Annotated in this window: 166 protein-coding genes, 3 pseudogenes, 3 riboswitches and 2 other annotated features; of the genes and pseudogenes, 136 read left to right on the top strand and 33 right to left on the bottom strand. The window is 34.3% G+C overall.

The window, feature by feature from the left end:
• The first annotated feature begins 294 nt into the window (after window positions 1–294).
• Window positions 295–404, top strand: a riboswitch (TPP riboswitch).
• A gap of 299 nt (window positions 405–703) precedes the next feature.
• The 10 genes and pseudogenes from thiM to ACTJJ9_RS01100 all read left to right on the top strand — a co-directional run bounded on the left by thiM (window position 704) and on the right by ACTJJ9_RS01100 (window position 10676).
• A complete protein-coding gene (thiM, locus tag ACTJJ9_RS01145; RefSeq protein WP_145584436.1) occupies window positions 704–1510 on the top strand; it encodes a hydroxyethylthiazole kinase in 807 nt (268 codons plus the stop codon).
• 25 nt (window positions 1511–1535) lie between these two features.
• Entirely contained in the window at window positions 1536–2342 is an 807-nt protein-coding gene (thiD, locus tag ACTJJ9_RS01140; protein WP_145584435.1) for a bifunctional hydroxymethylpyrimidine kinase/phosphomethylpyrimidine kinase, read from the top strand.
• Between the two features lies 1 nt (window position 2343).
• A complete protein-coding gene (gene thiE / locus ACTJJ9_RS01135; RefSeq protein ID WP_145584433.1) occupies window positions 2344–3006 on the top strand; it encodes a thiamine phosphate synthase in 663 nt (220 codons plus the stop codon).
• A gap of 682 nt (window positions 3007–3688) precedes the next feature.
• Window positions 3689–5026 (top strand): multi antimicrobial extrusion protein MatE, encoded by a 1338-nt coding sequence (locus ACTJJ9_RS01130; RefSeq protein ID WP_255452007.1) that lies wholly within the window; start codon window positions 3689–3691, stop codon window positions 5024–5026.
• A 212-nt stretch (window positions 5027–5238) separates the two neighbouring features.
• On the top strand, window positions 5239–7998 hold the full coding sequence (locus ACTJJ9_RS01125; protein WP_186324295.1) for an EAL domain-containing protein: 2760 nt from the start codon (window positions 5239–5241) through the stop codon (window positions 7996–7998).
• Window positions 7999–8209: 211 nt separating this feature from the next.
• On the top strand, window positions 8210–8554 hold the full coding sequence (locus tag ACTJJ9_RS01120; RefSeq protein ID WP_145584429.1) for a helix-turn-helix domain-containing protein: 345 nt from the start codon (window positions 8210–8212) through the stop codon (window positions 8552–8554).
• A gap of 15 nt (window positions 8555–8569) precedes the next feature.
• A complete protein-coding gene (locus tag ACTJJ9_RS01115; protein WP_145584427.1) occupies window positions 8570–9019 on the top strand; it encodes a hypothetical protein in 450 nt (149 codons plus the stop codon).
• Between the two features lie 197 nt (window positions 9020–9216).
• The gene (locus ACTJJ9_RS01110) at window positions 9217–9660 is read left to right on the top strand and encodes a hypothetical protein (protein ID WP_095302137.1); all 444 of its coding nucleotides are present in this window, start codon (window positions 9217–9219) and stop codon (window positions 9658–9660) included.
• A gap of 113 nt (window positions 9661–9773) precedes the next feature.
• A pseudogene (locus ACTJJ9_RS01105) lies at window positions 9774–10038 on the top strand (hypothetical protein).
• Between the two features lie 86 nt (window positions 10039–10124).
• On the top strand, window positions 10125–10676 hold the full coding sequence (locus ACTJJ9_RS01100; protein WP_145584425.1) for an SUKH-4 family immunity protein: 552 nt from the start codon (window positions 10125–10127) through the stop codon (window positions 10674–10676).
• 224 nt (window positions 10677–10900) lie between these two features.
• Here the strand turns inward: ACTJJ9_RS01100 and ACTJJ9_RS01095 are convergent, their stop codons facing one another.
• Window positions 10901–11053 carry a hypothetical protein gene (locus ACTJJ9_RS01095; protein WP_170944440.1) on the bottom strand — a complete coding sequence of 51 codons (153 nt, stop codon included), beginning with the start codon at window positions 11051–11053 and terminating at the stop codon, window positions 10901–10903.
• A gap of 197 nt (window positions 11054–11250) precedes the next feature.
• On the opposite strand from ACTJJ9_RS01095, the gene ACTJJ9_RS01090 reads away from it, so the two are divergent.
• The 3 genes from ACTJJ9_RS01090 to ACTJJ9_RS01080 all read left to right on the top strand — a co-directional run bounded on the left by ACTJJ9_RS01090 (window position 11251) and on the right by ACTJJ9_RS01080 (window position 15351).
• Window positions 11251–12198 carry an aldo/keto reductase family protein gene (locus ACTJJ9_RS01090; RefSeq protein ID WP_145584423.1) on the top strand — a complete coding sequence of 316 codons (948 nt, stop codon included), beginning with the start codon at window positions 11251–11253 and terminating at the stop codon, window positions 12196–12198.
• 149 nt (window positions 12199–12347) lie between these two features.
• Complete coding sequence (locus ACTJJ9_RS01085) at window positions 12348–13628, top strand: MFS transporter (RefSeq protein WP_440768356.1); 1281 nt, start codon at window positions 12348–12350, stop codon at window positions 13626–13628.
• Window positions 13629–13878: 250 nt separating this feature from the next.
• Window positions 13879–15351, top strand: coding sequence for a protein adenylyltransferase SelO (locus tag ACTJJ9_RS01080; protein ID WP_145584419.1), 1473 nt, complete (start codon window positions 13879–13881; stop codon window positions 15349–15351).
• Window positions 15352–15416: 65 nt separating this feature from the next.
• Here the strand turns inward: ACTJJ9_RS01080 and ACTJJ9_RS01075 are convergent, their stop codons facing one another.
• Both ACTJJ9_RS01075 and ACTJJ9_RS01070 read right to left on the bottom strand, forming a co-directional pair.
• On the bottom strand, window positions 15417–16160 hold the full coding sequence (locus ACTJJ9_RS01075; protein ID WP_255452006.1) for a YqcI/YcgG family protein: 744 nt from the start codon (window positions 16158–16160) through the stop codon (window positions 15417–15419).
• A 171-nt stretch (window positions 16161–16331) separates the two neighbouring features.
• The gene (locus ACTJJ9_RS01070; protein WP_095302131.1) at window positions 16332–16757 is read right to left on the bottom strand and encodes a DUF2935 domain-containing protein; all 426 of its coding nucleotides are present in this window, start codon (window positions 16755–16757) and stop codon (window positions 16332–16334) included.
• Between the two features lie 153 nt (window positions 16758–16910).
• Between ACTJJ9_RS01070 and ACTJJ9_RS01065 the strand changes: the two genes are divergently transcribed.
• Window positions 16911–17063, top strand: coding sequence for a YflJ family protein (locus ACTJJ9_RS01065; RefSeq protein ID WP_095302130.1), 153 nt, complete (start codon window positions 16911–16913; stop codon window positions 17061–17063).
• A gap of 56 nt (window positions 17064–17119) precedes the next feature.
• Here the strand turns inward: ACTJJ9_RS01065 and cydC are convergent, their stop codons facing one another.
• The 4 genes from cydC to ACTJJ9_RS01045 are packed head-to-tail and all read right to left on the bottom strand — an operon-like array spanning window position 17120 to window position 22979.
• Window positions 17120–18862: a thiol reductant ABC exporter subunit CydC gene (gene cydC / locus ACTJJ9_RS01060; RefSeq protein WP_440768355.1), complete on the bottom strand. Its 1743-nt coding sequence runs from the start codon at window positions 18860–18862 to the stop codon at window positions 17120–17122.
• Window positions 18837–20576, bottom strand: coding sequence for a thiol reductant ABC exporter subunit CydD (gene cydD / locus ACTJJ9_RS01055; RefSeq protein ID WP_145584413.1), 1740 nt, complete (start codon window positions 20574–20576; stop codon window positions 18837–18839). Before cydD ends, cydC begins: the two co-directional genes overlap by 26 nt.
• Entirely contained in the window at window positions 20576–21589 is a 1014-nt protein-coding gene (gene cydB, locus ACTJJ9_RS01050) for a cytochrome d ubiquinol oxidase subunit II (RefSeq protein WP_174880464.1), read from the bottom strand. The genes cydD and cydB overlap by 1 nt, the downstream gene beginning before the upstream one ends.
• Complete coding sequence (locus ACTJJ9_RS01045) at window positions 21576–22979, bottom strand: cytochrome ubiquinol oxidase subunit I (RefSeq protein WP_095302126.1); 1404 nt, start codon at window positions 22977–22979, stop codon at window positions 21576–21578. The genes cydB and ACTJJ9_RS01045 overlap by 14 nt, the downstream gene beginning before the upstream one ends.
• A gap of 401 nt (window positions 22980–23380) precedes the next feature.
• Between ACTJJ9_RS01045 and ACTJJ9_RS01040 the strand changes: the two genes are divergently transcribed.
• The 8 genes from ACTJJ9_RS01040 (at window position 23381) to ACTJJ9_RS01005 (ending at window position 29831) form a co-directional block, all read left to right on the top strand.
• The gene (locus ACTJJ9_RS01040) at window positions 23381–24334 is read left to right on the top strand and encodes a ribose-phosphate diphosphokinase (RefSeq protein ID WP_095302125.1); all 954 of its coding nucleotides are present in this window, start codon (window positions 23381–23383) and stop codon (window positions 24332–24334) included.
• Window positions 24335–24912: 578 nt separating this feature from the next.
• Window positions 24913–26187 carry a group II intron reverse transcriptase/maturase gene (gene ltrA, locus ACTJJ9_RS01035; RefSeq protein ID WP_440768354.1) on the top strand — a complete coding sequence of 425 codons (1275 nt, stop codon included), beginning with the start codon at window positions 24913–24915 and terminating at the stop codon, window positions 26185–26187.
• Window positions 26188–26425: 238 nt separating this feature from the next.
• A complete protein-coding gene (locus tag ACTJJ9_RS01030; RefSeq protein ID WP_145584272.1) occupies window positions 26426–26674 on the top strand; it encodes a DUF3231 family protein in 249 nt (82 codons plus the stop codon).
• On the top strand, window positions 26616–27440 hold the full coding sequence (locus tag ACTJJ9_RS01025; RefSeq protein ID WP_145584274.1) for a DUF3231 family protein: 825 nt from the start codon (window positions 26616–26618) through the stop codon (window positions 27438–27440). The genes ACTJJ9_RS01030 and ACTJJ9_RS01025 overlap by 59 nt, the downstream gene beginning before the upstream one ends.
• Window positions 27441–27626: 186 nt before the next feature.
• Window positions 27627–28100, top strand: a complete 474-nt coding sequence (locus ACTJJ9_RS01020; protein WP_440768353.1) for a hypothetical protein — start codon at window positions 27627–27629, stop codon at window positions 28098–28100.
• Window positions 28101–28196: 96 nt separating this feature from the next.
• Window positions 28197–28667: a hypothetical protein gene (locus ACTJJ9_RS01015; protein WP_145584278.1), complete on the top strand. Its 471-nt coding sequence runs from the start codon at window positions 28197–28199 to the stop codon at window positions 28665–28667.
• A 217-nt stretch (window positions 28668–28884) separates the two neighbouring features.
• Window positions 28885–29325, top strand: coding sequence for a GNAT family N-acetyltransferase (locus ACTJJ9_RS01010; RefSeq protein ID WP_145584280.1), 441 nt, complete (start codon window positions 28885–28887; stop codon window positions 29323–29325).
• A gap of 65 nt (window positions 29326–29390) precedes the next feature.
• Window positions 29391–29831, top strand: a complete 441-nt coding sequence (locus ACTJJ9_RS01005; RefSeq protein WP_145584282.1) for a hypothetical protein — start codon at window positions 29391–29393, stop codon at window positions 29829–29831.
• 139 nt (window positions 29832–29970) lie between these two features.
• Here ACTJJ9_RS01005 and ndk read toward each other — a convergent pair whose 3' ends face one another.
• Entirely contained in the window at window positions 29971–30432 is a 462-nt protein-coding gene (gene ndk / locus ACTJJ9_RS01000) for a nucleoside-diphosphate kinase (RefSeq protein WP_145584284.1), read from the bottom strand.
• 350 nt (window positions 30433–30782) lie between these two features.
• Here ndk and ACTJJ9_RS00995 point away from each other — a divergent pair, with 350 nt between their 5' ends.
• The 3 genes from ACTJJ9_RS00995 to ACTJJ9_RS00985 all read left to right on the top strand — a co-directional run bounded on the left by ACTJJ9_RS00995 (window position 30783) and on the right by ACTJJ9_RS00985 (window position 32862).
• Window positions 30783–31262: a hypothetical protein gene (locus ACTJJ9_RS00995; protein WP_255452001.1), complete on the top strand. Its 480-nt coding sequence runs from the start codon at window positions 30783–30785 to the stop codon at window positions 31260–31262.
• 615 nt (window positions 31263–31877) lie between these two features.
• The gene (locus ACTJJ9_RS00990; RefSeq protein WP_145584286.1) at window positions 31878–32231 is read left to right on the top strand and encodes a VOC family protein; all 354 of its coding nucleotides are present in this window, start codon (window positions 31878–31880) and stop codon (window positions 32229–32231) included.
• A 145-nt stretch (window positions 32232–32376) separates the two neighbouring features.
• Entirely contained in the window at window positions 32377–32862 is a 486-nt protein-coding gene (locus ACTJJ9_RS00985) for a GNAT family N-acetyltransferase (RefSeq protein ID WP_145584288.1), read from the top strand.
• 101 nt (window positions 32863–32963) lie between these two features.
• On the opposite strand, the gene ACTJJ9_RS00980 is transcribed toward ACTJJ9_RS00985, so the two are convergent.
• Window positions 32964–33419: a hypothetical protein gene (locus tag ACTJJ9_RS00980; protein WP_145584290.1), complete on the bottom strand. Its 456-nt coding sequence runs from the start codon at window positions 33417–33419 to the stop codon at window positions 32964–32966.
• 195 nt (window positions 33420–33614) lie between these two features.
• Here ACTJJ9_RS00980 and ACTJJ9_RS00975 point away from each other — a divergent pair, with 195 nt between their 5' ends.
• Window positions 33615–34079: a DinB family protein gene (locus ACTJJ9_RS00975; RefSeq protein ID WP_145584292.1), complete on the top strand. Its 465-nt coding sequence runs from the start codon at window positions 33615–33617 to the stop codon at window positions 34077–34079.
• A 462-nt stretch (window positions 34080–34541) separates the two neighbouring features.
• Here the strand turns inward: ACTJJ9_RS00975 and ACTJJ9_RS00970 are convergent, their stop codons facing one another.
• A complete protein-coding gene (locus ACTJJ9_RS00970) occupies window positions 34542–35549 on the bottom strand; it encodes a DUF3231 family protein (protein WP_145584294.1) in 1008 nt (335 codons plus the stop codon).
• Window positions 35550–35885: 336 nt separating this feature from the next.
• On the opposite strand from ACTJJ9_RS00970, the gene ACTJJ9_RS00965 reads away from it, so the two are divergent.
• The 7 genes from ACTJJ9_RS00965 to ACTJJ9_RS00935 all read left to right on the top strand — a co-directional run bounded on the left by ACTJJ9_RS00965 (window position 35886) and on the right by ACTJJ9_RS00935 (window position 40345).
• Window positions 35886–36560: a hypothetical protein gene (locus ACTJJ9_RS00965; protein ID WP_145584296.1), complete on the top strand. Its 675-nt coding sequence runs from the start codon at window positions 35886–35888 to the stop codon at window positions 36558–36560.
• A gap of 154 nt (window positions 36561–36714) precedes the next feature.
• Window positions 36715–37059, top strand: coding sequence for a cupin domain-containing protein (locus ACTJJ9_RS00960; RefSeq protein ID WP_145584298.1), 345 nt, complete (start codon window positions 36715–36717; stop codon window positions 37057–37059).
• Window positions 37060–37261: 202 nt separating this feature from the next.
• Window positions 37262–38470: an MFS transporter gene (locus tag ACTJJ9_RS00955; protein WP_145584300.1), complete on the top strand. Its 1209-nt coding sequence runs from the start codon at window positions 37262–37264 to the stop codon at window positions 38468–38470.
• Between the two features lie 167 nt (window positions 38471–38637).
• Window positions 38638–39102, top strand: a complete 465-nt coding sequence (locus ACTJJ9_RS00950; RefSeq protein WP_145584302.1) for a hypothetical protein — start codon at window positions 38638–38640, stop codon at window positions 39100–39102.
• Between the two features lie 213 nt (window positions 39103–39315).
• Window positions 39316–39771, top strand: coding sequence for a helix-turn-helix transcriptional regulator (locus ACTJJ9_RS00945; RefSeq protein WP_095300179.1), 456 nt, complete (start codon window positions 39316–39318; stop codon window positions 39769–39771).
• Between the two features lie 7 nt (window positions 39772–39778).
• On the top strand, window positions 39779–40069 hold the full coding sequence (locus ACTJJ9_RS00940; protein ID WP_095300159.1) for a DUF4306 domain-containing protein: 291 nt from the start codon (window positions 39779–39781) through the stop codon (window positions 40067–40069).
• A 33-nt stretch (window positions 40070–40102) separates the two neighbouring features.
• Window positions 40103–40345 (top strand): DUF2651 family protein, encoded by a 243-nt coding sequence (locus tag ACTJJ9_RS00935; protein WP_186324289.1) that lies wholly within the window; start codon window positions 40103–40105, stop codon window positions 40343–40345.
• Between the two features lie 45 nt (window positions 40346–40390).
• On the opposite strand, the pseudogene ACTJJ9_RS00930 reads toward ACTJJ9_RS00935, so the two are convergent.
• Together ACTJJ9_RS00930 and ACTJJ9_RS00925 are read right to left on the bottom strand one after the other, a co-directional pair.
• Window positions 40391–40735: pseudogene (locus ACTJJ9_RS00930) on the bottom strand (transposase); the annotation flags it as partial.
• 58 nt (window positions 40736–40793) lie between these two features.
• Window positions 40794–41069 carry an IS3 family transposase gene (locus ACTJJ9_RS00925; RefSeq protein WP_145584306.1) on the bottom strand — a complete coding sequence of 92 codons (276 nt, stop codon included), beginning with the start codon at window positions 41067–41069 and terminating at the stop codon, window positions 40794–40796.
• A gap of 407 nt (window positions 41070–41476) precedes the next feature.
• Here ACTJJ9_RS00925 and ACTJJ9_RS00920 point away from each other — a divergent pair, with 407 nt between their 5' ends.
• Entirely contained in the window at window positions 41477–43495 is a 2019-nt protein-coding gene (locus ACTJJ9_RS00920) for a glycoside hydrolase family 43 protein (RefSeq protein ID WP_440768352.1), read from the top strand.
• 223 nt (window positions 43496–43718) lie between these two features.
• Window positions 43719–44054, top strand: a complete 336-nt coding sequence (locus ACTJJ9_RS00915) for a hypothetical protein (protein WP_145584308.1) — start codon at window positions 43719–43721, stop codon at window positions 44052–44054.
• Window positions 44055–44264: 210 nt separating this feature from the next.
• Here ACTJJ9_RS00915 and ACTJJ9_RS00910 read toward each other — a convergent pair whose 3' ends face one another.
• The gene (locus ACTJJ9_RS00910; protein ID WP_255452003.1) at window positions 44265–45092 is read right to left on the bottom strand and encodes a DUF2935 domain-containing protein; all 828 of its coding nucleotides are present in this window, start codon (window positions 45090–45092) and stop codon (window positions 44265–44267) included.
• 390 nt (window positions 45093–45482) lie between these two features.
• On the opposite strand from ACTJJ9_RS00910, the gene ACTJJ9_RS00905 reads away from it, so the two are divergent.
• Together ACTJJ9_RS00905 and argC are read left to right on the top strand one after the other, a co-directional pair.
• A complete protein-coding gene (locus ACTJJ9_RS00905) occupies window positions 45483–46343 on the top strand; it encodes a metallophosphoesterase (protein ID WP_145584310.1) in 861 nt (286 codons plus the stop codon).
• Window positions 46344–46473: 130 nt separating this feature from the next.
• Window positions 46474–47442, top strand: coding sequence for an N-acetyl-gamma-glutamyl-phosphate reductase (gene argC / locus ACTJJ9_RS00900; RefSeq protein ID WP_145584312.1), 969 nt, complete (start codon window positions 46474–46476; stop codon window positions 47440–47442).
• Between the two features lie 143 nt (window positions 47443–47585).
• Here the strand turns inward: argC and ACTJJ9_RS00895 are convergent, their stop codons facing one another.
• Window positions 47586–48959 carry an aminotransferase-like domain-containing protein gene (locus ACTJJ9_RS00895; RefSeq protein ID WP_145584314.1) on the bottom strand — a complete coding sequence of 458 codons (1374 nt, stop codon included), beginning with the start codon at window positions 48957–48959 and terminating at the stop codon, window positions 47586–47588.
• A 297-nt stretch (window positions 48960–49256) separates the two neighbouring features.
• Between ACTJJ9_RS00895 and ACTJJ9_RS00890 the strand changes: the two genes are divergently transcribed.
• From ACTJJ9_RS00890 to ACTJJ9_RS00835, 12 genes are all read left to right on the top strand, one after another.
• Entirely contained in the window at window positions 49257–50150 is an 894-nt protein-coding gene (locus ACTJJ9_RS00890) for a DMT family transporter (RefSeq protein ID WP_145584316.1), read from the top strand.
• 536 nt (window positions 50151–50686) lie between these two features.
• Window positions 50687–53023, top strand: coding sequence for an RNA polymerase recycling motor HelD (helD, locus tag ACTJJ9_RS00885; protein ID WP_145584318.1), 2337 nt, complete (start codon window positions 50687–50689; stop codon window positions 53021–53023).
• 57 nt (window positions 53024–53080) lie between these two features.
• On the top strand, window positions 53081–54604 hold the full coding sequence (locus ACTJJ9_RS00880) for a DHA2 family efflux MFS transporter permease subunit (protein ID WP_145584320.1): 1524 nt from the start codon (window positions 53081–53083) through the stop codon (window positions 54602–54604).
• Between the two features lie 426 nt (window positions 54605–55030).
• On the top strand, window positions 55031–55807 hold the full coding sequence (locus tag ACTJJ9_RS00875) for a MerR family transcriptional regulator (protein WP_145585245.1): 777 nt from the start codon (window positions 55031–55033) through the stop codon (window positions 55805–55807).
• A gap of 678 nt (window positions 55808–56485) precedes the next feature.
• On the top strand, window positions 56486–56908 hold the full coding sequence (locus tag ACTJJ9_RS00870) for a hypothetical protein (RefSeq protein WP_145585247.1): 423 nt from the start codon (window positions 56486–56488) through the stop codon (window positions 56906–56908).
• A 166-nt stretch (window positions 56909–57074) separates the two neighbouring features.
• Window positions 57075–57587, top strand: a complete 513-nt coding sequence (locus tag ACTJJ9_RS00865; protein WP_145585249.1) for a GrpB family protein — start codon at window positions 57075–57077, stop codon at window positions 57585–57587.
• A gap of 269 nt (window positions 57588–57856) precedes the next feature.
• Complete coding sequence (locus tag ACTJJ9_RS00860; RefSeq protein ID WP_145585251.1) at window positions 57857–58777, top strand: DMT family transporter; 921 nt, start codon at window positions 57857–57859, stop codon at window positions 58775–58777.
• Window positions 58778–58943: 166 nt separating this feature from the next.
• A riboswitch (cyclic di-AMP (ydaO/yuaA leader) is annotated at window positions 58944–59087 on the top strand.
• A 159-nt stretch (window positions 59088–59246) separates the two neighbouring features.
• Window positions 59247–61073, top strand: a complete 1827-nt coding sequence (locus ACTJJ9_RS00855; protein WP_440768351.1) for an APC family permease — start codon at window positions 59247–59249, stop codon at window positions 61071–61073.
• A gap of 494 nt (window positions 61074–61567) precedes the next feature.
• Complete coding sequence (locus ACTJJ9_RS00850) at window positions 61568–61984, top strand: BlaI/MecI/CopY family transcriptional regulator (RefSeq protein ID WP_145581041.1); 417 nt, start codon at window positions 61568–61570, stop codon at window positions 61982–61984.
• Window positions 61981–62838, top strand: a complete 858-nt coding sequence (locus ACTJJ9_RS00845) for a M56 family metallopeptidase (RefSeq protein ID WP_145581040.1) — start codon at window positions 61981–61983, stop codon at window positions 62836–62838. Before ACTJJ9_RS00850 ends, ACTJJ9_RS00845 begins: the two co-directional genes overlap by 4 nt.
• A gap of 60 nt (window positions 62839–62898) precedes the next feature.
• Window positions 62899–63309, top strand: coding sequence for a DoxX family protein (locus ACTJJ9_RS00840; RefSeq protein ID WP_145581039.1), 411 nt, complete (start codon window positions 62899–62901; stop codon window positions 63307–63309).
• A gap of 126 nt (window positions 63310–63435) precedes the next feature.
• On the top strand, window positions 63436–63906 hold the full coding sequence (locus tag ACTJJ9_RS00835) for a thioredoxin family protein (protein WP_145581038.1): 471 nt from the start codon (window positions 63436–63438) through the stop codon (window positions 63904–63906).
• Window positions 63907–64141: 235 nt separating this feature from the next.
• On the opposite strand, the gene sinI is transcribed toward ACTJJ9_RS00835, so the two are convergent.
• The gene (sinI, locus tag ACTJJ9_RS00830; protein ID WP_095300138.1) at window positions 64142–64255 is read right to left on the bottom strand and encodes a DNA-binding anti-repressor SinI; all 114 of its coding nucleotides are present in this window, start codon (window positions 64253–64255) and stop codon (window positions 64142–64144) included.
• Window positions 64256–64546: 291 nt separating this feature from the next.
• Between sinI and ACTJJ9_RS00825 the strand changes: the two genes are divergently transcribed.
• The 6 genes from ACTJJ9_RS00825 (at window position 64547) to ACTJJ9_RS00800 (ending at window position 69246) form a co-directional block, all read left to right on the top strand.
• On the top strand, window positions 64547–65497 hold the full coding sequence (locus ACTJJ9_RS00825; protein ID WP_255451817.1) for a putative RNA methyltransferase: 951 nt from the start codon (window positions 64547–64549) through the stop codon (window positions 65495–65497).
• A gap of 132 nt (window positions 65498–65629) precedes the next feature.
• Entirely contained in the window at window positions 65630–66145 is a 516-nt protein-coding gene (locus ACTJJ9_RS00820; RefSeq protein ID WP_249921972.1) for a hypothetical protein, read from the top strand.
• A gap of 338 nt (window positions 66146–66483) precedes the next feature.
• On the top strand, window positions 66484–67239 hold the full coding sequence (locus ACTJJ9_RS00815; RefSeq protein ID WP_145581037.1) for an SDR family oxidoreductase: 756 nt from the start codon (window positions 66484–66486) through the stop codon (window positions 67237–67239).
• 94 nt (window positions 67240–67333) lie between these two features.
• A complete protein-coding gene (locus ACTJJ9_RS00810) occupies window positions 67334–68179 on the top strand; it encodes a hypothetical protein (protein ID WP_145581036.1) in 846 nt (281 codons plus the stop codon).
• Window positions 68180–68275: 96 nt separating this feature from the next.
• Complete coding sequence (locus tag ACTJJ9_RS00805; protein WP_145581035.1) at window positions 68276–68839, top strand: delta-aminolevulinic acid dehydratase; 564 nt, start codon at window positions 68276–68278, stop codon at window positions 68837–68839.
• 98 nt (window positions 68840–68937) lie between these two features.
• Window positions 68938–69246, top strand: a complete 309-nt coding sequence (locus tag ACTJJ9_RS00800) for a hypothetical protein (protein WP_145581034.1) — start codon at window positions 68938–68940, stop codon at window positions 69244–69246.
• 81 nt (window positions 69247–69327) lie between these two features.
• On the opposite strand, the gene ACTJJ9_RS00795 is transcribed toward ACTJJ9_RS00800, so the two are convergent.
• Complete coding sequence (locus ACTJJ9_RS00795; RefSeq protein ID WP_145581033.1) at window positions 69328–69843, bottom strand: hypothetical protein; 516 nt, start codon at window positions 69841–69843, stop codon at window positions 69328–69330.
• Between the two features lie 290 nt (window positions 69844–70133).
• Between ACTJJ9_RS00795 and ACTJJ9_RS00790 the strand changes: the two genes are divergently transcribed.
• Both ACTJJ9_RS00790 and ACTJJ9_RS00785 read left to right on the top strand, forming a co-directional pair.
• A complete protein-coding gene (locus ACTJJ9_RS00790; protein ID WP_145581032.1) occupies window positions 70134–70955 on the top strand; it encodes a nucleotidyltransferase in 822 nt (273 codons plus the stop codon).
• Window positions 70956–71177: 222 nt separating this feature from the next.
• Window positions 71178–71753 (top strand): hypothetical protein, encoded by a 576-nt coding sequence (locus ACTJJ9_RS00785; RefSeq protein ID WP_145581031.1) that lies wholly within the window; start codon window positions 71178–71180, stop codon window positions 71751–71753.
• A 145-nt stretch (window positions 71754–71898) separates the two neighbouring features.
• On the opposite strand, the gene ileS is transcribed toward ACTJJ9_RS00785, so the two are convergent.
• On the bottom strand, window positions 71899–74994 hold the full coding sequence (gene ileS / locus ACTJJ9_RS00780) for an isoleucine--tRNA ligase (protein ID WP_145581030.1): 3096 nt from the start codon (window positions 74992–74994) through the stop codon (window positions 71899–71901).
• A 56-nt stretch (window positions 74995–75050) separates the two neighbouring features.
• Window positions 75051–75289: a binding site (T-box leader), on the bottom strand.
• Between the two features lie 332 nt (window positions 75290–75621).
• Between ileS and ACTJJ9_RS00775 the strand changes: the two genes are divergently transcribed.
• Window positions 75622–76062 (top strand): cell wall hydrolase, encoded by a 441-nt coding sequence (locus tag ACTJJ9_RS00775; protein WP_095300129.1) that lies wholly within the window; start codon window positions 75622–75624, stop codon window positions 76060–76062.
• Between the two features lie 110 nt (window positions 76063–76172).
• On the opposite strand, the gene ACTJJ9_RS00770 is transcribed toward ACTJJ9_RS00775, so the two are convergent.
• A complete protein-coding gene (locus tag ACTJJ9_RS00770) occupies window positions 76173–77375 on the bottom strand; it encodes an MFS transporter (protein ID WP_095300128.1) in 1203 nt (400 codons plus the stop codon).
• A gap of 62 nt (window positions 77376–77437) precedes the next feature.
• Window positions 77438–77537, bottom strand: a riboswitch (purine riboswitch).
• 175 nt (window positions 77538–77712) lie between these two features.
• Here ACTJJ9_RS00770 and ACTJJ9_RS00765 point away from each other — a divergent pair.
• The 5 genes from ACTJJ9_RS00765 (at window position 77713) to ACTJJ9_RS00745 (ending at window position 82447) form a co-directional block, all read left to right on the top strand.
• Window positions 77713–78102, top strand: a complete 390-nt coding sequence (locus ACTJJ9_RS00765; RefSeq protein WP_095300127.1) for a hypothetical protein — start codon at window positions 77713–77715, stop codon at window positions 78100–78102.
• Window positions 78103–78167: 65 nt separating this feature from the next.
• Window positions 78168–78386, top strand: coding sequence for a hypothetical protein (locus ACTJJ9_RS00760; protein WP_095300126.1), 219 nt, complete (start codon window positions 78168–78170; stop codon window positions 78384–78386).
• Between the two features lie 179 nt (window positions 78387–78565).
• The gene (locus ACTJJ9_RS00755) at window positions 78566–78961 is read left to right on the top strand and encodes a VOC family protein (protein ID WP_145581029.1); all 396 of its coding nucleotides are present in this window, start codon (window positions 78566–78568) and stop codon (window positions 78959–78961) included.
• Between the two features lie 606 nt (window positions 78962–79567).
• Entirely contained in the window at window positions 79568–80569 is a 1002-nt protein-coding gene (locus ACTJJ9_RS00750; RefSeq protein WP_145581028.1) for an LLM class flavin-dependent oxidoreductase, read from the top strand.
• Between the two features lie 468 nt (window positions 80570–81037).
• A complete protein-coding gene (locus ACTJJ9_RS00745; RefSeq protein ID WP_145581027.1) occupies window positions 81038–82447 on the top strand; it encodes a family 4 glycosyl hydrolase in 1410 nt (469 codons plus the stop codon).
• 63 nt (window positions 82448–82510) lie between these two features.
• Here ACTJJ9_RS00745 and ade read toward each other — a convergent pair whose 3' ends face one another.
• Window positions 82511–84247 carry an adenine deaminase gene (ade, locus tag ACTJJ9_RS00740; protein WP_145581026.1) on the bottom strand — a complete coding sequence of 579 codons (1737 nt, stop codon included), beginning with the start codon at window positions 84245–84247 and terminating at the stop codon, window positions 82511–82513.
• Between the two features lie 26 nt (window positions 84248–84273).
• Entirely contained in the window at window positions 84274–84744 is a 471-nt protein-coding gene (locus ACTJJ9_RS00735) for a nucleoside deaminase (RefSeq protein WP_095300121.1), read from the bottom strand.
• Window positions 84745–85249: 505 nt separating this feature from the next.
• Between ACTJJ9_RS00735 and ACTJJ9_RS00730 the strand changes: the two genes are divergently transcribed.
• From ACTJJ9_RS00730 to ACTJJ9_RS00705, 6 genes are all read left to right on the top strand, one after another.
• A complete protein-coding gene (locus ACTJJ9_RS00730; RefSeq protein ID WP_440768350.1) occupies window positions 85250–91255 on the top strand; it encodes a lamin tail domain-containing protein in 6006 nt (2001 codons plus the stop codon).
• Window positions 91256–91376: 121 nt separating this feature from the next.
• Complete coding sequence (locus tag ACTJJ9_RS00725; RefSeq protein WP_440768349.1) at window positions 91377–93581, top strand: EAL domain-containing protein; 2205 nt, start codon at window positions 91377–91379, stop codon at window positions 93579–93581.
• Between the two features lie 419 nt (window positions 93582–94000).
• Window positions 94001–95623: a glycoside hydrolase family 9 protein gene (locus ACTJJ9_RS00720; protein WP_145581023.1), complete on the top strand. Its 1623-nt coding sequence runs from the start codon at window positions 94001–94003 to the stop codon at window positions 95621–95623.
• An 85-nt stretch (window positions 95624–95708) separates the two neighbouring features.
• Window positions 95709–96242, top strand: coding sequence for a dihydrofolate reductase family protein (locus ACTJJ9_RS00715; protein WP_145581022.1), 534 nt, complete (start codon window positions 95709–95711; stop codon window positions 96240–96242).
• A 232-nt stretch (window positions 96243–96474) separates the two neighbouring features.
• Window positions 96475–97638: a DUF4317 domain-containing protein gene (locus ACTJJ9_RS00710; RefSeq protein WP_145581021.1), complete on the top strand. Its 1164-nt coding sequence runs from the start codon at window positions 96475–96477 to the stop codon at window positions 97636–97638.
• A gap of 277 nt (window positions 97639–97915) precedes the next feature.
• The gene (locus ACTJJ9_RS00705; protein WP_145581020.1) at window positions 97916–99100 is read left to right on the top strand and encodes an LL-diaminopimelate aminotransferase; all 1185 of its coding nucleotides are present in this window, start codon (window positions 97916–97918) and stop codon (window positions 99098–99100) included.
• An 87-nt stretch (window positions 99101–99187) separates the two neighbouring features.
• Here ACTJJ9_RS00705 and ACTJJ9_RS00700 read toward each other — a convergent pair whose 3' ends face one another.
• Window positions 99188–99778: a VanZ family protein gene (locus tag ACTJJ9_RS00700; protein WP_145581019.1), complete on the bottom strand. Its 591-nt coding sequence runs from the start codon at window positions 99776–99778 to the stop codon at window positions 99188–99190.
• A gap of 112 nt (window positions 99779–99890) precedes the next feature.
• Here ACTJJ9_RS00700 and ACTJJ9_RS00695 point away from each other — a divergent pair, with 112 nt between their 5' ends.
• From ACTJJ9_RS00695 to ACTJJ9_RS00625, 15 genes are all read left to right on the top strand, one after another.
• Window positions 99891–100688 carry an alpha/beta fold hydrolase gene (locus ACTJJ9_RS00695; protein WP_440768348.1) on the top strand — a complete coding sequence of 266 codons (798 nt, stop codon included), beginning with the start codon at window positions 99891–99893 and terminating at the stop codon, window positions 100686–100688.
• A 162-nt stretch (window positions 100689–100850) separates the two neighbouring features.
• The gene (locus ACTJJ9_RS00690) at window positions 100851–101294 is read left to right on the top strand and encodes a GNAT family N-acetyltransferase (protein WP_145581017.1); all 444 of its coding nucleotides are present in this window, start codon (window positions 100851–100853) and stop codon (window positions 101292–101294) included.
• Window positions 101295–101588: 294 nt separating this feature from the next.
• On the top strand, window positions 101589–103694 hold the full coding sequence (locus ACTJJ9_RS00685; protein ID WP_145581016.1) for a choice-of-anchor I family protein: 2106 nt from the start codon (window positions 101589–101591) through the stop codon (window positions 103692–103694).
• A gap of 137 nt (window positions 103695–103831) precedes the next feature.
• Window positions 103832–104041 (top strand): hypothetical protein, encoded by a 210-nt coding sequence (locus ACTJJ9_RS00680; RefSeq protein ID WP_145581015.1) that lies wholly within the window; start codon window positions 103832–103834, stop codon window positions 104039–104041.
• Window positions 104042–104743: 702 nt separating this feature from the next.
• Complete coding sequence (locus tag ACTJJ9_RS00675; RefSeq protein WP_440768347.1) at window positions 104744–105814, top strand: branched-chain amino acid aminotransferase; 1071 nt, start codon at window positions 104744–104746, stop codon at window positions 105812–105814.
• Between the two features lie 405 nt (window positions 105815–106219).
• The gene (locus ACTJJ9_RS00670; protein WP_145581013.1) at window positions 106220–107158 is read left to right on the top strand and encodes a VanW family protein; all 939 of its coding nucleotides are present in this window, start codon (window positions 106220–106222) and stop codon (window positions 107156–107158) included.
• A gap of 291 nt (window positions 107159–107449) precedes the next feature.
• Window positions 107450–108271: a Cof-type HAD-IIB family hydrolase gene (locus tag ACTJJ9_RS00665; protein ID WP_145581012.1), complete on the top strand. Its 822-nt coding sequence runs from the start codon at window positions 107450–107452 to the stop codon at window positions 108269–108271.
• 73 nt (window positions 108272–108344) lie between these two features.
• Window positions 108345–109385 (top strand): LacI family DNA-binding transcriptional regulator, encoded by a 1041-nt coding sequence (locus ACTJJ9_RS00660; RefSeq protein ID WP_145581011.1) that lies wholly within the window; start codon window positions 108345–108347, stop codon window positions 109383–109385.
• 124 nt (window positions 109386–109509) lie between these two features.
• Window positions 109510–110301, top strand: coding sequence for an HAD family hydrolase (locus ACTJJ9_RS00655; RefSeq protein WP_145581010.1), 792 nt, complete (start codon window positions 109510–109512; stop codon window positions 110299–110301).
• Window positions 110302–110514: 213 nt separating this feature from the next.
• Window positions 110515–112728, top strand: a complete 2214-nt coding sequence (locus ACTJJ9_RS00650) for an AAA domain-containing protein (RefSeq protein WP_440768346.1) — start codon at window positions 110515–110517, stop codon at window positions 112726–112728.
• Between the two features lie 350 nt (window positions 112729–113078).
• Window positions 113079–113405: an ArsR/SmtB family transcription factor gene (locus ACTJJ9_RS00645; RefSeq protein ID WP_095300101.1), complete on the top strand. Its 327-nt coding sequence runs from the start codon at window positions 113079–113081 to the stop codon at window positions 113403–113405.
• A gap of 21 nt (window positions 113406–113426) precedes the next feature.
• Window positions 113427–115520: a heavy metal translocating P-type ATPase gene (locus tag ACTJJ9_RS00640; protein ID WP_145581008.1), complete on the top strand. Its 2094-nt coding sequence runs from the start codon at window positions 113427–113429 to the stop codon at window positions 115518–115520.
• 170 nt (window positions 115521–115690) lie between these two features.
• Complete coding sequence (locus ACTJJ9_RS00635; protein ID WP_255451816.1) at window positions 115691–116419, top strand: cytochrome c biogenesis protein CcdA; 729 nt, start codon at window positions 115691–115693, stop codon at window positions 116417–116419.
• A 35-nt stretch (window positions 116420–116454) separates the two neighbouring features.
• Complete coding sequence (locus ACTJJ9_RS00630; protein ID WP_440768361.1) at window positions 116455–119706, top strand: DEAD/DEAH box helicase; 3252 nt, start codon at window positions 116455–116457, stop codon at window positions 119704–119706.
• Between the two features lie 65 nt (window positions 119707–119771).
• Window positions 119772–119996: a hypothetical protein gene (locus ACTJJ9_RS00625; protein ID WP_145581006.1), complete on the top strand. Its 225-nt coding sequence runs from the start codon at window positions 119772–119774 to the stop codon at window positions 119994–119996.
• 98 nt (window positions 119997–120094) lie between these two features.
• Here ACTJJ9_RS00625 and ACTJJ9_RS00620 read toward each other — a convergent pair whose 3' ends face one another.
• Window positions 120095–121102, bottom strand: coding sequence for a hypothetical protein (locus tag ACTJJ9_RS00620; protein WP_145581005.1), 1008 nt, complete (start codon window positions 121100–121102; stop codon window positions 120095–120097).
• 249 nt (window positions 121103–121351) lie between these two features.
• On the opposite strand from ACTJJ9_RS00620, the gene ACTJJ9_RS00615 reads away from it, so the two are divergent.
• The 6 genes from ACTJJ9_RS00615 (at window position 121352) to ACTJJ9_RS00590 (ending at window position 126952) form a co-directional block, all read left to right on the top strand.
• Window positions 121352–121606, top strand: a complete 255-nt coding sequence (locus ACTJJ9_RS00615; protein WP_145581004.1) for a hypothetical protein — start codon at window positions 121352–121354, stop codon at window positions 121604–121606.
• A 224-nt stretch (window positions 121607–121830) separates the two neighbouring features.
• Complete coding sequence (locus ACTJJ9_RS00610; protein ID WP_255451815.1) at window positions 121831–121956, top strand: hypothetical protein; 126 nt, start codon at window positions 121831–121833, stop codon at window positions 121954–121956.
• Complete coding sequence (locus ACTJJ9_RS00605; protein WP_440768360.1) at window positions 121957–122802, top strand: phosphotransferase enzyme family protein; 846 nt, start codon at window positions 121957–121959, stop codon at window positions 122800–122802.
• Window positions 122803–122929: 127 nt separating this feature from the next.
• On the top strand, window positions 122930–123616 hold the full coding sequence (locus ACTJJ9_RS00600; RefSeq protein WP_145581002.1) for a peptidylprolyl isomerase: 687 nt from the start codon (window positions 122930–122932) through the stop codon (window positions 123614–123616).
• A 242-nt stretch (window positions 123617–123858) separates the two neighbouring features.
• Window positions 123859–124117, top strand: a binding site (T-box leader).
• A 117-nt stretch (window positions 124118–124234) separates the two neighbouring features.
• Window positions 124235–125938, top strand: coding sequence for a 2-isopropylmalate synthase (locus ACTJJ9_RS00595; RefSeq protein ID WP_145581001.1), 1704 nt, complete (start codon window positions 124235–124237; stop codon window positions 125936–125938).
• A 297-nt stretch (window positions 125939–126235) separates the two neighbouring features.
• Window positions 126236–126952 carry a YwiC-like family protein gene (locus tag ACTJJ9_RS00590; RefSeq protein ID WP_145581000.1) on the top strand — a complete coding sequence of 239 codons (717 nt, stop codon included), beginning with the start codon at window positions 126236–126238 and terminating at the stop codon, window positions 126950–126952.
• 58 nt (window positions 126953–127010) lie between these two features.
• On the opposite strand, the gene ACTJJ9_RS00585 is transcribed toward ACTJJ9_RS00590, so the two are convergent.
• Window positions 127011–127754, bottom strand: coding sequence for an Mrp/NBP35 family ATP-binding protein (locus ACTJJ9_RS00585; RefSeq protein ID WP_145580999.1), 744 nt, complete (start codon window positions 127752–127754; stop codon window positions 127011–127013).
• A gap of 285 nt (window positions 127755–128039) precedes the next feature.
• Between ACTJJ9_RS00585 and ACTJJ9_RS00580 the strand changes: the two genes are divergently transcribed.
• From ACTJJ9_RS00580 to mreC, 7 genes are all read left to right on the top strand, one after another.
• Window positions 128040–129215 carry an MFS transporter gene (locus ACTJJ9_RS00580; RefSeq protein ID WP_145580998.1) on the top strand — a complete coding sequence of 392 codons (1176 nt, stop codon included), beginning with the start codon at window positions 128040–128042 and terminating at the stop codon, window positions 129213–129215.
• Window positions 129212–131341, top strand: coding sequence for a formate dehydrogenase subunit alpha (gene fdhF / locus ACTJJ9_RS00575; RefSeq protein ID WP_145580997.1), 2130 nt, complete (start codon window positions 129212–129214; stop codon window positions 131339–131341). Before ACTJJ9_RS00580 ends, fdhF begins: the two co-directional genes overlap by 4 nt.
• Window positions 131342–131363: 22 nt before the next feature.
• Window positions 131364–131906 carry a 4Fe-4S dicluster domain-containing protein gene (locus ACTJJ9_RS00570; RefSeq protein ID WP_095300089.1) on the top strand — a complete coding sequence of 181 codons (543 nt, stop codon included), beginning with the start codon at window positions 131364–131366 and terminating at the stop codon, window positions 131904–131906.
• 15 nt (window positions 131907–131921) lie between these two features.
• Window positions 131922–132452 (top strand): Rieske (2Fe-2S) protein, encoded by a 531-nt coding sequence (locus tag ACTJJ9_RS00565; protein WP_145580996.1) that lies wholly within the window; start codon window positions 131922–131924, stop codon window positions 132450–132452.
• On the top strand, window positions 132445–132636 hold the full coding sequence (locus ACTJJ9_RS00560; RefSeq protein ID WP_145580995.1) for a hypothetical protein: 192 nt from the start codon (window positions 132445–132447) through the stop codon (window positions 132634–132636). The genes ACTJJ9_RS00565 and ACTJJ9_RS00560 overlap by 8 nt, the downstream gene beginning before the upstream one ends.
• Window positions 132637–133094: 458 nt before the next feature.
• Complete coding sequence (locus tag ACTJJ9_RS00555; RefSeq protein ID WP_145580994.1) at window positions 133095–135071, top strand: LTA synthase family protein; 1977 nt, start codon at window positions 133095–133097, stop codon at window positions 135069–135071.
• A 134-nt stretch (window positions 135072–135205) separates the two neighbouring features.
• Complete coding sequence (gene mreC, locus ACTJJ9_RS00550; RefSeq protein ID WP_095300085.1) at window positions 135206–135988, top strand: rod shape-determining protein MreC; 783 nt, start codon at window positions 135206–135208, stop codon at window positions 135986–135988.
• Window positions 135989–136132: 144 nt separating this feature from the next.
• On the opposite strand, the gene ACTJJ9_RS00545 is transcribed toward mreC, so the two are convergent.
• From ACTJJ9_RS00545 to ric, 3 genes are all read right to left on the bottom strand, one after another.
• Complete coding sequence (locus ACTJJ9_RS00545; protein ID WP_095300084.1) at window positions 136133–136666, bottom strand: hypothetical protein; 534 nt, start codon at window positions 136664–136666, stop codon at window positions 136133–136135.
• A 14-nt stretch (window positions 136667–136680) separates the two neighbouring features.
• A complete protein-coding gene (locus ACTJJ9_RS00540; protein ID WP_255451814.1) occupies window positions 136681–138192 on the bottom strand; it encodes a nitrate/nitrite transporter in 1512 nt (503 codons plus the stop codon).
• 444 nt (window positions 138193–138636) lie between these two features.
• A complete protein-coding gene (gene ric, locus ACTJJ9_RS00535) occupies window positions 138637–139335 on the bottom strand; it encodes an iron-sulfur cluster repair di-iron protein (RefSeq protein WP_145580992.1) in 699 nt (232 codons plus the stop codon).
• A 200-nt stretch (window positions 139336–139535) separates the two neighbouring features.
• Here ric and ACTJJ9_RS00530 point away from each other — a divergent pair, with 200 nt between their 5' ends.
• The gene (locus tag ACTJJ9_RS00530; RefSeq protein WP_145580991.1) at window positions 139536–139820 is read left to right on the top strand and encodes a hypothetical protein; all 285 of its coding nucleotides are present in this window, start codon (window positions 139536–139538) and stop codon (window positions 139818–139820) included.
• A 152-nt stretch (window positions 139821–139972) separates the two neighbouring features.
• On the opposite strand, the gene hisC is transcribed toward ACTJJ9_RS00530, so the two are convergent.
• Entirely contained in the window at window positions 139973–141055 is a 1083-nt protein-coding gene (gene hisC / locus ACTJJ9_RS00525; protein WP_145580990.1) for a histidinol-phosphate transaminase, read from the bottom strand.
• Between the two features lie 127 nt (window positions 141056–141182).
• Between hisC and pdxR the strand changes: the two genes are divergently transcribed.
• The 5 genes from pdxR to ACTJJ9_RS00500 all read left to right on the top strand — a co-directional run bounded on the left by pdxR (window position 141183) and on the right by ACTJJ9_RS00500 (window position 145685).
• Window positions 141183–142628, top strand: coding sequence for a MocR-like pyridoxine biosynthesis transcription factor PdxR (pdxR, locus tag ACTJJ9_RS00520; RefSeq protein WP_440768345.1), 1446 nt, complete (start codon window positions 141183–141185; stop codon window positions 142626–142628).
• A 242-nt stretch (window positions 142629–142870) separates the two neighbouring features.
• Window positions 142871–143482 carry a spore coat protein gene (locus ACTJJ9_RS00515; protein ID WP_145580988.1) on the top strand — a complete coding sequence of 204 codons (612 nt, stop codon included), beginning with the start codon at window positions 142871–142873 and terminating at the stop codon, window positions 143480–143482.
• 14 nt (window positions 143483–143496) lie between these two features.
• Window positions 143497–143856: a hypothetical protein gene (locus ACTJJ9_RS00510; RefSeq protein WP_440768344.1), complete on the top strand. Its 360-nt coding sequence runs from the start codon at window positions 143497–143499 to the stop codon at window positions 143854–143856.
• Between the two features lie 212 nt (window positions 143857–144068).
• Window positions 144069–145043 carry a ring-cleaving dioxygenase gene (locus tag ACTJJ9_RS00505; RefSeq protein ID WP_145580987.1) on the top strand — a complete coding sequence of 325 codons (975 nt, stop codon included), beginning with the start codon at window positions 144069–144071 and terminating at the stop codon, window positions 145041–145043.
• A 27-nt stretch (window positions 145044–145070) separates the two neighbouring features.
• A complete protein-coding gene (locus ACTJJ9_RS00500; protein ID WP_145580986.1) occupies window positions 145071–145685 on the top strand; it encodes an alpha/beta hydrolase in 615 nt (204 codons plus the stop codon).
• 91 nt (window positions 145686–145776) lie between these two features.
• Here ACTJJ9_RS00500 and ACTJJ9_RS00495 read toward each other — a convergent pair whose 3' ends face one another.
• Window positions 145777–146445 (bottom strand): SOS response-associated peptidase, encoded by a 669-nt coding sequence (locus ACTJJ9_RS00495; protein ID WP_145580985.1) that lies wholly within the window; start codon window positions 146443–146445, stop codon window positions 145777–145779.
• 137 nt (window positions 146446–146582) lie between these two features.
• On the opposite strand from ACTJJ9_RS00495, the gene ACTJJ9_RS00490 reads away from it, so the two are divergent.
• The 12 genes and pseudogenes from ACTJJ9_RS00490 to ACTJJ9_RS00435 all read left to right on the top strand — a co-directional run bounded on the left by ACTJJ9_RS00490 (window position 146583) and on the right by ACTJJ9_RS00435 (window position 159294).
• Window positions 146583–146684, top strand: coding sequence for a YjcZ family sporulation protein (locus ACTJJ9_RS00490; RefSeq protein WP_095300074.1), 102 nt, complete (start codon window positions 146583–146585; stop codon window positions 146682–146684).
• Between the two features lie 270 nt (window positions 146685–146954).
• Entirely contained in the window at window positions 146955–147797 is an 843-nt protein-coding gene (locus ACTJJ9_RS00485; RefSeq protein WP_145580984.1) for an aldo/keto reductase, read from the top strand.
• Between the two features lie 100 nt (window positions 147798–147897).
• On the top strand, window positions 147898–149358 hold the full coding sequence (gene dacB, locus ACTJJ9_RS00480) for a D-alanyl-D-alanine carboxypeptidase/D-alanyl-D-alanine endopeptidase (RefSeq protein ID WP_440768343.1): 1461 nt from the start codon (window positions 147898–147900) through the stop codon (window positions 149356–149358).
• Window positions 149359–149483: 125 nt separating this feature from the next.
• Window positions 149484–150131, top strand: a complete 648-nt coding sequence (locus ACTJJ9_RS00475; RefSeq protein WP_095300071.1) for an SDR family oxidoreductase — start codon at window positions 149484–149486, stop codon at window positions 150129–150131.
• A 469-nt stretch (window positions 150132–150600) separates the two neighbouring features.
• Window positions 150601–151518 carry an ABC transporter permease gene (locus ACTJJ9_RS00470; RefSeq protein WP_440768359.1) on the top strand — a complete coding sequence of 306 codons (918 nt, stop codon included), beginning with the start codon at window positions 150601–150603 and terminating at the stop codon, window positions 151516–151518.
• A gap of 12 nt (window positions 151519–151530) precedes the next feature.
• Complete coding sequence (locus tag ACTJJ9_RS00465; protein ID WP_145580981.1) at window positions 151531–152400, top strand: carbohydrate ABC transporter permease; 870 nt, start codon at window positions 151531–151533, stop codon at window positions 152398–152400.
• Window positions 152401–152542: 142 nt separating this feature from the next.
• Window positions 152543–154174 carry an ABC transporter substrate-binding protein gene (locus tag ACTJJ9_RS00460; protein ID WP_145580980.1) on the top strand — a complete coding sequence of 544 codons (1632 nt, stop codon included), beginning with the start codon at window positions 152543–152545 and terminating at the stop codon, window positions 154172–154174.
• A 198-nt stretch (window positions 154175–154372) separates the two neighbouring features.
• Window positions 154373–155101 (top strand): YesL family protein, encoded by a 729-nt coding sequence (locus tag ACTJJ9_RS00455; RefSeq protein WP_145580979.1) that lies wholly within the window; start codon window positions 154373–154375, stop codon window positions 155099–155101.
• Window positions 155102–155127: 26 nt separating this feature from the next.
• A complete protein-coding gene (locus ACTJJ9_RS00450) occupies window positions 155128–155925 on the top strand; it encodes a Nif3-like dinuclear metal center hexameric protein (protein WP_145580978.1) in 798 nt (265 codons plus the stop codon).
• A gap of 382 nt (window positions 155926–156307) precedes the next feature.
• Window positions 156308–157164 (top strand): annotated as a pseudogene (locus ACTJJ9_RS00445) (carbon-nitrogen hydrolase family protein).
• 199 nt (window positions 157165–157363) lie between these two features.
• A complete protein-coding gene (gene speD, locus ACTJJ9_RS00440; RefSeq protein ID WP_145580977.1) occupies window positions 157364–158170 on the top strand; it encodes an adenosylmethionine decarboxylase in 807 nt (268 codons plus the stop codon).
• Between the two features lie 263 nt (window positions 158171–158433).
• Window positions 158434–159294 carry a serine/threonine protein kinase gene (locus ACTJJ9_RS00435; RefSeq protein WP_440768358.1) on the top strand — a complete coding sequence of 287 codons (861 nt, stop codon included), beginning with the start codon at window positions 158434–158436 and terminating at the stop codon, window positions 159292–159294.
• 55 nt (window positions 159295–159349) lie between these two features.
• Here the strand turns inward: ACTJJ9_RS00435 and ACTJJ9_RS00430 are convergent, their stop codons facing one another.
• The 3 genes from ACTJJ9_RS00430 to fdhD form a co-directional block, all read right to left on the bottom strand.
• Window positions 159350–159592 carry a group-specific protein gene (locus tag ACTJJ9_RS00430; protein WP_145580975.1) on the bottom strand — a complete coding sequence of 81 codons (243 nt, stop codon included), beginning with the start codon at window positions 159590–159592 and terminating at the stop codon, window positions 159350–159352.
• Window positions 159593–159597: 5 nt separating this feature from the next.
• Window positions 159598–160620 (bottom strand): GTP 3',8-cyclase MoaA, encoded by a 1023-nt coding sequence (gene moaA / locus ACTJJ9_RS00425; protein WP_440768357.1) that lies wholly within the window; start codon window positions 160618–160620, stop codon window positions 159598–159600.
• A 156-nt stretch (window positions 160621–160776) separates the two neighbouring features.
• Window positions 160777–161568 carry a formate dehydrogenase accessory sulfurtransferase FdhD gene (gene fdhD / locus ACTJJ9_RS00420; RefSeq protein ID WP_145580974.1) on the bottom strand — a complete coding sequence of 264 codons (792 nt, stop codon included), beginning with the start codon at window positions 161566–161568 and terminating at the stop codon, window positions 160777–160779.
• Window positions 161569–161808: 240 nt separating this feature from the next.
• Here fdhD and ACTJJ9_RS00415 point away from each other — a divergent pair, with 240 nt between their 5' ends.
• The 13 genes from ACTJJ9_RS00415 to ACTJJ9_RS00355 all read left to right on the top strand — a co-directional run bounded on the left by ACTJJ9_RS00415 (window position 161809) and on the right by ACTJJ9_RS00355 (window position 177878).
• Entirely contained in the window at window positions 161809–162333 is a 525-nt protein-coding gene (locus tag ACTJJ9_RS00415; protein ID WP_145580973.1) for a VUT family protein, read from the top strand.
• Window positions 162334–162927: 594 nt separating this feature from the next.
• A complete protein-coding gene (locus tag ACTJJ9_RS00410; protein WP_145581044.1) occupies window positions 162928–164190 on the top strand; it encodes an L-lactate MFS transporter in 1263 nt (420 codons plus the stop codon).
• A gap of 71 nt (window positions 164191–164261) precedes the next feature.
• Window positions 164262–164627: a DUF2294 domain-containing protein gene (locus ACTJJ9_RS00405; protein WP_095300957.1), complete on the top strand. Its 366-nt coding sequence runs from the start codon at window positions 164262–164264 to the stop codon at window positions 164625–164627.
• A 197-nt stretch (window positions 164628–164824) separates the two neighbouring features.
• Complete coding sequence (locus ACTJJ9_RS00400) at window positions 164825–167173, top strand: FdhF/YdeP family oxidoreductase (protein WP_145580972.1); 2349 nt, start codon at window positions 164825–164827, stop codon at window positions 167171–167173.
• A gap of 712 nt (window positions 167174–167885) precedes the next feature.
• The gene (locus ACTJJ9_RS00395; protein ID WP_095300955.1) at window positions 167886–168596 is read left to right on the top strand and encodes a response regulator transcription factor; all 711 of its coding nucleotides are present in this window, start codon (window positions 167886–167888) and stop codon (window positions 168594–168596) included.
• Window positions 168593–170059, top strand: a complete 1467-nt coding sequence (locus tag ACTJJ9_RS00390) for a sensor histidine kinase (protein ID WP_145580970.1) — start codon at window positions 168593–168595, stop codon at window positions 170057–170059. Before ACTJJ9_RS00395 ends, ACTJJ9_RS00390 begins: the two co-directional genes overlap by 4 nt.
• 3 nt (window positions 170060–170062) lie before the next feature.
• Window positions 170063–171136 carry a hypothetical protein gene (locus ACTJJ9_RS00385; RefSeq protein WP_145580969.1) on the top strand — a complete coding sequence of 358 codons (1074 nt, stop codon included), beginning with the start codon at window positions 170063–170065 and terminating at the stop codon, window positions 171134–171136.
• A 56-nt stretch (window positions 171137–171192) separates the two neighbouring features.
• On the top strand, window positions 171193–172902 hold the full coding sequence (locus tag ACTJJ9_RS00380) for a M56 family metallopeptidase (RefSeq protein ID WP_440768342.1): 1710 nt from the start codon (window positions 171193–171195) through the stop codon (window positions 172900–172902).
• A 241-nt stretch (window positions 172903–173143) separates the two neighbouring features.
• Entirely contained in the window at window positions 173144–173581 is a 438-nt protein-coding gene (locus ACTJJ9_RS00375) for a DUF6376 family protein (RefSeq protein WP_095300951.1), read from the top strand.
• A gap of 265 nt (window positions 173582–173846) precedes the next feature.
• Window positions 173847–175085: a beta-ketoacyl-ACP synthase II gene (gene fabF, locus ACTJJ9_RS00370; RefSeq protein WP_145580967.1), complete on the top strand. Its 1239-nt coding sequence runs from the start codon at window positions 173847–173849 to the stop codon at window positions 175083–175085.
• Between the two features lie 176 nt (window positions 175086–175261).
• Window positions 175262–176353, top strand: a complete 1092-nt coding sequence (locus ACTJJ9_RS00365) for a PRK06851 family protein (protein ID WP_145580966.1) — start codon at window positions 175262–175264, stop codon at window positions 176351–176353.
• A gap of 152 nt (window positions 176354–176505) precedes the next feature.
• Entirely contained in the window at window positions 176506–177480 is a 975-nt protein-coding gene (locus tag ACTJJ9_RS00360) for an aldo/keto reductase family protein (RefSeq protein ID WP_145580965.1), read from the top strand.
• 128 nt (window positions 177481–177608) lie between these two features.
• Window positions 177609–177878, top strand: coding sequence for a DUF1292 domain-containing protein (locus ACTJJ9_RS00355; protein WP_095300947.1), 270 nt, complete (start codon window positions 177609–177611; stop codon window positions 177876–177878).
• Between the two features lie 96 nt (window positions 177879–177974).
• Here the strand turns inward: ACTJJ9_RS00355 and ACTJJ9_RS00350 are convergent, their stop codons facing one another.
• Complete coding sequence (locus ACTJJ9_RS00350; RefSeq protein WP_145580964.1) at window positions 177975–178862, bottom strand: MBL fold metallo-hydrolase; 888 nt, start codon at window positions 178860–178862, stop codon at window positions 177975–177977.
• Window positions 178863–179064: 202 nt separating this feature from the next.
• Window positions 179065–179754, bottom strand: a complete 690-nt coding sequence (locus ACTJJ9_RS00345; RefSeq protein ID WP_095300945.1) for an MgtC/SapB family protein — start codon at window positions 179752–179754, stop codon at window positions 179065–179067.
• 241 nt (window positions 179755–179995) lie between these two features.
• On the opposite strand from ACTJJ9_RS00345, the gene ACTJJ9_RS00340 reads away from it, so the two are divergent.
• The 8 genes from ACTJJ9_RS00340 (at window position 179996) to ACTJJ9_RS00305 (ending at window position 189589) form a co-directional block, all read left to right on the top strand.
• Window positions 179996–180751, top strand: a complete 756-nt coding sequence (locus ACTJJ9_RS00340; RefSeq protein WP_145581043.1) for an exodeoxyribonuclease III — start codon at window positions 179996–179998, stop codon at window positions 180749–180751.
• An 89-nt stretch (window positions 180752–180840) separates the two neighbouring features.
• The gene (locus ACTJJ9_RS00335; RefSeq protein ID WP_255451812.1) at window positions 180841–181425 is read left to right on the top strand and encodes a branched-chain amino acid aminotransferase; all 585 of its coding nucleotides are present in this window, start codon (window positions 180841–180843) and stop codon (window positions 181423–181425) included.
• 162 nt (window positions 181426–181587) lie between these two features.
• Window positions 181588–182733 (top strand): M20 family metallopeptidase, encoded by a 1146-nt coding sequence (locus ACTJJ9_RS00330; RefSeq protein ID WP_095300944.1) that lies wholly within the window; start codon window positions 181588–181590, stop codon window positions 182731–182733.
• 450 nt (window positions 182734–183183) lie between these two features.
• Window positions 183184–183618, top strand: coding sequence for a YueI family protein (locus ACTJJ9_RS00325; RefSeq protein ID WP_145580963.1), 435 nt, complete (start codon window positions 183184–183186; stop codon window positions 183616–183618).
• Window positions 183619–183884: 266 nt separating this feature from the next.
• Window positions 183885–185285: a LysM peptidoglycan-binding domain-containing protein gene (locus tag ACTJJ9_RS00320; RefSeq protein ID WP_186324128.1), complete on the top strand. Its 1401-nt coding sequence runs from the start codon at window positions 183885–183887 to the stop codon at window positions 185283–185285.
• Between the two features lie 142 nt (window positions 185286–185427).
• Window positions 185428–186588: a phosphoribosylglycinamide formyltransferase 2 gene (gene purT / locus ACTJJ9_RS00315; RefSeq protein WP_145580961.1), complete on the top strand. Its 1161-nt coding sequence runs from the start codon at window positions 185428–185430 to the stop codon at window positions 186586–186588.
• A 932-nt stretch (window positions 186589–187520) separates the two neighbouring features.
• Complete coding sequence (locus tag ACTJJ9_RS00310; protein ID WP_145582426.1) at window positions 187521–188018, top strand: spore coat protein; 498 nt, start codon at window positions 187521–187523, stop codon at window positions 188016–188018.
• 314 nt (window positions 188019–188332) lie between these two features.
• Window positions 188333–189589 (top strand): SpoIID/LytB domain-containing protein, encoded by a 1257-nt coding sequence (locus ACTJJ9_RS00305; RefSeq protein WP_145582425.1) that lies wholly within the window; start codon window positions 188333–188335, stop codon window positions 189587–189589.
• Window positions 189590–189932 lie beyond the last annotated feature (343 nt).

Genomic DNA, 189932 nt, shown 5'->3' with positions numbered 1-189932 from the left:
GTAAAGAAAAAGAAAAGAAAGTAAGTAAGTTGAAGGCCTTTTAGGTCTGGCCAGTAGAAGTAGTACACGTGGGGAACCGTTCAGAAGCCCTTTAGGGTTTGGTCAGTAACAAAGGCTTTCAGCCGCAGAGAAAACCACCCGTTATCACGGGTGGTTTTTATTAAATATAATGATTAAAGCCTTTAAAACACTCTAAAATACGGGATATTTTAAACTCTCAAGCTGCTTTGGGATGTTTTTTACAAGATTTTATGCTTGTATTTTTTTATTTAATTAAGTAAACTAAAATCAATTTCATATTCATTCGGGTGCTGGTGGATACCGGCTGAGATTGTAACTATTCCGTTACTGACCGTGATAACCTGTTGGATAATGCCAGCGTAGGGAATGTGTTTAGTTAACTATGAGCACTTTGCGTACCAGCAGGGTGCTCTTTTTGTATACATAAGCTTTTTTTCTGTGCTGGTAAAAGTAATTTAGTAGTTTCTTAGGACTCGATTGTCAAATTGATGCAAGCCTTGTACTTACGAAAACGTTAAGGAAAAGATGATTACGCTAATTTAAAAATAAGGAGATTTACTTCCCGATTAATATTGCAAGAAAAGTTTTGAAAGTCTCAAATTGGCGTCAGTAGATGATGACACAAGGATAGCAGCTAGTAAGTAAGTCAAGCTTTGAAACGTAGAATTTTAAGGAGGACATGATGGATACGTTACAGATTATCAATACGTTGGAAAAAGTAAAACAACAAAACCCACTTGTACACAATATTACGAATGTTGTTGTAACAAATTTCACAGCAAATGGTCTTTTAGCATTAGGAGCATCACCGGTGATGGCATATGCAAAAGAAGAGGTTGCAGATATGGCTAAGATTTCGGGTGCACTTGTATTAAATATTGGGACACTTACTTCTGATGAAATTGATGCAATGATCATTGCTGGAAAATCAGCAAATGAGCATGGTGTACCTGTCATTTTTGATCCTGTTGGGGCAGGAGCGACTCCATACCGTACGGAAACCTCTAGGAAAATAATCGATGAGCTATCAATTTCAATTTTAAGAGGTAACTCGGCCGAGATCGCCAATGTCATTGGTGAGGCACAGACAATTAAAGGCGTTGATGCAGGGAAAGAAGCAGGTAATACTGTTGAGCTTGCGCAAAAGGCAGCCAAAATGCTTAAGACGACTGTCATCATTACTGGAAAAGATGATGTCATTACAGATGGTGAAACAACTTATGTCGTGCATAACGGCCATCCAATTTTGACAAAAGTAACCGGATCAGGTTGTTTACTAAGCTCAATTATTGGGGCATTTACTGCTGTAGAAAAGAACGTTTTGCTAGCATCTATTTCAGCACTTTCAATCTATGGGATAGCAGCAGAAATAGCAGCAAGCAATAAAGCAAGTGAAGGACCAGGTAGCTTTCAAATCGAGCTTTTAAATCGTTTAGCAAATATTTCAGCGGAAGAAATTCAAGGTCATATTAAAATCGAAAAACTGTAAAAGGCATGTAAGGAGTGGAGATACAATGATAGGCAGAGCATTAACAATAGCAGGTTCAGACAGCGGTGGTGGTGCGGGCATTCAAGCTGATATTAAAACCTTCCAGGAACTAGGCGTTTTCGGTATGTCTGCTATTACAGCTATTACAGCGCAGAACACACTTGGGGTTCATGGCGTGTACCCGCTGTCAACTGAGGCAATTGTCGAACAAATCGAAGCAATTGGTACGGATTTAGGGGTGGATGCGATAAAAACCGGTATGCTGTTTAGCGCAGATATCATTCAGGCTGTTTCTGAGTGCATCATTAAATTCAAATGGGAAAATATTATTGTTGATCCTGTAATGATTGCAAAGGGTGGAGCGTCATTACTACAAGATGAAGCGGTTCAAGCACTGAAAGAATATTTATTACCTCTAGCTATGGTTGTGACACCAAATATCTCTGAAGCAGAAGTGTTAACGGATATGAGTATTCATTCGATTGATGATCGGGTAGAAGCAGCTAAAAGATTGCATCAGCTTGGAGCAAAGCATGTCGTCTTGAAAGGTGGACATGGTAATGAGGAAGAATTAGTTGATATCTTATATGATGGAGTAAATGTTAGCTTTTTTAAAGGACAACGAAAAAGCACGAAAAATACCCATGGGACAGGCTGCACATTTGCCGCAGCAATAACAGCAGAAATGGCAAAAGGACAATCAGTTAAACATGCTGTTCAAACAGCAAAAAGCTTTATCCAGGCAGCAATTGAAGATGATTTGAAATTAGGTAATGGACACGGGCCGACAAATCATTGGGCATATCAAAGAAGACAAAGAGGGGGCAATTGAATTGCCAAGAATTTCAAAAGAACAAATGCAAAGCTTACTAAAACTATATTTCATTATGGGGAGCAATAATTGCCGTATTGAACCTGAACTTGTCCTTCAACAAGCGATTGAAGGTGGAATATCTATTTTTCAGTTTAGGGAAAAGGGAACAGATTCAATGGCGGGAGAAGAAAAATATCAATTTGCAAAGCAATTACAATCCATTTGTATTAGTCAGAAGATCCCATTTATCGTTAATGATGATATTGAATTAGCTTTAGCCCTTGATGCTGACGGAGTTCATATTGGACAAGACGATGGTTCTGTAAAGGAAGTTAGAAAAAGAATTGGTGATAAGATTCTCGGTGTTTCAACTCACAATCTAGAGGAGGTTCATTCTGCGATTGCGGATGGAGCGGATTACTTAGGAATCGGACCAATTTACACGACAACGACTAAGGAAGATGCTAAGAAAGCTCAAGGAACAACTCTCATTAAAGAAATACGACGTATAGGCATCGAGATTCCAATTGTCGGGATTGGCGGAATAACTTCAGAAAATGCAGCTCCAATAATAAAAAATGGCGGAAATGGTGTAGCTGTTATCTCAGAAATAAGCTTAGCGGATCATCCATTGGAAAATACTCGAAGATTATTAAATACAATAAATGATTCTTTCATTTAGAATAACTTTTTATAAGAGGGTTGGACATAACGAAAATATTTCTAATGAAAACCGAACATTGCTTATTGCAAAAAACTATAAAGAAAAGACTCTTTACGAAGAGGTCGGTTTTTTGTGCAAACTTTATTAAGGTTGATTGGAGCGTAAGTGCGAGACTCCTGCGGGATGCGTGGGAGAGGTGAGACCCCGCAGGTTTACACCGAGGAGGCTCACCACCCACCCCGCGGAAAGCGAGTACTGTAGCGGAAATCAACCAGAACAACCACTTGTAAAAAAACAATGTATACAAATATTACCACTTACAAAAAAGACACGAAGTTTAAAGCAGAATTCCAAATTATAGTTCGGATTTTCCTTATGTTAAAAATCTTTTGTCCCAACCTCTTTTTCTATAAAATCGATACCTTTTAAAACTTAAGCTTTTTTATCCCCTGTGCGAAATTTCTTCCCTACTGACCAACGATTCTCTATATTCAATTCTTTAATTATGTCATTTTAAATCGATAAAGAAATATGATCTATATGAGCAATAGCCCAAAAGCACACATGCATTCCTTAAACTAGGATTTAGTGGAGTTATATGCAAAATGATATACCTTCATTTGGAAACGAGTTATAATAAGTATCAACTTACATTGCAAATGAAAAAGCTTTTTTACTAAACAAAAGGTGATGGGGAGAAATGAATAAATCAGAGGGATTGGATACGAAAACATTGTTGTTTTTCTTTATTCCATTAGGATGCTCGGCAAGTCTTGTTACATTATCTCATATTATTATTAACAGTACTCTAGTTCGGGCGGACAATTCCGAATTTATTATCGCTTGCTATGCGATTGCGATGAGCTTGTTTGGAATTACAGAACGACTTGGGGTGTTGCTTCGTCAAACATGTTCTTCCTTAGTAAGGGATACATATTCATTTAAGCTAATGTCGAGGTTTACGTTTTACATTATCGTTAGTTTAACACTTGTTGCATGCGCTGTTGCGTTTACACCTGTTGGAGATTTCATTTTTGCAACCGTTTACGGGGCGAATGACAGAATGGTTGAGTATATTAAAAATATTTATCAGGTGCTCATTTTTGTGACGATTTTTTCTGCGCTCCGCTGCTTGAACCAGGGGATCATCATTTATAATCGGCAAACGAAGTGGTTAACGATAGGCATGGGGATTAGGCTTGCAGCGATGTATTTATTATCGTTATTATTTATTTATACAGGACATGTTACAGGGAAAACAGGAGCGATTATTTTTCTCGTTGGGATGATAATTGAGTGTCTTGTTAGCTATATTGAAGGTCGTTCCTTAGTTCGGAAGATGCCTGAAACACATGAGGAGCAAATCCCATCGAAACGAACAATCTTTAAATTTTATAGTCCACTTATGCTCTCATCCGTTATTATCGTCATGATTGGTCCAGCAATCAATGTGTTTTTAGGAAAAACGGCTGATATCGAGCTAGCTATTGCAAGCTATGCGCTTGCTTTAAGTGTCGCACAACTGTTTTTAAGCTTTTTCTCCTACATGCACCAAATTGTGATTAATTTTTATGATGACCATGAATCAGAGGTTAAAAAATTTTCATTTATAATCGGATTTATACCCTTCATTCTTCTTACATTATTTTGCTTTACACCATTCGGCTCGTTCTTCCTAGAGCATGTCATGGGAGTTGGCGGAAGATTATTAGATGCTAGTTTACAAGTATTAAAGCTATTCATTCTAATGGCTCTAATTTTCCCATTTGTCGATTACTTTAATGGGTTACTTATGATTCATAAGCAAACAAAGGTAACAATTTTTTCACAGTCTGCAAATCTAATCATGACCTTGATCGTATTAGTTATTGCGGTTAAATTTGCGTCACATTGGAATGGGATGATCGGTGCCTTAGCTCAATCAATGGGAATATTAGCTGAGCTAATCGTTGTTAGCAGTATCGTTCATGTTAAAGAGCGTGGGAAAATGCCGTTCCTTCGTATCAAGGGGTTAGGACGTGTGGGTGGCAATCGGTAAAGATTTTGTATGAGAATAGATGCTTTGCTTCTTCTTGGGAGCAGGGCATTTTTTGTATGATTGAAGAAAAGGGACATTGTACTAGTTGCTATGGAATGTCATTTTTATGTAATTAAATTCAAAGTTTTTCCAATTGATGTCGTTTCAGAATGATTCAATGGTATAATAAATTAAATTAGAAGAGTATGTTTTAAATGAGGGGAAATACGACCATGACTCAGTACACAGCTGCAAATCGCCAGTTTTTTCAACTATTTGAACATTTAACAGACCCAGTCATTGTAATCAACACGAGAGGGATCATCGTTTACATAAATGAAAATGCTAAAAATCTATTTTCTTTGAAAAATGAACATGCCGATGGTCGCCATGTTGATACAATACTTTTAGATTATACGTATCCCATTGATGAAGGGACGAATAAGCAAAAATGCATTGGGATCAGTGAGCAATCCCAGCTTATCAAAGTCAAAGTAACAACACAACAACTAACGATTGAAGATGTGCAATATAAGATAATGATTATAGAGGATTTACAACGTAATAAAACTGAAGAACTGAAGAATTTAAGCAAGGAATTAGCAAATATCAAACTAGCATTAGATAAATCAACAATGATTGCCATTACGGATCCGAAGGGGAACTTCAAGCTTGTAAATCAAAAGTTTTGTGACTTGTCGAAATACAATGCGGAAGAATTAATTGGCGAAAACTTTTGCATTTTAAACTCTAGTTATCATCCCAAACAATTTTTCAGAGACTTATGGAAAACGGTTCGTCAAGGTGAAACTTGGTTGGGCGAAATTCTAATTAAAGGAAAGGATGGAAGCTTGTACTGGGTAGAAACAACGATTGTTCCTTTTTTAGATGAAGGTGGAAGACCTTACCAGTATTTCAGCTTATCAACAGATATTACGAAAAGAGTAACTGTGGAAAATCAACTGCAGGAAGTAATGAAGGTTGATTTTATTGAAACAATGAAAAACCTCCAAAATGGAATATTTAAGATGAAAATGGACGGTAAAGGGAGATTCATTTATACAATGGCTGCAGGTAAGCTCTTAGATGCGATTGGAGCGGATGAAGCAACACTTTTACATCATACGCCACATGATGTTTTTCCGAAAGAAATTGCAGACTTAAAGTATCGCCATTATAAAGAAGCTTTTACAGGAAACAGAGTAAATTATGAGGTTGAATTAGAAGGTAGGCTTGTATTTGTCGATATTACCCCTATAGTGCAAGGGAATTCTGTCATTGAAATCGTTGGCACAGTTCATGATATATCTGAATTACGATCAACCCAAAGAGAGCTCAAGGTAAACCAGTTTCAATATCAATCACTTTTTCAATTTAGTCAAGATTATGTTATATCAGTTACGCCAAGTGGGGAAATCATTGATATGAATCCAAATATGTTGGAATTATATAAAAATGCATATGGCACGATCCCACGTCTCAAATTAGAACAACTAGTTGCGGATGAGGATAAAGAAATAACTGTTCATTATTTTCAAAAAGCAATTGAAGGGAACCCACAAAATTTTGATTTAAATGTTCAAACTCAGAAGGGGAAATTTGTTTTTAATGTCACGTTTCTCCCAATTATTGTGGATAAACAAATTAAAGGGGTATATTCAATTGGAAAAGATATTACAGAGCAACGGCGGGTTCAAGAAACAAACGAATATCTTGCACATCATGATGAACTAACTAAGCTCCCTAACAGAAGGTGGATTGTTAAAAAGCTTAATGATTCCTTACAACTAGCTGAAAAGTCGAACATTCAGCTCGCTGTTTTATTTATTGATTTAGATCGGTTTAAGTCGATTAATGATACGTTAGGACATTTAATTGGCGATCAGCTGCTTGAAGAAATATCATCCCGTTTACTAGACACAATCGATCGTGACAAGCAGCATCTAGCACGATTGGGTGGGGATGAATTTATGATTCTTTGCCCTGAAATTGATCATCAAGAGGAGGTTATCGTTTTAGCAAAAAATCTATTAGAAAAGCTGAGCACACCGCTTCATATTGACGAATTTGAACTGATGGTTTCGACAAGCATTGGGATTAGTTTTTATCCAACATCGGGAACCACTGCTGTAGAGTTAATGAAAAAGGCGGATATTGCTCTTTATCAAGCGAAGGAACATGGGAGAAATATGTATCAGGTTTACACAACTTCTATGGATGATAAACAATTCCAACGGTTCTTTATGGAACGAGATTTAAGAAAAGCAATAATGAATGATGAATTTATTGCACATTTCCAGCCTCGTGTCGATGCAATAACAGGGAAAACGATTGGTGCGGAAGCATTGATACGTTGGATGCACCCAACGTACGGGATGGTTTCACCTCGTGAATTTATCCCGCTTGCAGAAGAAACAGGTCTTATTATTTCATTAGGTAAATGGATGAAGCGTCAAGTTTGTGAGCAACTAGTTACGTGGAGAGCTGCAAATATTCCACTAATCCCAATAAGTGTTAATATTAGCTCACAACGATTTTTGCAAAGTGGATTTGCTCAGGATTTACGAGAATTGTTATCAGAATACAAGTTGGATGGGCATTGGATCGAGCTTGAAATAACTGAAAACTCTTTAATGAAAAATGAGGAGTATATTTATCAAACTCTTCTTGAATTAAAGGAAATGGGTGTGAAAATATATATAGATGATTTTGGGACAGGCTATTCCTCATTTCATTATTTAAAAGCATTTGAACTAGACGGAATAAAAATTGACATGTCCTTCATTCAACATATCTCTTGTCAATCTGAGAATGCTGCAATTACAGCAGCGATGATTAAAATGGCCCAGCAGTTAAATATGGATGTCATTGCCGAAGGAGTCGAAACAAAGGAAGAGCTTGCCTTTCTACTAGAGCAAAATTGTCATCATATTCAAGGTTTTTATTACGGCAGACCTTGTGCAGCTATGGAATTCGAAAAAATGTATCTATGATTTCGAGAAGAATCGTGAAAAAAATGCCCACGGTTCTTTTTTATTTATGGGGACTCTCGAGCTTGTTATGTTTTGCTGTAAATCTTTAAAAATAATTTTTTTTTTTATTTCGACGCTACTCTCCTACACCACTTCCCCTATATATAGGGTGAAAGCATCATTTTAATAGAGAAGCTTGATAAGCTATTCTGGGAGTTAAGGAGAGTACAAGATGGAGAAATTTAATTTCGAGCTATTACAATCCTATCAATCATTTCACACAATTGAAGAAATGGATCAAGCTGTCCGCGGTTTTTTGTATAAGCATAAGGAGGATTTGTCAGAAGGGACGATATCCGTTCTTACACAAATTTGGCGACATTCGGTTAAGGTAATCGGTGTTTCCTTTGCCCGAAATGATTATTTAGCAGAACAAGCAAACGTTAGTCGCCGCACTGTCATTCGCGCCTTGAACGTCTTAATGGAGAAAGGGATTATTAAAAAAATTCCAACAGCAAGAAAGACAGGTAAACAAGGGGTTAACATCCTAATCATCCAGCCATTTGTGTCAATCTAAGCATTAAAAAATACGATGTCACACCATGATGACACACCAGAAGTCACAGCTAATAAAACAGAGAATAAGCAAAGCTCACTCTGTGAGAAAAGAACGATAAAACCTTATAACGTAAAGGAACTGGAAGAGCCGACAGCTGAACAGCTTGATGTAAGCTTTTTACCAGAATCTATTCCTCATGAATTTGTAATTGCTGCAAAACCGTTTTTTAATGCGCTCGGAATTTATGAGCTATGGAAAAGAGTGCTACTCGTATATCGTAAAATGAAACTAAAGAAAGACCTAGAAGCTGTTATTGAACGCGTCATCTATGCCTTTAAGCAAACGGTATTTGCCAAAAAATGCGGAAAGATTAACTCGACTTTTGAAGGGTATTTTTACACAATTCTTTATTCAGAGCTAATCGTAGAGAAGCGGAAAGAGATGAAGGGTGCTTTTTACGATTTCTTACGTGATTGTAAATAGCTACTCGATAATTAATATTTACTGTGAAGCTTTGAGATTGATTAAATCTGTTGTTTAAAATAAAACATAGTACAATAGGTATTGCATTCAGTCAAATTCTATAAGAAATTCAGAGTTAACTATCTAGTGTAGAGCTATTATTTCAATTATAGTCATTCACGGTATATATTTTTAATTAGGACAGGAGTCGTTAAATAGTGAGATTAGTTAATACTTATCTCTCGGAACTTGAAATAAAGAAACAAGATATTGAAGTGATTCGTAATCTATTTAAGAAACATTATACAGAACAAATAGAAGTAAATCGCTATAAATATGAGGATCGTAAACATTATGAAACTGATATTGATATAATTGACGTAGAATTTCTCAAGGAAAATATATATAAAGAAATAGATAAGTTGATAAAAATTCATGAAAAAGTTATACAGTCAATTGGTCAAAGTGTAGAAATAATTGTTGCTAATGATGATACAGATACGGAAATCCAAGTATTTGAAAAAAATTGTAATGATGTATCAGGATTTGGATTGTTTATTACTTCGAGAAAAATCCAAGAACTTAAACCCTACTATACTTCTGATATTTGCAACGCATATTTGAATTTTGAAAATGTTAGTTTTGGTGTTATGTTCGAATAGTGGTAATGTGACGTACTAACGGTTGATATATTTGTCCAAGGAAGAAATAATCATGAAGTGTAGAGATAGGGTTGAAAGAATTGGATTAACTATTTGAGGATTCTTTTAATGAATTGCAAGCAGATATCGTTTCAATATGCTTAAAGTATGTATATGAAAGAGCTAATAAAATATTTATTTATTGTTCATATGAAGAAGGTCTTATATCCAATAACTTTTTTTATAATATTAATGATAGGATTGTAGAGAGACATATGATGATTAAACAAACTTACTGCAGAATACAAATATGAACTTGTACATACAAACGATTCTAATAAAACTGCAAGCTCTATTGCTAGAGATTGGTTTGAACAAATCAATAGTGGAGATAAATAACATAAAACGAGTTTGATTACTTTATAGATTGATTTAATCATTTGTCAATATTATTTAGAACCTTTTATAAATTGAGGTGTTGAAGGATGATACAACCAGAGGAATTTAATAAAAAATGGGATGTCTCCAAAGATGGTCCACTTATTAAGTTTAATGACGAAGACTTAATCAATTTAAATGTCTCCGATGAAGTGAAAAGATTTTTGGCAATAGGAGGCCTACCTGAGAGCTCTCCACCGTATTTAGAGTTTTCTTCCTCACAATCGATAGGAAGACCTATTTCAAATGTGTTAAACATGCAGGGAGTATTTAGAAAGTACTTGTTTTTAGGATCAACTAGTTACGGGGATCCGATCTGTATAATTGAGCAGGAAGAAAAGATAGTATTTCTTAACAGCAGTAATAATTATGAAGAAGTATTTATTAATTCTTCGTTAAATCAATTTGCAGAATGTTTATTACTATTTTCCAAAATGATTGACAAGGCAATAGAAGTGAATGGTGAGGATGCCTTGATTGATAATGATATACCTGAATCAGCAATTAATTGGTTAACAAAAGAATTCAATAGAATTGATCCTAAATGTTTAGAAAATGACAGTTTTTGGGTTGTTGAAATCGAGAATTTAACGAATTAACTTGTCGTTTGGTATTTTAAATAGGAAGTATGCAGAGAATGAGAGTTAATTGAAAAATGAAAGCTTTAAAAGATTAATAGGATAAATTATCATAAAAATTAGAACCTTGATTGGCTAAATGCATTTCAAGGTTTCGTTTTATGTATATAGCTATTATGACGAGTAAAGATGTACCCTGCATTCAAATACATGATGAAATGGGAAATCAAAAGACCATTTACATTCTACCTATCCTTTGGTTGGTAACCTACATTTCCTCCTAAATCAACAATTTCTACATCCTCCAGCTGACTTGGATCATCCGTTTGATGCAATCTCTCATAAGCATCATTTGTTACATAAAGTATTTGATTCTTTAGATGTTCATCTTTTTTCATCAAGGCACCTCCTTATTGTAATCGTTGTTATAATCTTGTCTTTGACCTTTTTACATATTTTTATACACCCATTTATAAGAATCCACATGTTTTACTCTCAAGCATATAGAGGGAAAAATATTCCTGATGATGGTAAAATAAATGTGGTTTGATAATGTCATTCCTAAAAATACATAAATAGGGAAGGTGCTCACAACATGCAATATCGTCGCTTAGGGAATACCGGTTTGAAGGTTAGTGAAATTAGTTTAGGTAGCTGGCTAACGTATGGTGGGTATGTCGAGGAGCAAAAAGCTATGTCATCGATTGATAAGGCATATGAGCTAGGGATTAATTTTTTCGACACTGCCAATGTGTATATGCGAGGGGAAGCAGAGAAGGTTGTTGGGAAGGCGCTTAGCAAATATGATCGCAGCTCCTATGTATTAGCTACAAAGGTATTTGGAAAAATGGGCGATGGTCCGAATGATGAAGGCCTTTCTCGGAAACATATAATGGAACAATGTCATGCAAGCTTAAAAAGACTTGGGACAGATTATATTGATATTTATTATTGTCACCGCTATCATAAAGAAACACCACTTGAGGAAACATTGCGAGCACTAGACGATCTTGTTAGACAAGGAAAGGTTCTTTACGTTGGTGTCAGTGAATGGACACCAGAACAAATTACAGAAGCAGTTCATCTTGCGGATAAAAAACTATTGGATCGCATTGTGGTCAACCAGCCAAACTATAGTATGCTCCAACGGTATATAGAAAAGGAAATGATTCCTGTCAGTGAAAAACACGGTATAGGTCAGGTCGTTTTCTCTCCATTAGCCCAAGGAGTTTTAACAGGTAAATATAAAAAAGGAGAGGCAGCTCCTGAGGGAAGCCGTGCTGCTCAAGAAAATTTAGGCGATCTTTACGGAGTATTAAATGATAAAAATCTAGATAAAGTTGAAAATCTTAAACAGATTGCTGAAAAGGAAAGCCTCACGCTTTCACAGCTGGCTATTGCTTGGATCCTAAGAAAGCCAAATGTTGCTAGTGCACTTGTTGGCGCTAGTCGACCTGAACAGCTTGAGGAAAATGTCAAAGCATCTGGGGTAAAACTAAGTGAAGATACATTGCAGCAAATTGAAGAAATTTTAGCTGATTAATCTTTCTAAAAGTTTCATAGATGAAAGCAGAAGATCAATTTACTCTCGATCTTCTGCTTTTTTATACGAATCTATGCAAAAAAAAATCCATGAACAGATATTTAGCGTATAATATAGATCGGAATCTTAACTAACAGGAGTATAGACAGATGGATAAAAAAAACAGCAAGTATCGTTGGATCGTTTTTGCTAGTGTATTATTGACCTATTTTATGATTGTCAGTCAACGAACTGCACCAGGATTAATTACAGACCAATTAATGAAAGATTTTCAAGTAACAGCATCAACAATTGGTTTGCTAACAAGTATTCAATTTTTTGCTTATGCAGGCTTACAAGTTCCAGTAGGAATTTTATCTGATCGGTTCGGTCCTAATGTGTTTCTAATTATTGGGACTTTTCTTACTGGTATCGGTACATTGCTTTATAGTATTGCCCCAAATGAGACGGTGCTTCTTTTAGCAAGATTAATTGTCGGAACAGGGGATGCAACAATTTGGGTTAACCTTGTGTTAATTTTAAGCCAATGGTTTAAAGGAAATGAGTTTGTCAAATTACTTGGTATGGCAGGTATGACAGGAAGTCTAGGATTTTTAATGGCGACCGTCCCATTTTCTATGTGGATTGCCTGGACAGGGTGGAGGCCACCATTTTTTACGACAGGAATTGTCCTTTGCTTATGTGGAATCCTTCTTTATTTTGTCCTAGTAAAAAATCCGCGTAAAATGGAAAAATTACATCAGCCAGCAAATTCACAGGCAGCAAAGCCAATTCAAAAACGAGAAAAAACAGGTGTTATTTTAAAAAGGGTTTTCTCTAATCGTCAAGCATGGGCAACCTTTTTATGTCACTATGGAACAGTAGGAACATACGTTGGATTTATCGGATCCTGGGCAGTTCCTTATGGAATGCATGTGTTTGATATGACACGCTCTGGAGCAAGTCAATTTGTTATGATCGGATTGTTCGGTGCTATGATTGGTGCACCTTTAACAAGCTGGATTTCAAGTCGTTTAGGAACAATTAAAAAGCCCTATATTTTTGTCCATATTATCGTTTTCTTAAGCTGGTCAGCATTTTTACTCTTTAACGGGAAGCCACCGTATTTTATGCTAATTGCTCTATACTTTTTAATTGGCTATGGAAATGGTGCGAGTGCCTTAACATTTGCCGTTGTCCGCAAATCGTTTGATGTGAAAGAGGTTGGTGTAGTCTCAGGCTTTGCAAATATGGGTGGATTTATTAGTGCTGTTTTATTACCTAGTGCATTTGGAAAAGTATTAGATCATTTTCACGGTGCAGAAGCGAGTGTAGGGTATTTTTATGGCTTTATTATTCCTGCCCTTTTTGCCTTGATGGGCTTAATCGGTGGTTTATTAATTAAAGAAAAATCTAGTGAAGTTACTCATAGCAAGGAGATAACAGCCTAGATATCTAATTTTAAAAATTGGTAATGGATTTTAAAGGTCCATTACTTTTTTTATGTAAAAGATATTCTTTTTCATATCAAGAACTTATACTGCAATCAAGAAATAGGTAAAGGAATTTTTTTCATGGTATGATAAAGAAAAAGATATCCATTTCATTTTTATCATGACTAAATAGAATAACAAATCATTTGTAGCGGACAATAAAAAGAGTTTGGCAAAAAAATTTTTTATGAGATATAAGGAGAACATAATGACTAAGGAAGATAACGTCGAAATTGGATGGAATTTTGATAATAGTTATACGAGTTTACCACATACATTTTTTAAATTACAACTACCTACTGAAGTACGCTCCCCAAAAATGGTCATTGTGAACAGCCGTTTAGCAGAAACACTTGGCTTAAAAGAGCAGGGGCTTCAATGTAAAGCAGGTGTAGAACAGCTTGCTGGAAATGAAATACCAGAAGGGGCATCTCCGCTTGCTCAGGCATATGCTGGACATCAATTTGGTCATTTTAATATGCTTGGGGATGGACGTGCCATATTACTTGGTGAGCATCTAACACCTAAAGGAGAGCGTGTCGATATTCAATTAAAAGGACCAGGAAGAACACCGTTTTCCCGTGGAGGAGATGGACGTGCAGCACTTGCACCAATGCTTCGTGAATATATTATGAGTGAAGCGATGCACGCACTTGGAATCCCGACGACGAGAAGTTTAGCAGTCATTGCAACAGGGGAAGAGGTTATTCGTGAAACGATTTTACCTGGAGCAATTCTTACTCGTGTCTCAGCTAGCCATATACGAGTCGGTACCTTTCAATATGGTGCACAGTGGGGGACAAAGGAAGAGCTTCGGCAATTGGCTGATTATACGATTGAACGTCATTATCCGGACATTATAAACGATCATGATCGCTATCTTTCATTCCTAAAGGAGGTAATCAAGCGTCAAGCAAAGCTAATTTCGCAATGGCAGCTAGTTGGTTTTATTCATGGTGTTATGAATACTGACAATATGACAATAAGTGGTGAAACAATTGATTATGGGCCATGTGCCTTTATGGACACATATGATCCAGCAACAGTCTTTAGCTCAATTGATACGCAAGGACGCTATGCTTATGGAAATCAGCCTTATATAGGAGGCTGGAATCTTGCAAGGTTTGCAGAAACATTATTGCCATTCCTTCATGATGATGAAGAAGAAGCGGTGAAAATGGCTCAAGCTGAAATTTCTCAGTTCACTGAACTGTTTTATCAGTATTGGAACCAAGGAATGAGAGAAAAGCTCGGTCTCTTTAACGAAGAAGCAGAGGATGAATCGCTCATTGAGGAGCTATTAAATCTTATGCAGAAATATAAAGCAGATTATACGAATACATTCCGCTCCTTAACGATAAATGAGCTTTCAAATACAGACTTGTTTAAAAGTGAAGAATTTAACAATTGGCAGGAAAAATGGCAGGCAAGACGTTTGCGACAGGAGCAAACAATTGAAGCATCTCATCAGCTAATGAAAAAATCAAATCCTTCGGTTATCCCAAGGAATCATCGGGTTGAGGAAGCGCTGAAGGCTGCTGAAGAAGAGAAGGATTTTACCGTCATGGAGAAGCTACTTGATGTGCTTTCTTCACCTTTTTCTTATTCAACCAGTCATGTGGAATATACAAAATTACCAGAGCCGACAACAATCCCATATCGCACCTATTGCGGAACATAATTGGAATGAAGGTTTTACGAAACACTTGACCATCAAAATGACGTTAATGTTAAAATTTTTGATGGTCATTCTTCTTTATCTTCTTTTTTCCACATATGAAACGGGCATTTAGAAAGTTCGCTATCATCATCATGTAAAAAATATTGCTTCCATTCGAAATTGTCGGCATTTCCATATTGATTTAAGCTATGATGGATCCCGGTTGAATCGTATTTTTCAAGTCTTTTACGTATATGCTTTCTAATTTTATGTGCATATGTCCCTGAATGTTCAAATGTTGTAAGCACCCATCTAGGAGTAATAGCTAACATATAGTCATCAAACTGCCTGCTTTTTCTACGGTAATGTGCTGGTGTTGCGCAGTATATAAAATATTGCTCACCATGAAAACAAAACTCCCATAGTGGTTCATGAGGGGTAACAGGAATATGCGTAGGCCAGGTTTTCTTGTCTAGCTTCGTTAAACCATTTAGGTGATTCCAAAATAATTGCTCATATTGCTCGACTGAGTACATTTCTTTTATTTCTTTCGGTGTTTGAAAAAATACAATCAATGATGTAAATTCCCCAAATTCCTTTGATGTCCTCGTGTATTCAGTTAGTAACGCTGCAAGCTCCTCAACTGAAGATTCGCTTCTTGGATCACCTAAAAATCCGTAACGAAAATGGTTCAATCTGTGTCCTTGTGTAGCTGGGATACATGGAAACAGCTCTTGTTTATTCATCATTTTCAAAGTGAATTTACTTAAAACAGATTTTTCCCAATTGCCTAAACCGTCCAACGAATCAGATGTGTATAAACGATTCAATTGAATCACCTCCTCAAGGCTCATACAGTATACGGCAGAGCACTTTACGAGGTGAATGTCCAGCATTTCAACTTTTGTAGATGGGGATTGTTAACATAGATCTAATAAGCATATTAATTAAAAAAGCACCCAAAAAAATTGGGGTGCTGTGATAGTATTGAAAATCTCATTTTATCCTTTATATAAAATGGTTTGGGCAACACCAATAAAATACTCCGATTCTACAATTATATGATTTAAAACTACTTTTGCCGTTTGATTTCGTTTAATAGGTTCACTTTCATTCATCAGCATCCGGCAAAAATTTGTAAATTCCTCGCTTTGTTTTAAGCAGAACGTGACAAGCTGAAGCACGTCCTGATAGAGTGCAGGAGAAACTTGTCCATTTGAACGATTCACAGTTTCAATGTATCGAATTACCCTGTGGTGTGCTTTAGCAAATTCGTCCTCCCATTTTTGTAAATCCTCCACATATTGTTGCTCAAGATTTTTAACTAGCTCGCGAATGACAACTGTGTGCTCTTCTTCCTGATGCTTCCAAAATTCAGCTTCATCTAATACACGTAATGGCATTTGAGTTCCATAATAAAATTGCATAAATATCCTCCTATTAATTGGAATATCCATTTCTCTATTTAAGTTTTATTCAACTAGTTTAAAAAAAGCACCAAATTAAGAAAAAAATCCTATTCATAGTTTTCTTAAGTACTACATACATTTAGGACAAGCATAGATAAAGAGGTGAAAAATATGGCATATCCAGGATCGAAGGGTTGGTTTGTTCAGCAGTTAAAGTCAAAGGGGATTAATCGGCACCCAATTGATAGAAGAAAAATAGAATTATATAAAACATCAGTTTTACGAGGATTGTATTATGATTTTATAGTGAAAAGAACGAAGTAAGGAGAGGGAAGGGCAGTGATTATATCAATTGCCCTTCTTTTAAGTAAGTATTTATTTCAAACATGTGCTTTACCGCGATCCAACTGAAACAATTGTTGATAGCGTTTGTTTGTTCTCATAAGCTCGTCATGAGTGCCTTGCATTGTCAATTCACCATGATCTAGGAAGATTATATGATCCATTTTTTCAATTTTGATCAAATGATGTGTAATCCAAATAATGGTTTTATCTTTAAGAACATCAAAGATCGTGTCCATTAGCTTGGATTCTGTTAAAGGATCTAGTCCAATTGTTGGCTCATCAAGAACAACAATCGGTGTATTTTTTAATAAAATTCTTGCAAGAGCAATTCTTTGTCTTTCCCCACCAGAAAAGCGTTGTCCGGTTTCCTCCATTTGTGTATCAAGACCGTTCGGAAGTGATTGAATATAATGAACTAATCCTACTTGTTTGACAATCTCCTCAATTTTTTCACGGGATGCATGCTCATTTCCTAAGCGAATATTATTTTCAACAGTTGTTGCAAAAAGATATGGCTTCTGATTTAATACACTAATGATGTCATAAATGCTATCTCCAAAATGTTCTGGTGCGAAACCAGCAATTGAAACTGTTCCAGATGTAGGAAGGAGGGAGCCTTGTAATAATTGAATAAGTGTAGACTTTCCCGCACCACTTTTTCCAAGTATCGCTAACCTTTGCCCTTGTTGAATTCTAAGTGAGATGTTATTTACAGCATTTTCCTGCTGATTTTGATAACGGTAGGTAAGCTGATTCAGTTCTATCGTTACATTTTTCAATGGAATTTTGCTTGAAATGTCTGAACGTTTCTGTCCGTTACTTGAAAAACGTTCAATTCGCTCTAGCCTTATTAATGCTTCCTTATAAGAAGGAATTCTTTCAACTGCATGGGAAACAGGAAGTAATCCCTCAGCTATCGGCAATGTTACAAGCGTAAAAGCAGCTATATAGCTTGGTGCAAATTCACCTGATTGAACCATAATGCTTGCCCAAATCGCCATAGAAATCATAATGATCCCTGATAATAACTGTAGATGTAATGTTCTTGTTTGATTCCAAAACGCTATCGAGCGATCAATTTGATTTTTTGCAGATTGAGCGTTTAAAAATTGTTGAATAAATTGCTCCTTTTTTCCACTTATCATCCAGTCCTTTATGCCGAAAAGCGTATCTGTTAACGACTCATAAAGCTTAACATGCCATGATTTTTGTTCTGTTTGCCTTGTTTTAAGCATGTATAAAGATAGAAGAGGATATACGAAAACAATGATTCCAAGGCATAATGCGATAAATATCGCAAATTTCCAATCAAAAAAGGCGAGTGTTACATTTGTTATAAAGAAAACAACGATTGCGCTAATTGTTGGAAAGACTGTTCGGATATAAACATCCTGTAGATGTTCAATGTCATCAGCAAGAGTACCTAATAAATCACCTGTTTTAAAACGATTATGAATGAACAATGCCTGTGGCTCAATCATTTCATATAGTTGAACACGCATTGTACTAAGAATCTTTAAAACAGCATTATGACTTGTTAATCGTTCAATATATTGGAAAACTGCTCGTGATATCCCGAAAGTACGAACACCTACAATAGGTACATATAAAAGTAAAATCGTTTCAGGTTTTAGTGATGCCTTTGAAATCAAATATCCTGATGTAAAGGTGAGCAGTGCACTTGTCAGCATTGTAAGTACTGCAAAGAAGATGGCGATCATAACCGACTTTAAATATTGTTTCATATAAGGATTAATAAACTTCTGATATAGCTTCATTTTGTATCTTCCCTCCAATGAAATGGAAGTAATGCCCTTTTTTCTCAAATAACTCTTCGTGTGTTCCGATTTCGACAAACTTACCATCGTTGATAACAAAAATAATATCCATGTTTTTTATCCAATGGAGACGATGGGTAGCAAAAAAGACGAGCTTGTTTTCCATTAATGGAAGAATCATTTGTTTGATTTCATGCTCTGTTTCAATATCTAAATGGGCAGTTGGCTCATCTAGTATGAGGATTGGCAGATCCGTTAATAAAGCTCGAGCCAATGAGATTCTTTGTTCTTCACCACCGCTTAAGCTCCGTCCTCCTTGACCGATTTTTTCTTCGAGGCCGTTTGGAAGGCGATTGATGAGCTCGTTTAAGCCGGTTATATTTACGACATTTTTTATTTCCTCGATTGTTGCCTTAGGTTTGTTCCAGCAAATATTTTCAGCAATCGACCCAGAGAAAATATACGGGTGCTGTGGAATATAAGAAAGCTGTCTTTGCCATTCTGTAACAGAAAAATGGGGGAGTGTGATTCCATTTATTTTAATGTCACTCTCGTTAGGAATCGTAAAGCCTGAAATTAGATCAATGAATGTCGATTTTCCTGCACCAGATGCCCCAATAATCCCGATTTTCTTAAACCCACTTACTTCAAACCGAATATTTTCAAGGAGATTGCGATTTTCATCGTTTGATCTTTTAGTTAATTGGTTGACTGTTAATGTAGATTCTTTATTCCATTTTGGAATGGCTACCGTTTCATTGCCCTCAGGTAGACTATCCTCATTAAGCAATTCATTGATTTGTTTTCCTGCTTCTTTTCCATCCATTGTTGCATGAAAGTCATTGCCAAATTCTCTTACAGGTGCAAAATATTCTGGTGCTAAAATAAGCATCGCGAGGGCAGTTTCTAGCCCTGTTGTCCCATTAATGAGCCGAACACCTAATTCAACTGCAAGGACTGCAACGGACAAACTTGAGAAAAAGGTAAGTGAAAATGTTGAAAGAAATGCTACTCGTAAAGTCCGATTTGTTGCAATTCGATATTTATTACTTACTGTAGCAATTGCTTTCGTATGTGATTTGCTCCTTCCTAAATAAGTTAGTGTGACAATCCCCCGTAACGAATCAACAAAATGTCGGGAAAGTAAACGGTATGTTTCCATTTGGTCATCAACCTTTTTTTTGGCTGCTATGCCTAGTAAAGCTAAAAACACAATCATGACAGGCATTGTAATTGTAAGGACAATGCCTGAGAGGGTATCTGATAAGAAAACGTATATTAAGATAATTGCTGGACTGAAAAGCATTGAAATGAAACGAGGAATAAATAGCTCAAGATATTTTCGGAAATTTGGAATACCTTCAAGAGCTAAAGTGATCATATTTCCTGTTCCATTCTTTGATATTTTATTAGGGCCTATTTCAAATAGCTTTGTTATCAGCTGCTTTTGTAGAGCAAATGCTGTTTTTTCGGCAAAGTGATAGCTTAGTCTTTCTTTAAGCCATTGCAATAAATGCCGAGAAGCAAAGAAACATATAAACATAAAGAAATAGGGAAGGACAGCTGTCCAAACTGTCCCTTGAAACATACTCGTAATAATTTTTGATAAGTAAATTGCTTGCAAAATGATTGTGAAGCATTGAACAATCGTAAGTACACTAATGATGCTAAATAGTTTTTTCATACCATTATAGGTGAATAATTGTTTATCCATTAGTATTCTAAATGCTCCTTATCTGTCACTCGTTTTCGGAATACATAGTAGCTCCAAATCGTATACGCTAAAACGATAGGTACCATCGTCAGTGCAACAACTGTCATAATTTTTAACGAATAGTCACCAGATGCGGCAGCATAAATCGTTATGTTGTTTGCCGAATCAAGCGAGCTTATTAACACATTCGGGAACAAAGTAACGAAAAATGACGCTGTTACTAGAATCATAATTAAGCCAGTCATCGTAAAGCTTAGCCGTTCTCGTTTTTGTTTTAGTAATGGCAAGAGGAGAAGGTAGAGCAATATAACGGCACCGAAGATTGGAATAATATATAAGCCCTTTTCAGAAAATGCAGGTGTATATAAAGCCGTTAGACCAACAAATAGAACGATAATGGCGCCACATGCATAATAGATTTTTTTTGCTTGCTCACGAGCACGCTCTCTTAATGAATCAGTTGTTTTTAACGATATGAACATTAATCCGTGTAAATAGGATAAAAGGACAAAAGCGATCCCACCAACAACTGTATAAAGGTTTACAATATCAGTGAAGCCTGCGTACATATTCATCTCATCATCAATAGGTAAGCCTTTAATTAAACTTGAAAATAATACGCCAACTAGAAACGGTGGGAGTATGCTTCCAAAAAATATTGACCAGTCCCATGTTTGTTTCCATTTGTTCATATGCGCTTTCCCTCTAAATTCAAAAGAAACTCCTCGAGCAATTAGGGCGAGAAGTAGAACGACAAATGGAATGTAATACCCGCTAAATAACGTTGCATACCAATGAGGAAATGCTGCAAACATTGCACCACCCGCTGTAATTAACCATACTTCATTCGCATCCCAAAAAGGGCCGATCGTATTGATGAGTACTCGTTTTTCCATTTCATTGCGGGCGAGGAATTTAGTACTCATTCCAACACCAAAATCAAAGCCTTCAAGAAAAATAAATCCGACAAATAACAGACCAATTAATAAAAACCAAATCTCACTTAACTGCATGGTCCAAGCCTCCTGTGCTAAAAGGGTCTGAAGCAGAAACATCTTCTTCTTTTTTTACATATGGTCCTTGTTTAATAACTTTTACAAAAAGATAGACCGTTGCTGCAAATAACAATGTAAAAACGATTAAAAAGGCAATTAGCGAAAATAGAATTTGTCCTGAAGAAACATTTGGACTTATCGCTTGTGATGTTTGAAATAAACCATTTACAATCCATGGCTGCCGTCCAATTTCAGACATAATCCAACCAGATGTATTTGCGATAAATGGAGCAGCAATCATGAACACCATAATTCTTAAATAAAATGGGTGGTTTTCTGGTTTTCCCCATTTACGATAAATTAATCCTAGGAACGTTAGCAATATCATTGCACAGCCGAAACCAACCATAATTCGGAAGCTCCAAAATGTTGTTTTGACCGGAGGAATATAATTACCATCACCAAATTTTTCTTCGTATTGAGCTTGGATTGTATTCATCCCTTGTACTTCACCTTTGAATTCACCGTATGATAAATAGCTAAGCAAATAGGGGATTTTTAAGCTCATCGTTGTTTCTTTATTTTCGGTATCGATATTTGCAATGACCGTCCATGGTGCTGGATCAGTTGTATCCTCGTATATTCCTTCGGCAGCAGCCATTTTCATCGGCTGTGCTTCAACGAGATAGCCTGCTTGAGAGTGACCTGAAAAGGCGATCCCTAAAGAGGAAATACTGCCGACAATTAAGGCGATTGTCATGGAAGATTTGAAAAAAGAAAGATCCTGCTTCTTTAATAATTTCCAAGCGCTAACACCAATGATAAAGAACGAACCTGTTGCAAGTGCTGCGAAAATAGTATGTGGAAAGGCAACAAGTACCTTTGGATTTGTAAGCACAGCAACTAAATCATTCATAAGTGCTCGACCATTTTCAAGCTCGTAGCCAACTGGATTTTGCATGAAAGAATTCGCAGTTAAAATCCAAAATGCTGAAATGATTGTTCCAAATGAAACTAGCCAAATACTCGCTAAATGTAATCCTTTTGGGATTCGATTTTTACCAAATACCCAAATCCCAATAAATGTTGATTCGATAAAGAATGCAAGCAATGCTTCAATAGCTAGTGGTACACCAAAAATATCTCCCATAAATCGAGAGTACTCTGACCAGTTCATTCCAAATTGAAATTCCTGGATAAGCCCAGTCACGACACCGACAGCGAAGTTAATTAAGAAAAACTTTCCCCAGAAATCGGTCATTTTTAAATACTTTTCTTTTTTCGTAACATAATACATTGTTTGCATGAGTGCAGTTAAAAAGGCAAGACCGATTGACAATGGGACAAAGAAAAAATGGAAGATTGTCGTTGATGCAAATTGTAGTCTTGCCAGCATAATCTCAGTCATTTGAATCCCTCCTATGTATTTTCACTTAAAATATAGCACCAAAACTACTAAAGGAGATTGTGAAATTGTGAACATACTTTGAAGCTATTGTTACAATAATTTGTCAAGACTTTTCGAGAATAAGGAAAAATGAACTATTTAATATAGATAAATTGTAATGATTGTTTGGGGGTGTTTGGTAAGGGGGAGCATTACTCGTTCATTTAGAGAGCTCTTTTCTAAACTAGCATTGTTTTTAAGCTAAACAATGCTAGATGTACAGGGATAATCTGTCGATCAATAAAATTTAATTTTTTCACGTTATTTTTTATATAATGACTATTGTATGTAGTGTTTATAGTGTAAACTAGAATTATGTCGAATTTAATTTAATAATTCCTTATGGAGGTTTTCACTTAATAATGTCTAGTCACTTTCAAGATTCAAATTTAAAAATATTTACATTAAACTCGAACCAAGCATTAGCAAAAAAAATTAGTGAAATTCTTGGGATTGAATTAGGAAAAAGCTCTGTTACACGCTTCAGTGATGGGGAAATTCAAATTAACATAGAAGAAAGTATTCGTGGTAGCGATGTCTTTATTATTCAATCGATTAGCAACCCTGTTAATGAGCATTTAATGGAGCTATTAATTATGATTGATGCTTTAAAACGTGCTTCAGCTAATACAATCAATTTGGTTATTCCTTACTATGGCTATGCAAGACAAGACCGAAAAGCAAGAGCCCGTGAACCGATTACTGCAAAGCTAGTAGCGAACCTTCTTGAAAAAGCTGGTGCTAATCGTGTAATTGCTCTAGATCTTCATGCACAACAAATTCAAGGATTCTTTAACATTCCAATTGACCATTTGTTAGGTGTACCTATATTAGGAGAATATTTCTTAAATAAAAAGTTTGATGATATTGTTATCGTTTCTCCAGACCACGGTGGTGTAACACGCGCCCGAAAATTAGCGGATCGTTTAAAGGCACCAATTGCGATCATTGATAAAAGACGCCCAAGACCAAATGTCGTAGAAGTGATGAATATCGTAGGAAATATCGAAGGAAAAACGGCAATTTTAATTGATGACATCATTGATACTGCAGGAACGATTACTTTAGCTGCAAACGCACTTGTCGAGAACGGTGCAAAAGAAGTATATGCTTGCTGTACACACCCAGTTCTTTCTGGACCAGCAATTGAACGTATCCAAAATTCACAAATTAAAGAGTTGGTTGTGACAGACTCTATTTTACTTCCAGAGGAAAAACGTATAGATAAAATTGTTGAGCTGTCCGTAGCTCCGTTAATTAGTGAAGCTATAAAGCGCATTCAAGAAAATTTATCAGTGGATGAGCTTGTTCAATAAAAGAATAAATTTTCGGCACTGAATTAATTAAATTTATTGAAATGAAGAAAGACGCGAGAATTGTTTGCGTCTTTTTTTGGTGTGCCAGGCATGGCAACTATCTAGGTGGTGAAAGTCCACTGTGGGGGTACACATCAACCAACCACTAAGGAAGCGCAAGGTACTTACTGTGAGGTAAGGGCTGGAGGAAGCGTGGAATAAAATCTTGGCTCGACGAACAGAAACCTGATACTAAGGCTCTACAAAGGGATAAGACTCCCAAACAAGTCAAAGTCCAAAAGGTGTGCGTAACTTTGTAGGGTAGATTAGGCGAGTAAAAGAGGAAAGATTGTTGTCTTACCCTGGGAGGTCTTGCGGATGTACATAGGTATAGTCGAAAAAGGTTTGCCGCCAGAAGTCAGCAGAAGCCATAGTAATGAAATTAATTCATGAAGGGCTGAACAATTTATAATGTTTCAACACCGCGAATGCGTAAGTGACTTACTCCGAATGTATTAATGGTGAAAGTATGAGCGTATCTCAAAGGCTAACCAAAAAGGAGCTATCACTTACTACGTGAGAGGGAAGGAGAAACGAGTGTGGAACTTTTAGAACAGATTCTAAGTAATCGAAATATGAACGAAGCCTATCTGCGTGTCTATAAAAATAAAGGTGCGAGTGGGGTCGATGGAGTAACAATTGAAGAATTAAAACAATATCTGAGAGAAAACAAGGATGAGCTACGAAAGCGCATCAGAACAAGAAAATATCAACCACAAGCTGCCTTAAGAGTGGAAATCCCAAAAGAAAATGGCAAGATGCGCAAATTGGGAATACCAACAGTAGTGGATAGAGTAGTTCAACAAGCCATTCATCAAGTTCTCAGTCCAATATTTGAAAGGCAATTCAGTGAATACAGTTACGGCTTTAGACCAAAAAGAAGCTGTGAGATGGCTATTATTAAAAGCTTAGAATTTCTGAATGATGGACATGATTGGGTAGTAGACATTGACCTTGAAAGGTTCTTCGATACAGTTCATCACGATAAACTCATGCGAATTATATCCAACACGATAGATGATGGGGATGTCATCTCACTAATCAGAAAATACCTAGTCAGTGGAGTCATGGTGAAAGGGAAATATGAAGAAACCCCTGTCGGGACTCCGCAAGGAGGAAACCTTAGCCCATTATTGAGCAATATAATGTTAAATGAACTCGATAAGAATCTACAGAAAAGAGGACTACGGTTCGTGAGATACGCAGATGACGCTCTCATCTTTGTAAAGAGTGAAAAAGCAGCAAACAGAGTGATGGAATCAATCGTGAAATTTATAGAAGATAAATTAGGATTAATAGCCAATGTAGAAAAGAGTAAAATCTCTCGGCCAAAAGACTTGAAATTCTTGGGGGTTGGATACTACTACGATCCAAAAAATGAGAAATATCAAGTAAAACCTCATGCCACATCCTTACAAAAGTTTCGAAGGAAACTTCGAAAATTAACAAAGCGAAATTGGAGTGTACCACTAGACTTCAGGATTTTAAAACTAAAACAAGTCATACTCGGGTGGGTAAATTACTTTAGAATCTCAAATATGAAAAGTGCGATGAATGAGATAGATAAGAAGCTTCGCTCCAGAATTAGAGTTATCATCTGGAAGCAATGGAAGGTATCGAAGAAACAAATAAAATCGCTAGTTAAATTAGGGATTCCTGAGGAAGAGGCAAAAGGTCTAACTTTCTGTCGAAGAGGTTACCGGTACATTGGATTATCGAAAGTCGTTCAGAGAGCAATATCGAACAAAAGACTAAAGCAGAGGGGACTCCCCTCTGCTTTAGAACATTATCTAAAAGTACACACTGTAATATAAATTGAACCGCCGTATACGGAACCGTACGTACGGTGGTGTGAGAGGGGCGAAAATAATTAACTTATTTTCCCTCTACTCGATTCTTTATAAGACTTACTGAAAATATCTATGTAAGCTTCGTAGTATGATGCAAAGTAAAAAAATGGATAGGGTATAACGAATTTGGACAAATTAAAACAAAATCGAATTTACAATCACCAGTTTAATTTCTTTTGATGAACATATAAGGAGGGAATAAATGATGGATACTTCTCATAACACAAAATTAACTGGTCCTGAAATCACAGGCTTGTGGACACAATATCAATCAGATTCTTTAAATCTTCGTGTTAATACATATATGTATAATAATCTTGAAGCAGAAAGTGATGATATTAAGGAAATATTCAAGGATGCGATTGCGACTTCAGAGAAAAACTTAAGTCAAATTGAAAGCATTTTCAAAAAAAGAAGGGTATCCTGTTCCCCAAGGCTTTACTTCACATGATGTTTATTTAGAAGCCCCAAAGTTATATTCAGATGGTTTCTGTCTTAAATACCTCCATGAAATGACGATTCATGGGCTTTCAGCATATTCAGTTGCTATAACAATTGTAACTCGTAAAGATATGCGTCTTTTTTATGAGGATAAGATTCGTGATGGCATTAGTTTGTATAATAAAACAATTGAATTACTACTTTCAAAAGGAATTTATCATCGTCCTCCATATCTTCCAAATGCTACTGGAATCGATTTTGTAAAATCGAATAATTTCTTTTCAGGATTTTTTGGAGATAAGAGAACCTTAAACGGTAGTGAAATAACGAATGTGTTTTTTAATTTGAAAAAAAGTATAGTTACCAAGGCATTATTAATAGGCTTCTGCCAAGTTGCCAAATCTAAAGAAGTCCGCGAAATTTTGAAAAAGGGACTTGATATTAAGTCAAAACACATTAAGCTTTTTAGTGATATTTTAACAGATGACAACCTTCCAGCACCACAATCATGGGATTCAGATGTAACTGACTCTACAACACCACCATTTTCAGATAAATTAATGATGTATTTGACAGGGTTTTTATTTAATACAGCAATTTCTTACTATGGTGCAGGATTAGGAGCAACGATGCGATCGGATTTAATTGTCCATTATGAAAGATTTATCCTAGAGGATTTAAAGTATGCTAAAGATTGGAGTGACATCATGATTAAAAATCTATGGATGGAACAGCCACCGAAAGCAATTGATAGGAAGAGACTTGCTGAAGAATAACATTATAAAACATATAGTTCGCAAAATTCCAATAGTAATGCTGAAATTTTGCTTTCGTTAGACAAAAAAACAACAGAAAATCAGAAAATCTCTAAAGACGTAGTGAATACCATTTCACTAACGTAAGGGTAGAGCAGTCACCTTTATCAACTAATCGAAGAGATTAAAGCAAAGGAATAAATGAATGTGACAAATCCAACAGAAAAATTGTTATGGTCAATAGCGTTTCCAGGTTTCGGTCAATTTTTAAACGGCAGGTTTATAAAAGGGATTACTCTCACAATATTGGAACTTATCGTTAATGTTCAATCCCACTTTAACGAAATCATTATCTCTAGTTTTAACGGGGAAATTGAACAGGCAATTTCACATGCAAATTATCAATGGTTGATGTTTTACCCATGCCTGTATTTTTTCTCTATGTGGGATGCTTGGAAAGATGCTGGAGGTGGAAAAGAAAGGTATTCCTTTCTTCCATTTGTATTCGCTGCTTATTTCGTGACCGTTGGAACCATGTATTCGTCAACTTTTAAAGTATTCGGGATAACTTTCGGTCCTGTTTGGTTACCGATTCTTTCGGTAATACCTGGGATAGCTGTAGGGTATTTATTGATGAAATTATTAAAAGTTTTTGTAAGGAGTAAAGAGGGAACAATATAATATTCTTTTACTTTACATTGTAAACATCTCATTTGTTAAATAAGGGAAATGAGAGCAAACAAAGTATGGCAAATGAAAGAGAAAAAGAGGTGTTATATGACAAATCAACTCATTTTATGGGGTGTTTTAATTCTTCCGTGGGTAACGTTATTTTTCATGAAAAAGGATGATGTTAAACGTTATATGCCTGTCGGTTTGTTTGCTGTTTTTACGAGTGCATTGATTCTTGAAATAGGGATGACATTAAAATGGTGGGTATATTATGAAACGGCATATCCATTGAGAAATATTTCTTATCTTTATGGAACAATTCCAGTGTTTACAATGTGGATATTCAAGTTTACATATGGAAGGTTTTGGTTGTTCCTGTTTTCTGATTTACTTTTGAATATCTTCTATACGTATGTGTTTGAATATTATTTCTTAGGCAGTAGAAAAATAATTGAATTTTTAAATATGAGTCCGCTTTTAGATGTTATTGCAACAACGATACTAGGAGTGATCATATATGGATATCAAAGATGGCAGGAAGGTATTTTCATAAGTACAAATAAAAAATACGAATAAAATTCATTCCGTACAATTACTGACAACACAAATTAAGCAAAATAGTTGGTTAGCCAAATTGATATAATGGCTAACTATACTTTTTATTTCAATCTAATCCTCAAAGTTATTTCGATCGGATATAGATTGGAAATATTAAATTAAAGAATATTCGCAAAAATGTATTAAAGGGAAATTTATGATATTGTAAATTAATAACAATGAAGTGGGGATATTAATGGAAATTAGGAATATTACGGTGGAGGATTATGATAAAGTAATCAATGTTTTAAACGAGTGGTGGGGTGGAAGACAAATGACCCATTTGTTGCCTCGACTATTTTTTGAGCATTTTCAACCTACAAGTTTCATAGTTGAAGAGAATGGCCATTTATCTGCCTTTATTATCGGATTTGTTTCACAATCTGATCCAAATCAAGCTTATATCCATTTCGTTGGTGTTCATCCTAAATTAAGGAAAAATGGTGTAGCTAGAAAACTTTATGAATTGTTTTTTGAACAGGTACGCCTTTTAGGGTGTAATAAAGTACACTGCATTACATCACCAATTAACGAAGGATCAATTGCATACCATAAATCAATGGGTTTTTCTGTATCTTTAGCGCCTAATTACGAAGGAGTTGGTCAAGACAGAATATTATTCTCAAAAGATATATAGAATGATGAAAACGCGTTTTTAAAGGTGAAAATCGATAAGCAACAAAATTTTGGGGGGAAATCAAATTGAAAGAATGCTGTTTTAAAATACATTTATCGTTAGAAGAAGCAATAAACCGTTATAGTGAATGGATAGATGAAGAACTTGAATTTGTATTAAATGAATATGGGGAGTATGTCGATAAATCTATTCACGTTTCTTCAAGTGATGATAGATGGACAAACTTTGTGGACCTCGAGGGAGAAGCTTTTTTTGGGTTAACTAGTGAAGCATGGCTGAATCTATCAAAGAATCAATCATGTACATATGCATACTACGATGATGATTTAAATGCAGAGCTTATCGTATTCGAAAATGGTAGATTAATACGAGAATTTTCACTCTATGAAGATGAGCCAGATGCAAATGTGAATGTTGCAAAAATTGATTTTGAAAAAATATCTCCAATAAAAGATTGGAACGATGTAGCAACTTTTCTTGAAATAGAATTAAAAAACAGTAAATAGAACGTTACACTATTTTATAGAGCTAGGTAAGAAAACTTTATAGGCAATTTCACGCAGAGAATATTCTTTTTAATCGAGTATTAATTATTTGCTTTTTGATAAAACAAGAAAAATACCAGCCGAAAACTGGTATTTACTTTCACATTGATTTCCGATCCTCGTATCGGAAATCATCGTCAGCAATATTTCTTTTGAGGAGACCGAAGAAATTTTCAATTTCACGTTCGGCACTTAGGAGAGAATCTGAACCGTGAATCACATTTTCTGCTTTTGTATTTGCAAAATCTCCACGGATCGTACCAGGTGCCGCTTCCGCTGGGCTTGTCTTCCCAATCATGAGACGTGAAACCTCAATGATATTTTCTCCTTCCCATACCATTGCAAAAACTGGACCAGACGTAATAAAATCAACTAATTCACCGAAAAATGGCTTGTCTTTATGTTCCATGTAATGATGTTCTGCCTTCGTTCGATTAATTGTCATAAGCTCTGCATTTAATAATGTGAAACCTTTTTGTTCAAATCGTTTCATGATTTCACCAATTAAACCTCGTTTGACCCCGTCAGGCTTTACCATTATAAATGTTCGCTGTAATGTCATGCTATCACCCCATAGTAAAATTTGAATAAGAACCAGCTGCAGATAACCTTCAATAAAAGGTTGTTTCTATTATCAATTATGGGAGAAAAGTGCAATTTCCAAACCTGTGTCAAAAAAATAAACTAGACAAAATGATTGAATATAAAATTTGACCGTTCTCGAAAACATAGTGCTTTTTTATAAATATTTAGTTGTAGCGGATTTCCACTACAGATTTCTTTCGGTTTAATGCGTAAGAGCTAAGGTACTAAAAATCATAAATATTTTTAAAAGAAGTAGTGCTAATTTTTTTATATTTCTCCAATCTTTGGGAATATTATTCCATATGGATCGAAATAGGAGGATATATGATGAAATTTGTAAAGATGAAGTATTCAAAGCCATTGCTATTGTTAATGTTCGTTCTCTCTTGGTTATCATTTCCTTTAATAGGAAAAGAATCGATAAAACGATTTTTACCAGCAGGGTTATTTATATCTTTAATCGTTACAATAGAAGATGTAATTGCTAGAAAACGAAAATGGTGGTGGTGGTACGAAAAAATAATTCCTAACCTTTCAGGAATCGTACCTTTTTTATGGGGACCGTTCTTAATTGGATCAATGTGGATACTAAAGCTAACCTACGGAAGGTTTACTTTATACACAATTATAAACTTTTTTGTTGATTCAATCTTTACCTTTTTCATGGTTGATTGGTTAAAAAAGCTAGGAATCGCATCGTTAATTCGCTTACCAAAATACCAATTATCGATGTTATTTTTCGTTAAATCGTTACTTTTATATAGTTTTCAATATATTAAGGAAAAAATTCAATATACCAGATATTGAATGTAAATGCCCTATTTCTAGAGAAACTGATTTTACATTATTTGAATACGTTTAAGTAAAAATAGTATAAAATTTTCCTTCCATATATTTGCTACATATGATATATTACGAATATACGTTCGGTAAGTTTATTAAAATATTTGATTTTTAAGTTTTATTTGTAATGAATAGAAAACGGAAAGTTACTGTGAAATTTTATGAAAATGGATTAGGAGTGAAGATATTACTAGCTCAATCTTAAGAAGTATTGCCAGAAAATCCAGAATTCGCTTTTTCAGAAGAGGCAAAAGAACGTATATCTTTGTTCAATTAACAGATACTCTCGCATGCTTTCTGATGCTTTTCCAGTACAATCCTTTCCAACTAGTTCACAAGTGATGCAGCGATCACACTAAAAAATGATGAGAAGTCAAAAAGAAGATTTTGAAAATCTTTTGCAAGAAGAGCAATTTGTAATTGGAACATTTCGTTTCAGCTATCACGCCAATCCTTCTTTACTCTATCCGGTTCATGCTTTAAATTTTATGACCTAAAAAACTTAGTCCTCTTTGTTATTAATAGTAGCTGAAGAATAGAAATTAATGGGAACTCTAAATTTAGAAGGGAGAACTACAAGTGGGAGAAATTGTTGGATTTGAAATAAGTAGTCAGGATCCGAAAAAAGCAATTACATTTTATGCTAATGTTTTTGGATGGGATATTTCTGAACAAAATTGGGATTATTGGGCTATTTCTATTAATAAATATTCAGGAGAAGGTAGCATTAATGCTGGTATAAGTAAAGGTCCTGTTGATTTTCCGCACGGTACACGCATGCAAATTAAGGTTGATTCGATTGATGAAGCTATTTCTAAAGCAAAAGAAAATGGGGCTAGGGTAGTTAGAGATAAGATGGAGTTTGATGATTTTTTTCTTGCATATTTGATTGACCCTACGGGAATAGGCTTTGGTCTTATTCAATCAAAATAACAACAAGAAATAGGACAATTTCATTTGGATCTCAAGTGATATATTCATATTTTACTAGGTAGTTAATTTTCAGAAATATTAAAAAGATATAAGTACCTACTATCAAATATAGTAATAGATACTAATAAGGAGATGATGTATTTTTATGGAAAAAGAAAAGTATGTAAAGTTAACACATTTTTCAAATGAACATGTAGAAGCATTAAAATCCTTTAAGCTTCCAAGTGAACAGGAACAGTTCACTTCACTACCAAGTAATAGCTTGGAGGTGGCTGATGGTCAATTTCGGATTGTTATTCTGAGTATGAAGGAACCTGTAGGTTTCTTTATTTTACATAGTACGGAAAGAGTTAAGGAGTATTCCGAAAATCCAAATGCAATGCTGTTAACGTCCCTATCTGTTAATCGTGCACATCAAGGCAAAGGATATGCTAAACAAGGAATGCTCTTACTAAAAGACTTTGTTAAAGAGGAATTTCCTCCATGTGATGAAATCGTTTTAGCAGTAAATCATAAAAATGTTCCCGCACAGAAATTGTATACAAAAGTAGGCTTTAAAGATACAGGTAAGCGAAAAATAGGACTAATTGGTGAACAGTATATCATGTCATTACCATTTGAGAATAATTAGCGATTATTCGTATTCTTTACTACAATTGAAGAAAAGCAATTTTCTATTAAACGAAAAGAAAAAAGCCTTAAAAAAATAAATAGGCTCCCATTAACAAACATTTATTTATTTCCTTTTATTAATCCTAAATCAACTAAGTCTGAACCCATTTTGCTCGTTTTCTTCACTATGATCCAATTTTCCTTAGGTTTATCATAGGACAAAATATATAAGCTGTTCATACCATTTAGCCCTTTCTCTAATATATATCCTTTCGTTTTTGTTTTATTTAAATAAAATAATGGGCTGCAATCAATAAAATGTTGTTTCTGAACTATCCCTCGAGAAATACTTAATAGTGATTTATCTTTTGGCTTAAGGTTCTCTTTTTTGGATAGCACTTCTCGAATGTCGAAGAGTCGATAATCATTCAAGTTAATGTTATGTGTTTTAACAAAGTCTTCAGTAATAGTTTTTATGTACGTTTCTTCCTCTAATGTTAATTTTGCTTGAGCATTTGTCGAGAAAAACGATAAGGAAAACAAAGCTACTAAAAACAATATCGATATTTTTTTCATTTCTACTTCTCCTTTGTTTTCTTTTAGTTTCTCATAAAACAGACAAATTATTACAAATAGCTTTGAGAATCACTTACGGATTTAACAACTATAAGTTTTAATCGTTTTTCATCAAATTGCATAGGCAAACTATGAAACTAACAAGCAATTATTGAATCCTCGAGTTAACAAATGTCGAATAATTAAGGAGTAATTATGTACTACGTAAGTGTCATTCACCAAATTGAAGTAGCAGTAAACACAATTATTAAAATCATCGATAATTTATCAGAAGAAGATTTGCAAAAAAGACCTACGCCTAATAAGCACTCACTCGGGGAATTGCTTGAGCATTTAGTCGTAATTTGTGAAGCTGATTGGCGTATTGCAAATGAGGCGTCTAAAGAAGAAATGGCGGATTTTTATTCAGAAGTATCTTATAAAACATTAGAATCAATAAAGGAAGGTTTACTTATAAATTTAAAAGCATTAAAAAGTAATTGTAGGAAACTAACAGAAGAAGAGCTTTTAACGGAAACAACATCCTATTGGGGTTTGACTTATTCAAGATATGAGTGGCTTTTGGAAATATTGGCACACGTTTATCATCACAGGGGGCAATTACATGCGATGCTTGTTCATTGTTATGATCAGGATCCTGGAATTCCTATGTTTGAATAAATTTTCTCCAACAATTATCGTTTATGTTAATGAAAAAAGAGGCATTGTGTAATATACAAAATATAAACGAATTTCAAAAGAGAACCATCTATTATGTTTTAAAAGAAAAAAGGCTAGTTTCAAATGTCGCTTCCAAATGCTGGATACAATTGGGCCGAAATGAACGTCCAGCCAAAGTACCACATGTAATCTGGGGTTCTCTTGATAGAGCAGACAGTTGAAAATCTCTTGAAAAGTTTGTAGTGAAAGTACGAATGTTTTTAGGGGATCATATAAAGATAAGTTTTACTTACGGGTTTAAAACATAAAATATCTTTTTAAGACAAAAGTTTAACGGAGCAACGTAGGAAACTTAACACGTTACTCCTATTTATTAAATAAGACTCACACTTTAAAAGGAATAATCTCGAACTTGAAACAGTAGAGACATTTGCGAATTATTAACGGTATTTCCTATATAGGTTACTTTCTTTCCTTTGCTATTTCTTTTCTATTTGGGGCAAGTGGTGGTTGTTCTAACCACTTATTTTGTACCATTAAATCAAACCAATTTTTTGTAACCCTAAGATTATTTAGAATTGTACCTTCATAAGCAGCCACAAGATCTGTCCTCATGGCTGATGCTAAACCTGCTCCATGATAGTTTTGTGCTGCTTGGAACAAGAATCCCATATGATATAGCATAAGCTTATCGGAAAAAGGAGATTCCGTTGATGTTGTCACTTCTGTTTCCCAGGATTTCGGAACTGGTAAATTATCTGTTTGCATAATTTTTGCAAATGTTTTAATTTGACCGTCTGAAGTTTTTTCGACATCAGTTAAAAACTTTCGGACTTCCTTACTTTGAGTGACTTGACTGAATGCGATAGAAAGCGTTTTTGCCATTATACTTTTTTTAAGGTTGAAAGAAATACTAATAATTTCTGTTGCAGCTAATGTTCTACCTTTCCCAAAAAATCCATCTTTGAAATTCTTGCTGGAAACATATTGAGGATTATTAGCTGGATAAAATAATGGGTCTCTTTGAAAATTCCCTTTTTCAAGCAATAATTCAATTGTTTGATGATACATCTTTTTCGCGTCATTATCACATGTATCGTAAAAAAACCTTAAGTCTTTTCTAACAGAAACACCTAATGAAGTGCTATGTCCTAGCAATCCATGTAACGTCATAATATGTAAATAATTCAAACAAAATATATCAGAAAACAATCTCGGTTTACCTTTAAAAAGATCGGATTCATTAAATCCAATTGGAGTCGGAAAACCTTCATTTTCGATAAAAGTAGTAATTTGCTGCTTTTGTTTTTCGAATGTTTTAATAGCCTCTTCGAAAAGGATTTTAATTTCCTCGTCCTCAATAATAGTAACCATATATTTATTTACTACATCAGTCATCGTTCCGAAAATATACTCACCCCAAAGTGTTCCTATCTCAGATGATGTAAGCTTTTTTTTAGTTTCATCCACTCTATCACCTCAATTTCGTTATTATCTAAGACTGTTGTTACGATTCTTTGTGTTGCTTTCAACCTAAAAACGCAAATATTATTTCATAATCACTGTAGTCCAATATGAAATTTTATTTCCTTCCTTTTACATAATGTCCCAACTAGAAACCTAGTCAAAAGTTAATGTGTCCAATATCAAATATTCTATGTATTTCTTCTATTGTAGGATTGAAATTTTTTTTCTTATACTCCTTAGAGTACAAGGTTGTGAGAAGATAAAGGACATTTATCTTAATTTTTATAGACATTTCCATATATATACTGATAGAATAATCTGAAATATATTAGAGGTGGAATAGAATTGAAAAAAAGATTAGGTTGCTTACATGCCCATTATTCAAATATTGAATATATCGAAAGTGCATTTTCCTCATATGATATAGAATTAATCCATTTCGTTGATCCAGGATTAATGTATCGAGTTACATTTAACAAGAATTTTCATTTAGAGGAAGCTCAAGAGAAAGTAAAGGAACAAATAGAGTGGATTGCCAAATGTAATGTTGATGCGATTCTCATTACATGTACAAACTATATCGCTATTTTACAGGAAGAACAATTAACGACTTCAGTTCCAATTATAAAGATTGATGAACCTTATTTTGAATCCATTTGTAATACCGAGCAACCTCAAACAATTCTATTTACAAATCCCGCAACTGTTAATGGGACAATGGAACGTCTAAAGGAATACGCTTATAATCATCAAAAATCAATAGATATAGAAGAAATTGTTATAAACAATACATTTGATTTAATCATGCAAGGTTTGAAAAAAGAATATGATCAAGAAGTTTCCAATTTTCTAATTAAAAATATTCATAATGGTAAGAAAATTTCCGTTGCTCAATTATCAATGGTCGATGCATCTAAGGAGGTTGAAAATATGACGTCTAAGCATATTTTAAATCCTTTGGAGCCGTTAATTTTATCTATTGTTAATCAGTTAAATCTAAACAAAAATCAGTAATAATCTAATTATTTTCATACTCACCAAAGGGGTAGCTTTACTACAAATAGGGGTAAAGCATTTTCTTTTTCAATTAGAAAGGTCTTTCGTTTGCGTGATCCCGTACATAATAAGCTGAATTAATCGTAAGAATGTATTCAAAAGGAGAATAAAAATGCAGAAAAAAGGACATTTAGAGGTTTTTAATCTAAACGAATTAATTAAGGAAAAAGATGAATATACAAACTTTATAGTAAGTGAAGTAAATGACCATGCACTTAGGTTAGCCGTAATTAATGGAGAATTCCACTGGCATAAGCACGAGGATTGTGATGAATTATTTTATGTATTAGAAGGTGAACTTTTCATAGATATCGAAAATAGTGAAACAGTTTCATTAAAGCCAGGAGATATCTTTACTGTCCCAGCAAATACAATGCATCGTACCCGTTCAAATGAACGGACTGTTAATATTTGTTTCGAAAAGACAAGTAATGATATAAAAGGAGACAATCGATAATTTTTTTAAAAAGTAAGCTAGGATGCTACAAAAATAACGTTTTATTGCACTAAATTCCATATATGTAATTATCGGTAATAAATTTGTGATAAATCTATATCCCCCAGATTTATCAATATGAAGGGAGAAAAGAATTTCATGAACAGTCCAATTTAATATATCCCTTAATTCAAAAACTGATTGAAAAATTGGGGGATATAAAATGAAATGGAATAAAAATTTTACTACATTAATGTTCGGTCAGTCTATCGCGAATATCGGCGATGTACTATATATGATTAGTGTGATAAGTGCAATTTTTGAATTAACAGGCTCTGCTTCTGCTGCTAGCTTTGTTCCATTTATCGTTACTTCATCAATGTTTATTTCAAGCCTATTAACACCGCTGTTAATCAGTAAAGTTCATTTAAAGTGGTTAATGGCAGGAACGCAAATTGGAAAAACGATTTTTCTTGGCATTTTAGCTTTAATATTAATTGATCTAACTTTTTCTAACTATTATTTTCTTTTTCTCATCATTGGGTTGATAGGCTTTCTTGATGGCTGTGCAAATCCGATTAGACAGACGTTGATTCCACATTATGTGAAAACGGAACAATTGCTTCAAGCAAATGGAATTGCTGAAACTGTTATGCAAACAATTCAAGCTGTTATGTGGTTTTTAGGTAGTCTATTATTAATCATTTTAAGCTCGTTTCAGCTTATATTGCTTGTTGGAGGTTTATTTACAATTTCTAGTCTTTTGTTATGTTTTTTAGAAAACACTAAACACCAACCAACTGAGTCAAGAGGCAATTTAGAAAAGATAAAAGAAGGGTGGAGGACATTATCTGACACTCCTGTATTAAAAAGGATAGCTATGTTAGATCTTTTCGAAACGATTGCTGGAACTGTATGGATCGCAGCTATTTTATATGGATTTGTTAATGATGTATTAAAAGTGGATGAAAAATGGTGGGGATTTATCAATGGTGCTTTCTTCTTAGGCTTGATTGTAGGAAGTATTTATTGCATTAAATTTTCTCCTTTCATTGAAAAGAAACTGGGCACTTTTATTTTTGTTGGGTCATTTGCAAGCTTCATTGTCACAATCTTATTTAGTATAAATAGTATACCGATCATTGCCATCATCTTATCGCTTTGCATCGGCATTTTTACACAAGTAAAAAACATCCCACAACAAACGGTTATCCAAACAAGTGTATCTAAAGAACAGTTGTCAACCGTTTATACTTCATTAAATGCGATAGGAACAGGAATCTTTAGTATCGGCTCTCTCATTATGGGGATGTTAGCGGATTTGTTAGGAGTTCAAATGGTATTTCTTATATCAGGACTACTACTCGCAATCGTTAGTACAATTGTTTATAAAAACAAGTCTTTATTTGTAAGGAATACAATGAAACAATAAAGAATGAAGGATGGATTTTGCTCACGATGAAATCCATCTTTTTAAGGTTTTAACAATTAAATTGATTTTATTTTAACGTCTAACATAGATTGTCTTCTATACATGTAGCAAGTTTTTTTAGTGTGAAAATATAAAAAATAAAAATAAAAAGTAACAGGATTGATAAAATGACTTTTCAAATGACGGATGAAGTAATTGAAAGAGTATTTTTCAAAGATGGAAGCTTAAGAGATATTTATGTACAAGCTTGTAATTTAAATGATTGGCAAAAATTTTATGACTGGATTCGTACTTCCTCTTGGAATATTTTAATATATAAAGATGATCAATTAGTTGAGTATAAGGGGAAATTTGTTGATTATTTATTCGAAGAAAAAAAGAATCATCATATTCGATTGACAATCCCTATTAACGGGATATTGATAAACTGTTATTTTTTTTCTGAAGACGAGATAGAATTTGATATTGAGCCGAATGAGATTAACAATGTGTATGATGCAAATACAGTATTTGAATTTATGAAAAGCTTAGCAAAGATTCTTGGAAAACAGTGTATACTTTCTGAAGAAAATACTCCAGAAATTCCATTGGTTACGTTTTATTCTGATGGATCAATGATAAGTAAATTATAAAAAGAAAAAACATCCTGTATAAATCAATAAAGTTTTAGAGCTGTCATTTTAGACAGCTTTTTTATTTGTATCATCATAGAATGTTTGTACAGTTAGCTAAGGTAAGTAAATAATGAATGTTTGAAATAAATTGGAAAAATATCCTTGTTAAAGATTATCAATTGGTGTAAAATTACACTAATTCATGCAAAAGGTAAATATAGGGGTGTTAATATCGATAAAGAGAAAGCAGTTGAAATTATTTCAGCAAAAATACGTTTAATTAGATTAGAAAATAGGTACTCTCAAGAAAAAATGGCTGATATTTTGGGAATTTCTAAAAAAACTCTCGTTCAGATAGAAAAGGGGAGAGTGTTAGCGGGATGGTCAATTTCAGTAGTGATTTGCTCATTATTTAGGGACAGTGAGGTATTACAATCTGTATTAGGCGAGGATCCTCTCGAAGTGATTGAGACGATTGCTCATAATAGAATTGATAAACCAAAGGACAAGACAATGGGAGGGAGAATCTGGTGGAAGGAAGTTGATAAAAAAGGAAGTTTTCGGTTGCAGCAAAATTTAGTTAGTAAGCATTATCGAATTATTGATAAACAGCAATATCGATGGTTTAGTTCATTTGATAAACAAGAAGCTTCAATACGGTTAAATGAGCTTTATAGTGAGGAGTGAATAAAGTTTGAAAAGACTTGTTATTTTTATATTGCTACTTCCTATATTTGTTTACAGCTTTTTTGCAACTTCTTGGGTAGGTTCATATATGATGATTGACGAAGATTGGCAAGAACATAGAGTATTCACTTCAGAGCTTTCTACAGACCCTCAAGAAATTTTAGAAATAGACAAATATATTTTTGCGTTTAAACATGAACCGATAGTTAGTGTAATTTGTATTTTAACTTTTTTCATGTTATTAGGCATCTTAACATCTTTGTTAATGAAAAAATTACGTATTTCTAAAACATTATAAAATGATAGATATAAACTAAAGGGGTGTATACGTTTGATATATGCATTAGTTTTGGTTATACTTCCAATTACAGTTGTTTTGACATCAATATTGTTTTCAATTTTAACTAAAAAGTGGTTTGTAATGCCGCTCATCACATTTTTAATATTAAGCTTAGTAATGGTATCAATTTTTAATACTACTTTCTTTATTTGGGTAGCCCTGTTTACAATCCTATCACTAGTGGTAAGCTTTTTGAGTCTATTTACAAGAAAATTAATAATTACTCATCGATAATTAGAGGTCATGATAGGTGGTTACCCTTAAAAGTTAGAGTTTTTATTATGCAGCTGATAGGCTGGATTGAATACGGTATTTAACCGGACCCAGTCCAGTCAATTTTTCTTTTGATCGTTTATTGTTATACCAGTAAATATAATCTTCTATTTTTCTTTTTAAATCTTCATAGCTTACTAGTTTTTCCCCGTAATACATCTCTTGCTTTAAAATGCCAAAGAAATTCTCCATTGAGGCATTGTCTGGGCAGGTTGCCTTATGTGACATGCTTTGGAATACTTTATTTTCCTTTAACGTTTTCACCCATTGGTTGTGCTGGTAATGCCATCCTTGATCCGAATGAATGATAGCACGGTAGGTTGCTTGATTCTTTATAATCTTAATTGTTTCGTATTAAGGTTCCATGACAAGATCTAATGTTGAACGTTTATTTAATTCATTATAAAGGTCAAGGATAGGGCTTAAATACAACTTCACTTCGCCATTCTTTAATGTCAGGTACAAATTTTTGAAGAGGAATAGGTGTATTAAAACGGCGGGATAGACGGTTTTTCGCTACTTTACCAACCTTCCCCTTATAGGAATTGTATTTTCGAGATTTGCGCATTAATTTTACACATTTCAATCCTAGTCCCCGCATAAGTCGATATACTTTTTTATGATTAACACAATATCCCAATTTCTTTAATACTGAGTAGCTCCTATCAACATTAGGATTTGACAATTTTCACTTCTAGTGAAAGATAAAAACTAAACTTTCCATTAGGATTACATAGCTTTAAGCAAGAAAACACAATTTTTTTCTAAATATCTTCTACTTATCTTAATAGATTATCTATTTCATTCAAAGAAATTTATAGTTTATTCAAAATATTTTCCATTTTTATTCGAATGTAAACGCTTTATAATTCTATTAGTGTTAAAGCTTTTTCAATAGATATTAAAAAAAAGTAAGCTGAGGTAAGCAAGCAGTCATTTTCTTTTTCTATATATTGACTTTCAGGAGGTGTTGCCAAAGAAAAAAGATTGATTGATAAATTAGTATATAAGGGACTCAGGAGTTTCAACGGACTGAAATACAACCACAGCAAAATGCTAAAGGTTTTTAAATTTTGAAGAAGGAGATGTATAATGGTGTATAAAAAATTGTTAGCCCTTACTGCGGCTTCTTCTATACTGTTAAATTTAGTGCCAAGTAATGGGTCGATTGCTTCGGCACAGCAAAATGAAAATAATGTTGAAAATAAGGTGGCAACTATAAGTTCAGTGGAACAACCCAAGAAAGCTCAGTTGAATAGTGTCCCGGAAGTAATTGGGGCTCCCAATATGGAACTAGAAGTTCAAGTGAAATTAGATGAACTGGTAAAAGGAAAGTACACATCTTTAAATGCTTCTTTTAATATTCCCGATAGCCTTACTGTGACTGGGGTAGAGTTCAATTCGAAGAATATTATGGGGGGAGCCAGTTCTTATACGTATTCAAAGGACCATTTAAAGCTTCAAGTTAAGGGCGGGAACGTAAGTATTGCACATAAAGGTTCAGATGTATTCGCAACAATCAAACTAAAAGTAAAAGATTTTGTGACATCCGACCGGACCGATGTTATCCGGACCAATTCTGTTACAGCCGAAAGTAGAGATGGCAAGGATATCGTCTATTCCGTAGATGAAGCAGTATCCAACATTGGGTTGAAAAAATTGGATACAAGTGCGATTGCAAAAATTCCTGGTTATGCCAATGCTCTGATGAGCCATAAATTTGGTGCTGATCCACATGCGATGGTCTATGATGGTAGAGTTTATATTTATATGACAAACGACGAATTCGAATATGATGCAAACGGAAATCTTATAGATAATACCTACAGCAAAATCAATACGGTTAATGTCATCTCTTCTGATGATATGATCAACTGGACTGATCACGGTGCAATTCCTGTTGCGGGCCCTAATGGTGTGGCAAAGTGGGCAACTCAATCATGGGCCGTATCCGTTGAACATAAGGAGATTGATGGAGAAGATAAGTTCTTCCTTTATTTTTCCAATAACGCGTCAGGCATTGGTGTTCTTACATCCGATAGTCCGATTGGGCCTTGGACAGATCCGCTCGGAAAACCGTTAATCGGTCGGAATGATCCTGCAGCTCAGGGTGTTCTCTGGCTTTTTGATCCGGCAGGCTTTGTCGATGACGATGGTCAAGCATATCTTTACTATGGTGGAGGGGTACCTGGTAACCCACCTAATCAGGAGCAAGCGGAACACCCGGCAACTGCGAGAGTCATTAAACTAAGTGATGACATGATTCATACTGTAGGGGAACCGCAAGTCATTGATGCCCCATTCTTATTCGAAGCATCAGGTATGCACAAGAAAAATGGCAAATACTATTACTCTTATAGTACCAACTTCTCTGGTGTGCGACAGGATGATGATCCGGGGACAGGTGAAATTGCGTATATGACTAGTGATTCTCCAATGGGACCGTGGAAGTATGAGGGTACAGCACTTAGGAACCCATGGGTTTTCTTCGGTGTCGGAGGAAATAACCATCAAGATTTCTTTGAGTTTAAAGGTCAAACATATATCACATACCATGCCCAAACGGTAGCAAAAGCCATGAACAAAGCAAAAGGTTATCGTTCCCCTCATATTAATAAGGTCGAATATGATGAGAATGGCAAGATTAAAGATGTCAAAGCAGATATGAAAGGTGTATCCCAGGTGGCAAACCTTGACCCTTATAAGCGGAACGAGGCTGAAACAATCGGCTGGAATGCAGGTATTAAAACTGAGAAATCTCAAGCACCTGGCAGTATGGTTGAAAGTATTAACCTTAATGTAACCGATATCAATAATGGAGATTGGGTTGCAGTCTCCCAAGCGGATTTCGGTAGAAATGGAGCTGTATCCTTTGAAGCAAATATTGCCTCAACTGTCGGAGGTGAAATTGAAATTCGCGTAGACAGCCCAGTTGGTGAAGTGATCGGAACACTCGACGTTAATCCGACTGGCGGAGACCAGAAATGGCAGCTGATGAAGACTAATGTCAACAATGTTAGCGGTACACATAATATCTTCTTCATCTTTAAAGGAGAAGGAGAGAACAACTTATTTAATATGGATTATTGGAAATTTACGGAAAAGAAGTAATTCTAAAAATACACGGGCTTCCGACTTTAGTTGGAGGCCCGTTCTTCAATTTCAAATAACCACATCTACAATCAACCCCCATTAATAAACGTTAGAATATTTATGTTAAACTTAGAGTAATAGAAATAACCCTGTTCAACTCACTGTACAGGTTAGCTCCAGTGTCTTAGAATATTAAGGTGTAGTGTGTTTAAAAAATATCAACCAGGTGGGACTTTAAATAATGTGCGGTATTGATTTTGTTATAGCAGTTACAGATAGAGAAGCAACTAAGGCGGAAGAGTATGTCCATTTTGATGTAAAGCTCCAACAATATCTACTTAAGGAGTTTGGAAAGGATCGGGCTTTTGATTTATTATTGAATTTAAACCTTTATGGAACAGATATTATCTATACAAAGGATATCCCAAAGCTTATTAAAATTTGTGATAAGTTATTCGAAAAATATGCCAGTGTATATGGTCCTCAACAAGAAATAAGGAACTTTGTTAAGGAATTAAAAAATATGTGTGAAGAAGCATTAAAGTTGAAAAAACACTTATATGCAATTGGTGAATGAAGAACTTTTAACTTCTTTGAAAGGGTACTTTAGTTAACAAGTAAATCCTTATATAACAAAAAACTCGCAAATTTTCTAGTGCGAGTTTTCTTGTTAATAGTATTATATTTGATTGCATAGCAGCAATATTTACGAAAACATCGTATATTTTTTAAAAACTACTCGTAACAAAAGAGATACGTCCTCGAAAGCGTACCATTACATAATATTTTAAGAATAAGATAATCTTTTCAAAGAACAATTACTTGCTTCTTCACGCAGTTCAGGTGCATAATAGCTTAATTTTTTTATAAAATAACAGGTTTCCGGAAAATGATGTTCAAGGAACCTTAAAGTTGATTTGTTCAAAAGCTTTTTTTCTTTATATCTAATCACCATATTATAAATAAACCTACTCATTTCAAGTGTGGTTCTTCCGACTTCATGGGCAAATTCCTTCTGCCGAGCAAAATTTGGTTCTTTAAACCGCAAATATCCTTTTAAGTGGTGATTTTGAATCATAAATGCTTGATAACTTCTTATATATCCGCCAGCCTGATTAGCTGCCATAATTTCAATCGGATCAAGTAAATCCTCAAAGAGCAGAACATGTCCTAATTGATCCTCTAGCCATAAGTCCATTAAGTCTACTAAAGGTAGTGGAACAGGTTGTTTCCCTTTGACTAAGAAAGTCAAAATCCGTAGATACTCCTGATTTTCAGCAAGTGTTCCATTTAAATATGTAGGAGATAAATTTAAATTTACTTTATTATCGATTCGAAGTGATTGTAGCTTCCCTTCAAATTCATAATAGCCTTTCGCAACTGGCCAAGCTCTGTTTGCAAAGTAAACAAGCGTTTCATCAGTATGAGCTGCTGTTTTAGGTATCGTGTTAAGCGTGGAAATAAGCTCACCAAATAAATGAATATACTGCTGAGAAATATTTACATATTCAACTTCACTCACCGAAAGATGGTCTCTAACAAAATAAGCATGATCCTGTAAAATTTCTAACCAAAATAAATGCTCATCCCAAATAGGTATTATATTGCTTGTCATCTATCTCCACCTCTATTAATTAGACATTTTTCCAACCAATTGTTGAACTATGATTTCGCATAACCATTATTTATATATTTATGATTGGATCGGGATAGAAATGAATCTATCGTAACATTACCTAAATGAATTAAAATCAACAAATAATTTCAAAATTCGATGGTGAGAAACGGAGTTAATACAAACAATTATGAAATATATGGTAAAATCAAGTGGTTGGATTGAAGGAATCCTGATTTTATTAGACTAAGAGATTGTCTGTTTCTTTTGTTTTAGGTACATTCCACCTTTTAGTTAGTTGAGGATACTTTTCATTTTTGAAGTAAGGGTTATTTTTTCATTTCAATAGTAATTACCTTTAGAGCAACTTAGCTTATACAGGAGGAAATAATGGTTAAAAAACGTAGTAAAAAATTCGTAATAGTTTTAGCAATATTAATCTGTTCTATCGTTTATTACTTTTCACAGCTTAATTGGATTTCGGTTACAAATGAAGCTGTTCAATTGGATGATTTGCCAGTAGAGTTTGACGGTTTTAAAATCGTTCACTTATCAGATCTGCATAATAAAGAATTTGGTAAAGGAAACAATAGGTTGGTTAAGAAAATTAATGAAATTGAACCAGATATGATTGTCATTACGGGTGATATGTTAAATAACTCACATGATATTCCGAATAACGGTGAAATTCTAATAGAATTGGTGGATAATCTGAATAACAATTATCCAATTTATTATGTAACAGGTGAACACGAAGAAGGTTTATATTACGAGGATAGAAATAAATATCAAGTGGCTGGTACAAAAGAAGCATATGAAGAGAAACTAAGAAATCTTGGTGTTGAAGTACTAAATGATGAACAGGTAACAGTTAAAAGTCAAAACGAAAAAATTAACATATTTGGATTAAAAGAGCATTTATCTGGAGAAATTCAAATGAACAAACGATTAGGAGAATCTGTTAAAGATGAAGTGAACATTTTACTTTCACATAGACCTTTTTATATCCTGGAATATGCAGATTGTGGAGCAGATTTAATATTTTCTGGTGATACTCATGGAGGAATGATACGTTTACCAATTATCGGTGGATTAGTTTCAACAGAAGGTTTTTTTCCCGAATTTGATGGTGGTGTATTTCATAATGAAAGTTCGATTATGGTTGTGAGTAGAGGTTTAGGTAACAATCCAATCCCACTTCGAATAAATAATCGACCAGAAATAATTGTCGTGACCTTAAAAAGTAAATAATGTTGAAAATGCTACTCGTAAATTTAGACCTCTCCTTCTAATGGATTGAATCATATTTTATGATTGAATAATAATACAGTGAAATGTATCATTATGTAAAAGGCGGATTAGTCGGAAGGGGAATTTTCTAATGTATAAAATATTTGTTGATGGACAGGAAGGTACAACAGGATTAAAAATTCATGATTTTTTAGCAAATAGAAATGATCTTGAGATTCTAAAAATTGATTCGGTGGATCGTAAAAATTCTGAGAAACGTCGTATATTATTAAATGAAGCAGATATCGTTTTTTTATGTTTACCAGATTCAATATCAAAAGAAGCTGTTTCAATGATAGAAAATAATAAAACAAGGGTGATAGATGCAAGCACTGCATTTAGAACCAATAAAAATTGGGTCTATGGCTTGCCGGAACTTAATCGAGAGCAACGAGAATTGATAGTACATTCAAATCGAGTTTCTGTACCAGGCTGCCATGCAACAGGCTTTATTATCGGACTATATCCCCTTATAAAAAATCAAATAATTCCAAAAGAATATCCAATTACGTGTCAATCAATTACTGGCTATAGTGGCGGTGGCAAAAATTTAATTCAAACCTATAAAACTGGTAGTTTGCAAGCGATAAATAGTCCAAAACATTATTCTTTAAATTTTAACCATAAGCATTTACCGGAAATGCAGCATATAACTGGACTTGCATATCCGCCAATATTCAGTCCAATTGTCGGTAATTTTTATAAGGGAATGGTCACATCAATTCCATTAACAACTAGATTACTAAAAAAGAGAGTGACTGCTAAAGAGATTTGTGAGGTACTTTCAGATTACTATAAAGATGAAAAATATATTCGCATCATCCCTTATAATGATGAATCCTATTTAGAAAATGGATTTTTTAATGCTGAAGAGTGTAATCATACGAATAGAACTGACGTATTTGTATTTGGGCATGAGGAACAAATCATGATTATGACAAGGTTAGACAATTTAGGTAAAGGCTCTGCGGGTGCAGCTATACAGAATATGAATATTATGCTTGGGTTGGACGAAGCAACAGGTTTAACTGCATATCATACTATGATGGTAAATGATTAAATAATGCTATTCGTAATAAATGGAAACCATTAAACTAGCTGACAACAAAGTAATCATTCATATTTCGGAAATTAGGTTAATCGTAGAGCCCACTCAAAGATTTTTTTGAGTGGGTTTTACTTTTCTTAGATGAATGACAAATCCTAAAATAGAAATAAATTACTAGGTTTTTGATTTTTCCTACTGTCAATCAATGAAATGCTGTGAGCCAATCGTTCGACTCCTGTCTTAATTTTCCTCATCTCTACTTGAGAAATACTTAATCGGATCAGATTATCCTTTTTGTATTCTGGTAAAAACATTCTAGAGGCGTCATCAACATATATATTCTCCTCATGTAGCATATGTACGACTTGCTTTGCTGTCACATTCTCGGGCAAGCTGATGGATAAATAGAATCCTGAAGAAGGCTTAGAATAATGAGTATTTGCCGGCAGCAATTCTTCACATGCATCTTGAAGGTGGTTCATTTTAGTGTAATATACTTCTTTTATTTTTTTTAGATGACTATTAAACATGCCGCTTTTTAAATAGATTTCAAGCGCACCTTGGGAAAGGGCAGAACTGTTAAAATCCGAACTAAATTTATATCGCAAAAAATTGTTCATCATAAGAGTAGGAAGGATGACTGTTGCAATCCTTAATCCCGGAAGAAAAATTTTTGAAAAGCTCTTAATATAAATCACTCTCCCAGATGGTTCAAAAGCAAATAATGGATCTGATTTTGCATCTGGATCAAGATCCCCTAAAAAATCATCTTCCACAATATACACATCGTATTTTTCGGCTAACTCAACAATTTTTTGCTTTTCCCTATTTGTATAACTATGTCCAAGAGGATTGTGAAATCTCGGAATGATATAGAAAAACTTTATATCATTGTTGCGAAAAATGTATTCGAGACGATCAAGATCAATTCCGTCCATTGATAACTCAATTCCAAAAGCAGTCGCTTGGTGGAGATTGATGGACTCAATAATTCCGAAATAAGAAGGCTGTTCTATCAATATATTATTTTTACCATTCGGAAATGGCATCGTAACTAATAAATTAAGGGCTTGCTGTGAGCCAGATACAACAACCAATCTCTCAGGCTTAGTAAACACCTGTAAATTTTGCAAGTATTTCACTAATTGCACTCGTAATGTGAAAGACCCCTGTTGATCAGAATATGTAAAAAGCTCTTCCTTATATTGTTCAATTGCTTGGTTCATACAATGTTGAAAATCAAGATAAGGCATAACATGTTTATCCGGACCAGCTGACAAGAAATCAATCACTTCATTTTCCTTCGCCTCAATTTGATATTCATTCACGACAAAGTAGCCACTTTTCGGAACAGAATAGATCAAATGCTCCTTTTCCAATTCGACGTATGCTTTAATAACTGTATTTTTGCTACAAGAGAAATGCTCAGATAACTGACGAATTGATGGAAGCTTACTGCCTGCAATAAGTGAACCATTTTCTAGCTGAAGTTTTATTTCTTCCATAATCTCAATATACTTTGAGCTCATATTTTGCTCCTTCCTCATTATCTGTACCAGGACAGATTGGTGAAAGAATGGTTTTTTTTTCATATGTGTACCTAGTAATATGTAAATTATATCAGAACTGTTTTATAAAAAAACAGATATATGGTACAGAGTTACTTAAAAATAGGGTCTGTTTAATCTTAATCGTTTATATCTGCAATGGGGTTCGCATTCCGCGGGGGACAGGGATTCTCATCGGCGTTAAATAATGTAGAGTCTCCCTAAATTAACATTAAGCTTAAACATCGCCTAAAAACAAAAAGATAGGGGCAGGATTTGATGCAAAGAGAAAAAATGGGGTTATTATTAGGATTAGTAGGAGTTATTTGTTTTAGCTTAACTCTTCCTTCTACAAGTATTGCAGTAAAGTATTTTGGAACTACGGTTGTCGGTTTAGGAAGAACAGTTGTAGCAGCTTTTTTAGTAGCTATCGTTTTAATTGTTCGCAAAGAAAAACGACCTTCCCTTCGTCAATTCAAAAGTCTTATGATTGTCGCAGCAGGTGCAGTATTAGGTTTTCCTCTTCTTACTTCTTGGGCAATGGATTCAATGTCTGTTTCTCATGGAGCTATCGAATCAGCCCTGTTACCATTAGCAACAGCAGGATTTGCTATGCTCAGAGCTGGTGAAGCTCCTTCACTGAAATTCTGGATATCAAGTGCAGTCGGTTCTTTAGCTGTTATTATCTATGCAGTTCATCTTGGCTTTGGCCGACTGCAATTAGCTGATTTGGCTCTGCTAGCAGCAGTAATGATACTTGGTCTTAGTTACGCAGAAGGGGGGAGGTTAGCAAAGGAGCTAGGTAGCTGGCAAGTGATTGCTTGGGCAATTATGATCGGTGCTCCATTTTTTATTATTCCAGTTGGGTTAAACGTTACACCCGAAATGATTCATGCACCTATTCAAGCTTGGGTTAGCTTTATATATCTTGCAGTAGTTAGCCAATTTCTTGCATATGTTGCGTGGTATAGTGGAATGGCTATCGGAGGAATAGCAAGAGTCAGTCAAATTCAATATTTACAACCATTTTTAATGATTCTATTTGCAACAGTATTTTTAGGTGAATCGATTACACTATTCACGATGATTATAGCAGTAATTGTGGTCTTTTCAGTTATACTAGGCAAAAATGCTCCAGTTTTAAAAAAAGGTGTAGTTTCAAATGAAAACTAAATGCAAGTTCAAAACAATGGTAAAACTATCATCCTATGAACATCTTTAACTCCTATTATGTAAATATTATTATAAATTGGAGTATCGCGACAAAAACATAAGCCAAATTCCGGATAGCTAAGGAATTTGGCTTATGTTTGTTAAGTTAAGTTTAAGGGTGGTTAATTAGCCGGTAATTTAAATAAATTTTCAAGGGAAATTTAAATGTTTTTTTCATAAATGCGAAAAATGTAAAAGTGAAAAGTTGTAGGTAGTCAAAAAGAGGCAGTGTTTAGAAAAAAAGTTGAAAAGGTATCAGACTAGATGTAGTTATTACTGGGAAAGAACATAGTAATTTTTAAGACTATATTAATCTATAGAAAGCAAAAAAATCACAGAATTCAAATTCTCACATTGAAAATAATGAGATCCTGTGGTAAATTTATATAGATAGACACTGATTGATTATATTTTCGTATATTATCCCTAATTTAATTATACGGTATAATCTATTCTTTCGTCAACCCTTATTTTTATTTTTTTAAGGAGTGTTCGCTATGGATTCGAATTTTCAGCAGGAGCAAAAACGAGTAACAGATGTAATGGAAGTAATTGAAAAGCGAATCAGCAGTTTGGTGGAAGAAACTACACAGCGCCGGAACGAAGTGGTTCAAATCCGTAAACACTTTAATGATGAAATAAAGGTGAATATGGATACATTCGACGATTTTCTTGAGACGATCATCGGTTTGCGACAAGAGGCTCAAGCTCTTTCTGTTAGTCAAAGCACGCATAGACATGCATCTAAGAGATTGTCTACACTGCGTCGTATGCAGGAGGTTCCTTACTTTGGCAGAATTGATTTCATTGAAGATGGAATGCCAACAAAGGAACAAATATATATTGGAATCTCAACGCTTACTGATGAAAGTGGCGACAATTTCCTTATCTACGACTGGAGGTCACCGATCGCAAGTGTTTACTACGATTACCAGCCTGGTCCAGCGAAGTATGCATCCCCAGAAGGTGAAATCGAAGGCATAATAGAGAGAAAATGGCAGTATCTTATCCGCGACGGCATTCTTCAATCCATGTTCGACACGAGTATCACCATTGGAGACGAGATTTTACAGGAGGTACTCGGAAAAGGGAATGATAAACATATGCACAATATAGTAGCGACCATACAACAGGAGCAAAACCGGATTATCCGTCATGATCGAGGGAAGCTTCTCATTGTCCATGGCGCTGCCGGAAGCGGCAAGACATCAGCTGCCTTGCAGAGGATTGCTTATTTGCTCTACAAATATCGGGGAAATCTGAATCCAGAGCAAATCATTTTATTTTCACCTAATACGATGTTTAATAAGTATGTATCAAATGTCCTTCCAGAACTTGGCGAAGAAAATATGCAGCAGGTCACCTTTCAGGAATATTTAGATCATCGGCTAAGTAAAGAGTTTCATGTTGAAAATCCATACGAGCAATTGGAATATGTTTTAACTGCTAAAAATACTCTTTCGTATCATTCAAGGGTTGCGAGCATACAGTTCAAAGCTTCAACTCGTTTTTTTAAGGTGATCGAGAAATACAGGAAGTCACTGGAGTTATCAGGAATGCTATTTAACTCTATTAAATTTAGAGGAAAGCCGATTGTTACTGCCGAGCAAATAGCAGAAAGGTTTTATCATAACGACACTACACTGCGCTTTCCAAACAGGCTTGAAAAACTGAAGGATTGGCTAATTAAGAAATTAAATGATGCTGAAAAAGTCGAATGGAAAAAGCCATGGGTACAAGAAGAAATTGAGCTTCTTAGCGAAGACGATTACCGTAAGGCATATACCTACTTGGCAAAAAAACGAGGATTCAAAAGAGAATCGATTGCTGATTATGAAATGGAGACGAAAGCACTGGCGAGATTGATTGTGCATCAAAAATTGAAGCCGTTGCGAAAACAAATTATGGCGTTTAAATTTGTCGATTTGAAAGGGATTTACAAGCAGTTATTTTCTGATTCTATACAGATTAAACAGTTGATAGATGGAGAAATACCTGAGGGATTGGCGGAGATTTGTCAGCTAACACTGGAAATGCTTGATGAAGGCAATCTTTTTTATGAAGACGCTACTCCTTTTTTACTTATAAAAGAGCTGATTCAAGGCTTTCAGACGAACAGCTCGATAAAGCATGTACTTGTTGACGAGGCACAGGATTACTCACCGTTTCAATTCGAGTTTCTAAAGCGTTTATTTCCTTTAGCGAGGATGACAGTGCTAGGTGACTTTAATCAGGCAATATTCTCCCATGCACGAGAAATGGATGATTTTCACACAGTTATGAGTATATTCGGTAAAGATGATACAGAAGTAATGAACATGACACGAAGCTACCGATCCACAAAACCGATTATTGAATTTACACGCAAACTAATTCCTAATGGCGAACGGATTATCCCTTTTGAGCGCGTCAGCGAGCGCCCCGTGCTAACACGAGTAAATAATCATACAGAACTGCATCAATATATCACATCCAAAGTTACAACTTTGCGAAGTCTTAGGTATAACAGCATTGCTATTATATGTAAATCAGCTGAGGAAAGTAAACATGCATTTGAAGCCCTATCCAACATTAAAGATATTAAGCTCTTGACGAACAGCTCAATTGAATATGAACAAGGTGTTGTTGTAATACCTTCATACTTGTCAAAAGGTATCGAATTCGATGCTGTCATCATATATGATGCATCAGAGCAAGTATACGGTGATGAGAGTCTCCGTAGACTATTTTACACTGCCTGTACAAGAGCTATGCATTATTTGCAACTTTACAGTATAGGCAAACCAACCCCATTATTGAAAAACGTCTTGCGGGATAGTTTCACTGAATCTTGACTTAAATAAATTTTTCCATTGTTAATACTTTAACATAGAAAGTAGGGCTGATCACTTATGGCAAAGGAATTCAATTCTGTTCAAAAAAGACCGCCATATGGCATGATTTCGATTTTATTTATCGGGGCATTTGTTGCAATTTTGAATGAAACATTACTAAACATTGCTCTTCCAGCCATTATGGAGGAATTCGACGTTAATGCTACCGCAGTACAATGGCTCTCAACAGGTTATATGCTTATAAACGGTATATTAATTCCAACAAGTGCTTTTTTTATTCAGCGTTTTTCTGATAAAAAGCTATTTATTACAGCAATGTCTTTGTTTACTTTAGGAACATTCCTAGCTAGTATTGCACCAGCATTTGGTGTGTTATTAGGGGCACGAATGATTCAAGCTTCAGGATCCGCGATTATGATGCCGTTACTAATGAATGTCATGCTTACCGCATTTCCAGTTGAAAAAAGAGGGTCAGCAATGGGGATGTTTGGTCTTGTTATGATTACAGCACCAGCGATTGGACCGACTCTTTCTGGATGGTTGATTGAGCATTACAGCTGGAGAATGTTATTTGACCTTGTTCTTCCAATTGCCTTACTAACCTTAGTTTTTGCAGCCTTTAAATTAAAAGATGTAACACCACAACGTGCGATTAAGCTCGATATAATCTCTCTCGTTTTATCAAGTATAGGATTTGGCGGGTTGCTTTATGGCTTTAGTTCCGCTGGGGAAAAAGGCTGGGATAGTCCAATCGTGTACGGAACGATTGTTATTGGCGCGCTCGCTTTAATTACCTTTATCCTTCGGCAGCTTCGGATGGACGATCCAATGCTTGAGTTTCGTATTTATAAGTATCCAATGTTTGCCTTGTCATCAGCGATATCAATTGTTATTTCGGTTGCGATGTTTTCGGCAATGATCTTGCTGCCTATCTACGTGCAAACCATTCGAGGGATTTCACCAATGGAATCTGGCCTATTAATGCTTCCTGGAGCTATAATTATGGGGATTATGTCGCCAATAACAGGGAAGCTCTTCGATAAATATGGGGCGAGAATTTTAGCTGTGATAGGGTTGAACATAACTGTTGTGACCTCTTTTTACTTTAGTAAAATCGATATGAATACTCCATATTCTACCCTTGTTCTGCTTTATACATTACGTATGTTTGGGATGTCAATGGTTATGATGCCAGTCATGACAAATGGTTTGAATCAGCTACCAGCTCAAAATAATCCACACGGAACAGCCTTAAACAATACACTCCAGCAAGTATCTGGGGCAATTGGTTCTGCGTTGTTGATTACTGTAATGAACAATCAAACGAAAGGAAAAGCAGAGGAATTAGCTTCTGACGCTATGGCAAATATAGGTGAAAGTGCAGCAACTACATCTGAACTACAGCAGCAAATTATGAATGAAGCGATGTTACACGGTATTAATTATACCTTTTTCATTTCTTCATTGATTGCGGTTTTAGCACTTATTCTAGCTTTCTTTATTAAAAGGGTAAAACCATATAATGAAGATACGAAGGAGGATGAAGGTCCTATGAAACAGTTAGATGTTGTTAAAGAGTAATAAAAACAAAAAGTCGGGTATTGCCTATCACTAGCATTGCCCGATTTTTTTTATTCCTTAACAAGCGAATGTAATATTCAATAAATAAAGGACAATGTTTATGGTAGATTTTACTTAAAGAAAACAAAGATAGGGATAAAAAGCATAAGACATTATTCTAAAATTTTGTTGATTTTAAGTTGAAACGTTGCAAAGGTTTGATGGAACAGATATATGAGACTCATCATTAAAGAAGCGTGAGCCACAAGCGCTTACGCTTAAAGGATGCTCTCGGATTGCCCGCTGAAAGCGAATGACTACAGTAGAAGTCACCAACCAGGTTTAACAAAGGGTTAAAAAAAGTTGTAAATAAAGCTTGAACCTACAGTTACGTGAGGCAGTAAGATGAATTTATCCATAAAAGGTAATGGAAAGGGAGGAAACAAGATGGATAATAATCTAACATATTCAATTGGCGAATTCTCTGAAAAGACTGGGGTTTCAATACGTACCTTGCATTATTATGATGAAATTGGTTTACTTAAAGCCGAAAAACACCCTAATTCTGGCCACCGTCAATATTCCGATAAGGATATTTTTACGTTGCAAAAAATTATGAGTTTTAAATATTTAGGCTATAGTTTGAATGAAATTTGCAAAATGATAAAGGAATCAAGTTTTAATTTAAGCTTAAATGATTCGTTACAGATTCAAAAATTGGCGTTTCAAGAGAAAAAAGAACAAATCGAATCAGTATTAAACACAATTAATCGTACGATTAAATTGATAAAAGATGAAGGTGAAGTGGATAGTGCGATTTTAATCAGTTTAATTAACAGCATGCAGACGGAAAATGAACAACAACAATGGGTAGAGCAACATACAACGAAGGAAGTGGCAGAGCAGTTATTTAACAAGCCTGAAGAGGAAAAATTAGCATCAGATAAAGAATTTATTTGGTTTTCAAAAGAAGTAAAAAGGTTAAAAGGGAGACCATTCCACGACCAAGAGGTGCAAGAGTTAATAAGTAAACATTTACAATCAACATTTGAATTTGTTGGGGAAGAAGCTGTGAACTTCATGCAGGATATCGAAGACACAGAAATAGAAAAATTAATAAATGCGATTCAAAGCCCTTACACTAAGGAAGAAGAGGATTGGTTAAATCAAGCTATGGAGTATTATATGATTCACAATGTTATGAATGAGCAAAAGACAGAATAGCAACAAAAACGATTTTGTCAGAAATATACTTAATCAAAAAATAGCGTCGTTAAAAAGGGAGATTACTTTGGCAATCTTCCTTTATTTTTGAACTTATCCCTATAAAATTATTTGAGATGGAAAAAAGGTTTCACAATCAGCTAAATCGAAATATACATAAGATTATAATTTGAAAAGAGTTGATGTTAATGGACTTAAAACAACGTAAGACTTGGAATGAAAATCATAAAAGATTGAAAGAACTCCTAAATAAACCTGCCGAACATATGCAAGCTATAGAATTATTTCTCTCTCAGCATTCATTGCTACATTGTTCTCACTAATAAACTATAGCAGGATTAATATTGATGCCTGCAACAAGACACTACTTCATTCATTTGAATAAGTGTATATGCATAAAAGATAGATTACAAAAAGAGTACATTGAATCTAAGGTATAAAATTATTCGTTAAGAAAAACTAGAACATCAAAAGACTAGACCAGCTACAAATCAAGAAAGGTTTCGAAATAGAGGAACCGATCTTGATGGATAGGACAAGGAGCATTGCTAATTGATAAGCTACCTGTTCTTTTTAATATTATGAATACTAAATCAAGAAAACGAAATTTCATGTAAAGTTAAATTAACTATTTGATTGCATTATTAAGGTGGAAAATAAATGTTAGGGGAGATACTGATGAAAAAAACGGTATCATTTTTTATCATTTTCATATTTTCATTTACATCATCTATACAAGCATTAAATTGGGCTTTTCCTTTTGTTGTTTGGGATGGAAACGTATATGAGGTTAAACAAGAAAAGATAGGAGAGAAAGAGATTGGCGAGTGGATAGGAGAAGTAAAAACACGCCCAAATGATATGACAGGAGAATACTATGGAAATGCTTCAAATGCTTATCCTAAAGGTACTCCTTATTATAAAATAAATAATATACCTACTGAAAAGGCTATTGCTGTTAAAGTAAGTGAAAATGGTTGGCAAAAAGCTATATATTCCCATGAAGCCCCTTTTCATTGGTTAGATTTATTGAAAATAATTATACCTATCGTCATTTTTATATCAATTGCCATATTAATTGGTTTAAGAATAAAAAAGTAATCGGAATAAATAAAAACAATATAAATGATTATTTTCGAAAACTATCTCTTAAATTACCAGACCTTTCTTAGTTATTAACATATCAGTTATAACAGCAAAGAAAACATAGTATTATTTTATAGACGCCTAAATAAGTTCGGAATGTACACTAAGGAGTGATTCGAATATGCTTGGATTACCAAAAGGTGAGGTATTTATAGTTCCTTGGACAAGTGATTGGGAAAAAGAATATCAATTAGAGAAAAATAGAATCGAGCATAGAATTGGTCAATATATAGTAAAAGTTCATCATATCGGAAGTACCGCTATAAGGGATTTAAGCGCCAAGCCGATTATCGATATCGCTATTGAGATTAAGGATTTTCAGGATGGAGAAAAATGCGTTAAACCATTAGTTGAAATTGGGTACTTTTATAAAGGGACAAATGTGCTGCCAGAAAGACATTACTTTAACAAAGGAGAACCAAGGACCCATCAAATACATATGTATCAAAGTGGTAATCGATTTCTACTCGACCAGCTAAGATTTAGAGACTATTTGAGAGATAATGAAACAGCAAGAAATCAATATGCAAAACTCAAGCATGAATTATCTTTAGTCAGTAACGGGAACAAACATAAATACGCCGAAGATAAAACTGAATTCGTTAAGTCTATTTTAGAGAGGATAAACAAATAAAATTAGATTTACCAGTATGAAGTACTTGCCAAAAAGGTTTATTAAAGGGTCATATATATCTTTTCTTCTCTAAATGGGGTTAGGAAAATCGAGCTCATGTTATTTTTCGTTGACAACTAACAATGATGAATTTTATAATATTTTTGAAATTGAATAATAAAACCTAAATTTTAGGACGTGGATTTTTCTAGAGGGTATCTCTATTTTCGCCACACAACTGTCGAATGACAATTGTGTGGCTTTTTTAATGCAAAAAAGGAGGATTTATTTTGAAAACTTGGCATTATGCATTTATTGTTTTTTTAGGTGGATGTTGTTATGGAATATTATCTACATTTGTTAAGCTTGCTTATGCAAATGGTTTTTCGGTGACAGAGGTTACAGGAGGACAATACTTATTTGGATCATTGATTTCCTGGGGACTCGTTCTGTTAACAAAAAGGAAGAAAATTTCACGTAACCAAACGATTAAACTATTGCTATCAGGGATTCCATTTGGCTTAACAGGAGTATTTTATTATCAATCACTGCAAACACTTAATGCTTCATTGGCAATTATTTTACTATTTCAATTTGTTTGGATTGGTACACTTATTGAGTGGATATTCTATAAGAAAAAACCTTCTAAAGTGAATTTGCTTGCGATTATGATTCTGCTAATCGGCTCAATTTTAGCAGCTGGTATTATTTCGAATGGTGGAATTTCCTTATCATGGCAAGGAACTATGTGGGGGCTGCTAGCTGCAGTAACGTTTTCAACCTTTATTTTTCTGAGCGGATCAGTTGGAACGAATGTACCACCACTTTTAAAAAGTGCGGTTCTTTCCACTGGAGGGTTAATCGTTGTCTTTCTAGTATTTCCACCAATCTATCTAGTTAATTTACCGGTTTTACTAGGTGTTGCACCATATGGATTGCTTCTCGGCTTTTTTGGGGTAGTACTCCCACCTCTATTATTTTCAATTGGGATGCCACATATTGGACCAGGACTTGGAACAATATTAACGACATCAGAGCTTCCAGTAGCTGTTTCAATGTCAGCACTCGTTTTGAAGGAAGATGTTGGCGTGGTGCAATGGATAGGTGTTATTTTCATACTTTGTGGAATTATCGTCAGTAATGTAAGACGCTCAAATACTACTAAAAAGATTGTCCATGTCGAAAAGAAGTCTGTTTCACCATCTTCATAAAAGTTGACCTATTTTTAAGTTTTTGAAAAGACACTATATATAAGGGTGTACTTTTATTGGACAGATTATTAATTCATTACTAAAGTTTTCGATTATCTATTTTTAAATCTTTACAAAAAACCATTTACTTAAGCTGACGTCAGGAGTATTATAATTACAGTTTCAAATTTCTAAATCGCTGAAACCATTAGGTACGGGGGAACCATTATTGTGGATAGAAATTTATCCAAGGGGTGAATCCTTTATAGGTAGGGCTACTCAATGGCCCGAATCCGACAGCTAACCTCGTAAGCGTTATATGAGAAGGAAGGTGGAGCTTGTGACACAAAAAAATTAAAGTGTCTACAGGTCTATTTAACTATGACTTGTAGACACTTTTTTGTTTTCTGTAAATGTATTATTCATAAAAATCTTTCTTAAGCGGGAAAGATAAAATTAAAGGAAAATAAGCAGGCGGGTGAGTTTTTATATGATTTCGTCTATAAAACGATTATTAATTGGACGTCCATTAAAAAGCAATGAAATAGGTGAACAAAAGCTTAATAAAACGAAAGCTTTAGCAATCCTATCCTCTGATGCTCTTTCATCAGTGGCATATGGTCCAGAGCAAATATTAATTGTATTGGTTACTGTAGGGGCTGCTGCCATTTGGTATTCAATTCCTATCGCAGTAGGAGTTTTAATACTACTGTCGGCGCTCATCTTGTCTTATCGTCAAATTATTTATGCTTATCCTCATGGAGGAGGGGCATATATTGTTTCAAAAAGTAATTTAGGCGTTAATCCAGGCTTAATTGCTGGTGGTTCTCTTTTAGTAGACTATATTTTAACTGTTGCGGTTAGTGTTTCTGCCGGGACAGATGCAATAACTTCAGCGTTTCCTACTTTACATGGCTATAATGTAGAAATTGCCATTGGATTTGTGATTTTACTTACGTTGTTAAATTTAAGAGGAGTAACGGAGTCAGCTTCAATATTAGCTTATCCTGTTTACTTATTCGTTTTAGCTCTGTTTCTTTTAATAGGGGTAGGAATATACAATGTTATAATAGGAGGAGTTCCAACAGAAGCACACACTCCAATAGGGACACCTGTTGCTGGGATTAGTTTATTTATACTATTAAGGGCTTTTGCCTCAGGAAGTTCTGCCTTAACAGGTGTAGAAGCGATATCGAATGCAATTCCTAACTTCAAAAACCCAGCACCAAAAAATGCTGCTAAAACGTTAATGTTTATGGGTATTTTACTTGCTATCCTGTTTTCAGGAATCGTATTTTTAGCCTATTCGTATGGAATCACTCCAAGTGGAGAAGTAACGGTTGTTTCACAAATTGCTGAGGAAATTTTCGGACGGAATATCATGTATTTCTTTATTCAAGGAACTACAGCGTTAATATTAATTCTTGCAGCAAATACTGGTTATTCTGCTTTTCCTTTACTTGCAGTTAATCTAGCAAAAGATAAGTTTATACCACGAATGTTCTTGATTAGAGGGGATCGATTAGGTTATTCGAACGGGATTATCATCCTTGGAATTGCTTCAATCATCTTAATTGTCGCATTTCATGCAAAAACAGAGCATCTAATACCTCTATATGCAGTCGGAGTATTTTTGCCATTTACTCTGTCTCAATCGGGAATGATGGTTAAATGGCTAAGAGAAAAGCCTGAGGGATGGATTACTAAATTTATTATCAATACAATGGGTGCAGTAATCTGCTTTATTGTTACTTTAATGTTTTTCTTAACAAAATTCTCACAAGTATGGTCAATTTTAATATTTTTACCGATTATAGTTCTTTTGTTTCATAGAATTAGAAAGCATTATGAAGCAGTCGGTGAACAGCTTCGACTTACAACTTGTGAACCAACTTTACCGATCGAAGGTAATGTTATGATATTGCCTGTTGCTGGTATTACTCATGTTGTTGAGAATTCCTTGAATTACGCTAAATCTCTTTCACCAAATCAAATTATTGCTGTTTATGTTTCATTTGATAGAGAGGACGAGAAAAGATTTGAAGAAAAATGGAAGAAATGGCAACCAGATATAAGGCTTGTGACACTGCACTCTCCATATAGAAGTATTATCAATCCACTTAGCAAATTTGTTAATACAGTAGAGCATAAAGCAAGGGAAGGGAATTATCAGGTAACAGTTGTCATTCCACAATTTATCCCTAAAAAAGGATGGCAGAATATCCTGCACAATCAATCGAGTCTCCTTATTCGTGCTTTCTTACTGTATCGGAGAGACGTCGTTGTCACAACAGTACCATATCATTTAAAAAAATAATGGCATCTAATAACAAGGAGTTGTTTTGCCAACTCCTTATTGTGTTTTATAAGGATTAACAAATTGTATCGTGTGTGAACATAACACTAGGTTAAATAAAAGATTATTTTGTTAATCTATTTCTTTAATTAAAAATAATTGTGATATTATAAACATTGACATAATAAAAATCTTTCAATGAAGAGAATTATTAATCTAATGGGGTAAAGTATTTACGCTTTAATGATAAAAATGAGAAGTCTTTTCTAAAATTCTCTTTCCTAATAGTTTATTTTTTAATAATTTCTTTAAATGATAAAATATACTATTATGAATATTAACAATTTATATAGTTTAATGTTTTGTATAAATCGATAGTTTTAGACTAATAGCTTCATAAATTTCTCTTAATATAGTAATCAAGTTAAATTAATATGACAATTTCATTAAAGATTCAGGAAATGCTTGAACTATATAAAATTATACACTACAATACGTAGTGGAAGGTGATTTGATTGGATATAAAGAAGTTCAATTATTCTGGGGAAGGTCTCTCAAGATTTTTTGGTCCTCTAGAAGCAAAAATACTCGAGCTTCTCTGGGAAGGGGAGGAATTGAGTATTAAAGAGGTTCAACAACGACTTGAAGCTGAAAAGAAAGTAAACTTTAATACTGTCATGACTGTAATGAAAAGATTAGTAGATAAAGGTGTTTTACAAAGACGAACAAAAGGGAGAACTTCTTTCTTTAAGCCAATCCAGTCGAGAGATGAATTTTTTGAAGCACAATCAAAAAAGCTTACAGAAAATTTACTAGATGAATTTGGTGGAGTCGTCATAACACATATGCTAGATTCATTAACAGATGTTGATGAAAAATTGATGGACCAATTAGAGCAAAAATTAAAGCAGTTAAAAAAGGATAAAACATGATGTGGTGGAAAAAGAAATCAGTATACCTTTTAACTCTCAGTCTACTATTAGCAACATGTGTATGGATACAAATGGGAATGTTTTTGACACATTTGATTTTTGGAGTACATATAAAGTTAAACATTTTCAAATTTTGTTTAAGTTTATTTCGTGAGAATTCAATTTATTATGTTATCGCAATTTCGATCATTAATGCGATAATTGCTTTTACATTAGTATTGACAGTATTCAAAATAGTTGAGCAGTTTATTTTGTTTTTTAAATTAAAAAAGCGATTATTGATGATAAAAGACAGCGAATTAACGAGAATTTACAGTGAAAAATATAGGCTCAAAAATCAACTATTTATTGTGAAGAATGAACAATCACTTGCTTTTACAATGGGTATAAGACATCCATCAATTGTTTTATCAACAACTTTAATTGATTTACTAGAGGAAGATGAATTAAAGGCAGTTATTGAGCATGAAAGATTTCATCAAAATAATCGAGACCCGTTAATGATCTTTATACTTCAAATCATCGCTCAGTCGTTATGGTTTATTCCGCTTACGAAGTGGTGCTATCAAAATTACAAAATCATTTGTGAAATTCTTGCAGATGAATATGCGATTAAGCATATGGGTTCTCAAATAGGATTAAGCAGTGCACTCCTAAAGCTTATTCGACACCATCTTGCTAATAAACCGGTTCCTTTAGCCGTTCAGTTCTCAGGAGAATCGATTAACTATAGGTTGCAGCAATTGGTGAGTCCAAACAGAGACATTCCTGTAAAAATAAAACCTATTTCAATTTTTATTTCTATTTATGTACTGCTTTTATTCATAGGCATGATGTTTATTACTCTTGCCTAAAATTTTTTATAAATTAACACTACTATATGTAGTGTAAAAATCATTAGGAGGAATTACAAGATGAACAAAACTGGAGAAATTGGAGCAGTGATTTTAAGGCTTGTGTTAGGTTTTACTTTCTTTATGCATGGCTTTGACAAGTTTCAAGGGGGAATTGAGAATACGGCTGGATTTTTCTCGTCTTTAGGCTTGCCAGGATTTATGGCATATATAGTAGGTGGCATTGAAGTTGTTGGGGGCATTGCCGTGATTATCGGTCTCGGAACAAGGATTATTTCTGCTTTATTTGCGGTTATTATGCTTGGTGCGATTTTGATGGTTAAAATCGGAAATGGTTTTCTAGGTGGATATGAGCTTGATATCGTATTAATGGCAGTTGCAATTTATCTTTTCTTCAAAGGAAATACGATCTTAAGTATTGATTCCAAGCTACCTAAACGGTCATTTAAAACAGTTGAGGAAAAACTATAAAAATTTTATCTAAGGAAAAGCTGGATGACCCACCAACAAGATGAAACAGTGCTTTCTTTACTTATATTAAAAAGATAAACTTTCGTAAAAAACTTACTCGTTTTTAAAAAAAGGAAGGTCAATAAAATGAAAAAGATATTAATTTTTGGCGCTTTGATCCTTGTTCTTTTCGGATCATTAACTTTTATGACAATCTATCAAAATAAACAGGCTGCAGAAGGGAATGTATACGGGAAAAGTGAGTTAAATCCTGCAACGATTGAACAATTAGACGACCCTAATTATCAGAATATTATACTTCCAGAAGAACTAGAAACAAAATTAGAAAATAAAGAGGATACATTTGTTTACTTCTTTAGCCCAACATGTGTTCATTGTAAAGCAACAACACCTATCCTTATGCCTGTAGCTGAAGATGTAGATGTTGAAATTGAACAATTCAACTTATTAGAATTTGACGATGGTTGGAATCGTTATGGAATTGAAGCTACTCCAACACTTGTTCACTTTAAAGATGGTAAGGAGGTTGATCGAACAGAAGGGGCTAATACAGAAGACTATTTCCGTAATCTATTAAATGAATGGAAAAACATATAATATAGAAAAGCGATGTATCAATCTTTATTCAGTTGATACATCGCTTTTTTTATTCGTATTATTTAGAAATACACGCTAAAAAAGACACTTTATTTTTTAACAGGAAGTGTCTTTTATTCATTACTATGAAAACAATGATTGCAATATAAAGGTATTTTCGATTACAAAAACAGATTTTAAATCAAAAAACAAGCGACAATCTTTTATATACTCAAATCAAAATCCCTCCGAAATGTCAATTTTCACCTTTCAAACTGTCTAAAAAGTCTTTTACCTCTTCAACAGATAAACCTAATTCCTTTGCTTCCAAAAATAGTTCAATCCAATCCTCTCGTGTGCAAATTGTCATAACCTCCAAGCTTACCAAATTCTACTATTATGATCATGATGACGTATAAAAATTTAGTTTTGTTTCATTGTTTTTAGTATTATGTAGAAAATAGGCAAAAAGTGCTGTGAACATTTATTTGCAAATTAGAAACAGTCTTGTTACCATTATTTTGGGTGTAATCCCTATTGCTTTAAAAAGGAGTTATCCTGATGATTATTCAATTCATTCGTTATAGATAAAAATCGGTATAGACATAATGCTTCAAATCCACTTATTTTTTTAAAAAAATATAAGAGGGTTTATTTGTCTATGCCTTTTTCATTTATTAAAAAACGAATGAATGAGGTGACTTCTTTGTTACAAGAAAATAAAAGAATAATGAGTGCAAGTTTTGTAAGGAAATATGAATCGATTTTTGCTTGTCCTATTTGTCATTCATCTATGAAGGTAATCGATTTAAAAAGCTTAATTTGCTTAAATTTTCATACGTTTGATTTTGCTAAGCAAGGATATATTAATTTAACGACTAAATATGTCAAAAGCAAATACAGCAAGGAACTTTTTGAGGCACGAAGAAGGCTTTTTAACGAAAGTGATTTTTTTAAGCCTTTGAGCCAAACGATAGCAAATATCATAAATAAACATATTGGTAAAACAAAAAAAACAAGCTCAATTCTTGATATGGGGTGTGGTGAAGGTTCACATCTTGATACTATTTGCAATATTGTCAACTCTGTCCATTATCATAAAGTAGTTGGAGTTGGGCTCGATCTTTCTAAAGAAGGAATCTTATTAGCTGCAAAGAACTATCCAGAGCATATTTGGGCTGTTGCAGACCTAGCAAACACACCTTTTAAGCAGGAACAGTTTGATTTTATTCTGAATATCTTATCACCTTCAAACTATGCAGAATTTAATAGATTGATGCATGAGGACGGCTTAGTGATTAAAGTTGTTCCTCAAAGTGGGTACTTAAAAGAGTTAAGGGAGCATCTTTCTCTAAAACCAGAAAAAACGAGCTATTCTAATAAAGAGATAGTGGATAGGTTTACCGAAAGTTTTCAATTAGTAGATATCTCAAGATTAAGCTATATAGCAAGACTAAATAAATCATCTATACAGTCGTTAGTTCAAATGACGCCGTTAACTTGGGGGACAACAGAAGAACGATTAAAATCTTTTATAAAGGATTCTGCTCAAATTACTATCGACTTTGATCTATTAGTCGGGAAAAAACAAGTAAGCAAGGGAAATATTTAGAGAAAATATAATTTTGCTAGTTGTTATTCAGACCAATTGCGATCTTTTGTTTATCTTGCGTTCCTACAGTATGCGGGAACGCATTTATTTTTTGTTATCGATTCAATAGCTGAAGAAGGGTTGAGGATATTGGTGAAAAATGAAATTCATGAATTATTAGAAAATCATGATGCTTTTGCCAGACAAATTGCAAATGCTAAATTAGCAAATTTATCCTTTAATGTATATGAGCATTGGGAGAATCGCGAGCGAATACAAATAATACTTGCTGAAAGAAATCAATTTGATTCGATGCAAGAAGCATTTTCTGCAATCTTTAAAAAAGAATTATTTATCCAAGAGGAATGGGATACGAGTGAAGAGCCCGACCCTACTGATGAAGAATGGCTTACCGCTTTAGAAAATATCTGGATCAATGAGTATTTTCCGAGAGATGACCCATACGAACATGTTTTTATTGAATTAATTAATGATGATTTTGTTAGCAGTTTTAAACGTATTTTATATAAAGTGAATGCTGCTGAAAGAATAATTAGCGGAGTAAATCAACTTAGGGCAATACGAGTTAAAAAAGGGCATCTATATGAATACATATTTGGGCAGACACATAGTCAATATTTTTTGTTTCAGTGGGCAATTTGTACTTAACAAACGTTGATGCTTTTTGTTGAAATTTTTTCAATGAATTTGTTGTATTTTACCAATTATAAAAGTATGATAAAACTAGAGATGTATTGAAAGGGGAATTAAGATTCTACATGTGGAAAGTCCTGTAATGAACAATTAATAAAAATAAATAGATTACGTATACCTAATAAAGGGGTAGTCTGTCTATTTATTTAAATTAAAATCATTACAGGGATGCATGGTGTGGAGTTATAATATCCAAAAACTGGGCAGTCCTTTTCGGGAGTGCTCAATTTTTTTTATAATATATACATCTCTTGAACCACATCAAGTATCCCTATTAATTGGGGGGTATATCAATGAATTATTTACAAGGTAAAATTGCAATCGTTACAGGTGTAAGCGGTGAAAAAGAGATCGGAACGGCTATTTGCCGTAAATTAGCTTCTTATGGTACAAATATTTTCTTTACACATTGGAATTCTAATCATGATTGGATAATTAATTTCCGCCAAGAGATCGAAAATATGAATGTGCTGTGTGGAGAAATCAAAATAGATTTATCTGATGCAAATGCCGCATGTACAATCCTGAATCGTGTTTCTGACAAATTAGGCGAGCCGTCTATTTTAGTCAATAATGCAGCACATTCTACAAGTGATGGTTATTTACAGTTAGATGCTAAAACACTTGATCAACATTATGCTGTTAATATGAGAGCAACGTTTCTTCTATCTGTTGAATTTGCCCGTCGATTTGAAAAATCCAATTTACTATCAGGAAGAATAATCAATATAACATCAGGACAAGATTTAGGCCCAATGCCAGGAGAGTTAGCTTATTCTGCAACTAAAGGAGCAATTTCAGCTTTTACTAGATCGTTGGCACAAGAACTTGCACCATTCGGCATTACTGTAAATGCAGTAAATCCAGGACCAACTGATTCGACTTGGATGACTGATGAAATAAGAACATTTCTTTTGCCAAAATTTCCGATGGGACGCATTGGTGAACCAGACGATGCGGCGCGAATTATCGCTTTTCTAGCAAGTGATGAGGCTAAATGGATAACTGGACAAATTATTCATTCAGAAGGCGGATTTATACGCGGATAAAGTAGATTAGTAGCTAGAATGTAGAGATAGTTAGTTCGCTATTCTTGATACAGCTCTTTGTTTTTTAAAAGTTGTATAGATAGGGGCCGATATTTTGAATACTAAATTGATAATAGTAGAAGGGCTTCCTGGGTTTGGGAAATCTACGACTGCATGTATCCTCAATGATATTCTAATTGAAAAAAATATCCTTTCTGAGTTAATTCTAGAAGGAAATTTAAATCACCCTGCTGATTATGATGGGGTAGCTTGTTTTACGATTAAAGAATTCGAAAGTTTGTTAGTGAATAGTGGTCATTTTAAAGAAGTCTTTCTAGAAAAAGTTACGATAATGGGTAGCAATTACTTATTATCGTATAAAAAAATAAAAAATGAATATGGCGCAAATTTCCCTGACAAATTATTTAATATGATTATAAAAAATGATATTTATGAATTACCATTTGAAGTAAATAAGCAATTAATCACTGAAAAATGGAGAAAGTTTGCAGAAAAGGCAGAAAATCAAAATCTCACGTATATTTTTGAATGCTGCTTTATACAAAATCCAGTAACAATCGGAATGATTAAATATGGTGAGAAAAAAGAGAACGTTGCAAATTATGTGCTCGCATTAACGGAAATCATCGAAAATTTAAATCCAATCTTGATTTATATCGATCAGGATGATTTGGAATTTTCATTCAAAAAGGCTGTTAAAGAACGCTCAAAAGAGTGGTCTGATGGGTTTATTGACTATTATACAACTCAAGGATATGGAAAAATGAATGGCTACAAAGGTTTCGATGGAGCGATAAAAGTGTTAGAAGCAAGACGTGATATTGAAAGCGAAATATTTGATAGACTTAAAATAAAAAAGGTGAAAATCAATAATTCACTATATGAACCGAGTAAATATAAGTCAATGATAATTGAAAATTTAAAGTTTTTTGGGATTTAGCTAAATAGTAGAGCCGACTTCTTTATATTTCTTTAAAGATTAGTGCACTTTCATGTAATATACGAAACTATCATTATAAAAATAGGAGAAGAGATAATGAGCAGACCAGAGCTATTTATTACTTTAGTCGTTGGAGAGAATTGTGATATGTCTGCGCTTGCACTTCGTTCAATACTTGAATGTTTTGGAGCAAAAGTTTCTGTACATTGGGTTGGTCGACCTAACGATTTTATTGATGTTCTATCAGGTGAGTATTTAGATAAGCAATGTGACTACTTAATATTCGATTTTCACGGTGATGAAGGACGTTTTTGGATGACAGAATTAGCTGATGATATTTATGAGACAAATGAACCAAAGGATAAGTATTTTGATTATCAACAGGTCAAAAAATATACAAAATTAAAAAATATTCATATCATTGGCAATGGATGTACTTTAGGTCATAAAAATCTTGCGGATGCATTTCTTAATAGCGGCTGTAAATCTTATATTGGCCCAAATGATTATATTGATGGTAATGCCGCATTGATGTTTATTACAAGATTAATGTATGAAGTAATCAATAACAAAAAGAGTCTTGAAGGAGCATTTCAAATCGCAAAATCAATTGATCAGGAGACAGAGATGTATCAATTATATTTAGCAAAATCGTTTTAAGATGTTTATTGTTAGCTTAATAATATGGCGTATCTACATAAAGTGGAAACGCCATTATTTTTTGAAGGAAGACATGAATCATGAGGAGAGGTAACAACATGCTCGACACAAGTCTAGTAAAATCACTTATAATAGATCGTTCAATATTACATATGAACGATCCAAAAGTGTACGAATATTGGGAAAGATTAACTGAATTACTCAGCAGAAACGTTGAAGATACAATTCATTATCTTAATAATTGTTCAGAGGAAGAAATTTATTGGCTAAGTGAAATTTTTGAGGACATTTCAGCTAAAGTAAATAGCCAGAAGTATATTGAGTGCCTAAAAAATTTAGATAAGAAATATTCGAACTTAAATTTGTCAATGGATATTAAAGTAGCTGAAGAATGGATGGAAGGTTAGTAACAGAAAAATGTTATTTGAAAAGGCAAACCTAATAATATTCAGTCAATAGGAGAACACAGCGTTGTTAATTTAAATTTTCTAATCATCTTCATTGTTTTTGTACACTTTTTGTACTATTTTTTCTATAATATGACCGAAAAAACCAAATAGAATCCCTAAAAAAATCCCACTATAAATTAGACTGTTAAAAAAGTTTAATGCAACACCAATCGTCATACCTACAGCTAACCCAAAGAAAAATCCAAGCTTTTCAACAGTCTTTTTTGGCTTTTTTATTCCTTTTATTTTTAATGCATGATTAATTTCTTTTGCTCTGTTGTATGAATGCCACATTGAAAAGGCATAAGCTGATGGATAAAACAAACCCCACTGCAAGTTTTGTACTTCATAAGATTCCTCAAGCTCAAAATTAATTGCTAAAAATAAAGAGAAGTTTAAATTTGTCATATTATTTATTGTAATTTCCCAAACAATTAGCAAAATACCGATGATATAGTCACGGTTATATAAATGTCCGAATCCTGGAAGTGTAATCGACCATAATAAAGCTGCAATTGGTGATTTATATGTATTTGGATTTTTTCTAAAAAACATCTTTTGCCCCTATTATTTATGTTAGTTTACATTATTTTTTCCAAATTGCCGACATTCATACGAAAGTTATTCTCAGTGTTGGGAATGGTATTTGACTGCTAACATTTAATGGGGTAATTAGAAGTATAAACCTATTTTATACCGATCCTTTAGATTGTTGTAAATGGTTATATTCGGTAATGTATGCTCCATATAAACGAAAGGAGCAATGAATAGGTGCTGCTCATGTTGTCCCATAGTAAAAACACAAACATCTTTATACATTAAATTTTTGGAGGTTGTTTGTTAACATGTTATTTCAGGAAAAGTTAATTGAATCCATTAAAAAGAAATGTGAAAACGATCGAATTGTTTCTGCATGCATGATGTATGGTTCGTTTACGAAAGGTGAGGGAGACCAATATTCGGATGTTGAGTTTTATCTTTTTCTAAAAGAGAATGAAATTCATAACTTTAAATCATCTGAATGGATGAACGATATTGCATCGTATGATTTACTATTCTTTAACGAATTTGGTTCAGAGGTTGTTGTATTCTCCAATTTAATTAGAGGTGAATTCCACTTTCTTCCGGAATCTGAAATGGATATTATAAAAACATTTAAAGTAACAGGTGTTTTTCCAGATACAAAATCGATGTTTATTTATGATATCACTGGTAAACTAAAGCCATTATTAGATGAACTGAAAGGTGAAGGACCAGAAAGAATGACAAACGATCATGTCAATTTTGCCTTTAATAATTTTGTTAATGCATGGATTATGGGAGTGAATGTACTGAAAAGGGGAGAACATGCGCGTTCACTTGAATGCCTCTCATATGTCCAGAAGTATGTACTACAGCTGCTCAGAATTCAAGAAAAAACTACAGATCGATGGCTAAACGCGACAAAAAACTTAGAGGCAGATTTATCAGATAAAGCTTATCGTAAATATGCTTCAACAACTGCAAAGCTAGATGCAGGAGAACTTTATAATGCATATTCAAATGCACTACGAATAGTCGAGGATTTAATTCATGCTCTTACAAGCGAATATCAATTTGATATTAATAGAGGCTTCAAGAATAAATTACATTCTCACCTAAACGATTTATTTAGTAGCCTTGAATAGTAGAAAGAACTTTCAAAAGGGTAGCCTAAAATAATACTTTGAGGTATCCTTACTTTCATTTATACAGATTTTTTACCAAGCTGATGTGACAATTTAAGCTCATTTATTTGACATTCATGATACTAGTTTAAATTGCAATAGGAATTTATTGGATAATCATGTTAAACTTTTAAGTGTGATTAATCGTTATAAATTGCTAGATTTCTGTGGAGGTATTTACTTATGAAGAACCAATCTCTTATAGAAGTTTTGTTTAGATTTTATGGAGTTCTTTACGTGTTTATATATATCGGGTTTATTTTGCTTATCAGTTTAGCACATTCCTCTTTTAATATAATAAGTATTCTCGCGATTCTAGTTCCGTTTATTATTTTGCTTTTATTTGTACTAGTTTTATCGAAAAGCAAATATCTCAACGTAAGTAGTGAGAGAAAAACAAAGAACAAACTAAAACACATTGCAATGATTGGGAGTATCCCAACAATTGTTTGTATGGTAATGTTAGGAATTAATGAATATAAGTCATCCTTTAATACGAATAGATGGTTAACTAGTCTTTCTGAACGAGTGTATATGGTTGATAATTTATTATCAACCTATGATTTAAAAGGAAAAACAAAAAGTGAGGTAATTGAGCTATTAGGATCACCAACAGATACAGGATATTTTAAGACTAAAACAAATATTGTCTATTATCTTGGGAATGAAAGAGGTCTTATTTCAATTGATAGTGAATGGCTCGTGATCGACTTTGATGAAGGAGAAAGGGTTGTTAATTATAGCGTTCGTACGGATTAATTAACTGCTTGCTTTGCTTTAAAAGTAATTATAAAAATAATTAGCAAAGAGGAGTTTTCTCTAAGATTTCCTCTATATAATTTTGTAAGAGCACTACTGACAGTTTGCAAAATAATACTTTTAGTAGTGCTCTTTTAAAGGATAGCTAGTATATTAAAGTGATTCTTACGATTTCTTCTCCAAAATTTACTTCAATTTGATTTTCGGCACTATCGAGCGCTTCATAGCTTATTTGGTGAACTAGAACATTTTCTTTAATAAGCTCTTCAAAACGTTTTATCGTTTTAATGCTGCATTCAGTTGCAGAAACATTAATTCCAATATATTTTTCTATAGGTAAATCCAAAATTTTACGAGTATCTTGAATAGATCTAATTAATTCTCTAACTTGACCTTCTTCAACAAGTTGGGGAGTTAGTGTTAAATCTACTAACACCTTTAAGTGCTCATCCCCAGCTATCTCAAAATTAGATGAAACTTGATATTCAACAGTTATATGGTCCTTTTTAATCAGTATCAATTGTCCTTTAACGTTAATTTGCTGTTGACCTTTTTCTAATAAGGACGTTATTTCAGTATTAGACATATTATTTACATAGTCCTTTACAGCATTAACCATTTTACCAAAGGCTGCACCTGCAGTTTTAAAATTTAGTTTGATGCTAGGTGTTAAGTAAGTTGATAAATCATTTGTATAAATAACATCTTTAACATTTAGTTCGTCTTTAATGATCGTAGAATATTCATTTAAAACAGGATATTCTTTATTTGTCCATACTACCATTTGTTTTAAAGGTTGTTTAACCTTCAAATTTTTTGCATTTCGAATACTCCGACCATATTCAACTATTTTTAGGATCGTTTTCATATCTGTTTCTAATTGTGGTTTAATCATAGAAAGATTAGCATTCGGGTAGTTTTGTAAATGGACACTACTTTGAGTTAATTTTAAATAGATATCCTCTGCAACATAAGGTACAAAAGGGGCTAACAATCGACTAATTGTTGATAGTGTTTCAAATAATGTAGAGTATGCCGATCGTTTATCTTCAGAAAGTCCAGTAGCCCAAAAACGATTTCTTGATCGTCGTACATACCAATTGCTTAATTGTTCGACTAATGCTGCAATTTCCCGTGTTGCTTGAGTAAACTGATAATTATCCATGTAATCATTAACGAGCTTAACCGTACTATGCAAGCGGGAAAGTATCCATTCGTCTAAGATTGTTTTTTTACCTGATTGTTGACTATCATATACAAATCCATCAATTTTTGCGTACATTAAATAAAATTTACACGTATTATCTAACGTATCTATTAATTTTGATTTTGCCTCTTGTACAATTTTTATTGAAAAGCGTTTCGGATTCCAAGGTGAACTATCGACTAAAAATGCCCAGCGAAGAGAATCTGCACCAAATTTTTCTATAAGTTCAACAGGGTTTAAAGTATTTCCTTTACTTTTAGACATTTTTTGGCCATTTTCATCGAGTATATGCCCTAGAGAAAGGACATTCTTATATGGTGCTTTTCCTTTAAATAGAGTAGAAACTGCGAGTAGGCTATAGAAAAATCCCCTCGTCTGATCAATTCCTTCAATGACGACATCTCCTGGAAATTGCGATATGAATTTTTCTTCATTCTCAAATGGATAGTGGTATTGAGCAAATGGCATCGAGCCACTATCAAACCAAACATCAATCACTTCAGGAGTTCGATTCATGACAGCTTTACATTTCGGACAAGTACACTGTACCTCATCAATATATGGCTTATGCAACTCCAAATCATTTGGTATTGGTGAAGTCGTAAATTTTTGAAGTTCCTTTATACTGTTAGGAACTAATTCATGATTACAATTAGAGCATATCCAAACATTTAGAGGCGTACCCCAATAACGGTTTCTACTTATATTCCAATCAATAAGGTTTTTTAAGAAATTACCAAAGCGTCCATCTTTAATATGCTCCGGATACCAATTTACAGTTCCATTGTTTTCTAGGATGTTATCTTTTAAAGATGACATCTTAATAAACCAACTTTCAGTTGCATAGTAAAGCAAAGGGGAGTCACATCTCCAGCAATGCGGGTAGCTATGTTCATATTTTTCTTTATGAAATAGAATGCCTCGTTCAGAAAGCATTTTAATAATATCTACATCACAATCTTTCACAAATCGTCCAGTAAGTTCTTTTACTTCAACGGTGTATCTGCCTTGTTGATCCACTAAATTGATAAACGATAAACCATTTTGCTGAACAACCTTATAATCTTCTTCCCCATAAGCGGGTGCAATGTGAACAATTCCTGTTCCGCTATCATCTGTTACATAATCTGCTAATACGACATAATGTCCATTTTTAACATTCACATAGTTAAATGGTGATTCATATCGTGTTCCTTCAAATTCGTGACCACTATGTTCGCTTAAAACAAGTACATGTTCCCCAAGAACCTTTTCTACTAAAGATTTCGCTACAATATAGATCTGATTCTCTTTTTGTACTCTGACATACGTTAAATTTGGATTAACAGTAAGGGCAACATTTGCGGGTAAAGTCCATGGTGTTGTTGTCCAGCCTAAGAAATATTCTTCTTCAGCATCTATTCGCTTAAATTTTACGGTAACTGATAAATCTTTTACATCTCTATAACCTTGTGCTACTTCGTGTGAACTTAAGGTTGTTTGGCAACTAGGGCAATATGGTGAAACGCGATGACCATTATACAAAAGACCAAATTTGTGAACTTTACTTAGAATGTTCCATACACTTTCAATATAATTGTTACTTAAAGTTAAATATGGATTATCCATGTCTACCCAATAACCTAGTTCCTCTGTAAATGATCGCCATTTTTTCTCGTAGGTAAAAACACTTTCTTTACATTTTTCAATAAAACGCTCGACACCATAACGCTCAATCTCTTGCTTCCCTGAAATTCCAAGTTGTTTTTCAATACCAAGTTCGACAGGAAGGCCATGTGTATCCCAGCCTGCCTTTCTCTCAACTTGAAAGCCTTTCATCGTCTTGTAACGTGCTACAACATCTTTAATTGTACGTCCAAATGCATGGCCAACATGGGGAAGACCATTTGCAGTTGGAGGTCCTTCATAAAAAACAAAAGGTGGTTTCCCTTGCTTTATTTCAACTGATTTCTGAAAGATGTTCTCTTCAGTCCAATAATTACGGATACGCTTCTCACGCTGTACAACTGTTTCTTTGCCCTCATTAGCATTCACTGATATCGCTCCTATTCAAAATGAAATATAAAAACATACAAAAAACCCCGTCCCAAGAAAGGGACGGGGTTAACCGCGATACCACCCTAATTCTATTGATCCGAACCAATAGCACTTAGCAACGTACAATCATACGTGTTCCTTTTAACGGTAGACTCCCGGCTAGACTTACTTAAAAATTCAGCCTAGCTTCTCAGAGAGGATTTTCACGTAACACTTGAACACTGACTTGCACCAAATGTCAGCTCTCTGTGGATCAAGACGAAACGCTACTCTTTCTCATCAACGAATTTGTATGCTTTTATTGAGATTCATTTTAACAGAAGTAATCTGGGGAGGTCAATTTTATTTTTTGTTAAATATTTGTAAAATAATCGAATGCAGAAATTGATTGACGAGTAGGAGTATGGGTAATCGACACTACATAAATATCAATTAACTATTTATTGTTGAGCAGAGACATGCAATTTTAAAATTGTAATTTATAAATTTTTTCCTTAACATGCAGCATAAGCTGTAAAGGAGTTCCATATATCTATATACTTCAATCTAAAACTAAGTTTCTTATTTTATGAACAATAACATGAAAATAGGCTTTTTTTCATACTATATTTTGGAGGTGAAAAAATGGCGAGAGCAAGTTACCGAAGTTCAGACGTTGACTTAATGGCAAGGATGATGAGGGCAGAGGCTGAAGGTGAAGGGAAACAAGGTATGCTGTATGTCGGTAATGTCATTGTTAATCGTCTTACAGCCAATTGTTTAGACTTTAGAAATTTAAGAACAATTCCACAAGTTATTTATCAAGTACAGGGAGGGAATTATTCTTTCGAAGCTGTGCAAAAAGGAAATGTTTTTTATCAAAGAGCGAGAGAATCTGAAAGAAGACTAGCAAGACAAAACTTAGAGTTTTGGCGACAACACCCTGGTAAATACGCTCTATGGTATTTTAATCCCTATGCTCCATGCCCTCCAACTTGGTACGATCAACCATTTGCTGGTCAATTTAAAAATCATTGTTATTATGAACCACAGCCTGGAACATGTGAGGGTGTTTATACAGGTTAAGCATACTTTTCGAATGCTGCGACAATAAGCTAAAGAAGCGGTTCATTTTGGGAACCCATCTGGTACACTTTTTCGTAAGGGTTCCCTTACCGCATGAAACAATAACGATATCATGATAGATTATGAGTATTTGACTTAGGTGAAGACGTTACAGCAAACGTTTCTCTTGTCCTTGTTCTTCTTGTTAAAGAAAAGGCAGCACATAGCAATGAAATAATGACAATTCCCGCACCAACAAAGGCTGTTTTAGATACAGTACCTGTTTGGTTTAACACGATACCACCGAATGCTGAACCAAGGGAAATACCGATTTGTAATGCAGAGTTGTTAAAGCTTTGCTGTATGTCAGAAGTAGCAGGATCTGTTTGAATTAAGTAGCTTTGTTGAGGTGGTGCTAAACTCCAGCTCAAAGCAGCCCAGACCATCATCACCGGTATGAAGATGACCAATGAAAATGTCGTAAATGGCAATATAAATAGCACAATAGCAAATGCACTAATTACTACGATAATGCTTTTACGTGCTCCAATCGAATCTGATAATATTCCCCCAAAGGCGCCGCCACTAACTGCTGCAATCCCAAATATTAAATAGCAAATACTAATCCAATTGGAATTTAAATGGAGTTCCGATTGTAAAAATGGAGTGAAATAGGCATAAAGCGTGTAATGGCCTGCTAGCATAAACATTGTTGCTAGGTGAGCGCTACCTAACTTTGCACTACCGACAGCCCGTAATTGTTGTGAAAGTGGAATCGTCTTTTCCCCAGGAATTTGCTCCAAAAAGATTGAAATAAGTAAAAAGGAACCAATGGATAAAATCGCAATTCCTAGGAAAATGACACGCCAACCAAATGAATTGGAGATCAAGATCCCGAGCGGTACACCCATTACAAGTGACGAACTAATGCCCATATAAATAAGCCCTAAAGCTTTAGCACGATGTGTTGGAGCAACAATTTTAGCAGCGATCGTTAACGATAACACAACGATCAAAGCTGTACTCATTGCAGTTAAAACTCTTGCCAGCATCATAACGGTAAAACTTGTACTAAAATATGTCATCATATTCCCGATAAAGAAAACAAACAAGGAAGCAAGATAGAGTTTTTTTCGCTCTATTTTGTTAGTTATGACAAGGAGCACAGGGCCTGCAACAGCATAAATTAGTGCGAAAACAGTAATGAGCTGGCCAGCAGTGCTTAATGAGATTTGAAAATCAACTGCAATCGTTGGCAGAATCCCGCCTACAATTAATTCAACAAGTCCAACAGCGACAGTTGACAATGCAAGGATAAAAACTTTTACATTCATCGTTTATATTTCTTCCTTTCTAAAAAATATTTAAAATAAATAAAAAAATCCTGATTACAAAAAATGATCAATTCATTTTCTGTAGTCAGGATTTTATGGTTCCTGGTAGAGACCCTCAAGCCTTATTCTTGAGGTTATACAGGTATTAACAAATTTGTTTCTGAAAAGGACAATATAGAGTTTACTAGATTTCATCTTTTTTTTCAATCCTTATATTTGATCTTAATCATAGCATCGTAAAAATTATTAGAATAAACGGTGGAACTTTATTCATTTTCAATTATTAGGTTCGTGTTTTAAGAGCATTTTAATTATCACTGTAAGGAGGTGGATATGTATGGGAGTTGATGTTATTTTTATCATAACAATTATCGTTGCAATAATATTTTTATCCATAGCAGTTTTTCAAGTGTTACTTTCATTAGGATACCCACTTGGTGAATTTGCAATGGGGGGATATTTTAAGGTATTACCAAAAAAATTACGTATGATAAGTGCGGTAAATGCAATCATTCTTTTATTGATGGCTTTTGTTTTTCTCGTTGATTCCAAGGTGATAATTGCTTATACGTTTTTACCAACAAACATACTCGTTTGGGCAATAACTATTTTTCTTGGCGTAAATTCAATAGCAAATTTAATGTCTCAAAGTAAGAAGGAAAGACTTGTTATGACACCATTGTCGACGATTACGTTTCTTTTATGTTTAGTCATTTCACTATCATAAGATACGAAACTTTACCTAAGGTTTACCGTAGTAAATACGAACACCTAAAAAAAGGAGGGAAGATGATGAATGTGGCAAGTAATCAAGGTGAAACAATTACTGTAGTATTTGTTTATCAAAAAACTGAACAAACAGTGGAAATGACACTTAATTCTGCTCAATTAAAAGCATTGTTGAATTCAAAACAGGTTTATATCGAGAGATTTAACACGAATCTTAAAATAGAAAATACTGTTTGGTCTTATGCAGGCAGCAAGGTTAGCTTGCAAATATATTTAAAATAATTACACAAACTATTTTTCGAATTTAGGTAGTTCTTAACTCAATTAAGTAAACTCTATTAATTACTATTTCACCGATACAAATATGCAATCTTTTACAATTGATATGTTTGTAGAAGTAGAAGGATTTAACCTTCCTTATAAAGAATAAATCATTTAGTAAAAATAGGAAGGAGAAAAACATGTCGAACGGAAATATTCAAGGAATTGCATATAATGTTATACCAGTACAGGATATTATGAAATCTGCAAATTGGTTTAAGGAACATTTTCATTTTAATATTAGACATCAGACAGAAAACTCCGTAAGTTTATTTAAGGAGAATCGTCCAATCTTACATTTATTACATAGCTCAGATGAATCAAGGGCGTTCTTTACTATTGATAATAAGAAAAAATGGGTGATTACGTTTTTTACAGATGATATAAAAAAATTACATGAAAAGTTATCCTCCAAAAACGTACAGGTAAGTAAAATTAGCTACGAAGGGGAAAACGGAAACTTTTTTACCTTTGAAGATATTGATGGAAATATATTTGACGTCTGGGAACATCATAATTGTGAGTTAATATTTTAATGGTAATTGTGTTAGGGAGCTATTTAGAATGATGTAGCTCCTTTATTTTTTGGGATCCTCCAAAACAAAGCATATTGGTTTCTACATTGAATGAAGGAGATTTAGACGAAAAATATAATCTATTCATGAGCAGGGGTGTCATGATAGAGAAATCTAGGAAGTGTTTTTCTATCTCTTTTTTAATTGGGAAAAGATGATTTATTCCATATTATTAACGCCTTAAGATGTAAAGAAGGGTGTTTTATTTCTAGATTCTTTTTTATTAGATTGTTGTTTATTGCACTAATTTTATAAAGGTTGGTTTGAGCGTATGTTCGAGTCTCCAGTGCAATGCGTAAAATACGTGATGCCACGCAGGTGTATTCAATGTGCGCTCTCTCCACCTTTTATCTTATAAAAATAAAGGTTTGTTTATAAATTTCATTTCTTTTTTATGTATCCGTAAATAAGCGGTAAAGGAATGGAGAGAATATCCATAGCGTCGTAAATTACTAAATTTTATTTTAAGAAAGGTAAATTTTGAGAGCGTGTAAGCATATCAGTTTGTTTCTAGACGATCACTTGTTACTATAGTGATATATCTTGAAATGGAAAGGATTAATTACGATGATAAATATTAATATACCTGTTTCAGTCTTAAATCTTGCACCGATTCGAAAGGGTCAGGAACCAAAAGATGCAATTGATGCGATGGTTGATTTAGCACAAGCGACTGAGGAGATGGGTTATAAACGCTATTGGATTGCAGAGCATCACAATACTCCAACACTTGTTAGCTCAGCAACTGCTATTTTGATCAAGCATACGTTAGAGCATACAAAATCAATTCGCGTTGGTTCTGGTGGTGTCATGCTACCAAATCATTCTCCATTAGTTGTCGCTGAACAATTTGGGACAATGGCCACCATTTATCCAAACCGATTAGACTTAGGACTTGGCCGCGCACCTGGTACCGATATGATGACTGCAAGTGCACTAAGACGTTCACAAAATGATTCTGTCTATACGTTTCCTGATGACGTAAACTCATTACTTACATATTTCGGACCGGAAGAGAAACAAAGCTATGTGAAGGCATATCCAGGAGTTGACACAAATATCCCAATTTATATTCTTGGTTCTTCAACTGATTCAGCTTATTTAGCTGCTAAATTAGGCTTACCTTACGTGTTTGCTTCTCATTTTGCCCCAAGATATATGGAGGACGCGATTTCAATTTATCGAAGCAGATTCCAGCCATCTGAATATTTAGATTCACCATATATGATGGTATGTTTAAATGTTATCGCGGCAGAAACAGATGAAGATGCAAAACGTGAATCAACGACAATGCAGCAATTTTTCTTAAATGTTGTTCGCGGTTCACAATCACCATTACAACCACCAGTTGAAAGTATGGATCAAATTTGGAGTCCTGCAGAAAGAGAAATGGCTACATCAATGTCAAGTGTGACATTACTAGGTAGTAAGGAATCGGTAAAAGAACAATTGTCAAATTTCCAAGAAAAATATAATGTTGATGAAATTATGGCTGTATCATATATTTATGATCCCGCAAAACAAAAACGATCTTATGAAATCCTAAAGGAAATAGTCGACGGAAAATAACAATATGATTGCACGAAAAGGGACTGTCTTATGTCGAATTTGACCATTGACAGTCTTTTTTTATTTGGATTATCGAATAAGACAATCGGGGATAAGGAATATATCTAATTTCTTATAAAGTTAACATAAATTCACCGAATGAACGTCCTAAATTTATAAAAATAATTGAAAGCAAAGGAAGGATTACTGCGTTAGATAACGAATTAAGTAATCAAGAGACGTAATCTTCGAAGATTAACATCATTCTTAAATAAAAGTATGAACAAAAATGAACACGTTAACAATGTTGAAATTTTAAGCATTCAATTTGTTAATAGCATCTTATAAGGCAGGTGTTAGTTTTTATCATAAGGTTAATTCCAACTATATAACACTAGTAGAAAATAGACCAATTCGCCTTAAAAACACCATATAATCTTCGAGGATGAACTCATCATTAAAAGTTTAAAAAATAAAGGGAGGACAAAAATGAACACGTTAACATTGGGGAAAAATCTTAATATTGCTTATATTGGCGGTGGCTCAAGAGGCTGGGCTTGGGGCTTAATGAGTGATCTTGCATTAGAAAAAAATTTATCTGGCACAGTAAAGCTTTATGATTTAAATTATGATGCAGCACTTCAAAATGAAATGATCGGAAATCGTCTATATGAGCGAGATGATGTTGTCGGCAAATGGAAGTATCAAGCAGTCAAAACGATGGAAGAAGCTCTTGTCGATGCTGATTTTGTCATTATTTCCATTTTGCCTGGGACATTTTCTGAAATGATGTCAGATGTACATGAGCCTGAAAAATACGGAATTTATCAGTCTGTTGGAGATACGATTGGACCTGGTGGATTAGTTCGCGCATTGCGTACCATTCCGATTTTTGTTGAAATTGCTAATCAAATAAAAGAGTTTGCACCAAAAGCATGGGTAATTAATTATACGAATCCTATGAGCCTATGTGTAAGAACCTTATATGAAACTTTCCCTGAGATTAAAGCAATAGGCTGCTGTCATGAAGTATTTGGAACTCAAAAGCTATTAGCTTCAATGGTAGAAGAGATGTTAGACATAAAAAATGTTTCATATAAGGATATAAAAGTAAATGTTCTTGGAATCAATCATTTTACATGGATTGATGAAGCATCATACTTAGGAATTGATTTATTTCCATTATATAAGCAATTTGTTGATAAGTATCACGAGACTGGCTTTGAAGGTAATGAAAAGGGACATTGGATGAATGATCATTTTTCATCGGCCCAGCGTGTGAAATTTGATTTATTTAAAAAGTTTGGCTTAATTGCAGCTGCAGGTGACAGACATTTAGCTGAATTCATGCCAGCCTCCTGGTATTTACAAAGCCCTGAGAAAGTGAAGAAATGGAAATTCGGACTAACTAAGGTACAATGGCGAATCGACAATAAGCAAGAATTACTTGAAAAAGGAAGAAGACTTACTGAAGGTAAGGAAGAATTCATCCTTCATGAAACAGGTGAAGAGGGAATTGAGATGATTAAAGCATTGCTTGGGTTAGGTGATCTTGTGACAAATGTGAATTTGCCTAATCGAGGACAAATCGAAGGACTTCCATTTGATGCAGTTGTAGAAACGAATGCTATTTTTAGAAATAATAGCATCAAACCAATTTGTGCTGGAAAATTACCAACACCGATTGAAAATATGGTATCACTACATATTCGTAATCAAGAAACAACACTTCAAGCAGCATTAACAAAGGATAAATCACTTGCATTTCAAGCATTTGTTCAAGATCCTCTTGTACAAATCAGCCCTGATGATGCGAAAGAGCTACTAAATAAAATGCTCTATCAAACTAGAGAGTATTTACAAGGCTGGAATATTAAAGAGGAAATAACTGTAGAATAAATCGATAAAATAAGATCCTGTCTTTATGGGGGCAGACCCTTGTAAGCAGGATCTTATTTTCGTTTAAATTGTAGCTACATCAATATGCTTAAAGGAAGATACATGAAAAAGACCCGTATCAGTAAGCTTTAGTTCAGGAATCACTGGTAAAGTTAAAAAGGATAAAGTTAAAAAAGGATTAAAATCAGATTTTGCACCAATTTTTGTGAGAGCATGATGGATTTTCGATAATTCCTTGTTGATTTCTTGAAAAGGACGCTCAGACATTAATCCAGCAATCGTTAAAGGCAATGAAGCTAGAATTTTTTCTTCTTGAATGATTACAAGTCCGCCTTGCATATCCCGTATTTCTTTTGCTGCAAGCAACATATCCTTGTCATTTGTACCTGCAATCACTAAATTATGAGAATCATGGGCTATCGTTGTCGCAATGGCACCTGACTGTATACCGAGTCCTTTGACAATCCCTAATCCAATAGCTTTTGTCCCTCGATGCCGTTCAATTACAGCAAGCTTTAATTGGTCATTTTTTATCGATGGAATAAAGTAATTTCCTTTTGAAACATCGACATTTTCAACTTTATGCTTCGTTATTAAACTATTTGGAATAATCTCGATTATATTGGCTTTCATCGTTTTAACTTGAATTTGCAAATCATTCTCTGACAATTCGTGAAAACGAACTGTATTTTGCAAACGTTGGAGTGAGGCCATATGTTCTTTTTGTGGAAAGGATATGAGTTGTTCATTTTTGAAAACAAGCTTCCCATCCTTATAAACTTCAGAAATCTTAATTGAATTCAAATCTTCTAATAGAATAAAGTCTGCTTGATAGCCAGGGGCAATGGCACCTTTTGTTTCTAGACCAAAACATTCTGCAGCATTAATTGTAGCCATTTGAATTGCTGTAATAGGGTTTAATCCTGACGAGATAGCTAGTCTTACATTATGATCAATACTACCTTGACTGATCAAATCATTTAAATGCTTGTCATCTGTCACAAATAAACAACGTCTAGAGTTCCGTTCAGTTACAACATTAATTAGTTGTTTAAGATCCTTCGCAACAGTTCCTTCACGAATCATCAAGTACATGCCTCTTTTTAATCGTTCTTTTGCTTCTTCTAGTGTTGTACTTTCATGATCAGTGCGAATAAATGCAGACAAATATACATTTAATTCATTAGCAGAAAGCCCTGCAGCATGCCCATCGATTTTCTTTCCAAATGTCCTTGCATGAGAAATTTTTTCAAGCATATCATTTTCTGCATTTTCGACAGCAGGGAAATTCATGACTTCTGCAAGTCCAAGGACACGAGGATGATTGTAAAAGTTTTTTAAATCCTCTGCTTTTAGAACTGCTCCAGAATGTTCAAATTGAGTTGCTGGAACACAGGAAGGAAGCATAAAGAAAAAATCAAAAGGGAGATTTTCACTTGAATCTAACATATATTGAATCCCTTCTCTTCCTAACACATTTGCAATCTCATGAGGATCACAAATAGCAGTTGTTACACCATGAGCGAGAAGGACTTTAGCAAATTCTGATGGAATTAACATCGAAGACTCAATATGAACATGACCATCAATAAATGTAGGAGAAACTATACGACCTTTTGCATCAATGGTTTCAATCCCGATATAATCGCCAATCCCTGCAAAATACCCATCAGCGATTGCAATATCGCCTTCGGTCATTTCACCAGTGAAAACATCAATGATTTTGCCATTCTTTATAACTATATCTGCAGGCACTTTTCCAGCAGCTACAGAAATTCTTTTTTTAAGTGTATTTATCACTCACATCACCAACATTTCCATTAAGATTAATAATTAATTTTAGTAGTAGAATGTCCCCACAATTTGAAAGGTATGCTTGCTTGTGGTATTGTCAGTTGTTTCATAGTAATTTGTCTTTGCTCGGTTGGCAATGCTAGCTGTTCGTAAATAAACTTATCGTCAAAGCCGATTTTTGCAGCATCCTCCTTAGAACAAGCATAATAGACTGCTTTAGGTCTTGCCCAATAAATCGCACCAATGCACATTGGACATGGCTCACAGCTGGAATAAATCTCACAATCCTCTAGCTGAAAATGATTTAAATAACGGCATGCGTCACGAATTGCCTGAATTTCTGCATGTGCGCTTGGATCGTTTGTTGCTGTTACAACATTACTTCCTCTTCCGATAATTTCACCATTTTTTACAACAATTGCTCCGAATGGACCGCCATGATTATTCTCAACATTTTTGATTGCTTCTTGAATGGCTTCCTCCAAAAATCCTTGTTCGAACATAAAATCCTTCCTTTCAAGCAATGTATTTTTATTACTACTCTTAGTTTATTATTCTTTATTTATGCTGATTTTACGTTAAGTTTGTAAAAGAATCTACCAGACTTTCATAAATTTTCCGTAAAAACTCAGTTTGACGTTTCGATTCATCAATTCAAAAACGATAAGGGGAATTGTCTAACAACTGAATAATAAAAAACTTCACATAGAAAACAAAACATTTTAGCTAATAATGGACGATAGTTCTTTAATATCTTTTTAAACAAACCTATGACACATCTCCTTCTTCCTACACTTAAAAAATCATTACAAATTTCACTCTTTTCGACAAAATATTAACTAAAACTTTACATTTTTACCATAAATTCAACATACTCACACTATAAAATGTTTATTGGTTCGAATAACTGAGGATGTTAGATTGGAGGATTGATAGAAAAAATAAACATAGTAAGAAAGTAATTTTTTTCTACAAAAATATAGCTTATTTTTAAAGGAGAGGTGAAAAATGATTCGGAAAGTACTATCTATTAGTCTATCAATACTATTACTTATAACACCATTTGCAAATGTAGGCCATGCAATTCAAAATGAGGATATTCAAACTCAAGCAATAACGGAACAAGAAATGCCATTAGTTTTTACTGAAGTGTACCCGAATGATAAGGCAAATCCTCATATTGAGGGTGCTGGAGATAACGATCTTTTTGAATTTATAGAAATCTATAATCAAACAGATGAACAAGTAGATTTTAACGAGCAATATAAAATACGATATGATTACATAACAAATCAAAAGGATTTAATTGTATCTGGAACAGATCAAGCAGTTAACAGTGAAATTATCATACCCGCAAATAGCTCCGCAGTTTTATGGGTAGAACGTACAAGCAGTAAAATTACTGGAGCTGCAGCAAATCTAACAGAACAGGATTTTAGAGAATACCACAATATCCCAGAAAATGTACCTGTGTATATGCTAAAGGGTCAGGATGGACTTAACAATAGTGATCGCGGTTTTTATATTACATCCAAACATGACAACAATCAGATAATTAGTCATATACACTATACAGCAGAAGACGTTGGTGATGGGTTAAGCTACCATACAAAGCTAGCGAATGATCATGCAACTGTTGGATCATTTTTGAAAAAAGCAAAACCTTCTGCTGGAGTTGTTTTATCTGAACAGCTACAACCAGCGATTAATGAAGAGCCAACGATTTCTCATCAGCCAATACAGGAAATAAAACAAGGTAACGATTTGCAAATCCAAGCAACAATTTCTGACAAAAACTTAGATCCCTTAACTGCTAAGCTGTCCTATAAACTAAATGATAATGAATTCAAAACAGTCGATTTTATAGAGGGAACTGATGGAATTTACACCTATACAATCCCTTCAACTGAATTAAATGGAGAAACACTCCAATATTATTTTGAAGTCAGCGATAGCAAAGTGTTAAAAAAGTCAGAAACGTTTACCGTTAAGATAGTTCCATCCGAACAGCCTGAGCAGCCGGATAACCCAGAATTACCTGAAGTACCTCAAGAGCCTCAAGAACCCGAACAACCAGAGCAACCTCAAGAACCAGAGCAACCCGAACAACCAGAGCAAGATGAAAAATTCCCAATTATAATTACTGAGGTTTACCCGAATGATAAATCAAATAGCCATATTAATGGGGCAGGAGAAAATGATTTATTTGAATTTATAGAAATCTATAACGCAAGTGAAAATGATTTAGACTTTAATTCTACATATAACCTAAGATATAACTATGTTTCAAACACGAAACAATTAAAGGTCACTGCAGTGGATGATGCAAAAAATGAGAACGTAATTATTCCAGCAAAAAGCTCAGCTGTCTTGTGGATTGAACGCACGAGCACAGCTATTACAGGTGACGCTGCAAGTCTTACTGAAGCTGATTTTAGAAAGTACTATAACATTCCTGAAAATATTCAAGTTTTTATGGCAAGAGGTCAGGACGGTCTTGCAAATAATGACCGCGGTTTCCTTATAACAGATAAGCTGAACGATACGATTATGAGTGAAGTATTTTACACAAGTGACGATGTTGCTGATGGAAAAAGCCTTCAAACAAGAGTTCCTAAGACTGGTACTTTATTAGATGCACTACATAAAAAGTCAACTCCTACACCAGGTATCATATTAGATGAACAGCTTGTTCCAACGACTAATAAGGAACCTGTCATTACACATAGTCCAGTTTCAGTAATTGATCGTACAGAAAATTTAACAATTATGACAAGTGTAGATGATGCAGATCGTGATCCATTAACAGTAAACCTATTTTACCGCTTAAATTCATATAGTGAATTTACTGAAGTGCCAATGGAAATAGGAGAAAACGGACAATATTATTATACAGTTCCGAGTGAACAATTCGTTTCAAGTCCAATCGAATATTTTATCGAAGCAAGCGATCAAGAATCATCAGTTACTTCAGAACATTTCCATGTAAAAATTGAAGGGTTTGAAGAAAAGGAAGAAACACCTAACATTTTAATTACAGAATTAGTACCAAATCCATCAGGTGATTATCGAAAAGGAAGCGGAAATCAATACGAATTTTTGGAGATATATAATAATTCAGATGAAGTATTAAATTTAAAAGGATATACGCTGTTTTATTTATACCCAAATAATTCTCCATTACCTAAAAAATGGACAATTTCTCAAGATACAAGCATTGAACCATATAGTACGGCAGTCATCTGGTTTGCAAAAGAAGCAATACGTGATGGATATACAACGGTTCATGACTTTAATATTCATTATAATTCAAGCCTAAGTGAAGATGACGTAATCATCTATGACAATACGGCTTCAACAGAATTTAATTTACCAAACTCATTGCATCGCGGCTTCGCCATTTCTAGCTCTGATAGTGTAAATGATATCGTTGTTGAGGCTTGGTATGATGCTTCAAATGTTGATAGTGCTGATCGCTTAATCAATGATGTTAGAAATAGCGCTGTTGTGTATCGTTACCCAGAAAAAGGTAAAACAATGGAACGTATCGAGACTAGAGATTTTTCTAATCCGGGTAGCATTGATGAAGGACAAGTACCTTCAGTAGCTAATTTAGATGTCATATCTCCATTGATTGAACACGACCAACCATTCTATACGCTTAAGCAAAACACAGCTACCGTCATTACAATGACAAGTCATGAGAAATTAGAAAATGCAGAATTCATCTATGGAACAGCTGAAAATGAGCTAACAGAATTTACAAACCGTGTAAAAATGGAGTTAAAGGAAGAACAAAACAATCGTTATGTATATGAAGCAACAATAACGATATCCGAGTTAGGTAGCTATCGTTATATGTTAGTCGGGGAAGATGCGAGTGGAAATCTAACGAAGGTTCCATATAATTCAAGGGGAAATTCATTTTCTGTTATTGAGCAAGGTCAAGAACAACCGATACCAACCTCCGGATTATCGATTAAAAATGGAGAGGTTATTAATCAAACAGTTGACTTATTTGCTTATGGCAAAAACGCAACTGACGATATTAAGGTCAGCATTCATAATCAGATTCTTGAAATGACACCAGCACTTCCGGGAAATGTCCAGCTAGGTTTCCAAGCACGTGGTATCGACCATATTTACCAAACATCTGCTAGTGCAATCAATTCATATGGTGAAAGAGAGTATTTTACAAGAATCTATCCTAAATATTTAGAAGGTGCGATGTATACGTATGAAATGGCACCAACCTATTTTATTAAGGATCGTCTCGTTTCGATTCATGCCGGTAGTGAAAATGTTCCTTACGATTTAGATGTACACGAGGAGCATTTTAATAAAACAAATTTTGATGACTTAGAGGTTATGAATCTTCATCTCGTTTTACCAAATGGAAAAATGATAAAGCCAGTAAAAATTCATAACTATCTTGGAAATTTAACACAATCTGAATTAGCTTATAGCGAAAATATTTATTATCCGCTAGGTGATGGTAATGCTCCAACAAATACAAATCTAAACAAACCATTGAAGCGTGATTTCATTTTTGATTTACCTGAAGAAGCACTAACCGCAAGATATACTGCATTCGATACGACTAAATATGCTGATGGTACCTATCAGCTTGATGTTAATGTAAATGATACGAAAACAGAATCCATTCATATTACCGTTGATAATACGAACCCAGAAATTAACGGAATAAAAAATAATGGCAAGCAAATAGAAGAGGGTGACTTGTTAAAAGGACATTTAACATTCACTGTTGAGGCAGTTGATAACCTTTCGGGTATTTCTAAAATTGAGGCAGAATTAGATGGAGAGGCAATAGAATTACCTTATAAAACATCCTCAGCAAATCTTGCACCAGGTAATCACGAACTAACCGTAACTGCTTTTGATGGTGCAGGTAATAAAGAAACGTTATCAACAAATTTTGTTATCGGAACTGAATTGCCTGAAGATCCTACTGATCTATCACCAAATTACTTTGCTGCAGAAATATCTAGCACAGCTACATTAAAAGCTAAGGTTATTGACCCTAGCGGAGATAAAATGGATGTAACCTTCCTTGAAGGAGATAAATATGACTTTGCTAGGGAAGACGGAATTTCAGGCTTCTCTAATGTCGCAGATAGAGAACCACCATTAACAATAACTTCTGAGGGTGAAACATTATTAACTGACGCTGATAAAACGAAGATCGCGTATGAGGATGGGAATTATCTCGTTAATGACTCAACAATGGGCTTTCCATATCATCGCTTTGAAGTGGAAGTGTCAGAACAACTATCAGAAAAGGATACTGTTGAACTTTATTGGAAGGGAAAAACATTACCAAACCGAATCGTAACCCTATATGGCTGGGATAATGACCTAAATAAATGGGTAGCATTAAAATCAGCAACAGGTGATACGAACGGATCTGATATCGTATTAAGTGTAGAAATTGATAAGGATAAGTTTGTAAAAGATGGTAAAATTCAAGCGATGGTACAGGATGAAATAAAAAATCCAAACGATCCATTTACGATGCTTTGGTGGACGGATACCCAGTATTATGCTGAATCTTACCCACATATTTTTGATTCATTAGGTGACTGGATAGTCGATGAATACAATAATGGTTTGTTTGATTATGCGATTCATACAGGTGATTTAGTCAATGTTGCAAATAGTGATGAGCAATGGCTTGTTGCTGACCGCAATCTAAAAAAATTAGACGAAGCGAAAGTCCCTTATGGAGTATTGGCAGGAAACCATGATTCGATTATTGATGGGATTGACTATACTTACTACCATAAATATGTAGGTGCTGATCGTTTTGAAAACAATCCATGGTACGGTGGATCGATGGATAATAACCGAAATCATTATGACCTTATGTCATTTGGTGGCCATGACTTTATTATCCTTTATTTAGGATTTGGAACAGAGGATACACCAGAAACGATCGCGTGGGCAAATGAAGTATTACAAAAACATGCTGACAGAAATGCAATTATTGGCATGCATGCATATCTCGAATATAATGCAACATTGTCAAATATGTCACAAAATGTCTTTGATAAAATTATCGTACCGAACGAAAACGTAAAGATGGTTATTGGTGGCCATTATCATGGGGTAACGAAACGAATCTCAAAAATTCCAAATAAAGATGGTACTACTAGAGAAGTATTAGAAATGCTTGCAGACTATCAAGGTGGGCCTAATGGCGGAGACGGTTATGTCCGTTTACTAACATTTGATCCAATTGCCGGAACAGTCGATATTAAGACGTACTCACCAATATTAGATGATTATGATTTCTTTGCACCTGAGGATGAAAGCTTTACAGAAAACTTTACATTCAATGATATCAACAAACGAGTAGCAACCGATTATTTCAGTGTCAATATTTATTCTGAAAAGACGATTGGTACTGATAAAGATGTCGCATCAGGTGATTTTGCAACAACCGAATGGAAAAACCTCGAGCCAAATAAAACATATTATTGGTATATGAATATTACTGATGAATATGGTGCAACAAGAAAGTCTGACATTTATCGCTTTACAACGTCAGACGTGACTCCACCGGACAACCAAGATGGTGATGATCATGACGATGGCGGAAATGATCATGACAATGATGGCAACAACGATGATGATGGGCAAGATCATGATGGAAATAATAACAACGGTGGAAATGACCATGATAATAACGGAAATGGTGATAAAAATCCACAAGATAAGGACAACAATAACAATGGATCTGGAAATAACAATGACGCCAATGATAAAGATAACGAAAATCCGAAAGATGATGTGAAAGGGGATAACGATGAAAAGCCAAGTAAAAATGGTTCAATTCATTCAAACACCTCATCTTTAACCAATGATAAGGTAACAGGTATTCAATTGCCAAATACAGCAACTGATTATTATACGATTTTGTTAGCTGGAGCAATTCTATTAATGATAGGAATAGCGATATATTCTATTATGAGAAAAAGAGCACGAGCGTAAAACTCTAAAAGGGGACAGGATGAGTAGACTGTCCCCTTTTTTGGTGCGTTTTTCCACCTTGGAAATATACATTTAAATAATGCTAGATTATCATTCCTATAGTATGATGGAGCATATTACTATGCTCTTTAGGAAGATTGGTGTAAGTATGAAATTTCCAATAGATCAAACGTGCTTATTTGATATGTATGAATCAATATTTTCTCATAATCCTGATGCTTGTTATATTTTAGATTTAAACGGGAATGTTCTTTTATTTAATGATGCTGCCTTACAATTAACAGGACTAACAAAGGATGAAATTCACAATGTACCATTTATTTCTTTAATAGAAGAGCAATGTATCGCAAATACACGGCGTTTTTTTAAAAGTGTTAAAAACGGGAATAGTGAACGATTTAATACAACAATAAAATTAAAAGATGGTTCTCGAATTGATTTGTCGGTTACATGTGTACCGATTTATATTGATAATAAAATATATGGTGTTGGCGGGATAGCTAAAAATATTACTGAAATAAATCATTTGCAAACATTACTTAATGGTCAAAATAAGGTATTAGAAATGTTAGCAAAGGGCTATCCAATTAAAGATGTATTAAATGAAATCATTCATGTTATTGAAAAAGTTTCACATGGGGGAACGTGCTCGATATCTTTAGTCGATAAAAGCGGAACAAAGCTTATTCATTATTCGTCACCTAATTTACCAGAGGAATATACAAATTTCATTTCGAATATTACTATTGGCAATAATAGCGGTTCATGCGGAACTGCTGCATATTTAAAGAAGATCATTATTGTGGAGGATATCGAAACAGACCCATTATGGGAAAATTATAAGGAATATGCGCTTAAACATAATTTAAAGGCTTGCTGGTCTTTACCTGTTTTCGATAATTCGAAAAATGTATTAGGTGTTTTTGCCATGTATTATGATAAACCGACAACTCCAAATGAACATGATCGGAAAACAATTGAAAAAGCAGCATATCTTACAAATTTAGTTATCCAACATTTCATTTCTGAAGAAAAAATCAATTTTATGGCTTATCATGATGCGTTAACCGGTTTACCAAATCGTAGACTTTTTGATCTACGTGTAAAACGTGCAATCGAAAATAATCAACTTGAAAACAATCTACTAGGCTTATTATATATTGATTTAGACCGTTTTAAAGTGATTAATGATTCACTCGGACATAATATTGGTGATTTACTTTTAAAAGAGGTTTCTCAGCTATTAAAGGGGTGTATACGTAAGATTGATACGTTTTCACGACAAGGTGGCGACGAATTTACGATACTACTAGAAGGTGTATCTAAAAGCGAAATAGCTGATATTGCTGAAAGAATCATTGATGTATTGTCTAAACCGTTTATGATAAATGGAAACGAAATATTTGTTACACCGAGTATTGGCATTAGCTTACATCCAGTTGATGGACAGGATAAAGATGAATTGCTAAGAAAGGCTGATATGGCAATGTATCAAGCAAAAAAGCGAGGTCGTAATAATTATCAATTTTACGATGAAGTATTAGATAAAAAGGAATTTGAACGATTAGAAATAGAAAACGAGTTAAGAAAAGCGATGGACAAAGAGGAATTTTCTCTCCATTATCAGCCAATCATTGACCTTACTAATAACAAAATGACAGGTGTTGAAGCACTTATTAGGTGGAATCATCCTATGTTAGGATTGGTGCCTCCGAGCAAATTTATTCCAATAGCTGAAGAAATTGGTCTCATTGTACCAATTGGTGAGTGGGTTCTTCGAAACGCATGTAAACAAATTAAAAATTGGGAGAACTTAGGATTCGGAGATCTTACACTATCCGTAAACTTATCAATTCGCCAATTCTATCAAGTAAATCTTATTTCAATGATCAAACGGATTATTGATGAAACGAAAATCAATCCAGCACAGCTTACAGTTGAAATAACTGAAAGTATGACTATGGATGTTGAAACTGCAACGATTATTTTACATGATTTAAAGGACTTAGGCCTTACAATTTCAATTGATGATTTCGGAACAGGCTATAGCTCATTAAACTATTTGAAAACTTTCCCAATTGATTATTTAAAAATTGATCAATCCTTTATTCGTGATATGACAAAAAGTAAGAGTGATGAAAACATTGCAACCACGATTTTACTTATGGCGCATAATTTAGGGTTAAAGGCTATTGCAGAGGGTGTCGAAACAAATGAACAGTTACAAGTTCTCAAAACCCATAACTGTCATATAGCCCAAGGGTATTTGTTTAGCAAACCGCTACCGGCTGAAGATATCACTCAAATCATAAACCAATTAAATTAAAGGAAGTGAGGGTGGCTTAAAACATAAGGAACAGCCCCTTCAAACACTATATATAGACTAATGATGTGGTTAGTTTACTATATATATCGGTGTTTGTTGAAGGGGACAGACCCTTTTTTAGTCACTCCCATTTTTTGTTTTAAAAAGAAAAATAGCAGCAATATCCTCTTAAATTAAGAAAATAGGAACGAAATAAGGAAATGCAGTTATAGATGAATACTCCTAAAAAACAGTCAAATACAATATAATCAGTAAAACTCAAACTCTTTCATTATCAAACCGCTTTTTTTGATAAAACAATTCTCTTTTACACAAAAAATGGTAAACTATAAAAAACTAATAAATAACGATGATTTATTTATATTTAGAAACGGATTCAAAACGGAAAATTCGTATTTTTTTGTAAAGGGGAAAATGAAATGAGAGGAAATGTAAACGGTTTAATTGTAGTTGATCAGGTAGGCTATGCAGTGAAAGACAAAAAGCTTGCAATGTTCAAAGGGAAAGGGGGCATTTTTCAAGTAGTGAATGATCATAAACAGGTTGTATTTGAAGGGGAAGCTGGTATCGCAGGCTTTGATGAAGCAAGTGGTGAGTACGTTTCATTAGGTGATTTTTCTTCAGTTACGACAATAGGAAACTATCAAATCTTATTCAATGATAGCTATTCCTCAACGTTTTCTATCTCCGAGAAACCTTATCTTGATTTACATACCGGTTTATTAAAAGCTTTCTACTTTTTGCGCTGTGGGATAGATTTAGATGAGTCGTACGCAGGTCCATGGAACCATAAAGCATGTCACACTGCAAAAGGAATTGTTTATAATGAACCACATCGTGTACGTGATAGTAGTGGTGGATGGCATGATGCAGGTGATTATGGAAAATATACAGTTGCAGCTGCAAAAGCACTGGCAGATTTATTGCTCGCTTATGAATTATTTCCAGCTGCATTTGACAGGCAAATACCAATCCCTGAATCCGATGGCAAAATTCCTGATATCCTTCTTGAATGCCGCTACGAATTAGAATGGTTATTTAAAATGCAAGACGAATTAACAGGTGGAGTTTTTCATAAACTAACAACTTTTAATTTCCCACCATTAAAAACGATGCCTGAAGAAGATCGGGCAAATTTATATTTTTCACCAATTTCAGCGACTGCAACAGGTAGTTTTGCTGCGATTATGGCGTTGGCGAGTCGGATTTATCAACCATTTGATCAGGAATTTTCAAAACGGTGCATTGAAAGTGCAACAATTGCATGGAAATGGTTAGAAAATCATGAACATTATCCTAGCTTTAAAAACCCCGAACAAATCAAAACGGGTGAATATGGGGATGAGATAGATAGTGATGAACGTTATTGGGCAGCAGCAGAACTTTATAAAACAACTGGAGATGAAATTTACCATAAAAAATTTAAACAATTGCTTTCCGAAACAGAATTAAAATATGAATTAGGCTGGGCTGATGTCGGAGGATATGGAACAATTAGTTATTTATTATTAAATAAAGCGAATACCGATAGTCATATTTACGATTCTCTACTGCAAGGATTAGTAGAAACCGCTGAGCATTTTCTTGAAATTTCGCAAAAGAACCAATATTGTATCTCACTTACAAATGAAGATTATATATGGGGAAGCAATATGGTTTTATTAAATCATGCGATGATTTTACTATTGGCAAATCATTTTGTAAATAAAATTAACTATGTCGAATGTGCAAAGGCTCATCTTCACTATTTATTAGGAAGAAATCCAATGAATCTAAGTTATGTTACAGGGTTTGGTGAGCATAGTGTGATGAATCCACATCATCGTCCATCTGTTGCTGATGAAGTAACAGCTCCTATACCAGGCTTCGTCTCAGGTGGACCAAATAGCGGATTACAGGATGATTATGTGAAAGAGCATCTCCAAGGAGAACCACCGGCAAAATGCTTTGCTGATCATGAGGATAGCTATGCGACAAATGAAGTCACGATCTATTGGAATTCACCAGCAGTCTTTGTTGCTTCTTATTTTATTCAAGAGTAGGAAAATTAAGAGGAATCTATCCGAAACATTTCGAACTTTGGTATCCTAAATAAGAACATACTTTCGTAAAGTGGGTGAAAGGTCGATGAGGAAAAGAAAAGTAGTATTATTTATTGCAAGTAGCTTAGATGGGTTCATTGCCACGAAAAATGAATCAATGGACTGGTTAGAAAAGGTCGAAGGGGAAGGGGACAACGGTTATTCACAATTTTATGATACCGTTGACACACTTATCCTCGGTAAAAACACATATAATTGGATTGTCAGGCAAGGACTAGATCAATTCCCCTACCCGAATAAAAAATGCTATGTTCTATCAAACTCTCAGCATCAAGATACAGAAAATGTCACATTTATCAGCGGTAACCTGTCCAAACTAATAAATGAGTTAAAAGAACAGTCTGGAGAAAATATTTGGTTGGTAGGGGGCGGAGATTTGTTCCGTTCGTTTTTAAAAGAAGGACTTGTAGATGAAATCATTTTAACTGTAGCTCCAACAATACTCGGTACAGGGATACCATTATTTAAGGAGAGCGATTATCAGGTAGAGCTTTTATTAAAAGGAGTTAAGACATTTAACCAGTTTGTTGAACTACATTATATTGTTAAACAATATTAAGTGTTTTCTAACGGAGATCATATTAAATAACTTGAAAATCGATTTAGGAAAATTTATTAATAGTGCTATCCGTAAAGGTAGCATTTTGTTGTTTGAAGGGAGAGCCAAATATAAAAGGACATAATAGATTTGTTTACTACAATAAATCCTTCCTGATATGAAAAGTGAAAAAATATCAAGTATTACTATTTTCTTTTCATAACAGTATAATCAGGAATGGGAGTTGAAATCTATGAATAAAAAAGACATCGCAAATATACGTAAGCAATTCAAATTAAATAATCATCTAATGGAAATTCGAGAAATATTCAATGTTTATGTTAAGAAAGAAACAGGCGAAATCTATCATCATTTTAGTCTACCGTTCCAAATGTTAGAGCAGGAAACACAGGAGCTGTTTTTAGGTAATTTCAAAAAGGTGCTAACTGGACAGCTTGATACAAAACTATTTGATCTTAAATTTAAACGAGATGTAGAAAATAGCACACAAACAATTCTATATGACGGCTTACAGGAAGTATTAACTGAAGACTGGCAAGAATATATGCTGCAAATCGTTGAAAAAATGTTTACCCACACTGTTTATGAATTTGATACGATGGTGACGTTTATCCGTGGTGAGTACCGCAAACCAACACGGAAACGTGACATGGAATCTGAAGAAGGTGGGAATGATGAAGTTTATTCAAGCGAATTTATTCTTTGCAGTTTAAATAAAACCGATCAACCAAAAAAAGCGCTTCTATTTGATTATGTTCAAAAGGAAGTTAGACCGAATAATGCCGTTGATCCGATAATTAACCTAGCATCACCATTATCAGGTTTTCTGTTTCCAGCATTTATCGATAACTCTGCAGATGTGAACCATATTCTTTATTATGCTGGGAAGGCAAATCAACCTGATGGAACATTCATAGAAGAGGTTCTCAATTGTGAAGAAATTATTACCGCTGTCGAAGATAAGGAAATTTTCGAAGAAGTTTTAAAAAAAGTAATTGGTGATGAAGTGGATACAAAGGTGATTTCTAATGTTTATGAAGAAATCGATAAAATGGTGCAAGAGAATGAAGAGGACGAAGAAAATGATGAGCCACCAATGTTGGATTATGAAGACGTCGGACGAATCCTCCAAGTAAGCGGAGTAGAAAATATGGATACAGCAAAGGTGGAACATGCATTCAAAGAAATTATCGATGATGAAAAACACGAATTTAAAGCAAGCAACCTTGTACCAAAATCAATTAAAATTAATACGAAATTAGCAAATCTATCTATTAACCCGAAAGACCTTAAGAACGTAAAATATATTATGTATCAAGGGAAGCGTTGCCTGCTGTTAGAAATTGAAGAGGATGTCGTTGTAGAAGGATTTAAGCTTGAAACAGAGACGCTCTAATTGATTTTTAACAAAAAGAATCTTTGACAGGATGATAGATTTATAAAAATAGTTGGTTTCTACAAAATGTAGGGGCCAACTCTTTTTTTTGATAACAAGAAAATTCTTGCTGAAGCCTCATCATTTTAAATTCCTACTTCTTCATTAATAATAGTTTGGCTATGCCACAACAATCCCAAATTATTATTTTGACAATAGGGAAAATATGTTACACTTATTTTCAGAAAAAATATAATTATATGAAAATATTAATGGTAGAAGTAGTGGGGGTTATTACATGAAGGTAAGACAATCAAAGCGAATGGAATCATTTCAGACATCGATTTTTAGCGAGCTTGCTGAATATAAAAAGAAAAAGCTAAAAGAAGGAGCTACATTGATTGACTTAAGTATTGGAAGTCCTGATTTAGCCCCGCCTTCTTTTATTAAGGATACTTTAGCGAGTGAGGTTTTACACGATGACCAGTACGGATATTCGATAACTGGTTCTTCTGAATTTAATAAGACTGTTGCTTCCTTTTACGCTCAAAATTATGATGTAAAAGTTGAAGCAGATGATGAAGTGTTACAACTAATGGGATCACAAGATGGACTCGTCCATTTCCCGATGGTTTTTGCAAATAGCGGTGACCTCGTTTTAGTACCTGATCCAGGGTATACCGCCTATGCAGTTGGGATCGAAATGGCTGGAGCAACACCATATTTTATGCCGTTAAAAAAAAAGAATCATTTTCTTCCGGATTTATCAGCTATTCCTGAAGCAATCGCATCACAAGCAAAAATGATGTTTTTAAACTTTCCGGGGAATCCCGTTCCAGCTTTAGCTAATAAAGAATTTTTTGCAGAGGTTGTCGCATTTGCAAAAAAATATGAAATCATCGTGCTGCATGATTTTGCCTACTCAGAGCTTTATTATGAAGGTAATAAACCAATTAGCTTTCTTTCCGTTGAAGGAGCAATGGAAGTTGGTGTTGAAATGTCCTCCTTCTCGAAAAACTATAATATGGCAGGAAGTCGAATTGGATACTTAGCTGGGAATAAAGAAATCATTAAAGCAATGCATCAGCTGAAAAGCAATTTGGATTATGGTGTATTTTACCCGATTCAAAAAGCTGCAATCAAAGCGCTTAAACAAGGTTCATCCTTCTGTGAGATCAATCGAAAAATTTATGAGGCACGAAGAGATGTTTTAGTAGACGGGTTAAATGCTATCGGATGGAGGATTGATAAGCCAGATGCAGGGATGTTTGTCTGGGCTCAAGTTCCAAACGGATACTCATCTTTTGAATTTACATATACATTAATTGAAAAAGCAAATGTAGTTGTTGTTCCTGGCCATGCATTTGGTCCAACTGGGGAAGGATATGTTCGAATTGCTTTAGTTGAAGATAAGGATAGGCTAAAAGAAGTTGTGAAATCAATAAAAACCTCTGGTGTATTGAAGAAGGGGAAAAAAACTTGATAATATTAATTAAAAAATGTTGGAAATGGTAAGTTAAAAACGGTTCTTTGAAGTAGATACCGTTTTTAACATTGAATAAATTGCTTATTAACTTTTAACGACAATCACTTTTTGAAACAATGGTGTAATGAAAAAACCAAGCAAAACTCCTAATACATTTAGGAACAAATCATCAATATCTAAACTTCCACGTTTTGATAAGTATTGAATGAGTTCAATTAAACTGATCGAACATATCGCAAAAGGTAGGAGCTTTTTCCACGAAGGATTCGTTTTACAATATGTATAATAGATCCCAAATGGAATAAACAGGATAATATTAGCGACTAAATTATAAAATGCGACTAATGGATCAACATTTCCTGACAAAAAGAAGAGTATTGTTTTAAATGGTTGAAGATTTATTGCTCCATCGTTTTGCCCACCTGGTCGTACATATAATAAAATAACTAGACTGAAAGAGTAAAGGCTAGAAACAATGTGTAACATAAATTTAGAAATTTTAATCGTTTGCTTGGAAATGAAATAAACGATAAACAAACAACTCGCAGTCAGGATAAACCACACAACTGCCACAACAGCTACATGAAGATCATTTGTTAATTTCAACCAGATCGGTAATAAGAGAAAGAATAGGAATTGAGAACATAAAATTGCATATCCAGTACTTTTTTTCATCAGGTCACCAACTTTGTAGTTTACATTAAGTAGATTATATCAAGATTTATAACATCATATGTGAAAAATAGTTTAAGCTTTTTCGTAATGCTAGTTTGATAAAAAGGCGGTGTTGACGATATATATACAGGAATCAGGGAATATAAACTCCAAGCATGTCATCATGTTCCTTCACGGAGGCGGGGTAAGCGGTTGGATGTGGAAAAATCAAATAAATGATTTTCAACATTTTCATTGTCTTGTTCCAGATTTGCCAGAGCAGGGAGGAAGTAGAGAGTGTGGATTGTTTTCAATTAATGGTAGCGCTCATCTATTACTAGAAACTCTTGAAAAGAAAGCAAAAGGTAAAAAAGTCATTTTAATAGGATTTTCACTTGGTGCACAAATCGTCGTTCAAATGATTAGCATGAAACCTGAACTAATTGATTATGCAATGATAAATAGCGCCCTTGTAAGACCAATTTTATTTTCAAAAATGTATTTAAAGTTTTTCTTGAATTTATCGTACCCACTAATTAAAAATAAAACCTTTTCAAGCATTCAAGCTAAAACACTTTTTATTCATCACGATGATTTTCCCATTTATTATAAAGAAAGCTGTGAAATGGAAAAAGAAACGCTTATGCGAATTTTAAAAGAGAATATGTCCTATACCATTCCAAATCAATTTCAATATGCAAATGTCAACATATTGGTTACAGTTGGTGAAAAAGAAAATTCAATTATGAAAAAATCAGCCTATGACCTTGTGTTAGCGAACCAGCTTTGCCAAGGAATTGTCATCAAAAATGTTGGTCATGGCATTTCGTTAGCAAATCCTACATTGTTCCGTGAAATCATCGAGAATTGGCTTGGAGCGACAGAATTTTCATCTCATTTTTTCAAGAAAATTGAACGGGAAATTGTTTAAGAGCTCTACAAAATTGTTGGTTCCTACTTCTTGGAAAAGAAAATAGAAGTGTTAGCAAATTTCATTTCTACTTTTAAGACCTTTAAAACGAAACGAACAAAACAGACAATTAGCAATAACTCATGATCACTTATAAAACGACGAAATTACGGAGGAACAAACATGGACATTAATCAAGCGACAGTAAATGAACTAGAGGAAGTAGCTAACTTATTTAATTTATACCGTATGTTTTACAAACAACCTTCAAATATTGATGGAGCTAGAGCGTATATCAAGGAACGTTTCCAAAACAATGACTCTATTATATTTTTAGCAACGAACAACGGAAAGCCTGTAGGCTTTACCCAACTTTACCCAACCTTTTCCTCAGTTTCAATGAAAAAAGTATGGATTCTAAACGATTTATATGTTGCTCAAGAGGGAAGAAACCAAGGCGTCGCAACACATTTATTACAAAAAGCAAAGGAATTTGCGCTCGAAACTGGTGCGATTCGGCTCGAACTAAGCACTGCATTTGATAATAACAAAGCACAGGGGCTATATGAGAAATTCGGTTTTAAACGTGAATCACAATTTTATCGTTATGAACTGCAATTAGTATAATTTAGGAAATATTTATTCAAATAATAATGAAATGAATGGACTTCTAAAACATGAGGTCCTTTTTAATATAGTGTTTTCGACTAATCTAAGGTTTTCTTTTAAACAAACGTTTGATGAAATATGCAATATTAAGGAAATACTTGTCGATATGGTTCAATTGTAGGAAACGAAAAGCTTGCTTTTTCACTAAAAATAGACAAAATTTACATAAACATTACAAAACTTTTAAATTATCTTTATATCACTCCTATAAAATGAGTATGTCGTACTATACTTTATAATTAGGAGGATAAAATGTCGAAATTTCATCACATTCTTACAAAGTCAGTCATTACTGCAGCGACATGCACCTTATTATTTTCACCAATACATAGCCGTGCTGCTGAACAATTGACAACCTATCAATATGATACTGATAAAGCTCTCCATGTGGAATTACTTGGCCGTTATACTAGTGGAGCTGGAATTGATGAGGGAGGAACAGAAATTGTAGCTTATGATCCGAAATCCCATCATGCCTTCTCTGTTAACGGTTCTGCTAAAGCATTAGATATTATTGATTTATCTGTTTTGGAAAAAGGTGAGCAGAATATTCCGCGTGTTAAGCAGATTACATTAGCAGATTTAGGTGTTGAAGCATCTGATGTAACAAGTGTCGCAATCCATCCTGATGGTGGATATATTGCAGTTGCTGCACCAGCAAAAGAGAAGGTAGATCCTGGTTATGTTGTGTTCCTTTCAACAGATGGAGCATATCTTTCACATGTACAAGTAGGTTCACTGCCAGATATGTTAACGTTTACGAAAGATGGCTCAAAAGTATTAGTAGCAAATGAAGGTGAACCAAATGATGCTTATACAGTAAATCCTGAAGGTTCTGTAAGCATTATTGATGTGTCAGCAGATCCTAAAAGCATTAATGGTGAAGCTGTAACAAATGTTCGCTTTGCTGATGACATTATCGATGAGGATGTCCGTATGGTGCATGCTGAAAGTACAGCACAGCAAAATCTTGAGCCTGAATACATCGTTGTTGATGATAATGATCAATATGCTTATATAGCCTTACAAGAAAATAACGCAATAGCTAAGTTAGATATTGATTCTAAACAATTTGTTGCGGTTAAAAGTCTTGGTTATAAAGATTATTCTAGCGAGCAAAATAAATTAGATGCATCTAATAAGGATAATGCAATTAATATCCGTAATTGGCCAGTGTTATCGATGTACATGCCAGATGGAATGGCAAATTATTCTGTTAATGGAAAGTCGTATATTTTAACTGCAAATGAAGGTGACGCACAAGACTATGACGGTTTTTCTGAAGAAGCAAGAGTTGGAGATTTAGCAGCCAACTATGATTTAAATGCAGATCTCTTTGAAGGGTATTCTCAAGAAGAGCTAGATCAAATGGTTACAAATGGTTTATTTGAGGATGAACAGCTTGGAAGATTAACGACTACTACTTCTGCTCCAATGAATCAAGAAGGAAAATACGAAGCTATATATGGCTATGGTGCACGTTCATTTTCAATATGGGATGCAAATACTTTAGAACAAACATATGATAGTGGTGCCGATTTTGAAGAAATCACTAAAAATGTATATTCTGAAGCACATTTTAATGCAAGTAATACAGAAAATGAATTTGATAACAGAAGTGATGACAAAGGTCCAGAGCCAGAAACAGTTACGGTAGCTAATATTCAAGGTGGAAATTATGCATTTATCGGCTTAGAAAGAATCGGCGGAATTATGATATATGATATTAGCAACCCAGAAAGCCCTTCATTTAATCGATATTTCTCAAGTCGAATCTTTACAGATGAAGAAGAGGTTACTTCAGCAAGTGGAGACGTAGCACCTGAAGGATTAACATTTATCCCTGCTGCTGAAAGCCCAACAGGTCAAAATATTTTATTAGCAGCACATGAAGTTTCTGGAACAATTGCTGCGTATCAAATCGGAATAGAAGTAACAGACCCTGTAGACGAAGAAAAACCACCAGTTGACAATGACGATGATAATGATAATGACAACAACACTGACACTGGTAACAATAATGAAAATGAAGAAGAGATTCCAGATAAGACTCCAACAGATCCTGTCAATGATTCAAAGGATCCGACTGTAAAAGAGCCAGAAAATGAACCAAAACCTGAGGTTGAAGCAAATACGGATGAAAAACCACAAGATGAATCCGTCCAGAAGAACATAAGTGATACGAACTATGAGCTTGCTACAAATAAAATAGATACAGATTCTAATGAAGAAAAAACTGAAGGCAATAAATTACCTAATACGGCTACGATGAATAGCAATTTATTACTTATTGGTTCTTTAATCATTGCGTTTGGCTTTATTTTCGCTTTAAGAAAACACAAAACGAATCAAAATTAAGCACTTGAAAAAGCATCGGATATTTCGATGCTTTTTATCATGAAATCTCAAATGTTTCTTTTAAAAATAAAATTTCGGATAAAATCAGCTGTACATCAAAAACTAACGATAAGGAATTTCGTTAGGAGGTGAACAGGATGAAAACAGCAACATTTACATTACATAATGAGAATAAAGACAATTACCGTGAACTTGAAAATTTTCTCTTAACCATCGATGGTATTGAAAGAGCATTAATTGATGTAAATGACGGTGATTTAAAGGTTGAATATGATGAAGATTTAATAAGTGAAGAAAACGTTATAGAAGAGCTTAAAAATAAGGGGATAGCCATTAATCAACGATAATAGATAATTAAATAATCTACACATTAAGAGGCAGTAGTATATACTGTTTCTTTTTTACTGTAATAGCTGCCACATACTTTCATCAAACTTTTACCACTTTTATTTTTATTTCTACCATAAAAGACATACTATGATTTCAAATTAATACTAGTTAAAAGAAAGCAAAGAACATAATTATAGAAAGAAGATTAAACTTTTCTATGTATTAATATCGATTCATTTTGATACTAATGATAATAAAGCTGAAATGAATGTGTGATGGTATTGTAATAAAAGGTTAAATATGTTCTTTCTGGACAAACAATAATGGAAACAGTTAGAATTGGGACTCAGGGAATACGAAAATAGACATTGAAATAAACTGTTTTAACAAGAATTAAGAGTTATAGAGTTTAATAATGAAAATCAATCCATTTGAAAAACTATTAGTTGAGAATAATGAATAGTTTAGTAAATATAGACTTATCTCTAGACAAAATTAAATAAAATGAATTTCATCAACAAGATAAATGCTCCATAATTAGTTTACAATTAACACATTTTTTTATTTTTATAGATTATTTTGAATCTTTTGTCGAAAAACAGTTGTTAATTATATGAGAAAAGTTATAAAATAGGTTAACAGATATTTCGTTATTAGAAGAAAGTTATTATTTCGATAATAGCTAAGTTTAATTTTATTTTGAACTGGGAGAGTTAGCTATGACAAATAAGATCAACATTACCCTAAGTACAACTAGAAAAGAAAAACCGAATCCATCATCTTTAGAGTTCGGACGTGTATTTACAGATCACATGTTTGTAATGGACTATAGTGAGACAAAAGGCTGGTATGATCCACGAATCGTTCCTTATGAGCCAATTAGTCTTTATCCATCAACAATGGTGTTCCATTATGGGCAAACGGTTTTTGAAGGTTTAAAAGCATACCGTACGAAAGAGGATAAAATTTTCTTATTTAGACCTGACAAAAACTTTCAACGGTTAAACTTATCAAATGATCGTCTCTGTATTCCACATATTGATGAAGAGTTTGCAGCAGAGGCATTGAAGCAATTAATTTCCATTGAAAAGGATTGGATTCCAAGTGCACCTGGAACGTCCCTTTACATTCGTCCATTTATTATACCTACTGAATATTATCTGGGTGTTGCTCCATCTAAATATTATCGATTTATGATTATTCTTTCACCGGTAGGTTCTTACTATAAAGAAGGTATTAAGCCTGTAAAAATTTATGTTGAGGACAATTATGTTCGTGCCGTTAAAGGTGGAACTGGTACAGCAAAAACAGGTGCTAACTATGCAGCAAGTTTAAAGGCACAGGAAAATGCAGAAAAGAATGGGTATTCACAAGTTCTTTGGCTAGATGGACTTGAGAAAAAATACATTGAAGAAGTCGGCAGTATGAATATTTTCTTCAAAATCAACGGGGAAGTCGTAACACCAGCACTTAACGGTAGCATTTTAGAGGGTGTAACAAGAAACTCAATCATTCACCTCTTAAAACATTGGGACATTCCTGTTAGTGAGAAAAGAATATCGATGGAAGAAGTTTATCAGGCCTATAAAGATGGCCTCCTTGAAGAAGCATTTGGAACAGGTACAGCGGCCGTTATTTCGCCAATCGGTGAATTTTTCTATAATAATGAAAAAATGGTTCTTAACAATGGTGATACTGGTGAACTATCGAAAAAATTATACGATACATTGACAGGGATCCAAACAGGTAAACATGAGGATTTATTTAATTGGATCGTTGAAGTTAACTAATAAATAGTAAAAAAATGGAGATCGCTTTTTAATAGTGGTCTTCTTTTTTTGTAGTAAAACAAATGCTTTCTCCGTTACTTTTTTGTAACAAAGTAAAAAAAATGAAACATTTCCCATTATTAAAACGTCTTACTATATAAGATGAAAAATAAAAAATTTAATTTTTATGTTAACCATTTTATGAAAATTATAGTAAAATGAAAATTAAACAATTTATGATTTTCATCCTAGTGAAAGGTAATTTTTAACACTGCTAAGGATATTTTATTATTTCCTGAATATAAATGTAATTGTTGGTAATTGGATTATAAGATATAAGGGGTGTTTACTAAAGGCAATTTATAAAGTGGGTTAAATTACTAAAAAAATAGAAAGAATATCTTAGTGGGAAATGTGGGAGAGAGAATGTACAAAAAATATGTTTCTTCGATACTATTATTATTAATGGTTTCAGGTTGTAGTACTGGTTTTGCAAGTGGTTCTAAAGAAGATGAACCGCTAACAGTGAAAGCGATGGGAAGCAGCACGTTTCAGCTAGCTGAGAAGTCTGTGGAATTTAATGTAGACTTATTACACCCAACAACTAAAGAAGTACTATATTCCTATAAACCGACATTAGCGGTAAATTCTAAAGAGTATGAGCAACAATTAAAAACACTTGCGGATGAATTAGCAAGCAAATTAGACCAACCGATGGTTCCAGTAAAACTATCAAATGGTCAGCTGACAAAGGGTCAAAGTCGTGTCGTTTTAGACGAAGACAAATTAGTCGAATCATTAAAAAATATTCGTGCCCTTGACAAATCAATTGTATTGCCAATCGAAGAAAAAGCACCTAATGTCACACAGGAGACCGTTAAAGGTATCGATGAGGTCGTTATTGGAACTTATAAAACGACATTTAATGCAAGTATAAAAGGGCGAACACATAATATTGCATTATCAGCAGGAGCGATAAACCAAATCGTTTTAGGGCCAGGAGATCGCTTTTATTATAATTTAGTTGTTGGTGAACGAACACCTGAAAGAGGATACCAAAAAGCAATGGAAATAGTTGATAAAGAATTTGTAGAAGGTATTGGCGGTGGGATATGTCAAACATCATCAACTCTGTACAACGCGGTAATGAATGCAGGATTAGAAGTGATAGAAGTTCACTCACATTCACGTTCAGTTGGTTATGTGCCAACTGGTAAAGATGCAACAGTTTCCTGGAACGGTCCTGATTTTAAATTTATAAACAATAAAGATTATCCTGTAATGATAAAAACAATAGTCGATACAGCTGGTGGTTCAATTGAAGTGCAAATCCTAACTTCGAAGGAAGCTGCAGCAAAATTATAATAAGAGGGTGACTCAAAAGGGTCTGACCCCTCCAAAAACACTTGTATATAGTTAACTAACCTTATCATTAGTCTATATACCAGTGTTTTAAGGGGTCTGAACCGTTCATTTTGAGCCAGTCTCTTTTTTCATATGTTGCTATTGAATCGAAGAACAGTCTAATTTTATATATATTTAAAGCAATTATCTTTAAAGAAAACATGAAGAAAGTCTAATTCAGCCAAATATTCCTTTTATGTTAAATTTATAGTAGGATTATAGGTACTTGCATATAGAAAGGAATTTTAAAACATGACATATAAAATGATTGTACTAGATTTAGATGATACACTACTACGTGACGACCACACAATTTCGGAACGTACAAAAAAAGCATTAATGGATGCACAAGAAAAGGGTGTTAAGGTTGTCCTTGCTTCGGGAAGACCAACATTTGGAATGAAACCAATTGCGAAAGAGCTTTCATTAGCGAAATATGGTAGCTTTATCTTATCCTTTAATGGCGGAAAAATAATTAACTGCCAAACAAATGAAGAACTCTTCAGCAGTACTCTATCAATTAACCAAGTTCACGATTTATATGATATAAGTCGTCGAGAAAATGTGTATATTCATACATATGTTGGTGATGAAATCATCACAGACCAAGATAATCAATATACGACAATCGAATCTGAATTAACAGGATTACCAATTCGCGTCGTGCCAAATTTTAAAGCGGCAATCACCGAGCCTGTTGTTAAATCATTAATGGTTGATACACCCGAAAAGTTAATAGTAGTTGAGGAAAAACTCCAAGCTGAATTAGCTGACGAATACAGTGTCATGCGTTCAAAGCCATTTTTCTTAGAGTTCACAGAAAAAGGTGTGACAAAAGGGACAAGTCTAAATCAATTGATTAACGAATGTGGCATTAAACGTGAGGAAGTAATTGCAATAGGTGATAGCTATAATGACCTTTCAATGATTGAGTTTGCTGGTCTAGGCGTTGCAATGGGAAATGCACCTGAGGATATAAAATTAGTCGCAGATTATGTAACCGATACGAATATGAACGACGGCGTTGCAAAGGTTGTTGAGCAATTTATTCTTAATCAAGCCATTTCAGTATAAGTTGGTTCTTAAATCAATAAATGGGTAAGGAAAGAAAAAAGTTATCGTTTTGACTGTTTAATGAGGTGTACAAATGGGTAAAAAGGTTACCATTCAGCAAATTGCCGATTATTTAGGAGTATCAAAATATGTCGTGTCACGGGCATTATCCGGAAAAAGTGGAGTAAAGGATGCAACTCGAGATAAAGTTCTTGAAGCTGCAAAACAATTAGGCTATCAACCTCAAGTACTTGCAAACGCCAAAGATCCGCTTCATTCTACTAAAGCAGGGCAAAATAATGTACTTGTCGTCTTACCTAAAAGCCAATATCAAGACTCAATTTATTGGGGAAGAATTATTGATGGAATATCAAATGAGTTAGAAGGTCATTCCTTAGGTATCATCATGATGACAGAATCGGATAGCTTTTCATCTGTTATAAACCCCAAAGGTTTCATTGGAATTATTTGTGTCGGACATATTTCAACTAACATTCTATTAGAATTTAAAAAATGGGAGATTCCAGTCGTATTAATTGATGATGAAGAGCCATTATTTTCGACTGATACTATTTTTGCGAATAATTTCGATAGTAGCTTTCAACTAACGAATTATTTAATTGGTCTCGGTCATCGAGATATGATTTTTATTGGAGATATATACTTTTCAAGAAGCTTTTATGACAGATGGTTAGGTTTTCGCAGTGCACTTGAATCTCATCAATTAGTCCCGAAAACAAATGAAGTTTATCTTGAAAAAAGAGAAAAAGATTATGAGGAAATGATTATCAGCGCAAAAAAATGGCTCGAGACAGCTTTTGCTCGTAATGAAATGCCTACAGCAATTGTCTGTGCTAATGATTCAATTGCTTTATACATGATAGACTTACTAAAGGCAAAAAAGCTTAACATTCCAGAAGATATTTCGATTACAGGTTTTGATAATATAGAAAGCTCATATTTAAACTCGCCAACATTAACAACGATTCATGTTCCAAAAGAACAGCTAGGAAAAAAGGCTGTTACAGTATTAATCGACCAAATTCATAGCAGGAAGGAACAGTTCGAGAAAATATTGCTTACATGTGAATTAATCATAAGAGAATCTACAGCAAAACTTAAAAGTTTAATTTAAAGAATAGACAAAATTTTTATAGTTTTCTAAAATTCTATTTACATATCTATTAATTCTCTGTAATCTATTTTGTAAATAGGATAAATATAAAGCAATTGCCGCACAGAGAATTGGAGGAGCAAAATTGATTAAGGCTATTTTTTTTGATTTAGATGATACATTACTATGGGATCAGAAAAGTGTTAAAGAGGCATTCGTTGCTACTTGTAAACTCGCAGAGGCCGAATTTGGTATTGATGCAGAAAAGCTTGAAGAAGCTGTCCGCCAAGAGGCTAGAGAATTGTATTCTTCTTATGAAACATATGAATTTACACAAATGATTGGAATAAACCCTTTTGAAGGACTTTGGGGGAATTTCCTTGATGATGAAGAAAATTTCAAAAAAATGGCGAAAATCGTTCCTTCATATCGGAAGGATGCTTGGGCACGAGGACTAAAGGCATGTGGAATCGATAACAGTCAATTTGCTGCTAAACTAGCAGAAGAATTTCCTGCCCAAAGACGGAAAAGCCCCTTTGTATATGAGGAGTCTTATAAGGTTTTAGATACGTTAAAAGAGGACTATCGTCTCCTTCTCTTAACAAACGGTTCACCTGACCTACAAAATACGAAATTAGAAATTACTCCAGAGCTTGTTCCATACTTTGAACATATTATTATTTCTGGTGCATTTGGTCGCGGTAAGCCGGATCCTTCCATATTTGAGCATGCTTTAGAAAAAATGAACCTATCAAAAGATGAAGCGATCATGGTCGGAGATAATTTAATGACAGATATTTTAGGTTCATCACGTATCGGGATGAAATCAGTTTGGATTAATCGACATAATAAAGAGAGAAATGAAGTAACCCCAACATACGAAATCACACATCTAGAGGAATTATACCCAATATTAGCTGAGTTAAATAACAAGTAACGAATCAGAAAGCAGCCTGTTAATGAAATGCCTTATAAACGTTAGACTTCAATCTAATATTTATAAGGCACTTCACAAGCAGGTTGCTTTTTTATGTTGTTTTAACCCATTCCTATTCTCTAATCTCTATAATACTAGAATAGATTTTTACTTTTCAAAATGGTATAGTTAGCATTCACATACAAGGAACATTTTTTAAGGAAGCTGAAAATCATGAAATCAACCAGTTATTATTTAAAAGTATGGCAAAAGGCATTGCGAGCAGAAATCAATCATTTGAAAAATATTGGCCGCTCAAAATATCCGTTAATAAATGGCCAGTTAATGAAAAAGGATGAGGGCTATACATATTTTTTTGAAACACCTCGTCAGCTAAACATACCAATCGGTTCAATTATTGCAATTGAACCAATTTCACTTAAAGGAAGAATATTATCTTCAGAAGGAAAAAGTGTCATTCTTTCTATTGATGCATCATTAGGAACAATGTTAGATGATCTATTTCTCGTTTATGACCCATGGGAATTGTTAAATGAACTACATGAACGCTTAGAAGAAATAAAAGATAATAAGCTCAAAAGGGCACGAATAAAAAGGTTAATGAATCCTGCAAATGAAACGAAACATCCGCAAAAACCATTTAAATCAAATGTCCACGAACTTATCATTCGTAGCAAATATAATCCCGTTACATTTGTATGGGGACCGCCTGGTACAGGTAAAACGTACACACTTGCACGAGTTGCAGCAAATAAATATGTGAAAGGGCAAAAAGTATTAGTTCTAGCACAAAGTAACCAAGCTGTTGATGTGTTAATGGCAGAAATCTCTCATTTTATCAATAAAAAAGGAAAGTCTCGTGAAGGAGATATTTTACGATATGGCAATCAAGCAGTTTTAGAAGCAAATACATCGATTACTGCTAACAATTTATTGCTTAAGCATGCCCCAGAGCTCGTTGCGAAACGAACACATTATCTCGAAGAACGAAATAGCCTTAAGCAAATACTTGGACAATCTTATAGTAAACGCGACTCTGAGGAGTTATTAGAAATTGAACGTAAACTTGCTCAAGTAGTAGAGAAAATTCGTCAAAAGGAAATTCAATTTGTAAAGGATGCCGAAATAGTAGGGACGACGTTAGCGAAAGCTGCCACCGATCCGATTATTTATGAAGCAAACTATGATTTGGTGATAATTGATGAGGTAAGCATGGCATACGTACCGCAAATTGGCTTTGCCGCAACACTTGGCAGTCGTTTAATTATATGTGGGGACTTTAAACAGCTACCTCCAATCGCAACAGCTAAGCATCCATTAGTCGATTCGTGGTTACGTGAAGATATATTTCATAAAGCAAATGTAATCGATTGGCTAGAAGATGGAGCAACAGATACTAGCCCACATGCTCAGCTTTTTATCTTAAAGGAACAACGGAGGATGCATCCAGAGATATCTGCATTTACAAATCATTATATTTATCATTCATTAGTTGACGACCATGAAAGTGTGAAAAAATCAAGAAATTCAATTGTTGAGAGGGCTCCATTTCAAGGGATGTCTTCCGTATTATTAAATAGCAGTGGGATGGGCAATTATTGTCTTCGTGAAAAAACTTCACATTCAAGGTTTAATCTATGGCAGCTATTCCTTTCATTTCAAGTTATTCATGAAGCGTATTTAGCAGGGGCACGATCTATTGGATATGTTACACCTTATCGTGCTCAAGCTGAATTTATGGATACATTGCTTGCTGATATTTACCAGAAAGAATTATTCGACGCAGATATTATTTCTGCAACTGTCCATCGTTTTCAAGGAAGCGAACGCGATGTGATGGTATTTGATACAGTTGAAAGCAATCCACAAACAAGGCCAGGTATGCTGCTTATTGGAAGAGATAGTGAAAGATTAATAAATGTAGCGATCACACGAACTAGAGGGAAATTTATCCATGTAAGTGATCACAAATATATTCAAGCGCATGTCTATCGCAGCAAGACAATTAGAAAGCTTGTCGAATACCAAATAGGGCATAAGCAAAAGATTGATCCACACCTGATTGGTAAATGGATCAAACATCAACATCCTAAATTATTATGGTTTCATGCGAAAAAGCTTGACCGTTTTATTGATGATTTAAAAAAGGCAAAGCGCTCGATTATTATTGGACTTCCGCCAAACAAACAGTTAACAAAAGAGTGGGAAGGTTTATTATCACAACGAAATAAGTCTGTTCAGATTACGTACATTCCAGCGGAAAATCCAGATCGAGAGACACTGTCATTTCCCTTCATAATCATTGATGAACAATATCTTTGGGTAGGTATGCCTTTCGAAGCATCAGTAAATGTCACGCCACCATCTATTGCTACTCGATTGCATTCTGAACCACTTATTCGATTGTTTCTTACTCAACTCACGTAAGGAATATTAATTAATTTACAAACTTTTTTCGACATATGTTATAAGAGGGAAAAAGCAAAGGGAGACTTGAAATTGGCAAAAATCGCTAAAAAGGCTCCCGAATTCCTTAAAAAAACAAGTTTCTTCAAATGGACATGAATATGTAGGTTTACCATTGTACTATGAAATTCTTATATGAACGTTGAACACTATCACACGAAAAGTAATGGCTCGAGGAGAACTTGGCAACATATTAAATACAAATATGGTAAATATGATTGACAATAGTCAAAAAATTTTTTACACTTTTATTATATTATATGAACACATACTCATATTTTGATATATACTATGACAAAGAGGTGTTTGAAATGGATGAAGCAAAAAATGATGAAAAATATGACCTAGAACAGCTTGATGAAGAAACGTTATTCATTGTTTCTCAAACATTTAAAGCATTAAGTGATCCTACTCGAATCAGAATCTTGCATTTATTGTCACATAAAGAACATTCTGTAAATGAAATTGCCGAGAAGCTATCACTTTTACAATCAACGGTTTCACATCAGCTACGTTTTTTGAAAAATTTACGGTTAGTCAAGTATCGCAGAGAGGGGACCACTCTTTTTTACTCTCCAGATGACAACCATGTGATGAATGTATTACAGCAAACAATTAACCATGCTCAGCACCATTAAGTTTAAATGGAGTGAATCTTTATGGAAGAATATAAGGTCAAAGGTCTAACATGTGCAAATTGCACTAGGGAATTACAAGAGGAAATTAATCGATTACCATCGGGTGAAACTGCCACATTAAATTATAATAGCGGTAAGCTCCGAATTGCCAATACGGTAGATATGGAAAAGGTAACAAAAATCCTTTCCTCAGATGGTGCTTATATTGAGACAGACCAATTTGAGCAAGATCATCAGCATAAGCATACACATTACCATTCAAAAGTAAATTGGCTAACAATATTATCAATCTCAACGATTTTTTATTTTGCCGCCTTTTTTGCTGAAAATTGGCTTAATGAATATGTGGCAATTGCTCTTTTCCTTGCTGCAACCGTACTAAGTGGCTACCAAACCTTTATTAAAGGCTTAAAAAATTTAGTAAAATTGAAATTTAATATCGAGACACTAATGACGATCGCGCTTATCGGTGCATTATCAATAGGTGAATGGAAGGAAGGAGCACTTGTTGCGATTCTTTTCGGCCTTAATGAATATTTAGAAGGCTTAGGAATGGAAAAAGCGCGTAGATCGGTGGAATCACTTTTAAAGGTTGCCCCAAAAGAGGCAACAGTTCTTGAAAATGGAGAAGAGCATCTTGTTCCTATTAAGTCCTTAAAGGTAAATCAAATTGTTCTCGTTCGTGCAGGTGAAAAGGTTCCTTCAGATGGAGTCATTATCGAAGGAAATAGCTCAGTGAATGAATCTGCGATAACTGGTGAATCAATGCCAATCGAAAAATCAGTAAATGAACCAGTGTTCGGTGGCAGTATTAACAACGAAGGACTTCTGAAGGTGAAATTAACAAAAGCATATAATGATTCATCTTTAGCAAAAATTCTTCACCTTGTCGAAGAAGCACAAGAGACGAAAACACCAACAGAATTATTTATTAATAAATTTGCCAAATATTATACACCGCTTATCATGGTTATTTCGGCAATGGTTATGATCGTTCCTCCTCTTTTGTTTAATGGGAGCTGGGGAGATTGGTTTTACCAAGGATTAGCAGTATTGATCGTTGGCTGTCCATGCGCACTTGTCTTATCATCACCAATTGCGATTGTCTCAGGGATTACGAAAAATGCTCGAAACGGTATTTTAATTAAAGGTGGCGTCTTTTTAGAACAATTAGGAAAAATCACAACGATTGCCTTTGATAAAACAGGAACGTTAACGAAGGGTGAGCCTCACGTTGAAGAGCTTATTGCATATGACCCAGAGTTTTTACAAATTGCTGCTTCGATTGAGAAATCATCATCACATCCAATCGCCAAGGCTATCATAAACGAAGCGAGAAATATACCTTTAATTGAGCTGGATGAAATAACTGCATATTCAGGTACTGGAATTGTTGCGAAAGGAAACGGCACGACCTATTATTTAGGCAATGAAAAACAAATTCAGCATCTTGCTTTATCTGATAACGTTCAAATCGACCTTCAAAGATTAAAGGATGCTGGGATGACTGTCGTGCTTTTAGCAAATGAGTCTACCGTCCTTGGTATGATGGGGATTGCTGATAAAATTCGCGAGGAAAGTGCAGCCATCATTAAAAAATTACACGGTTTAGGGATCTCAAAAACAGTTATGTTAACAGGTGACCATGAAAAAACTGCCGAAAAGGTTGCCAAGAAGATTGGATTATCGACGTATTTAGCTGGACTATTACCAGAGGAAAAGGTAAAGAAAATCTCAGAGCTTTCTCAAAAAGGAAAGGTAGCTATGGTAGGGGATGGAATTAATGATGCACCAGCCTTAGCGACTGCAGATTTAGGAATTGCAATGGGGAAAGGAACGGACAGTGCAATCGAAACTGCCGATATCGTTCTAATGCAGGATCATTTAGGAAGGCTGCCTTCAGCAATTAAAACAGCGAAAAAGGTAAATTCGATTATTAAAATCAATATCACCCTGGCACTAGGTTTAAAACTTATTGCTCTTCTATTAACAATCCCAGGTCTATTAACTCTTTGGATCGCGATACTGTCAGATATGGGAGCAACAATACTAGTGACATTAATTAGCTTAACTGTTTTATATGAGAAAAAAACCAATGACAAATTACAAGCATAACGACAATCTTATGGTAGAATAGATGCAGCAGTTGATTTCTTGATTTTCATGAAATCTTACTGCTGCTTTATCATGTATTTTATATAAATAAAAGAGTTCGAAAACGTTCACAACTCTTCTGTTATCATTTATGATGAAATCGCTATAATACTACTATGAGGGGGGATTCTGTGGAAAATATAACATTTATCATGGCCTTTTCAGCGGGGCTACTTGCATTTGTATCACCATGCTGCTTACCTTTATATCCATCGTTTGTTTCTTACATAACAGGGATGTCTATTAATGAATTAAAGGGTGACAAGGATACCCAGCATAAAAAAAAGATATTGCTGCATTCGATCTTTTTTTCTTTAGGCTTCTCCGTCATTTATTACATATTAGGCTTTTCATTTAGTGGAATCGGTCAACTTTTTAGTGAACACCAAGATTTGATACGGATGCTAGGTGGGATTTTCATTATTTTAATGGGGTTATTTATGTTGGAAGTTTTCCAGCCTAAATTTATGCTAAAGGATACCCGTGTCCAAAAAAAGCGAAGCAATGTCGGCTATTTAAATTCATTTCTTATTGGATTAGGCTTTGCGGCAGGATGGACTCCATGTATCGGTCCGATCTTTGGTGTTATCATGTATGCAAGTGCGCTCAATCCATCACAGGCGTTCATTAATATTACAGGCTATTCACTAGGATTTTGCTTACCATTTATCGTATTAGCATTTTTCATTGGTAAAACAAAATTCATTGTTAAACATTCACAAAAGCTAATGAAAATTGGTGGCGTCATTATGATTATTTTCGGTATATTGCTTTATTTTGATCAAATGACTTTTTTAAATATATGGTTTTCTAATTTGCAATACCGATTAAATGATTGGATACATACAATAACAAGCTAACTTTATATGTTTTAGGAAGAGAAGGGAATAAAATGATGAATCAATTGTTCAGTGATCAGGTTATAAAAGAGTTATGCGGGGATCACGCCTATAAAAAAGGGAAGGGATATTTTCAAAAGGGAAAAGCTGCCGTTACAAATTTTACCCCAAATACCAAAACGTTTAATGTCAATGTTAACCTTGATAACCAATTTCATGTAACAATTGAACATCATAATGGACAAGTATCCGCAGAATGTACTTGTCCAAAGCTCGCTTCTATTACGCAGTTCTGCCAGCATGTTGCTGCAGCATTATTTGCAATAAATGCCAAACACTTACAACATGTCCTCGAAAAGCGGCAAGGAGATTCTTCAACAAAGGAAGAATCTTTTCTTTATGAAAGAACAGCTCTTTCTCCGCTAGAGGAACATTTAACGAATCAATTATTCGGTCTATTTACACCTCGTGAAAGCTCTCCAAAAAGTAGACAACATTTAATCGAAGAACGTGAGCAATTAATTGTCGAATTCACATGTATCCCATATGTAGAAAATGGAATGTTCGCCATAGAATTAAAGCTTGGAACGAAGGAGCTCTATCCAATTATTTTAGATGAGTTTTTACACCATTTCGAAAACGGTGCACCGTATGAAATAACAAACGATCTAACCTATGATCGTAATCAATTTTATCTTCACCCTCATACGGATACTCTTATAAAGGAATTGCTAAAAGTTTATAAACTTGAAAATTACATAGAAGAGACTAAGGCTGACAGGAAAAATCATGAGCATATGCTTATCCCACCGTCCTTCTGGGATACTATTTTCCCTTTACTCCTTAGTACTCCGAATGAGAAAATCATAAACAATCGTACGGTATATCATGGAATAGAAGAAATGACAGCTCAGCTTCCATTAACGTTTTCATTTGCGGAAAAATTACTTAAAGGTAATTATCAACTGTTCGTTAATGGTTTTGAGCGATTAAAAATGATGAAGGCTTATCGAGTTGTTTTATATGAGAATAAAATAAAACATCTAGCTGAAGCAGACTATAACAGGTTAATTGAATTAAAAGATATGTTAGAAACAAATGAAAAACAAGATTTTCTCATTCCAATCGATCAAATTAAACAGTTTGTCGATCAAGTCATGCCAGGATTTATGAAGCTTGGGAAAGTACAGTTATCAAAAAGTGTGTTAGTTAAGCTAAATAATACTCCACTTAAAGCTAAGCTATATCTTGACAGAATTCATAATAAGCTTCTCGCTGGGCTTGAATTTCATTACGGCCAAGTTGTCATTAATCCATTAGATGATGCAAAAGAACATTACGGGTTAACCTTTCTTCGTGAGGATGTGAAGGAACAACGAATTTTGCAGCTAATGGACGATAGTATGTTTTCAAAAACAGAGGGTGGCTATTATTTACAAAATGAAGAATTAGAATATCATTTTCTTTATCATTTTCTTCCGTTATTAAAGCCTCTAGTTGAAGTTTATGCGACTTCAGCTGTTCGAACGAGATTATTTACCGAGTATTCTCATTCGAACTTTAGAGTTAAATTAGGTGAACGTACAAATTGGTTATCCTTTCAATTTGATATTGGTGGTATTCCTGAGTCTGACATTAAAGGCATATTAAAATCATTAGAAATTAAACGACCATATTACCGATTATCTAATGGCTCATTACTTTCATTAGAAAGCCCAGAATTTACAAAAGTAACACGTTTTTTACAAGGATTAGACATTGAAGCTGACCTCTTCTTACCACAATTTTCATTACCAATAGGAAAAGGGATGCAGCAGCTTGATATGCTTGGAGATAGAACAATCGTTACATTAGAACGCTCTTTCCAAAAGCTTTTGGACGATTTACAAAATCCACAAGCAAACTTTGCGATTCCTGAAATCGTAGGTACTTCATTACGGAAATATCAAGCACAAGGATATACGTGGCTGAAAACTATGGCACAGTATGGCTTTGGCGGGATTTTAGCTGACGATATGGGACTCGGAAAGACAATACAGAGCATCGCCTTTATCTCGTCTGTCCTTACTGATATAAGAAAACAAAAGCTGCCAGTATTAATCGTTTCACCATCTTCGCTTGTATATAATTGGAAGCAAGAGTTTAACAAATTCGCTCCAGCTATCAACGTGGCAGTTGTTACGGGGACTATACGCGATAGGGAAAACCTGTTAAAGAATTCAGCTTCATATGACGTGATGATAACGTCTTATCCATTAGTACAAAGAGATAGCACTATTTATAAAAATCATCACTTCCATACATTAATTTTAGATGAAGCACAATTTGTGAAAAACTTTCAAACGAAGACGGAGAAAACGATAAAATTAATCAAAGCAGCAAATCGATTTGCTTTGACAGGAACTCCTATCGAAAATTCAATAATAGAGCTATGGTCTATATTTCATCTTGTCTTTCCTGATTTATTCCCTGATCGCAAGGAGTTTCTTGCTTTACCAAGAGAAACGATTGCAAAGAAGGTCAGACCGTTTATTCTAAGGAGATTAAAGACAGATGTATTAGACGAACTACCAGAAAAATTCGAAACGGTTCACACTTCAGAATTGTTACCAGAGCAAAAAAAGTTTTATCTTGCATACTTAGCAAAGCTTAAGCATGATACATTTAAACATCTTGATAAAGAAACGTTTGAGAAAAATCGTATTAAAATTCTTGCAGGTATTACAAGGCTGCGGCAGATTTGCTGTCACCCTGGACTATTTGTTGATGGCTATAAAGGTAGTTCAGCAAAATTAGAGCAGTTATTAGATATTGTGATGGAATGTCATAGTACAGGGAAAAGAATTCTCCTATTTTCACAATTTACAAAAATGCTTGAAATTATTGGCCGCGAGTTAACAAATCTTGGACTTCCTTATTTTTATTTAGATGGTCAAACACCTTCTTCCGAAAGAGTTGAGCTATGCAATAAATTTAATAATGGCGAAAGAGGACTGTTTTTAATCTCATTAAAAGCAGGTGGAACAGGATTAAACCTTACAGGTGCTGATACAGTGATTTTATATGATTTATGGTGGAATCCTGCAGTTGAACAACAAGCGGCAGACCGCGCTTATCGTATGGGACAAACACGAAATGTTCATGTGATAAAACTTGTTGCTAAAGGAACAGTTGAAGACAAAATGAACGCACTTCAATTAAAAAAGAAGCATTTAATTGAAGAAGTTATTCAGGCTGGGAATGAAAACATAAGTACACTTACGAGCGAAGATGTTCAAGAAATACTAAGTGGATCAACATATCAATAGAAAAAGTATAAATTCTCCAATAACGACCATTCTAAAAGAGAATGTCGTAATAAAGGAGACAATATATGGATTCATACGAATTAACAAATATGATTATAGACGAGCAATATGAACAAGAGCATGTAACAGCAAACTTTAAGTACAAACAAAAAGACTATAGCATAACGTTCACTAAATCAGACTTGGAACTTATTAATGCTTGGGTTTTTAAGAATCAAACATCGTACCCAGCTAATTTAACTGATAATGAAATAGAAGAAATTAGGGAAAACATAAAAAGGCATTTATAAAGTTTATGTTTTTAAGAACTACTATAAAATTTCTATCGATATAAAAAGGGTTAACACTCAAAAATTTTTGAGTTGTGTAACCCTTTTACATATCAATTTTATTGAATTCTAAGCTTTATTTCCTCCGATTTAAAGCCGAGAGATGTTGAAAGGTCAACAGTATCGACACTAATCGTCATATATTCATATTTTGCAAATACTTCTTTATCAATTTCAGCTAATGAAAATTGCAGTACATTTCCAGTATTTTCTGTTGTTACATTATAAAGCTCCCAATCCTCCTTGGCAGGTTCATTTTCCTCATGATGAAAGCTTAAATTTAATCGATAGGCAACATTTGCTTTTTTGGTAATTTCAAAGAATAGATTTGCATCATTATATTCAGTAAGTACCGGTAATTGGAGAAGGCGAGAGCGCTCAACCTTTAAGCCACCTTCTCTTTCAATAAATTCAATTAACTCGTTATTTTCTAAAACATTGGATAGTTGTTGATTTTCGTGCTCTGTCCGTACGTAAAAAGCCTCATTAGTAAAGACATTCTTCATATCCATTTCCTTTGTCGCACCATATAACAAAACATAGTCATCTGCAAAAATTTCCTGTGGATACAATGCATGATCGCTTTCATTATAATTCCAAAAAGCATCCCAACGTGTAGCTTCTAAAGCTAAACCTCTAAGCTCGCTCCACTTTGAAAAGGGTAGATGATGCGAAGGGAAATAATGATAGGCAAAATGATGACCATATTCATGTGTAAGAGTTTCAGCATAATCAGCTGGCTCTGTATATTTATCCCCTTGATAGAGAGTAATCGTATTCGTCAACGCACTGTAGCTTCCTTTCGTTAGAGAAGATGAATGTGCTCCACCGTCAATAACAATTCCATTCAATAAAGAAAACTCATCACCGTGCTTATTTTCTACGAATTCCTTATATAATTCTACTAATTTTGCTTTATCCCATTCTTCGGAACAACTAATGAACCGAATTCCTTCTGGGGTCGTATAGGATGCGTAGAAATTTACTGGAAGTCCATTCGAACTAAAGCTTGCTAGAAAAGGAAATGTAAATAGTAATATAATAAAAAATTGTCGTAATTTTAACATAGCTGTCACTTCCTTCTCTACATTGTATCATGATACAAATAATACGTAATTGGTATCTTTTGTTTATATCATAAGGTTTGGACGTTTAAACGAATATGTTTTAGGGAATAGAACAATAGATTATAAGAAAAGAGGAGTGGTAAAAATTTCAACTAAAAATTTTTAAAAAATAGTTTTCAAATTAATTCGTATCGTGTATGATATAAATAATCAGAAAATACAGAAAACTATACTGTGAGGTGCTTTTAAATGAATTTTATGAATGTTCCTTTTGAAAATCGTCTTGATACAAATCCATATGTCCATTACTTACAAGAAGGAGACCTTTCTTTTAAAAATGAAAATGAACTCATTTTGAAGCATTTACACGAACTACCCACTGATTTTATGGAAATGACACTTTTTGATATTGACGGACTTGGCTGTGTGTACAATTTTTCTCATATCATTGAATTGGAAAATGGTGAATACCCAACAAAAGCTGCTGTTTATAAAAAAATATAAGGAAGCACATTCTTTCATATGCAAAACCATTTAAATGTTTCAGGCAACCTGAAGGATGACGTAAATATTCCGGATATGAAAGCTAAACAAAGGATGACCTAGTGTCTGAACCCTTCGTCGCGAAATCTAGAAAGGGTGCACGCTAGGTCATCTTTATTTTTTTAAAAAACGAACTAGTTTACATTTATAATAGAAGAAAATAAAAAGGAAGAGGTACGTGTAAATTGGAAAAGATTATCGTAAGACATTCTCTCATTGCAAATGAATCCGTTATCTCTCTTATGAAAAATTTTGATATGGGGGAAATCGTGGATTGCCAATTAGGAACTAGAGGGCTAAACGATACATAAATCGTAACAACAACAGATTCGAAATACATTTTCAGAAATTATCGCCACAATTGGAGACAGAAAAGCGATGTTTTATATGAAATTGATGCACTTAACCGATTAGCTGCAACAAATTTTCCAGTATCTAAACCGCTCAAAAGAAAGGATGGCGAATGGCTAAGTGAACTTAATCAGCCAGAAGGAGTAAGGTTTGGTGTATTATTTACCTATACTAAAGGGGAGAGACCTGATATTCATCCAGATAATTGTTATCTCATAGGACAAGCATTAGGGGCAATACATAAAAGAATGAATTCATTTCATTCAACTTCACAAAGAACATTTGAATTAAACCTCAATTATTTATTAGAACAGCCATTCGACATTATTAAAAACAATGTACAAATAAACCTTATAAAACCTAAGCTAATCGACTTTCTCCAGATGTTTGTAGAAGAATTAAAAGGTCAAATTGCCACTTCTGACCTAGATTATGGTTTTTGCCATGGAGATTTTCATAATTTTAATATGCAAATTGATCAAGGAAAGTTGGAAATATTTGATTTTGATTGTTGTAGTTACGGTTATCGAGCCTATGATCTCTCGGTATTTGTTTGGAATTTGCGCTCAAATTACCCTCATACTGCAAAAGAATGTGAGAAAGCCTTTCTAAGTGGTTACAAAGACCAATATTTCCTTAATAGCATAAATTTTCAACTATTGGATAAATTTGTTATGATAAGAAAAATTTGGTTTTTCGCAACTTTAATTCGCAATGAAGATGTATGGGGTACAGGATGGATGAACGAACAAAGTCTTTCTACCTTTATGGAAGAATTGGTTCAACATAAACAAAATCTCGAATGATAAAACGATCATTGAAATATGGTTTTCCCTATAAATTCGTCTCCACACACACCTACTACTTGAACGAAATGAATGATAATCGTAAAATGCTTGTATAGATTGTTAGATTGAGAAAGGAAGTTTTATGATGAAGCAATTTTCGAAAGTAAGTCTTGCTTTACTTGTGGGATTCATCCTATTCCTAGTTGCAGGTTGTGGGACGAGCATTACAGAAGATAAGACAACAAGTAGTTCTACGCAAAAAAAGGAAGAGCAGGTTAAGGAAGAGCAGGTTAAGGAAGAGCAGGTTATTGAGAAAAACCCCGTTGCAACGATTACGATGGAAAATAATAAGATAATAAAGGTTGAATTATACCCAGCAATTGCTCCAAATACGGTAAATAATTTTATTTCCCTTGCAAATTCAGGATTTTATAATGGATTAACATTTCACAGAGTCATCCCTGACTTCATGATTCAAGGCGGAGATCCGAATGGAGATGGGACGGGAGGACCTGATTATCAAATAAAAGGTGAATTTAGTTCAAATGGTTTTGAAAATAATTTAAAACATGAACGCGGCGTTATTTCAATGGCTCGCTCAGAAGCACCTGATTCAGCTGGTTCACAATTTTTTATTATGGTTGCTGATGCAACACATTTAGATGGTGAATATGCCGGATTTGGTAAAGTAATTGAAGGAATGGATGTTGTGGACGAAATAGTTTCTGTTGAAAGAGACAGTGAAGATAAGCCATTAAAAGAACAAAAAATTAAAGATGTCATCGTCGATACTTTCGGTATCGTTTACCCAGAACCGAAAAAGATCGAATAGGGAGAAGGTATAAAACCGTCAACAGTGTTTGACGGTTTTTTGCTTTATAAATCATAATATTAGCAAAAATATTAAATTAATTTTGAATATTTCGTTCCTTTTTTCCCTATGTTAAGATACAATATAACTAATAAAGCTAAACTACATTCATAGATATAAGACGGATTGACAATACGATCAAAAAGAATTTCTGAATATTCACTTGTAAACAGTTGATTCACTTGATATAATATTCTAAATATTTAAATACATTGAAAAGGACTAGTAAGATTTTTTAAACGCACAGAGAGCTGTTGGTTGGTGGAAAACAGTCGTGAGAAAAATCTGAACTCACCTTGAAGTAGCTCGCTGAAATATTTATTAGAGTAGGTGGAGACGGAGCCTAACCGTTATATTAGGAGGATACATAGTATTTGTACGATTGTATCTACCAAAGTGCACATCACAAGGTGTGAATTAGAGTGGTACCGCGTAAGCTGATAACAGCCTTTCGTCTCTAGAAATGGAGATGAAAGGCTTTTTTGCGTTTATTTTAGTTCTTTTTGGGTGTATTTGCCCCTTAAATATATGAATAATCAATGATCAATCAATTCGAATTTGAAAGGGTGTCTTAAAAAAATGAAAAATGTTGAAAAGTATACAAGAGGATATTTTATGCCTCCAGTTAAAAGCTTAAAATGGACTGAAAAAGAGTATATTACAGAAGCACCAATTTGGTGTAGCGTTGACCTACGTGACGGTAATCAGGCGTTAGTCGTTCCGATGACTCTTGAAGAAAAGCTTGAATACTTTCAATTACTTGTAAAAATCGGCTTCAAAGAGATAGAGGTAGGTTTTCCTGCAGCTTCTGAAACCGAATATACATTTTTGCGGACATTAATTGAAAAAGACCTTATTCCAGACGATGTGACAATTCAGGTCCTAACACAATCAAGAGACCATATTATTAAGAAAACGTTTGAATCATTAAAAGGTGCAAAAAAGGCAGTAGTACATTTATACAATTCAACTTCAGTTGCACAGAGAGAACAAGTTTTTAAAAAATCAAAAGAAGAAATCATTGAAATTGCCGTTACAGGTGCGAAGCTATTAGAAAAATACGCGGCAGAAACAGAAGGAAATTTCCAATTTCAATATTCTCCAGAAAGCTTTACAGGTACTGAACTAGAATTTGCTTTAGAAATTTGCAACAGTGTATTAGATGTATGGAAGCCAACAGCTGACAATAAAGTGATTATTAATTTACCTGCAACTGTCGAGCTTTCAATGCCTCACGTTTATGCAAGTCAAATCGAGTATATGAGTGACCATTTAAACTATCGGGAAAATGTCATTTTATCTCTACATCCTCATAATGATAGAGGAAGTGGTGTTGCAGATGCAGAGCTTGGAATTCTTGCTGGGGGACAACGAATCGAAGGTACTTTGTTTGGAAATGGTGAAAGAACAGGGAATGTTGATATTGTTACACTTGCTTTAAATATGTATTCACATGGTGTTGATCCAAAGCTGAATTTTGAAAATATCCTTGAGATAATTGAAGTGTATGAACGTATGACAAAGATGAAGGTAGATGACAGACAACCATATGGTGGAAAACTAGTATTTGCCGCTTTCTCTGGTTCTCATCAAGACGCGATTGCAAAAGGTATGAAATGGCGTGAGGAAAATGATTGTAAGCATTGGACAGTTCCTTACTTAATGATTGATCCAAAGGATATAGGAAGAGAGTATGAAGGTGATGTAATCCGTATTAATAGCCAATCAGGAAAAGGTGGTATCGGCTATTTACTCGAGCAGCAATTTGGACTTGATTTACCAAAAGAAATGCGTGAAGAGTTTGGTTACACAGTAAAAAATGTCTCAGATCGCCAAAATAAAGAGCTAATGCCAGAAGAAATCCATCAAATTTTCTTAAATGAATTTGTGAATCTTTCTAAACCAATCGAGTTTGTTAATTATCATTTTACAAAGCACGACGATTATCAAACAGTAGTTACCGTCAAAATTAGCGAACAAGAACAGGAATTAAACGGTGAAGGTAATGGTAGATTAGATGCAATTAGCAATGCCCTTCGTATGAAGCTAGGAGTGAACTATCATAATCTTGTATACAAAGAGCATGCACAAGAACTAGGCTCAGAGTCAAATGCGGTCTCATATGTCGGCATCACAGATGACAATGGAAAAGTCTTTTGGGGCTGTGGTATAGATGTTGACATCATGACTTCATCTGTAAAAGCATTGTTTAGCGCAGTAAATAAATTAACTGCAAATACACATTTGACATCTAAGGAAGGGCATTTTATTACGAGTAAATAAGAAGGAAAATGCTTTGTACCCATTTGGAGTAAGTCTCTAAATGGGTTTTCTAGTTCTTTCTTCAATAAGACCGGTATTGTTGCTTATCAAAAATTTATGTTAGAGTCACATTAATTATCCATCTTGGAGTCTACAATACTTAGCTAGCTAGTTAGTTATATGTTTTCCAATTATATCAACTCAAAATCCTTATCTCTTCACTTCAACAAAACAGATCGTGAGGTTCATCACATTTTCGTTTCTATCGCTACGATAAGATAGTTTTATAGTAAATAAATAAGCTGGTGATTAAAGAAAATGAAATTATTACTTCCAAAACAACACGGTGCATGGGCAATGTTAATCATTCCCTTTATTTTAGGGATCGATGCAGGGGGATATTCATTCTTACACATTCCTTTATTTATAGGGTGGCTAAGTCTGTATTTAGCAACATATCCGTTCCTAATGTATGTAAAGGGAAAGAAAAAAGAGTATTACTTTAAATGGTCGAGTATTTATTTAGGATTTGCTCTTGTTTTCTTAGTTTTTGTTCTCATTTTCAAATGGCAAATGCTTTTGTTTGGTTTAGCTATGGTTCCCTTTTTCTTCATTAATATTTATTTTGCAAAGAAAAAGAAAGAAAGGGCATTTGTAAATGATGTAATTGCAATCTGTGTTTTCTGCATTGGTGGGATAGCAAGTTTTTATGTAGGAACAGGGTACGTTAATAAAGAGGCATTTTTCATTGCCTTGTTATCGTTTTTATTTTTTCTAGGAAGTACCTTTTATGTGAAAACGATGATTAGGGAAAAGAAAAACAGACGCTTCCATTATTATTCTTGGTGCTATCATCTTCTTTTAATAGTAGGAATTTTTTTACTAGTAGAAGAAAAACAAATTATTCTCGCGTATATTCCAAGTACAATTCGAGCTTTTTTACTTGTTGGACGTAAACTAACAATTATGCAAGTTGGTATTTTAGAAATTATAAATTCAGTTATCTTTTTATTTGTATTACTCCTAGTTTTTTAGTTAAAAGACTCGAATTCATTCTTCTCATTTTGAAGACAAATGAATTCGAGTCTTTTCATTACTGAAATTTAATGATCTCATCAACTTGCTTTGCTAACATTTGAAAGGAGGAATACAATAATGTTCCTTCTTGATAAATGCTAGGTGTTTCCGTATTTATATTCACCTCTTCAATTGGAAGTTGACTTAGCAAATTAACTTGGAGCTTGTCAGCCAACTTTTGCCCACCACCTTGGCCAAAAATAAAATAGTGTCTTTCGCTGTCATTAGGCTTAAAATATGCCATATTTTCAACAACTCCAATAATTTCATGATTAGCTTTTTTCGCCATCACACCTGCTCTCTCTGCGACATGTGAAGCAGTTTCCTGAGGGGTTGTGACGATGATTTCTTTGCTTTGTGGAATGAGATGGTGCAAATCTAAAGCGACATCTCCAGTACCAGGTGGCATATCAAATAGTACGTAGTCTAAATCACCCCACATCACATCGTTTGAAAAATGCTCAACCATTTTACCTAACATAGGACCACGCCAAACAACTGGCTCGTTATTTTTTATGAGAAATCCCATTGACATGATTTTTACTCCATGTGATTCGATCGGAATGATTTTCCCATTGATTGTTTTCGGTCTATTTATGATCTTCATCATCTTCGGAATACTAAACCCATAAATATCCAAATCAATCAAAGCAACTGTTTTCCCCATATTCGCAAGAGCAATTGCTAAATTGACAGAAACCGTTGATTTACCGACACCTCCTTTTCCACTTGTTATCGCAATCGCAGAACCGTTTATCATATTAAACACCTCATTAATAAATTATAGATTGATATTGTCTTGAGCATAGAAAATACAACAAATGTAAAGAAGCACTGCAAATTTAAATCCTCTATTAAACAATCGTTCAAATAATTTTCTTATCTTTTTCTATTTTGACTATAAAAGCCGAATAGCTCTGTGATATTTTTCACAGTCTCCTTTAAGTCATTCCCTTAGAATGAAAAAAAGTTAAGAATGCAATCGTTACATGAGCATGTTTACTTATGAAGATACCAGTTAGATTTAAAATTGGAGGAGAATATTTTGAAAGGATTTGAACGAACATTTTATTCAAAAACAAGTAAGTATTCCTTTTTTGTTATTTTATTTTTATTTTTTACTGTTTGGATAGGGACAGAAAAGCTATTACATTTCGATATGGCCTTATTAGGCTACTTCATTTCATCATTAATATTTGCAATAGGACTAACAATTCGGATGTGCGCTTGGCTAATTCGCCCTGCAACAAGACAGGTTGTAAAAAGGAGCATGAAAAATCTTAAGTCGAGAAAAAGAGCAAAACGAAATATCCAGTCTATTTTAAAAACAGCTTTTGAAAACATCTTCTTACAAAAATTCATATTTAAGCGTGGCATTTACAGAGGAATTACTCATTTTCTCATTGCATGGGGCTGTATTGGCTCATTTGCTATTACATTCGGGCTAACATTTGGATGGATGCATTTTGAATTAGTCGATCCAGATACATATGTGATTGTTGTAATGGGGGTTAAAACGATTGAAATGGCTGCACATGGAATCATCGGAGAATTAATCTATAACGGCTTAAATATTACAGCTCTCATGGTATTAATCGGTGTTTCTATGGCTTTATTTAGAAGAATTGTTTCCAATGATGTAAAGGTGACACAGAGAGCGGAATTTGACTTATTTCCATTGTTTCTTTTATTAGCGGTTACTGTAAGTGGGTTAGCTTTAACTGTTTCATATGTGCTGTTAGATGGGTGGATGCACCATTATTTAACACTTTTCCATCAAGTTACAGTTGTTATCATGCTAATTTATTTCCCATTCGGAAAATTATTTCATTTACCGATTCGTCCGTTGGCAACTGCAGTACCTATGAATTACCAGGAGCATGTAAAGGTTGATACAAGACCATGTCATTCTTGCGGTGCGACATATAGCTCTGATGATCAAATAGAAGATGTTCAAGCAATACTTGCTGTTCAACAATTTGATTTACAGCTCGAGGATGGAACTTACTTATCAGACTATTGCCTAGCATGCAGGAGAAAAATTCGCGTTATGAAGCAGTTAAATATGGAACAACCGATTCAAGATGAAACAAATCCTATTTTAACGATGAATGGGATGCATATGACTGGCTTCGGTAAACCCAGATCTGTTGATTATTACGGACTTCCGGAACATGTTAAGCAACAGCTTAAAAATAATGATGGAGGAGAAAGAAAATGAGCCAATATTTTGTTAAAGAAGGGATTAAAAATCTTCATAAACCAGGTGAACGATTAGTTACAACACATTGTTGCTATTGTGGGATGCAATGTGGAATGCATATACGAGTTAATGAAAAAACCGGTAAAGTCGTCGGAGTTGAGCCAAGATATGATTGGCCTGTTACCAATGGAAAAATGTGTCCAAAAGGTGTTACAGCATATCAAACGGTTGAACACGACGATCGGATTCTTACTCCATTAATTAAAAAGAATGGAAAATTTATTAAAGCCTCATGGGAAGAGGCACTAGATGTCATCGAAGAGAATTTCAAAAAAATCCAACGTGAAAGTGGTAATGACGCACTTTCAGTCTTTGGCGGTGTTTCGATGACAAATGAGAAATGCTACCTAGTCGGCAAATATGCACGTGTCGCATTAAGAACAAGGTTTATTGATTACAACGGTCGTTTTTGTATGAGTTCTGCTGCAGGTGGTTTTCAAAGAACGTTAGGGATTGATCGGGGTTCAACATTGCCTTGGCCTGAATTAGAACATACAGATTGCTTCTTCATCGCTGGTTCAAATACAGCAGAATGTCATCCAACAAGTATTCAATGGTTATGGAAGGCAAAGGATAAAGGAGCAAAATTAATCGTTGCAGATCCACGTGAAACGGCAACAGCTCGTGTCGCAGATGTACATTTAGATTTAAAGCCAGGAACAGATTCAGCATTAGCGAATGGAATGCTACACATTCTTATTAAAGAAGGCTATGTTGATGAAGAGTATGTAACAAAACGTTGCAATAATTTTGAAGACTTAAAGAAAAATGTTGAAAAATTCACACCGGAGCTTACATCTAAAATAACCGGTGTTGCAATTAATAAATTAATTAAAGCTGCCCATATTTATGGAATGTCACCACGCTCTGTTGTTATGTTTGCTCGTGGCGTTGAACAGCAATCAAAAGGTGTTGATAATGTAGCGCTTTATACTACAATGGCACTTATCCGCGGTCAGATCGGAAAATTTGCTTCGGGTGTTGCTACATTTACAGGACAAGGCAACGGGCAAGGGGGGCGTGAACACGGACAAAAAGCAGACCTGCTACCTGGCTATCGAAAATTAACAGACCGTAAAGCAGTTGAGTATGTTTCAAGTGTTTGGGGGATTGATCCTAATGAAATGCCTAAGCCAGGGGTATCCGCCTACGAAATGTTTGACGAAATAGAGAAAGGCAATATTCGGGGAATGCACGTCATTTGCAGTAACCCCGCAGTCTCTGCACCTAATTTAGAGCATATATGGAATGGGTTAAGAAAGCTAGACTTTCTAGTTGTAAGTGACTTTTTCCTTTCTGAAACAGCTCAATTTGCAGATGTCGTACTCCCAACAACAACTTGGGCTGAGGATGAAGGAACAACAACAAATTTAGAAGGGCGTGTTATTCATATTCGTAAAGTGAGGGACCCTCTTGGACAGTCTAAACCAGATTGGGAGATTTTAAGTTTAATAGCAAAACGTATGGGTCGCGGTCAGTTTTTTTCATATAACAATCCAAAAGAAATATTTGAAGAATTGCGTATCGCATCAAAAGGGGGAAAAGCAGATTATTATGGAATAACGTGGGAGCGAATCGATAAAGAGGATGGTGTCTTTTGGCCATGCCCATCAGAGGATCACCCAGGTACACCAACAATGTTTCGTGAGAGATTCGGGCACCCTGACGGAAAAGCGAATCTTGCGTGTGTTGATTGGCAAGAACCAGGCGAAACACCTACAGAGGAGTTTCCGCTTTTCTTAACGACAGGTCGAGTTGTTTTTCATTATTTATCAGGTAACCAGACGAGACGTGTTTCCTTCTTAATGGAACAATGTCCTGAACCTTTTGCAGAAATGCACCCTGCATTAGCATGCCAATATCAATTACAGGATGGTGATATGGTACGTCTATCTACTCCTCGTTCCGAAATGATTGTTAAAACAAGGATAACAAAAGCAATCCGTAAAGATACAGTCTTTGTCCCTTATCATTGGGGTGAAGAATTAGCTGTGAACCAATTAACAAGTGACCATCTAGATCCATATTCAAGAATGCCAGAGTTTAAGATTTGTTCATTAAAGATGGAAAAGATGAACGATTGACTACAGAAAGAGGTGCCTATCATTGAATAAGATAATGTATTTAGAATTTGAAAGATGTATTGGTTGTCGAGCATGTCAAGCTGCCTGTCGAGAATGCGGCGACCATGATGCAAAAGAACGTAATTATGTAGAATATGTCGATTTCACCGAAAACAGACAAACATACCCAATGCTCTGTATGCAATGTAAAGACCCAGCATGTGCACGTGTTTGTCCAGCAAATGCGATTCAAATAACCGAGGAGGGTGTCGTCCTTTCTGCCATGGAAGAAAAATGTATTGGATGTAGAAATTGTACATTCGGCTGTCCATTTGGCATACCAAAATTCGATTTTGAAGAAAACAAAATGTATAAATGTGATATGTGTTATGACCGCTCAAAATATGATATTGCCCCAATGTGTGCATCTGTTTGCCCAAGTGAAGCCATTCGGTTTATCGATTTTGACGAAATGCAGCAATTACGCAGAAAAAGATCACAAATGAATTTAGTAGAAGGAAAAAAACCACAAGAAGGGAATAAGTGGGATTATGTCCCTGAATTCTTTGGTGTATATACAGATTAAAAAGGGGAGAAGAAAATGTCCAATAACCGATATCAAAAACAAAACCGCCATGATACAAATAGTGATATGATCAATTTGGTCGACAATTTAAATCGGGCTGAGGATCTTAAATTTAATAGACGCGCCTTTTTAAAGACTGCTGTTGGCGCATCAATTACCCTTGGTCTTGCAACATTACCTTTCACTGGATTAGCTCTTACTAATAAAAAAGAAGCAAAGCATAGAGTTGAGATAGCAAAGCTTGCAGATATACCTAAGGATAGTGCTTTTAACTTCACTTACCCAACTGATGATGAACCAGCCATATTAATTCGTACGAAGAAAGGGGAGCTAAAAGCGTATAATAATAAATGTACTCACTTACAATGTCCAGTTTTTTATGAAAAAGAGGAGTCTGTCCTTCTTTGTCCATGTCATAAAGGCTACTTTAATGTCGAAACAGGTCACCCGATGGCAGGCCCACCACAACGTGAGCTACCTCTTATTCAACTTGAAGTAGAGGATGGAATGATTTATGCAGTTGGGAGACAAACGCGTCATGAGTAAAAAAGGATATTGGATCATTATTTTTCTTACCCTAATCGCAAACATTGTTATGCTTCAAATGACGGTTGAATCATTTTTTGGTGAAGAATATGAGCGCATTTATATCTATAGTACAATCTCAATCATCTCATCAGTAATTTGTTTTTTAACATTTTTAAGATGGAGAAAAAACGAATATGATTAATTTCTCGGGCTATCTCAAAAAACTCCTGTTCATTTTGACTTTGAGATAGCCTTTTAAACAACTTATCATCATAAAAAATGGAAGAGATTTTGCTTATACTTTTTGCATTAGCGATTATACAAATGAACATAATGAGAATAATGAGTTCACAGAAGTTTCAAAAAGTATCTAGATCGAATGGTTTAGGACAAATGACCTTTTTTTCATTCATTCTTCGACAAAATCTGATTTGAATATGAAATCAATTAATAGCATACATATTAACTTAAACACTAGAAGGAGAGGGGAAAACAATCATCTCAAGTTAAAATAATGTAAGAACTAAATCGAAACGCTTACATTGCTATTTACCATTTTTGCGATATTGACGAACTTTATACGTTGAGTTAGAATTGTTAAATGTTCGCTGAGTAGATTTAGTATATTTACATTTATTCAAATTAAGAGGTGCATTTCACATGAAAACAAAGATATTTTCTTGGATGAATAAACATATTTATTTCTTTCTTTTAACAATTGTATTTTTATGGATAAAAACCTATATTGCTTATGAAGTTGAATTTACTTTAGGAATTGATAATAAAATGCAGGAGTTTCTCCTATTTATCAATCCTTTAAGTTCAGTTTTATTCTTTATAGGATTCGCATTATTTTTCAAAGGTAAACGTTCATATAATATGATGATTTTCATTAGCTTCCTATTATCATTCCTATTATATGCAAATATTGTCTATTACCGTTTCTTTTCAGATTTTATTACATTGCCAACTCTAACACAAACAGGCAATGCCGGAGATTTAGGACAAAGTATTCTAGCTTTATTAAGCCCATACGATATATTATATTTCCTAGATACGATTATTTTATTACTTCTTGTTTTAACGAAGGCCGTAAAACCTGAAACAACAAAAGTAAAAAAACGAACTGTTTTTATCGTATTTAGTGCAGCTGTTGCGATTTTTGCGGTAAATTTAAGCTTAGCTGAAACAGACCGACCACAGTTATTAACAAGAACCTTTGACAGAAACTATATTGTTAAATATTTAGGTATGTATAATTTCACGATTTATGATGCAATTAAGAGTACTGGCGATTCTGCACAACGTGCGATGGCCGATTCAAATGATATTACTGAGGTAACGAACTATACTAATGCAATATATGCAGAGCCTGATCCAAATCTTTTTGGTGTAGCAAAAGGTAAAAACGTTATTTATATTCATTTAGAATCACTACAAAACTTTATTATTAATTATAAATTACATGGTGAAGAAGTAACGCCATTCCTAAATTCTTTAACAAAGGATAAAAACACATTCTATTTTGATAACTTTTTCCACCAAACAGGTCAGGGGAAAACAGCGGATGCTGAGTTTATGTTAGAGAACTCTTTATTTGGATTGCCACAAGGGGCAGCTTTCTCTACAAAAGGTCGCAATACGTATCAAGCAGCACCTGCAATTTTAGGTCAACAAGGGTACACATCTGCAGTATTTCACGGTAATACTAAGACGTTCTGGAACAGAAATGAAATTTATAAATCTTTAGGTTTTGATCATTTTTATGACTTAAGCTATTATGATGCGGAAGACGATCAAGTGGTGAATTACGGCTTATTAGATAAACCATTTTTTGAGCAATCAATTCCAATGCTTCAATCATTAAAACAGCCATTTTATTCAAAATTCATCACAGTTACAAACCATTTTCCATATCCACTCGATCAAAGCTTAGCAACGATCGAGCCGCATACTACTGGTGATGAGTCTGTTGATAATTATTTCCAAACTGCACGTTATTTAGACGAAGCATTAGAACAATTCTTTAATGATTTAAAAGAGTCTGGACTTTATGATAACTCAATGATTATTATGTATGGAGACCACTATGGTATTTCTGAAAATCATAAAGCTGCGATGTCTAAAGTGTTAAATAAAGAAGTAGACAACTTTGAAAATGCACAATTACAACGGGTACCATTATTTATTCATATCCCAGGTGTAGAGGGTGGAACAATGCACCAATATGGTGGACAAATCGATTTAATGCCTACTGTTATGCATTTATTAGGAATTGATACTAAAGGATATGTTCAATTAGGTACTGATTTATTCTCACCTGAGCATCAAACTGTTGTACCATTCAGAAACGGTGATTTTATTACTGAGAATGTTACAGGGTTGAACGGAAAGTATTACGATACAAACACAGGTGAAAAACTAGAGAAAACAAAAGAAATTGAGCAATATGAAGAAAGTACAGAAATGAAGTTACAGATGTCCGATAAAATCGTTAACCAAGATTTATTACGTTTCTATACTCCTGAAGGATTTACACCTATTAATCCTAAAGATTATCAATATACGGATAAAGATAGTACAGATGAAAAATCTACTGATGAACAATCAGAAGACGAAAAATCTGCTGAAAAATAATATATCTTTTAAACTGTCAATAGATTATCGATCTATTGGCAGTTTTTTTCTATAAATCTACAAAGATTATGTAAAATATGGTAATATAGTAGAGTTGGTAAAACTATGAACACCATGATAAAAAAGGAGATACCATGAAAACGAAAACGAAGATTTACATATTGCTCGGTGGGATAGCTGTTCTTGTATTACTGTTTTCAATGAGATATATTCCTACAGACAAATTGGTAAAGAATTTTACTGAAAATACTCTTGTAGCAGATATTCGCCAATTTCTAAACTTATATAATGAAAATAAATTGTTAGAGGAAAGAATCGCAAGTATTGAGCAACTTAAAATAGAAAACCAGCTTGTCCAATCTGACAATAGTGAATTAGAGAAAACGAAGCAGGCTGTTGAAAGATATAAAAACTATCAACCTCTTGTTGCTACTGTTATTTATCGAGATTTTTCTTCCGAAAATAGTCAAAATTGGTTTAATTCATTAACACTTAGTGCTGGGGAAAACCAAGGAATTAAGAAGAATATGCCTGTCATTTCACCTGAAGGCCTCATTGGATTAATTAAAACAGTTCATAAAGACACAGCTGAGGTGGAGCTAATTACAAGTAATCAGAAAAGAAGCTATATTCCAGCCACCTTTAAAGATGACCAGTCAGTTTTCGGTATGATTGAATCCTATGATCCTGAAAACAACCTGATTAAAATGACAAGAATTGAAACGAATAAGGAAATTAAAGTAGGGAGTATTGTAACAACTTCACAAAAGAGTACTTACTTTCCTGCTAATTTGGAAATTGGAGAAGTGATAGAAGTTAAGAAGGATAACTATGGTTTAACAAATACAGCTTCCGTTAAACCAGCTGTTCATTATTACGATATAAATTATGTTTTAGTTTTACAAAATCCTAAATAAGGAGCTTTTGTTCATACAAGGGCATGAGGAATAAGTAAAAAGCTAAAAAAGAGGGGGTGTCCAAGATAGGGGCTGACCCCCAAACATCATTATTAAGCTTCTTAACTATTTTCTTTAGGAATAAGACTATTGATACATCATAAATTACCATTCGTTTGACGCTTCAATCTTTAAATCCTTCCCTTTAAATGTTTTTTCACCGAATAGCGTAACCAATGTACATTTTGTTATCGTGTCCTCATATTCAGATGTTTCGTATCCAACAAATAATCCTGATGCGAGTTCAACTTCAGATTCATTTATAACACGAACCTTTTTCCCGGAAAGTGATGTCAGCATAGCCTTTTGGATAAATCGATACCATTTTTGCCAATTTGTTATAATATACGCTGGTTCACCAGTTTCAGTATAGCCTAACAAACTATTTTTATCGTAGATTGTTCCTTTAAGCCGGTCCTGAATACTAGAAAGGAGAAAATGGATTTTTCTATATTCCTGAATGCCTAATTGATTAGAATAGGTAATAGATAGTTCCTTATTTCGTGTATCGATCTCAACATTCAATAGATTTCTTTTATTAATAGGATAGACAAAACGATTATCAATCCATTTAAAACCATACTCTTTTAGGATTGGCATCATTTCATTTCCTTGATATGTTAGAATTGCAGATAACATGATTTTATTCCTTCCTATTTAATCATTCTCATTTTTTCCTTCGAAATATCGTTAAATTGACCAACATAATATTTTATTTCTCCAGCTTCATTACTTATTTTCGTAATCGTTAACCATTCAGGATAAATTTCACCATTTTTCCGCTTGTTCCATATTTCGCCCTGCCAATAACCATTTGTTTTCACTTCAGACCATAACGTTTGATAAAATGCCCGATTATGTTTTCCTGATTGTAATATATTCGGCTTTTTCCCAATAACTTCTTCCATTTCATAGCCTGTAACTTTTGTAAACGCAGGATTGACACTTTGAATAATCCCTTCACGATTTGTAATCATAAGCCCTTGTGCCGTGTTCTGAATAATTTTATTGTCAATTTGGCGTTCCTCTTGGTAGTACATAAAGACAACAATGACAAAGCTAAGCAATGCAAATTCGGATAAAGCCATAAATCCAATAGCATAATGACCTGTTAAATTAAATACAGATGTTAATACAAGAGGTGGAAAAAAGCCTCCTAGCCCTCCCATTGCAGCCACAATTCCATTAACGATACCTGCTTGCTTTGAGAAATATAGTGGGACGAGCTTGAATACTGTTCCATTTCCGATACCAGCACAAACAGCGACAGTTAAAACACCAATTGTATATATTTCAATTGTTGGTGAAAAGGATAAAATGACACCTGAAATCGTCAAACCACCAAATACAAACATAAGCATATAATAAGTGTTAAATTTATCTGCAAGAAAGCCGCCGATGGGGCGAAGAATAGTTGCTAGCACAATAAAACCTGCTGTTCTTAATCCAGCTGAAACAGGATCAAGCTCAAAGTGGTTCACAAGAAAATTGGGTAAATAAATCGTAAATGCTACGAAGCCGCCAAACGTAATAAAATAAAACAAGCTTAAAAACCAAAGGATTTGATTTCGATATACTTCTTTTATTTGCTGCATGATTGGCTGCTTAATTTTTTGTTCTTTTTTATCACCTAGGAAAAAGTTCGAAACGGCAAATAATAATAAAAGAACGATATAGAGTCGGACCGTTTGTTCCCATCCAATTGTTTTTGCCAACACTGGTGCGGCAAATGTTGTTATTGCTGTTCCGATATTTCCTGCACCATATATTCCATTAATAAAACCATGCTTTTCTTTACTGTAATACTTTGGAAGGGAGGTAACACCAACAGAAAAGACAGCTCCACTTATCCCTAAAAATAGACCTCCTAAAATTAAATCAAATAATGAATTTGCGATGCTAATATAATAAACAGGAAAAATTAAAAGGATAAAACTAATCGTGAAAATAATCCTTGCTCCAAATCGGTTAGTAAAATATCCGATCGGAATTCTAAGAATCGAACCTAAAATAACAGGAATCGCTGTTACGAGTGCAATTTCTTGTTCAGTTAAACCGAAATCCTGTTTGATATTTGGCATAAGAGATGAAATTAACACCCATACCATAAATCCTGCGGTTAAACTTAAAGTTTGAAGAGGAAGCTGAACTTTTTGACGCTTCATCATGAATTCTCCTTTCGAGTTCTTTTTTAAGTTGACTCTGCTAAAAATTGCCGACACTAACCTTTAAAAACCATTTGTGCCAGATACCTTTAACTTAGCCATATTTTTAAAGGTATCTTAGCAAACCAGTTACATTCTGTTTGTGTAAAATATCACATTTAAAGAGCGTTTTTAAAAAGGTGTAACATTTTCGCAACAAAAAACCTACCCAAGCATTTAGGGTAGGCATTTTATCATCCTTTTTTACATTATGCTGTGAATCTTTGTTGTTTATTTCCTATTTACAGCATTTGCTTTTCACGGACATTTCGGAACCCTCCTTAAGAGCATTAGCCCTTTAAGGCCTCACTTTAACACACTACTCCCGCAGGAGACTCACGAATTCTCTCCAATAAAAAACAAAATGAATGAAATCTATAACTAGCTTTAATACGAGATTTTACATTATGAAAGATACCTAGGAAAGAGGATGTTATTTTCTAAATGAATATGCTGGAACATATCATCCTCTAGCATTTCCAAACGGTTATAAACTAAACGATACGTTCCACAAGCAGATTCAGGTACATGATAATCATTTGTTAACATACGAATTTTCTTTAAAATGTTACCTGCTGCATTGTGTTCATCCTCGAGACTATTTATTAATATCTGCAATTCTATTCGCGATTGTTCTGACTTTTCTTTTTCATATTTTAAAATTTTCGGAAAAACCGCTGTTTCTTCCTTTTCAAAATGCTCGTATAACTCTTCCTTTAACTCTGTAAAAAGTGCTAAAAGTTGATGCAAATGTGGATGATGTTTACCGTGTACAAATGCGACCTTTTTCACATAAGGCGTCATTTGCTTCACTTCAGATAAGGCAAAATGATGGTGTACAGAAATAATATGATGAAGTAATTTTTCTGATTCAACCATTCTCCAATCTGTCTCTTCTGTCGAACGATTATTCTCTAGATAAAATTGTTCAAGCTTTTTGACAATTTCATCTGCCGGAAGCTTCCGATCGGCAATTGCCTGTTCTAGCGATTTCATTCCTCCACAGCAAAAATCAATTTTAAAATGTTTAAAAAAATCACTGGATTGTGGAAACGCTGCGACAATTTCTCCAATTGTTGTTGTGCGGTTAAATTTTTCAATCATACTTGCACCTCCTAAAAGAAGCATACTAAAGTTTACAAACGATTGTTGTGATATCTATCACAACAATCGTTTGTTTTCTATCAATTTAATTGGAAACATTTTAGCATAGCATTTTCTCCTAATGTCTACTAATCTGTAAGATATAAGCTTTAAAACTAGCTTGATAGCTCCAATAGCTTATAGGATGAGGAGATAAAAAAATGAATTATTCAACTGTGCAGCAAATTATGAATAGTCCTGATACGAATCAGGCCGTTAAATATATTAAAAAGCTATGGTATGCGAAGGAAGAAGGCTATTTGTCATTATCAAATAACTATCATTTTTATAAAAATGAGGTCATGCATTTACGAGCATATGCACCTGATAATTGGAAGTTGAACATAGGAGATCGATCCTTTTCAATTTCAAAGCAAATTGATAATCATGGGATTTGTAAAGTGACGATATTTGCCAACGGAGACATATCATATACAATACATTAAAAAATCTCAGACAAATTCTGAGATTTTTTTGTTATGTTATTGCTTTAATACATTTTCGAGCTATGCTATGTTTATTGAATATATGAATAACCCTGTAATGGAGGGGTACCTAATGAAATTGGCAGTCTCCACTGTAGTCAAAGATAATAGTTTTAGAGAATCCTATACTTTCCTTCTTTTATAATAGAGGAAACCACATTAAATAAAATCTCCATTTCTTCCTCTGTGCCTACTGAAATACGCAATTTATCCTTCAATCGAGGGGAATCAAAATAACGGACGTATATGTTTCTTTGAATGAATGCTTCATATAGCTCTTTTGCTGTCATGTTTCCATGGCTAGGAGGTGTACATAGGATAAAATTCGTTTCAGATGGTAAAACGGTAAACCCTAACTCTTTTAACCTGTCACTAATACGATCACGAATTTGTTTAATCCTATTAATTGTTGTATTCAAGTACTCCTTATCTTTTAAAGCAGCTAATGCAAGCTGTTGACTAATCGTATTAACATGATAAAGATTTTTACTTTTTTCTAATGCAGCTATAAACTGAGGATTTGAAAAACAATAGCCAATGCGAATCCCACTTAGTGAAAATACTTTTGAAAATGTTCGTAAAACGATCACATTATCATATTGATGAATGAGTGGAACGGCTGAATTTTTAGGATCGGCAAAATCGATATATGCCTCATCGATAACAATAAGACCTGAGTAATGACAAACAAGGTACTCGATATCGGATGATGGTAACAGTAAACCTGTTGGGGCATTTGGATTAACAAGGATAATTGCGTCTGCTTTCGTTTTGATCAGTGAGTTAAGATCAATTGCATAATCCTCACGTGTCGGAATTTTCACACATTCAACTTGAAATCGTGCCGCAACATTTTCGTAAAGTGAGAATGTTGGATCAGGTAATGCAATTCGCCCTTGAGCTCCAATAAAAACGGTAAAAAGTAACGAAATAATTTCACTCGAACCATTCCCACAAAAAACCTGTTCTGCCTTTACAAAATTTTGCTTTGCTATTTCTTCACATAGTTCCTGGCATAGCTGATCCGGATATCTTTTTAATGAATCAACCTGAATAGATTGCAATGCCTCAAAAACTCGCTTAGACGGTGGAAAAGGATTTTCGTTCAAGTTCAATTTAATTGCCCTTTGATCAGCTGGTTGTTTTCCAGACTGATAAGAAGGCATTTCCATAATATGAGGTAGAATATTAGCCATTTTTTGCTCCTTTATTAAATATTTTTATAAAAATAATGCTATGATGAGAATAACTTGAAATTGACATTACAAAAATAGCCAGATTTAACAAATTGCAAGTGACAGTTGAAAAGGAGGGGAATACGAAATGGAATTAACCCCAATGATCGACAAATCCTCGTTTGAACCGATTTATCTTCAAATATATAATTATATTCAAGAGGAAATAATTGCTGGTAGAATTGAAAGAGACAGTAAACTTCCTTCTATTCGAAGATTAGCTCAATATCTCAACATAAGTAGAACACCTGTGGCATTAGCATATGACCAGCTACTTGCAGAAGGTTATATTAAAAGTAAGCCAAGAAGTGGTTATTTTGCAGAAAACGTAGAATCGATAGCTAGATCCAATTATGATCTGAAACAAAATAAGGTATCTCCTACCGGCAACTATTCACCAATACATCACTTTTATCATTCCTATCAAAATGATGCCATTAAGTATGACTTTGGCTATGGCACAATTGATTTGCATCATTTCCCGTTAGCAAAATGGCGAAAATTTATGAATCGAAGCCTATTGCCAGAAAACAGTTTCCATTTATTATATGGGGATATCCAAGGGGAAATAGGACTTCGTGAGGAAATCGCTTCATACCTACACCAAAATCGTGGTGTCAGGTGCTCTCCAGATCAAATTGTCATTGGTGCTGGTACATTTCATTCTCTAGATCTTTTGTTTCAGCTCATTCAGCACAGAACGACAAGCATTGCTGTCGAAAGCTCCGTACATGTTGGGGTGAAAGCTTTATTAAATAAATTTCCATTTCAAGTTGAACCACTAGATTTAGAACTGGACGGTATTAACTTAAATAAATTAAAGAAAAAAGAAGTACAAGCTATTTATCTCACACCATCTTATCAGTTTCCATATGGGATGACCCTTTCGATTAACAAACGAATTAAACTATTAAAGTACGCTACAGAAAATCAAATATATATTATTGAGAATGATTATGACGGAGAATTTCGCTATAATAATCGTCCTATTCCTTCGTTACAAAGTCTTGACAATAATGGAAGAGTCATTTATTTAGGGACATTTTCAAAATCGCTTACACCTTCATTTCGAATTAGTTATCTTGTATTACCAACAGATTTGCTTTGCTTATTTCATATAGGGAAGCATAGCTATGACCAACATGCATCACCTATTTTTCAAAAAACCCTTCAATGGTTCATGGAATCAGGTGATTTTGAGAGACATATGAGAAAAATGCGAACCCTTTATCAAAAAAAGCATGAGATTATAACAAGTCGCTTTTCAGACATTTTTGAGGATAAAATAGAAATAGTAGGTGCAGGCGCAGGTCTTCATATTGTCATTAAAGTGAAAAACGATATGGACGAATTAAAGCTTATTGATACAGCTAAACAATTCGGTGTCAACGTATATCCAACATCAATCTACAAAATTGAAAATCATCAAAAGCAAGACAACATACTTTTACTAGGTTTTGGCGGATTATCGGAAACTGCAATCGAGGAAGGATTAAGATTACTTAAAATCGCATGGTTTCCAAACAAACCATGAAAAAAATAGTGAAATAACAGGACCATTTTTGGTTCTGTTTTTTTGTTTAATAACAAAATGAAATGTAGATTCGTGAAAATCCTGGAACACCTAGTTCTTATTCATCTACTGCTAAAAGAAGTTTTGTCACATATGGAATGTTCTTTGAAAAATATAAGAAACATAAATAGATTGTATATTTTTTCAACTATCGTGGTAATTTATATTTGGCTTTAAAACTTAAGTTAATGGAGGAACGACATATGCAAAATCAATTGAACCAACAGGCAATCGGAGCCCATGAAATTTTAGATTGTCATGAAGTGTTAATGTGTACAATCAATGGAATTAATCAGTTTCAATTGTTTCAACAATATTGCCAGGATCAAGAGTTAAAGAATATTCTTCAAAATCAATTATCGTTTATGACAAGTGAGTACAATACGATATTACAGGCAGTTCAACAAAAAGCAAATATCGGACAATTACCGAGCGTTCAAGCAAATATGAATTTTACACCTTCATACGGGATCAAGCAAGGTGGGGTTCCAGAAATTCCAAATGCATCTGTTAATCATATGAACGACCGTGATGTATCCTCTTGTATGCTTGGACTTCATAAATCATCAGCAGTTATGAAAATGCAAGCAGCTCTAGAATGTACAGATTCAGGATTACGTGAAATGATGATTCAAAGTGCGAAAAATTGTGCTGACCAAGCCTATGAAGTTTGGAGCTACATGAATAAAAACGGCTACTATCAAGTTCCAACATTTGATCAAACAACGACAAACGTAATAATGAACAGCTACCAACCGAGCAGTATATATAATCCGACTGCACAACAAATAAGCCAAAACAATATACACTTTTAATTGGAGGGATTACAATGCATACTAATCAACACGCGATTCAACAAATTAACCAATGCCGTCAAATCGTTCAACAAATGATTCAACAAACACAACAGAGCAGTCAGCAATATAAACAAATGCTCCAACAAGAGCAACAAAATGTTCAAATGTTACAACAAATGCTTCATCACGAACAACAAGCTGTTCATGTTATCCAGCAAAGCCTGCAAAATCATCACCAAGCCATTCAACAATGCCAACAAGTATTAAATATTTGCAATCAAATGCAGCAAGAAATTTCAACAACAGCTCCAGCGACACAAGGTTTTAGTATTCAATCACAAATCCCAAGTTATCAAGCTTCACAAGTAAATAGACCATTCATCCAACGATAAAAAGCCTGCAGGCAGGGTAAAGGTAAGTTTGAGTCAACTTTACCCTGTTTCCTTCCATATTTTCACTATATCCTTACCAAAACCAATGATATACATACTCTTTATAAAGTTGACATCTGAAAAAGGTTCTTATATAATTATCTTGAAATCGAGATTATTTTAACTGAGATATTCCGTATTTTCATTGAAATAGGGTTGAAAGGAAGATCACTATGAATAGAAAACCATTAAAAGGAATTCATCATGTATCAGCATTAACGGCAAATGCAAAGAATAACTTTGAATTTTATACAAAAATATTAGGGATGAGATTAGTAAAGAAAACCGTCAATCAGGATGACACATCTGTCTATCATTTGTTTTATGCGGATGAACGAGGAAATCCAGGCACTGACTTAACTTTTTTTGAGATTCCTCGTGCAGGGAGAACATATCCTGGGACAAACAGTATTACAGCTACCTCACTCCGTGTAAAAGACAACGAGGCACTTCAATATTGGAAAGAGAGATTTGTCCAATTACATGTTGACCATGATGAGATTCAATATGAATCACAGCGAGCGACATTATCGTTCAGAGATCCTGAAGGACAACGATTAATCTTAGTTTCAGATGAAGGTAATAAAGGGGTAGCAGGAGGGATCCCTTGGGATAAAAGCCCTGTACCGAAAGAAAAGGGAATCATCGGACTAGGGCCGGTACATTTAACTGTTTCACGACCTGAGAGAACAATCGAAGTATTAACGAAAATAATGGGCTTTCGCGAAATTGCATCGTACAAAAGAGACAAGGATCAAAAAGCTGTACGCGTTTTTGAAACTGGTGAAGGTGGAACAGGTGCAGAAATTCATGTAATAGAAGAAACGGAGTTAAGTCGTGAAAGACCAGGTCGAGGAAGCGTTCACCATGTTGCATTTCGCGTAGAGGATGCAAAAGAATTGGAAAAATGGCAAGCGATTCTGGAGGAAAATCATTTGCCTAATTCTGGTTTTGTCGAACGATATTATTTTGCGTCATTATATTTCAGAGAACCAAATGGAATTTTATTTGAGCTTGCAACAGACGGACCTGGATTTGAAGGTGACGAAGATTTTGAGCATTTAGGAGAAACATTAGCTTTACCTCCTTATTTCGAAAGCAAACGAAAAGAAATTGAAGCAAAATTAACGCCATTGGAAACAAACTGATAGGTTAGAAAGGGGAATTTCATTTATATGAAACATATTTATCAAGCAGGTAAAAATAAAAACGCACCAACTTTTGTTCTACTCCATGGAACTGGTGGAAATGAACGTGATTTATTACCTATAGCCAATATGATAGCACCAGATGCATCAATCCTCGGTGTAAGAGGGAATGTCCTTGAAAATGGGATGCCAAGATTTTTCAGACGGCTTGCTGAGGGAATTTTTGATGAGGAGGATTTAATTTTACGTACAAATGAATTAAATGAATTTCTAAATGAGGCTGCTGAAAAATATGAATTTGATCGCGAGCGTCTCGTTGCAATAGGCTATTCAAATGGCGCTAATATAGCAGCAAGCCTAATGTATCATCTTCCAAACGTCTTACATGGAGCTATTCTGTTTCATGCAATGGTTCCACGTAGAGGAATTCATTTACCAGACTTATCAAACACTCACATATTTATTGGTGCCGGTACAAACGATCCGATTATACCACAACAGGAAACGAAGGAGCTTATCGAAACGCTTCGAAATGCAAATGCAATTGTTGAGGAACATTGGGGTCATGCAGGTCACCAATTAACAAGAGAAGAAGTTGAAAAAGCAAGAGAATGGTATATTCGTCTTTACGAATCAAAATGATATCACGAAAAATAGAAATGGTCAGTTATTTCAGGTTTAATCTTGAAGGTAACTGACCATTGTTATTTGAAATCAAAACTACATATGAAAACTAAAGACTATTTACATTTACAATACATTCCTTAGACTCGTTTTTCGGAGAATTGACTAAGCTTGATACTGGATAGCAATCCATTAAATTAGCTTGATAAGGTACTAGTAATGATTTTAAATCGTTATAATTTGTTTGATTTCTATCAATCCACTCATCATATTTATCTTCGTGTAAAATAACAGGCATTCTGTCATGTACTTCTTCTAACAACTCGTTTGGTTTTGTTGTAATGATCGTGCACGTAAATAGCGGCTTGTCTCCTTTATCCCATCGTTCCCATAATCCAGCAAAGGCAAATGGTTTGTTATTTTTCATCATAAAGCGATATGGCTGTTTCATGTTCCCTTCTTTTTTCCATTCATAAAAACCATCGCATAAGATAAGGCATCTCTGTGATTGAAAAGGTCTTTTAAAACTAACCTTTTCATCAAGTGACTCAGCCCGAGCATTAATCATTTTATAACCAATTTTCGTATCCTTTGCCCACGGAGGAACAAGTCCCCATCTCATTTTTGTTCCAACACGATCTTTTCCATTTGAGCCAACGACAAGGATATCCTGGGAAGGAGCAATATTATATCTAAACTCAAGCTCTTCATGTATAAGAAATTCAAAATGCTCTTGTAAAATCGTTTGATCTGTAGCTAAGGAAAAGCGTCCACACATTGATTACACCACCGATCTTCATTTCATCTTTATAAACTTTATAACATAAGGTAAAAAGAAAAAGCAAAAGGTGAAATGCCTATACAGACTTTTGTCTAGATACATATAGTAAAGCAAAAGCTTTAGGAGGTGTAACAATGGGTGGTGAAGCTGGTTACGGCTTTGGAGCTGGATTTGCTCTATTAGTTGTATTGTTTATCTTGTTAATTATTATCGGTGCTTCTTACGTTGGTTACTGACAATTCGAAGAAAAAGATTGCCCTTATCTTTTCGATATAGGGCTTTTTTCATTGTAGAGGGGTACAAATAGTTTTACTCAAAATTTTTGAGCATATTACTTTATAGAATAAATCTTTTATTGCAAAATATAAGACGAGACTCTTATCTATTGAATCATTTTTATTCAAAAGATAGTAGAATCACTTATTAGGTTTTAGGTAATTCCTTTCTCTCGTAAAATAGGAAAAATACCTAAGCAACTTAATAAAATACCACATAATAAAGGGGTTATGAGGATGAAAAGCTTAAAAAGCACAACTACACTACATAATGGAGTAAAGATGCCTTGGTTCGGATTAGGGGTTTTCAAGGTTGAAGAAGGTCAAGAGGTTATCGACTCAGTTAAAACAGCAATTGAAGTAGGGTATCGAAGCATTGATACAGCTGCCGTCTACGGAAACGAAGAGGGTGTAGGAAAAGCAATTGCAGAAGTAGATGTTCCTCGTGAGGAGCTATTTATTACATCAAAAGTTTGGAACACTAACCAAGGTTATGAATCCACATTAAAGGCATTTGATGAATCGATGGAAAAGCTAGGCTTAGACTACCTAGATTTATATCTTATTCATTGGCCAGTTCCAGAGCTAAATAAATATAAAGAAACATGGAAAGCATTAGAAAAGCTTTATAAAGAAGGAAGAATTCGTGCGATAGGTGTAAGTAATTTTAAAGAGCATCATTTGAAGGATTTATTGGCAGATTGTGAAATTAAACCGATGGTAAACCAAGTTGAATATCATCCACGCTTAAGTCAAAAAAGCTTACATGAAATTTGCAAACAACAGCAAATTCAACTTGAGGCATGGTCACCTTTAATGCAAGGTCAATTAATCAATGATCCAACTTTATCTGAAATCGCAGAAAAATATAATAAGTCAACAGCACAAATTATATTACGCTGGGATTTACAAAATGAGGTCGTCACAATCCCTAAATCAATTAAGCCTCATCGCATAAAAGAAAATGCAGATATCTTTGACTTTGAACTAAGTGCAGAGGATATGGATAAAATTAATGCGATGAATCAAGATAAACGAGTTGGTTCAGACCCAGATCATATGAATAAATATTAAGAGGTAATGAAGAAGCGAATCGATATGATTCGCTTTTTGCATATTATTTAGCTGGTATGAAATGATAAAGGAGATATAAAAAATAGAAAGAGGTAATGAGATGCTTAGGCGTTTATTTGCTTTTTTCCTCCTTGCGATCTTTCTCCCTATTCAAGGAATAAACGCAGAAACAGTAATTTCTCCAGCCTATTTAAATTCATTAACAGAGCTATTACAGTCACATCCTTCACTAAAAGGTGCAATCGCTGGGGTTAGCATCCGTTCCGCTGAGACAGGTGAATTGCTATTTTCCTTTAATGGTGATACAAGATTAACTCCCGCCTCGAATTTAAAATTATTTACAGCTGCTGCGGCTCTAACTACATTAGGGAAGGATTATACTTTTCAAACAGAATTGCTAACAGATGGAACCATTAAAGAATCTGAATTAAACGGAAGCCTTTATCTAAAAGGAAAAGGTGATCCGACTCTACTTCCTTCAGACTTAGAGGAATTTGCACGATTGTTAAAGAAGGAAGGAATTACAAAAATAAACGGTGACTTAATAGCTGACGATTTCTATTTTGATCATGTTCGATATTCTGTAGATGTACCTTGGTCAGATGAAGCAGCAAAATATGGAGCTGCGATATCTGCATTAAGCATTGCCCCTGACACTGATTTTGATTCAGGTACTGTGAAATTAGAAATAGCAGCAAGTAAACGAATCAACGAGAAAGCAATAATAAAGATAATTCCAGAGTCAGATCCAATTCATATAGTGAACAGGACAAAAACAGTTCCAGCAGAAGCTACACACCATGTAACGATTGAACGTATGCATGGGGCAAATACGATAATTGTCTCGGGAACCATCCCTGTCGATTCTCCAAAACAAAAGGAATGGATTGCTGTTTGGGAACCGACAATCGTAACTTTGAATGTCTTCAAGCAAATCTTAGAAAGGGAAGAAATTAGAATAGAAGGCACATTAAAGGTGGAGAAAACTCCTAAAAAGTCACTAACTTTACATCGCCACAAGTCAATGCCATTAAAGGATGTATTAATCCCATTTATGAAGCTTAGTAATAATGGACATGGAGAAATTCTAATTAAAGAAATGGGGAAGGAATTTTTAGACAACGGAAGCTGGGAAGCAGGATTAGAAATTGAAAAACAAGCATTATCAACGTTAGGGATAAATTCAAATAACCTAGTAATTCGTGATGGCTCTGGAATTTCACATCAAAGTTTAATTCCGGCTAATGAAATTACAAATTTGCTTTATAAAGTAAAACAGATGGAGTGGTTTCCAGTATTTTATCAATCGTTACCAATTTCGGGAGTTGAAGGTAAGTTAAAAGGTGGGACATTAAGACATCGAATGCAAGAAGGTAAGTTTAAAGAAAAGGTTATCGCTAAAACTGGAACATTAACAAATGTAAGTTCTCTTTCTGGTTATTTAATAATTGATAACAATAAGGCGATTATTTTTTCAATCGTTCTAAATCATCTTAAAGATCATGATGATGGGAAGAAGGTTGAAGAAGACATCCTCAATTTGTTAGTAAATATGAAATAAAAGATACGTGAGTGCCAAAATTTTCATTTATATGATTCAACTATGAGCATTCCCTTTGAAATAAATATTCATGATTGAAATAATAGAAGAGAAGAGCTACATACATATGAAAGGAGTAATAACAAATGAATGTTCTTGTCGTCGGAGCAAATGGACAGATTGGAAAACACCTTGTCCATCTTTTGCATCAAAGTAATGAGCATCATGTTAGAGCAATGGTAAGATCAGAGGAGCAGGTCAAGCAATTAGCGGAAAATGGAATCGAAGCGGTACAAGGTAATCTAGAAGGGACAGTTGATGAAATTGCAAAGGCAGCAAACGGTTGTGATGCGATCGTGTTTACTGCAGGATCAGGTGGTCATACTGGAGCAGATAAAACATTATTAATTGATTTGGACGGGGCCGTTAAAACGATGGAAGCAGCTAAAAAGGCACAAATATCTCGGTACATTATGGTTAGCGCCTTCCAAGCTCATAACCGAGAAAATTGGAGTGAAGCAATAAAACCATATTACGTTGCAAAGCATTATGCAGATAAAATGCTTGTACAATCAAATTTAGATTACACGATTATTCGTCCAGGTGGATTAACAAATGAATCTGGAACTGGAAAAATAGCGGTTGGAGAAAATGTTCAACGTTCAACAATCCCTCGTGAAGACGTAGCCCGTACAATTGTTGCATGTCTTCAGGAAAACAAGACCATTAAACATTCGTTCGATCTCGTATCAGGAGATGTACCGATAAGTGAAGCAGTTAAAAAATTAAACTAATACGATGCAATTCTAAACCTATCAATTGATAGGTTTTTTCTAATATGACTAAATCTATTTGCTGAAAAATAATCCAAAAGAATCAAATATAATAATTACCCAATAAATTTGTTTTTATTACAAAAAACATATTGAATAGTGGGAAAAATTAGATTACAATGTTTTTAACTACCATACTAGTATGACAAAAATTTTTATAGTGTTTGTATGTCTGATAAACAAACTAAGTTTTCCATTTTATTTAACAGTACAATAATTAATCAAATAATTGTACAAAGTTGATGTTATTACATAAATGTAAGCGTTTTACATATGGAGTATATTCCTAATAAACTCTGATGTAAATGATCAGCTTAACTCATTTTTCCTATTAGTAACAATGTTTTCTATATACATTTCTCAAAACAATATTAGGGTGGGGGTAAATATGGGAGAGGTAAAAGTCGAAAAGATTCAAAATGTAGAAGTAATGAAGAAAAGTAAATTAGCCACGGTAGGAACAAAAATTCGAAAAGATTGGCAGCTTTACTCATTACTAATTTTACCTATCATTTATTTATTAATATTTAAGTATGGTCCGATGATAGGAAATGTAATCGCATTCAGAAGATTTATGCCAGGGGGAAATATTTACGGGGAGAGTTGGGTTGGCTTTCACTACTTTAAAATGTTTATAAATGACCCAACCTTTTGGAATGTCTTTACTAATACATTAATGCTTGGTGCTCTAACATTACTATTTTGTTTTCCAATGCCAATTATATTTGCATTATTTCTTAATGAAGTAAAGTCGAAAAGGTTTAAGAAGTTTGTTCAAACAGCTTCTTATTTGCCACATTTTCTATCAATCGTTATAGTTGCTGGGATGATTTTGCAGCTCACTGCTGTAAGCGGTTCAATAAATACGGTTGTTGAATTTTTTACAGGGGAGAAAATTAACTTTATCCAACAAGCTGATTGGTTTAGAACCATTTATGTCACTTCTGAAATTTGGCAAGGCATGGGTTGGGGAGCGATTTTATATTTGGCTGCGTTAACAACCATTGATGAATCCTTATATGAAGCGGCAAAAATGGATGGAGCCAATAGATGGAAGCAAACACTTCATATTACGATTCCAGGAATACTTCCAACAATTGTTACTCTTTTAATCTTAAATATTGGAAGCTTTATGGCTGTTGGTTTTGAAAAGATATTACTTTTGTACAATCCATTAACCTACGAAACTTCCGACGTTATATCAACATATCTATACAGGGTTGGGTTAGAATCTAGTAATTTTAGCTATGCAACAGCGATTGGTTTATTTGAATCACTGATTGGATTAGTTCTAGTCTTAACTGCAAATGGGATATCGCGAAAAATTACAGAAAGAAGTTTGTGGTAGGAGGAGATAAGATTGCGAGAATCTGTACAATATAAAGTTTTTAAAGTATTTAACACGATCATCTTATTATTAATTGTTTTTTGTACGCTTTATCCTTTTGTAAATGTTGTCGCACAATCTTTTAGTAGTGAGGCGTATATAAACGCTGGGAAAGTGAATCTCATTCCTAAAGGATTTAATATCGATACGTATAAAACAGTTGCCTCTGATTCAATGTTCTGGGTCAACTATAAAAATACTGTCGTATATACAGTTGTTGGTACCACGATTTCGATGTTTTTAACGACTATTTTCGCCTATGCGTTATCAAAAAGGCGATTAGTTGGACGTAGATTTTTAACTTTATTTGCAGTTTTCACGATGTTTTTTAACGGGGGTTTAATTCCAAACTATGTTCTTATTAATGGGTTAGGCTTCGGGAACACAATGTGGGCAATTGTTATTCCAGGAGCGATTAGCATTTATAATATGTTAATTATGAAATCCTTCTTTGAGAATATGCCAGAGGAGTTGGAGGAAGCTGCATCGATTGACGGGTTAAATACGTATGGTATTCTTTTGAAAATCATTCTACCACTGAGTAAAGCAGTTATTGCAACAATGGTGCTATTTTATGCAGTAGGACATTGGAACTCATGGTTTCCGGCTTTTCTCTATCTAGATCAAAAAGAATTATTCCCTGTAACAATATATTTACGAAATTTAATCGCAGGTGTATCTGGGGGAACTTCTGCAGGAGCAACTTCGGCAGATAATCTAACACAAATTTCAGCTAATATTAAATCGGTTACGATGGTCTTAACGATTTTACCTATCTTAACAATCTATCCATTTGTTCAAAAATATTTTGTCTCTGGTGTTATGCTCGGTTCTGTTAAGTAATTCTAAGCAGGAAAAGGTAATCCTTGTAGCAATAAGGCACTCATTAATCGAATGTAAGGGAACTTTCGATTAATGAGCGTCTTATTGCCCAAGGTAATAGATTCGCTTTTAATTTTTTAAAGAACAAAGGGGAGGAAATGAAATGAAAAGAGGTCGAAGTAGGTTAAAGTCTTTATTTTGTCTAGTAGCACTTGCAGCTCTAGTTGTTGCAGGATGTTCAAACAAAGAAGAAGCAGCCGGTACGGTAAGTGAAGACGCAAAGAAGGGGGCAATGGAATCTTTCTCAGTAGGGGATACGTTCAAAGCAACAGAGCCTTTTGAACTGCCGATTCTTTATATGGATCAGCCAACATATCCTTACAAAAAAGATTGGCTATTATGGGAGAAAATCACTGAGATTACGAATGTAACATTAAAACCTACGATTGCACCATATAGTGATTATACGCAAAAACGTAGTTTGTTAATTAGTTCAGGTGATGCACCATTAATCATCCCAAAAACATATCCAGGTGAAGAGGCTCCATTTGTTTCTTCAGGTGCAATTCTTCCAGTGAGTGATTATATCGATAAAATGCCACATTTTAAAGATAAAGTTGAAAAATGGGGTTTAGAGGAAGAGCTAGAAGCCTTGCGTCAAAATGATGGGAAATTCTATTTACTGCCAGGATTGCATGAAGCAGTTTGGCCTGATTATACATTAATTGTAAGAACCGATATTTTTGAAAAACATAATATTGCTATTCCAAAGACATGGGATGAATTATATGTAGCAATGAAAAAATTGAAAGAGTTATATCCTGATGTTACTCCATTTTCTGATCAATATGAGTTTAACAGTACTCTTAATATTGCAGCTACAGGATTTGGAACGAAAGCTGGATGGGGATTTGGTAATGGGCTAACGTATGATGAAGCAAAAGATGAATTTATCTACACAGCAACTACAGATGAATATAAAGAAATGCTTACTTATTTTAATAAATTAGTTTCTGAAGGCTTACTTGATAAAGAAAGCTTTACACAAGAAGATGATCAAGCTATCCAAAAATTCGTCACAGGTAAATCATTTATCATTAACGGAAATTCTCAAACACTCGTTCTTCACCGTACAGATATGGATAAAAATTTAGGTAAAGGAAACTACAAAATCGCTAAAATTACCGTTCCTGGTGGCCCTGCTGGTCAGCTTATGTCAGGTTCAAGATTAGAAAATGGGGTTATGATTTCTTCTAAAGCGAAAGATAGCGAAAATTTCGAAGCGATTTTACAATTCATTGACTGGCTCTATTACAGTGACGAAGGTCAAGAGTTTGCTAAATGGGGTGTTGAAGGTACAACATATACAAAAGAAAACGGTGTTCGCAAATTAGTAGATGATGTTAATTATAATGGATTAAATCCAGCTGGAACGAAAGATTTACGTAAGGATTTTGGATTCTCTGGAGGAGTATTTGCCTACGGTGGAACAACCGATTTATTACGTTCCATGATGAGTGAGGAAGAGGTAAAATTCCAAGAGGATATGGCAAAAACAAAAACAACTATTCCTGCTGAGCCTCCAATTCCATTTTCAATTGAGGATCGCGAGCAAGTTACATTATTAAGCACACCTTTAAAAGATTATACAGACCAAAATACATTAAAGTTTATTTTAGGTGAAAGAGATTTAAGTGAATTTGATACGTTTGTTAAAGAGCTTGAAAGCCAAGGCTTACAAAAATATTTAGATCTAGCAAATAAAACATATAAAGAATATAAAAAGTCTAAATAACTATTGATCTTACTGGGCTGACTATTGTCTGTTAATGAGACGAGCCAGCCCCAGTTTAGAACAGGAAGATACCATTTTAAACGATCTTCTTGTTCTAAACTGTTAGAACCTCTTTGTTTTTAAAAAGCTTCTGAAATAATATGATAGTTGCTACTTAAGTGTAAATTTCAAGAAATAATGATAAAGAAGGTGAAGAAAATGGGAGATAAAAGAGAGTTTGGAGAAGGGATCCTCTTTACTGTTACAAACTATATTTATTGGCTTTTTGTTTCAAATATTCTTTTTATTTTATCTAATAGTATTTTTATTTTTTTCTTTATGACATTGAAGCCATCATTTTCAAATTTAATTCTATTCTTCTTAGCTTTAATTCCATCGGGTCCAGCTATTGCTGCATTAACTTATAGTATGGAAAAGCTTGTAAGAACGAAAGAACTATCTCCAGCACGTGATTTTATAGAAGGATATCGAAAAAATCTAAAGGATACATTTACTATATGGCTCCCGATTCTCGTCATATATTTTATTTTGTTAGTTGATTTACAATATCTTCGTCAAACACCGACTAGTACAAATCAAATTCTTGCGATCGTCATCTTTGTCTTAACCGTTATTTGGACGATGGTAGTACTCAATATAGTATCAATTAATGCTCGATTCAAGTTTAGAGTAAGAGATACATTTAAATTATCTATTTATTATAGCTTCATGAAATTTAAACAAACAGTTGGAAATTTGCTGATTCTATTTATCGTTGCCTATTTGACCTCAATTACAACGAATTTCTTCATCGTTTTCACATCAAGTATCATTGCATTCGTAATGTTATTAAATACGAAAGAGATATTAACAGATATTGAACAAAATTTTTTACGACCTGAATCACCCAATTTAAAAGAACAAAATGAAAATTTAACTATGATTTAACGCTTTTTCTATAAGGAGTAGTAAATATGACAATATCAATTCAAGAAATTGTTGATAGTATAATAGAACCAGTTGGTAGCTTAAAAAATACAGTAGATAACCTTCTTATTGGAGATCCCAAAAAACAAGTATCCGGTGTGATAGTTGCATTTGTTGCATCACAATACGTTATCCAACAGGCTATCAATTTACAGGCAAATTTAATTATTACACACGAAGGGATATTTTATCATCATCATTCAGAAAAACGAGAATATATGAAAAATAATTCGGTATATAAAGATAAACGTGACTTAATTATTCGAGGCGAGTTATCGATTTTTCGTTGCCATGATTATATTCATCAATATCATCCAGATGGAATGATGACTGGTTTATTAATGGCCTTGGATTGGGAGAAGTACGATGTGGAGCATAAACCTGTCTCATGCATTGTCCAAACACCAAATATGACCGTGACAGAGATTGCCAAACATATAAAATCTAAATTGTCGCTTCCCTTTGTTAGAATAGTCGGTAATGCTTCATTATCTTGTACACGAATCGGTTTATTGGTAGGCTTTCGTGGAGGTGCTGAAAACGCTATACCATTGTTTGAAGACGAGGGAGTAGACTTAATTATAGCTGGAGAAGGAGCAGAATGGGAGACACCCGAATATGTAAAAGATTCAGTTATCCAAGGGAAACCAAAAGCAATGCTTTTTATCGGACATGCTGCAAGTGAGGAACCTGGAATGCATTATTTAGCTAAACGAATTAGTACAACGTATCCGAATATCCCTGTCCATTATATAAAAGAGAAGAATCTCTTTGAAGTAATTTAATTTCTCCTGCTATTGTCCGTAATACTAAAACACTTTTACAAAGAATGAGTAAAAGTGTTTTTATTTTGCTCAAAAATTCATTTTATTCTCTCTCTAACATCAAGCTGAAAGATTGTTGTTATTGCACTATTTAAATAAAGGTTGATTAGAGGTAGATGTGAGAAACCTGTGGGATGCGTGGTATAGGTTAATGTAATGTTAAACAAGTATTTACACTAAAGGAGGTTAAAAAATGTAATCGTTTACAATAATAAATTCACACGATAATTCAAATTGAAAATATTGTTAACTCTTTACACTTGCCATAAAGGATTGATAACGAATAATATAGAAAAGATAGTAAAAAGAGAGAGAGTATCGTTGAATTAGAGGGGGAGATTGCATGCAAGTAAGAGTTTCTGCGGTTCAATATCATTTACATTCTATTCGTTCATTTGAGGAATTTGCCTCTCAAGTTGAACATTATATAAAAATAGCGGAAGAATTTGAGGCAGAATTTGTTATATTTCCTGAGTTTTTCACAACACAGTTATTATCGATTGGTGATGAGAACGGAAACGCACTGCCAATTGATCATTTACCAGATTTCACGGATAAATATTTAACACTATTTAAAAGCTTAGCAGCTAGTAAAAATCTTCATATTATTGGAGGTACACATGTAGTCCGCAATGGTGATAAATTAAATAATGTTGCTCATTTATTTTATCCCAATGGCAAGGTCGCAACTCAAGCGAAACTGCATATGACACCAACTGAATTAGTTGAGTGGAATATGCAGGGTGGAGAAGGGCTTCAAGTTTTTGAAACAGAAAAGGGTAAAATCGCGATGTTAACTTGCTATGACATTGAATTTCCCGAAATCGTTCGGATTGCTAAAGCAAAGGGGGCGGATATTATTTTTTGTCCATCATGTACTGACGATAAGCATGGATTTTATCGTGTCCGCTATACATGTGTCATGCAAGAGCTGTAGAAAATCAAGTTTATGTCGTTAATTCCGCAACAGTTGGTTCACTTCCTACAGTTGATTTTATGAGATTGAATTTTGGACAAGCTGCTGTCATTACCCCAAATGATATCCCTTTTCCACCAAAAGGAATCTTAGTTGAAGGAGAAGCGAATCATGACCAAGTTGTCACAGCTGACCTTAATTTAAGCTTACTTGAAAAAGTCCGTGAAAAAGGCTCTGTTACAACCTGGAGAGATCGTCGTACAGATTTATATCCTGATTGGTAAGAGGAATAACGGGATAAGGAAATTCATTTTTTAGCTTTGATACACATAGAAAAACTCTAAATTGATGCCAAATCCCTAACAAAGGACGCCAATCTTAATAGGCGTATTTTTTCATAATAAAAAAGAGTTCTTTTTTTAAAAAAGGGTAAGCTATAAAAGATGTAATCATGAACGGTAAAATAAAGAGGAGGAATGTTTTTTGAAGCTTACACCTGAACAAAGAATTCAATTACATGGATTTAATAACTTAACGAAGTCTTTAAGCTTCAATATGTATGATATTTGTTATACGAAAACAAGAGAGGAACGAGAAGCATATCTCGAGTATATTGATGAACAATACAATGCAGAAAGGCTGACAAATACGTTAAAATCCGTAACAGATATCATTGGTGCCCACATATTAAATATTGCAAAACAAGATTATGTACCACAAGGTGCCAGTGTCACAATATTAGTGTCTGAAGGACCAGTTATTGAAGTACCAACAGAATCGTATGATGAATCACCAGGGCCTTTACCCGAAGCGATCGTCATGGGATTAGATAAAAGTCACATAACTGTCCATACATATCCAGAGTACCATCCAGATGAAGGAATAAGTACGTTTAGAGCAGATATTGATGTATCGACATGTGGGGAAATATCTCCTTTAAAGGCACTTAATTTTTTAATCCATTCCTTTGATACAGATATTATGACAATGGATTATCGTGTAAGAGGCTTTACAAGAGATATTAAAGGACAAAAGCTATTTATTGATCATGAAATTACCTCAATTCAAAATTATATTCCAGAAGAAATAAAAGAACAATTTCATATGATTGACTTCAATATTTATCAAGAAAATATTTTTCATACAAAATGCAAATTGAAAAATTTTGATTTAAATAATTATCTGTTTGGTTACACAAAGGATAAATTAAGTAAAGAAGAGCAAGCAGAAATAACGGAAAGACTTACGAAAGAGATGGATGAGATCTTTTACGGTAAAAATATAATTTAGATGTTAGGTTCTCAAGTTGCAAGGGCTGTTTCATATACAGCCCTTTTTAATAATTATAATCACTGCAATTCTTCGCCAACATCTACAAATCCTTTTCTTTATAGCAATTTTATCATTTTAAAGAGAATAAACGACTATGTTTTGATTTTCTTCAGAGGTTACAGTTCATCCTACATATCTATTAATTTACATTTTATGTTAAAATTTATAATAGGTTTTAATTGCTTGAATTTTTCACATGGAGGTTGAACGATATTCATAAAATGACACTTGGTAAGATAGCATTTCAATTAAAAAAGCCACATGATTTCTCTTGGTTAGAACCACTTGGAGAAGTGTTTTCTGTTTTTGCCGAACAAGATTCAGGTAATATTTGCTTCGGTATTGAAAAAGATGGGATGAAAAGATTTGTGAAATATGCAGGTGCAAATACTGTGAATTATATTGGAAACACAGAGGATGCAATTGATAGACTGAAACGTTCTATACCTATTTATAATACATTGAAGCATAAGCATTTAGTAAATTTAGAAGATCATTTCGAAGTTGACAATGGATATGCATTTGTTTTCGCATGGTTTGATGGGGAATGCCTCCATCCGCATTGGTCATTTCCTCCTCCACAAAAATACACGAATCCAAAATCTCCATTTTTTCGTTTTAAGCAGTTACCAGCAAAACAGAGATTAGCTTCATTAAAATGTATTTATGAGTTTCATGTCTTTGTAGAAGTAATGGATTATGTTCCAATCGATTTTTATGATGGTAGTATCTTATATGATTTTCAAAATCAAGTTTTAAAGATTTGCGATATAGATTTTTATCAAAAAAAGCCCTTTTATAATACAATGGGAAGACTTTGGGGATCAAATCGGTTTATGGCCCCTGAAGAATTTCAATTAAGTGCTGAAATAGATGCAAGAACAACTGTATTTACAATGGGAGCGACAGCATTTTGTTTATTAGGCGGGGAGCTTGATCGTTCTTATTTAAAATGGGATGTAGGTGAGGAATTATACGCTATAGCAAAAAGGGCAACCGAGAGTGAAAAAAGAAACAGGTATTCAACCGTGAAGGAATTCTATGATGAATGGAACTCAGCTTCTAAAAAATACTTAAAATAATAAAATATTATCTCTATAAAAGAAGAATAGCAAAAAGCTATTCTTCTTTTGTCTATTAATTTTCTCCTTTTTTTTGGGAGATTAACTTATAGATTTTCCGTTCTCGTAAACTTTTTTCCTCTTCATCAGCAAGGTCGTATTTTTTAAGTAGATGAAATAATTCATTTAATTGTTGCTGAGTGGGGTTATTTTCAAGAAATTGCGAACAACCGCTATAATATTTTTCTAAATGCTCGGCTTGTTGTTCTAATTTTTTCCTTACGTCCTCTAAAGAGTGATTAAGATTACACGAGGTCATGACTATTATCCCCCAATATGAGACATTTCAATTTTTTTTCTTTCAGTCTTATTTTTACTTCTATCGATTGAATACTTATCTTTTCGTTTGTTCCAAATCTCTGTTATCGCATCAGCTAGCTCTTGATCTGAATGTGTTGATCGAATTATTTCACGTAAATCATGTCCTTTAGAGGCAAATAAACAAGTATACAATGTGCCGTTCGCTGATAGACGAGCACGATTACATGAAGAGCAAAAAGCATCTGATACAGAAGAGATCACGCCAATTTCTTCGTCTGTTCCAATGTAGCGATAACGTGTTGCAACTTCGCCTGGATAATTAGGCTCTATCGGCTCTAATGGCATGACATGATGAATCGTCTCAATAATTTCTTTTTTTGAGAAGACATCCTTTAGATTCCATTGATTTGAATTTCCCACATCCATAAACTCGATAAATCGTAAAATATGTCCTTTTTCTCGAAAATATTTTGCCATTGGAATAATTTCATGCTCATTCATGCCACGTTTAACGACCATATTAATCTTTATTTTAAGACCGACCGCAGCTGCTGCATCGATCCCGTCTAATACAGCACTTACAGGAACGCCGCGTCCGTTTATGCTCCCAAATAAATGATCATCTAGAGAATCGAGACTAATTGATACACGTTTTAATCCTGCTTCCTTTAGTTCTTTAGCGTATTTAGGTAATAGAACCCCATTTGTTGTCATGGCAATATCATCTATACCGTTAATTTTGCTTATACGTGAAATAAGGGTGGCTACATCCTTTCTCATTAACGGTTCTCCACCAGTAATCCTAATTTTTTGCACACCTAATGATTGAATAAATATGGTTGATAATCGTTCAATTTCCTCATAGGAGAGCAGTTCATACCGTTTTAAAAACGGGTAATCTGGACCGAAGATTTCCGCAGGCATACAATACGTACAACGAAAATTACATTTATCAGTAACTGAAATTCGTAAGTCACGAAGGGGGCGGTTAAAATAATCATAGACGGTTTCATTTTCGTTCAATATAAATCCCTCCCTCAGGTAATGTACCAATAATCCAAGCGAATGACTGTGAAAATTCTCACAGAATAACGTTTATCTATTTCGTGTTAGGTTTTATCACATGAATAATTTATTATTATAACACACATTTATAGGAAATACTCATAAAGGAATATGTGATTACGGAAACTTTATTCTATTAGAATGAGAATAAACATTAAACGAATGACCACGAATAAACCCTACTACTGTAATGTTTAGTTCTTCCGCTAGCTTAATAGCTAAATTTGTTGGGGCAGATTTTGATAATATGATTCCAACACCGATTTTTGCAGCTTTCAACAAAATTTCTGAAGAGATTCTCCCACTAATGACGATTATTTTATCGCGCACAAAGGTCTTTGATAGCAATGCATAGCCATATATCTTATCAAGTGCATTATGTCGTCCAATATCAGTACGTTTAATGATCATTTCATTCGGTTTGCAAAGAGCTGCATTATGGACGCCACCGGTTTCATGGAAAACAACACTGTCTTCTTGCATATCCTTCATTAATTTTAAGCATTGTTCTGCAGTAATTGTTGTTTTACTTGTGGAGGTTTTTGCTGTTTTAGCGTCATTTTGAAAATAAAACTGTCTGCCTTTCCCACAGCATGAACCGATAAATCGTTTTGAATAAAATTGCTGACTTGTCGTAAAATCAGCTGTTAAATCGACATATGCAAGCCCTTTTGCTTCATCAATTGACATTGAAACAATTTCATCAGCAAAACGGATAACTCCTTCAGAGGCAAGAAACCCGAATATTAATTCTCTCATATCAGATGGAGTACAAACCAATGTGGCAAATTCCTGCCCGTTAATAAAAATAGTTAATGGGTATTCTGTTACGATGTAATCCTCAATCTCGTTCACCATTCCTGCTGAAAACTTCACGATCTTTTGATAAATTCTCATTTTTGAATTCATGCGATCATCAATCCTATCATTTTTATTTCAATTTTTACTGTTCTCCGATATAATAGATAAGTTCTTTTTCTATTACTCATATTAGGTTTATATGTACCGATAAATATGAAACTGCTAAATGTACTTTATAAGTACAGCATATTCACTTTGAAGTTAAAGTTATGCCGAGGTCTTAAGCAATAACTAATTGAGTTAGACTTTATGGCATCAATTATTTTTTTGGAAGGAAGAGGTGATAATATGAGAATTATTTTATATTTAGCATCTATCATTTTGGCAAACGTAATCACAGCAGCATTTCAACCGATTCAATTATCCGTGTTTATTATTCCTATGGGAACACTTTTAATCGGTGCAACATTTATTTTGCGTGACCTTGTCCAAAATAAAATTGGGAGAAAGAAAACATATCTTTTTATTGGTTTAGCACTTATATTATCTGCAGTTGTTTCATCTTTATTAGGTGATACGTTATATATTGTCATTGCTTCAGCTATCTCATTTTTACTAGCTGAGACAACAGATACGGAAATTTACACAAGGCTAAAGCTCCCACTTGCTTGGCGGGTATTTTATAGTGGCATCGTTGGTGGATTACTGGATTCAGCAGTATTTGTCATCATCGGATTAAGTCCAATTGGTGCTAATATCCTACCATGGGAGGCTGTTCCAGCAGCGATTATCGGACAAGTCATTGTCAAAACCCTAATTCAAGGTATAGGTGCCTTAATCGTTAGCAGAATTGACACATTTCAGCATGAGTAATAAAAAGAAAAGTTATCTTAAAGCTTGTTGCTCATTTCTTAACACTTTATCTATCGGAGAAAATACTCTGCTAAAGAGGAAATAAACAATCAAGCAAAGAAAGAAAAAAAGATAAATGATTAAAACAGGATGACTCTAGAGGTTTAGACCCTTATCCAAACATCTGTATATAGATTTCTCCTTTTTTGAGTCTAAATTATATGTTTGAGGGTCTATAGCCTTTGGTTATGAGTCATCCTTTTTTCTAACGAATAAATTAATTGTCATAATTATCAACTTTACTTTATAAATTTATACAAGCAGATAAGTTTTACATCCTAAAATCAACTCAAGTGATAAAACAAATCGAAGTATTTACAAACTTTGCTACGGGATAGCGCTCCTGTCTCTGTTTCAAGCTTGTAAATGTAAGCGGTTTTATTGTTTATGGTCTGGTCAGAAAGTAGCGAACCTGCTTGAAGCTAACCGTCAATACCTAAGTTCACATAATTTTTTATGTGTATTAAAGGAGATTGACGGTTTATTTGTATCTAAAGGGAACAACTTGAATTTTTCCATTTATAACAAATGCGAGGGGATGAGTGTGTGAAAAAGATGAAAAACCGTTGGCTTATAGCAGCTTCTGCAGTTGGAATTCATATTTCAATAGGTTCAGTTTACGCATGGAGTAATTTTACTAATCCATTAATCGACCAATTTGGCTGGTCTGCACAACAGGTTCAATTAACCTTTAGTATCGCCATCCTTTTTCTTGGTTTGTCGGCAGCATTTCTTGGACATTTTGTAGAAAAGTACGGTCCAAGAGCATCAGGGTTACTTGCTGCAGGTTTTTTCGGGGTCGGTGTTATCGGTGCTGGCTTTGCTGTAAGCATAGGTTCCCTGCCATTGTTATACATTACTTATGGAGTATTAGGAGGTATTGGGTTAGGGGTTGGGTATATTGCACCGGTTTCAACACTAGTAAAATGGTTCCCTGATCGAAGAGGTCTAGCCACAGGTTTAGCTATTATGGGATTTGGATTTGCAGCTGCAATAAGTAGTCCGATAATGGATTTACTTATTAAATCAGTTGGAACAAATCATACATTTTATATTTTAGGTGCAGCCTATCTATTCATCATGACATTGTCATCACTTTATTTAGAAAAACCGCCAGCTGATTGGCTACCAAATGGTATGAAAGCTAAAATTCAATCTGGCAAAGTAAAGGTGAACAATGATTTATCACAGCTAACTGCTAACGAAGCGATTAAAACACCACGATTTTATTATTTATGGCTAATGTTATTCATTAATGTAACGTGTGGAATTGCAATTCTTTCTGCCGCTAAACCGCTTGCTCAGGAGAGTATTGGCCTATCAACAGTAGAAGCTGCGGCATTAGTTGGCGTTATGGGGATATTTAATGGGTTAGGCCGAATTAGTTGGGCATCAATTTCTGATTATATTGGCAGACCGAATACGTATACAACGTTTTTTGCCCTACAAATTATTTTATTCGCTTTCTTACCACATACAACAGAAGCAATTCTTTTTCAAATCATGCTAGCTATTGTTTATACATGTTATGGTGGAGGATTTGCAGCAATTCCAGCATATATTGGAGACTTGTTTGGCACAAAACAACTTGGTGCGATTCATGGATATATTTTAACAGCTTGGGCTGCTGCAGGACTCGCCGGACCTATGTTTGCAGCTTGGATGAAGGATACGACTGGTAGCTATGGCACTAGTTTAACATTTTTTGCAGGATTATTTGTGCTAGCCCTAATCATATCCATTTTAATTAGAAAAGATATTCAAAAAGTTCGCAAACAAAATGAGGCGGTTGCTACAGAACCATCAATAAGCAGCTAAAGAAAGACGATGAATGTTCATTTCTTAACCATATTTAATAAAAATCACCCCTCTTATTTAAGGAGGAATATATGAATAAATATGAAGCTGAATTTAGTAACATTGTTCGCTCGTTTCGAAAAAAACATATGGGAAAAGGACCGAGTAAAATCACAACTACATTTTGCAAAAATTGGGCGATATGTGAAATGGAAGGTAATTTATCACCCGTTGAAAAATTCATTGCTAGTGCTGATGAAGGAAAACAAGTGTTACGCTCTGCCCGTACTGAGATGGTGAAACAAATGTACAGAAAAAACCGACCAGTTGAAATGGAAAACTTTTTAGAGAGTAATTTTGTTGATTTATTTGTAGATATTGATATTGATCGAGATTTTGGCATGTCTATTTTTGTCTTTGACGAGGATATAGAGAAGAAATTTTCCAGTAAAAAATAAAGGGTTTGGTACTTTGTAGCGTTCCTGCAAAAGGCTAACCACCGAAAACCGCGGCTATACGAGGTTCGGTGGTCTTTTTGTTAAAGGATGAACACGTAAAAGAAACCTTGGGATTCTCTTAATTTAAGCATGTAATCCTGATGAACACTGCAATTATAGATTTAATGCAGAAAAGTCTAGAAAAAGGAGTGGTTCTAATGGGAAAGACAAAACATACCGGTCCAATAAAGCTGAATAAGAAGCCATCTCCAAAACTATGGAGTAGCTTGATTCCAATGGGGCTAGGTAAAGTAAAACCTCATCATATTCGTGACACAATGAAGGTCATATTAGAAAATCGTGATAATCTACCTTATGCTTATCGTATTCTAACACAAGGAGTATGTGATGGATGTGCACTAGGTGTATCAGGTCTACACGATCAAACATTATCAGGTCCCCATCTTTGTACGACAAGGCTAAATGTATTGCGTTTAAATACTGCACCAGCTATTAATTCCGAGCTTTTACATGATGTTGAGTATTTACGAACATTATCAAGTACAGAACTACGAAAGCTTGGGCGGATTCCGTACCCATTATTGAGACAAAAAGGAGAATCAAAGTTTACGAGAATCACTTGGGATGAAGCGTTAAGCCGAATTGCTAGTAAAGTGAAAGAAATTAGTCCTAAACAATTGGCTTTTTATTTAACAGCTAGAGGCATAACGAATGAGGTATATTATACAGCTGCGAAGGTAGCACGTTTTATCGGAACGAATAATATTGACAATGCTTCACGAATATGTCATTCACCTAGTAAAACTGCATTAAAACGTTCTCTTGGAATTGGAGCATCTAGCTGTAATTATAAGGATTGGATCGGAACAGATGTCCTAGTTTTTTGGGGCTCTGTTGCCGCAAATAATCAACCTGTATCAACTAAATACATGTATGCAGCCAAAAAGGCAGGAACAAAAATCATCATGATTAATCCATATCGAGAACCTGCAATGGAAAACTACTGGATTCCTTCTATTGTTGAAAGTGCACTATTCGGAACGAAAATTGTCGATGATGTTTATCAAGTAAATATTGGTGGAGATATTGGATTTATGAACGGTGTCATGAAATATTGGTTTGAAATGGAGGAAAAAAATCCAGGGACAGCAATTGAATACACCTTCGTAAAAGAACATACAAATGGATTTGAATTATTAAAGCAACATCTCGAAAAAATGGCGTGGGAGCAAATTGAACAATCTTCAGGTCTTTCGCGGCAAAGAATTGGTGAATTTGCCCAATTATTAGCAAATTCACGTACAGGTGTATTTGTATGGAGTATGGGACTAACTCAGCACCGATTTGCAACTGATAATATTTCACAGGTTGCAAATCTCGCTCTACTGCGAGGCTTTATCGGCCGGGAAAAATGTGGAGTCATGCCAATTAGGGGACATAGCGGTGTTCAAGGCTCAGGCGAAATGGGCGCAGATCCTTTTGTCTTACCTGGTGGAGAATTTGATGATGAAACGATAAACCGAATTGAACAAGTTTGGGGATTTACACTGCCAAAATGGCAAGGTGACACTGTTGGACAATCAATTGAGAATGCACTTTTACCAGATAACCATGAACGCAAGCTCAAGCTTTTTTATACAAGTGGAGGAAATTTTTTAGAAACGATGCCTGATCCACACTTTATTAAGGAAGCTCTTGAGAAAGTAGAGCTACGTGTTCATCAAGATATTATCTTGAATACGTCTACACTAGTTGATGCAAAAGAGGAGGTAATAGTCCTACCAGCAATGACAAGGTATGAACAGCCAGGGGGAGGAACATCTACAAGTACAGAACGTATGGTTTATTTTAGTCCGGAAATCGAAGGACCAAGGATCGAGGAAGCTAGATGTGAATGGGAAATCTATGTTGATTTGGCAAAAAGAATACACCCAGAAAAAAGTAATCTCATACATTTTGCACATGCTGATGAAATAAGAAAGGAAATTGCTGTAGCAAATCCTAATTATAATGGTATTCAGCATTTAAAAAAGCAAGGTGACGTCTTTCAATGGGGTGGGGCATGGTTATGTGAAGGAGGTCAATGTCCTACAAGTAATGGAAAAGGAAATCTAATTGCGATTGACCTTCCAGAAAATCGCCGGACAGAGGGCCAATTTTATATAACAAGTCGTCGTGGTAAACAGTTTAATTCGATGATTTATAGTGAAATTGATCCTTTTAATGGAGGACATCGTCACGATATTATTATGAATTCACAAGATGCAGCCAGTCTTGCAATTACCGAAGGAGAAAGCATTGTTATTTATAATAAGTTTGGAATGCTTCAAGGAAAAGCTAAATTTGACAATATCTCTAAAGGAAATATCGCAGTCTATTGGCCAGAAGGGAATGTATTATTTAGAAAGGGAATCTATGAAAAACATGCGAAAATTCCAGAGTATAACACTGTCGCTATAGTAGAAAAGGCGGAAATGTATCACGCCCGAAAAGACAAAAACTATCTCGAAAAACGGATTGCAGACCTTGAGGTAGATTTTGAATAACAATCATGCAGGGGGAAAATGAAATTCCCCCTTACATTTATTCCTCATCATTAACTTCACCATCACCAATTTGATCTTCACCTGGCTCGTCATCACATGCAACAAACGTAGTTGCAATAATTCCAGCTAAAAAAAGAGTTAACAACTTTTTCATTTGATTCACCACCTTGTATAAACAAAAATAGTGCAAATTTCTTAAAAATCTTTTACTGCTTTTTATAGTAATTCCCTGAACAATAACGATATATGTATAATAGAAATTTCCTATTTACATCATAATAATGAAAAAATTGCAATGTCTTGTATAATCTTCTAGTTAACCATGGTAAAATGAAAACGTCTTTATTTAAACATTGGGGGTACATAATGGACGAAAAAGCAAAGAGTTATATTGAATTATATATTTATTTTTCAAAGAATTTAGGGAGATTTCTAACAAAGTCAGAACAAGACTTTCTTAAATGGATAGTAATTAAAGAATCATGACGAATCTAAATAAATCTACATAAGCAAAAAAAGGTTAACATAAGAGTTAACCTTTTTTGCATGGATCAAACCTTTTAAAGCAGCCATTTTTAAAGTTTTTTAATGTCATTTTAGAACTTTAAAACACCGTGATTTTAATAGAATTAACATAAAATATTAAGTAATTATAAATATTCAAAATACATGCAGTTTTTTAGATATAATGGGGATTGAAAGAGGGATTGTAATGAAAAATAATGAATCGATTTTATTAGTAGAAGATGATCAAGAAATTGCTCGAATTATTTGTGACCATCTTCGAAAATCTGGATATTCAGTTACTTGGGCATCGACTGGAAAAGAAGGCTATGAGGATTTCAAACAAGCAAAATATGAGCTTGTATTAGTTGACTTGATGCTTCCCGAAATGGATGGTTTTACACTGTGCAAAACAATACGTCTTGAAAGTGATGTTCCCTTAATTATTATTAGCGCAAAGCATGAGGAAGAAAGCAAAATAAAAGGTCTCGGTTTAGGTGCCGATGATTATTTAACAAAACCGTTTAGTTTAGAGGAATTATCTGCTAGGATTCATTCTCATCTAAGAAGGTATCGCAGATACTTATATAAGGATGAAGCTGGCTTGATTACAAAATACAACGATGGATTATGTATTGATTTTGAAAAAGAAGTTGTTTTTCTTCATCAAAAAACGGTTTCTTTAACAGCAAAAGAGTTACATCTTTTATTGCTATTAGCTAAAAATCCATTACAAACATTTTCAAAATCAGAATTATATGAGCATATTTGGCAACAAGTGGATGTTGAAGGAAATAACACTGTTACCGTTCATATTAAAAGTCTTAGGACAAAAATAAACGATGGAATGCGTACAGCTAAATATATTCAAACTGTTTGGGGAGTAGGCTATCGATTTATAGGTGAGGCACTTACATGAAAATTAAATATTGGTTAATGATAAGTTATTTAATCGTGATGGTGCTACCAGTTATGACTCTCTATTTCCTTTATATTAGTATTCATAGCTACCATGAAAAACAAGACATCACTGAATTTATGGAATTTTCTAATCGATTAAAGGAAATGGAGCCAATATTAGAAAAGCCATCCCTTTATTCCTATCAAACGGTTGAACGTTACGAAAAGCAACTTGCTCCATATGCGAGCGATAAGCTAAAAATCAATTTATATATGCCTGATGGCAGAATGCTATATTCAACCTTAGACGATCCTTCAATATATCGATATATCCAATATAATGTTGACAAATTATACAAGGATTTAAATTCAATTTTAAAAAAACATCGGACATATTCCTTCAAAAAACCTGTTTTTCACGGCGAAACCATTATCGGTATTTATGAGGTGGTAGTATCCCGAGACGAATGGATTGATGGAGTCAATCATCGAACAACTAAATTAATAGGTTTAATGATTGGTTTTTTTATCATTTTATATACGATTGTTGTAATAATGCTTAACAGAAAGCTCAACAAGCCACTTACTATGCTTCAATTACAAATGTCATCATTTGCAAAAGGAGAAAAGCCCCAGCTTTCTATTAAACAAAAAAATGATGAAATAGGTGAATTGATTGCCCATTTTAATAGAATGAAAGCTAAAATTGAACAAACTCAATTAGAATTAAAATCGCAGCAAAAAGAAAAGGAATATATCGTCGCGTCATTATCACATGATTTAAAAACACCATTAACTGTTATACAAGCATATTCGGAGGCATTACTAGATGAGTCAAAATTATCAAATACAGAGCGCTCTGAGTACAAAACGATTGTCTTTGAAAAATTACGATATATGAAGCAAATGTTAGATGATTTAACGATTTATACGACACTGCAAACATCAGAAGAAAAAACTGAATTCGTAGAGGTAGATGGAGAAGAATTTTTTGATATGCTTTTGTCTGGTTATGAGGAGTCTTGTTCTAAAAAGGATATTCAATTAGTTGTTGAGAAATCAGTCTCAGCAGCTTACGAAGTAAATGTTAACCAATGTATTCGTATTGTAGATAATATCATGGGCAATGCTATTCGCCATACAATGAATGGTGAGAAGATTTGGCTCGCTGTTTATTCCTCAGAATCCCAACTTCCACAATGGATCTTCAAGCCTTTCAAACAACATTTAGACCATTGGAGAAAAGGCGGGACGATAATTATCATTCAAAACATAGGAGAGGCTATCCCGCTAGCAAGGCAAGATGAACTATTTGAACCATTTAAACAGGTTGAAGCAGCTAGAGGACAAGGGGGAAGCTCAGGACTCGGACTGAGTATTGCTAAAATGTTAATCGAAAAGCATGAAGGGAAAATCCATTTATGGTCACAAGAAGGTTATGGAACACTTGTAGCTTGTTGGATAAAAGAAAAGGTGGTATAAAATATGAGCAAAAAAAATCTCCTCATTTCAACAGCGATTTCTTTAAGTTTTTTATCGGGATGTAATTCAAATGTGGCTGCATCCTCAGAAGAAATTGTCACAAATATGTTAGAAGCTGAAGATGATATCTTTTCATACTATGGAAAATCAACGATCGATGTCTATACGGGTGAAGAGCATACTGAGAACATTACAATGGAGGAATATGTTAATGATAAAGGGGAGAAAAAGGTTATCACAACAAACCACCTTGATAACGATTTAAAAACTTTCACCTATAATACTGGCAAACAGCTTATTACATATGATGAAAAGACAAACACTGCACAATCTATTGATTTTGCTTTAACTGAATCACCTATGTTTAATGAATCACCAAAGGATCAAATCGCCCTAACGTTAGATATGATAGATGAAACTCATACAACTGAAATTGTAGATGAAGAAACCATACAAGGATATGATACTTACCATATTAAAGCAACTTCAAATAAAAAAAATAATCTCCTTGGTGATATTGACATTTGGGTCGATAAAAAATCATGGCTTGTATTAAAAACAATCACGAATAATGGAGATATACGCACGGTAATCGAATATAAAGAACTAGATTTGTCTCCTTCTTTTAAAAAAGAGACGTTAAAAATAGATATTCCAAGTGATGTGGAAATTACTCCGATCGATTCAGAAAACAACGTAAAAACTGGTACGTTAGATGAGGCAATTAAAGCATTAGGTAAAGCTTTTCTTATCTTTAAGGATGATGAGCTAACAATCGAAAAAATCGAGTGGTATGAATTGAAAGGTGAACTAAATCGTACGGAAGTAACGATTTATTATGAAAAGGATGCAGTTCCTATGTTCAGTGTTTCCGTTTTCCCAACTCCTCCTGAAGCAGATTTAGCATTAGAAGAAAGTAAAAAAACCGTTCGCGGGCAGCATGCTGAATACATGGAAGAAATCTCCTCATTAAGCTGGGATGAAAATGGACTTCGTTATAACATAATGATTGCAAATCCAAGCTTATCAGTTGATGATATCATTAAAAAAGCTGAAACAATGATTTACCCAAAATAAGTGATTTAATAAGTATTAAAAAATATTAATTTAAGAGAAATAATAGAGGTGTCTTGATGTTTCATAGTTTACAAGATTGTTTACTGTCAATCGGAATTGGCTATCTAATTCCGATTATTGGCTTAGTTGTTGGGAAAACAAATAAAAAGATTGGAATAACATTTGAAATATGTCTTGGCTTACTTTTAATCGCTTATATGCTTTACAAGTATTCATTTCCGGGAGCGCTAATCTATCTAGGCTTAATCGCATTTAGCTATTCCTCAGCGCTCATGCTTACAACGAGTAATACTTCCACAAAAAAAGTCAAGGAAGAGCTTGCTAAAATAAACTTGGAACAAATTAAATTACACAAAGATTTAAAAAGAATAATTTTTGACATTTCAATCTTTTTCATAGTCGTATTATTTGCTATATTATTTTTTATTTTCGGACCTGATGAAAGCCCACTGAAATATTTCATACTCTTTGGCTTTATTACTCTTTTTTCCGAATTTATAAAAAGAATAATTGTATATCGGACTGTAACATGTTATTTTGATTCGCAAACTAAGACTATTTATATCTATTCTTTTTTTGAATCTCGAAAATTTTCTATAAATGACTGTCAAAATGTCCAAATTGAATCAGCTGTTGATATTTTAAAGCTGCATCCATTATTCACCCTATTTTCATCGAATATCGACTTCACTACGAGCTTTGAAAAGGTGTTAAAAATTTCATTACCTGGTGAAACGATTTTTCTAACATTTGTAGAAGCTGAAAAATGGAAGGAAATCCTTCATGTATCGAAAGCGGAAATTGAAGATGAACTTGTAACCGTCTTACCTTTTTACCATAAGCATAATTTAAAGCGACTTTTCGGTAAATTATATTTTGCCACAACAGTAAAAGGTGTATCTGCATATAGTGGTTTATTGCTCCTTTTATATTTTCTTAACGTTCCAACCTGGGGGTTAATTACAGCAGGAATTTGTTATTGGCTGCTCAATATATCCATATCGGATCTTGTTTTAAAAACAGCAATGGACGCTAAGTTAGCAAATGATCCATTATTGCTCTCTAAAGCAGATGCTATTTTTACTAAGGCGGGAATTCCTAATGCAAAGCTCTATATTACTGATTCTGCACAATACAATGGTTTAGCAACAGGTATGAATATTGGAAGAGCAATGATTACATTAACGACAGCTACCTTAAAGCTTCCAATCGAAACAATTGAAGGAATACTCGCCCATGAAGCGATCCATGTAAAAAAACGAGATATAATGTGGGCGCAAATATGGAGAGCATGCTTTATCCTATTTTTGCTTATAGTTGTTATATTCATTAAAGAGAATATTACGAATATCGAAGCATATACAGTTCCTATATTTTTAACAATATGGTTACTGATGTTTTTATTTCCGATATACCAATCTTTTATTTCACAATGGATGGAGGTCCGAGCTGACCATTTAGGTGCAACATTATTAGAAGGTGGGCAACAGCAAATGGTAGAAAGTTTACGGGCTCTCTCACTTGCTCAGGATGACGAAAGCAAAAAGGCATTAACATATCAGATGATTGAAATAGATAAAAATAAGGAAATCAATTCATTAAAAAGGGAAAGCTTGATTTGGCGAATCATTGAATTTCAACTAATGCCACATCCTCCAATGTACTGGCGAGTGCATAGTTTAAATACTAATCAACATGGTTGGGGAAAAGCTATTTTGTTTCGCTGGATGAGAGATCGATGTGTTGAGTCAATTTCAATAAAGTAATTGAAAATGTACGCAATTTAATTTTTGTTATTTTCAATAGAAATTGAGATTTCTACTTTGAGCAATAAATTAGCATTAAATAGTGCTGCTGAAGTCTCTCTAACAACATATACATGTAGCAAAATGAATAAGGAATTTACATTAAGAAAAATCATTTCAAAATTTAGTGAAACCTTTCTCTTATAAGCACGTATGAATAGATGTAGGAAAAACTTCTTAACGATAATGAAGGGAGAACTTAATGAAAAAAATAGTCCTTATCATTTCCATTATTGCAACTATGATGTTATCAGCTTGTTCCTTTTTAGATGAAGTGAATCAATCTGTTGACTATATCAACGAGGCTGATGCTTATTTACAAGAATTAAAAAACTTTGCTGAAAATGCACCATCTGATCTTCAACAAGCAGCACAAGATGCGGAATTATCGCAAAACTTAGAGGAACAGCTTCAATCACTTAAAGAACAAATTAATGACTTCAATAACATTGATGCACCTGCTATTGCAGAGGATATCCATAAGGATATTATTGCAAAAAACGATGTTTTACTTGAAGAAATAGATACTGTCGTAAAAAACGGGGAATTAGCACTAGAAGAATTGAAAAATAGTGAAATCATGACTACAGTGGATGATATTAATTCCTTATTAGAAACTGTTGAAAATTTAAATCAATAACGAGCGCACAGTAGCTGTGACTCGTTTTTTTTCTTCAAAAAAAGTATAATGAAAAGCATATATGATAAATTCATAGCATTAAAAATTCAATCTTATTCTATTTAATTTCAAAAGCAGAAGAAAAATGGTAAACTTTTATTTTCAGATAGTATGACTATCTTCTCTAAAGTGTGTTAGCTATGGGTTTTATCAAAATCCTACAATTATTACACAAATTTAAGAGGTCTTTAAACCTCTTACCAACATATTGAAGGGGAGACAGAAGATGAAGAAACGAGTAGTAATTACAGGAATTGGTGCGGTAACACCACTGGGAAATGATGCTTCCACTACATGGGAAAAATTGCAAAATGGAGAAACCGGAATCGCTCCACTAACACGAGTGAATGCTGAAAAATTCAATGTTAAAGTTGCTGGAGAAGTGAAAAATTTTAACCCGAACGAATTTATCGATATGAAAGAAGCAAGACGTATGGGGAGATTTACACACTTTGCAATTGCAGCTAGCAAGATGGCTATCCAGGATGCAAATCTAACAATTGGGGAGGATGTGGCACCTGAACGCGTAGGAGTGTGGATTGGCTCCGGGATCGGTGGTCTCGATTCTTTCGAGCAGGAGCATAAAAAATACTTAGAGAAAGGCCCTAGACGTGTAAGCCCATTTATTATTCCAATGTTCATACCTGATATGGCTTCTGGTCGTGTTTCAATTGAGCTTGGGGCAAAGGGAATCAATAATTGCTCTGTAACAGCATGTGCATCTGGAGCAAATTCAATCGGTGATGCCTTCCGAGTTATCCAAAATGGACATGCTGATGTGATGATTACCGGTGGAGCCGAATCATCGATTACAGAAATGACGATCGCAGGTTTTTCAAATATGACCGCTCTTTCAACAAATCCTGACCCACAAACAGCAAGCCGTCCATTCGATAAAAATCGCGATGGATTTGTCATTGCAGAAGGCTCAGGAATTGTTATTTTAGAAGCGTTGGAACATGCACTTGCACGTAATGCAGTGATTTACGGAGAAATTGTAGGCTACGGCGCAACCGGTGATGCTTATCATATAACAACTCCAGCTGAAAACGGTGAGGGTGCGCAAAGAGCAATGAAATTAGCTATAGAAGATGCAGAGCTTCAACCAAATGAAGTAGATTATATTAATGCACATGGTACTAGTACGTATTACAATGATTTATACGAAACACAGGCTATTAAAGAGGTTTTCGGAGATCATGCCCATAAGCTAGCAATAAGCTCTACGAAGTCAATGACTGGTCATTTACTTGGAGCAACAGGTGCTCTTGAAGCAATTATTTCTTTATTATCGATTAAAGATGGAATTATTCCACCAACAATAAACTATGAAACACCCGACGAAGAGCTAGATTTAGATTATGTTCCAAATGTTGCTAGAAAAGCAGATGTAAATGTTGTCCTTTCAAACTCACTTGGTTTTGGTGGTCACAACGCTACGCTTATTTTTAAAAAATATGAATAAAAGAGATTGGTAGGATTGTCTAAAAGGCATTTCCTACCTTTTTTTATTGACAAAACAAATGTTCAATTTATGTTTTCATGCATAAAGAAATATCACAAACTAGTTTTAAATTAGGCATTCACCCTTGTAAGATAATCTACATATAGTATGGAGAACAAAGCAGAAAGGGTGATAGGATGAGTGGAAAAGTCCGTCATTATTATGCAGGTGGAAACACAGCAAAAGGGTTTTATAGTCTATATGAATCAGCACTAGAGGATTTAGAGCGTGTATATATATTAAAGGGTGGACCAGGTACTGGAAAATCCTCACTTATGAAAAAAATCGGTGACATAATGGAGTCAAAATCGTTAAATGTTGAATATTTACATTGTTCTTCTGATAACGATTCGATTGATGGAGTAATCCTACCTGACTATAAGGTAGGAATTGTTGATGGAACAGCCCCACATATAATAGAACCGAAAGCACCCGGAGTCGTAGAAGAATATGTCAATCTAGGTGTTGCCTGGGATTCACAAAAATTAGCGAATGATAAACAGACCATTCTTTCGTTAAATAAAGACATTGCAGGCAAATTCGAAATCGCTTATAAAACATTTGCTGAAGCATTAGCAGCACATGATGAGATTGAAGAGATTTATATTTCAAACATGAACTTTGATAAAGCTAATCAATTAACAGATGAAGTCATCTCATTATTATATGGTGAGGAACAATTGGAAAAAAAATCAAAGATTAAACATCGTTTTTTAGGTGCAGCAACACCGCTTGGAGCTGTTGACTTTATTCAAAATTTAACAAGCGATGTTCAGAATAGATATTTTATAAAAGGACGCGCCGGCTCTGGAAAATCAACAATGCTTAAGAAAATAGTTGCTGAAGGTGAAAAGAGGGGCTTCGATATTGAAGTATACCATTGTGGATTTGACCCTAATAGCTTAGACATGGTGATTATTCGTGAAAGGGATGTAGCAATTTTTGATAGTACTGCTCCACATGAATATTTCCCTGAGCGAGATACAGATAAAATAATCGATATGTATGAAAGATGCATTAACCCTGGTACTGATGAAAAATATGCCGATGAAATTGAACGGACGACGAAAGCATATAAAGGGAAAATGAAAGACGCTATTTCCTATTTGGCTGAAGCTAAACAACTACGAGATAGATTAGAAGCTATTTATATAAATGCCATGGATTTTCAAGTGGTTGATGAAATGCAACAATCAATCCTTTATGAAATTGAAGCATATATAAAATAAATGACATATTTTTAGTGGGTGACCAATTATACAAGAGTCACCCTGATTTCATCTCTAAAAATAAGTGAATTTTTTAACAGGAATATAAACATTTTTAGCGAATAAATCATTATATAAATATTCAATGTTTTTATTAAGGATTGGTGACAAAGATGAAATATAGACGTGTTGGAAATAGTGGATTAAAAGTAAGTGAAATTGGATTAGGAAGCTGGCTAACCTATGGTACAGCGCAAGAACAGAGAGCAGCTGATGCATGTATTCATAAAGCGTTTGAATGTGGAATTAATTTTTTTGATACAGCAAATGCCTATAATCGAGGGGCAGGTGAAGAAGCAATTGGTATGGCGCTTAAACCATATGAACGGTCAAGCTATGTCTTATCGACAAAGGTCTTTTTCCCGATGGGTGATGGTCCCAATGATCGCGGTCTTTCGCGAAAGCATATTATGGAGCAATGTGAAGCAAGTTTAAAACGGTTAGGAGTAGATTATATCGATCTATATTATTGCCATCGATATGATGAAGATACCCCAACCGAAGAAACAATAAGAGCATTGGATGATTTAATAACCCAAGGTAAGATTTTATATGCTGGTGTCAGTGAATGGAGTGCTGCGCAAATCAATGAGGCAGTCGGCATAAGTGAAAGACTTAATCTTCATCGCCTCATTTCGAATCAACCTATATATAATATGTTCGAACGGTACATAGAGGATGAAATTTTACACGTTAGTGAAACAGCAGGAATAGGTCAAATTGTCTTTTCGCCACTTGCACAAGGAATATTAACAGGAAAGTATAAGCCAGGAGCTACGTTGCCAAAAGATAGCCGAGCAGCAAATTCAGATGTGAATGGTGTTATTTCTAGTTATCTTAAAGAGGATGTTTTACAATGTGTCCAAGATTTGCAGCATTTAGCAGAGCAATTAGGCTGTTCATTATCACAGCTATCTTTAGCATGGGTTCTTCGTCATCCAGGTGTTAGCTCTGCTCTAATAGGGGCAAGCAAACCTGAGCAAATCGAAGAAAATGTAAAAGCGGTTGATCTTGTTTTACAAGAAGATATCATTAGTGAAATTTCACAAATTTTAAAGAAGGTAGAAGGTTTTGCACCATTAAGATAAATGCTATAGTTGGACTATTGTCAATTATTACATTTCCTTTAACATAATTTTCATGTATCATTAAGCATGTTATCTCATTTTTCGGGGAAAATAGAACTATCTTTGTTTAAGAGAGGGGCCATCATAGCGTGGAGAAAATTGAAGTAGGCGAAATTTTTACGATCACAGATGAAAATAACGAGGAAAATGAAGTTGAAGTATTGGCAGTTGTCACTTTAGAAAATAGTGATTATGTAGCTGTTGGCTTCGTCGAAGATATTCTAGAGGAATCAGAGGAAGAAATAGATGTCTTCTTTTTAAAGGTAGATGAAGACGGTGATTTCTCCCCAATTGAAAGTGACGAGGAATTTGAAAAAGTATCCGTTGCCTTCGAAGAAATAATGGAAGAAGAAGAATAACGATTAATGATTGAGTGAAAAATGATTGGAATAGTGGAGGTACCAACTATTTGGATAAATTCCGTCACTAAACGTAATCATTTTTCACTCTTTACTTTATTGCTTTTGGACAAGGTTATGATTAGCACCTTCAATCGAATAACCAAGACGTTTCAAATGCTTGCGAATGCCAATCCTTTCCCATGTATAAAGAATTTTTTTATCCAACGCCTTCTTTGGATAAAAAATCCCAATCGAAGCTATTTCCTCAAACGTAAGTCCTTTTTGCACATATTGTGTAATGATTTCATCACGCTTTTCAATAATAGCGAGAAATTGAACCATTTCCTCTTTAAATTTTTCCTTAGTGAAAATTCCTTTTTGATGACCAGTAATGTACGTTTTTGCATCAAGTGATAAAAGCCGTTCTCCAGATTGAATAAATTGTTCAATCGAACCATCTGCCCCATTATACCAAGGTCCAAATGAGGTCATATCGTAATCACCTGTATATACTACACCTAAATCAGGGAAATAAGGACATGAATAGCCTTTAGTATGACCAGGAGTATGTAGGAAGATTAGTTTAATATGATCATAATCCATTTCCCTTTCATATTCGTATGAGCCGTTAAAGCCTGATATCCCCTGGATCCAGCTTTCAGGAATGCTTTCTGCCCATTCCTTCATACCTTCTAATCCCCATTCTTGTGTAATCCCATTTTGCTTAGCGACTTTTTCAAGGGAATGGCATGTATCAAATTCAACCCGATTGATTAATTTCTTAGTGCTAGGGAACAAATAATTATGTCGTGTATGATCTGGGTGGTAATGCGTATTATAAATTATATTTATCCCTTTTTCCTTTTCAAGCTTTACTAATGATTCTGCCTCTGCACCTGTATCAATTAATAATTTTTCTGATTCAATATACAAGCTCCTAGAAAAAGGAACTTTACTATTATTTGCGCCTTCAACAATCAAGAGCGGTCCAATTTTTTGCATTAGGTTCACCTCAGCTATTATATCGTTATGAGTGAATGTTCATTCATTATATCATGTTGGAAGTTAAATTGAAAACATTTGGTTCATTAACAATGACGGTTCATTATCGTGTCTGTATTAATCTTCTTTGATTTTAAAAAAAGCAGTTTTCATTAGGGAAAGAAAAAAATCAGCGAGGATGTTCCCCACTGATTTTTCAGCTTTATAATGATTCCATTTCAACATTGATGACATGGTCAATTTGCTTTAAGGCATAATATACATCTGTAATATAGACCTTTTCATTAACAATTAGGACAAGCTCTAATTGTTGAAATTCACCATTTTTAATATCTTTTACTCGTACTTTTCCAGCTTTCATTTTATATTTTTTTAATTCCTTTAAAATATTTGTCAGTTTATCCTCTGCATCAACTGTAACTTTAACCTTTAATTCCCTCTCACGTAATCTTTTTGGTCCGATGTATTTGAAAATAAATGGGATGAATTCGACACTGAAGATAATCAGGAGTGTGGCAATCGTTGCTTCAAACCAAAAGCCAGCACCACATGCAATCCCAATACCTCCTGCACCCCATACCATTGCTGCAGTTGTTAACCCTGAAATCATATCATTATTCCGTCTTAAAATAACACCTGCACCTAAAAAACCAATTCCTGAAACAATTTGTGCTGCTAAACGCAATGGATCCATCGGTCTAATGTACATTTCAGCATATTTATCTGATGCTTCAATTGAAACAGTCGTGAGCAAACAGCTGACAATCCCAATAACTAAACATGTTTTTAATCCTAATGGCTTTTTCTTTAATTGACGTTCAATTCCAATAATAATTGATAAGATTGTTGCCATACCTAAATTAAAGATAAATGAATTCGGTTGTAATAGCATGCTGTGAAAACTCCTATACAAAGTAATTTATCTATTTTATTTTACCAGTCATTTAAATAATTATCATCGATAAAGAGATCTTTTTACTAGGAAACTTGATTATCCCTTCTTTTTTTGTATTTTATGTTATTCTAGTATGTATTGGTTAATCTATTATGACTTAAAAAAGAAAACTGTTTTCGCATATTAAGTTGCTTGAAAACGTTAGAGAGAATTGTTTACAGGGAGAAGAGTAATGACGATGAAATTAGTATCATGGAATGTAAATGGCATAAGAGCTTGTGTACGCAAAGGATTTTTAGATTATTTTCATGAGGTTGATGCAGATTTCTTTTGCATTCAAGAGTCCAAGCTACAGGAAGGACAAATAGATTTAGAGCTCAAAGGATATTATCAATATTGGAACTATGCATTGCGTAAAGGATATTCAGGAACAGCAATTTTCACAAAACATAAACCACTTTCTGTTTCATATGGAGTTGGAGATTTAGAAACGGAAGAAGAGGGAAGAATTATTACATTAGAATATAACAATTTTTATTTAGTAACAGTTTATACCCCTAATTCTAAAAGAGATTTAGCTAGAATAGGAGAACGTTTAGAGTGGGAGGACAAAATTCGCGGGTATCTTGTAGAATTAGATAGTAAGAAGCCCGTTATCCTTTGTGGTGATTTAAATGTCGCACACGAGGAAATTGACTTGAAAAACCCTCGTTCAAACCAAGGAAACTCAGGATTTACCATTGAAGAGCGTCAAAAAATGACAAAGCTTCTTGATGCAGGATTTGTTGATAGCTTCCGTTACCTCTACCCAGATAAAGAAGATATTTATACATGGTGGTCTTATATGAGCAAAGTGAGAGAACGAAATATCGGATGGAGAATTGATTATTTCATTGTTTCAAAAAAACTAGCGCAAAATATTATTGACTCCGAGGTACATTCAACAGTAATGGGTAGCGATCATTGCCCAGTTTTACTAAATATCGATATATAAGCTGACAATATTATTGATATGTTTACCAAACGAATAATCAAGTAAATATTATAGATAAAATGAATAAAATATATGGAGGTTTACTCAAATTGCTTAAGGATGAATTAATCAAGCTTATAAAAGCGTCACCAAAATTATCTTTATATCCGGAAGAAATAGACTACTTAAAAAAACATGACATTCAAGCCGATACGATTAGTCAGCATGAGAAACGTTCTTTTTCGCGTTTTTCTGATGCATATATTGAGCGAGGGGACAAAGAAACAGAAGAAGTAATAGGCGTTGAATCAGAGAGCTTTTTGGCTCAACCATTAATTTATTTAAAGGAACATATGAATGAATTTATTTATCTAGAATCTAAATGGTTTGATTTAATCCGTGTTGATGCCATTTCCTTAGAGGTAGATGATGTCTTTAAAACATATGATGTATTACTTGGATTAAAACAACCAAAAAAAGTCGAGAACCTCATTAGACTATTCCTTGATGAACAAATAAATAACATCGAGCATTCCTATGAGCTACTTTTTAATCAAAAGGATGGTGTTTGGGATATAAACATTACATTAAATGCTTTAAAAGAATTTAATGAAAATGGTTCAATTGGGGAAGCATACGCATTTACTTATCAATTTTTATTTCGCTTAGCAGAAGCAATCGAATCCGAAAAGTAAATATTTTCCCATTTAATTATGATTCCTTACATTTTAGATAAATTATCACTTTATAGCAACGTTTTCACTTAGATTTAAACATGATAACAAGCTAAGTAATGCAAACTTGCAGGAACCTTTTAGCAAAGGGGAAAAAGATAGAGAGAAAGTAGGAAAGGCTTCATGGAAAGATTTTTGCAACAGCTTCAGGGAGAGATGCTAGCCTATATCGAAAAACTCGTAAATATTGATAGTGGTTCCCATTATAAACAGGGTGTTGATACAGTAGGAGCATGCTTGAAAAAAAGTTACCTTGAGCTCGGATTTACTGTTAAAGAAGTAAAAGAAAAGGAATATGGCAACCATTTAATCATCCAGCATAAGGATGCAACAAATCCTAAAATCCTTATTCTCGCTCATATGGATACTGTTTTTCCAGAGGGGACAGCATCTGAACGTCCATTTAAAATTGAAGGGACTCGTGCATTTGGCCCTGGAGTAATTGATATGAAGGCAAGTCATAGCTCATTACTTTATGCTGTAAAGGCATTGATTCATAATGGATATAAAGGATATAAACAAATTAAAATTGTTATCAATAGCGATGAAGAAATAGGCTCACCAAGCTCACGAGGAGTAATTGAACAAGAAGCAAAAGGTATAAAATATGCACTTGTAATGGAACCAGCTAGGAAAGATGGTTCTTTAGTTACTGCTAGACGAGGAAAAGGAAACTATACACTAATTGTCGAGGGCAAAGCAGCACATTCTGGTATTGAACCTGAAAAAGGTCGAAGTGCGATCGAAGAGTTGGCTCATAAAATTATCCAATTACATGAATTATCTGACCATAAAAATGGAATCAGTGTCAATGTTGGTATGATTGAAGGTGGGTCAAGTGTTAATACTGTTTCAGATCACGCTGAAGCACATATAGATGTTCGGATTAAAGAAATAGATCAAATTGAAATCGTTGAAGAAAAATTAGAAGAAATTTGTTCAACAACTGATGTAAAAGGAACAAAGGTTTCAATAGAGGGTGAAATAAATCGGCCACCAATGGAAAAAAATAAAAAAACTCGTGCTTTACTGCGAATTATTCAAGATGTTGGTGATGAGATCGGTATCGAAATCGAAGATACTGAAACTGGTGGCGGTTCTGATGCCTCGTTTACATCTACTTTAGGAATTGCAACGATCGATGGATTAGGACCTATCGGAGGAAATGCCCATAGTGATAAAGAATATTTAGAAATACCAAGTCTTGTCGAAAGAACACTTCTATTAGCGGCAATCATTGAACGTCTTTCTAACAAGGAAACCGTATAAAGCTATCGAGTAAGGATAGGATTATATTAACCATATATATGGCCGATGATCCTCCTTACACGGTAGTTTTTTATCTGTATGAGTTAATCTCTTTAGTTAGAGGGCATGATTTTCCTCTTTTGTTAAATCCTATTAAACTTCGAAACGATTCTACAAAGGAAAAACTTAAATTTAATAAAACGTATGAGAAGCAATCAATGGACAAATGATAGGTATTTTACTTTATCATTAGGCTATGTTAAAGATTATAGTATCTATACAAACACTTTATTGACTGGAACTGATAATATGAGAGGCTCCTGCATAAAAAAGCGTGTCATGGAGACCCCACAATCGCTGCGCTTAAGGATTAAAGCTATGCCTGCAGTAAAAATCAACAACAAGGATTAACTGAGCCTATCATTAAAAAAGAGTTATAATATATTTATACAATTTATTGGGGGTTTACACATGAGCAAAAATATTGATGACTTTCTTAATCAAGGAATGTATGGACCTCAAGAAACAAATCCTGATGAACGTAGACGTTATTTAGGCACGATTAGGGAAAGAGTTGTCTGTGTTCTAACAAAAAATCAAGTACGCGAAAACGGAATCTACTCCGAAGTTGAAGATTTTATCCGAAAAAATAAAAAAGCAACCTTAATCCTTAATGGAAATATGAATTACGATTATTTGTCTGATTATATAAAATTAGCTAACAAATACAATTTAAAATTTACCTTATCTACAAATAAAGAATATGACTCTGAATTAGGATTAGTCCTAGCGTACGATTATGCAATAAATAAAGAAGACATTACAATAAAAAAAGAAGCAACCGTAATCCAAGAAAAAAAGTCAAAGGATCATTCAATAAAAAATTTCTTTAAAAAACTATTTTAAAATTATTCGCCAACTAAACTCATTAATTAAGTTCAGCTAAAGTAGTTTCAACTAAAAATTAGAATAAATTGATTTAAAAGGTTCACCAAAGTCGAGCCTTTTTTATTTTATCTGTTTAAAATCATACCTTTTCAACACATTTTCAAATAATAACCATAAAATAATAAACTATAAAAAAACTGCAGTTAAACAATCACGTCTAACAACGATAAAAACTGGAAAGAATGGAGGGAAAATCATCACTGTCTTGTTTAGGAGGGGTAACCATGCAAATGTTTTATACTGTAAGAAACGGAGATACTCTTTATCAAATTGCAGCACGTTGGAAATTACCTGTTCAAGCAATTATTGCTGCTAATAATTTACGTCCACCTTATACAATATCTTGTGGCGAGCAACTTTCCATCCCACCGGGTGTTAATATTATTCGCGTTTCAGAAGCTGATACAATCGAACAGCTTTCACAATATTACGGTATTCCTATAACGGAAATTATTGAGAAAAACGCTCTAACTCCACCTTATGTACTTAAAGATAAACAATTCCTTTACATCCCACAAGGAGTTCCCTATTACACTGTCAGACCTGGTGATGATTTGTATCACATTGCAAGAAGATTTAATATCCTCATTGACGGTAAGATTAATCCTGAACCTATCAGATTGTTAAACCATCTCCATTCAAAAAGGCTTATACCTGGAAGTAAGCTAAAAATCCCATATACTCTCCCACTAACAACTGGGATGATTGCTTTTAATTCAATGAGTAATGGACATTATGACCTTTTTGTCTTCGATCTAAAATCGGGAAATGTATCAAAACTAACGAACCAATTAACAGACGAAAACACGACACCATTTTGGTCAGCTGATAATACAATGATTGCTTTTGTTGGCAAACAGGGCAAAGTATATTTGGCTAATTTACATCAATCGTTGATTCTAAACATTGATCAGATTAAGACAGGAACATCGATACAATGGTCACCTAATAATAAAAATATGGCCTATAAAAAAGATGAGGATATGATCATTTATCATATTGATACAGCAAAGAGGAAAAAAATAAAAATAGGCAATCATGCAGAAATTTGTTTATTTCTTAATGACAATGTAATGGTATACCACGATATTGACTCATCCGGCAATGGGCAGCTATACAAAATAAATATTGATGGAACAAACAAGGCTCAAATCACAAACAATCGGAATGGCAAAATTGAGAAAATCCGAATTACACAAAATCGACAATATGCTGTTTATTTAACTACTAAAAGTCCATTTTTCCTTTTTGTAACACATTTAACAACACTTGATACATTTAAAATAAAAAATAATAACAATTGGAGTAATCAGCTACCAATTCAATCAAAAAACACACTCCAGTTAGCTTATTCATCAACTGAGGAAATGAATGAAGATGAATGGTATTCGCATATTCGATTAAAGGAAGTAACTGAAAACGATGACCGAATTTTAGCGGTTACAGACAGTGAATCACCACCGATGACATTCTCTCCTAACGGAAGGCTAATTAGTTTCCTATCGGGCTACAAAGGAAATAAATATGCAAGTGAGATATGGATCGTTGATACAAAGCATTCGGTACCAATCCGTTTATTAGAGGGAGAGCAAATAACATCAATTTGTTGGTCAAAATCAATTTAAAATTAGTGAAATCGAATCATAATAATTCACTTATTAAACATCCACCAAACATACAAAACTCATTAAAAAGCGAATAAAAATAACTTTAAGTCCAATTAATGTTCGGTTATAATTACTATAATGAACGGGGAGGACTGATGTTATGTATATTTCAAAGAAAATTATGCTATTAGGTTCTGGAGAGTTAGGAAAAGAAATTATCATTGAAGCACAACGATTAGGTGCTGAAACAATTGCAATTGACCGATATGAACTGGCTCCGGCTATGCAAGTAGCAGATCGGAGCTACTGTATCGATATGCTAGATTCAACTGAAATAAGAAGAATAGTAGAAATTGAGAATCCTGACCTAATTGTTCCTGAAATTGAAGCGATTGCCACTTCTGAGCTAGTTAAACTTGAAGGAGAAGGTTACAATGTCATTCCTACTGCTAAGGCTGCCCAATTAACGATGGATAGAGAAGGGATTCGTAGACTTGCATCAGAAACGCTACAGCTTCCTACAGCAAACTATCGGTTTGCAAATACTTTTGACGAATTTTACGATGCAGTAAAAGAAATTGGTTTTCCATGTGTTGTAAAGCCATTAATGAGCTCTTCTGGGAAGGGACAAAGTGTTTGCCGAACTGAGAATGACGTAAAAGAATGCTGGAAGATTGCAATGGAGGGTGGGAGAGTTCAAAACGGACGAGTGATTATTGAAGAATTTATCCACTTTGATTATGAAATCACATTATTAACGGTTAAAGCTGTTAACGGCACAATGTTTTGTGAACCAATTGGACATATTCAAAAAGATGGAGATTATATTGAATCATGGCAGCCACATCAATTAACGAACAATCAACTTGAGCAAGCAAAACAAATTGCAAAGGCTATAACAGATGAACTTGGTGGATATGGTATATTCGGTGTTGAATTATTTATTTCAGGAGATAAAGTTTACTTCAGTGAGGTCTCACCACGACCACATGATACTGGATTAGTTACATTAGTAACCCAAAATCTATCAGAGTTCGCTTTACATGTACGTGCAATTTTAGGCTTCCCAATTCCTGAAATAAACTTAATTTCACCTGGTGCTAGCAGACCATTAAAGGCTGAAAAAGAGTTAAAGGACTATGCGATAACAGGAATTCAAGATGCATTGTCAAATGAAAATACACAAATTCGAATCTTCGGAAAACCATTAACAAAGGTTGGGCGTAGAATTGCCGTGACCTTATCAACATCAAAAGACGTTAAAACCGCTAGAATTCGTGCAAAACAGGCACTTGATTGCTTACAAATAACTGAAAAATAAACATATAGAATTTCCCAGGCAACCGCATGTTTAGACATACAAGATAGAAAAAACACGAAATATTAGAAATGAAGCTATATTTCATTCTCTAGGAATTTTAGTAGCCTTGTTTTTGAATATCTTTTAACAGTTTAACAAGCAAAGTTAAACAGCTTAGTCAGTGTTAAAAGACTAGGTTAACTGCGTCCCCTAACTTATTATATTTTTAATGAACTAATGATTTATTAAAATGTAATATCTCTATAATTGAAATGTAATAAAGTTTATTCATATCGAGCAACCTTATACAATATGTATAAACAGGAGCATCTTAATTCACAATTTGCCACAACTAATTTCATTTCACTCTCACTTGCTGCTCCAAAATATAGACGCAGGAGGGAACCTCATGAGGTGTAAAAGTTGTAATGGGACTAGATTTGAAAATTGTAAAAATTGTTCTGGGGAAGGGTTCGACTATGGAAATCATAAGTGTGATTCATGTTCTGGTGAGGGACTTATTTCATGTTCCTCGTGCGAAGGGACAGGAAAAATTAGTTTTTTCAAATGGTTAAAAACTAGTTAAAGTTTGATAGTTTTAACTCAAACTAGTAAAAAATAAAGAAAAAAGAGAGTGGCTCAGGGAGCAATTGTTTAGACCCCTCAAACACATTATATAGACAAACGATAAGGTTAGTTTCCTATATGTCAGTGTTTGTTGAAGTGGAGACCCTGTTGAGTCACCCTCTTTTTTTGCAAGTTTAGTACAAGCTGTTGTTTTAAAAGACTATAAAGTGTGAAAAAATAACCGAATTCCAAAACGCATAGTTTACATAATGATATTATAAAAAACTATATATATTTTTCAGATCGCCCAATTCATCTAGGACAATTAACTAAAATTTCTTCCTTGGAATATATGTGAGTAGACTAACGTTTTAGGAGGAAAAAACATGCACTATCAATATTCAGGTAAACAAAGCCCAAGAACACTTGCATGGCATGAAACACTTGAGCTTCATGAGCTTGTAGCATTTTCATCAATTGGATTAATGAAGCTAAAAAAAGGCTTAAAAAAGATTGAATGTCCGACATTAAAGGCTATTTACCATCAAACAATAAAGGAATTAGAAGCAAACCTTAAGGAGTTATTACAATTTTACCCGCTTGCACCACGTGAAGATGAGGAAGAGAGAAATTTTGACAAAGCTTTTTATGCAGGTGATTTACTTGCGTTTTCAAAAACTGCAGTTCGAAATTATGCTGTTGCTATTACTGAAACTGCTACACCAGAATTAAGGGTCGTTCTAGCAAAACAATTGCAAATGGCAATCATGAGCCATGCCCGTATATTTAATTACATGTACGAAAGAGGATTTTATCCATCTTATAACCTCCAGCAATTACTTAAAAACGACGTTAACTTGGCAAATAGAGCGATTTCAATGTAATGTTCAACAAATTTAATCTTTAAATTTTATATGATAGTTCCCTGAAATTCTCCTCACAAAAGGATTGAAGATAAGTTTCAATCCTTTTTCATATTACCTGTAAAGCAACTCTATTATTGTGAGTAAATTGTATTTTATCACTTCTATGCAAATAAAGATTTTAATAACTTTTTATACAGTGAAATTTAGATAAACAACGTACAGTTTGAAACATTGTTAAGAGCATTTACCTATCACTTATAGCAAAACTCTACTGTCTTTAAGGTTTCAAGGATAGACGAATAATATTGTTTTGTGACTGGTAACATAATGATATGAGATACTTAATATTACCTTTCATAATCCTAATCATTTCGTTTTCCCCTAAAATTGTTGCTGCTGAAGAGATGATAAAGGTTAAGCTAGTTCAACATATTGGCGATACAAAAAAGATCAATCTACATATTAAAGGAGATTATTCGACGTTAGACCCTACACTTAAACTAAAGGAGGGAATAAATTATCAATTATCACTTAAGAAAGGAGAGTTTATATTAACTGGAAATGGAGAAAAGTATTCGTTACATGAGCCATTTATTCTAATTCCTAAAAGATACAATCATACCCAATATATATCCATTAATAATCGCCAGTACTTAGGTGCTGTTGAATTTAGGAAAGAAAAGAATCAATTTATTAGACCTGTGAACCAGCTTCCAATGGAGGATTATTTAAAAGGAGTTGTCCCATTTGAAGTATACCCTTCGTGGGGAATCGAAACATTAAAAGCACAAGCATTAGCAGCCAGAACCTATGCGTTCGCAAATCTAAATAAAGAAATCGATGATACAATCAAATATCAAGTCTATGGAGGATTTACCTGGAACGAAAAAACGACGGTAGCAGTTGAAGAAACTAGCGGAGAGGTCATCACTTCTCAAAATCGGCTAATCGATGCCTTTTACTCTGCAAGTAATGGAGGAATGACAGAAAACAACACACATGTATGGGGTGGAAATGCGAAAAGTTACTTACCAATTAAAAGGGATCCGTACGATCCAACACATCCATGGGAGTTTACGATCCATCAAACACAAATAAAGCTTGATGAAAATGATTGGGATCAACCAGATTGGTGGGATAAACTCTCTGAAATAGACTCATCAATAATAAATAATATGAAAACTTGGCTGAAAAAAAATGGTTACCCTGGAGATATAAAAATAGTTGAAATACCATATTTTAAACTATCCGAGGAACTGCTTGAGTCAAAAAGAGCTGTAAAGGGATCGATAAAAATTGAATTCCTCCACAGATTATTAGATGGGACCATTGTTTATGATCATGTGACTCTTAACGATGTTCCATTAAATAATATCCGTCCGTTAATTGGAGGGAATCATTTTAAAAGCTATTACATTGAATCTCTCATTAAAGATGAAGAAGATCACTATACTATGAAGGGGAAAGGATTTGGACATGGTGTAGGAATGAGTCAATGGGGTGCATATTATATGGGGAAAACCGGTAAAAACTATAAAGAAATTATCCAATTTTATTATCCGGGTACTAAAATAAAGAAAATTAATTAGTAGATCAATGAAATATTAAAAACTCCCAGCACAAGGAACCATTTCTTAAGTTGGGGGTTTTCTTTCTCTAATGGCAATAATAAATGATTAAGTGCATATGTGAGTCTCCTGGGGGAGAAGCGTTAAGGGTAGAGGACAGTCACTACTGTACCGCTGCAGAAAGCGAAGACCTGTATAATTTTAACAACTCATTCAAGAACGAATTTTCATTTAAATATGTACTAAGATAATAGCTTTTCATACCATTCATGTTTAGAAATAAATTTGAATTTATTATGCTAGTAATTAATATTTTAATACTAATATAGAGAATTCAACGTTTCTCCATTGAACAAACAAATAC

This window comes from Metabacillus sp. 22489, assembly GCF_052044855.1.
Taxonomy (GTDB): Bacteria; Bacillota; Bacilli; order Bacillales; family Bacillaceae; genus Metabacillus; species Metabacillus niabensis.
Note: the sequence above shows the minus strand (reverse complement) of the source record. Positions and strands in the feature narration are given on the sequence as shown.

What these genes read in the sequence shown, in the direction of transcription:
- ACTJJ9_RS00325 (WP_145580963.1), top strand. Translation starts at nt 183,184, where the DNA reads ATGAGCAAAAATATTGATGACTTTCTTAATCAAGGAATGTATGGACCT.
- ACTJJ9_RS00455 (WP_145580979.1), top strand. Translation starts at nt 154,373, where the DNA reads ATGGGAGATAAAAGAGAGTTTGGAGAAGGGATCCTCTTTACTGTTACA.
- ACTJJ9_RS00490 (WP_095300074.1), top strand. Translation starts at nt 146,583, where the DNA reads ATGGGTGGTGAAGCTGGTTACGGCTTTGGAGCTGGATTTGCTCTATTA.
- ACTJJ9_RS00435 (WP_440768358.1), top strand. Translation starts at nt 158,434, where the DNA reads ATGACACTTGGTAAGATAGCATTTCAATTAAAAAAGCCACATGATTTC.
- ACTJJ9_RS01030 (WP_145584272.1), top strand. Translation starts at nt 26,426, where the DNA reads ATGATGGATACTTCTCATAACACAAAATTAACTGGTCCTGAAATCACA.
- ACTJJ9_RS00955 (WP_145584300.1), top strand. Translation starts at nt 37,262, where the DNA reads ATGAAATGGAATAAAAATTTTACTACATTAATGTTCGGTCAGTCTATC.
- ACTJJ9_RS00795 (WP_145581033.1), bottom strand. Translation starts at nt 69,843, where the DNA reads ATGTTTTTTAGAAAAAATCCAAATACATATAAATCACCAATTGCAGCT.
- ACTJJ9_RS00685 (WP_145581016.1), top strand. Translation starts at nt 101,589, where the DNA reads ATGTCGAAATTTCATCACATTCTTACAAAGTCAGTCATTACTGCAGCG.
- ACTJJ9_RS00765 (WP_095300127.1), top strand. Translation starts at nt 77,713, where the DNA reads ATGGGAGTTGATGTTATTTTTATCATAACAATTATCGTTGCAATAATA.
- ACTJJ9_RS00800 (WP_145581034.1), top strand. Translation starts at nt 68,938, where the DNA reads ATGCTCGACACAAGTCTAGTAAAATCACTTATAATAGATCGTTCAATA.
- ACTJJ9_RS00700 (WP_145581019.1), bottom strand. Translation starts at nt 99,778, where the DNA reads ATGAAAAAAAGTACTGGATATGCAATTTTATGTTCTCAATTCCTATTC.
- ACTJJ9_RS00540 (WP_255451814.1), bottom strand. Translation starts at nt 138,192, where the DNA reads ATGAAGCGTCAAAAAGTTCAGCTTCCTCTTCAAACTTTAAGTTTAACC.
- ACTJJ9_RS00615 (WP_145581004.1), top strand. Translation starts at nt 121,352, where the DNA reads ATGAATTTTATGAATGTTCCTTTTGAAAATCGTCTTGATACAAATCCA.
- ACTJJ9_RS01040 (WP_095302125.1), top strand. Translation starts at nt 23,381, where the DNA reads ATGTCTAGTCACTTTCAAGATTCAAATTTAAAAATATTTACATTAAAC.
- ACTJJ9_RS01070 (WP_095302131.1), bottom strand. Translation starts at nt 16,757, where the DNA reads ATGCAATTTTATTATGGAACTCAAATGCCATTACGTGTATTAGATGAA.
- fdhF (WP_145580997.1), top strand. Translation starts at nt 129,212, where the DNA reads ATGAGCCAATATTTTGTTAAAGAAGGGATTAAAAATCTTCATAAACCA.
- ACTJJ9_RS00460 (WP_145580980.1), top strand. Translation starts at nt 152,543, where the DNA reads ATGAAAAGAGGTCGAAGTAGGTTAAAGTCTTTATTTTGTCTAGTAGCA.
- ACTJJ9_RS01120 (WP_145584429.1), top strand. Translation starts at nt 8,210, where the DNA reads ATGGAGAAATTTAATTTCGAGCTATTACAATCCTATCAATCATTTCAC.
- ACTJJ9_RS00630 (WP_440768361.1), top strand. Translation starts at nt 116,455, where the DNA reads ATGAATCAATTGTTCAGTGATCAGGTTATAAAAGAGTTATGCGGGGAT.
- ACTJJ9_RS00745 (WP_145581027.1), top strand. Translation starts at nt 81,038, where the DNA reads ATGAACACGTTAACATTGGGGAAAAATCTTAATATTGCTTATATTGGC.
- ACTJJ9_RS01015 (WP_145584278.1), top strand. Translation starts at nt 28,197, where the DNA reads ATGACAAATCAACTCATTTTATGGGGTGTTTTAATTCTTCCGTGGGTA.
- ACTJJ9_RS01045 (WP_095302126.1), bottom strand. Translation starts at nt 22,979, where the DNA reads ATGACTGAGATTATGCTGGCAAGACTACAATTTGCATCAACGACAATC.
- ACTJJ9_RS00600 (WP_145581002.1), top strand. Translation starts at nt 122,930, where the DNA reads ATGAAGCAATTTTCGAAAGTAAGTCTTGCTTTACTTGTGGGATTCATC.
- ACTJJ9_RS00305 (WP_145582425.1), top strand. Translation starts at nt 188,333, where the DNA reads ATGAGATACTTAATATTACCTTTCATAATCCTAATCATTTCGTTTTCC.
- ACTJJ9_RS00790 (WP_145581032.1), top strand. Translation starts at nt 70,134, where the DNA reads ATGTTATTTCAGGAAAAGTTAATTGAATCCATTAAAAAGAAATGTGAA.
- ACTJJ9_RS00395 (WP_095300955.1), top strand. Translation starts at nt 167,886, where the DNA reads ATGAAAAATAATGAATCGATTTTATTAGTAGAAGATGATCAAGAAATT.
- ACTJJ9_RS01090 (WP_145584423.1), top strand. Translation starts at nt 11,251, where the DNA reads ATGCAATATCGTCGCTTAGGGAATACCGGTTTGAAGGTTAGTGAAATT.
- ACTJJ9_RS00785 (WP_145581031.1), top strand. Translation starts at nt 71,178, where the DNA reads ATGAAGAACCAATCTCTTATAGAAGTTTTGTTTAGATTTTATGGAGTT.
- ACTJJ9_RS00980 (WP_145584290.1), bottom strand. Translation starts at nt 33,419, where the DNA reads ATGAAAAAAATATCGATATTGTTTTTAGTAGCTTTGTTTTCCTTATCG.
- ACTJJ9_RS00385 (WP_145580969.1), top strand. Translation starts at nt 170,063, where the DNA reads ATGAGCAAAAAAAATCTCCTCATTTCAACAGCGATTTCTTTAAGTTTT.
- ACTJJ9_RS00555 (WP_145580994.1), top strand. Translation starts at nt 133,095, where the DNA reads ATGAAAACAAAGATATTTTCTTGGATGAATAAACATATTTATTTCTTT.
- mreC (WP_095300085.1), top strand. Translation starts at nt 135,206, where the DNA reads ATGAAAACGAAAACGAAGATTTACATATTGCTCGGTGGGATAGCTGTT.
- ACTJJ9_RS00350 (WP_145580964.1), bottom strand. Translation starts at nt 178,862, where the DNA reads ATGCAAAAAATTGGACCGCTCTTGATTGTTGAAGGCGCAAATAATAGT.
- ACTJJ9_RS00825 (WP_255451817.1), top strand. Translation starts at nt 64,547, where the DNA reads ATGCCTTTTTCATTTATTAAAAAACGAATGAATGAGGTGACTTCTTTG.
- sinI (WP_095300138.1), bottom strand. Translation starts at nt 64,255, where the DNA reads ATGACAATTTGCACACGAGAGGATTGGATTGAACTATTTTTGGAAGCA.
- ACTJJ9_RS01115 (WP_145584427.1), top strand. Translation starts at nt 8,570, where the DNA reads ATGTCACACCATGATGACACACCAGAAGTCACAGCTAATAAAACAGAG.
- ACTJJ9_RS00590 (WP_145581000.1), top strand. Translation starts at nt 126,236, where the DNA reads ATGAAATTATTACTTCCAAAACAACACGGTGCATGGGCAATGTTAATC.
- ACTJJ9_RS00735 (WP_095300121.1), bottom strand. Translation starts at nt 84,744, where the DNA reads ATGTTCGAACAAGGATTTTTGGAGGAAGCCATTCAAGAAGCAATCAAA.
- ric (WP_145580992.1), bottom strand. Translation starts at nt 139,335, where the DNA reads ATGATTGAAAAATTTAACCGCACAACAACAATTGGAGAAATTGTCGCA.
- ACTJJ9_RS01125 (WP_186324295.1), top strand. Translation starts at nt 5,239, where the DNA reads ATGACTCAGTACACAGCTGCAAATCGCCAGTTTTTTCAACTATTTGAA.
- ACTJJ9_RS00475 (WP_095300071.1), top strand. Translation starts at nt 149,484, where the DNA reads ATGAATGTTCTTGTCGTCGGAGCAAATGGACAGATTGGAAAACACCTT.
- ACTJJ9_RS00675 (WP_440768347.1), top strand. Translation starts at nt 104,744, where the DNA reads ATGACAAATAAGATCAACATTACCCTAAGTACAACTAGAAAAGAAAAA.
- ACTJJ9_RS00410 (WP_145581044.1), top strand. Translation starts at nt 162,928, where the DNA reads ATGAAAAACCGTTGGCTTATAGCAGCTTCTGCAGTTGGAATTCATATT.
- ACTJJ9_RS00470 (WP_440768359.1), top strand. Translation starts at nt 150,601, where the DNA reads ATGAAGAAAAGTAAATTAGCCACGGTAGGAACAAAAATTCGAAAAGAT.
- ACTJJ9_RS00365 (WP_145580966.1), top strand. Translation starts at nt 175,262, where the DNA reads ATGAGTGGAAAAGTCCGTCATTATTATGCAGGTGGAAACACAGCAAAA.
- ACTJJ9_RS00880 (WP_145584320.1), top strand. Translation starts at nt 53,081, where the DNA reads ATGGCAAAGGAATTCAATTCTGTTCAAAAAAGACCGCCATATGGCATG.
- ACTJJ9_RS00585 (WP_145580999.1), bottom strand. Translation starts at nt 127,754, where the DNA reads ATGATAAACGGTTCTGCGATTGCGATAACAAGTGGAAAAGGAGGTGTC.
- ACTJJ9_RS00895 (WP_145584314.1), bottom strand. Translation starts at nt 48,959, where the DNA reads ATGAGCTCAAAGTATATTGAGATTATGGAAGAAATAAAACTTCAGCTA.
- fabF (WP_145580967.1), top strand. Translation starts at nt 173,847, where the DNA reads ATGAAGAAACGAGTAGTAATTACAGGAATTGGTGCGGTAACACCACTG.
- dacB (WP_440768343.1), top strand. Translation starts at nt 147,898, where the DNA reads ATGCTTAGGCGTTTATTTGCTTTTTTCCTCCTTGCGATCTTTCTCCCT.
- ACTJJ9_RS00560 (WP_145580995.1), top strand. Translation starts at nt 132,445, where the DNA reads ATGAGTAAAAAAGGATATTGGATCATTATTTTTCTTACCCTAATCGCA.
- ACTJJ9_RS00595 (WP_145581001.1), top strand. Translation starts at nt 124,235, where the DNA reads ATGAAAAATGTTGAAAAGTATACAAGAGGATATTTTATGCCTCCAGTT.
- argC (WP_145584312.1), top strand. Translation starts at nt 46,474, where the DNA reads ATGTATAAAATATTTGTTGATGGACAGGAAGGTACAACAGGATTAAAA.
- ACTJJ9_RS00870 (WP_145585247.1), top strand. Translation starts at nt 56,486, where the DNA reads ATGAAAAAAACGGTATCATTTTTTATCATTTTCATATTTTCATTTACA.
- ACTJJ9_RS01010 (WP_145584280.1), top strand. Translation starts at nt 28,885, where the DNA reads ATGGAAATTAGGAATATTACGGTGGAGGATTATGATAAAGTAATCAAT.
- ACTJJ9_RS00390 (WP_145580970.1), top strand. Translation starts at nt 168,593, where the DNA reads ATGAAAATTAAATATTGGTTAATGATAAGTTATTTAATCGTGATGGTG.
- ACTJJ9_RS00840 (WP_145581039.1), top strand. Translation starts at nt 62,899, where the DNA reads ATGAACAAAACTGGAGAAATTGGAGCAGTGATTTTAAGGCTTGTGTTA.
- ACTJJ9_RS00640 (WP_145581008.1), top strand. Translation starts at nt 113,427, where the DNA reads ATGGAAGAATATAAGGTCAAAGGTCTAACATGTGCAAATTGCACTAGG.
- ACTJJ9_RS00340 (WP_145581043.1), top strand. Translation starts at nt 179,996, where the DNA reads ATGAAATTAGTATCATGGAATGTAAATGGCATAAGAGCTTGTGTACGC.
- hisC (WP_145580990.1), bottom strand. Translation starts at nt 141,055, where the DNA reads ATGGCTAATATTCTACCTCATATTATGGAAATGCCTTCTTATCAGTCT.
- ACTJJ9_RS00920 (WP_440768352.1), top strand. Translation starts at nt 41,477, where the DNA reads ATGGTGTATAAAAAATTGTTAGCCCTTACTGCGGCTTCTTCTATACTG.
- ACTJJ9_RS00505 (WP_145580987.1), top strand. Translation starts at nt 144,069, where the DNA reads ATGAATAGAAAACCATTAAAAGGAATTCATCATGTATCAGCATTAACG.
- ACTJJ9_RS00430 (WP_145580975.1), bottom strand. Translation starts at nt 159,592, where the DNA reads ATGACCTCGTGTAATCTTAATCACTCTTTAGAGGACGTAAGGAAAAAA.
- ACTJJ9_RS00660 (WP_145581011.1), top strand. Translation starts at nt 108,345, where the DNA reads ATGGGTAAAAAGGTTACCATTCAGCAAATTGCCGATTATTTAGGAGTA.
- ACTJJ9_RS00805 (WP_145581035.1), top strand. Translation starts at nt 68,276, where the DNA reads ATGAGCAGACCAGAGCTATTTATTACTTTAGTCGTTGGAGAGAATTGT.
- ACTJJ9_RS00495 (WP_145580985.1), bottom strand. Translation starts at nt 146,445, where the DNA reads ATGTGTGGACGCTTTTCCTTAGCTACAGATCAAACGATTTTACAAGAG.
- ACTJJ9_RS00705 (WP_145581020.1), top strand. Translation starts at nt 97,916, where the DNA reads ATGAAGGTAAGACAATCAAAGCGAATGGAATCATTTCAGACATCGATT.
- ACTJJ9_RS00915 (WP_145584308.1), top strand. Translation starts at nt 43,719, where the DNA reads ATGTGCGGTATTGATTTTGTTATAGCAGTTACAGATAGAGAAGCAACT.
- ACTJJ9_RS00415 (WP_145580973.1), top strand. Translation starts at nt 161,809, where the DNA reads ATGAGAATTATTTTATATTTAGCATCTATCATTTTGGCAAACGTAATC.
- ACTJJ9_RS00400 (WP_145580972.1), top strand. Translation starts at nt 164,825, where the DNA reads ATGGGAAAGACAAAACATACCGGTCCAATAAAGCTGAATAAGAAGCCA.
- ACTJJ9_RS00405 (WP_095300957.1), top strand. Translation starts at nt 164,262, where the DNA reads ATGAATAAATATGAAGCTGAATTTAGTAACATTGTTCGCTCGTTTCGA.
- ACTJJ9_RS00775 (WP_095300129.1), top strand. Translation starts at nt 75,622, where the DNA reads ATGGCGAGAGCAAGTTACCGAAGTTCAGACGTTGACTTAATGGCAAGG.
- ACTJJ9_RS00680 (WP_145581015.1), top strand. Translation starts at nt 103,832, where the DNA reads ATGAAAACAGCAACATTTACATTACATAATGAGAATAAAGACAATTAC.
- ACTJJ9_RS00515 (WP_145580988.1), top strand. Translation starts at nt 142,871, where the DNA reads ATGCAAAATCAATTGAACCAACAGGCAATCGGAGCCCATGAAATTTTA.
- ACTJJ9_RS00670 (WP_145581013.1), top strand. Translation starts at nt 106,220, where the DNA reads ATGTACAAAAAATATGTTTCTTCGATACTATTATTATTAATGGTTTCA.
- ACTJJ9_RS00960 (WP_145584298.1), top strand. Translation starts at nt 36,715, where the DNA reads ATGCAGAAAAAAGGACATTTAGAGGTTTTTAATCTAAACGAATTAATT.
- ACTJJ9_RS01095 (WP_170944440.1), bottom strand. Translation starts at nt 11,053, where the DNA reads ATGAAAAAAGATGAACATCTAAAGAATCAAATACTTTATGTAACAAAT.
- ACTJJ9_RS00530 (WP_145580991.1), top strand. Translation starts at nt 139,536, where the DNA reads ATGAATTATTCAACTGTGCAGCAAATTATGAATAGTCCTGATACGAAT.
- thiM (WP_145584436.1), top strand. Translation starts at nt 704, where the DNA reads ATGGATACGTTACAGATTATCAATACGTTGGAAAAAGTAAAACAACAA.
- ACTJJ9_RS00995 (WP_255452001.1), top strand. Translation starts at nt 30,783, where the DNA reads ATGAAATTTGTAAAGATGAAGTATTCAAAGCCATTGCTATTGTTAATG.
- ACTJJ9_RS00715 (WP_145581022.1), top strand. Translation starts at nt 95,709, where the DNA reads ATGAGGAAAAGAAAAGTAGTATTATTTATTGCAAGTAGCTTAGATGGG.
- ACTJJ9_RS00500 (WP_145580986.1), top strand. Translation starts at nt 145,071, where the DNA reads ATGAAACATATTTATCAAGCAGGTAAAAATAAAAACGCACCAACTTTT.
- ACTJJ9_RS00710 (WP_145581021.1), top strand. Translation starts at nt 96,475, where the DNA reads ATGAATAAAAAAGACATCGCAAATATACGTAAGCAATTCAAATTAAAT.
- ACTJJ9_RS00725 (WP_440768349.1), top strand. Translation starts at nt 91,377, where the DNA reads ATGCTCTTTAGGAAGATTGGTGTAAGTATGAAATTTCCAATAGATCAA.
- fdhD (WP_145580974.1), bottom strand. Translation starts at nt 161,568, where the DNA reads ATGAATTCAAAAATGAGAATTTATCAAAAGATCGTGAAGTTTTCAGCA.
- ACTJJ9_RS00855 (WP_440768351.1), top strand. Translation starts at nt 59,247, where the DNA reads ATGATTTCGTCTATAAAACGATTATTAATTGGACGTCCATTAAAAAGC.
- ACTJJ9_RS00320 (WP_186324128.1), top strand. Translation starts at nt 183,885, where the DNA reads ATGCAAATGTTTTATACTGTAAGAAACGGAGATACTCTTTATCAAATT.
- ndk (WP_145584284.1), bottom strand. Translation starts at nt 30,432, where the DNA reads ATGACATTACAGCGAACATTTATAATGGTAAAGCCTGACGGGGTCAAA.
- ACTJJ9_RS00835 (WP_145581038.1), top strand. Translation starts at nt 63,436, where the DNA reads ATGAAAAAGATATTAATTTTTGGCGCTTTGATCCTTGTTCTTTTCGGA.
- ACTJJ9_RS00645 (WP_095300101.1), top strand. Translation starts at nt 113,079, where the DNA reads ATGGATGAAGCAAAAAATGATGAAAAATATGACCTAGAACAGCTTGAT.
- ACTJJ9_RS00330 (WP_095300944.1), top strand. Translation starts at nt 181,588, where the DNA reads ATGGAAAGATTTTTGCAACAGCTTCAGGGAGAGATGCTAGCCTATATC.
- ACTJJ9_RS00875 (WP_145585245.1), top strand. Translation starts at nt 55,031, where the DNA reads ATGGATAATAATCTAACATATTCAATTGGCGAATTCTCTGAAAAGACT.
- ACTJJ9_RS00375 (WP_095300951.1), top strand. Translation starts at nt 173,144, where the DNA reads ATGAAAAAAATAGTCCTTATCATTTCCATTATTGCAACTATGATGTTA.
- ACTJJ9_RS00620 (WP_145581005.1), bottom strand. Translation starts at nt 121,102, where the DNA reads ATGTTAAAATTACGACAATTTTTTATTATATTACTATTTACATTTCCT.
- ACTJJ9_RS00750 (WP_145581028.1), top strand. Translation starts at nt 79,568, where the DNA reads ATGATAAATATTAATATACCTGTTTCAGTCTTAAATCTTGCACCGATT.
- ACTJJ9_RS00690 (WP_145581017.1), top strand. Translation starts at nt 100,851, where the DNA reads ATGGACATTAATCAAGCGACAGTAAATGAACTAGAGGAAGTAGCTAAC.
- ACTJJ9_RS01080 (WP_145584419.1), top strand. Translation starts at nt 13,879, where the DNA reads ATGACTAAGGAAGATAACGTCGAAATTGGATGGAATTTTGATAATAGT.
- pdxR (WP_440768345.1), top strand. Translation starts at nt 141,183, where the DNA reads ATGGAATTAACCCCAATGATCGACAAATCCTCGTTTGAACCGATTTAT.
- ACTJJ9_RS00450 (WP_145580978.1), top strand. Translation starts at nt 155,128, where the DNA reads ATGACAATATCAATTCAAGAAATTGTTGATAGTATAATAGAACCAGTT.
- ACTJJ9_RS00755 (WP_145581029.1), top strand. Translation starts at nt 78,566, where the DNA reads ATGTCGAACGGAAATATTCAAGGAATTGCATATAATGTTATACCAGTA.
- ACTJJ9_RS00950 (WP_145584302.1), top strand. Translation starts at nt 38,638, where the DNA reads ATGACTTTTCAAATGACGGATGAAGTAATTGAAAGAGTATTTTTCAAA.
- ACTJJ9_RS01130 (WP_255452007.1), top strand. Translation starts at nt 3,689, where the DNA reads ATGAATAAATCAGAGGGATTGGATACGAAAACATTGTTGTTTTTCTTT.
- ACTJJ9_RS00845 (WP_145581040.1), top strand. Translation starts at nt 61,981, where the DNA reads ATGATGTGGTGGAAAAAGAAATCAGTATACCTTTTAACTCTCAGTCTA.
- ACTJJ9_RS00545 (WP_095300084.1), bottom strand. Translation starts at nt 136,666, where the DNA reads ATGTTATCTGCAATTCTAACATATCAAGGAAATGAAATGATGCCAATC.
- ACTJJ9_RS00890 (WP_145584316.1), top strand. Translation starts at nt 49,257, where the DNA reads ATGCAAAGAGAAAAAATGGGGTTATTATTAGGATTAGTAGGAGTTATT.
- ACTJJ9_RS00985 (WP_145584288.1), top strand. Translation starts at nt 32,377, where the DNA reads ATGGAAAAAGAAAAGTATGTAAAGTTAACACATTTTTCAAATGAACAT.
- ACTJJ9_RS00510 (WP_440768344.1), top strand. Translation starts at nt 143,497, where the DNA reads ATGCATACTAATCAACACGCGATTCAACAAATTAACCAATGCCGTCAA.
- thiD (WP_145584435.1), top strand. Translation starts at nt 1,536, where the DNA reads ATGATAGGCAGAGCATTAACAATAGCAGGTTCAGACAGCGGTGGTGGT.
- ACTJJ9_RS00975 (WP_145584292.1), top strand. Translation starts at nt 33,615, where the DNA reads ATGTACTACGTAAGTGTCATTCACCAAATTGAAGTAGCAGTAAACACA.
- ACTJJ9_RS00360 (WP_145580965.1), top strand. Translation starts at nt 176,506, where the DNA reads ATGAAATATAGACGTGTTGGAAATAGTGGATTAAAAGTAAGTGAAATT.
- ACTJJ9_RS00905 (WP_145584310.1), top strand. Translation starts at nt 45,483, where the DNA reads ATGGTTAAAAAACGTAGTAAAAAATTCGTAATAGTTTTAGCAATATTA.
- ACTJJ9_RS01100 (WP_145584425.1), top strand. Translation starts at nt 10,125, where the DNA reads ATGATACAACCAGAGGAATTTAATAAAAAATGGGATGTCTCCAAAGAT.
- purT (WP_145580961.1), top strand. Translation starts at nt 185,428, where the DNA reads ATGTATATTTCAAAGAAAATTATGCTATTAGGTTCTGGAGAGTTAGGA.
- cydD (WP_145584413.1), bottom strand. Translation starts at nt 20,576, where the DNA reads ATGGATAAACAATTATTCACCTATAATGGTATGAAAAAACTATTTAGC.
- ACTJJ9_RS00760 (WP_095300126.1), top strand. Translation starts at nt 78,168, where the DNA reads ATGAATGTGGCAAGTAATCAAGGTGAAACAATTACTGTAGTATTTGTT.
- ACTJJ9_RS01065 (WP_095302130.1), top strand. Translation starts at nt 16,911, where the DNA reads ATGGCATATCCAGGATCGAAGGGTTGGTTTGTTCAGCAGTTAAAGTCA.
- ACTJJ9_RS00730 (WP_440768350.1), top strand. Translation starts at nt 85,250, where the DNA reads ATGATTCGGAAAGTACTATCTATTAGTCTATCAATACTATTACTTATA.
- ACTJJ9_RS00380 (WP_440768342.1), top strand. Translation starts at nt 171,193, where the DNA reads ATGTTTCATAGTTTACAAGATTGTTTACTGTCAATCGGAATTGGCTAT.
- ACTJJ9_RS00815 (WP_145581037.1), top strand. Translation starts at nt 66,484, where the DNA reads ATGAATTATTTACAAGGTAAAATTGCAATCGTTACAGGTGTAAGCGGT.
- ACTJJ9_RS00665 (WP_145581012.1), top strand. Translation starts at nt 107,450, where the DNA reads ATGACATATAAAATGATTGTACTAGATTTAGATGATACACTACTACGT.
- ACTJJ9_RS01085 (WP_440768356.1), top strand. Translation starts at nt 12,348, where the DNA reads ATGGATAAAAAAAACAGCAAGTATCGTTGGATCGTTTTTGCTAGTGTA.
- cydC (WP_440768355.1), bottom strand. Translation starts at nt 18,862, where the DNA reads ATGAAGCTATATCAGAAGTTTATTAATCCTTATATGAAACAATATTTA.
- ACTJJ9_RS00720 (WP_145581023.1), top strand. Translation starts at nt 94,001, where the DNA reads ATGAGAGGAAATGTAAACGGTTTAATTGTAGTTGATCAGGTAGGCTAT.
- ACTJJ9_RS00310 (WP_145582426.1), top strand. Translation starts at nt 187,521, where the DNA reads ATGCACTATCAATATTCAGGTAAACAAAGCCCAAGAACACTTGCATGG.
- helD (WP_145584318.1), top strand. Translation starts at nt 50,687, where the DNA reads ATGGATTCGAATTTTCAGCAGGAGCAAAAACGAGTAACAGATGTAATG.
- ACTJJ9_RS00650 (WP_440768346.1), top strand. Translation starts at nt 110,515, where the DNA reads ATGAAATCAACCAGTTATTATTTAAAAGTATGGCAAAAGGCATTGCGA.
- ACTJJ9_RS00345 (WP_095300945.1), bottom strand. Translation starts at nt 179,754, where the DNA reads ATGCTATTACAACCGAATTCATTTATCTTTAATTTAGGTATGGCAACA.
- ACTJJ9_RS00485 (WP_145580984.1), top strand. Translation starts at nt 146,955, where the DNA reads ATGAGGATGAAAAGCTTAAAAAGCACAACTACACTACATAATGGAGTA.
- ACTJJ9_RS00625 (WP_145581006.1), top strand. Translation starts at nt 119,772, where the DNA reads ATGGATTCATACGAATTAACAAATATGATTATAGACGAGCAATATGAA.
- ACTJJ9_RS00565 (WP_145580996.1), top strand. Translation starts at nt 131,922, where the DNA reads ATGTCCAATAACCGATATCAAAAACAAAACCGCCATGATACAAATAGT.
- ACTJJ9_RS00865 (WP_145585249.1), top strand. Translation starts at nt 57,075, where the DNA reads ATGCTTGGATTACCAAAAGGTGAGGTATTTATAGTTCCTTGGACAAGT.
- ACTJJ9_RS00770 (WP_095300128.1), bottom strand. Translation starts at nt 77,375, where the DNA reads ATGAATGTAAAAGTTTTTATCCTTGCATTGTCAACTGTCGCTGTTGGA.
- ACTJJ9_RS00910 (WP_255452003.1), bottom strand. Translation starts at nt 45,092, where the DNA reads ATGACAAGCAATATAATACCTATTTGGGATGAGCATTTATTTTGGTTA.
- cydB (WP_174880464.1), bottom strand. Translation starts at nt 21,589, where the DNA reads ATGCAGTTAAGTGAGATTTGGTTTTTATTAATTGGTCTGTTATTTGTC.